General features: G+C 55.4%; 156 protein-coding genes and 1 pseudogene. 63 read left to right on the forward strand and 94 right to left on the reverse strand.

Features of this window, described 5'->3' with window-relative positions; translation table 11 throughout:
• Positions 1-512 (reverse strand): DUF4874 domain-containing protein (locus ACFQUU_RS17815; RefSeq protein WP_382249413.1); only part of this gene is annotated, 512 nt, incomplete at its 3' end.
• 53 nt (positions 513-565) lie between these two features.
• Here ACFQUU_RS17815 and ACFQUU_RS17820 point away from each other — a divergent pair.
• Both ACFQUU_RS17820 and ACFQUU_RS17825 read left to right on the forward strand, forming a co-directional pair.
• Positions 566-742, forward strand: coding sequence for a hypothetical protein (locus ACFQUU_RS17820; protein WP_382249414.1), 177 nt, complete (start codon positions 566-568; stop codon positions 740-742).
• Positions 743-892: 150 nt separating this feature from the next.
• Positions 893-1,021, forward strand: a complete 129-nt coding sequence (locus ACFQUU_RS17825; RefSeq protein ID WP_382249415.1) for a hypothetical protein — start codon at positions 893-895, stop codon at positions 1,019-1,021.
• 1,015 nt (positions 1,022-2,036) lie between these two features.
• Here the strand turns inward: ACFQUU_RS17825 and ACFQUU_RS17830 are convergent.
• The 4 genes from ACFQUU_RS17830 to ACFQUU_RS17845 all read right to left on the reverse strand — a co-directional run bounded on the left by ACFQUU_RS17830 (position 2,037) and on the right by ACFQUU_RS17845 (position 5,471).
• Entirely contained in the window at positions 2,037-2,228 is a 192-nt protein-coding gene (locus ACFQUU_RS17830; protein WP_382249416.1) for a hypothetical protein, read from the reverse strand.
• A gap of 298 nt (positions 2,229-2,526) precedes the next feature.
• The gene (locus ACFQUU_RS17835) at positions 2,527-2,940 is read right to left on the reverse strand and encodes a GtrA family protein (protein WP_382249417.1); all 414 of its coding nucleotides are present in this window, start codon (positions 2,938-2,940) and stop codon (positions 2,527-2,529) included.
• On the reverse strand, positions 2,909-3,865 hold the full coding sequence (locus ACFQUU_RS17840; RefSeq protein WP_382249419.1) for a glycosyltransferase family 2 protein: 957 nt from the start codon (positions 3,863-3,865) through the stop codon (positions 2,909-2,911). Before ACFQUU_RS17840 ends, ACFQUU_RS17835 begins: the two co-directional genes overlap by 32 nt.
• A gap of 43 nt (positions 3,866-3,908) precedes the next feature.
• Positions 3,909-5,471, reverse strand: coding sequence for a hypothetical protein (locus ACFQUU_RS17845; protein WP_382249421.1), 1,563 nt, complete (start codon positions 5,469-5,471; stop codon positions 3,909-3,911).
• A gap of 1,331 nt (positions 5,472-6,802) precedes the next feature.
• Between ACFQUU_RS17845 and ACFQUU_RS17850 the strand changes: the two genes are divergently transcribed.
• Positions 6,803-8,032 carry a nucleoside recognition domain-containing protein gene (locus tag ACFQUU_RS17850; RefSeq protein ID WP_382249422.1) on the forward strand — a complete coding sequence of 410 codons (1,230 nt, stop codon included), beginning with the start codon at positions 6,803-6,805 and terminating at the stop codon, positions 8,030-8,032.
• 97 nt (positions 8,033-8,129) lie between these two features.
• Here the strand turns inward: ACFQUU_RS17850 and ACFQUU_RS17855 are convergent, their stop codons facing one another.
• The 3 genes from ACFQUU_RS17855 to ACFQUU_RS17865 all read right to left on the reverse strand — a co-directional run bounded on the left by ACFQUU_RS17855 (position 8,130) and on the right by ACFQUU_RS17865 (position 11,479).
• Positions 8,130-8,354 carry a hypothetical protein gene (locus tag ACFQUU_RS17855; RefSeq protein WP_382249424.1) on the reverse strand — a complete coding sequence of 75 codons (225 nt, stop codon included), beginning with the start codon at positions 8,352-8,354 and terminating at the stop codon, positions 8,130-8,132.
• Positions 8,355-8,518: 164 nt separating this feature from the next.
• Positions 8,519-10,948, reverse strand: coding sequence for a penicillin-binding protein 1A (locus ACFQUU_RS17860; RefSeq protein WP_382249425.1), 2,430 nt, complete (start codon positions 10,946-10,948; stop codon positions 8,519-8,521).
• A 279-nt stretch (positions 10,949-11,227) separates the two neighbouring features.
• Positions 11,228-11,479 (reverse strand): hypothetical protein, encoded by a 252-nt coding sequence (locus ACFQUU_RS17865; RefSeq protein WP_382249426.1) that lies wholly within the window; start codon positions 11,477-11,479, stop codon positions 11,228-11,230.
• Between the two features lie 322 nt (positions 11,480-11,801).
• On the opposite strand from ACFQUU_RS17865, the gene ACFQUU_RS17870 reads away from it, so the two are divergent.
• The 5 genes from ACFQUU_RS17870 to ACFQUU_RS17890 all read left to right on the forward strand — a co-directional run bounded on the left by ACFQUU_RS17870 (position 11,802) and on the right by ACFQUU_RS17890 (position 16,416).
• A complete protein-coding gene (locus ACFQUU_RS17870) occupies positions 11,802-12,980 on the forward strand; it encodes a CBS domain-containing protein (RefSeq protein ID WP_382249427.1) in 1,179 nt (392 codons plus the stop codon).
• A gap of 20 nt (positions 12,981-13,000) precedes the next feature.
• Positions 13,001-13,918, forward strand: a complete 918-nt coding sequence (locus ACFQUU_RS17875) for an aldo/keto reductase (protein ID WP_382249429.1) — start codon at positions 13,001-13,003, stop codon at positions 13,916-13,918.
• Between the two features lie 81 nt (positions 13,919-13,999).
• Positions 14,000-14,587 (forward strand): hemerythrin domain-containing protein, encoded by a 588-nt coding sequence (locus ACFQUU_RS17880; protein WP_382249431.1) that lies wholly within the window; start codon positions 14,000-14,002, stop codon positions 14,585-14,587.
• 12 nt (positions 14,588-14,599) lie between these two features.
• Positions 14,600-15,568, forward strand: coding sequence for a YihY/virulence factor BrkB family protein (locus ACFQUU_RS17885; RefSeq protein WP_382249433.1), 969 nt, complete (start codon positions 14,600-14,602; stop codon positions 15,566-15,568).
• Between the two features lie 2 nt (positions 15,569-15,570).
• Positions 15,571-16,416, forward strand: coding sequence for an aldo/keto reductase (locus tag ACFQUU_RS17890; RefSeq protein WP_382249612.1), 846 nt, complete (start codon positions 15,571-15,573; stop codon positions 16,414-16,416).
• A 172-nt stretch (positions 16,417-16,588) separates the two neighbouring features.
• Here ACFQUU_RS17890 and ACFQUU_RS17895 read toward each other — a convergent pair whose 3' ends face one another.
• From ACFQUU_RS17895 to ACFQUU_RS17905, 3 genes are all read right to left on the reverse strand, one after another.
• Positions 16,589-16,840 carry a hypothetical protein gene (locus ACFQUU_RS17895; RefSeq protein ID WP_382249434.1) on the reverse strand — a complete coding sequence of 84 codons (252 nt, stop codon included), beginning with the start codon at positions 16,838-16,840 and terminating at the stop codon, positions 16,589-16,591.
• Between the two features lie 69 nt (positions 16,841-16,909).
• Positions 16,910-18,895: an acetoacetate--CoA ligase gene (locus ACFQUU_RS17900; protein WP_382249436.1), complete on the reverse strand. Its 1,986-nt coding sequence runs from the start codon at positions 18,893-18,895 to the stop codon at positions 16,910-16,912.
• A 23-nt stretch (positions 18,896-18,918) separates the two neighbouring features.
• Positions 18,919-20,160, reverse strand: a complete 1,242-nt coding sequence (locus tag ACFQUU_RS17905; RefSeq protein ID WP_382249437.1) for an MFS transporter — start codon at positions 20,158-20,160, stop codon at positions 18,919-18,921.
• Positions 20,161-20,538: 378 nt separating this feature from the next.
• On the opposite strand from ACFQUU_RS17905, the gene ACFQUU_RS17910 reads away from it, so the two are divergent.
• Entirely contained in the window at positions 20,539-21,306 is a 768-nt protein-coding gene (locus ACFQUU_RS17910; protein WP_382249439.1) for a 4'-phosphopantetheinyl transferase family protein, read from the forward strand.
• 12 nt (positions 21,307-21,318) lie between these two features.
• Here the strand turns inward: ACFQUU_RS17910 and ACFQUU_RS17915 are convergent, their stop codons facing one another.
• Positions 21,319-22,596: a branched-chain amino acid ABC transporter substrate-binding protein gene (locus tag ACFQUU_RS17915; protein WP_382249440.1), complete on the reverse strand. Its 1,278-nt coding sequence runs from the start codon at positions 22,594-22,596 to the stop codon at positions 21,319-21,321.
• Between ACFQUU_RS17915 and ACFQUU_RS17920 the strand changes: the two genes are divergently transcribed.
• Positions 22,595-22,720 (forward strand): hypothetical protein, encoded by a 126-nt coding sequence (locus ACFQUU_RS17920; RefSeq protein WP_382249442.1) that lies wholly within the window; start codon positions 22,595-22,597, stop codon positions 22,718-22,720. The genes ACFQUU_RS17915 and ACFQUU_RS17920 overlap by 2 nt on opposite strands.
• A 61-nt stretch (positions 22,721-22,781) precedes the next feature.
• On the opposite strand, the gene ribA is transcribed toward ACFQUU_RS17920, so the two are convergent.
• From ribA to ACFQUU_RS17940, 4 genes are all read right to left on the reverse strand, one after another.
• Positions 22,782-23,423 (reverse strand): GTP cyclohydrolase II, encoded by a 642-nt coding sequence (gene ribA / locus ACFQUU_RS17925; RefSeq protein WP_382249443.1) that lies wholly within the window; start codon positions 23,421-23,423, stop codon positions 22,782-22,784.
• 120 nt (positions 23,424-23,543) lie between these two features.
• Positions 23,544-24,434, reverse strand: coding sequence for a pirin family protein (locus ACFQUU_RS17930; protein ID WP_382249613.1), 891 nt, complete (start codon positions 24,432-24,434; stop codon positions 23,544-23,546).
• A gap of 47 nt (positions 24,435-24,481) precedes the next feature.
• Entirely contained in the window at positions 24,482-25,363 is an 882-nt protein-coding gene (locus tag ACFQUU_RS17935; protein ID WP_382249445.1) for a pirin family protein, read from the reverse strand.
• A 154-nt stretch (positions 25,364-25,517) separates the two neighbouring features.
• Entirely contained in the window at positions 25,518-26,138 is a 621-nt protein-coding gene (locus ACFQUU_RS17940) for an FMN-dependent NADH-azoreductase (protein WP_382249447.1), read from the reverse strand.
• Between the two features lie 104 nt (positions 26,139-26,242).
• On the opposite strand from ACFQUU_RS17940, the gene ACFQUU_RS17945 reads away from it, so the two are divergent.
• Complete coding sequence (locus ACFQUU_RS17945; RefSeq protein ID WP_382249448.1) at positions 26,243-27,154, forward strand: LysR family transcriptional regulator; 912 nt, start codon at positions 26,243-26,245, stop codon at positions 27,152-27,154.
• A 98-nt stretch (positions 27,155-27,252) separates the two neighbouring features.
• On the opposite strand, the gene ACFQUU_RS17950 is transcribed toward ACFQUU_RS17945, so the two are convergent.
• Both ACFQUU_RS17950 and ACFQUU_RS17955 read right to left on the reverse strand, forming a co-directional pair.
• Complete coding sequence (locus ACFQUU_RS17950) at positions 27,253-27,672, reverse strand: DUF4148 domain-containing protein (protein WP_382249450.1); 420 nt, start codon at positions 27,670-27,672, stop codon at positions 27,253-27,255.
• 228 nt (positions 27,673-27,900) lie between these two features.
• Positions 27,901-28,272, reverse strand: a complete 372-nt coding sequence (locus ACFQUU_RS17955) for a response regulator (protein WP_382249452.1) — start codon at positions 28,270-28,272, stop codon at positions 27,901-27,903.
• A gap of 236 nt (positions 28,273-28,508) precedes the next feature.
• Between ACFQUU_RS17955 and ACFQUU_RS17960 the strand changes: the two genes are divergently transcribed.
• The 3 genes from ACFQUU_RS17960 (at position 28,509) to ACFQUU_RS17970 (ending at position 38,236) form a co-directional block, all read left to right on the forward strand.
• A complete protein-coding gene (locus ACFQUU_RS17960) occupies positions 28,509-29,648 on the forward strand; it encodes an NAD(P)/FAD-dependent oxidoreductase (RefSeq protein ID WP_382249453.1) in 1,140 nt (379 codons plus the stop codon).
• Positions 29,649-30,083: 435 nt separating this feature from the next.
• The gene (locus ACFQUU_RS17965; protein ID WP_382249454.1) at positions 30,084-31,934 is read left to right on the forward strand and encodes a putative bifunctional diguanylate cyclase/phosphodiesterase; all 1,851 of its coding nucleotides are present in this window, start codon (positions 30,084-30,086) and stop codon (positions 31,932-31,934) included.
• A 38-nt stretch (positions 31,935-31,972) separates the two neighbouring features.
• Entirely contained in the window at positions 31,973-38,236 is a 6,264-nt protein-coding gene (locus ACFQUU_RS17970; RefSeq protein WP_382249455.1) for a HAMP domain-containing protein, read from the forward strand.
• A 76-nt stretch (positions 38,237-38,312) separates the two neighbouring features.
• On the opposite strand, the gene ACFQUU_RS17975 is transcribed toward ACFQUU_RS17970, so the two are convergent.
• From ACFQUU_RS17975 to ACFQUU_RS17985, 3 genes are all read right to left on the reverse strand, one after another.
• Positions 38,313-39,977 carry a methyl-accepting chemotaxis protein gene (locus ACFQUU_RS17975; protein ID WP_382249457.1) on the reverse strand — a complete coding sequence of 555 codons (1,665 nt, stop codon included), beginning with the start codon at positions 39,975-39,977 and terminating at the stop codon, positions 38,313-38,315.
• A 522-nt stretch (positions 39,978-40,499) separates the two neighbouring features.
• On the reverse strand, positions 40,500-41,741 hold the full coding sequence (locus ACFQUU_RS17980; RefSeq protein ID WP_382249459.1) for a serine hydrolase domain-containing protein: 1,242 nt from the start codon (positions 41,739-41,741) through the stop codon (positions 40,500-40,502).
• A 382-nt stretch (positions 41,742-42,123) separates the two neighbouring features.
• Entirely contained in the window at positions 42,124-43,053 is a 930-nt protein-coding gene (locus ACFQUU_RS17985) for a D-alanyl-D-alanine carboxypeptidase family protein (RefSeq protein ID WP_382249460.1), read from the reverse strand.
• A gap of 231 nt (positions 43,054-43,284) precedes the next feature.
• Between ACFQUU_RS17985 and ACFQUU_RS17990 the strand changes: the two genes are divergently transcribed.
• A complete protein-coding gene (locus ACFQUU_RS17990) occupies positions 43,285-44,253 on the forward strand; it encodes a ketopantoate reductase family protein (protein WP_382249462.1) in 969 nt (322 codons plus the stop codon).
• Positions 44,254-44,348: 95 nt separating this feature from the next.
• On the opposite strand, the gene ACFQUU_RS17995 is transcribed toward ACFQUU_RS17990, so the two are convergent.
• The 4 genes from ACFQUU_RS17995 to ACFQUU_RS18010 form a co-directional block, all read right to left on the reverse strand.
• Positions 44,349-45,224, reverse strand: a complete 876-nt coding sequence (locus ACFQUU_RS17995) for a M48 family metallopeptidase (RefSeq protein WP_382249464.1) — start codon at positions 45,222-45,224, stop codon at positions 44,349-44,351.
• A gap of 1 nt (position 45,225) precedes the next feature.
• Positions 45,226-45,771: a hypothetical protein gene (locus tag ACFQUU_RS18000; RefSeq protein ID WP_382249466.1), complete on the reverse strand. Its 546-nt coding sequence runs from the start codon at positions 45,769-45,771 to the stop codon at positions 45,226-45,228.
• Positions 45,768-47,651: a CHASE2 domain-containing protein gene (locus tag ACFQUU_RS18005; protein ID WP_382249467.1), complete on the reverse strand. Its 1,884-nt coding sequence runs from the start codon at positions 47,649-47,651 to the stop codon at positions 45,768-45,770. Before ACFQUU_RS18005 ends, ACFQUU_RS18000 begins: the two co-directional genes overlap by 4 nt.
• A 141-nt stretch (positions 47,652-47,792) precedes the next feature.
• Positions 47,793-48,863, reverse strand: a complete 1,071-nt coding sequence (locus ACFQUU_RS18010; protein ID WP_382249468.1) for a hypothetical protein — start codon at positions 48,861-48,863, stop codon at positions 47,793-47,795.
• Between the two features lie 228 nt (positions 48,864-49,091).
• Here ACFQUU_RS18010 and ACFQUU_RS18015 point away from each other — a divergent pair, with 228 nt between their 5' ends.
• On the forward strand, positions 49,092-49,550 hold the full coding sequence (locus tag ACFQUU_RS18015; protein WP_382249470.1) for a CesT family type III secretion system chaperone: 459 nt from the start codon (positions 49,092-49,094) through the stop codon (positions 49,548-49,550).
• Positions 49,551-49,708: 158 nt separating this feature from the next.
• Here ACFQUU_RS18015 and ACFQUU_RS18020 read toward each other — a convergent pair whose 3' ends face one another.
• From ACFQUU_RS18020 to ACFQUU_RS18060, 9 genes are all read right to left on the reverse strand, one after another.
• Positions 49,709-50,089 (reverse strand): DUF1850 domain-containing protein, encoded by a 381-nt coding sequence (locus tag ACFQUU_RS18020; RefSeq protein ID WP_382249472.1) that lies wholly within the window; start codon positions 50,087-50,089, stop codon positions 49,709-49,711.
• Positions 50,086-52,173, reverse strand: coding sequence for a TRAP transporter permease (locus tag ACFQUU_RS18025; RefSeq protein WP_382249474.1), 2,088 nt, complete (start codon positions 52,171-52,173; stop codon positions 50,086-50,088). The genes ACFQUU_RS18020 and ACFQUU_RS18025 overlap by 4 nt, the downstream gene beginning before the upstream one ends.
• Before the next feature lie 128 nt (positions 52,174-52,301).
• The gene (locus ACFQUU_RS18030; protein WP_382249476.1) at positions 52,302-53,270 is read right to left on the reverse strand and encodes a TAXI family TRAP transporter solute-binding subunit; all 969 of its coding nucleotides are present in this window, start codon (positions 53,268-53,270) and stop codon (positions 52,302-52,304) included.
• A 207-nt stretch (positions 53,271-53,477) separates the two neighbouring features.
• A complete protein-coding gene (locus ACFQUU_RS18035; protein ID WP_382249477.1) occupies positions 53,478-54,335 on the reverse strand; it encodes a 2OG-Fe(II) oxygenase in 858 nt (285 codons plus the stop codon).
• Between the two features lie 251 nt (positions 54,336-54,586).
• Positions 54,587-55,570, reverse strand: coding sequence for an ROK family protein (locus ACFQUU_RS18040; protein ID WP_382249478.1), 984 nt, complete (start codon positions 55,568-55,570; stop codon positions 54,587-54,589).
• Between the two features lie 97 nt (positions 55,571-55,667).
• Positions 55,668-56,456 (reverse strand): trehalose-phosphatase, encoded by a 789-nt coding sequence (gene otsB, locus ACFQUU_RS18045; RefSeq protein WP_382249480.1) that lies wholly within the window; start codon positions 56,454-56,456, stop codon positions 55,668-55,670.
• 2 nt (positions 56,457-56,458) lie between these two features.
• Positions 56,459-58,714: a trehalose-6-phosphate synthase gene (locus tag ACFQUU_RS18050; protein WP_382249481.1), complete on the reverse strand. Its 2,256-nt coding sequence runs from the start codon at positions 58,712-58,714 to the stop codon at positions 56,459-56,461.
• A 330-nt stretch (positions 58,715-59,044) separates the two neighbouring features.
• Positions 59,045-59,575 (reverse strand): hypothetical protein, encoded by a 531-nt coding sequence (locus tag ACFQUU_RS18055; protein ID WP_382249482.1) that lies wholly within the window; start codon positions 59,573-59,575, stop codon positions 59,045-59,047.
• A 187-nt stretch (positions 59,576-59,762) separates the two neighbouring features.
• Positions 59,763-59,987 (reverse strand): hypothetical protein, encoded by a 225-nt coding sequence (locus ACFQUU_RS18060; protein ID WP_382249484.1) that lies wholly within the window; start codon positions 59,985-59,987, stop codon positions 59,763-59,765.
• 297 nt (positions 59,988-60,284) lie between these two features.
• Between ACFQUU_RS18060 and ACFQUU_RS18065 the strand changes: the two genes are divergently transcribed.
• Positions 60,285-61,025: a hypothetical protein gene (locus ACFQUU_RS18065; protein ID WP_382249486.1), complete on the forward strand. Its 741-nt coding sequence runs from the start codon at positions 60,285-60,287 to the stop codon at positions 61,023-61,025.
• Positions 61,026-61,079: 54 nt separating this feature from the next.
• Here the strand turns inward: ACFQUU_RS18065 and ACFQUU_RS18070 are convergent, their stop codons facing one another.
• Entirely contained in the window at positions 61,080-63,761 is a 2,682-nt protein-coding gene (locus ACFQUU_RS18070) for an EAL domain-containing protein (RefSeq protein ID WP_382249487.1), read from the reverse strand.
• A gap of 452 nt (positions 63,762-64,213) precedes the next feature.
• Between ACFQUU_RS18070 and ppnN the strand changes: the two genes are divergently transcribed.
• Positions 64,214-65,584, forward strand: coding sequence for a nucleotide 5'-monophosphate nucleosidase PpnN (ppnN, locus tag ACFQUU_RS18075; protein WP_382249488.1), 1,371 nt, complete (start codon positions 64,214-64,216; stop codon positions 65,582-65,584).
• An 85-nt stretch (positions 65,585-65,669) separates the two neighbouring features.
• Here the strand turns inward: ppnN and ACFQUU_RS18080 are convergent, their stop codons facing one another.
• Complete coding sequence (locus tag ACFQUU_RS18080; protein ID WP_382249490.1) at positions 65,670-68,027, reverse strand: DUF1631 family protein; 2,358 nt, start codon at positions 68,025-68,027, stop codon at positions 65,670-65,672.
• A 121-nt stretch (positions 68,028-68,148) separates the two neighbouring features.
• On the reverse strand, positions 68,149-68,865 hold the full coding sequence (locus ACFQUU_RS18085; protein WP_382249491.1) for a pseudouridine synthase: 717 nt from the start codon (positions 68,863-68,865) through the stop codon (positions 68,149-68,151).
• Between the two features lie 140 nt (positions 68,866-69,005).
• On the opposite strand from ACFQUU_RS18085, the gene ACFQUU_RS18090 reads away from it, so the two are divergent.
• Positions 69,006-69,503: a hypothetical protein gene (locus tag ACFQUU_RS18090; protein ID WP_382249492.1), complete on the forward strand. Its 498-nt coding sequence runs from the start codon at positions 69,006-69,008 to the stop codon at positions 69,501-69,503.
• Entirely contained in the window at positions 69,500-70,843 is a 1,344-nt protein-coding gene (locus ACFQUU_RS18095) for a GAF domain-containing protein (protein ID WP_382249494.1), read from the forward strand. The genes ACFQUU_RS18090 and ACFQUU_RS18095 overlap by 4 nt, the downstream gene beginning before the upstream one ends.
• Positions 70,844-71,113: 270 nt before the next feature.
• Here the strand turns inward: ACFQUU_RS18095 and ACFQUU_RS18100 are convergent, their stop codons facing one another.
• The 3 genes from ACFQUU_RS18100 to ACFQUU_RS18110 all read right to left on the reverse strand — a co-directional run bounded on the left by ACFQUU_RS18100 (position 71,114) and on the right by ACFQUU_RS18110 (position 72,393).
• Positions 71,114-71,419: an NIPSNAP family protein gene (locus ACFQUU_RS18100; RefSeq protein WP_382249495.1), complete on the reverse strand. Its 306-nt coding sequence runs from the start codon at positions 71,417-71,419 to the stop codon at positions 71,114-71,116.
• A gap of 88 nt (positions 71,420-71,507) precedes the next feature.
• The gene (locus ACFQUU_RS18105; protein WP_382249497.1) at positions 71,508-71,942 is read right to left on the reverse strand and encodes a PACE efflux transporter; all 435 of its coding nucleotides are present in this window, start codon (positions 71,940-71,942) and stop codon (positions 71,508-71,510) included.
• Positions 71,943-72,045: 103 nt separating this feature from the next.
• A complete protein-coding gene (locus ACFQUU_RS18110) occupies positions 72,046-72,393 on the reverse strand; it encodes a DUF2200 domain-containing protein (RefSeq protein ID WP_382249498.1) in 348 nt (115 codons plus the stop codon).
• Positions 72,394-72,892: 499 nt separating this feature from the next.
• Between ACFQUU_RS18110 and ACFQUU_RS18115 the strand changes: the two genes are divergently transcribed.
• The 4 genes from ACFQUU_RS18115 to fnr all read left to right on the forward strand — a co-directional run bounded on the left by ACFQUU_RS18115 (position 72,893) and on the right by fnr (position 76,289).
• Positions 72,893-73,855 carry a thiamine pyrophosphate-dependent dehydrogenase E1 component subunit alpha gene (locus ACFQUU_RS18115; RefSeq protein ID WP_382249499.1) on the forward strand — a complete coding sequence of 321 codons (963 nt, stop codon included), beginning with the start codon at positions 72,893-72,895 and terminating at the stop codon, positions 73,853-73,855.
• A gap of 10 nt (positions 73,856-73,865) precedes the next feature.
• Positions 73,866-74,876, forward strand: a complete 1,011-nt coding sequence (locus ACFQUU_RS18120) for an alpha-ketoacid dehydrogenase subunit beta (RefSeq protein WP_382249501.1) — start codon at positions 73,866-73,868, stop codon at positions 74,874-74,876.
• A 14-nt stretch (positions 74,877-74,890) separates the two neighbouring features.
• Positions 74,891-75,316 (forward strand): hypothetical protein, encoded by a 426-nt coding sequence (locus tag ACFQUU_RS18125; protein WP_382249502.1) that lies wholly within the window; start codon positions 74,891-74,893, stop codon positions 75,314-75,316.
• Positions 75,317-75,530: 214 nt separating this feature from the next.
• Positions 75,531-76,289 (forward strand): fumarate/nitrate reduction transcriptional regulator Fnr, encoded by a 759-nt coding sequence (fnr, locus tag ACFQUU_RS18130; RefSeq protein WP_382249504.1) that lies wholly within the window; start codon positions 75,531-75,533, stop codon positions 76,287-76,289.
• Positions 76,290-76,359: 70 nt separating this feature from the next.
• Here the strand turns inward: fnr and ACFQUU_RS18135 are convergent, their stop codons facing one another.
• The 12 genes from ACFQUU_RS18135 to ACFQUU_RS18190 form a co-directional block, all read right to left on the reverse strand.
• Positions 76,360-76,599, reverse strand: a complete 240-nt coding sequence (locus ACFQUU_RS18135) for a hypothetical protein (RefSeq protein WP_382249505.1) — start codon at positions 76,597-76,599, stop codon at positions 76,360-76,362.
• A 158-nt stretch (positions 76,600-76,757) separates the two neighbouring features.
• Positions 76,758-77,291: a FixH family protein gene (locus tag ACFQUU_RS18140; RefSeq protein ID WP_382249506.1), complete on the reverse strand. Its 534-nt coding sequence runs from the start codon at positions 77,289-77,291 to the stop codon at positions 76,758-76,760.
• A gap of 44 nt (positions 77,292-77,335) precedes the next feature.
• Complete coding sequence (gene ccoG, locus ACFQUU_RS18145; RefSeq protein ID WP_382249507.1) at positions 77,336-78,730, reverse strand: cytochrome c oxidase accessory protein CcoG; 1,395 nt, start codon at positions 78,728-78,730, stop codon at positions 77,336-77,338.
• Positions 78,731-78,802: 72 nt separating this feature from the next.
• Complete coding sequence (gene ccoP, locus ACFQUU_RS18150; RefSeq protein WP_382249508.1) at positions 78,803-79,732, reverse strand: cytochrome-c oxidase, cbb3-type subunit III; 930 nt, start codon at positions 79,730-79,732, stop codon at positions 78,803-78,805.
• The gene (locus ACFQUU_RS18155) at positions 79,725-79,907 is read right to left on the reverse strand and encodes a cbb3-type cytochrome oxidase subunit 3 (protein ID WP_382249510.1); all 183 of its coding nucleotides are present in this window, start codon (positions 79,905-79,907) and stop codon (positions 79,725-79,727) included. The genes ccoP and ACFQUU_RS18155 overlap by 8 nt, the downstream gene beginning before the upstream one ends.
• A 2-nt stretch (positions 79,908-79,909) precedes the next feature.
• On the reverse strand, positions 79,910-80,527 hold the full coding sequence (gene ccoO / locus ACFQUU_RS18160; RefSeq protein WP_382249511.1) for a cytochrome-c oxidase, cbb3-type subunit II: 618 nt from the start codon (positions 80,525-80,527) through the stop codon (positions 79,910-79,912).
• A gap of 13 nt (positions 80,528-80,540) precedes the next feature.
• Complete coding sequence (gene ccoN / locus ACFQUU_RS18165; RefSeq protein WP_382249513.1) at positions 80,541-81,968, reverse strand: cytochrome-c oxidase, cbb3-type subunit I; 1,428 nt, start codon at positions 81,966-81,968, stop codon at positions 80,541-80,543.
• A 653-nt stretch (positions 81,969-82,621) separates the two neighbouring features.
• Positions 82,622-82,819 (reverse strand): cbb3-type cytochrome oxidase assembly protein CcoS, encoded by a 198-nt coding sequence (ccoS, locus tag ACFQUU_RS18170; protein WP_382249514.1) that lies wholly within the window; start codon positions 82,817-82,819, stop codon positions 82,622-82,624.
• Positions 82,820-82,830: 11 nt separating this feature from the next.
• Positions 82,831-85,374 carry a heavy metal translocating P-type ATPase gene (locus ACFQUU_RS18175; RefSeq protein ID WP_382249515.1) on the reverse strand — a complete coding sequence of 848 codons (2,544 nt, stop codon included), beginning with the start codon at positions 85,372-85,374 and terminating at the stop codon, positions 82,831-82,833.
• The gene (locus ACFQUU_RS18180) at positions 85,374-86,156 is read right to left on the reverse strand and encodes a sulfite exporter TauE/SafE family protein (RefSeq protein WP_382249517.1); all 783 of its coding nucleotides are present in this window, start codon (positions 86,154-86,156) and stop codon (positions 85,374-85,376) included. The genes ACFQUU_RS18175 and ACFQUU_RS18180 overlap by 1 nt, the downstream gene beginning before the upstream one ends.
• A 55-nt stretch (positions 86,157-86,211) precedes the next feature.
• Positions 86,212-87,642 (reverse strand): oxygen-independent coproporphyrinogen III oxidase, encoded by a 1,431-nt coding sequence (gene hemN / locus ACFQUU_RS18185; RefSeq protein ID WP_382249518.1) that lies wholly within the window; start codon positions 87,640-87,642, stop codon positions 86,212-86,214.
• Between the two features lie 287 nt (positions 87,643-87,929).
• Entirely contained in the window at positions 87,930-89,129 is a 1,200-nt protein-coding gene (locus ACFQUU_RS18190; protein WP_382249519.1) for an NAD(P)H-dependent flavin oxidoreductase, read from the reverse strand.
• A gap of 281 nt (positions 89,130-89,410) precedes the next feature.
• On the opposite strand from ACFQUU_RS18190, the gene ACFQUU_RS18195 reads away from it, so the two are divergent.
• Positions 89,411-90,745 carry an NAD(P)/FAD-dependent oxidoreductase gene (locus tag ACFQUU_RS18195; RefSeq protein WP_382249521.1) on the forward strand — a complete coding sequence of 445 codons (1,335 nt, stop codon included), beginning with the start codon at positions 89,411-89,413 and terminating at the stop codon, positions 90,743-90,745.
• Between the two features lie 232 nt (positions 90,746-90,977).
• Here ACFQUU_RS18195 and ACFQUU_RS18200 read toward each other — a convergent pair whose 3' ends face one another.
• Positions 90,978-91,451, reverse strand: coding sequence for a Spy/CpxP family protein refolding chaperone (locus tag ACFQUU_RS18200; protein WP_382249522.1), 474 nt, complete (start codon positions 91,449-91,451; stop codon positions 90,978-90,980).
• A 211-nt stretch (positions 91,452-91,662) separates the two neighbouring features.
• Here ACFQUU_RS18200 and ACFQUU_RS18205 point away from each other — a divergent pair, with 211 nt between their 5' ends.
• Positions 91,663-92,382 (forward strand): response regulator, encoded by a 720-nt coding sequence (locus ACFQUU_RS18205; RefSeq protein ID WP_382249523.1) that lies wholly within the window; start codon positions 91,663-91,665, stop codon positions 92,380-92,382.
• Positions 92,379-93,737, forward strand: a complete 1,359-nt coding sequence (locus ACFQUU_RS18210) for an ATP-binding protein (protein ID WP_382249524.1) — start codon at positions 92,379-92,381, stop codon at positions 93,735-93,737. Before ACFQUU_RS18205 ends, ACFQUU_RS18210 begins: the two co-directional genes overlap by 4 nt.
• A 108-nt stretch (positions 93,738-93,845) precedes the next feature.
• Here the strand turns inward: ACFQUU_RS18210 and ACFQUU_RS18215 are convergent, their stop codons facing one another.
• A complete protein-coding gene (locus ACFQUU_RS18215; RefSeq protein ID WP_382249525.1) occupies positions 93,846-94,880 on the reverse strand; it encodes a hypothetical protein in 1,035 nt (344 codons plus the stop codon).
• Positions 94,881-94,998: 118 nt separating this feature from the next.
• Between ACFQUU_RS18215 and ACFQUU_RS18220 the strand changes: the two genes are divergently transcribed.
• The 4 genes from ACFQUU_RS18220 (at position 94,999) to ACFQUU_RS18235 (ending at position 101,931) form a co-directional block, all read left to right on the forward strand.
• The gene (locus ACFQUU_RS18220; RefSeq protein WP_382249614.1) at positions 94,999-95,835 is read left to right on the forward strand and encodes a M15 family metallopeptidase; all 837 of its coding nucleotides are present in this window, start codon (positions 94,999-95,001) and stop codon (positions 95,833-95,835) included.
• A 363-nt stretch (positions 95,836-96,198) separates the two neighbouring features.
• Positions 96,199-99,972 carry a type VI secretion system membrane subunit TssM gene (gene tssM / locus ACFQUU_RS18225; RefSeq protein ID WP_382249615.1) on the forward strand — a complete coding sequence of 1,258 codons (3,774 nt, stop codon included), beginning with the start codon at positions 96,199-96,201 and terminating at the stop codon, positions 99,970-99,972.
• Between the two features lie 16 nt (positions 99,973-99,988).
• The gene (gene tagF, locus ACFQUU_RS18230; RefSeq protein WP_382249526.1) at positions 99,989-100,987 is read left to right on the forward strand and encodes a type VI secretion system-associated protein TagF; all 999 of its coding nucleotides are present in this window, start codon (positions 99,989-99,991) and stop codon (positions 100,985-100,987) included.
• 191 nt (positions 100,988-101,178) lie between these two features.
• Positions 101,179-101,931 (forward strand): OmpA family protein, encoded by a 753-nt coding sequence (locus tag ACFQUU_RS18235; protein ID WP_382249527.1) that lies wholly within the window; start codon positions 101,179-101,181, stop codon positions 101,929-101,931.
• Between the two features lie 428 nt (positions 101,932-102,359).
• On the opposite strand, the gene tssA is transcribed toward ACFQUU_RS18235, so the two are convergent.
• From tssA to ACFQUU_RS18280, 9 genes are all read right to left on the reverse strand, one after another.
• Positions 102,360-103,445 (reverse strand): type VI secretion system protein TssA, encoded by a 1,086-nt coding sequence (gene tssA, locus ACFQUU_RS18240; protein WP_382249528.1) that lies wholly within the window; start codon positions 103,443-103,445, stop codon positions 102,360-102,362.
• On the reverse strand, positions 103,442-106,189 hold the full coding sequence (gene tssH, locus ACFQUU_RS18245) for a type VI secretion system ATPase TssH (protein WP_382249530.1): 2,748 nt from the start codon (positions 106,187-106,189) through the stop codon (positions 103,442-103,444). The genes tssA and tssH overlap by 4 nt, the downstream gene beginning before the upstream one ends.
• Positions 106,190-106,236: 47 nt before the next feature.
• Positions 106,237-107,346: a type VI secretion system baseplate subunit TssG gene (tssG, locus tag ACFQUU_RS18250; RefSeq protein WP_382249531.1), complete on the reverse strand. Its 1,110-nt coding sequence runs from the start codon at positions 107,344-107,346 to the stop codon at positions 106,237-106,239.
• Positions 107,310-109,145, reverse strand: a complete 1,836-nt coding sequence (gene tssF, locus ACFQUU_RS18255) for a type VI secretion system baseplate subunit TssF (protein WP_382249532.1) — start codon at positions 109,143-109,145, stop codon at positions 107,310-107,312. The genes tssG and tssF overlap by 37 nt, the downstream gene beginning before the upstream one ends.
• Positions 109,146-109,152: 7 nt before the next feature.
• On the reverse strand, positions 109,153-109,662 hold the full coding sequence (gene tssE, locus ACFQUU_RS18260; RefSeq protein ID WP_382249534.1) for a type VI secretion system baseplate subunit TssE: 510 nt from the start codon (positions 109,660-109,662) through the stop codon (positions 109,153-109,155).
• A 125-nt stretch (positions 109,663-109,787) separates the two neighbouring features.
• Positions 109,788-110,294: a type VI secretion system tube protein Hcp gene (locus tag ACFQUU_RS18265; RefSeq protein WP_057293859.1), complete on the reverse strand. Its 507-nt coding sequence runs from the start codon at positions 110,292-110,294 to the stop codon at positions 109,788-109,790.
• A gap of 67 nt (positions 110,295-110,361) precedes the next feature.
• The gene (gene tssC, locus ACFQUU_RS18270; RefSeq protein WP_382249535.1) at positions 110,362-111,870 is read right to left on the reverse strand and encodes a type VI secretion system contractile sheath large subunit; all 1,509 of its coding nucleotides are present in this window, start codon (positions 111,868-111,870) and stop codon (positions 110,362-110,364) included.
• A 1-nt stretch (position 111,871) separates the two neighbouring features.
• Positions 111,872-112,384 (reverse strand): type VI secretion system contractile sheath small subunit, encoded by a 513-nt coding sequence (gene tssB / locus ACFQUU_RS18275; RefSeq protein ID WP_382249536.1) that lies wholly within the window; start codon positions 112,382-112,384, stop codon positions 111,872-111,874.
• Between the two features lie 50 nt (positions 112,385-112,434).
• Complete coding sequence (locus ACFQUU_RS18280) at positions 112,435-113,106, reverse strand: tetratricopeptide repeat protein (RefSeq protein WP_382249537.1); 672 nt, start codon at positions 113,104-113,106, stop codon at positions 112,435-112,437.
• Between the two features lie 319 nt (positions 113,107-113,425).
• Here ACFQUU_RS18280 and tssJ point away from each other — a divergent pair, with 319 nt between their 5' ends.
• Genes tssJ through icmH form a run of 3 tightly spaced genes read left to right on the forward strand, consistent with a single transcriptional unit; the run spans position 113,426 to position 116,164 of the window.
• Positions 113,426-113,992: a type VI secretion system lipoprotein TssJ gene (gene tssJ, locus ACFQUU_RS18285; protein WP_382249539.1), complete on the forward strand. Its 567-nt coding sequence runs from the start codon at positions 113,426-113,428 to the stop codon at positions 113,990-113,992.
• 28 nt (positions 113,993-114,020) lie between these two features.
• The gene (gene tssK / locus ACFQUU_RS18290; RefSeq protein WP_382249540.1) at positions 114,021-115,370 is read left to right on the forward strand and encodes a type VI secretion system baseplate subunit TssK; all 1,350 of its coding nucleotides are present in this window, start codon (positions 114,021-114,023) and stop codon (positions 115,368-115,370) included.
• Complete coding sequence (icmH, locus tag ACFQUU_RS18295; RefSeq protein WP_382249542.1) at positions 115,367-116,164, forward strand: type IVB secretion system protein IcmH/DotU; 798 nt, start codon at positions 115,367-115,369, stop codon at positions 116,162-116,164. Before tssK ends, icmH begins: the two co-directional genes overlap by 4 nt.
• Positions 116,165-116,253: 89 nt before the next feature.
• On the opposite strand, the gene ACFQUU_RS18300 is transcribed toward icmH, so the two are convergent.
• Complete coding sequence (locus ACFQUU_RS18300; RefSeq protein WP_382249616.1) at positions 116,254-116,892, reverse strand: ankyrin repeat domain-containing protein; 639 nt, start codon at positions 116,890-116,892, stop codon at positions 116,254-116,256.
• An 87-nt stretch (positions 116,893-116,979) separates the two neighbouring features.
• Positions 116,980-117,759, reverse strand: coding sequence for a TatD family hydrolase (locus ACFQUU_RS18305; RefSeq protein ID WP_382249543.1), 780 nt, complete (start codon positions 117,757-117,759; stop codon positions 116,980-116,982).
• 155 nt (positions 117,760-117,914) lie between these two features.
• Between ACFQUU_RS18305 and ACFQUU_RS18310 the strand changes: the two genes are divergently transcribed.
• From ACFQUU_RS18310 to ACFQUU_RS18320, 3 genes are all read left to right on the forward strand, one after another.
• Positions 117,915-118,625: a glutathione S-transferase N-terminal domain-containing protein gene (locus tag ACFQUU_RS18310; protein WP_382249545.1), complete on the forward strand. Its 711-nt coding sequence runs from the start codon at positions 117,915-117,917 to the stop codon at positions 118,623-118,625.
• Positions 118,626-118,834: 209 nt separating this feature from the next.
• Positions 118,835-119,581, forward strand: coding sequence for a hypothetical protein (locus ACFQUU_RS18315; protein WP_382249547.1), 747 nt, complete (start codon positions 118,835-118,837; stop codon positions 119,579-119,581).
• 230 nt (positions 119,582-119,811) lie between these two features.
• Entirely contained in the window at positions 119,812-120,099 is a 288-nt protein-coding gene (locus ACFQUU_RS18320) for an HU family DNA-binding protein (RefSeq protein ID WP_382249548.1), read from the forward strand.
• A 164-nt stretch (positions 120,100-120,263) separates the two neighbouring features.
• Here the strand turns inward: ACFQUU_RS18320 and ACFQUU_RS18325 are convergent, their stop codons facing one another.
• From ACFQUU_RS18325 to ACFQUU_RS18355, 7 genes are all read right to left on the reverse strand, one after another.
• Entirely contained in the window at positions 120,264-121,037 is a 774-nt protein-coding gene (locus tag ACFQUU_RS18325; protein WP_382249550.1) for an alpha/beta hydrolase family protein, read from the reverse strand.
• A gap of 98 nt (positions 121,038-121,135) precedes the next feature.
• The gene (locus ACFQUU_RS18330) at positions 121,136-122,257 is read right to left on the reverse strand and encodes a YbdK family carboxylate-amine ligase (protein ID WP_382249551.1); all 1,122 of its coding nucleotides are present in this window, start codon (positions 122,255-122,257) and stop codon (positions 121,136-121,138) included.
• Between the two features lie 4 nt (positions 122,258-122,261).
• Positions 122,262-123,446 (reverse strand): cation:proton antiporter, encoded by a 1,185-nt coding sequence (locus ACFQUU_RS18335; RefSeq protein WP_382249553.1) that lies wholly within the window; start codon positions 123,444-123,446, stop codon positions 122,262-122,264.
• Between the two features lie 436 nt (positions 123,447-123,882).
• Positions 123,883-124,272: a hypothetical protein gene (locus tag ACFQUU_RS18340; protein ID WP_382249555.1), complete on the reverse strand. Its 390-nt coding sequence runs from the start codon at positions 124,270-124,272 to the stop codon at positions 123,883-123,885.
• A 945-nt stretch (positions 124,273-125,217) separates the two neighbouring features.
• The gene (locus ACFQUU_RS18345) at positions 125,218-126,552 is read right to left on the reverse strand and encodes an ATP-binding protein (RefSeq protein WP_382249617.1); all 1,335 of its coding nucleotides are present in this window, start codon (positions 126,550-126,552) and stop codon (positions 125,218-125,220) included.
• Positions 126,552-127,211 carry a response regulator gene (locus ACFQUU_RS18350; RefSeq protein WP_382249556.1) on the reverse strand — a complete coding sequence of 220 codons (660 nt, stop codon included), beginning with the start codon at positions 127,209-127,211 and terminating at the stop codon, positions 126,552-126,554. The genes ACFQUU_RS18345 and ACFQUU_RS18350 overlap by 1 nt, the downstream gene beginning before the upstream one ends.
• 824 nt (positions 127,212-128,035) lie before the next feature.
• Positions 128,036-128,680 (reverse strand): MBL fold metallo-hydrolase, encoded by a 645-nt coding sequence (locus tag ACFQUU_RS18355; protein WP_382249558.1) that lies wholly within the window; start codon positions 128,678-128,680, stop codon positions 128,036-128,038.
• Positions 128,681-128,891: 211 nt separating this feature from the next.
• Here ACFQUU_RS18355 and ACFQUU_RS18360 point away from each other — a divergent pair, with 211 nt between their 5' ends.
• The gene (locus tag ACFQUU_RS18360; RefSeq protein ID WP_382249559.1) at positions 128,892-129,125 is read left to right on the forward strand and encodes a hypothetical protein; all 234 of its coding nucleotides are present in this window, start codon (positions 128,892-128,894) and stop codon (positions 129,123-129,125) included.
• A gap of 223 nt (positions 129,126-129,348) precedes the next feature.
• Here the strand turns inward: ACFQUU_RS18360 and ACFQUU_RS18365 are convergent, their stop codons facing one another.
• Positions 129,349-129,537, reverse strand: a complete 189-nt coding sequence (locus tag ACFQUU_RS18365; protein ID WP_382249561.1) for a hypothetical protein — start codon at positions 129,535-129,537, stop codon at positions 129,349-129,351.
• Positions 129,538-129,818: 281 nt separating this feature from the next.
• Positions 129,819-130,364: an SRPBCC family protein gene (locus tag ACFQUU_RS18370; protein WP_382249562.1), complete on the reverse strand. Its 546-nt coding sequence runs from the start codon at positions 130,362-130,364 to the stop codon at positions 129,819-129,821.
• Positions 130,365-130,840: 476 nt separating this feature from the next.
• Between ACFQUU_RS18370 and ACFQUU_RS18375 the strand changes: the two genes are divergently transcribed.
• Positions 130,841-131,155 carry a hypothetical protein gene (locus tag ACFQUU_RS18375; RefSeq protein WP_382249563.1) on the forward strand — a complete coding sequence of 105 codons (315 nt, stop codon included), beginning with the start codon at positions 130,841-130,843 and terminating at the stop codon, positions 131,153-131,155.
• A gap of 53 nt (positions 131,156-131,208) precedes the next feature.
• Here ACFQUU_RS18375 and ACFQUU_RS18380 read toward each other — a convergent pair whose 3' ends face one another.
• Entirely contained in the window at positions 131,209-132,582 is a 1,374-nt protein-coding gene (locus ACFQUU_RS18380; RefSeq protein ID WP_382249565.1) for a polysaccharide biosynthesis/export family protein, read from the reverse strand.
• A 345-nt stretch (positions 132,583-132,927) separates the two neighbouring features.
• On the opposite strand from ACFQUU_RS18380, the gene ACFQUU_RS18385 reads away from it, so the two are divergent.
• Positions 132,928-133,122, forward strand: coding sequence for a hypothetical protein (locus tag ACFQUU_RS18385; protein ID WP_382249566.1), 195 nt, complete (start codon positions 132,928-132,930; stop codon positions 133,120-133,122).
• A gap of 143 nt (positions 133,123-133,265) precedes the next feature.
• Here the strand turns inward: ACFQUU_RS18385 and ACFQUU_RS18390 are convergent, their stop codons facing one another.
• Both ACFQUU_RS18390 and ACFQUU_RS18395 read right to left on the reverse strand, forming a co-directional pair.
• The gene (locus tag ACFQUU_RS18390) at positions 133,266-133,514 is read right to left on the reverse strand and encodes a hypothetical protein (RefSeq protein ID WP_382249568.1); all 249 of its coding nucleotides are present in this window, start codon (positions 133,512-133,514) and stop codon (positions 133,266-133,268) included.
• A gap of 225 nt (positions 133,515-133,739) precedes the next feature.
• The gene (locus tag ACFQUU_RS18395) at positions 133,740-134,243 is read right to left on the reverse strand and encodes a hypothetical protein (protein WP_382249570.1); all 504 of its coding nucleotides are present in this window, start codon (positions 134,241-134,243) and stop codon (positions 133,740-133,742) included.
• A gap of 286 nt (positions 134,244-134,529) precedes the next feature.
• On the opposite strand from ACFQUU_RS18395, the gene zwf reads away from it, so the two are divergent.
• Entirely contained in the window at positions 134,530-135,999 is a 1,470-nt protein-coding gene (zwf, locus tag ACFQUU_RS18400; RefSeq protein WP_382249571.1) for a glucose-6-phosphate dehydrogenase, read from the forward strand.
• Positions 136,000-136,073: 74 nt separating this feature from the next.
• Here zwf and ACFQUU_RS18405 read toward each other — a convergent pair whose 3' ends face one another.
• The 5 genes from ACFQUU_RS18405 to denD form a co-directional block, all read right to left on the reverse strand.
• Positions 136,074-136,325 carry a hypothetical protein gene (locus ACFQUU_RS18405; RefSeq protein WP_057293834.1) on the reverse strand — a complete coding sequence of 84 codons (252 nt, stop codon included), beginning with the start codon at positions 136,323-136,325 and terminating at the stop codon, positions 136,074-136,076.
• Positions 136,326-136,404: 79 nt separating this feature from the next.
• Positions 136,405-136,959, reverse strand: coding sequence for a DUF2242 domain-containing protein (locus tag ACFQUU_RS18410; RefSeq protein WP_382249573.1), 555 nt, complete (start codon positions 136,957-136,959; stop codon positions 136,405-136,407).
• Positions 136,960-137,169: 210 nt separating this feature from the next.
• Positions 137,170-138,750 carry an alkyl hydroperoxide reductase subunit F gene (ahpF, locus tag ACFQUU_RS18415; RefSeq protein WP_382249574.1) on the reverse strand — a complete coding sequence of 527 codons (1,581 nt, stop codon included), beginning with the start codon at positions 138,748-138,750 and terminating at the stop codon, positions 137,170-137,172.
• Between the two features lie 176 nt (positions 138,751-138,926).
• Positions 138,927-139,490 (reverse strand): alkyl hydroperoxide reductase subunit C, encoded by a 564-nt coding sequence (gene ahpC, locus ACFQUU_RS18420; RefSeq protein ID WP_057293831.1) that lies wholly within the window; start codon positions 139,488-139,490, stop codon positions 138,927-138,929.
• Positions 139,491-139,667: 177 nt separating this feature from the next.
• Positions 139,668-140,657: a D-erythronate dehydrogenase gene (denD, locus tag ACFQUU_RS18425; protein WP_382249576.1), complete on the reverse strand. Its 990-nt coding sequence runs from the start codon at positions 140,655-140,657 to the stop codon at positions 139,668-139,670.
• A gap of 202 nt (positions 140,658-140,859) precedes the next feature.
• On the opposite strand from denD, the gene ACFQUU_RS18430 reads away from it, so the two are divergent.
• The 7 genes from ACFQUU_RS18430 (at position 140,860) to ACFQUU_RS18460 (ending at position 147,397) form a co-directional block, all read left to right on the forward strand.
• On the forward strand, positions 140,860-141,639 hold the full coding sequence (locus tag ACFQUU_RS18430) for a FadR/GntR family transcriptional regulator (protein WP_382249578.1): 780 nt from the start codon (positions 140,860-140,862) through the stop codon (positions 141,637-141,639).
• Between the two features lie 64 nt (positions 141,640-141,703).
• Positions 141,704-142,972 carry a 3-oxo-tetronate kinase gene (otnK, locus tag ACFQUU_RS18435; RefSeq protein ID WP_382249580.1) on the forward strand — a complete coding sequence of 423 codons (1,269 nt, stop codon included), beginning with the start codon at positions 141,704-141,706 and terminating at the stop codon, positions 142,970-142,972.
• Positions 142,969-143,607: a 3-oxo-tetronate 4-phosphate decarboxylase gene (otnC, locus tag ACFQUU_RS18440; RefSeq protein ID WP_382249581.1), complete on the forward strand. Its 639-nt coding sequence runs from the start codon at positions 142,969-142,971 to the stop codon at positions 143,605-143,607. The genes otnK and otnC overlap by 4 nt, the downstream gene beginning before the upstream one ends.
• A gap of 21 nt (positions 143,608-143,628) precedes the next feature.
• Positions 143,629-144,402 carry a 2-oxo-tetronate isomerase gene (gene otnI, locus ACFQUU_RS18445; protein ID WP_382249583.1) on the forward strand — a complete coding sequence of 258 codons (774 nt, stop codon included), beginning with the start codon at positions 143,629-143,631 and terminating at the stop codon, positions 144,400-144,402.
• A 98-nt stretch (positions 144,403-144,500) separates the two neighbouring features.
• A complete protein-coding gene (locus tag ACFQUU_RS18450; protein ID WP_382249585.1) occupies positions 144,501-145,487 on the forward strand; it encodes a TRAP transporter substrate-binding protein in 987 nt (328 codons plus the stop codon).
• 117 nt (positions 145,488-145,604) lie between these two features.
• Positions 145,605-146,099: a TRAP transporter small permease gene (locus ACFQUU_RS18455; protein WP_382249587.1), complete on the forward strand. Its 495-nt coding sequence runs from the start codon at positions 145,605-145,607 to the stop codon at positions 146,097-146,099.
• A 20-nt stretch (positions 146,100-146,119) separates the two neighbouring features.
• Positions 146,120-147,397 (forward strand): TRAP transporter large permease, encoded by a 1,278-nt coding sequence (locus tag ACFQUU_RS18460; RefSeq protein WP_382249588.1) that lies wholly within the window; start codon positions 146,120-146,122, stop codon positions 147,395-147,397.
• 77 nt (positions 147,398-147,474) lie between these two features.
• Here the strand turns inward: ACFQUU_RS18460 and ACFQUU_RS18465 are convergent, their stop codons facing one another.
• Both ACFQUU_RS18465 and ACFQUU_RS18470 read right to left on the reverse strand, forming a co-directional pair.
• Positions 147,475-148,932, reverse strand: coding sequence for a hypothetical protein (locus ACFQUU_RS18465; RefSeq protein ID WP_382249589.1), 1,458 nt, complete (start codon positions 148,930-148,932; stop codon positions 147,475-147,477).
• A gap of 116 nt (positions 148,933-149,048) precedes the next feature.
• Positions 149,049-151,781, reverse strand: coding sequence for an EAL domain-containing protein (locus tag ACFQUU_RS18470; protein WP_382249590.1), 2,733 nt, complete (start codon positions 151,779-151,781; stop codon positions 149,049-149,051).
• Positions 151,782-152,063: 282 nt separating this feature from the next.
• On the opposite strand from ACFQUU_RS18470, the pseudogene ACFQUU_RS18475 reads away from it, so the two are divergent.
• Positions 152,064-152,339 (forward strand): annotated as a pseudogene (locus tag ACFQUU_RS18475) (response regulator); the annotation flags it as partial.
• Positions 152,340-152,499: 160 nt separating this feature from the next.
• Positions 152,500-152,844 carry a CzcE family metal-binding protein gene (locus ACFQUU_RS18480; RefSeq protein WP_382249591.1) on the forward strand — a complete coding sequence of 115 codons (345 nt, stop codon included), beginning with the start codon at positions 152,500-152,502 and terminating at the stop codon, positions 152,842-152,844.
• Positions 152,845-153,116: 272 nt separating this feature from the next.
• On the opposite strand, the gene ACFQUU_RS18485 is transcribed toward ACFQUU_RS18480, so the two are convergent.
• Positions 153,117-153,878 carry a DUF2076 domain-containing protein gene (locus ACFQUU_RS18485; protein ID WP_382249592.1) on the reverse strand — a complete coding sequence of 254 codons (762 nt, stop codon included), beginning with the start codon at positions 153,876-153,878 and terminating at the stop codon, positions 153,117-153,119.
• Between the two features lie 118 nt (positions 153,879-153,996).
• Entirely contained in the window at positions 153,997-154,590 is a 594-nt protein-coding gene (locus ACFQUU_RS18490; protein ID WP_382249593.1) for a hypothetical protein, read from the reverse strand.
• Between the two features lie 664 nt (positions 154,591-155,254).
• On the opposite strand from ACFQUU_RS18490, the gene ACFQUU_RS18495 reads away from it, so the two are divergent.
• The 4 genes from ACFQUU_RS18495 to ACFQUU_RS18510 all read left to right on the forward strand — a co-directional run bounded on the left by ACFQUU_RS18495 (position 155,255) and on the right by ACFQUU_RS18510 (position 158,195).
• Entirely contained in the window at positions 155,255-155,749 is a 495-nt protein-coding gene (locus ACFQUU_RS18495; protein ID WP_382249594.1) for a phasin family protein, read from the forward strand.
• A 107-nt stretch (positions 155,750-155,856) separates the two neighbouring features.
• Entirely contained in the window at positions 155,857-156,348 is a 492-nt protein-coding gene (locus ACFQUU_RS18500) for a phasin family protein (protein WP_382249595.1), read from the forward strand.
• Between the two features lie 241 nt (positions 156,349-156,589).
• Positions 156,590-157,312 (forward strand): esterase/lipase family protein, encoded by a 723-nt coding sequence (locus tag ACFQUU_RS18505; RefSeq protein WP_382249596.1) that lies wholly within the window; start codon positions 156,590-156,592, stop codon positions 157,310-157,312.
• A gap of 250 nt (positions 157,313-157,562) precedes the next feature.
• Positions 157,563-158,195: a CDP-alcohol phosphatidyltransferase family protein gene (locus ACFQUU_RS18510; RefSeq protein ID WP_382249618.1), complete on the forward strand. Its 633-nt coding sequence runs from the start codon at positions 157,563-157,565 to the stop codon at positions 158,193-158,195.
• Between the two features lie 682 nt (positions 158,196-158,877).
• Here the strand turns inward: ACFQUU_RS18510 and ACFQUU_RS18515 are convergent.
• Positions 158,878-159,453 carry a thermonuclease family protein gene (locus tag ACFQUU_RS18515; RefSeq protein WP_382249597.1) on the reverse strand — a complete coding sequence of 192 codons (576 nt, stop codon included), beginning with the start codon at positions 159,451-159,453 and terminating at the stop codon, positions 158,878-158,880.
• 1,090 nt (positions 159,454-160,543) lie between these two features.
• Here ACFQUU_RS18515 and ACFQUU_RS18520 point away from each other — a divergent pair.
• From ACFQUU_RS18520 to ACFQUU_RS18530, 3 genes are all read left to right on the forward strand, one after another.
• Positions 160,544-161,425, forward strand: coding sequence for a neutral zinc metallopeptidase (locus tag ACFQUU_RS18520; RefSeq protein WP_382249598.1), 882 nt, complete (start codon positions 160,544-160,546; stop codon positions 161,423-161,425).
• Positions 161,426-161,533: 108 nt separating this feature from the next.
• Complete coding sequence (locus ACFQUU_RS18525; protein WP_382249599.1) at positions 161,534-161,815, forward strand: hypothetical protein; 282 nt, start codon at positions 161,534-161,536, stop codon at positions 161,813-161,815.
• 14 nt (positions 161,816-161,829) lie between these two features.
• Positions 161,830-162,048, forward strand: coding sequence for an RNA-binding S4 domain-containing protein (locus tag ACFQUU_RS18530; protein ID WP_382249619.1), 219 nt, complete (start codon positions 161,830-161,832; stop codon positions 162,046-162,048).
• On the opposite strand, the gene ACFQUU_RS18535 is transcribed toward ACFQUU_RS18530, so the two are convergent.
• Positions 162,045-162,437: a winged helix-turn-helix transcriptional regulator gene (locus tag ACFQUU_RS18535; protein WP_382249600.1), complete on the reverse strand. Its 393-nt coding sequence runs from the start codon at positions 162,435-162,437 to the stop codon at positions 162,045-162,047. The genes ACFQUU_RS18530 and ACFQUU_RS18535 overlap by 4 nt on opposite strands.
• 99 nt (positions 162,438-162,536) lie before the next feature.
• On the opposite strand from ACFQUU_RS18535, the gene ACFQUU_RS18540 reads away from it, so the two are divergent.
• Positions 162,537-163,106 (forward strand): carboxymuconolactone decarboxylase family protein, encoded by a 570-nt coding sequence (locus ACFQUU_RS18540; protein ID WP_382249601.1) that lies wholly within the window; start codon positions 162,537-162,539, stop codon positions 163,104-163,106.
• A 99-nt stretch (positions 163,107-163,205) separates the two neighbouring features.
• Here ACFQUU_RS18540 and phaP read toward each other — a convergent pair whose 3' ends face one another.
• Positions 163,206-163,757: a TIGR01841 family phasin gene (gene phaP, locus ACFQUU_RS18545; RefSeq protein WP_382249602.1), complete on the reverse strand. Its 552-nt coding sequence runs from the start codon at positions 163,755-163,757 to the stop codon at positions 163,206-163,208.
• Between the two features lie 374 nt (positions 163,758-164,131).
• Between phaP and ACFQUU_RS18550 the strand changes: the two genes are divergently transcribed.
• Positions 164,132-165,142, forward strand: coding sequence for a hypothetical protein (locus tag ACFQUU_RS18550; protein ID WP_382249603.1), 1,011 nt, complete (start codon positions 164,132-164,134; stop codon positions 165,140-165,142).
• A 168-nt stretch (positions 165,143-165,310) separates the two neighbouring features.
• On the opposite strand, the gene ACFQUU_RS18555 is transcribed toward ACFQUU_RS18550, so the two are convergent.
• Positions 165,311-166,027, reverse strand: coding sequence for a hypothetical protein (locus ACFQUU_RS18555; RefSeq protein ID WP_382249604.1), 717 nt, complete (start codon positions 166,025-166,027; stop codon positions 165,311-165,313).
• A gap of 314 nt (positions 166,028-166,341) precedes the next feature.
• Here ACFQUU_RS18555 and ACFQUU_RS18560 point away from each other — a divergent pair, with 314 nt between their 5' ends.
• Positions 166,342-166,974, forward strand: a complete 633-nt coding sequence (locus ACFQUU_RS18560; RefSeq protein ID WP_382249605.1) for a DsbA family protein — start codon at positions 166,342-166,344, stop codon at positions 166,972-166,974.
• A 147-nt stretch (positions 166,975-167,121) separates the two neighbouring features.
• Here the strand turns inward: ACFQUU_RS18560 and phbB are convergent, their stop codons facing one another.
• The 4 genes from phbB to ACFQUU_RS18580 form a co-directional block, all read right to left on the reverse strand.
• Positions 167,122-167,862, reverse strand: coding sequence for an acetoacetyl-CoA reductase (gene phbB, locus ACFQUU_RS18565; RefSeq protein ID WP_382249606.1), 741 nt, complete (start codon positions 167,860-167,862; stop codon positions 167,122-167,124).
• Positions 167,863-168,062: 200 nt separating this feature from the next.
• Entirely contained in the window at positions 168,063-169,238 is a 1,176-nt protein-coding gene (locus ACFQUU_RS18570) for an acetyl-CoA C-acetyltransferase (protein WP_382249607.1), read from the reverse strand.
• 843 nt (positions 169,239-170,081) lie between these two features.
• On the reverse strand, positions 170,082-170,888 hold the full coding sequence (locus ACFQUU_RS18575; protein WP_382249620.1) for an IclR family transcriptional regulator: 807 nt from the start codon (positions 170,886-170,888) through the stop codon (positions 170,082-170,084).
• 215 nt (positions 170,889-171,103) lie between these two features.
• Complete coding sequence (locus tag ACFQUU_RS18580; RefSeq protein ID WP_382249608.1) at positions 171,104-172,663, reverse strand: class I adenylate-forming enzyme family protein; 1,560 nt, start codon at positions 172,661-172,663, stop codon at positions 171,104-171,106.
• Between the two features lie 321 nt (positions 172,664-172,984).
• Here ACFQUU_RS18580 and ACFQUU_RS18585 point away from each other — a divergent pair, with 321 nt between their 5' ends.
• The 3 genes from ACFQUU_RS18585 to ACFQUU_RS18595 form a co-directional block, all read left to right on the forward strand.
• Entirely contained in the window at positions 172,985-174,526 is a 1,542-nt protein-coding gene (locus ACFQUU_RS18585) for a 3-hydroxyacyl-CoA dehydrogenase (protein ID WP_382249609.1), read from the forward strand.
• Positions 174,527-174,529: 3 nt separating this feature from the next.
• The gene (locus ACFQUU_RS18590; RefSeq protein ID WP_382249610.1) at positions 174,530-175,732 is read left to right on the forward strand and encodes a 3-oxoadipyl-CoA thiolase; all 1,203 of its coding nucleotides are present in this window, start codon (positions 174,530-174,532) and stop codon (positions 175,730-175,732) included.
• Positions 175,733-175,746: 14 nt separating this feature from the next.
• A partial coding sequence (locus ACFQUU_RS18595; RefSeq protein ID WP_382249611.1) for an acyl-CoA dehydrogenase family protein occupies positions 175,747-175,987 on the forward strand: 241 nt, incomplete at its 3' end.

A 175,987-nucleotide genomic window follows, 5' to 3' on the forward strand; every position in this document is an offset into this window, starting at 1 on the left:
CCACCTTCGTTCTCGCTGTAGACGAAGCGCGGAATGGCCTTGAGGCCGGCGCTACGGAACTCATCCATGCGGCGCTGGAACAGGTCCAGCTGTGTCTGGCTGATCGGCGAATTGATGAAGCTGCTCAGGTTGACGATGCAATACACCAGCGTATTGCCTCCATTGCGGTAGCTCTGCAGCTCTGACTGGCTCACGCCATAGTTGCAGTCAACGTAACGGTAGAAGCCACGTTCTGGATTGGTGATCTGCGCCGTGCTAGTGGTGTAGCTGACCGAACCCAGCGGACCGGCTGGTGCTGGTGCTGGTGCTGGTGCCGGTGTTGGTGTTGGTGCCGGTGCTGGTGCCGGTGTTGGTGTTGGTGCCGGTGCCGGTGCTGGGGTCGAAGTTGTCGTCGACGCGTAGTCGCAAGCCTTAATGGTGCCCGGCAGAGGATCGCCGAAGGTTGCATTATTACAGGCGATGGAACCGGTTGCAGTACGATAGGCGTAGGTGCCGTTCAGGCCATAGCGCACTTGACGTGTACCGGTGAAATTGCAGGTACCTTTTTCGGGTGCGCAGCGAACCCATGACGGTGCTGGTGCTGGTGCTGGTGCTGGTGCTGGTGCTGGTGCCGGTGCCGGTGCCGGTGCTGGTGCCGGTGCCGGTGCTGGTGCCGGTGCTGGTGCCGGTGCCGGTGCTGGTGCCGGTGCAGGTGCAGGTGCCGGGGTCGAAGTTGTCGTCGACGCGTAGTCGCAAGCCTTAATGGTGCCCGGCAGAGGATCGCCGAAGGTTGCATTATTACAGGCGATGGAACCGGTTGCAGTACGATAGGCGTAGGTGCCGTTCAGGCCATAGCGCACTTGACGTGTACCGGTGAAATTGCAGGTACCTTTTTCGGGTGCGCAGCGAACCCATGACGGTGCTGGTGCCGGTGCTGGTGCTGGTGCTGGTGCTGGTGCTGGTGCTGGTGCTGGTGCTGGTGCCGGTGTCGGTGCCGGTGCTGGTGCCGAAGTTGTCGTCGACGCGTAGTCGCAAGCCTTAATGGTGCCCGGCAGAGGATCGCCGAAGGTTGCATTATTACAGGCGATGGAACCGGTTGCAGTACGATAGGCGTAAGTGCCGTTCAGGCCATAGCGCACTTGTCGTGTACCGGTGAAATTGCAGGTACCTTTTTCGGGTGCGCAGCGAACCCATGATGTGGTTGACGCTGGCGCTGATGCGGTCTGGGCCATTGAAAATGGCGCCATGAACAAGCCGCTAAGCAGCAATGCTTTATGTACCGGTGTGAAGGATGTGGATAAACGATTCAAGTTGGTTCCCTAAGTATGTCAAACGAATGGGTGCTACCGTCTTCTGCGGCTTTCTGAAACACTTCTTTCCTACTTGCGGTGCTACCCGAAAGGCGTTGGCGCGATAAAGATCCTCCGCATTGCCGGATAGCTTTCCTTTTGGTGAAATCGGTTTGATGAGCCTTGGCGGCGCGCTAACGATTACCAGCCGTCTGGATCGACATACGCATGACTACTGTCTTTGCGTTGCCGGATGGAGGTGCGCTCTTTGCATTTACTCTGCTTTGCGAAGCTGAGTGAAACGGGAACACGGGAAAATTTGTCACTAATCATTGTTGCTGCAAATCTACACATCTCCCGTTTTGATGGGAGGAAACTCAGATAGTTCTTGAATTCAACATTGATTTTAGGAAAAAAATTTTTATTCGTTCCATAGTTGCGATAGCGAAATTCTTCTTCGCAAATCGCTGTAACTCTGATAAGCCTGTTTGCCCACTACTTATGCTTTCCCTATTTGCAATGCATCGCATACAAAAGAAAAACGGCATTGTTATCTTTCGATAAGCAATGCCGCTGGAATTAGAAAAGCAGTCTGACGAATCTACGCCTGCATCAGGCGCTGCTGCGACGAGTTCCCGATCAGGTTTTGGATGTAGCAGTATGGGGCAGCAGCTTTGCTGCGGACGTAGGCAGCAATGCCGGCGTGGCCGAATGAACTTCAAGCTTAAAGGTACTGACCAACCTCGATAGTTTCCGATCCTCCATGCTTTATGAAGCAGGATTCTGCTGCTTGGCTTGGTCCATATCGACGATTACCCGAGTAACTTGCTTGATGCCGACGATTTGTTTATTGCTGGCCGCCATGATCTCGCCCATGATGTCGATGACGCGCTTGACGTTGTCAATCACTTCATTCATCGTGGCACCGACCGGTTCGAGCAGCTTGCTACCAAGATCCACCTTCGCCACCGAGTCGGCGATCAGTTGCTTGTTTTCTTTTGCAGCGCTGGCTGCTTACGTACCCTCGATCGCAAGCTGCGTGAAATCATTACTGCACTCAAGATCGAGCAGACATATTCAAAGGGAACAGATCCTCGAAACGGATTTAAATAATTACTTGTCATTTGCCCTCCCCGTTGCCCTGCGCGCTAGCATTGTATTGGCGATACAGGCGTTGATGATGTCGTATCTATGAATTTCGCTTTTATGCGATAGCTTGCGTATTTTGGCAGTGCACTCAGACAACGACGGTGGGGATTCAGTTATGAGGAGTGGATCGGACGAAAACCAGATTGCGGGCCAGTAAAAAGTTAACGAGCATGCCCGCTGCCGTACCAGCCACGAGGCCAATGCCCGGATGGTTGTAGACCAAGGGAATGGTCGAAATAAGTAGAGTATAGGTGCCTCGATTGAATATAAGCCCGAGCGTGCAGCTGACAGCGAACACGGCCCACTGCCTCATCATGGGTTGGCGTGATGTTTCCTTAAAAGTGAAGTAGCGGTTTCCCGCCCAAGTAAAAGTGACTGCAAAAGGATAAGAAAATAGCGCCGCGTGAACCGGGCTCAAGCTGAACACGTAAATGCCCAGATAAAGAAAGGCGAGGTCGACAATAAAGCCGAGTGACCCGACCGCGCCGAACTTAAGAAACAGACTGCAAAGCGGACAGTTCATTGGTCTTGATATGTTCGGCGGGAATATCGAGATAGCGCATGCGCTTCATCTCGCGTCGCCCGCGCGTGACCGTATCGAGGATCAGTCCGCAGGTAAGACTGAGAAAACTCAGGAGCATCAATCCCGTTGATAGCACGGCGGTAGGTAATCGCGGCACCAATCCGGTTTCCCAAAAAGTGAACAGAACTGGAGCGATGAACACGATCGCGAGCATTGCCAAGATCGCTGCCAATGTTGAGAAGAGCTGTATAGGGCGTTCTTCCTTTACTAGTACGGCGATGGTCCAAAGTATACGAAAGCCGTCGCGGAAGGTATTCAGTTTGCTTACCGAGCCTAAAGGTCGATCCTTGTAGGGCGTGGCAATCTCGGTGATCGGCATACGCAATTCGAGGGCGTGCACGGTGAGTTCGGTTTCCGTCTCAAAACCGGTGGCAAGTGCGGGAAAGCTTTTGACGTAACGGCGTGACATGACACGATAGCCGGAGAGCATGTCAGTAAAGCGGTTGCCGAAGGTCCATCCCACCATACTGGTTAGCATCCAGTTGCCGAAACGATGCCCCGGTCTGTACGCTTGCTCAATCGTAGTGACCCGCGCGCCGTTGACCATATCGAGCGAGTTGCGCTGGAGTGCCTGGACCATTTTTGGCGCAGAAGCCGCGTCATAGGTGTCGTCGCCATCGACCAGGACGTAAATGTCGGCCTCTATGTCGGCGAACATCCGTCGCACCACGTTACCCTTGCCCTGCAATGGCTCACTGCGCACAATTGCGCCAGCAGCTTTTGCAAACTCCACGGTGCGGTCGCTGGAGTTGTTGTCATAGACGTAGATCAAAGCCTGCGGTAACGCGCGGCGGAAGTCTGTGACGACTTTCGAAATGGCCGCTTCTTCGTTGTAACAAGGAATGAGAATGGCGATATTTGACATGACGAGTCGGCTAACTTCAGTTGGGTTAAAGGAAAACTAACGTTCAATGCGCTGCTTCCACGGGATTGAATTGAATGACGTCAAACATGCTGTTTCGAAACAGCAGTTGCGTCGTTGAGCCGCGAATGAGCTGGGCCTGCGCTTCCGATGGGGGAAATAGTTCTGAGAATTTGCTCCCTGGTGCGCCAGTCACTACGATATCGATTCGCCTTTCCCTCATATTGCGCTGCAGTTCTTCCAGCGTGTAGCGATTCGCCGGACGCCAGGACGGACGTTCGCCTAGCAAGGCCATAGCACGAGGCTTGACGAACATGACCACGGAAGTCGATGGTGTTGTCGTGCGCACGAACGTAAACATTTCCAAGCATGGACCGCAAGTGGCCACTTCAACGCTCGATTCCCGGAAGTCGATGTTTGACGCCCGGAAGTGCAGCGCGGCGCAATAAGCCGCCAGCAAAACCACCGCCGCCAGTGTGATTGATCTCGACGCTGAAAAGCGGCGAAAAACGAAAGCTGCACCGGCGACGGCAAAACCGATAATGATTGGCATCACGGGTAGCAGGTAGCGCGCATCGGGAACGATTGCGGCTACCCACAGTGCTCCCAAATAGAAAGCGAGATACCAGAGCACAAGAGGCACGCGAGCCGCGATTGCTCGCACGCCCGTCGCTGCCGGGCCATTTGCGGCCTGCGGTCGCATGCATATGCTCCATGCGCCAACGGCGGCTAGCACTGCCACTGCAGTGGCCGATACGATGCCTAGTCCTGCTGGCAATGGAAACCAGCGTGACAACGCATTCAAGTAACCATAGGCGTTGCCCACAAGCAGGCCGATCGTCGGCACCTTAAGTTCATTTTCATAGACGGTCGGCTGGACCAGAAATCTACTTTGCAGCCATATCATCACTGCCAAAGTGATCGCTGTCGCCATCAACCACGCTAATGGCTTGCGATGCGCCCATCCATAGATGATGACGGCAGGAAGCAGTGTGATGCCGATCGACCGGACGCTGACACTGTAGAAGATGAGAAGGCCCAGTAGCATCCCAGCAGCAATTGCAGCGGCACCACGTGAGACCGGACGCACCGCCCACCACAGGACGGCTAGGTTAAACAGCAGGTAAGGAGCCTCTGAGCTGATTGTTTGCCCAAGCTCCCAGACATAAGGGTGAAGTGTCAGCACCAAAATCGTGATCAAAGCGTTATCTTGGCCGACTACGACGGAGAGCAGGCGAAAAGCCACCAATAGCGCTAGTACTGTGCAAACCAGGCTGACGATTTTAAAAGCCAGAATATTGACTCCGTACGCGGCTAATGTCGGAACGAGTAACAGCGGCAGGCCAGGCGGATAAGTTGGAGGTCCGACGTTGGGAAAATCGGGATTGAACAGATAGCCCGTGTCCGCATACGCGTTCCCAGTTAATATATTCTGAGCATGCAAAACATACTGTGCCCAGTCGTCTCCCCATGGGTGCTGGGGATTTTGGCTCATGAGGGCCAGTAGGAAGAAGCCTAGAATCACGACGCCTGCCAGCAGAGTGAATGACGGCATTCTAATAATTGACGACTTTGCTGGCTCAAATTCGGAACGCGACGATACTTTCATCACTCCATTCCTCCCTAGGATCCATTTCATCTTTTCATCGCGTCGTACCGGAACGTTAGCCGATAGTTCAACGCCTTTGTCAGGCGATGCTCAAGGTGCTGATTGCTTAGCTGGCGATTGCCGATCGTTGGCGACAAAGGCATTAACTCGTTGCGTTAAGGAACAGTCTGAACATTCCAACGGACTGGCCGTGACCTCTAAGCCATTTGTCCGGTTGCCACCTCCATAATTGGCATTGAATTTACTCTAACAATCCTAAGCACAAAAAATAAGTAATGTATTTCGATAGATCCCATCCATTTTTGCCATGTTCTATTCACTTTCTTTATTGATGAGCGGCGTAGGCATGCTTTAGAAAAAGTTGCACTACTTGGCGCGGAATCAATAGCGATCAGCGCCTGTTAAAGGTCCACCGGAGAAGAATCAATGGTGCGGTCAAAGTCGTAGCGCATTTCTGTTCCATATCTTTATGCAGTTTCAGTTTGTCCAACCATATCCACGATGCTAGATAGCCCCCCTAACCTAACGCGGCAAGGTCAAGCGTCTTCGTGCTTTTCTTCCGCCATTGTGTTTTTTGGAATCCCTGCCGTAACGGTGAGTAGACCGCAGAAAATAGGCGAGCACGCAATCTTGCGTGCTTTGATGCAATGCTCTTATTCGGACGGCATTGTATTGGCATCGGACGAAGCGGCAAGCGTTGCCTCCTTTTGGAAGGAAGGTTCGGCTAACATCTATAAAGCATACGGCGGGCGTGATGCATCGCCGTGTGCTTTATGGATCCGAACAAAGCGGATGAGGGACGCACGGCTTAATGCCGCGTCATGATTAATAATTCAGACGGCCGTTGATGCCGGGCACACCGATATCCTGTGATCCGCACGCGTTGCACCGCACTACTTCTGAATTACAAGGTGCTGCCTTCCAGGCTATCTCCGTACACCAAATTAGCCAATTCAAAATATTGATTAATATTTATCATTTCAGGCGACTTAATTTGGTCCACATTGCATCTGCGCTTTTATAGCAAGGGTACCGTACCTGTTTTTCGAATGTCGCGCGGCCTTGCTGCTGCGAGTTCACATCGAGATGAGATGGCAAGGCGCACTGGCCGGCGGGATTTTGATCGTGCGCTCTGTTAATAGAGATTTGCTCACGTTGTGACTTGCCTAACAATCCGCAACACACTTTGGTCCTCGGCACCGCTCCATATTGACACGGTGAATGTTATTCTTCGTGCCGGCCGCGCCATGGCATCCCATGGCAATTGCCTTGTGGCTTTACGCGGACACGAAGTATGAACTTGACCGGTTGTCTACCAATGAAAGGAAGTTATGCTGAACGGCCTTTGGCTTGGATTTTTCATCATTGCCGCACTGACCGCATCAGTCCGCCTGCTGATGTCCGGTGATGCCGCCGCCTTTGCGGCCGTCGCTGAAAGTTTGTTTTCGATGGCAAAGCTGTCTGTCGATGTGATGATCCTGCTATTCGGTACGTTAACCTTATGGTTAGGCTTCCTAAAAATTGCAGAAAAGGCTTCACTAATAGACTTGCTGGCGCGGCTCCTGTCGCCCCTCTTCCGTCGGCTAATGCCGGAAGTTCCAGCCGGCCATCCGGCCCTGGGCCTGATTACCTTGAATTTCACCGCGAATGCGCTCGGCCTCGATAACGCAGCCACACCTATCGGTTTGAAGGCGATGCGGGCACTTCAGGACCTGAATCCCAACCCGGCATCAGCCAGTAATGCACAGATCCTTTTTCTCGTGTTGAACGCGTCCTCGCTCACGCTCTTGCCGGTTTCGATCTTTATGTACCGCACGCAACAGGGTGCCGAAAATCCAACATTGGTATTTCTTCCGATTCTTCTCGCGACAGCTGCCTCGACTGCGGCGGGTTTCTTTTCCGTCGCTTTCATGCAACGCCTGAGATTGTGGGATCCAGTGGTATTTGCCTGGCTTGGAGGAACGGCGCTGGTATTTGCCGCTGCCGTGACTGCGATGGCCAGCATGTCGGCATTGGCGCTTTCCGCCCTTTCCTCTCTGTTGGGGAATGTGGTGTTGTTTAGCCTGATTCTGCTGTTTCTTGTTGTAGGCGCGATCCGACGGGTGCCGGTGTATGAAAGTTTTATAGAAGGCGCAAAGGAAGGCTTTGAAGTCGCCCGCAATCTCCTTCCTTATCTGGTCGCCATGTTGTGCGCAGTCGGGGTGCTGCGCGCCTCAGGTGCACTTGATATGCTGCTGGAAGGTCTCCGATATATCGTGCAGGCCGCCGGATGGGATACGCGCTTCGTGGATGCATTGCCGACCGCTTTGGTTAAGCCCTTCTCAGGCAGCGCAGCACGCGCGATGCTGATCGAACTCATGAAAACCAGTGGAGTGGACAGCTTTCCGGCACTGGTTGCCGCCACCGTCCAGGGCAGCACCGAAACGACTTTCTATGTCGTTGCGGTATATTTTGGTGCCGTCGGCATACAGCGTGTACGGCACGCTGTCGGTTGCGCCTTGCTGGCGGACCTTGCCGGAGTCGTGGCGTCGATCGGCGTCTGTTACTGGTTCTTTGGGTAAAACGCTCAGGACTTGGCTTTGGCTTCGGTGAGGGAATGTTTATGATCAGGGTCCATTCCTTGAAATGACAGCCTTGGCCAGTTCCCATGCAATCAAATTAGCGAGCGCGGGATAAAATCACCAACCAGCGACGCAGCAGCAGCAATTCAACGTGCCCTGCTTCGATACCCGTGCTGCAATCCAGAATCGGATTAACTTTGTAATAACGCTTGCGGAAATCGCGGCAAACGAACAGTTCACGATTGCCGAACCGAACCAGGAACGAGGTTGGAGCGTACTCAAGTCCAAAACGCGGGCTGAAGGGGTTGTTCAGGTGAGCCATGGTAGTTCTCCTTATTATCCGAAAGCGTTAATGAGCTATTACTGTACCACAACTACTGTATAAATAAACAGTAATTTCGATATGTCCATTTTTCATCACTTTCGAACACCCTCTTCACGCTCACGCAAGCTGTCTAACTAGAACGAACCTGCGTGCCTTACTTTCTATTGTCCTCCACGGTACATATTGTCGTCAGCTTGTGAGCGAGGTCGTTCCGCAGGCACCGTTGATGGTCCCGCCGTACCCGGCGGTGCAGACGGTGCAAATGGACGCGACCCAAACAGGCGGTCCCAGAAACTGCGCGATTGTTCGACACCGACAGCGGCAACCCCATTGCCGTTGACGTATTCACGGTACATCAGGTCGCCTTCTGCCTGTACGATGCCTTCAGGGATAGAGCGTTCGAACGAACCTTTGCCCTTCAGCGTTGTACGCATATAGTCGACCCAGATCGGCAATGCGACCGTACCGCCGAATTCCCTGCCACCAAGAGACCGTGGCTTGTCGTAGCCCATCCAGGCGACACCGACAACGTCACCGCCATACCCCGCGAACCAGCCATCCATCGCATCGTTGGTGGTGCCAGTCTTGCCCGCCAGATCGCGCCGGCCGAGCCTCTGGCTGGCGGCGGTACCGGTCCCGCCGTTTACCACTTCACGCATCATCGAATCCATGATGTAGGCGTTGCGGGGATCGATTACCCGGTTGGCTTCCTGACCTGCCATGACCGGATTGGACTGGTTCAGTACGTTCCCGCGGTTGTCGAGAATTTTTTCGATCAGGTAGGGTGTGACCTGGTAGCCGCCATTAGCGAACACGGCATAGCCTTTGACCATCTGTATCGGCGTCACAGAACCGGTACCAAGGGTCATGGTCAGGTTTGCCGGATGCTTGTCGGCGTCGAATCCGAAACGGGTCAAGTACTGCTGGGCGTAGGCAGGCGTGATCGATTGCAGGATGCGGATCGATACCAGGTTCTTCGATCGCTTGAGACCGGTACGCATCGTCACCGGGCCATCGTACCGGCCGTCATCGTTCTGCGGCTCCCAGGACTGGCTGCCGGTTTCGGAAGCGTCAATGATCAGAGGGACATCGTTGACGACAGTCCCGGGCGAAAAGCCCTTTTCCAGCGCGGCCGAATAAATGAAAGGCTTGATGGTCGAGCCAGGTTGACGCCATGCCTGGTTCACATGATCAAACTGGTTCAGTTCGAAATCAAAACCACCCACCATGGCGCGCAGGGCGCCATTCTGAGCATTCATGGATACGAAGGCAGCGGACACTTCCGGCAGCTGTGAAATCCACCATTTCTTCTTTGCGTCACGTACGACACGGATCACCGCTCCCGGCTTGATGCGGTTTTGCCCTTTTCCACTCAGTGCAGAAGCGGCAAAGCGCAAGCCGTCGCCGGTGATTTCAATCTCATCGCCGGACAGCAGGCCGGCACGCACCAGTCGGGACGAGGCGCTGGTGACAACTGCCGATTGCAATTCATCGCTGTCAGGATGTTTGAGCAGAGTGTCGGAAATCAGTTGATCGCGCTCGTCTCCCGCACGCGGCAGGTCGATGTAAGCCTCGGGACCGCGATAGCCGTGTCGGCGATCGTAATCCATCACGCCACGGCGCAAAGCATCATAGGCAGCATTCTGTTCGGTGCTGGTGATCGAGGTGTAGACGCTGTAACCATGGGTATAAACGTCGTCCTTGTACTGCTCGACCATGTATTGACGGACGGCCTCGGCGACATATTCGGCATGGGTATTGAAACGACGACGGTCGCTGCGCACCGCCAGGTTTTCTTTTGCCGATTTCGCGTACTGTTCAGGGCTGATATAGCCGAGTTCATGCATGCGCTTGAGAATGTACTGTTGGCGCTGTTTGGCCCGTGTCGGATTGACAACTGGATTATTGGCGGCGGGCGCCTTTGGCAGACCCGCCAGCATCGCGGCTTCGGCAACAGTCAGGTCCTTGATCGACTTGCCAAAATAAACCCGCGCAGCGCTGCCGAATCCGTAGGCACGCTCGCCGAGGTAAATCTGATTCATGTAGAGCTCGAGAATCTGGTCTTTCGACAGACGCTGTTCAATCTCATAGGCCAGCACGATCTCGTGAATCTTGCGGCCATAGGTTTTTTTCCGTGACAGGAAGAAGGTACGCGCGACCTGCATCGTAATAGTGGACGCGCCTTGTGCGCGACTTGACCGTAGGTTCGCCAGTCCGGCGCGGAGCACGCCGATGTAATCGACGCCGCCATGTTCGTAGAAACGGTCATCCTCGATGGCCAGCAATGCCTTGATCATTACCGGCGGCATTTGCGCGATGGGTACGAAATCGCGCCTTTCTTCACCAAATTCACCGATCAGCACATCATCCGCGGTATAGACACGCAGAGGCATTTTAGGCCGGTAATCGATTAGCGCATCCAGCGAAGGAAGGTTGGGCTTGACAAACAGCACCACATAACCAAACAGAATCAGACCGACAAGGATAAACGAGGCAAAGAGGACTGCGCCGACCTGCAACAGGCGGCTGGAAAGCGACGTACTTGATTTTTTTCGCGAAGTTGAAGAATTGCGCGACTTACTGGCCAACATTATCCCCTTATTTTAAATATCTCAGGCAACGCAACTTTAACAGGCATTGGCCTTGGGGATGTAACGCGTTGTTACGCCAGAGCTAATTTCAACGAGGTGCACGGCGTAGCGGATTGCTTTAATGGTCGCGGTAAACGCGGAGCGCCTGGAGTGCCGTGTCGCCACGCCACATAAGCGTGGAACGCCGCGCCCACCCCTATTCTGAAAATGGGTCGGGGCGGCGTTGCCTTAATCCATCATCAGCGATCAGTGCGGTTCATGACCGCACCGCGGGACTGCTTAATGAAGCTGTTGTTTCAGGCTGGAAATCGCCTTGCGCGCCTGACGAACCGCATTTTGCAATTGAACGTCAATATAGTCACTTTGGCTGCAGGCCTGCATGGCTCGGTCGCCGATTTTTTCCAGTTTGGACACACACTGCCGGATCTGTTCCTGCGCCTGCCCCTGTTCGGCCGCCTGAATGGCGTGGTCCGATTCCTGCTCCAGTTCGGTCAGGCATGTCCGCAGGCGATCCGGCACGTCGCTGCTCATCTCGCACATCTGGGCAGCATTATCGATGCATTGTTCCACTTGATTGAATCGGTCTCTGAGCTGAGTTGCTTGCATAACATCTCCTTTGAATGCAACAGTGGGAGGTTCTTTGGTACTTGTCGATTTTGTTAGTTCCAGGCGGTTTCAAATTTCCACATGGCGACAAGTTCACTAGCCTTACGCCTGGCATTGTTTGTACTTTGTACATTTCGACTGTAAAGATGTATAGGGACCGTTTCTGCTCTGGCGTCGCTCACCAACTAGCGGTTGGCAGACATCTTGCAGCCGCATCGTTCTGAGCAATTGCTCAAAGGATGCCATCATGAACCAAGCTCGTTTTCAGGACCGCAGGGATGCCGGACGGCAGCTGGCAGCGGCAACGGCTTTTCTGAGAAAACGCCAACCGGTGGTGCTTGCGCTTCCGCGAGGAGGCGTCCCCGTAGGTTATGAGGTCGCGAACGCGCTGCATGCGCCGCTCGATGTTCTTCTGGTACGCAAGATTCCAGCGCCGGGATGGCCAGAAATCGGCCTTGGCGCCTTGGTAGATGGTGATCCGCCTATCCAGATAATGAACCAGGATGTACTGGAGCGATTTCATCCCAGCCGTGAATATCTCGACCAGGAAGTGCGGCGGCAACTGGACGAAATTGCGCGCCGTCGCCGCATCTATTGCGGGGGGCGGGATCCGGTGGCAGTCATCAACCGCACGGTTCTGCTGGTGGACGATGGCGCGGCGACCGGCAGCAGCATGAAAGCGGCATTGCGTGCGATGGCTGGCATGCAGGTCAGAGAGGTGCTGTTTGCACTGCCGGTGGCGCCTGCTGACACTTACTGCTCACTGAAGGAAGATGCGGACGACGGCATCTGCCTTCTGATACCCAATAACTTCCGGGCAGTAAGCGTGTATTACCGGGATTTTGAACAGACCGGTGACGACGAGGTGACAAGCCTGCTCGACGCTGCTGCACACCGTGACTTCAGCACAGAGAACCACAAGGAGGACATGATGAAAACCATTGCGCAGGTCATGACGCACGACGTTACCGTGGTAGGTCCGCATGATAGTGTACGGCACGCGGCTCAGATCATGAGTGACTGGGATATAGGCGCCTTGCCGGTATGCGACGGGGAACGCCTGCTTGGCATGATCACGGACCGCGACATCACGATTCGAGCGGCAACAAGCAGCCGCTCGACCGATGAAATCCGTATCGCTGAAGTAATGACCGATGAGGTAAGCTGGTGCTTTGATGACCAGAGCATTCACGAAGTCCTGCAGCAGATGCGAGACCAGCAGGTGCGGCGCATTCCCGTTCTGGACCGCGATATGCGACTGGTAGGGATGGTCACGATCGGTGATCTGGCGAGCCGTGCTGATGCGGATATTGACGACACGCTGAAACAACTGTCGCGTCCTTCACCGGCATCCGGACCCAGCGCCGACGAGGAAATCGTGCGTTTGCATCGCCCGCAGTCCGATACTGCGGACGGCCGCTTTTGAACAGGAAAGCGATGAACGGCATGAACAGACGCGATGCGCTTCGGCTGATTACCAGCACCATGGGCATCGTTGCCTATTCATCCCATGCAGTGCCTTCGGCACCGGCCGGCAACGCCATACTGAAGCGGCCGATACCATCCTCGAACGAGATGCTCCCAGTCGTCGGCCTGGGCACCTGGCAAACCTTTGACGTCGGCAGCGGAAGCGCCGAACGTGCTCCCCTGCAAAAGGTGTTGCAAACGTTTATAGACCATGGCGGCAGCGTCATTGATTCATCGCCAATGTACGGTCGATCCGAGGATGTCGCCGGCGACCTTGCATCGCAACTTGGCTTGCGTCCAAAACTCTTTGTCGCCACCAAAGTATGGACTCATGGCAAGTCGGCCGGAGTAAAGCAAATGCAGGAGTCACTGCGCAAGCTGCGCGCGAATCCTATTGATCTGATCCAGGTCCATAACCTGATCGATGTCGACACGCATCTCGACACACTACGTGAATGGAAGCGTGACGGCCGGGTTCGTTATATCGGCATTACACACTACACGGCCAGCGCACAGGATGATGTGATACGGGTGGCACAAACCCATCCGGTCGACTTCATTCAGATCAACTACTCGGTTGGCGAACGTGAAGCGGAAAAGCGCTTGCTACCTTTCGCCAAGGATAAAGGTATTGCAGTCATAGCCAATCGTCCGTTTGCCAGTGGCGAACTGTTCCGTCGGCTTCGCAATAAACCATTGCCGGCGTGGGCAGGCGAAATCGATTGCCACAGTTGGGCACAGCTTTTGTTGAAGTATGTGATATCGCATCCCGCCATTACCTGTGCTATCCCCGCGACTTCCAATCCGGGACATGTTGTCGACAACATGCAGGCTGGTTTTGGCCGTATGCCGGACGCCCGGCTACGCAACATGATTGTTGCAGAAGTGTCCGCATAAAAACCCTGAAAGCAGCGGGTATGTTGTTTGCTCTAGTCCTTCGGTCCGCAGCGGCGGTTATTTAGAAAAATGGAGAATGCCATGATGAAATCCTTTACCGATAAACTCTCCCCCAGCGTCACCAACATGATCCGCATGGACCATACTTCGGTGATGGAAACCTTCCACCAATACGAAATCAGCAGCAGCCCGCAACTGAAAAAGGCACTGGTAAGTACCGCATGTCTTGCCCTGGAGATTCATGCACAGCTGGAGGAGGAAATCTTTTACCCGGCAATGCGCAATCTGGCCGCGGATACCCCCATCGTCGGCAAAAGCGTTCCCGAGCACAATGAGATGCGCCGTCTGATCGGGCAATTGCGTAGCATGGAACCTACCGATCCGATCTATGACCAGACTTTCATGGAACTGATGCGCGACGTACTGCATCACGTCGCTGATGAAGAAACCACGCTGCTCCCGGATGCGGAGCGTCTGATTCCCGATCGACTGGGCGAGCTTGGCATGCAAATGACCAAACGGCGCATGCAACTGATGGCGCCACGTGCAGGGGAGATTGCGTCCAATACCGCACGCTCGCTGCCGACAAGCTCAATGCTGGTCGCGGCTGGTGCGGTGCTCGCCGGCACCTATTTCGCCAAGCGCGCCATGGACCATCGGCACCATTGAGGCGGGTAGACAGTGGCGGTTGTTTTGAATGACAGTGCCCTGCGGCATGACCGCGGTCCTCAACGGCCGCGGTCGCCTCGCCGGTACAAGCGCCTCGGCGGATTTCGCGGAGTTAACCCCTTTGTCGTACTCAAGAAGTCGGTCAGTGACTTTTTTGCTGATGACATGACGACGTACGCGTCGGCACTGGCATATCAGGTTTTATTTTCCATTTTTCCATTTATCATTTTTTTGATTGCGCTTCTTGGCTTTCTGCACCTCTCCGAGTTTTTCAACTGGTTACGGGAACATGCCCAGTTGTTCTTCCCCGAACAATCCATGAGTGCGGTTAACCAGGTTATCGACGAATTGCAGCAACAGAAGACCGGAGTACTCTCGTTTGGTGTGATCGTTGCGCTATGGACGGCGTCCGCTGCCGTGCGCGCCACCATCAATGCATTGAACGTTGCCTATGATGTTCCGGAATCCAGGCCGGCGTGGAAACTCTATCCCTTGTCCATTATTTACACAATCGGTTTTGCCGTATTGCTGGTTGCTGCGGCCGCACTCATGATTGTCGGTCCGCAAGCCATGCAGTGGGTCGCCGTGCAGTTCCGGCTGGAACAGGTCTTCGTCACGGTATGGGCGATATTGCGCTGGCCGATCGCCCTGTTTCTCCTGACGTTCTCCATCGCGGCGATCTACCATGTGGCGCCCAATGTCAAACAGCCGTTCCAGTTCATCACGCCCGGCGCGGTCATTGCTGTCGTAACATGGATCGTCGCCTCGATTGGTTTCAATTATTATGTCAGCAACTTTGCCGACTATAGCGCCACCTACGGCAGCATCGGTACCATCGTGGTACTGCTCTTGTTCTTTTTCATTTCGGCAGCCGCCCTGCTATTTGGCGCGGAAGTCAACGCCGTCATCGAGCAGCATGTGCCGCAGGCGGAGCGACCCGATGAAGCGCCTTTACCATCAGCAGACAAACCCACTTCCTGAACATCGCACATAGCATGAGAACCACCACACTTCCCGTCGGCGAAGCCATCCCCGTACTTGGCCAGGGCACCTGGAAAATGGGCGAAAGCCGGCGGCAACGGGAACATGAAATCGCCGCACTACAGGCCGGCATTGATCTCGGGATGACGTTGATCGATACGGCGGAGATGTATGCAGACGGACTGTCTGAAGAAGTCGTCGCCGACGCGATCATCGGCCGCCGCGCCGATATCTTCCTCATCAGCAAGGTACTGCCACATCATGCCTCCTTCAAGGGCACTATCGCCGCCTGCGAAGCCAGCCTGAAGCGACTCAGGACCGACTGCCTCGATCTCTATCTGTTGCACTGGCGTGGACAAGTGCCGCTGGAAGAAACGATTGAGGCATTTGACAGGTTGGCGCGCGACGGCAAGATACGGCACTGGGGAGTGAGCAACTTCGATGTTGCCGATATGGAGGAACTGGCCGCGATTGCCGGCGACCGTCAACCCGCTGTCAATCAGGTACTGTATAACGTGACGCGGCGCGGAATCGAATATGACCTTATTCCGTGGTGTAACAAACGGGGCATTCCGGTGATGGCGTACTCCCCGGTGGAACAGGGGCGCCTGCTTGATTCGTCGGAAATAAAACGTATTGCGGAGCGCCGTGGCGCCACACCTGCGCAGATAGCACTGGCATGGGTGTTGAGGCGACCGGGGATGATTGCGATACCGAAGGCAGGCGTCGCACAGCATGTACGAGAGAATCGGGCTGCACTGGATCTTATCCTGAACGATGAAGATTTGCTTGCGCTGGACCGCAGCTATCCTCCACCGAAGTCGGCACAACCGCTCGAAATGATTTAGGAGCGCAGGAAACTTAGAGCGGATTTCATATTGGTGTGCGGAGAAGCGGGTCGATTTGGCGTGCAGGGCAAGGCGCGCGGAGCGCCGTGTGGCGGGCCACACAAGCGACAAGCAACGCTGCCATGCGCGTCAAGGCGGGCTGAGGCGACAGTTCACTAATATGAAATCAGCTCTAAGCCAGCATGGCGTCAACCATTTCGTAAGCCTTCTTGAAACCAGCTTCCACCGCTGCGTCGGCGGACGGGAAGTCGCAGTCGTCGCCGGAAGATGCGCTCAACTCGCTTGCAGAGCCAGCATCCTCTCCGCGTTCGGCAATGCGTATCGTGTAGTCCCAGGATGTCCCGTTGTCGTCGCGCGGCAGCGGCGAGACATGCACTTCTATGCCTCTGTATTCCTCGGTATGCCAATCCTGCGTGTTTGCCATGGTGTCCGTACCGTTCAGCCGTGATCTGTCGATCCTACCTTCGGCACGACACCAGGCAATTGAGAAATCTCAGGCAGTGACCTGTGCCTGCGCCCGGCGTCCAGCCAGGTCCACAAAGTACGCCAGGCTTCCCGGATTACTCATCGCATCCGGGCTGGCGACTTGGTCCACTGCCATCCCGAGCATCAGCTTCTTCACCGGCAGCTCCATCTTCTTGCCGCTCAGCGTACGCGGAATTTCATTCACCGCAAACACTTCATTCGGCACGTGACGTGCGGACAGTGCAGTACGGATGTTGTCATTGATCCTGCGGATCAGCTCAGCGTCGAGACTTACACCGGGGCGCAGCACCACAAACAGTGGCATATAGGATTCGCGCCCGAGATACTCGAGATCGACCACCAGGCTGTCGAGGATTTCCGGCATGCCTTCCACGACGCGATAAATTTCGCTGGTTCCCATGCGTACGCCATGGCGATTGATGGTCGTATCCGACCTGCCGTAAATGATTGCGCCACCGCGCGGTGTAATGCGCAGCCAGTCGCCATGCCGCCACCAGCCATCGTAGGTGTCGAAATAGCTGTCGTGATAACGCTTTCCCTCGGGGTCGTTCCAGAAAAACAGCGGCATCGACGGCATGGGTTTGGTAACGACAAGTTCGCCCACCTCGTCGTTCAGAGGCTTGCCTGCATCATCCATCGCGTAGACGGCAATACCGAGGCAACGGCACTGCATTTCACCGGCATACAAAGGCACAATCGGGCAACCGCCGACAAAGGACGCGGCGACATCGGTGCCGCCACTGATCGAGGACAGCAGAATGTCGGGACCGAGCTGTTCATAGATCCAGGTAAACGCGTCGGCCGACAACGGCGAACCGGTTGAGCCTATCGTGTGCAGACCGTCCAGCGTAGCCAGCTTGCGCGGTTCAATGCCAGCCTTCATGCAGTTGGCATAGTAGGCGGCGCCCGCGCCGAATACCGTCAGCCGGGCCTCATCCGCAAACTTCCACAGCGTACCCAGATCCGGATACCCCGGATTGCCGTCATACACCGCAATCGTTGACCCGAGCAGCAAGCCGGTCACTTGTGAATTCCACATAATCCATCCGGTGGTCGAGAACCACATGAAGCGGTCCTGTTCCCCGAGGTCGCCGTGCAAGCCGTGGCCCTTCAATGCTTCGATGAGCGTGCCGCCTTGACCATGCACGATGGGTTTTGGCATGCCGGTCGTGCCAGATGAGTACACTACCCACAAGGGATGATCGAACGGCAGCTGCTCGAAGCGCGGTGTGCTGTCTGCGTCAAGCAGTTCCCTCCATTGCCGGGCACCATCAACGGTCGCATCCTGGCGCAGATAAGGAAGCAACACCACATGTTCCAGCGTCGGCAAGGATTGCACGAGCCCGGTCACCACGTCACGCCGATCAAAATCCTTGCCGCCGTAACGATAGCCGTCAACGGCAAACAGGACTTTCGGTGCGATCTGGCCGAACCGGTCGAGTACACTCGGCGTGCCCATGTCCGGGGAACAACTCGACCATACCGCGCCGATGCTCGCGCAAGCGTAAAAGGCGATGACTGTTTCCGGCACATTGGGCATATAGGACACCACCCGGTCGCCGGGCTGCACGCCCATATCGCGCAAGGCATTGGCAACCGACGCTATTTGCCGGCGCATCTCGCGCCAGGTGATGCTGACAGTGGCACGCGCTTCGGATTTGCCTATGATCGCTGGCGTGTCCGCGTCTTCCACGTGGAATCGAAACACTTGCTCAGCAATGTTCAGTCGTGCGCCGTTAAACCACTTCGCTCCCGGCATCTTGTGGCTGTCGAGCACCTTGGTATAGGGAGCCGAATGCGGAATATCAAAGTAACGCCAGATGGAATCCCAGAAGTCCTCGAGATGGTCGACCGACCATTGCCACAATTCCTCGTAGCCGGAAAAGCTCAGCTTCTTATCCTGCTGAAGCCATTGCATGTAGTGGTGCATGCGGCTTTTGGCAATACGTTCAGGACTCGGCGTCCACAGCGGTGAAAGAGTGTTCTCTGCCAATTTCTGTCTCCGTGATGTTGGATTTATGAACTCGCCTGCCCTTCTTTTTTGGCAAGCTTGATGCTGATGCTGATCGATACGGCAAGCACTCCCAATCCGCCCGCAACGAGGATGTTGCTTGTACCGAGGTATTCAACCAGTACGCCGGCTAATCCGACACCGAGCGACTGACCAAGAAAAAAACATGACGCAAATGCCGACACCGCCGCGCCCCGTCTTTCGGGCGCCATCTGAGTGGCATTGATCTGCAAGGTATTGTGCAGCATATAGAAACCGAGGCCAGCGATAAAACAACCGACGATGGCTACCCACCATGCCGAGGCAATACCGATGCCGATAAGGGATGCTGCGAGGAACACGCCGCCCCAGCGAGACAGGCCGGCTTCTCCCAGCCTCTGCACCATAAGCCTGGACAACAGCGCAAACACAAAACCGCCTAATCCGAACAGCATCACCATGGCGCCGGATGCGGTCAGGGAAAGCCCGAAGGTATGGTGCAGGTGCGAGGCAATGAATGCAAAGGCGCCATACAGGAACGCGCCTTCCAGGAATACCGTCAGCAGGATGCGCCGTGCCCAGGCGCTCTGCAGAATCTGCCTGAACTCGCCAATCATACGTGGAATCGCGGCGCCTTCAACGCGGCGTGTCTGACGCGCATGGACCGGCAATCGCCGGTTCAGCATAAACAGGGCAGCGCCAACCACCGCAAAGATGATGGCCACCATAAAAAACGGCAACCGCCAGTTCTGGACATCGGCTGCGAGGCCGCCCACCAGCACCCCGGTCGCGAGACCGAGGATCTGACCAATCAAAAAACGCGCCAATACCGGTTGTCGGTCCTGATAGGGAATTACGTCGCCGATCCAAGCCATCGCCAGCGGGATTAACGCTGCGGCAGTAGCACCGGACAAGAGACGCGCGCCGAGCAGCCATGAAAATCCGGGTGCCAGCCCACACAACAATGCCGTCAGCGCGCAGGCGACCGATGCGCAGGCAATCACAAAGTATTTGCCATAGCGGTCGCCGAGTGGGCCGAACAGAAGCTGAGAAAAACCGTAGGAAATAGAAAATACGGTAATGACCAGCGATGCATCGCCCAAGCTTACGGCGAACTCGCTGGCCAGTTGTGGCAACATCGGATCCGTGACGCGCAAGATGATGCCGCTGCCAAAAGCGGCAAACGAAAGCAAGGGAACGGCAACGCGGGGGATGGCGGGCTCAGCAGGATGTGTCGTGTTGATGGATTGCGCGTCGGACTGCTTCATGGATCGATGTCTTTTTGAAAGGGCCAGCCTTACGCAAGCTGTCGATGCAAATAATTAGGGGCAGACAGCTTGCATAAGGCAACATAGGGGCAGCCGTGAAATATGGTGCATTGAATGCTTCATTCTAGAGCGAAATGGGAGAATGCGTATTTCGCTCCTTGGACGCTTCCTCCAGTGTTGGGTAAGGAGCAAGGCAGCCTCCGATGGGCAATGGCAATGGATCAAGCCGTGTTCAGTTCCGCGCTGTTGGCAGAACCCAATAACCCAATGACTCGAACCACCCGATGTCAAACGTCAATGGCGCTTCCGCAAAACTCTGCGCTAAACACGGGTTCTGCCGTATGATTGCCTATCCAGTTTTCACGAACGCAAATGGCGATGCCCGCATCTTCTGTCCTGCTCGTTCCGCGTGATCTTCAGGTGCGCGCGGATGATCCATTCCGCTTCGACTATCCTTCCTTGGTCGAACGGCATGCAATTTGTATTGGCCTGACCCTGGAGTGGCGTCATCAGGAATCGCTGCATCAATTTGCACTGCAACATACCCTGCCCGACGAGCATGCGCGTGCCGAGCGCTTTGCGCGTCCCGAAGACGGCCTGCGCAACCTGATCGGTCGCGCCCTGCTACGCAGAGTCGCTTCCCACTATGGAGGCATGGACCGCGCAACCATCATACGCAGCAACACCTGGGGCAAGCCAGAACTACCCGGCTGCAGCGTTGGCTGCAATATCAGCCACGCCGGCATGCAAGTCTGGGTGGCGGTATCGACGTATCCGCATGTCGGGATCGATATCGAGTCCGCCGCTGCGCCGCAGGAGATCCGTGATATTGCGGCAGGATTCCATCCCGATGAAGTGGCTGCTCTGCGGAAGATGCAGGACTCCAGCAGCGCCACCATGCGCTGCTGGAGCCGTAAAGAAGCGATATCAAAAGCAACCGGCCTTGGCGTGTCATTGCCCTTGCGGGCCTATGCAGTCGACTGTGAAGTGCGCCCCTCTTCCTGGCTACGCGTTGCGCCGCCTAAAACTATGCGCGACGACTGGACGACGGTCGATCTGCCGGTCGGAAGAGAGTATGTCGTAGCACTCGCCATTGAAGGACAGGTGACGAAGGTGGATGTCTTGCGACTAAAGCTAATGCCGTGAAGACTAATTCCGTCAAGAAGCGGGACGCTTCATTTTGCATGTTGTCGAAAGCGCCGTTTCCGACAAGGGCAAGTAGCGTTCCGTCTTGAATCCGTAGCCACTTCCCTCGTTGTCGAACCGGACCGATCCATCAGAGGTTTTGCGCATCACCGACACATAAAGCGGCTGAAGCAACTGGTGATCCTCCACGCGCATGGTCGCTTCATGGAAGGCGTTCTTGAAGCGCGCGCCTTCCAGTGCCTGCGCCACTGCACCGGCTTCCGTACTGCCAGCCTTTTCAATCGCCGTGGCAAGCATCTCAATCATCAAATGCATGCGCAGATGGACATAATCGTCTTCAGGCTGCGGATACCGCTGGCGGAAATCCTGATAATACGCGTCGCTTGAGGAGTTCTTGATGCCCTGTCCGGTATTCGGATGCCATTCCGCGACGGCGCGCACACGACCTACGCCAGCGTCTCCGATCGCCGCTGGCGCACCGAGCCCGTTTCCATAGAAGGTATAGAACTTGACGTTGAGACCACCTTCTTTCGCCGCCTTGACTAGTAGCGTGAGGTCGTTGCCCCAGTTGCCGGTGACGATGGTATCGGCACCGCTGGCCCGGATCTTGGCGATGTAGGGTGTAAAGTCCTTGATCTTGCCAATGGGATGCAACTCGTCGCCGACGATGGCGATGTCGGGGCGCTTGCGAGCCAGCTGGCTACGTGCTGATCGTGCAAGCTGCTGGCCGAAGCTGTAGTCCTGGCCGATCAGGTAGGCGCGCTTGGCACTGGCATCGTCCTTGATGACTTCGGTCAGCGCATGCATGCGCATGTCGGCGTTGGCATCGAATCGAAAATGCCAGAAACTGCATTTTTCGTTGGTGAGCGCCGGATCCACCGCGGAATAATTCAGAAACAGCATGCGCTGATCCGGCATGCGCGCATTATGCTTTTCGACGCCATCGATCAGCGCTGCCGCCACAGCCGAGCTATTGCCCTGCACGACAAAGCCGATTCGCTGGTCGGACAGTTGCCGCAAGGCGATCAGAGATTCTTCAACGCCTTGCTTGTTGTCGATGGCAATCAGGGCAAGCGGATGCATACCGTCGGGCAGTTTCACCCCGCCCCTGGCATTGATGCGTTCTATGGCGTACTGCAGGTTACGCATCACCGCCTGGCCGGCATTGGCAAAGGAACCCGACAAGCCGTCAATCATGCCGATGCGTATGGCGTCAGCGGACTGGCTTGCGCCGGATGCGGCAAGCATCGCGGCAAGCACGGTGATTTTGATGCAAGAAAACTTGAACATGGACTGGATAGGTGAAAGTTTGAAGCAGGCGGCAATCTACCACGCCGGGAGCAGCGTAAAGAAGGCACGTCGCCACGCCATCCGCGTTACGCTGAAAAACCGGACGTCCGATGCCAAGGTTTGAATCCATCTGGCACTTTGTTCTCGCGCTTCGTGCTGCTTCGTATTTATAGGTGCTTTGATGCTTATTCGAAGTCGAGCATATGCCCCAGTTTTTCCTGCTTGGTGCGCAGGTAGGCAATATTGTGCGGGGTATGCGCGGTCAGCATCGGCACCCGCTCGGCAATCAATACGCCGTAGTCGGCGAGCTTTTTCATCTTGCGGGGATTGTTCGTCATCAGCCGGATCGACTTGACGCCAAGGTGGCGCAGGACGTGCGCGGCGACTTCATAGTCGCGGATATCGACCGGTAGTCCGAGGTCGAGGTTGGCCTCGACCGTGTCACGTCCCTGATCCTGCAATTGATAGGCCTTGATCTTGTTGGCGAGTCCGATGCCGCGACCTTCGTGGCCACGCAAGTAGACGACAACACCCTGTCCTGCCTCGGCGATACGCTTAAGCGCGGCATCGAGCTGTTCGCCGCAATCGCAGCGCATCGAACCAAGCACATCGCCGGTCAGGCACTCGGAATGCACACGTACCAGTACACGGTCCTGGTCCTTCAGGTCTCCCTTGACAATTGCGACATGCTCCACCGTCTCGCCGACCGGCTGATAGACGTGAATGCGGAATTCCCCATGCTTGGTCGGCAGAAGCGACGATGCGACGTGGTCAAAAATCTTGTCGGAGCCGGCTGCCGCCGTTTGTTGCTCTCCGTTGTTGTTCATTCTGAAATATCCTAGGCCTGTCATCGAGATGCGCCGTCACGGCCCGGATCGGCGGCGCATGCTGTGAAATGAACGCGCTGGCCGGCGGCGAAGCAAAATCCGGCAGAGCGACTCGCAAGTTTAACTGAAAGCCTCTGGCGCTTTGGGTTCGTCAGGCAGCGGAATCCGTTCAGTTTCATCCGGGACCTTGCCAAACTGCTGCGTCCGCCATCTTTCCTTGGCTTCTTCGATCGCTTCCCGGCTGCTGGCGACAAAATTCCACCAGATGAAGCGGTCGCCATCCATGGCTTGGCCGCCCAGCAGCATGAGACGCGTTTGCGTTACAGCCTCTATTGTAGTTTCTTGCGCGTCGGTCAGCACGGCCATGTGCTTTTCTGCAAGCTCGGTGCCGCCGATACGAACCGCGCCACTGACTAAATAAATGCCACGCTGCGGGTACTCGGCAGGCAGGCGGAACTGCGCGCCGGCCTCCATCTCGACCGCTGCATAAAACATCTCGGAAAAAGTCTTGGCCGGCGCGCGCTTGCCGAATGCGCTACCCGCTATCAGGCGCAGACGCACGCCGGGAGAATCGATCTGGGGAAGTGTCGCTGCCGGATGGTGTTCGAATGCCGGTTCGGTAGTTTCATGCTCTTTTGGCAATGCGATCCAGATCTGGATGCCCTGCAGCGTGCCGCCGCTCTTGCGCAAGGCGTCCGGTGAGCGTTCGGAATGAGCGATGCCGCTACCCGCGGTCATCCAGTTGACGTCACCTGGACGGATCTCTTGTACCGTGCCCAGCGAATCGCGATGCAGGATCGCGCCTTCGAACAGATAGGTGACAGTGGCAAGGCCAATATGAGGATGCGGGCGGACGTCGAGTCCCTTACCCGGCGCGAAGACCGCCGGTCCCATATGGTCGAAAAAGATGAATGGCCCAACCATCTTGTGCGGATGGCTGGGCAACAGGCGGCGGACCATAAATCCGTCGCCGAGATCTTTCTCATGCGGTTTAATCAGGGCAAATGGCATGCTCATAGTTCGCGTTCCTCACAAGTCGTTTGCCCGACATTATCCGCTTAACTGGCCGATTGCGTGAACTTGCCGCTCTGGAAGTCGGCAATCGCCTGCTCGATTTCCTCAACGGTATTCATCACAAACGGGCCATACTGCGCGACAGGCTCACGCAGCGGTTTGCCGGCCAGCAAAAGGAAACGCGCACCGCCATCGTCTGCAGTGACTTCCACCTGCTCACCGGGCGACAGGATGCCGGCACTACGCGTCTTCAGCGGCCGTGGTGCATCTGCCGAACCAATCTTGACACTGCCCTCGAAGGTATAGAGAAAGACGTTATGACCGGCATCCACCGGATGGCTGAAAACGGCGCCCGCAGGCAGTTCAACGTCGAAATACACCGGCTCGGTCGACAAACCCTGGATCGGACCTGGTACGGACTTGCCGTCCAGTTCCAGCGTGCCGGCAATCACCTTGACCTGACCGCCATTCGGCAAGCTCACCACTGGAATGTCGGTAGCGGGAATATCGCGATATCCGGCAGGCTTCATTTTCTCCTTGGCCGGCAGGTTGATCCATAACTGGAAGCCGCGCATGCGGCCTTCTTCCTGCTGCGGCATTTCAGAGTGCACGATTCCTCGACCGGCTGTCATCCACTGGACGCCGCCGGTCATCAGCTCACCCACGTTACCGAGATGATCTTCATGCCGCATATGGCCATCGAGCATATAGGTCACGGTTTCGAAGCCACGGTGCGGGTGAGCCGGGAAGCCGGCGATGTAATCGCCCGGGTTCTCGGATGAAAACTCGTCCAGCATCAGGAAAGGATCGAGGCGGGTACCCTGTCCTTGCCCGAGCGTGCGGCGCAGTTTCACGCCGGCGCCGTCGGAAGTGGCAAGTCCTTCGATCACACGTTGCAGGGTTCGGGAAGTCACAGTAGTAGTCATGGCATTCTCTTTCTTTGTCGCCGGCCCGCCTCATGACGGACCGGACTCGTTGATTGCACAGTCAGATGCTTAAGGTATTGCTTCGGCCGCTACGATCGCTCAGCGACGCGGGAGATTCAGAGGTCCCGCCCTTCCCGGCCTTGGCCTTGTACAGTCAGGCTGCGGAGCGCAGCGGCTCGGCAAGTTGCTGGATCGCGGCGCCAGCGTTTGCCAGTGCATTCTGCTTCGGTGCCTCGCCCATTGCCAGACCTTCAGCATAGACAAACTCCACGTCAGTCATTCCCAGAAAGCCCAGGAAATCGCGCACATAGCTTGTCTGGCTGTCGCGTGCCGTGCCTGCATACATGCCGCCACGGGCCGCCAGTACGTAGACTTTCTTGCCGGTCAGCAGACCGACCGAACCGTTTTCTGTATAACGGAACGTGACGCCAGCACGCGCGATATGATCAAAATAGGCTTTCAGCGTCGACGGAATACCAAAGTTATACATAGGCAAACCGAGCACGATCACGTCTGCGCTGCGCAATTCATTGATCAGTGCATCCGAAAAGTCGACAATGGCTTGCTGCTCGGCATTGCGGTCTTCAGGCTTTGTCAGGAAGGCGCCGAAACGCTCACCGTCGAGGTGAGGGACTGGCTCGGCTGCCAGATCACGTACCCGTACTTCGGTTTGCGGATTCGCTTTTGTCCAGGCTGCCACGAACTTGTCGGTGAGCTGGCTGGATTGGCCGTTACCGGCAAACAGGCTGGAGTTGATCTTCAGTAGTGTAGTCATTCTGTTTCTCCTCAATTTGGTTGGGTGAGTTCATTAAACTATTTATTGAGTCGATAAAAAAGTAGAATAATTAGCTCAAACCTATCTATTGAACTGATAAAAGCATGGAAAACCAGTACATCACACTGGAGCAATGGCGCACTCTGATCACCGTTGTGGACACCGGCGGCTACGCCCAGGCGGCGGAAGTCCTGCATAAAAGCCAGTCCTCGGTGACGTATGCGGTGCAGAAAATTGAAAGCTTGCTGGGCGTGAAGGCGTTTGAAATCCAAGGACGAAAAGCCATCCTGACGCCAACGGGCCAGTTTCTTTACCGGCGGGCAAAAACTTTACTTGAAGAATCCAGCGCTTTGGAGCGGGCCGCCAGGCGCTTGTCCGCTGGCTGGGAAGCCGAGATCCGGATTGCAGCAGAAATGATTTTTCCGACCTGGCTGTTACTTGGCTGTCTGGAGAAACTGGGGCACGAAAGCCCGCAGACAAGAATCGAACTGGTTGAATCAGTACTCGAAGGCACCACTGAGGCCCTGCTGACCGGCAAAGTCGACCTCGCCATCGCGAACCGCGTGCCACCTGGATTTTTGGGCGCGCAACTGATGCGCTTGCGCTTCATTCCCGTAGCCAGTCCGGGGCATCCGCTGCATGCTCTCGGCCGTGAGGTGACCATGGAGGACTTGCATGCGCATCGCCATCTCGTCATCCGCGAATCCGGGTCGCGGCGCGATACGCGGGTAGCGTCGCTTGAAGCACCGCAACGATGGACTGTCAGCCATATTGCCACCTCTATCGAGGCTGTCAAAATGGGCTTCGGCTTTGCGTGGTTTTCGGAGGAAAAGATTTTGAACGAACTGCGCGACGGCACTCTCAAGCCGCTGCCGATGGAGAACGGCGGAGAACGCTTCACTGATCTTTACCTCGTGTTTGCCGATGTCGACAGCGCGGGCCCGGGAACACGACGGCTAGCAGAGATCATTCGCGAAGCTGTGGAGACGGAATGCATGCGGTACCAGGATTTGTGACAAAAACTTAAATGAAAAAAGCCAGCCTCGAATCGGCTGGCTTTTTTAACGGGCGACGTCAACAGTACTAAAGCGCTCAGCGCTCTAACGCAATGTCATTAGCCGCCAATTGTCGTGCCGAGGGTTCCGGCAGTTTGCTGCATTTCTTCACGTACTTCGGCGCGGGTCTTACCGGACACCAGATTAACGTGCTCAACAAACTCGGGTCGGCGGCTCAGGATCGCCTGATCATATGTCGTCTTCTGTGCGACGCGAGCCTGTGCACGCGGTGCTGCAGGCGTTGTCGACGCAGTCGGTGCGGTGGATGAGGTCAATGCAACGCGAGTGTACTCGACGAACTCGGGAGCATGGGTAATCTGGCCTTGTGCATTTGCCTGCGCAAGTTCTGCCTTGACCTCGGCACGAGTCCGGGTCGATACAAAGTTGCTGAACTCGTCAAACTCCGGATTGCCTTGTGCGAAAGTCGAACCGGCAGCGGCAAACAGGGCAACAGCAGCGAAGATAGTCTTGGTGTTCATGTTCATTCTCCAAAAGTCAATGTTGGTTAGTGCGGGCTCGGCGGTAAGAAAGACAGTTGGTTGTCCGTCGGGTCCTGCCTCGGTGAGCCGCACTTGTTTTGTTGTGTGCTCATCGATGAAGCACAGTCTATAGGCTTCAATTCACACAAAAAACCCTGCTTTTGGCAATAAACTATTTCGAAAACAAAAACAATCAGCTTGAAATGAAGAACCTCTTTGGCTACTTGTCTACTTCTGCTTGTCGCAGATGGTATTGACCTCCGCAAGGAAGGTCTTGAAGTCGATCGGCTTTTCAATGTAACCGTCACATCCGGCGGCAAGTATGCGTTCGCGGTCACCTTTCATGGCGGACGCTGTCAGGGCAACGATGGGGATATGCGCGGTCTCCGGAGTGGACTTGATGACGCCGGTCGCCTCCATGCCATCCATATCAGGCAATTGCATGTCCATGAGTATCAGGTCCGGCTGTTCTGCCTGCGCCATGGCGATGCCTTTGCGTGCATCTTCAGCCTGAAGCGGAGAATGTCCGGCGCTCTTCAAAAGCAGAACCGACAGTTTCATGTTTGCGGGCGAGTCTTCGATGATCAGTATGCGAGCCATTTTGAATTTGGTCAGTTTCGGTCAGTAGCGGTTCAGTCAAGTTACGCGCTCAACGCTTGGGAACGCTTTGACAAATGCATGCAGGAAACCGCCTTTGCATGTTGTTGCTGGTACGCCATGCACGACGGAAGGGGGACATGTATTCTACCTTCGCTTGCTTCTGCAAGCTGACACCATGCGAGCGATAATCAGATAACCATCGCATGGCGATTAAGTAGAACCCTAAAGGAAGCGATATGAGCGCAGCGGACAGCTTGAAGGCGGATTACATCATCATCGGTGCCGGCATTGCCGGTGCGTCCATTGCCTATTGGCTGGCGCCACATGCAAACGTCATCCTGCTTGAACAGGAATCCCAACCCGGCTATCACAGCACGGGTCGCTCCGCTGCACTGTTCATGGAAAGCTATGGTCCTCCGCAGGTCCGCGCACTGACCTGCGCCAGCAGGTCATTCCTCTCGTCGCCCCCTGCAGGCTTTACCGAGCATCCCATTCTCTCACCACGAGGCGCACTCATGGTCGCCATGCATGGCCAAGAAGATTTGCTCGACGAGCACGACACGATTGTTCGTTCGGTTTCGGACCTGGCCCGTCGCCTGCAACCGGATGAAGCACATGCGCTGGTGCCTGTGCTGCGACGCGAATTGCTGCTCGGCGCAGTGTATGAACCGGACGCCTCGGACATCGATGTGCATGCGCTGCACCAAGGCTATCTGCGTGGCGCACGTCATGCAGGCGCCACGCTGTTGTGCGACGCCGGCGTCAGGGCGATGGAATACGCAAATGGCGCATGGCGCGTTGACGCAGGTGGCAAGCAGCTGGAAGCACCCGTTGTGGTCAATGCGGCCGGCGCTTGGTGCGATGTCATCGCGGAGATGGCTGGCGCGAAAAAAATCGGCCTTGTGCCTATGCGCCGCTCGGCATTCACCTTCTCGCCGCCTGAAGGAGTCGATGCGTCGCGCTGGCCGATGTTTATCGGCGTCGATGAATCGTATTACGTGAAGCCGGACGCCGGCATGCTGCTGGGTTCGCCCGCCAATGTCGACCCTGTGCATCCGCACGATGTACAGGCCGAAGAACTTGACATCGCGATTGCAATAGACCGTATTGAGACAGTGTCAACATTGACAATACGCCGGCCTCAACATGTTTGGGCAGGCTTGCGTTCCTTTGTCGCCGATGGGAGTTTCGTCGGCGGTTTTGACAAAGACGTTCCGGGCTTTTTCTGGGCTGCCGGCCAAGGCGGTTACGGAATTCAGTCCTCCGCTGCCGCTGGCGAACTCTATGCAGCACTGTTACGCGGCAAGGATGTACCGTCACATATCGAGAAATTTAACGTTGATCTGAAACAACTAAGTCCTACCCGGATTCGCTGATGATTCATACGGGCAATGTTGCATACAGCCACGAAACGCACGCAATTAAAATTGCGTTTTAGCAGAATGTAAACGTTTAGATTTCCGTGCGTAAAGGTTTTACGGCTTTTATTTACACGCATCAACTTCTTTCCATCTTTTACGCTTTTTCTCCGTGACATCGGGAACAATGCTACCGGTGCTCCTTCTAAACGTACCTGGTGTCCAGTCGCAAGGAAACGTTTATCCAACGAAATTTCCGAGCGGGAAATCTGGTGGCGCCGATACCGAAACATTCACGCCGGAAGCGTTTTTTCGCTGACTCACCGCATGATGCCGAAGTCTCTTCGGTCGGATATCGCTGCGCCGTTACCGGCCGTCAACAACCCTGACGGCTTGGACAAGTGATTACCTACTGAGACCGCCTCAATGCCGCGGCTCCGAGCGAGAATAAAAGTGCGCAAACCAAAAATACTACTAGTCAACGATCATCCTGCCAGCCTACTCGCCCTCAAGACTCTTCTTGTCAACTCACCCCAGGGAAAAGAATACGACCTTGTCACAGCAACTTCCGGCGCCGAGGCGCTGCGGGCAGTGCTCGACCATGAATTCGCTGTGATTCTGCTGGATGTCAGCATGCCTGGCATGGACGGGTTCGAAACCGCAGAAACCATTCATTCCCATCCGCGTTCTTCGTCAGTCCCGATCATTTTCATTACCGCGCATTACGCTGATGAAATGAACCGCCTCAAAGGTTACCTGCATGGTGCAGCGGACTACCTGATCAGTCCCGTCATTCCACAAATTCTCCAAAGCAAGATTGCGGTGTTCATCGAACTCGCACGCAAGAACCTTGAACTGGAATCGCAAAAGGAAGAACTGGCAATGATGAATCGCGACCTGCAGGTACAACAGATGCAGGACCTCAAACGCATTAATGCCGCACTTGAATCCGAGATCATCGAACGCCGCCAGGCCGAAGAGCGCGCCCACGAACTGGCGACGCGCGATCCGCTGACCGGCCTGATGAACCGGCGCTCACTGACGGACAGGCTGGAACATGCAATCGCCATGGCAGCGCGTCATGGGCAACGGCTGGCGCTGCTCTTCATGGACCTGGATAAATTCAAAAGCATCAACGATACCCTCGGCCATGATGCCGGCGATGACTTGCTCCTGCAGGTTGCGGACCGCATTTCCGCTTCGGTGCGCGAGTCCGATATCGTCGCGCGCCTTGGCGGCGATGAATTTGTCGTACTGATGGAAGTACTGCCTTCGTATGCGTCAGCCGCAGAAGTCGGCAGAAAGATCGTATGCGCTCTCGAGAAACCATTCCAGATTCAAGACCAGCATATCGGCTCGCAGAATGTCAAGACCTCTGCCAGTGTCGGCATCGCGCTCTACCCGCAAGATGGCAATTCCATGCATTCGCTCATGCGCAGCGCCGACCTGGCGATGTACCACGCGAAGCAGGAACGGCGCGGCAGCATCCAGTTTTTTCACGAAGAGCTCAATGTGCGTATGCTGGAACGTTCACAGCTTGAACATGAACTGCAGCATGCACTGGAAAACAACGAGTTCGAACTGTATTACCAACCCAAGATCGAAGCACACAACGGACGCATTGCCGGCGTCGAAGCATTGCTCCGCTGGCACCATCCGCGTCTCGGCCTGCTCAGCGGCGGTCAGTTCATCAGCGCCGCGGCAGACACCGGCCAGCTCGTCTCCATTGGCGAATGGGTCATCGGCGCAGCGTGCGCACAGTCGCGATTGTGGCAGGATGCGGGTATGTCCTACCCCTCCCTGCCAATCGCTGTCAATGTCGCGATTCCGCAGATCTACGCTGATCTTCCCGAAGTGATCGAGCGCCAGCTGCGCAAGCATGGTGTTCCACCGTCCAGCCTGCAACTTGAAATTACCGAATCACTCGTTATCCGCGATGTCGAGAAGGCGACTGAAGTGCTGCGCGAAATCAGCGAGAGCGGTATCACGATCGCCATCGACGATTTCGGTACCGGTTACTCTTCCCTGTCGGTGCTGAAAGCGCTGCCAATCGATATCCTGAAGATCGACCAATCCTTTGTCCGCGATCTCGGCAAGGACCTTGGCGACCACGCCATCGTAGAAGCCATCGTCAACATGGCACGCGCACTCGCTTTGCGCGTCGTTGCCGAAGGCGTGGAAACCTTTGAACAGCTGACCATCCTGCGCGAGCTCGGCTGCGATGAACACCAGGGCTATTACTACAGCCGCCCTCTTCCCGCGCAGGAATTCGCCGCGCAGATGCTGCACTTCAGTGCCGCCTGAGCACTTGCCCGCACGTCCCTCTCTTTAAGAATTGCTCCATGGATATGAGAACTGAAACGCATGACGAATTAGACGTCAAGGTACTGCTTGCGACCTTGAGAGCGCTGAAGAAAGGCGATTTCACCGCGCGCATGCCTGCAGACTGGACCGGTCTTGCAGGCAAGGTTGCCGACCTGCTCAACGACATCATCGAAATGAATCAGAACATGACGGAGGGCATCACCAATGTGAGCCGCGTCGTGGGACGAGAAGGTCGACTCACACATCGGGCATCAATGCCGAACTTGTCCGGCGGCTGGGCCATCATGGTGAAGTCGATCAACACACTGATCGATGACCTGGTGCGTCCTACCAACGAGATGGCGCGCGTCATTGGCGCCGTGGCGAAAGGCGATTTGTCGCAAACAATGTCTCTCGACGTCGATGGGCGACCGCTCAAGGGACAGTTCCTGCAATCGGCGACAACGGCTAACACCATGGTCGATCAGCTCGGATCGTTTGCTTCCGAGGTGACGCGTGTGGCGCGCGAAGTCGGTACCGAAGGCAAGCTGGGCGGCCAGGCCAATGTGCCAGGCGTGGCGGGCACCTGGAAAGACCTCACTGACTCGGTGAACTCGATGGCGGGCAACCTGACATCGCAGGTACGTAACATTGCGGACGTAACGACCGCCGTCGCGAATGGCGACTTGTCAAAGAAGATCACCGTGGACGTGCGTGGCGAGATTCTGCAGCTCAAGGACACGATCAACACGATGGTGGATCAGCTGCGCTCCTTCGCTTCGGAGGTGACCCGCGTGGCGCGTGAAGTAGGTACCGAAGGTCGCCTTGGCGGCCAGGCGTATGTGCCCGGCGTTGGCGGGACGTGGAAAGACCTGACCGATAACGTTAACTTCATGGCGTCGAACCTGACGGGCCAGGTGCGTAACATTGCGGAGGTCACAACCGCTGTGGCGAATGGCGATCTCTCGAAGAAAATTACGGTGGACGTCAAGGGCGAAATTCTTCAACTGAAAGACACCATCAACGTGATGGTGGACCAGTTATCGTCCTTTGCGTCTGAAGTGACCCGCGTCGCGCGTGAAGTCGGCACCGAAGGCAAACTCGGCGGTCAGGCGCATGTAAAGGGTGTCGCAGGTACATGGAAAGACCTGACCGATTCGGTGAACTCGATGGCGGGCAACCTGACCGGCCAGGTACGAAACATTGCCGATGTGACAACCGCGGTAGCAAACGGTGATCTCTCCAAAAAAATCACCGTCGACGTCAAGGGTGAAATCCTCGAACTGAAAAACACCATCAATGTGATGGTGGACCAGCTGAACTCCTTCGCCTCCGAGGTGACCCGCGTGGCGCGTGAAGTCGGTACCGAAGGCCGTCTCGGCGGCCAGGCCAATGTGCCCGGCGTTGCCGGCACCTGGAAAGACCTGACCGACTCAGTGAACTCGATGGCCGGCAACCTGACCGGCCAGGTACGAAACATCGCCGACGTGACGACAGCGGTAGCGAACGGTGATTTGTCCAAGAAGATCACGGTCGACGTCAAGGGTGAAATTCTCGAGCTGAAAAACACCATCAATACCATGGTGGACCAGCTCAGCTCCTTTGCATCGGAAGTAACTCGCGTGGCCCGCGAGGTGGGCACAGAAGGCAAACTCGGCGGCCAGGCTTACGTACCAGGTGTCGGCGGCACGTGGAAGGATCTGACCGACAACGTCAACTTCATGGCATCCAATCTGACGGGTCAGGTGCGTAACATCGCTGAGGTAACGACGGCGGTTGCACGTGGCGACCTGTCCAAGAAAATCACCGTCCATGTCAAAGGTGAGATCCTTGAACTGAAAGACACCATCAACGTGATGGTGGACCAGCTTTCTTCGTTCGCATCGGAAGTAACCCGTGTAGCGCGCGAAGTGGGTACCGAAGGTAAGCTGGGTGGCCAGGCCAATGTGCCGGGCGTGGCGGGCACTTGGAAAGACCTGACCGACTCGGTGAATTCGATGGCGGGCAACCTGACGGCGCAGGTACGTAACATTGCCGACGTGACGACCGCCGTAGCGAACGGCGACTTGTCGAAGAAAATCACGGTGGACGTGCGTGGCGAAATCTATGAATTGAAAAACACCATCAACGTGATGGTGGATCAGCTGAACTCGTTTGCGTCGGAAGTGACGCGCGTGGCCCGCGAAGTGGGCACCGAAGGCAAGCTCGGCGGCCAGGCGCAGGTAAAAGGTGTCGGTGGCACATGGAAGGATCTGACCGACAACGTGAATTTCATGGCGTCGAACCTGACCGGTCAGGTGCGTAATATCGCGGAAGTGACAACGGCAGTAGCGAGGGGCGATCTCTCCAAGAAAATTACGGTTGACGTCAAGGGCGAAATTCTTGAGCTGAAAAACACTATCAACGTGATGGTGGACCAGCTTTCTTCCTTCGCATCGGAAGTAACCCGCGTAGCGCGGGAAGTAGGTACCGAAGGCAAGCTGGGCGGCCAGGCGAACGTATCCGGCGTTGCAGGTACCTGGAAAGACTTGACGGATTCGGTGAACTCGATGGCGGGCAACCTCACCGGCCAGGTGCGTAACATTGCCGATGTGACGACTGCGGTAGCGAACGGCGACCTGTCACGAAAAATTACGGTTGACGTCAAGGGCGAGATTCTTGAACTGAAGAACACCATCAACGTGATGGTGGACCAGTTACGTTCCTTCGCCTCCGAGGTGACCCGCGTGGCGCGTGAAGTCGGTACCGAAGGCCGTCTCGGCGGCCAGGCCAATGTGCCAGGCGCATCCGGTACATGGCGCGACCTGACCGACAACGTGAATTTCATGGCTTCCAACCTGACGGGGCAAGTGCGTAACATCGCAGCGGTGACCACGGCAGTCGCACGTGGCGACCTGTCCAAGAAGATCACCGTGGATGTCAAAGGCGAAATCCTGGAGTTGAAGGATACGATCAACGTGATGGTGGACCAATTGTCGTCATTCGCCTCTGAAGTAACCCGGGTAGCGCGTGAGGTAGGCACCGAAGGCAAGCTGGGCGGACAGGCGCAAGTCGAGGGCGCAGCGGGCACCTGGAAGGATCTGACCGATAACGTGAACTTCATGGCAGCGAACCTCACCGCGCAGGTACGTGGTATCGCGGGCGTGGTGAGTGCGGTGGCCAAAGGTGACCTGAAGAAGAAGCTGACGGTGGCAGCACGCGGGGAAATGGCGACGCTCGCCAATACCATCAATGAGATGACCGACACATTGGCCGTGTTCGCCGATCAGGCTACCACCGTGGCGCGTGAGGTCGGTGTGGAAGGCAAGCTGGGCGGACAGGCGAGCGTGCCGGGTGCATCGGGCACCTGGAAGGACCTGACGGAGAACGTCAACCAGCTCGCAGCGAATCTGACCAACCAGGTGCGTGCGATCGCGGAAGTGGCAACCGCCGTGACGCGCGGCGACTTGTCCCGGTCGATCCAGGTGGAGGCACGCGGCGAGGTGTCCTACCTCAAGGACAACATCAATGAGATGATCCGCAACCTCAAGGAAACAACGCAAAAGAATGCACAGCAGGACTGGCTGAAAACCAACCTTGCGCGCTTCACACGATTGCTGCAGGGTCAACGCGATCTGCAGACAGTATCCGCCCTGATCCTTTCCGAACTGGCGCCGCTGGTGTTTGCCCATCATGGCGTGTTTTACATGATGGACTCGGCGCAGGAAGACGCGCACTTGCACCTCATCGCAAGTTACGGCTTCCGTTCGGCCAACAATATTCCGCGTTCCTTCCGCCCTGGCGAAGGCCTGGTGGGACAGTGCGCTCTGGAAAAACAGCGTGTGTGGCTGACCAACGTGCCGCGCGATTACGTCGTCATTTCGTCCGGGCTCGGTGCGGCGCCACCAACCAATATCGTGGTCTTGCCTATCCTCTTCGAACAGCAGGTCAAGGCCGTGATCGAGATCGCGTCGCTGGAACGCTTTACCGAAACACACCTGAATTTCCTCGATCAACTGATGGAAACGATCGGTGTCGTGCTCAACACGATCGAAGCCAACAGTCGTACCGAGAGCCTGCTGATCCAGTCACAATCGCTGGCGCAGGAACTTCAGCAGACCAACCTGGAGCTGGCGGAAAAGGCACGCCTGCTGTCCGATCAGAATATCGAGGTGGAGCGCAAGAACTTTGAGGTGGGACAGGCCAAGCTGGCGCTGGAAGAAAAAGCAACGCAATTGGCCCTGTCGTCCAAGTACAAGTCGGAGTTTCTTGCGAATATGTCGCATGAGCTCCGCACGCCGCTCAACAGTCTGCTGATCCTTGCGCAGCAGTTGAGCGACAACCCGGACAGGAACCTGACCGATACCCAGGTTGAGTTTGCCAAGACGATCTATGGATCGGGCAGTGACCTGCTTACCCTGATCAACGATATCCTGGACCTGTCGAAGATTGAATCCGGCACGGTGACGCTGGAAATGAGCGATTACCGCTTCGAGACCATGCGTGCTTATGTCGAGCGGACCTTCGGTCACATGGCGGAGGCCAAGAAAATCCAGTTCTCGGTTGAGCTGGACGGCACCTTGCCGGCCGCGATGCGGACGGATACGACGCGCCTGCAGCAGATCCTAAAGAACCTGCTGTCCAATGCGTTCAAGTTCACTTCACACGGTCAGGTGTCGCTGCATATCGGCATTGCTCATAGTGGGTGGACCAGCGATCATCCTACGCTGTCGCATGCCGATGCCGTGCTTGCTTTCGCGGTCACGGATACCGGCGTCGGTATTCCGGGCGACAAGTTGCAGCTGATCTTTGAAGCATTCCAGCAAGCCGACGGCAGCACCGCCCGCAAGTACGGCGGCACCGGCCTAGGCCTGTCGATCAGCCGTGAACTTGCGCGCCTGCTGAGCGGTGAAATCCGGGTGGAGAGCGAGGTCGGCGTCGGCAGTACCTTTACCCTTTACCTCCCCTACCTGGGTGATGGCGTCATCGACGTCGAACCGCATCAGCCAGCGGCGCTTCCGGCACCGATGCAGGACGAGAAGCAGCATGGCAACGCTGTGCTGACCAGGGAACAACTGCACGTCACGACGTCGAGCGATTCCGAAGACAACGAGCGTCCGTCCGATGACCGCGCATTGGTATCGCCCGGCGATCCGGCTGTGTTGATTGTGGAAGATGACGAAGAAGTCGCGCGTGCCCTGCTCGATCACGCACGCGAACGCAACTTCAAGGGTATCGTGACGCGCCAGGCCGACTCAGCGCTGGCATTGACGCGCGATTATCTCCCGACTGCGATCCTGCTTGATCTCGATCGCATGGAAGACGATGGCTTCACGGTCCTGAACCGTCTCAAGCGCGACCCTGGTACGCGGCATGTGCCGGTACATGTTCTCTCGCAGGCCGATGGGCGCGAACGCGCGTTGCGCGACGGTGCATTTTCTTATCTGCAGAAGCCGGTCAGTGTGGATCGTCTGCAGGAGGAACTCCTGCGTATCCAGAATTACGTCACCAGCGGCAAGCGACATCTGCTTGTGGTGGAAGACAATGAAGTGCAGCGCGACGCAGTCGTCGATCTGATCGGTGGAAACGACGTGGAGATCGAAGCCGTCGCTACCGGGCAGGAAGCGCTGCATCACCTGCGCCGGCAGCAGTTCGACTGCGTGGTGCTTGATCTACAGTTGCCGGACATCGACGGCTTTGCCCTGCTTGAAGAAATCGGAAACGATCCTTCATTAAGCGATCTGCCGGTAATCGTCTATACCGCTTCGGAGCTTACCACCGAGGCGATCGACAAACTGCAGCGTATCGCCAAGACCGTCGTGCTGAAGGACGCGCGTTCGCCGGAAAAGCTGGTGGCCGAAACGGCGCTGTTCCTGCATCGGCCGCATGCGGGCCTGCCGGAACGTCAGCGCAAGATGCTTGACGACGCTCATGCATCGGATACCAGCCTTGCAGGACGCAAGGTGCTGATCGTTGATGATGACCTGCGCAACATCTTTGCATTGAGCTCGGTGCTTGAGCGTCAGCACATGAAAGTGCTGTATGCGGAAAACGGTCGCGACGGCATCGAAGTTCTGCAATCGGATCCCTCGATCGAGATTGTCCTGATGGACATCATGATGCCGGAAATGGATGGCTACGATACGATGCGTGCCATTCGCCGTATCCCGCGCTTCAAGTCGCTGCCGATCATTACGCTGACAGCAAAAGCAATGAAAGGTGACCGCGATAAGTGTATTGCGGCAGGCGCATCGGACTACATCACCAAACCGGTCGATGCAACGCAGCTGCTGTCATTGATGCGCGTCTGGATGCCACGGTAATTTGAAATAACAAATAGAAAGCGGGTGAATGGCATAAACCATTCACCCGCTTTTACGTTTAACAGCACGAAAGTAATTAAGCCCGGTTTGACAACGCAGGGCGCTTTGATGCCTGTACCGCTACGGCTGCTGGTTTTGGCTTTGCGGGTGTGATGTCGACCACTTGCCGCGCAGGATCATGAACCATACTACCTGCCGCGCTGACGTCAAACGCCGCCACGGTTTGGCCCAATCCGGCCGCGCGGTGCTGCATCGCCGCGGCTGCGGCAGCGGCCTCTTCCACCAGCGCAGCGTTATGCTGTGTCATTTCGTCCATGGTAGCGATGGCACGATTGATCTCTTCAATGCCGACGCTCTGTTCCTGGCTGGCCTCGGTAATTTCATTCATGATGTCGGCGACATGCTTGACGGCAGCGACAATCTCTTCCATCTGTCGCCCCGCGTCATCGACCAGTGCATTGCCGCTATCGACTTTTTTCACCGAGTCGCTGATCAGGTCCTTGATTTCTTTTGCAGCCTGTGCGGAGCGCTGTGCAAGCGTTCTCACTTCCGAGGCGACCACCGCAAAGCCCCGGCCCTGTTCGCCTGCCCGGGCCGCTTCGACCGCTGCGTTTAGCGCGAGGATGTTGGTCTGGAAGGCGATACCGTCAATCACGCCGATGATGTCGACAATCTTGCGCGAGCTTTCTTTGATCGAACTCATGGTGTCCACCACCCTGCCGACCACTTCTCCACCCTTTACCGCCGACTCGGATGCGGACTGCACCAGCTCATTTGCCTGGTGCGCGTTTTCTGCATTGTTCTTGACGGTCGATGTCAGTTCTTCCATCGAGGACGCTGTTTCTTCCAGCGCGCTGGCCTGTGATTCGGTACGGGTCGACAGGTCGGCATTGCCGGCCGAAATCTCGTTCGATGCGGCGCTGATTTCCTCCGTGCCAGCGCGGACCTGGCTCACAATGCGCGACAGGCTCTCATCCATTTCCTTGAGCGCCTGTAGCAGCTCGCTGGTTTCGTCCTTGCCCTGCACACGGATCTGAGCACCCAGCTTGCCGGCGGCGACACGTTTGGCGACACCAACCGCGTCGCGCAGTGGCAAAGTGATGCTGCGCGTCGTAAAGATCGAAAGAATGCTGCCAAGGATGACTGTCAGCACGGCCGTGAACGCAAGGATCATGGTCATGCGGCGACCGGATGCCTCGGTCTCTTCTATGAGCTGATCGACGGCTTTCTGCTGCATGGCGACCAGCTTGTCGATTTCCACGATCGCCTTCTGGTTGAGAGGATCGATGCCCGTAGAGATAATTTTGCCGGCGGATTCGTTTGCGTATTCCTTGACCTTTTGGATCGCTTCACGAAACGGCGCTTCGCTTTGCTTGTCGAGATCTGCGATGGTGGCAACGATTGCCTTTTCTTCAGCGCTCAGGCCGAGTGCAAGCAGTTTTTCCTTGGCTTCCTGAAAGCGCTTGCGCTGTGCTTGTGCTTTGGCTTCCTCGCGCTGCATCTCCGGGGTCGAGTATTGCAGCCCGACGTTACGCATCGCGATTCCGCCTTCAAGCAAGGCGCCACGCATCGTATTGGCGAGCACGGCTTTAGCATTCGCGTACTTCATGCCGGAGTTTTGCGCATGTCGCGCATTGGCGCTGATGAGGATATCCGCGCCGAGCACACACACCAGCAACACTAAAATGATGCCGAAACCAATACCCAGCCGTGTGCCGATTTTTACCGACCGTAAATTCATGCCATGTCTCCCGTTTCCCGTTGCCTGCCGCAATGGTCGCGCCTGCCTGGCTTGAATGCCTGGTCGATTGATTGAAGCGCTGATTCCTGTAATGGGATCGCACCAATGCGTGATGCCGTTGCGGCTATCGTGCAAGTGTTCCTGATTACCCAGCAGGCTCAGTGTAGCCTAGCCCTGTATTATTTTCCATACGGCAAATACACACAGCGACAGAGGGAGACGGGCGAGTGTACGGATTTTGAACGCTTCTCCGTTAGCCGCCGGAATGGTACTGAACACCTTGTCTGAATAGCATTCAGAAACGCGTCGCGAAGTGATCACGGGCTACCAGCACTCTGTGTTGACTGTCTACTTCTCAGACACCGGCAATGAGTGACTGAAAATCAGGCAGAAGGATAATGTTGCAGAGCCGCATCAGTCGTGTTGTGGTGCCCCCCGCCAAGCGGCGCTGCGGTGTTGAATAGTCGATGGAAAAGTCGATGCACAGCATGGCTGGAGAAGAGACACCAAAGCGCAAGCGATCTAATTTAAGGCGGCATACACAAGATTCCGGAATAACTGCCGGTAATACGTCCGCTGCTCGGGGGCTTGCATCATGAAAATCGCGAGGAGATTTTCTTGCGGATCGATCCAGAAGTAGGTTCCTGCGAGGCCGCTCCATGTGTAATCACCAACGGATCCAGGCATGATTGCCATGCCGCTCGCAGTGCGTACCGCAACGCCCAGGCCGAAGCCGTAACCTGGTCCGGGCAGATAGTTTTGCCCCGCTTTCGCACCCGGCAGTTCCGACAGATGGTCGTTGGTCATCAGTCTCACCATGGCACGCGACAGGATACGCACGCCGTCGAGTTCGCCTCCATTCGCCAGCATCTGCGCAAAGCGCAGATAGTCATGTACGGTCGACATCATGCCACCACCGCCGCTGAGAAAGTTCGGACGCCGGCGCGGTTGATTCATTCGTACTTCCACACCCGTCATGGGATCAACAGGATAAGCTTCGGCGATCCGATGGTGCTGCGACTCTTCCACCCAGAAGCCGGTATCGCGCATGCCCAGCGGCTCCAGGATATTCTGCGCCAGGAAGCGGTCAAGCGTCATGCCGGAAACGCGTTCCAGCAGTATGCCGAGCACGTCGGTTGCGTTGCTGTATTCCCATACGGTACCCGGCTGATAAAGCAGCGGAAGCTGGCTGATGGCTTTGACGAATTCATCGCTGCTCCAGCGCGGATTGCCAATGCCGGCCTTGCGATACTCGGCCTTGACCAGCGAATCGCCGAAGATACCGTAGGTCAGACCGGAGGTATGACGCAGCAGATCCTGTACCGTGATGTCGCGGCGCGCGGGTTCGAGACCAAGTGCGTGCGTGCCGTCGGCGGACAGTCGTTCCACGCCGACCTGCATGCGGGTGAACTCAGGCATGTAAGTCGAGATCGGATCGCTCAACAGGAGGCGTCCCTGTTCGACCAACATCATTGTGCCGACGGAGACTATGGGCTTGGTCATGGAATAAATGCGGAAGATCGTATCCAGCGACATTGGCGTTCCCTGTGCCGGATCTTGCAAGCCGAGCGCCTTTTCATAGGCCACCTCGCCGCCGCGCGCAATCAGCATCACCGCGCCCGGGATACGTTTGGCGTCGATATCCTGCTGAATACGGCGCGTCAAGGTGTCCAGTCCAGTCGCGTAAAAGCCTTCTGCTCCGGCGTTTTGCTTGTTCATCGTTGCCTCTTCCTGTTGGTCAATCGTGGCGGTGGCCGAAGCCATGCGTATGCGTAGAATCGAACGGTCGTTTTTATTCTAGCGGATTCAAGCACGACATGTTTTAACCAGACCGGGCACTGGCAAAACCCGGATCACCACCTAACGGAAGCTTTGCATAGATCCCGACACGGCAATCCACGAACCCTCATGCCATCAAATATCCGTATCCATGTGAACTTCTGCACCGCGGGATCGACGCATTGGTGCAGGGCGTGCGCCAGACGGTGCGGAGCTGCAAGAGCAGCATGCAATGCCAGAAAAGACAGCGACGAAAGTCTTCCCACCACTGACGCCGGCCTATTGGCCACAAGCGACACCAACCAGCGACACCAAATAAAAATGGACCGTGAACGGTCCATTTTTAGTCAGGTCAAGCCTCGTCGATTTACATCGTCGGACGTTTCTTGCGTGCCTTGGCACTGATCGCCTTGCCGCCGCCTTTGGCCTTGACCAGCATCACTGAACCCTGTTGGCCACGAGCCTTGCGCGACGACGCGCGCGGAACGGCCGCCCGAGCGATCAGCGGAGGCTCCCCCGTCAGCAGACGCTGCACATTTTCCGCATCCACCATGCGCGCTGCGCCTTCCTTGGCATTGAGCAGCACAACGATCACACGCTTGCCCGCAGCCTGGAAACGCATGACCAGGCAACGACCTGCTTCCCTGGTAAAGCCGGTTTTCGACAGCAGGATATTCCAGCCGTCACGGCCGACCAGGCGGTTAGTATTGTGGTACTGCACCATGCGACCATTCATGTCGAGCAGGTCACCGGTTTCGGTCGTAATCTGACCAATTTCCGGATAATGCGAGGCCGCCGTGACCATCTTCACCAGGTCAGCGGCGGTCGAGCGATTGTGCGGCGACAGACCGGTTGGCTCTTCAATCACGGTGTTGCGCATGCCGAGCGCATTGAGCTTTTCCCTGACCGCGGCGACAAAGCCGGCATGGCTACCCGGGAAAGTGCGGGCTAGTGCGGCGGCGGCGCGGTTATCCGATGACATCAGGGCCAGTTCCAGCAAGGCTTGGCGGGTCAGCACCGTACCGACCGGCACACGGGATGAACTGTGTTTGAGGGTATCCACGTCACTCTGATCGATGGTGATCAGCTCGTTCATGTCCAGCTTGGCATCCAGGATGGCCATGGCCGTCATGACCTTGGTGATCGAAGCGATCGGAACCACGTCATGGGCATTTTTTTCGAGCAATACAATACCGGAGTCCTCCTCGAACACGAGCGCGTGCTGGGAACTCAACGGAACTGCAAATGCGGACGCGGCCGTGCTCAGCAGCAGCGCCATCAGGGTTTTCTTGAACATGGAGGTGCCAAAATGAAAAAGTTGTCTTACGGCACCAATCATATCTGCTAAATGGATCGCAAGGTTTGCCTTAAAGCATTGAATTACACAAATTTTTTCAAATGTTGCTTATGCGTCTTAAAGACTTTTCAAGGCACCCGTTCGACGCGCGCGATCGCCGTCCGGCGCGACCGTCGCCTTCCCGATACAATCGGATGGAAAATTGATCGCTTACCGAATGAAAGGAATGTCGTGAGCTCGTCCGCTTCCCCTGCTTCACAAACGACGAGGGTTCTCGTTGTCGGCGCCGGCGCCATCGGCAGTTTTTATGGAGCCCTGCTGCAGTCGTACGGTGCCGATGTATCGGTGGTGTGCCGGTCCGAACTTGAGACCGTGCGCAAGGATGGCTTTCATATTGAAAGCAAGCGGCTGGGTGATCGGGTATTCCGGCCGGTGCAGACTTTGGCGACTGTCACCGACTACCAGGGCGGGCCGCCCGATTTTCTTCTGCTCAGCGTCAAAGTGGTTGAAGGCACTGACCGTGCGGCCATGATCCGTGATGCGGTCGGCCCCCGGACTGCCATCGTACTGATCGAGAATGGTGTCGAAATCGAAGAGGAAATCGCCGAGGCCTTTCCCGACAATGAACTGATCAGTGTGCTCGCCTTCGTCCAGGTCAGCCGCGTTGCCCCGGGCAAGGTGAAACACTACGCATTCGGCGACCTCACCTTTGGCAACTATCCTTCCGGTCTCAGCGAACGCAGTCGCCAACTGGCCGCCATGCTCGACAGTGGCGGTATCCGCTGCACGCTGACCGAAAACGTCGTCACGGCACGCTGGCAGAAGTGCCTGTGGAATGCGGTCTTCAATCCGATCTCGGTACTGGGCGGCGCGCTCGATACCGGGCATATCCTGTCGGGCAAGGTGGGCGAAACTTTTGTCCGTACGGCCATGCGGGAAGTCTGCGCCGTTGCGGCGGCAACCGGTCATCCGCTGCCGGAGACCCTGATCGACCAGTACATCGAAGGCACGCGCAAAGCGCCACCGTACAAGACCAGCATGGCGCTTGACTATGAAAACAAGCGTCCGATGGAAACCGAAGTCATCCTTGGGAATGCGGTACGCGCGGGCCGGCGTGAAGGCGTTGCCATTCCTGCACTGGAAAGTCTGTATGCGCTGATGAAGATGGTGGAAATCAAAGAAGCAGCGTCGCGCGCATAGCAAACCCGCCGAAATGCGTCCTCGAAACTGGGAGACACAGCGTGTCTCCCGTTGCACTCTGAATTAACCGTTTGAGCTGCCTGTTCAAACGCCTGTTACTTCCGGAAGTCCGCCAGCCTGACACTGACCGGCTGCCCAAGCGATCCCGGCAGCGTGTCAAAGCGGTCTCCCATCAGGCGATCGAGCATGCCGATACGCGCCGCCGGTGCAGGATGCGTCTTGAACAGCAAGGAAAATTCACCGTCCGAAGCACTCTGGGCCTGCAAGGTCTGTAACACCGCAGGCAGGCCAAACGCGTCGAAACCCGCGCGCGCGGCGATCACGACGCCAAGACGGTCCGCCTCGAATTCATCCTCTTTATCCAGGCCGCTTGCATACAGTTTGCGCCCCACGTTCATGAGTGCATTGCGAGCCTCGTTGTTACCACTCTTGTTAGCTGCGTTGATGAAGTCGCCAAGCAGGGCGACGCCAGCGTTCTTTTGCACCGCCCGCAGATGATGTCTTTTCAACACGTGACCGATCTCATGCGCAAGCACGCCGGCCAGTTCCGCCTCGTTACGCATGCGCGCGATCAGTCCACGCGTCACGAAGACATGCCCTCCGGGAGTGGCAAAGGCATTGAAGCCTGCATCCTCGATCACACCAAAGGTCCAAGGCAGATCCGGTCGCTCGGTCTGCATCGCGAGCCAGCGGCCCAGCGTATTGATGTAGCGCTGCAACGCCGGATCGGCGACCAATGGCTTGGCGCCAAGCAGCGTGGAAGCGAATTCCTGGCCGATACGGACTTCTTCCGCCTCATCAGGCTCTCTCGACGCCTTGGTCAGGTTGCTGACGGTATTCCCGATATTGAGTCCACCGAGTTTGTCACCGAGCTTGCCCAGGCCGGGCAGGGAAAACGGCAGCTGCGCAGAAGCGGATATCGCTGTAGCGGCAAGCACGGCACCCAACATCAACTTGGAAAGGTGGCGCATCTCAGTTCCCCTCCGAATTACGCGCGCTGATGGTGTCCGGCTCCGCCAGATAGTCGACCTTCAGCGGAGACAAGTTGCTGCGCTGCGCAAAAGACTGGGCAGCATTGCGATCCGCCACAAAGCGCTGTGCCTTGTCGAGCTCAGCCGGATTGGCCTGCGCGTGCTGCAGGTCTTCTTCCGACAGGCCGCGCACACCGGTAGTGATAGTCGCGGAATTGCTGGTACGTCCTGATGACAACAAATTATTCAGCGCACCCAATGGATTGCTGCTCGCCGGCGCAGCAGCGGGCACAGCGGCTGATGCGCCCTCCTGCTTCAGCGCCAGCATCCGCACCCAGCCGCTCTGCCCCGCCGCGGTTTTGACCTGGGTCCATGCGCCCTTGCGTAACAGCACATCGACGCGGGTATTCTCGGGCAGGCTGGCGATGCTTGCCGCGTCTGACTGTGCCTGAGCCTGTAATTCAGTTGCCCGGCTGGTCAGCGCCGATTCGGCGTGTACCGTTCCGGCTGCCAGCAAAGCGGCGAATGCCAAAGGCAGTCGTTTCATGCGTTTTTCCTCCTCGGTTCATACAGTTCGACTTTGGCCGCGCGTCCTTTGACGTCAAACGCGCCGTGCGGCCGGAAATCCAGATCTTCTGACGCGGCGCAGGCGCGCATGGTGTCTTCGGTGACCAACACCCGCGCAATGCCCTTGGTCAAACCTTCAACGCGGCTGGCAAGGTTGACCGTATCGCCGATCGCCGTGTAATCGAGTTTGCGCTGCGCGCCAATAAAGCCAACCACCGCCTGTCCGCTATGCACGCCTATGCCGACATCGAAATCGCCGACATCCGATCCTTCGGCGGCGAGCTCCTGTTTGAACTCAAGGAGCACGTTTTGCATTTCCAGCGCAGCCGCCACAGCGCGCGGCGCGTGCTGCGGATCGTCGAGCGGCGCTCCCCAAAAAGCCATGATGCAGTCGCCGATAAATTTATCGAGTGTGCCGCCATGCCGGAACACCACTTCAACCTGTCGCTCGAAGTAGCGATTCAGCAGAGTGACGACCTCCTGCGGCGGCCGGCTTTCGGACAAGGTGGTAAAGCCGCGAATATCCGAAAACAGCACCGTAATGTTGCGGGTCCGCCCCGATAGACTTTCCACCGTTTCGCCCTGCTCGACGATTTGCCGCACGACGTTTGGATTAAGAAAGCGGCCGAACAGCAAGACCGCCTGTTCACGCGCACGGCGTTCACGCAGATAACCGGCGATGGCGACACAGAAAAAGCATAGCCACGCAAAGACGATCGGTGTGACCACAGGCAGCAGCAGTCCATGCGCAAGCGCGAAGTCCGCCAAGATCACCACGCCCAGCGAGGCCAGCGCCAGGAAAGCGCCTGTCAGCACCGGATGAAACCGGCGAGAGAAAGCGGCGGCGGTTGACACGATGAGCAGCGCGCCAAGCAGGAAAGGCCCGATGGACGGTACGCTCCTGAGGTGGCTTCCGTTCATCAGGTTGTCGATCGCGACCGCAAGGATATCGACGCCCGGATAGCCAGCTTCCAGCGGCGTCAAATGATGGTCGAAGGAACCGGCAGCCGATGACCCCACGACGATGATTTTGTTACGAAACAGCTTGTCAAGCGCATGCACGTCATCGGCGCCAAGCGCGTGGCGCTGCTCGGTCAGCAGCCGGTACAACTCGCTATAGCTGAAGCGCCGATGGCCTTCCTGTGGCCAGCGCATCCGGAATTCAGGACGCTCCGGCAGGCGAGCGCCAAGATCGCGTACCACGCGCGCAGGCAGCGAAGGCAGGCGGTAACCTGCAAGTTCCGTGTACAGACGATAACGGCGCAGCACGCCGTCTTCGTCTTCGACACTGTTGATCAGGCCGAGACGCCATCCTGCGGGATCAATGGCGCCCGGCACCTGGATCGCCGCACGCGCGTGCCGGTCGCCGGCGGCAATGCCGAACGCCGGTTCGAGTTGATGCAATGGGATGCCAGACTTGTCCAGCGCGGGATGACCTCGTACCGCGGAAAGATAAACATGGCGATTGGCATGGATTGCGCCCGATAACCTTGCGTCGCTTTTTGGACGCTTGAGATCTTTCTCCGAAAAGGCGATATCAAACACCACTGCGCGCGGCGTAAATTCCGCCAATGCCTCAAGCAGGTCGGCATGGATTTCGCGCGGCCACGACCACAAGCCAGCGATATCCTGCATGGCAGCCATGCTCGCATCGTCGACATCGACGATCACAATGCCGGGGTCGGCTTTGAAATCGATCGCATGCCGTCGCATGAATACATCGGACAGCCGGGCTTCGCTGGTAGCGAGCATGTGAAGGCCAAACATTTCCAGCGCCATCGCCCCAATCAGAATCAGGGTGAGCGCAGCGTGCCATGGCAAAGCGCTATGTCGCGTAGAAAGAAAGTGGAAAGCGCGCATGTAGCAACGCCTCCCCGCGCTGCCAGAAAATATTGATATAAAGCAATATTAACCGGGAGCCGGGCTAAGTGCCAGAAAAACGGGTGGCGGTGTGGCTGGGAAATCTCGACTCGTGCGTTGTCGCCTGGAGGCGACGCAATGTCAACTTATAGGCAGGTCCGCTTCGCTAGATGAAGGAGTGGATTGTTGACGCCCTTTTTCGTAAAGCTCCTTGATATGTTCGAAGTCGAGGTCCTCTGGATTTTTTAAAATAGTTTTGTCAAAACCGGAATTCTCCCACTCGCCAGGGTCAGGTAAATAAGTGCCTGATTGTGAACTGCCTTCCACCGGCTTTCCTTCGTGAAATCTAATCGTACCAGCGTACTTAACATAGGCGGCATGATTAGAAAGCAGGCAATGGGCATTCTGTCCGTCCCTAGAGTCTCCGATTCGAATGGTCCCATTCGCCATGGTTACGAAAATATAGTTGCCATCAGCTAAATCCGTAGGCGTTTCATCCGCATTAGTGACGCTCCATTGACCATCTTCTCCTCTTTTTACGAGCTTGCAGTTATCGGGAACTGGGGGGTCATCAACATGTTTCGCATATTTCCGCGATGCTATCTTATAATTTGTGTCAGCCACCCCCAAGCACGTGTCATTTGCGAAATCTTTTCCTCTCCATTTCATTCGAACAAGACCATCTCGATCTACGCGTTCCACATAGAATCCTTTCATACGTAAAGCTCGTAATTCCGCTTCCGCAGGGTCAGCACCGCCAGCTAGTCTTCGTGCTCGATTACTCGCATTACTACCCATACTATTCATCCTCTGGAGCTCATGAGGTGGTTTGCGCGCACTGCCGGCGTTAACCGTTGCTCCGCCTAAAGATTGGCTACGAATGCGCTGTTGCGGATGCGCCTTTACAGATACTGACGCTATAGGATTCGCCTTAGTTTGAGTCATTATGCCCACAGTTCCAGGGGTGGTTGCTAAGAAGTCATCTTTTGCGAGGTTAGGTTGTTTTCTGGATGCCAATTGACTCAATCTTTGCACCCTTCGCTTTAAATCTTTTGTTACTGTATTACTGGTTTCCCCAGGATGTTTGATTGGCGGTTGATTGTTAGAACTCGAACCTGCCAATACGCTGTTTCCAGAAGCGGCATTACTTGTACTTATGGTGGAACTAGTATTATTAGGAGGGGGTTTAGGAACAGGTTTATTTCTGAACATGATTTTTCCTCAAGGAATTTATAAAAAAGTCTCCATCGGTTTTCTTTGCACAGAAGTTTTTTGTTTTATTCAAACAATGTTCAAATGTAGGTCTATGGACTGCTACTGCGTGGCTTGTGTCTGAACACAAGTTCCAAAGCCATGGCAACGAATTGCAAAGAAATAATGGAACTGCATGCCCTCTAAAATGCACTCATGACTGATGACACTCGAAAACGGAAGTCAGTAATGCAGAAAAACTACAGATATTTGATCGAGGATTTTTGTAAGTTGTGCGGCCTGGAGGATCCAGTACGGATCATGAGAGGAGGCTCAATTGTCGTCGATGGATCGATGTTCTCGCTGATCCATAGTGAAACGGTCAATCCGGACATCATGTTTATATATTGTGATTTCGGTGATGTGCCGCTAGGTCGCCAGGCCGATGCATACAAGGCACTGCTGGAAGCCAATTTGTTTCTTTACACCGGAACTGGGCCAAGCTTTACCGTCTCGGACGAAACCGGCCGGGTTTTGCTGGTCGATCAGTATCCACTGCACGACAAAGGTGCACCCGAGGAATTGCGAAATGTTCTTTCACAACTGGCCGCCCTCGCGAAGGAATGGCGCACCGATCACTTCCTTGAAAAGAATCCTGCCGGCTTCAGGTCGTCTGCCCGGATACCTGGCTTGAACTGGCCTAGTTGAAAGTGCAGAAGGAGTTGACCATCTCCTCGTTGCCAGTGGCGTTGCAGGTGCGCGAAGAGTCACGCACACCAGTCCCACGCGGTTCGGAACCGGTAGCAAGGGGCGCGGCGTCGAAATGTGTCTGGCTTTCCCCCCCTCCACCCCGATTCAAAATTCCTCTAAGGCGATGTACAAGGAAAGATATCGAGCACCTGGTTCTTATCGGGGGGACCGGCAATCGCGCTTAACGACTGGCATTCCCCATGTGTGCACCATTCATAGTCGGCTACAAAGCCCGACCGGCGCAGACTGATCCGGGGAAGGTCGGGAAGCCTGGGCGAGTAATGCCATGCGCCGTTCCGAAGGATGGCGCCCTCAGGGGGCTCCATGCCTGCGCCTGAACCCTTGATGCGGGCTTCCGTCAGCCGCAGGCGGCCGGCGGCGACGATATAGTCCTCTTCCCACCGGATCTTTTCAATCGAGTGGTTCCAGGCAAGGGTGAACTGCTGCAGCGGCAGCACAGCGGAAAAGGCCGCCGCTGCAAGGCAGATCGCTGTCACGCTACCGCAAGCCTTCGCTTTTGCCAGGCATGCCAGCCGAAGAAGGTCGCCGCCATGGCAAAGCCGATTTCATCCGTCAGCGGAACCGCAGCGACCAGCATGCACGCGGCCACGGTCACGTAGATGCGCTCCGAAAATTTGAGGGCGATCCAAAAATGGCCTACCGTTGCAGCGGCCCACAAGCCGATGGCGAGAACCGCCTTGATGACGACATAGGCGACACCCGCCACGGTCCAGTCTCCCTGCAGCATGAGTGCCGGCGTGTACACCGCCATGAAGGGCACAACGTAGCCCGCAATGGCGATCTGCGTCGCTTTCCAGCCGATCTTGTCCGGGTCATCTTTTGCAATCGACGCCGCCGCGAATGCCGCCAGAGCGACCGGTGGCGTCAGATCCGCCATGATCCCGAAATAAAACACGAACATATGCGACACAATCAGCGGCACGCCCAGTTTTAGCAGGGCAGGCGCGGCAATCGCACTGGTGATGATGTAGTTCGGGATAGTAGGGATCCCGGTACCCAGCACCAGGCAGACCAGCATGGTGAGCAGCAACGACAAGAACAGGCTTTTTTCGCCGACGTCGAGGATAAAACCGGCAAAGGTCGATGCAGCGCCGGTCAGCGTCAATACGCCGATAATGACCCCGACCACCGCGCAAGCCATGCCGACCACCAGCCCTTGCTTGGCGCCATCGACGAGGCTGGACTTGAGCGTTCCCAGCGTTTCGCGGCCGCCTCGCACCCACAGGCAGGCCAGGCAAAGCGCAGCGATGATGGCAAGGATGGGATAAATCCCCCATTGCAGGAAGCTGGCAGCCCCTAGTCCGATCGCCAGCCAGAAGACATACCGGAACGCGGCCTGTGACATACGGGCCGCAAGCGCGGCACCGAGGATCAGGATGGCCGTCAGCGCCAGCCCGGTCAATCCGGCGAACATCGGAGTGAATCCGTGGAACAGCATCCATACCAGTGCAGCCAGCGGCAGGGCGAGATGCCAGTCGGCCTTCAATGAACGCCATGCGCTTGGAATCTGGTCCTTCGGCACGCCGGTCAGTTTCATGCGCCCCGCCTCCAGATGCACCATGACAAAGGCGGTGAAGTAGTACAGGACGGCGGGAATAACGGCCGCCTTGACGATGTCCGTGTACGGCACGTTGAGCGTCTCGGCCATGATGAAAGCCACCGCGCCCATCACCGGCGGCATGATCTGGCCACCCATCGATGCCGTCGCTTCAACCGCGCCGGCGAACACTCCGCTATAGCCAAACCGTTTCATCAGCGGGATGGTGAACTGACCTACCGTCAGTACATTGGCGACGCCCGATCCTGAGATCGTACCCATCAGTCCGGAGGAAATCACAGCGACCTTTGCAGGCCCGCCCTGCGCGCTGCCGACCAGGCCGAGCGCAACGTTATTGAACAAACGTATCATGCCCGCGTGTTCCAGAAAAGCGCCAAACAGAATGAACAGGAAGATATAGGTAGCCGACACCATGGTGGGCGTGCCATAGATGCCTTCCGTGCCAATAAATAGCTGGTCGATGATCTGGTCGAAGCCATAGCCGCGGTGCGCCAGCGCGCCCGGCAAGTACTGGCCAAACATGCCGTATAGCAGGAATGTGCCGCAGATAATAGGCAAGGCTGCGCCCATGATGCGCCGCGAGGCTTCGAATACCATGACGACCACAATGGCGCCCACCGCCAGATCCGTGGTGCTTGGATCGCCGGCGCGCTGAATCAGGTCGGCCTCGAACACCCAGTGGTAAAAGGCGAGCATGAAACCACCGCCTGCCAGCAACCAGTCATACCATGGCACCGCTGTCAGATTGCCCTTGGTGGAACGAGGATAGAGCAGGAAAGTCAGCATCAGCAGAAAGCCGACATGCAGTGAACGAATAACTAGGCTGGACAAGGGATGAAACGCGGCAACGATCAGCTGATATGACGAAAACATTAACGCGACTGCCACAAGAATTCTCAGCGCTACGCCACCAAGCTTGCGTTGTACACCGTGTTCCTGAAACTCGTCGTTGGATGGTGGTGCGGCTCCAGGCGCATGCGCGTGGAGATCGAGTTCGGCCATGAATGCTCCTTGATTGGATGTTATCGGCGCAGGTCGTTTTTTACGCCTGCGCTCTTATGATGTCGACCGCTTGTTTTATTGTTTTACGGTTTTATTGTCTTATCGCCTTACTGTTCGAATCCCTGGCCTTACTTGATCAGCCCAGCCTCGCGATAATATTTCTCGGCGCCGGGGTGTAGAGGGACGGGCGGATTTTTGGCCGCCGTTTCCTTCTTGATAGCCTTCGCCGACGCATGCGCCGCAAGAAGCTGGTCGAGATTGTCAAACATGGATTTGGTCATGGTGTACACCACATCCGCCGGGACTCCTTCATGCGTCACGAGGAAATTCTGGATCGCGGCGGTCGGTACGTCGGTCGTCTGTCCCTCATACGTCTTGGCGGGAATCGTACTGACAAGGTAGGCAGGATCGCCGACCTTGGCGACCACTTCCGGGGGCACCGGGATAACGACGATCTTTACTGCTGTCGACAGGTCGCGCAGCGCCGACACGCCCAGGCCGGCAGACTGCAGGGTGACATCAAGCTGGCGGTTTTTCATGAGTTCGACGGACTCGCCAAACGGCAGGTACTCGACTTTAGCAAAGTCTTTATAACTCAGTCCTGCCGCCTTCAGGATCGCACGCGCATTCAGTTCAGTACCGGACTTGGGGGCACCGACGGAAATCCGCTTGCCCTTCAAGTCGGCCAGCGTCTTGATGCCCGAATCGGCGGAAGCGACGATCTGGATATAGTTCGGGTAGATGGCCGCGACGGTGCGCAGTTTCTTCAGCGGCGCTTTGAATCCGGCTTCTTCATCTCCTTTCCAGGCATCCGACAAGGAGTCACCCAATGTGAAGGCAATTTCACCTCGCCCCGCCTGCAGCAGGTTCAGGTTTTCCGCGGACGCCTTGGTTGCCTGGACCGAGATTTTTGCGTTGGGCAGCGCCTTGCCATAAATCTGCGATAAAGCCACACCCATCGGGTAGTAGACACCGCTGGTGCCGCCGGTAAGTACGTTAACGAATTGCTGCTGCGCGTGTACCGGAGCGGCAGTCATCAAGGCAACTCCTGCCATGCCAGCCGCAACAACAGCCATGCGTAAGAACGTGAATGTCATCCTCATCTCCTTGTTGGTTTATGTTCATTGATACTGCATGCTCGATTGTAGTTGGTCTGCGCAATGGAGACACGCTGCACTGCAAGTCAACCCAATCAAGTCAAGATATCGATATCCTGCTGTCAGACCAGACAAGAAAAAACCCCGCCGCATTGCTGCGACGGGGTGAACGAACCACCTTGGAGGAGAGAGACGAATCGTGAGGTTTCAGAGATTTTCGCGTTGCCTCAGCCACTTGGTGGCAATCACCTTGACACCGCGCTCGACGGGTTCACCCGCATGCAAAGTCTTGTGGTCGGGATTGCCATAGCTATCGGTGTTGAGAAAGAACACCGCGCAACCTTTCTTAGGCTGGACCTGCAAACCGATGTTCGGGAAGGACGTGCCACCGCCCTCTTCCACATCGCTCAGGTACATGATCAGGGTGGCAACACGCTGGCCGCCATGTTCCAGATGCTTGCGCGGGCCGGGCAGTGACGCATCGAACCAATCGTAATGCGGGCGGTATTCGTTGCCTTTTTCATATCGCAGGACTTGCAGCCCTTCGCCGTTTTCGACAGGCCAGTCGATCAGGGATGCTATACGGTTCTCGATGCGCGCCACCAGTTCGCTTTCGCCGCGCTGCAGCATGGCGCCACGACTGCTACGGTGCGCGTGGAGCTGCGTCTTGCCGTTCTTGTCATCGACGACCGGCGAACGTTCAAGGCGCTTGTCGGTATAAGCGATCAGCGCGTCGCATTCCTCGTCACTCAGCACATTGCCAAACAGGATGACACGGGGTGCCTGCAGTGAAAGCAGTACTTGAACCTGACGGTCCAATGCCTGAATGACATTGGACCCGGTATCGACGCGTGGCATCGGCTGGACCGATGGCGGCTGTGTCGTCCCATGTCCCTGGCTGCTGCGACGCGCCTCTTCGATCGCGGCGCGTGCCAGTTGTGCATCGAAATGCCCGTCACGCACCATGATGCTCTCAAGCTCATCCGGCTTGCACGAGCGTGCGAGGTTTTCATTAATCCATGCCTGCCATTCCTTGGGCAGGGCAACCAATGCTGAATTCATCATGATTGTGCCGTATCTTTCGCGTTAAACCGGGTGCGTGCATAAGTTCGGTTTCCCGAACTTCATTTTTCACAACGGCACGCCTTGCCCATCAGTATTTCTGTGACGCAAGTATCTGATAAAGGTTCCGCGTCATGATGCATTATGCGAGTCAGCAGGTCTGTTGGGTATCGGCAAATGGATGAATTGCAAGGTCGGCAAAACATGATGCATTTAGGAATTTTCCTATTCACACCTTGATAAGAAGACATGTTTTATGTCTTCAGCTTTTCCCATGGAGATGTCGTTCGCCAATGTGAGATCCATGTCTGTGGAAGCACCAGCGATAAAGCGCCGACATCGGTGACCATTCCTCCCAGACCGGAGGAACTGATGGTGACGCCAGCCGTCAGTGCGGGCAGTCGCTGCTCAATTTCGGCACGCACCAATGGCGCAAGCCAATCTCCATGATGCACCCAGACACTGCCGCCGATGACAAAGCGTTGCGTATCCAGCGTGGCCGCAAGGTTATATAGCGCCCGGCCGAATCGCCTCGCTGCCGTTTCAGCCGCTTCGCGCGCGTCCGCCCTGCCGTCGCGCGCGGCATTGAATAATTCGGCGGCAGGCATATTCAGGCGGTTAGCGACATTGCGTCCTGATATCAGTCCCTCGAGGTCGCCCCGATTACCGCAACCGCACAAAGCCTGGTCGGTCTCGGACATCAGCATGTGGCCGGCGTGCCCGGCGTTGCCATTCTTCCCACGCAAGAGATGGCCATCGACGCATAAGCCGAAGCCAACACCGGTGCTCCAGGTGACATACACACAGTTCGGTTCATCCTGTACTGCGCCAAAAGCCCGTTCTCCGGCAAGGGCTGCGACACAATCGTTTTCGATTGCGACCTCTGCATAGCGTTCTCGCAACACCTGCTCCAGCGGTACGGTACGCCAATCGTTAGGCAGATCCGGCGCGTTCCGGCCGGCGCCGCAGATATTGGGCGACGATAGCGCAATCAAACCCTCTTCATGGACGAAAGGACCGCAGGAAGCGACTCCGACGCTGCGTACCAGACCCGGATCGATACCGGCCTGGCTGCACGCCATCTGTAGCAACTCCGCGCCTTTAAGCGGCAACGCACGGCGATCTCCCTCTTTCGGCGTCGGCGCGGTCACCCGTGCGAGCGGGCCTTGCTCGCTCGCCACGACAGCGGCAATCTTGGTTCCGCCGATATCAAGAGATCCGATGTAGTGGTCCTGCATAAGCACCTCATTATTCATGTGTCGCACGAGCAACCTGCCTGTGCCCAGCCGTGTGCATTCACGCTCCGAATGCGCGATGCCGGATGCTACGAATATACTATTTCGCCAGCCAGTTCGTGGAACCAGCCGCGTCAAGGCGCGTGATCAATTCATCGAGAAAACGCAGGATGTCGCGCGGATGCGGAAGGAAAAAATCTGCGGCACTGTCAGCAGAGTGCTCGATACGGACGGACAGCACATCATCACGCCGCATGCGAAATACGTCTTCATCGGTCACATCGTCACCGACGTAGAGCGCTCCCGGGGCACCGGCCAGCTCCATCAGGCGCACCAGCGCGCTGCCCTTGTGACACCGGTCCTCCGCCAGGAGATTGAAAACACATTTGCCAGCCACGATGCGCGGCGCCGGCGACAGCGTCGCAAACAGCATTTCAAGCTGGCTTGCGCTTTTCTCGACATCCCCGACGTGTCGATAATGCACGGACATCGAATAGCGTTTGTCCTCAAGTTGAATCCCGCGATCGAACTCTGGCAGTGCAAGCGCTTCTTCCAGCTGTCGTCGCCAGTTCTTGCATGCAGCCTCGTGCTCACGTGCGAGATTTTCCCAGCCGGGCACGCCTTCCAGTCCATGGTTGCCGACCACATAATCCGGCGAGAATCCGAGGCGGCTACGTAAATCTTCCACCGAGCGGCCGGTAATGATCGCGATCGGCGAATAGCGGCCTAGCGTCAGCAATCGCTCGCGGATGTTGTCTGGCAGACGCGCGTCTTCAGGCTTGGCCACGATGGGTGAGAGCGTGCCGTCGAAATCGAACGCGCATAACAATCCATCGGCAACCGCATGTTCCAGGCATCCCAAGCCTGCCTCGGAAAACAGGGGGCTCACGCTTATACCACCCGGCGCAAGGACTTGCGGCTATGCGAGCGGATCTTGCTCATGATCCGTTCACGCTGGCGCACCCGCGCAGCATCCAGCAACATGCGGCCAGCCCAGCGGTAAATGTTGAAGTCCTTGACCAGCGAACGCATGCTGCGCATACGCTCACATTGCTCCGCTTCAGGCATGGTCACCGCGCGATACAAGGCTTCCGCACTCTGTTCGATGTGATAAGGATTCACGACCAATGCTTCGTGCAGTTCGCGCGCCGCGCCGGTGAACTGGCTGAGCACCAGCACGCCGCGGTCGTCATCACGTGCGGCGATAAATTCCTTTGCGACCAGATTCATGCCGTCGTGCAAGCTGGTCACCATGCAAACTTCCGATGCACGGTAATAGCGTGTCACCTGTTCGGAGTCGTGGTGTTCTGCCTTCAGTATGATCGGTTGGTAGTTGCCGTTGGAGAAGCGATTGTTAATCCGCTGCACCATCGTGCGGACGCGGGTTTCAAAATTCTGGTACTCATCCAGAGAGGATCGGGTTGGCGCAGCAATCTGGATCATCGTAAATTTTCCGACGAGGTCAGGGTGCAGTTCAAGCATCCGTTCTATCGCCTGAAAGCGCTCGACAATGCCTTTTGTATAGTCGAGGCGATCGACACCAACCGCCAGCAAGTGGTTGGACGGAAGACCGTGCTCATCCCTGACTGTCTTTCGGCATTCAGCAATAACGTCGTTATTGACCGGTTGCTCCGGCCATGCAATTGAAATGGGATAATGCTCGACCTGCGTCAGCTTGCCGCCATAGGAGACGGTAGACGATTCATACTCGATGCGGGTTTCAAGATTGCGGTCCACTGTTTCAAGGAAGTTCTTGCAGTGGAATGGTGTATGGAAACCCAGGATGGTGCTGCCTAATAAGCCCTCGAGGATTTCCTCGCGCCATGGGCAGATCCCGAACGATTCGGGATTTGGCCATGGAATGTGCCAAAAGGTAATGATGGTCGCTTTAGGCAACTGCTCCTTCACCATGCGCGGCAACAGCGCGAAGTGATAATCCTGTACCAGAACGACTGGATCGTCGGTACGCGCCTCTGCGACGACTGCATCGGCGAACCGCTGGTTGACCGCGACATATTGCTCCCAGTCGGACGACCGAAACACCGGCCGCACATGAGCGATATGACAAAGCGGCCACAGCCCCTCATTCGCAAAGCCATAGTAATAGCCCTTCTCTTCCTCTTTCGTCAGCCACACACGGCGCAGTGTATAACTGGGATTGGCAGGCGGTACCGGCACGCGATCGTCCCGATCGACGGTTTCCCGGTCCGCCGAGCCGCTGCCGTGCGCGATCCAGGTGCCCGAGCAAGCCCGCATGACCGGTTCGACTGCCGTCACCAGGCCGCTGGCCGGACGCTGTACTTCGATCCCGTTCCTCGTGCGGGCGTGCAAGTACGGTTCGCGGTTTGAGACTACCAGCACTTCATCACCGGCAAGCTCATCGTGCAACAAGTCGCGAAGTTTCTCGGGAGTCCATAAGTGGGTAGAGTCGTCACGCTCCCGTCGCTCGACACTGAATTCATGGAGCAAGGCGCGCAAGTCGCTTTCGAGAGGACGTATTTCAGGCGGGGTCGTCTGCTGTCGGTTCTGCATGCCAATCTCACCGCGCAGGATGCCTTTGACCGAAGCGATCCAGTCACGCCAGCTAAGATGGGCGACAAAGACGGTAATCATTGAGATCACAATGGCCAACAGCGAGAACAGGCCGATCACGTATTTGCGGGTATCAGCGCTGCGGCGCTCGATGAAGCTCATATCGTGCACCAGGATGAGTTTTCCGAGCACTTGACCGTCGGTGTCCAGCTGGCTTTCGGAAACATGCAGCGGTCCCTGGGGGAAGGACACCAGCGATTCCTTTCGTCCATCCCTTGGCTGCTCCGTCCGGCACCCGAGCGAAGCCGGATAGGTATTCGTTTTGTAGATTGCCGCACCAGATGGATCGCAAAAGGCGATGGCATACAGGCGTTCATCCCGCAGGGCACGGTCAAAGAGTTGGTTGATGCGCTTTTCCGCCTTTTGCGGTACATATTCAAACAAGGGTTCCTGCAAGGCGATGGCTAGCGACTGCGAGCGCGCATCAAGGTCGCGGACAAACCAGCGCAGGGTCAGGTTATCGATGAGCGGCACGACAGCATAGGCAATCAAGCCGATGACCAGCGCAAGCGGCAGGACGAAGCGGAGTGAAAGCCGGATTAGTCTAGATGGCATAGTCCCTTCCAAGGATCATCAGCATTGCACATGCGGGCAGGCCCGCAGAGCCCTACGTGCACTTTCCCGCGGCATAGCCTCAGGCCTGAACAATATGTGGATACCGGCAACGAGAAGTGGTCCGCCTGGCGTAAACGGCATGACAGACGGATCAAAAGAATGACGGGATCCGCTAGGGACATCGTGGGTGCTTCGACACGTGATACAAGCAAGCGTACAAAGACGCTCCCATTTACATTACAAACCAAATGATGGAAAGATTCTTTGCAAATTTAATAGTTCCGAATTTTGCGACAACGTAAAACCGGCATGAATAGGATAAATATCCGGTCAGCTATTCTGAGCGGCTGCGGAAATCCCTGAACGGAATCCAAGTCTGACAAAGCTCGCGGCATCCCTAAAGCACCAGGTGATGCTGAGAAGGGAAAGGCCGGAAAGCAACCAGGTGAGCAGTCCATAATGGGTAGGAACAAGGGCGGAAGGCAGAGTCCACCAATCCCGCAGTACGACTGCCAGCAAGGCTGTATAGGCACCAAAGTTGACAAACAGAAATACGTGAAGGCTTCGCTCAAGGTGGGAAAGCGCCCTGGTCCTGTCTTCAAGCAGGGTATCCCAGAGCGAAATAACGATCTCCGCCACCACTAGTCCTACGATGGCCAAGACGGCCGCGCCGTGCCATTCAAACCATGCAAGACCGCCGAACAGCATGGCAAAAATAAACTCTCTTGCACTGTGCAAGGCTTCTTCCAGCCGCGCCGATAAGCGCGAAGGCAAATGTTCACGCACTTCGTGATTAAGGACGACATCCGCTCCACCGAGCAAACCATGCAGTATCAACAGATATATGACAGGTAGAATCATGATGACGTCCGATTAGGCTTGGGTCATATCAGGCAGGTCTGTTCTGTGTGGAGATATCGACATCAGCCGCGATCATGTGGCGGGAACGTGTGACTGGCTACCGCACCGGCGGGAGCCAGAAAATGCCGCCCTCCTTTCCTTGGCAGCAACGATCTCCGGCCAGACGCCGTGCAGTTATGCCTTTAAATTAGACTCCGTATCGCTCTTGCAAAAGGTGCCTTACCAGCTGTTCTGTTTCCTTGGCTTTGTCCTGTCCCTGTTCATGATCGAACACAACGGTGTGTTTCGAGTCATGCATTGCAATCCCCTTGTCATCGGTGACCGAAATAACCGCCATCAACTTTCCGGGCTCAACTTCTTCCAGCAACGCTTCCGCGTGCCAGGGTCCTACTGTGTAGTTCAGGGTTTGCATTCATATTCTCCAAAATCGACGTTAACATCCCCTCCATGTTGCGGTTCGTTACGCATGTTTCAAGGTGTCTGGCAACACACGCGCACGCGACCATTTACCGGAGCGCCAGTCAACTATATGACGGCACGTAATTAACATTTCACTCGAAACTGGATACCCTATCGATGATTGTGCGCAATCATCGATTGCATTCATTAAAAAAATGGCCGGGTCAAATCGCCCGGCCATCGTGTTAGCTAAGATAACGAGAAGAATTAACGGCTTCCCGAACTGCTACTGCCGGTAGTGCCTGAACCCGTGGAGCTTGGCGAACTGGACGAACTAGAGCTCGGCGAACTGGACGAACTAGATCCCGTGGAACTCGGCGAACTGGACGAACTAGATCCCGTGGAACTCGGCGAACTGGACGAACTAGAGTCTGTGGAGCTCGGCGAACTGCCGGACGAACTGGAGCCCGTGCTGCCACTTGAACCGCTGGACGTGTCAGATCCCGTGGTGCCGGTGGTGCCGGTGGTGCCCGAACCCATTGTTGACCCGGAGGAACCCGACGAGCCGCTCGTGCCGGTCGAACCGCTGCTGCCACTGGACGAGGAAGGGTCGGTCGATGAGCTTGAACCGCTGGAGCCCGATCCCATTGAGCCCGAGGAACCCGAAGTGCCGGACGAGTCTGAAGAACCGCTCATGCCACTACCGGAAGAACCGGATGAACCGGAAGATCCGCTGCTGCCGGAAGTGTCCGAGGTGCTGCTCGGCGAACTTGAGCTTCCGCTGGACATAGTGCCCGAACTGCCTGAACCGCTGGAGCCGCTGCTCATGCCGGAACTTGGGCTCGATGACCCGGATGAAGAACCCGAGGATGAAGGTGAAGAACTGGTTTGTGCGACTGCAATACCTGCCGCGGCCATCAGAGATATAACTAGTGCAATTGATTGCTTCTTCATGCTGCCTCCGTACATTGATTGGGGATGGAATCTTCAGCAAATAGCAGAAGGTAAGCAATTAGACCGACGCGACCTCTTCGGTTCTCACAATTTTTGACAGAAGATCATCTATCTTATCTATCGCAAATTTTTCGCTTTTCTCGCAACTTTGTTAATGCATAAACAGTCCATGCCCCTTCTGCAGCAACTGTTTTAATTCATCAATCGGAATAGGGTGGCTGAACAGAAATCCTTGCATTTCATCGCACCCGTTTTCGCGCAAAAAGCTCAGCTGATCGTCATTTGATACGCCTTCGGCGATCACACTCATCCCCAAGCTGTGTCCAAGTGAAATGACTGCGCGGGCAATGATCGCGTCGTTCGGGTCGGCGCCAATGTCACGCACAAAAGACTGATCGATTTTCAGATGGTCAACAGGAAAACGTTGCAGATAACTGAGGCTTGAGTAACCGGTTCCAAAATCGTCAATCGCCAATCGCAGTCCCATATTCTTAAGATCGAGCAACACCCCGATTGCATCTTCGGGATTTTGCATGACAAGGGTTTCGGTCAGTTCAAGCTCAAGCGCCGACGGCGCCAATCCAGAAGAGGATAATGCCCGGCTGACAAGGTCCTTGAGTGTCTTTGGACCGAACTGGCGCGCGGAGATGTTGACGGCAACGCGTAGTGGCGGCAGTCCTGTTCCCGTGAGGGTCTTGATGTGCGCGCACGCAGTGTGCAATACCCACTCGCCGATCGGAACAATAAGTCCAGTCTCTTCGGCAAGCGGGATAAATGATGCAGGACCGATGAGTTGTCCTTGCGGCGATTGCCAGCGCAATAATGCTTCGACACCAACAATCTGTCCTGTTTTCAGGCTGACTTTCGGCTGATAGTAAAGAAGAAATTCATTGCCCGACAGCGCCTGTCGCAACCGGGATTCCAGTGACAATCTTTCCTTCACCCTTTCATTCATCGCGGGCATGTAAGGTTGCCAGTTGTTCCTTCCCTTTTCTTTGGCACGGTACATTGCCGCGTCGGCATTTTTAAGCAAGGTGTCTACATCCTTGCCATCCTTTGGGTAAAAGCTGATACCGATACTGCCGCTGACAAAGAACCTGTGGCCATCAATATCGAAAGGGCGATCAATGGTACGCAGAATGCGATTCATCAGCGTCGCTATCATCTTTTCATCCTTGCATCCATAGATGACAAAGGCAAACTCGTCGCCGCCGTACCGCGCGATCGTATCGTTACCGCGCAGGCAGCTTACCAATCTTTGTGCAACACTCTTGAGCAGTTCGTCGCCTACCGTATGGCCCAAGCTGTCATTAATAAACTTGAAGTTATCCAGGTCGAGAAAGCCTACCGTCAGGCATTCGTTGGCTCTTCCAGCTGCGGCAATATCCTGGCGCAGTCTGTCTTTCAGTACATTGCGATTGACCAGTGTGGTCAGGGTATCGAAGGTTGCTTGCCGCTGCAGCTCCTGCTCATAATATTTAATGGCGCTGATGTCGTTGAGCACGCCCACGAAATGGGTGACGACGCCATCGGCGTCTCGTACCGGGGCAATATGCATTTCATTCCAGAACATCGTGCCATCCTTGCGATAATTGCGCAGCAAGGCGGATACTTCTTCACGCTGGGCAATACCGCGTCGCAATGATGCAATGCCCGCCTGCGCGATATCGTCTCTTTGCAGGAAACGGCAATTGCGCCCCAACAGTTCTTCATTGGTATAACCGGTGATTCGCTCGAACGCGGGATTGGCATACTCGACGTTGCCGTTGAGATCAGTGATGACGATGGCATTGACACTGGCCTGGATCGCGCGATCACGTAGGCGAAGCGCTTCTTCCGCTTTCCGACGTTCGGTGATATCGACACCAAGGCCTGATATGCATTGCTTGCTGGCGATTTCAATCCGGACACCGGTTAAGAAATACGGAATTCTCTCCCCGGACTTCACGGTCATATCGGCCTCGACCGTTGCAGCACCAGTTTTGAGTACCTGCTCGATACGTTCAGCAACCCTCTTCTTGTCTTCCGGAGAGCTGAACAGGTCAAGCGGATGCAGCAGCCGGATTTCTTCCGCGCTATAGCCGGTAATCGTTTCGAGGTTACGGTTCCAGCGAAGATAGTGCCCGTCCTGGTCAAACAAATAAAAAACGCCGGGAAGACTATCGATAATGGCTTGCGACGCTTGTGCTTCGGAGGTGCGCTCGGCGATTTGCCTCTGTAAAATTATGTTGAGTTCCTTAAGGGCTGCGGCTCTTTCCGATACCCGTTTTTCCAGTTCGCCATGCGACAGTCGCAATTCATCTTTGGAACGGCCAAGTTGCTCAAGCGCGTTGCCGAGGGTGCTGAGGCTTCTGCGCAATTCAAGTTGGGCAACAGCCTGGCGCGCCAGAATTTCAAGTGCCCTGCGCTCTTCGCTGGACAGGTCGCGTGCTTCACGAGCAAGTACGGCGAGCGCACCCAGGATGTTCCCGTCGCTCATCATCAACGGCGTTCCCGCGTAAAAACGAACGTAGGGTTCACCGACAACAAGAGGATTCTTTGCAAACCGGGAATCGTCCCATGTATCGCGGATGACGGTGGTTTTGGCCTCGGCGACAGTGAGCAGGCAAAACGCGATTTCCCTGGGAGTCTCCTGCAATTCGATACCGATACGGGATTTGAACCACTGGCGCTTGTCGTCGATCAGAGTGAGCAGTCCCATTGGCGTACCGCAAATGTTTGCGGCAAGCTCGGTGATTTCGTCGAACCGGGCTTCCGCGCCGGTGTCGAGAACATTGCAGCTTCTTAGCGCCTCGAGACGAAGATTCTCGTCGATGTGGCCAGTCCGTTTCATTCGCCCCCCAAACATGGCTCAGCTATAAATGCTACGTATCGTCAACGTGGATGTCCGCCTGCCATTGACTGCGACTGGTATGCGTCGTTCGGCCTATCCATTCATCTATAGCCAATTCACGCCTCCGTATCTGATCGTGGTCACGGCGATACATGGCGGGCCATGGTCAACATCATTTCGACGCAGCCTGACACCGATTGTTCGCACCAAGCATGCCCGGCGTGATCCAACTCAGTGCTTTGTCGTCCGCCGCAATAGGGAGCGGCATTCGATTGCGTCTTCGCTGACATGTTGCGGCCCGTCAATGGATGCGCTGGCTACGGAAAAAGGACAAGCTTCCTTACGGCAGCACCGGTATACTGAAACCTTGCCGTCTACGCTTAAGCTAAGACATGGCGGCACATCAACGCCTTACTTTAGTCAAGAACAGTTCATACAAATCAAATCAAAATATGGATCATCACGTCGTCGACACATTGATTTCTCCTGAAGGCCGTCTGGAAATCCTGTCCAAGGCAGAGGTAGCGCGACTGCTCGATAACAGCCAGGGCGGTTTGTACAACACCTTCCGCAACTGTTCGCTGGCTGTGCTTAATTGCGGAAACGCGCTGGATGATGGCAAGGAATTGCTTGAGCGGTACAAATCCTTTGACATCTCTATCCTTCAGCGCGAGCGCGGCATCAAGCTCGACATCAAAGGCGCGCCCGCGAACGCCTTTGTGGACGGCAAGATGATCAAGGGTATTCATGAGCATCTGTTTGCCGTACTTCGCGACGTGATCTTTGTCAATGACGAGATCATCGACAATCCCACCTTTGACTTGGGTTCGTCGGAAGGGGTAACCGATGCGGTGTTTCACATCCTGCGCAATGCGGAAGTATTGCGACCATTGACGAATCCAAACCTGGTTGTCTGCTGGGGTGGACATTCGATATCACGTGAAGAGTATGACTACACAAAGAAAGTAGGCTACGAGCTAGGCCTGCGATCGCTCGACATCTGTACCGGTTGCGGGCCTGGGGCGATGAAAGGGCCAATGAAAGGCGCGACGATCGCCCACTCCAAGCAGCGCATCAACAACGGCCGCTATCTCGGCCTGACCGAGCCCGGCATCATTGCCGCCGAATCGCCCAATCCAATCGTGAATGATCTTGTCATCCTTCCCGATATCGAAAAACGTCTGGAAGCATTCGTTCGCACCGGCCACGGGATCGTGGTATTTCCTGGCGGAGCGGGCACGGCGGAAGAGATCCTGTATATCCTCGGCATCCTGCTGCATCCTGAAAACGAGGAACAACCTTTCCCCCTCGTCTTTACCGGTCCCGAAGCCGCGCGTGAATATTTCATCCAGATCGACCAGTTCATTGGTCTGACCTTGGGACCGCAGGCACAGCGGCGCTACAAGATCATCATAGATGACCCGGCGCAGGTTGCACAGGAAATGCAGGCCGGACTCAAGCTTGTTCGAGAATTCAGGAAAGCGCGCAGTGACGCCTATTACTTTAACTGGCTGCTGAAGATCGATCAGGAATTTCAGAAGCCCTTCGTCCCGACGCATCAAAATATGCGCAACCTTCATCTACACAAGGATCAGGAAACTCATCTGCTGGCCGCCAACCTGCGGCGCGCGTTCTCCGGGGTTGTGGCAGGCAACGTGAAAGACCAGGGCATTCGCGCCATTGAAGAGCATGGCGTGTTCGAGATCCATGGCGACACGAGCATCATGGGCCCGATGGATGCATTGCTGGCATCGTTTGTTGCCCAACATCGGATGAAGCTGCCCGGCACGAAATACCATCCTTGCTATCGGATCGTGAAGTAAATCCTACTAAAGCATGGGCAAACGTTGGAGCAAGGGCGCCTCGCATGCGCCCTTGCTCCAACGTGATCGGAACGACAGCGTGGCTTCAGACCGACATATCTTGCAGTTTGCCGGCCCCGAACAATAGTGATTCAACGGCTCTCTCGAATACCGGCGCATACTCCAGCGGCAAGACCGTTTCGTCGCGTAAGGCTTCCAGCAAGGAAGAGTAGCTAAATAGGATCAGGCATGCATCGTTTTCCTGCTTGAATAGATACAACGAACGGTGGGTACTGATCCATACCAGTTGGCCCGGTGTACCGCCACTAGTCTCAACTTCAGCACTACCGCGTTCCTGCATGAACTGCACACGCGTACCGAGCAAATAGGTCTGCGTCAGAAATTCGCGGTCGGCCGGTGACGTGCCGGCTGTACCCATTCCCAGGTTTTGCTGAGCGACGACGCCTCGTTTGGCGAAGACATGCTCGATTAACGAAGCACGCACCTGCGGTGGATCGCCAAGACCCCATGAGACACGCTCCCATGACACGACAAGGCGGGCAAACTGTTGTTGAAGCTCCTCCAGCCCGACGAGATCCGCATCCCTGGTTTTCAGGATACCTCGCAGTACCTGTGTATGCATCTCCATCAGGATATCGAGGATTTCCTTGGCCTCCTCCTCGGGCAACTGGATCAGCATAAGCGCGTCACGGAAACGCTTGACCATGCCAGGCAGAATCCGCATCAGCGCGGAGCGGTCCGCCGGCGTCCGCTTGTCCTGAATGCTCCATAACAATTCCGGCAACAGGCCTCGATATTGCTGGACAAGGCAATCCGGCGCGGTAGACTGGCGTCCTTCTTCCACGTCCCTCCATGCCGCATGCACCAGCACATGCGGCCAGATACGGATAAGAAAATCGGATATCCGCTTATCGACGTTCAGCGGCAACAACACTTCGCACAAGGTGTCCATGGTGTTGTTGAGCAGAATACTGAACTTCTCGGCGGCTTCGACCGCCTCGATTGCCTGCACGGTACGGCTGTCATCCTGACGGACAAAATCGACCAGGAAACGTTCGAACTGAAGCAGGCTGTCGGAGAAGATCGATACATCGGCGTCGAATTCTTGCAGGATCCGGCTAACGACACGATCGATTTCACCGATCAGTTGCTTTCCATCTGCGGAAGCGGGATCGACATTCACCGACGCGGAACTCATACGATTGAGCAGCAGGCGCGCGGGATGCGCATCGTCATGCATGAGGTCCGGTTCGATTACGGCTGCTTTGAGGATCGGAATCTGCAACCGCCCGATGTGTTGACGCAACTCGGCCGGAATCTGTTCATCGTCCAGGATGATTTCAAACAGCATCGCCACGATATCCACGGTCATCCGTTCCATCATGGACGCCTTCTGCATGTCCATGCGCTCGCGCACTACAGCAAGCTGGTTCTGCGTTCGGGCCGCAGCAGGATCGACCGGTTGGCCTTGAGAGGCAAGGCGTTGATATGCATTGAGCTGACTGACCAGCGGATTGACCACCGCCGATTCCTTGTGCGCTCTGGCCGCATCGCTGCCGGGCAACTGAAAGGAACGGGCTGGCGTGAACATCTTGCGAATGAAGTCTTGCACAGATAAGTCAGCGTTCGACGACAGTGAGGCCTCACCGGATGGCGACGGAGCACCCGTCATCGCTCCGGCAGGGATCCCTTGCAAAGCCTCAAACATCCGTTGCAGGCCGGGCATCAACCGCGCCGTGACTTGCATGGAATTGTCGCCGGGTTCGCCGAAATAGCGCTGTGTATGCGCAGAGCGGGAGCGCTGCATGACAAATTTGCCGTGGACACCGGAGGACTCGAACACGTCCCGAATCGATTGGTAATAACCGGGTAAATGCGGAATCAGGGCATTCGCGATATGGTCGAACAGAACGCGGGAATTCGCCTCGTCGGTCGCTGTTTGCTTGATGGCGTCGTATAAAGCGCGGGCTAGCAGGTAGGGGCGAAATGGATTTTCGCGCTCCTTGGCTTCACGCTGACCATGGATCTGGGCCACGATGACGTTAAGACGGCCAATGCTTTCTTCGTTGGCTTCGCGCATGCGTTCCGCCAGACGCCCTACCTCAATCTGGTGGTTGACCACCTCATCGTCGATCAGGGACAGTTCGTCGGCACTGAGTTTGCGCATGCCGGGACGCAGGTCGACAAACATCGTCTGCATGGCACGATCAAGATTCGTGCGAAACATGGTGTCGATACGGCGCAGGAATACATTGCCGTCCTGGCGGATGAAATGACGCACACCAGTCAGGGCAGATTGATCCAGTCCGGACTTGGCCTTGACCAGCAATTCAACCAGATTTTTATCGGCGTCCTGCAGCGCGCGCTGGACCACGGCCAGAAAGCCAAATTGCGCACGATCCTGCGCAGCCTGAAGAAGACGCTTGTATTCAGTTTCCGCCATACCGCTGTTTCCGGGGAATGCAATGAGCTATATCTTATTCGTAATTTCCATTCAGTAGCATCTTGATTTCAGGAAACAATTGCGATTTATTGACAATCGTCACCGTTGTTGCTGAATGGCACTATTCCGGTGCCAGCAAAGAGAGCTGTTCCGCATCAAGAAAACACCATTCGCCTTCTTCAAGCTCAAGACTTTCCAGGCTCAGCTTTCCAATCATGGTCCGGCATAATTCCTCGCAGTGATTACCGGCAGCGGCAAGCATGCGCTTGACCTGGTGATACTTTCCCTGCTCCAGAACAATTTCAATCCGGTGCTCATCGAGCTTGCGGCAAGACTGCGCGGCAAGCGGCGCGGGTTCGTCATGCAGTTGCACACCGGAGAGCAATTGCGCGACCAAAGCATCCGTAACCGGAGCGTGTGTCGTTGCAACATACAGCTTAGGCACATGCCTGCGGGGCGACGACTGCGCGTGGATAAATGCGCCGTCGTCCGACATGAGCAGCATTCCGGTGGTGTCATGGTCGAGCCGGCCGACAGGCTGCACATCACGCCAGGTAAATTGCTCGGGCAGCAGGGTTAACACGCCGGGATGGTGGCTGGGCTTGCGCGAACACTCGAAATTCGCCGGCTTGTTCAGCGCGATATAGACGTGCTCCCGGTATTCCCAATCTTCATCGAAAATGGTAAATGACAAGCCGTCCGTCTCGAAAACGGTCCGGTAATCCTTTATTACTTCACCTCCGATGGACACTTCCCCGTCGGCGATCAGTTCGCGGCACCATTTGCGGGTGCCGAATCCCTGCGATTGCAGGATACGGTCTAGGCTCAATTTGCTCATGGGCGGAACTGTACCAGAAGGTGCGATTCGTGGCCGATACCCCGCTCCAAACAGGTGACTGCAGGGCTGTTCGCCGGTATGATGATGTTCACCAAAGCAGTGAAAAAACCTATTTTCCATGCTTTTTCCAGCCAGCTTCCATGACTTATGAGCGTGAACCCCTGGTCGATGTCCGCCATGCAGCTTTCCTGCAAGGCGGAGTATCCATTTGCATCGGTGCCTGCGACCGCGACCTGATGCCGACGCTGGTCCGCGCAACCGGGTGCCGGATTGCACCGGATCGTCGCAAAGTCACCGTTTTCCTGTCCGCAACGCAAGGCGCCCTGGTATTGAGGGCCATTCGTGATAACGGCATGGTAACGGTCGTCTTCAGTGAGCCATCCACCCATAAAACCGTTCAGCTGAAAGGCCGTGACGCCGAGATCGGTGGCTTGCAGGCTGGCGATATCCACATCGTCGAGCGTTACCGCGGCGCCTTTTCACGTGAACTGGAACCCCTGGGATTTGAGGAAATCCTGATCCGGACCCTGCTGAGCTGTCCACCGGCCGACTTGGTGAGCCTGAGTTTTACACCCTGCGAGGCGTATTCGCAGACCCCCGGCCCCAAAGCCGGCGAACCCTTACAGGCCACGGCATGACACTCAAGGTTGACGCCATACGCGAATGCCTGGAAGGCGTCATTCCAGGCACGATGGCAACCGCGTCGCTGGACGGCATGCCAAATGTCGCTTATCTGTCGCAGGTCCAGTTCGTCGACAGTGATCATGTCGCCCTGTCCTACCAGTTTTTCAACAAGACCCGCCAGAACATCATGGCCAATCCGCGGGCAACCCTGATCGTTACCAATCCCGTGACGGTTCGGCAGTACCGCCTGTCGCTAGAATACCTGCGTACTGAGACCTCGGGACCGCTATTCGAAAGCATGAAAGCCAAGCTCGCCGGCATCGCGTCGCATACCGGCATGAGCGGCATCTTCCGCCTGCTTGGGGCCGATATCTATCGCGTTCATCAGATTCAGCCGGTTCCGGGAGAATCGCTTCCAGCTCCGGCACCGCAACGAAGTTTGCTGTCGGCACTTCGCAATTGCACTGAACGGCTCGCCGCGTGCGCCGACCTGGAGAAACTGTTCGCCGAAACCCTGGTGTGCCTTGACAGGCAATTCGGCATTGGCTACACCATGATCATGATGCTCGACAAGGCAACCGGGCGGCTCTATACGGTAGCCAGCCATGGCTACGAGGCATCAGGTATCGGTTCGGAAATCCCGCTGGGCGAAGGTGTGATCGGCGTAGCCGCGCGTGAGCGCACACCGATCCGTATCGGGCACATGAATGCCGAATACGCCTACAGTCGGGCGGTACGCGAAAGCGCAGCCCACAGCGACTGGGCATCTGCACTGGAAACCGAAATCCCTCTTCCCGGGCTGTGCGCGCCGCGCAGTCAGCTGGCCGTACCCATCATGGCGGGCCAGCGCCTGCTCGGCGTACTGTACGTCGAAAGCCCACAGGACCTGCGCTTTACCTATGACGATGAAGATGCCCTCGTCAACCTGGCACATCAACTCGGCTTGTCGATGCATCTGTTGCAGATGGCCGCCGATACCGTGGAAGAAGCACCCGCGGTGACACCGACTTCGTCCCAACCACGGGGTGCGCCGCTGGGTATCCGTCGTTTCGCTGAAAACGATTCCATCTTTCTTGGCGACGATTACCTGATCAAGGGTGTGGCGGGCTCGATTTTCTGGACCTTGCTACGCGACTACGCCGACAAGGGGCGCACTGAATTTACCAACCGGGAACTGCGCGTCGATGGCCGGATACGCCTGCCTGATGTCAGCGACAATCTTGAAGCGCGCCTGCTGTTGCTCGGCAAACGGTTAGTGGAACGCGAAGCAGCTGTGCGGATTGAAAAGACCGGGCGCGGACGCTTCAGGTTACGCGTGGATAGGCCGATCCGTTTGCTGGAAGAGTACGCGTAAGCAGATTTCCATCGCATCAGTGCTTATCGCCAGAGTGGCCATTCGACTCCGCCGCCAAGCAAGTACACACCAAAGGCAAGCCTTGAGAGACCAAAGCCCCCCTTTCAAGAGTCTTGCCGTTCTTATTCGACAGCGGACTCAGGTAAAGCGGCTCAGAAGCGGCTCAGTCATGATCTATGCCCCCCTATTAACCGGCGAGCACAACGGCAGTCAACCGTTGCACCGCCAGGCTTACCGCGTCCAGTTGAAAAGAAGGTCATGCCATTCTTTTCATTCGAAGACCGGCCTGAAAAAACTTCTTTCGTAACTCAAAATGCATTTGGTTTCTTCTGCATACTTGAAAGCCGCCAGGCATTCCTTATCCGCAAGCGACTTGGTTCGATACTGTTCGTATGCTGCAAGGCTCGGGAAAGTGAACAACGCCAAGGCAATATTGTTTGCTCCCTCTGAAGGCAAGAAATAGCCGTGGTGTTTTCCACCAAACTTTTCTACCAACGGAATCCATAGTTTTCCGTAGTGTTCGAATTCCTTTATTTTGGAGGGATCTACTACATAGCGTAAATAACAGGTGACCATTTCATTTCCTCAGTTTGATAGACAGGTATAACGTTTGACATAAGCGGCTCGGCCCGGCTTGCTAAACCAAGTCTTGTCGACGAACGGATTAAGCCTCATCGCGCCTCACCGCGGACTCTGGAAGGCCAAACACGCGATCGAAAGCCCATGTGAATGCAATGGCATAGACGAAGAAAAATACCAGGAGTCCGAGGTTCGCCAGAAATGCATTCAGGGGTGAAATATCGAGCCCGATGGCCATGACCGGAACCAGTAAGACAACAAGGCCACCTTCGAAGCCAATGCCATGGGCTAAGCGTCGCAAGAATGAACGACCTCGCACAGACTGCCGTGACTCCCAGCGCTCAAAAATGGCATTGAATACATAGTTCCATGCCAGTGCAATGCTCGATAAAACAATAGCCAAACCTAGGGTTGAGGTAGGTGGTTTGTCGAAGGCGACGCTCAGTATTGGACCAACAAAGGCAATCGCGAAGACTTCATACAGGATGGCTTGAAGTACACGTCGGGTTTTAGGGTTCATGACAAAATCGTGGTGGTAGCGCTTGACCTAAATAAAGTCTAGCGTCTGAATTAAGTCGACCCGCAAAGCGGGTTTGGCTTGAATGAATTGTTAGTCCTGATTGTCACCGCAAAATCTTCTCCATTGCTTTTCCTTTTGCGAGCTCATCAATCAGCTTGTCGAGATATCTAATTTTTTGCATCAGCGGATCCTCTACATCCTCTACACGAACACCGCACACTACGCCTTTGATAAGTGACACATTTGGATGAATGGCTGGCGCTTGTACAAAAAATGTCTCGAAATCACTTTGCTGTTCAATCTGCGCTTCAAATTCCAACTGTGTATAGCCGGTCAACCAGCAAATAATCTGGTCAACTTCTTCTCTCGTGCGATTTTTAAGTTCCGCTTTTCGAACATATAGCGGATACACTTTAGCGAATGCTGTAGTGAAAATGCGGTGCTTAGGCATTACCATTCCTCCGATGCATTCCTCAATGCGCTAACTATGTACTTATACGGACACCGAAGGTCCGGTATGCACAGATATTTTCTGCGTCCAGAATATTGTTTTGAATTGCGATGTACAAAATATCCGTAATTATACGGACCGGCTTACATGCATAGTATGGCCATTTCAGAATGACTGCTTTTTCGCTTTACCGAGTTCAGAAATCACCGCTTTTCACTTACCCTGTACAGTTTTTACTTTCTGTAGGATTCGTCACCGAGAAGGATACCCGGCTTACTCACTTACTTACGACCGCAAGCAACAGAAAGAACACCCACGGATTTTCCCTGTATTAATGGCTTTAAATGCCTCCAAGCTATAAATGGGCCGCGGAATCTTAAAACTTCATTCAATAAACCTTAAAAATATCTTAAGCCCCTGCCGGCATGATCTTCTGAGCCCCGCTCCGCAGTAGACTTCGTCCTCATTCCGAATGTCGGATAAACACGGAAGGACAAACATGAGCAAGATCACCAAGGACGGCGGCCCCGTATCCATGCTGGAATGCATGATGCTTATCCGGGCCTATGAAGACAAAGTCAATGTCATGCAGGCGGCTGGCGGCGGCGCGGGCACATGCACCTCGGTCGGACAGGAAGCGTCGGCAGTCGGCGTCGTGCGCGCACTGGGCGAAGACGATCGTATCCTGACCAACCATCGTAGTGCCGGCCACTTGCTGGCACGCGGTGCGGATGCCGGGCGCATGCTGGCCGAAGTGATGGGACGCAGCACCGGCTATTGCAAGGGCAAGAGCGGTTCGCTGCATATCTCGGCGAAGGAACTCGGCGTGCTGCTCACATCGACCATCGTCGGCGGCGAGCTGTCACTGGCAACCGGTGTCGCACTGTCGAAAGTCATGTTGAAGGAAAGCGGCGTCGTGGCTTGCTTCTTTGGCGATGGCGCGGCCTGCGAAGGCATCTTTCATGAGTCACTGAACCTGGCGACGGTATGGAACCTGCCCATTCTTTATGTCTGTGAAAACAATCAGTGGCAAGCCTACGTTCATCGCACGGAAACCATGGTCGGCGATCATGTGAGCGAGTGGGCCAAGGCTTATGGCATGGAGAGCCGCACCGTCGACGGCAATGACGTCGAAGCGGTGTACCAGGCGACGCAGGAAGCGATTACACGCATTCATCAAACGGGCAAGCCCTTCCTGCTTGAAACCTATACCTACCGCTTGCGCGGTCACTTCGAGCCGGATGATCAGGCCTATGTCGATCCAGCGGAAATTGCGCACTGGCGCACCAGGGATCCCATCACCCAACTGCAGCAGCGCCTGCTGGCACGCGGCGAAATCGGCACAGCCGGCATTGCGCAGATCGAAGCACGCGTTGCAGCGGCGATAGAGCAAGCCGCGGCATTTGCACAAAATTCGCCATTTCCGGATGCGTCAGAACTGACGACCGATGTTTACGCGTAAGGAGTAAGAGATGCCCCAGATTACTGTCAATGAAGCCATCGGTCAGGCGCTGGCCGAAGAAATGCGGCGCGACCCGCGCGTACTCATGTTCGGCGAAGGAGTCGCCACCAAGCGCCGGGACCTGGTCGATGAATTCGGCAAGCTGCGCGTGCGTAATACGCCACTCGCCGAAGGCATCATCGCCGGCACCGCGGCTGGTGCTGCGGCGACCGGCCTGCGCCCCGTGGTTGACCTGCTGTTCGCGCCCTTTCTCTGCTTTGCGATGGATGAGATCGTCAACAGCGCAGGCAAACTGCGTTATATGTCGGGCGGCCAGTTCGCGTTTCCGATGGTCGTGATCGCAATGACCGGCTGCGGCTGGACCGTCGGTGCGCAGCACAACCACAACCTGGAAGCATGGTTTGTGCACAGCCCGGGGCTGAAGGTCGTCATGCCGTCGAACGCAGCCGACTTCAAGGGCCTGCTCAAGTCAGCCATTCGGGACGATAATCCGGTTCTCTTCTTTGTCGACATGGCACTCGGCTATGCGTCCGGCGAAGTGATCGAAGGCGAACAGCTGGTCCCGCTGGGCAAGGCTGCGGTGGCACGCGAGGGAAACGACGTGACCATCATTTCCTACGCAAAGATGGTCAATACCTGCCTGCAGGCTGCCGAACAACTTGCGGCGCAAGGCGTGTCCGCCGAGGTCATCGACCTCCGTTCGCTCAAGCCGCTGGATGAGGACGCCATCCTGCGTTCGGCCCGCAAGACCGGACGTGTGCTGATCGTGCATGAAGCCAGCCGCATGTGCGGTGTCGGCGCGGAAATCAGCGCCATCATTACCGAACATGCCTTCGACGCATTAAAGGCTCCGGTGCTTCGCCTGACCGGACCGGATACGCCCGCGCCGTCCAGCTACATGCTTGAGCAGGCATTTATGCCGCAACAGGACGCCGTCATTGCCAGCGTATCGAAGCTCATGGGAAAAATCGCCCTGCGTTCCATCCAGCTTGAAGCCGAAGCCCTTACCCCCACCACCTGATACGAGAGACCATCATGCAAACCACTTCCGCTGCTTCTTCTGTTACCCCGTCGACGACATCGTTTTCGCCGGTCGGTGTCATCTGGCTCAAACTTGCCGTGATCTACCTGATCATTGGTGTCGGAATGGGCATCATGATGGGCGCAAGCGAAGACTTCACCATGCGTCCGGTGCACGCCCATGTCAACCTGCTTGGCTGGGCCACGATGGCATTGGCGGGCCTGATCTACAGCGTATTTCCAAGCGCGGGATTGAGCAAGCTGGCGCGGGTGCATTTCTGGCTGGCGAACGTGTCCTTGCCGGTCATGGCCGTATCGCTTGCCCTCGTGGTCACCGGCAGCCGGTCGGTGATTCCGGTGCTTGCCATTTCGGAAATACTTGCTGCTGCGGGAATCATTGCGTTTGCAGCCAATATCTTTCTGAATCTGAAGGGACGCTGAAGGAACGATAAGCTGGGGCGGCTACCTGTTCCCGCATTCGGGAATCGCCCCAGGTCGCGCAGGCCGAGGATGAAATCATCTACATAAGGCAATTCACGAAGCCACAAGCGGGTTTGCGGCAAATATCAGCTTGGAAAACAGGGTGGCAGCCCTAGATGGCACAGCGCTTGCATTAGGGGTTGCAACTGCTAATCAGGACTATAGGTCTGCCACCATGAACATCGCCATCGCCCAAGCACCTTCGACAACATCCAGCCGCGCCGCCATCAGCACCCGCTGCTCGGCTTGCAGCATGCATCAGATCTGCCTGCCCACCGGCCTCAAGGAAGATGACATGGACAAGCTGGACCAGATCATCGGCCGTCGCCGCAAGGTGGCGCGCGATACGCATTTGTATCGCGTAGGCGATTCCTTCACTAACCTGTACGCAATCCGCCTGGGCCATTTCAAGACCCATCAGGTCAATCCCAGCGGCGATCAGCAGGTGACTGGCTTCCAGATGGCCGGCGAACTGCTCGGCATGGATGCAATCAGTACCGACCGCCATCATTGCGACGCGATCGCGCTGGAAGACAGCGAAGTCTGCGAGATCCCGTTCTCGCGCCTGGAAAGCCTGTTTGGTGACATGCCCGTCCTGCTGCGCCACTTCCATCGCATGATGAGTCAGGAAATCACACGTGAACAAAGTGTCATGCTCCTGCTGGGCAACATGCGTGCGGAACAGCGTTTTGCCGCCTTCCTCACTAATCTTTCATCCCGTTACTCGGTGCGTGGTTATTCGTCCACCGACTTCCAGTTGCGCATGACGCGTGAAGAGATCGGCAATTACCTTGGCCTGACCATCGAAAGCATCAGCCGCCTCTTGTCAAAATTCAAGAAACGCGGCTGGATCAAGGTCAGCAATCGCAAAGTGGAACTGGTTGATCCCGCCACGCTGAAGGAAGTTGCCGCTGGTACCAAAACCTGCGCCTGAGCGGCTCCTGCTCTGAATCGGGAGCCCCCTACGGATATTTCTATCTTGCGAAGCGCTGGGGATTCGTTATCTAAAACGGTATCTTTTTATCGTTGGGAACCGCCAGCAGATAGCAGGTCAGCATGCTCGCCAGCGAACAAAATGCCCAGATACTGAAGAATCCAATGGTGTACACCGCCAGGGGATTTACCTCGATATGGTTCCCGACCAAGGCAAGGTCATGCGGGTCGAACAGGGAAAACAAGAATCCCTCGGCCACAATGGCAACCAGAAATGACGGCCACAACACAACCATAATCAATCTTGCCATTTCGGCATCCTCCATCCCGTCTAACGCGCTAATCCTTTAACGCGCTTTCGTTGTACCGCCGCTGTTTTTCGTTGGGGTTACCCTATCCTGCCATGCCATCGATTCCCGGATTCGGGAATTCTTTCGTAAATCCGGGAATGAAGGCATGCCTGCTCGGCTTACCTGATAGCGTCGGCGGTAATGCTCACCGAGCGCTGCTTCGGGTAATCCCAGACCTGATGCAAGCGCCAGTCGCGGCGCTCGCTTTCGATCAATACCTGCCAGCGTGCCATATCGAGCATCGGCAGGGCAACCTGGAAAGCTCCATCGCGGTCAGGACTCGCCTGCAGGTGGATGTCCTTTTCCGGCTGGGTCGAATGCACCAGCTTGATGGTCAATTTGCCAGTCGCTGCATCTCCGAGTCCATTCACCGTTCCCGAAAGCATGCCTGCAGCCGGGTCATAGCGCAAGCCGGCCTGCAAGCGCATATCCGCAGCGATCCGATCACGGGTCAAGTCCTGGTTGATGACCTTGCCTTCCTTGTAATAGTCGTCGACCACCAGTGCATCCTGCTGGGTGAAGGCCACCCATGTGGTGTGTATTCCTGCTACCACCACGATCGCCGGGCCCAGCATGATGAGCCAAGGCCAACGGTGCATGTACCATGGCCTAGCCGAGGTCGGTGCCGTTCCGGATCGAATATTGGTACACATTTTCTGCTCCTTCTTTAACTGCGTCTTGGGCTGCTTAACCGTACTTAGCGGGGTACGAAAAAGACCGCTTTCTCTGTAACCTGCAACCGTTCGTCATCGACTGCAACCAGCTCGAACTGAATCTTGTTCGAGCCTTTTTCACCTTTGCCGTGCGGCACGCGCACCCTGACAGGTACACCACGCGAAGCAGTCCCTTCCAGTTCGACCATCACAGGTGTGGCCAGTGCAATGCCATCGATACCGGCAACCGAAATGCGGAAGCGATGCGGCTGCTCATCGGTGTTCATGATTTGCAGGCGATAGACGTTTTCAATAATACCCTCTTCTACCTCACGTCCCATTGCACCACGGTCGCGGATCACGTCCATCTTCACCGGGGTGCGTCCGAGCAGGGAGCCGAACGATGACAGCACGATCAGGGCAAGGATTGCGCTATAAATCAATATGCGCGGACGCATCGCACGCCTGCGAATGTCTCTGGCGCTCAATCCCTTTTCCATTGCATTCTCGGTGGAGTAACGCACCAGGCCGCGCGGCGCGCCAATCTTGTCCATCACCGAATCGCATGCGTCGATACATGCCGCACAGCCGATGCAGTCGGATTGCAGGCCATCGCGGATATCGATGCCGGTCGGGCAAACCTGTACACACATCGAGCAGTCGATGCAGGACCCCAGGGCCGACGCGTCGGCCTTGCGTGTTCTGGCGCCGCGTGGCTCGCCGCGCTTGGCGTCATAGGTAACGGTCAGCGTATCCTTGTCGAACATCGAGCTCTGGAAACGTGCATACGGACACATGTATTTGCACACCTGCTCGCGCATCCAGCCGGCATTGCCATAAGTGGCAAATGCGTAGAACAGTATCCAGAACCATTCCCACGGGCCGAGCCCCAGGTTGGCGACTTTACCGGCCAGCGTATGGATAGGGGTGAAATACCCGACGAAGGTAAATCCGGTCCACAGTGCGACCGCAGCCCATGCCAGATGCTTGGATGACTTGCGCACGAACTTGTCGACGCTCATGGGCTGGCGGTCAAGGCGCATGCGTGCGCTACGGCTGCCTTCGATCTTGCGCTCGATCCACATGAAGATTTCCGTGTAGACCGTTTGCGGACAGGCATAGCCGCACCAGAGTCGGCCGGCAATCGCCGTGAACAAAAACAGGGAATAAGCGCAGACGATCAGTAGCAGCGCGAGATAAATAAAGTCCTGTGGCCACAGTACGATGCCGAACAGGTAAAACTTGCGCGATACCAGATCAAACAGTACCGCCTGACGGTCGTTCCATGACATCCATGGCAAACCGTAGAAGACGAGTTGGGTGAGCCACACACAAAGCCAGCGCCAGTTCGCGTACCAGCCTTTCGCTTCGCGCGGATAGATTTCCTGGCGTGCCTGGTACATGGTGACGACAGAAACCTTGACAGCAGGTTCGCTCATTATTTCACTCTTTGCTTGATGTGGCCGGGATGCCTGATGGCTGCCCGGCCGTGAACATCGGATTACCAGACTTTACTTCTCGGCGACCAGCGCCTTGTCGTTGGACAGGCCCCAGACGTAGGCAGCCAATACATGGACTTTGCCTTCACCCAGGAAGTCATGGAATGCAGGCATGGTGTTGCTGCGGCCCTTGCGGATGGTTTCCATGATGGTGTCCGCACTGCCGCCGTACAGCCAGATCTTGTCGCTCAGGTTTGGTGCGCCGAGCGCCGGGTTACCCTTGCCACTCGCACCGTGGCATGCTGCGCAGGCCGCGAACTTGTCCTTGCCGAAAGCAACCTTGATCGGGTCCGAAGTCGAGCCGGACAGGCTAAGTACGTAGTGGGCGACATTCTCGACATCCTTGTCCGAACCCAAAGCAGCGGCCATGGAAGGCATCATGCCGTTACGGCCGTTCAGGATGGTCGTCTTGATGATGTCAGGCTCACCGCCATACAACCAGTCCTTGTCGGTCAGATTGGGATAACCCTTGTTGCCGCGGGCATCGGAACCATGGCACTGCGCGCAGTAGGTCATGAACAGGCGCTCGCCGATCGCATGGGCTTGCGGGTCAGCCGCAACCACCTTCAGGTCCTGGTGCAGATACTTTTCAAAGATCGGGCCATAGTCCTTGTCCGCCTTGGCCAGTTCCGCCTGATACTCACCAGTCGACTCCCAGCCCAGCTTGCCCTTGAACGAACCGAGGCCGGGATACAGCACCAGATAACCGATACTGAACACGATAGTGATGTAGAACAGCCACATCCACCAACGCGGCATCGGGTTGTTGAGTTCGGTAAGACCCTCGTCCCAGCTATGGCCGGTAGATTTGGCCGATTCGCCTTCCGGCACGATAATCTTCACCCTGGACTGCACCCACAGCAGGATTGCGCATCCCGCAATTCCCAGTATCGTCAGAACGGCGACGTAGCCGCTCCAGAATTCATTGGTAAAGTCAGACATGTTTTTCCCCTGCTGTATCGATAGCCGGTTCGTCAGCGAACGGCAGATTGGCAGCCGCATCAAAATCGGTGCGGCGATGCGCGATATAGGTCCACCAGACGATACCTGCGAAGGTAAGGAAGCTCAGTACCGTCACCACGCTGCGCGCATCAAAAATAAACTGTTCGAACGTCATGATTACCTCTTTGCCTTGATCTGAATGCCCATGCCTTGCAGATAGGCGACCAGCGCATCCTGTTCAGTCTTGCCTTCCACTTCCTTGGCTGCATTCGCAATTTCTTCATCGCTATAGGGGTGACCCAGTTTGCGCAACGCCTGCATCTTTGGCGCGACGGACAACGGGTCAACCTTGGCGGTTGCCAGCCATGGATAGGCCGGCATGTTCGACTCGGGAACGACATCACGCGGGTTGTTCAGGTGAGTACGGTGCCATTCGTCGCTGTAACGACCACCAACGCGTGCCAGGTCCGGACCGGTACGCTTCGAGCCCCACTGGAACGGACGGTCATACACAAACTCCGAAGCGACCGAATAGTGACCATAACGCTCGGTCTCGGCGCGGAATGGACGGATCATCTGCGAGTGGCAGTTGTAGCAACCTTCACGCACATACACATCGCGACCCACCAGACGCAATGCCGAATAAGGCTTCAATCCGGCGAGCGGCTCGGTCGTTGATTTCTGGAAGAACAGCGGCACGATCTCGACCAGACCGCCGACGCTGACCACGAGAACCACCAGCGCAATCAACAGCCACGGGTTCTTCTCGATCATTTCATGTGAAAACTTTTTCATTACTGCTCCTGATTCAGGCATGTGCCGGCGCAATTGAAGGGATACGTGCGGAGACTTCCTTGCCATCGCGCACAGTCATGAACGTGTTGTACGCCATGAGAATCATGCCGCCGAGGTACAGCAGGCCGCCGCTGAAACGAATGACGTAGTAGGGATAGGTTGCCTTGACCGACTCAACGAACGTATAAGTGAGGGTTCCGTCGGCATTGACCGCGCGCCACATCAAGCCCTGCATCACGCCGGCAATCCACATCGAGGCGATGTACAGGACGATACCGATGGTCGCCATCCAGAAATGCACGTCGATCAACCGTACGCTCCACATCTCGGTCTTGCCGGACAAACGCGGCAGCAGGTAGTAGATCGAACCCATGGTGATAAATCCAACCCAGCCAAGCGCACCGGCATGGACGTGGCCAACGGTCCAGTCGGTGTAATGCGACAGCGCGTTGACGGTCTTGATCGACATCATCGGGCCTTCGAAGGTCGACATGCCGTAGAACGACAGCGATACGATCAGGAACTTGAGGATAGGATCGGAGCGCAGCTTGTCCCAGGCGCCAGACAATGTCATCACGCCGTTGATCATGCCGCCCCACGACGGCGCCAGCAGGATCAGCGAGAACACCATACCTATCGACTGCGTCCAGTCAGGCAATGCGGTGTAGTGCAGATGGTGCGGGCCTGCCCACATGTAGGTAAAGATCAGTGCCCAGAAGTGCACGATGGACAAGCGGTACGAGTACACCGGCTTGTCAGCCTGCTTGGGGATGAAGTAATACATCATGCCAAGGAAGCCCGCTGTCAGGAAGAAGCCGACCGCATTGTGACCGTACCACCACTGGATCATCGCATCCTGCACACCAGCGTAGGCCGAATAGGACTTGGTTGCCGAAACCGGTATTGCTGCGCTGTTGACCAGATGCAGCAAGGCGACAGCCAGGATAAAGCCGCCGAAGAACCAGTTTGCAACGTAGATATGGGCGACCTTACGCTTGACCAGCGTGCCGAAGAACACCACCGCATACGATACCCATACCAATGTGATCAGGATGTCGATCAGCCATTCGAGTTCGGCATACTCCTTGCCGGAGGTCATACCCAGCGGCAGTGTAATGGTGGCGGCCACGATAACAGCCTGCCAGCCCCAAAAGGTAAAGGCGGCAAGGCCATCGGAGAACAGGCGAACCTGCGAGGTACGCTGAACCACGTAGTAAGAAGTTGCAAACAATGCGCAACCACCGAATGCAAAGATCACCGCATTGGTATGCAGGGGGCGCAAGCGACCATAGGACAGCCATGCGATGTCGAAATTCAGGGCGGGCCAGGCGAGCTGTGCGGCGATGAACACGCCGACCAGCATACCGACCACGCCCCATACTACAGTCGCGATCGCGAATTGCTTCACGACCTTGTAGTTATAGTTGAGCGATGTATCCACGTACGATCTCCAGGTTTTGCTAACACGATGGGTGGAGAGTACGAGTTCGAACCTCTAAAAACCTTGACCTGAGTCAAATTCGTCCGAGTGCTGCAGAGGGAGTGAAAAACAGTTGCAGGAAGACTGCAGTGTGCTTATGCATTAGTAAATTGTTGGGCTGTTTCGCATGCGGGAAGTACATGCATTGATGTCATCGACTTCGGTCGATGCGCTGCGTTTCTCTTTGCATGGGACGTAGTGAAACGTGTAATGAATGCGTTTTCCGCCTTACAAGAGGGCGAACTTGAAGAACCCGAGTACAAGATGGTTTTTCTATTCGGAAGCCACATTAGGAGTCGGCGTATCGGAGCGATCAGATGGACTACCAGAGGCCGTAGCGCATCACTGGCCGGCCCCTTCCTCCTTTTAGGGGGAAGGTTGGGATGGGGGTAAAGCGGTGATGCACAAGCAGGCGCTTGCTCGACCTACACACCCCCACCCTAACCCTCCCCCTAAAAGAGGGAGGGAACCGGAAGCCGCAATTTAAGATGCCATCGATTTTATCTGGCGCCATGCTCAGGCATGTGCCATAGGAAAGTACCAGTCCTACCAACCGCAACAGAACAATCACTCAATACCGCAACACCGTCATGACACTCACGACGTACGCACACTCATGACGGACGTCGCACTTCCTTCTCCGCAACAGGCTTCACCTCCGCCGCATCAGCACTATCGTCGTCTTGCAGAATACGCATGGCGGGACCGACGAGATCATCAAATTGTCCGCCATCCGAAGCATTGAAGAATAGCCAGATAGTAAAGAACACAACCAGCACACTCATGGGAACGAGGAGATAGAGGGCTTCCATGATAATTCTTTCTATGCATTCCTGACGATGGGAGGAAGCAGCGCTTCCTGAACTGGCAGGTGTCCTGCTTTGGGGGCCGCCTTGGGTATTCTTCGCAAGCGCAGGGCATTGATCACCACCACTGCCGAACTCAGCGACATGCCGATGCCGGACAGCCATGGATTGAGCAGGCCGACGGCGGCTGCAGGAATAGCGACAAGGTTGTACAAACTCGCCCAGGCAAGGTTCTGCCGGGTCACCGCCATGGTTTGCGTAGCGGCGCGCATGGCGTCCGCTACCGCGTCAAGTCGTCCATGGAGCAGCACCGCGTCGGCATGCGTCTGCGCAAGCGCGGCACCGCTCCCCATGGCGAACGATACATCGGCAGCACGCAGCACCGCCGCGTCGTTGATGCCGTCCCCAACCATGGCAACGATGTTGCCTTGCTCCTGCAGGCGTTGCACAAATGCCAGCTTTTCGGCCGGAAGACATTGGCCATGAGCGCCAACAATACCCAGTTCGCGGGCAACTGCCGATGTCACTTCCTGCTCGTCCCCGCTTAACAGGATGACCTGCTTGCCCAATGCCTGGAAGTGACGGATGACATCGGCAGCATCATCACGAATGCGATCGGCCAGTTCAAAACGGGCGAGCCATCCCTGTTCGCCGCCCAGATAGACGGCGGTAAATTGACTTGCCTGCACCGCTGCCGACGCCTGGCCGCTCAACTCTTCCACGAAGGAAGCGGAGCCCACCCGGTACCGGTGCCCGTCGATGATCGCTTCGATCCCTTTGCCGGCAACGCTATCGACATCGCTGGTGACGATAGCGACTGACCCGATCAGTCCGCTGGTCTCGCGATTGGCGGCTTCGATCAAGGCATGCGCAAGCGGATGCGCGCTGCCGGCTTCCAGCGCAGCGGCGATGCGCAGGCATTCGACCCGGCTGGAAGCACCGAGCACGCGCACGTCACGCACCGAGGGCGTGCCGGTTGTCAGTGTGCCAGTCTTGTCAAAAACAATATGGGTCGTCCTGTGCAAGGTTTCCAGCACATGGGATTGCAAGACGAGCACGCCCTGGCGCAACAAGCGGTCGGTAGCGGCGGCCAGTGCGCTCGGCGTCGCGAGCGACAGTGCGCAAGGACAGGACACCACAAGCACCGCAATGGCAATCGGCCAGGCATGCGTCGGATTGACCCATTGCCAGGTACAGAACACGGCAATGGCAAAGAGCAGCAGCGTGGCAACAAACCACGTCGCGACCTTGTCCGCCCATACGGATAAGGTGGGCTTCGCCTGTCCTGCGCTTTCGATCAGCTTAAGCAGGCGCGACAAGGTGCTGTCCACTGCTACCCTAGTAACACGAACGACAAGAGCCTGCGTCGCATTGACCGCCCCGCCTTCAATTTCGTCGCCCGGACCACGCGATTGCGGCTTGCTTTCGCCGCTCAGCAATGACAGGTCGATTTCGGAACGCCCCTCAATTACGACGCAGTCGGCAGGAATGGCTTCGCCGGGCTTCACGATCAGTACATCGCCTTCAGCCAGGCGTGCGGCGGGAACCACTTCTTCGTGGCGGTCCTGAGGATATCCAGCGATGCGCGACGCCGATGCCGGCAAGGCATTCTGCAAGGTATCCAGCGCGGAGCTGGCTTTGCGTCGTGCAATAAATTCAAGATATCGACTGCACAGCAACAAGAAGATGAACATCGTTACCGAGTCGAAATACACATCGCCCTTGTCGGTCACGGTCGCGACTACACTGCCGATAAAGGCAGCGCCGATACCCAAGGCTACCGGGACATCCATGCCCAGCATCCGGTTTTTCAGATTGCGCCATGCGCCGCGGAAGAACGGCTGGGCTGAGTAAACCACAGCGGGAATCGTCAATAGCAGGCTGGCCCAACGCATCAGCGCTTCCATGTCGGCTTCAAGCGTGCCATCGGTCGCCACGTACACCGGGACCGCATACATCATGACTTGCATCATCGACAAGCCGGCAATAAACAACTGGCGGAACAGCGTTTTTCCTTCACGCTGTAATTGCTGACCATGGACCGCTGCATCAAAAGGATAAGCAAGGTACCCGACTTCACGTATCGCGGTGAGGATGGCACTGGGTTTGGCGACGGATTCTTTCCAGCGCAAATGCAGCTTGCCAGTGACAACATTCAGGTTGTAACTGACGATGCCGGCAACTGTAGAAAGCCGACGCTCTATCATCCAGACGCAGGCGGCGCAGCGTATCCCCTCAACGCACAGCACCGCATCGCGGCAATCCGGGTCGTCTGACCGGCTTGCGAACTGCTGCAATGCTTCCTGCGTGTCGTAAAGGCGCAGCTCGTCGGGCACCAAGGACGCCGTACCGCCGTTGGCCGAGTAGCCGTCGCGATTCAGGTAGTAATCGGACAAACCACTGTCCACAATAGTCCTGGCCACCGCTTCGCAACCTGGGCAGCACATAGCTCGCTCTGCGTCGGCAATGCGCACCGACCACGTCGCGCCTCGCGGAACGGGCAAGCCGCAGTGAAAGCAGGACGAGTCGTCTTTATATTCGCTGTTAATTAAAGTACCCATCAGTGCCCCCAATGAAATGAGGGGCTGGCAGGCGTCACGCAGATTATCTCCAGCCATGCCGGCGTCATACCGTGTACAGCACGATACAGACCGAGAATGCCAAACAACAGCACGACGATCCCACTAGCCAAACGTACGTGACGGTGATGCAACACCCGTTGCAGCTGCACCCCGAACAAGCCCATCGCCATTAGTGCGGGCAGCGTGCCGGTGCCAAATGCAAACATCACTGCAGCCCCTTGCAGTGCCGATCCGGCAAGCATCGCACTCATCAGGACGCTATAGACCATGCCGCAAGGCACCCAACCCCAGAGGCTGCCCAAGGCAAACGCCTTGCCAAAGCTATCTGCGGGCAACAAGCGTTTGGTGAGCGGCTGCACCCGGCTCCACACGCCGCGGCCTGCCGCCTCTAGCCGTGTCAATCCCTGCCATGCATCCATCAGGTACAGCCCCAGTGCGACCAGCATCAGGTTTGCAAGAAGGTAAAGGATCGCCTGCAGGGATGACATGAACGATAAGGCGGACAGGCCTTGTGCGAGTCCACCAGCGATCGCACCGGCTGTTGCATAGCTTGTGAGACGACCGGCATTATAGGCAGTCACGCGCATCGCATCAGTGAACTCCGCGGATTGCGGCATTGCCATCTGCGCAGCGGCCATCGGTGCAATGGGGATTACGCGACGACGCGAGGTCACCGAAAATGCGCTGACAATTCCGCCGCACATGCCGACGCAATGCACACTACCAAGCAAGCCAACAAGTAAGAATGGAATCAGGGACAAGTTTTCACCAACTGTGAACAGGTTTGAAGCAATCTCAACGGTTCGATACCGGATATCAAATGGTTTTCGAATAACGCAGGCGTTCAGTCTTGACCTCCTGCTTTTCACCGAGGTAGCGGTCGAATACCATGCAGATGTTACGGATGAGTAATCGCCCCTTCGGACTGACGGTCAGCCATTCCGGATCGAGCGTCAGCAGGCCGTCCTGTTCCATGGCGCGCAACTGCTCAAACTCTTTTGCAAAGTAGTTTGCAAAGGTGATCGGGTAAGCGACTTCAAGTGAGGCAATCGACAATTCGAAATTGCACATCAGCATCTGGATGATGATGCGGCGGAGTAAATCATCCACATTCAACTTGGTGCCACGTGCAATCGGCAATTCGCCCTGCTCGATACGCTCGTAATAGGCGTCGAGCGTTTTTTCATTCTGGCTATAGGTTGAGCCAACCGCGCTGATGGCCGACACGCCGCAAGAAATCATTTCCGCTTCGGCATGCGTGGAATAACCCTGGAAATTGCGGTGCAGCCTTCCCTGCCGCTGTGCGACCGCAAGATCGTCGTTCGGCTTGGCAAAATGATCCATGCCGATATAGACATAACCTGCGGCGGTCAAGCGCTTGATGCACAGGGACAGCATGTCGAGCTTGGTTTCGGCGCTCGGCAGCTCGTCTTCCGCTATGCGGCGTTGCGGCTTGAACAATGCCGGCATGTGCGCGTAGTTGTAGATCGAAATGCGATCAGGATCGGCAGCAATGACCTTGGTCAGCGTCCGGTCCATCGTCATCAGATTTTGCTTTGGCAAGCCATAGATGAGATCAATACTGATCGAGCGAAATCCGGCCTCCCGCGCGGCATCCATTACGGCCAGTGTCGTCTCTTCCGGTTGAATGCGATTAACCGCCTTCTGCACGTCCGGATCGAAATCCTGTACGCCAAAGCTGATGCGATTGAAGCCCTGCGTCCGCAGCGTACGAATGCGCTCGGGTGTTACGGTGCGGGGATCGATTTCGATCGAATATTCACCGGCATCATCGGTAGCGAAACGGAACCAGCGGCGCATGTGCGCCAGCAGGTCGCCCATTTGTTCATCTGACAGGTAGGTCGGCGTACCGCCGCCGAAATGCAATTGCGTCACGATATTGAGGTCGCCGGCAAGCTTTCCCTGCATGTCGATTTCGCGCTTCAGATAGGTCAGGTAGACCTCGGCCTTGCTACGGTTTTTAGTGATGATCTTGTTGCAGGCGCAGTAGTAGCAAAGCTTGTCGCAGAATGGGATATGCAGGTAGAGCGACAGAGGATTCCGCGCACCCATGGCGCGCACGCTGTTGACCGCCTGCATATAGTCGCCCATGCCAAAACCGTCGGTGAAGCGGTCAGCGGTCGGGTAAGAAGTGTAACGTGGTCCCTGCCGGCTGAGCTTGCGGATCAGCGCTGCATCGAACTGGACGTTGGGGGCAAAGGATAATGCTGTGGCGGGAACTGCCATGTCGGACTCCGGCTCACGCGCCCCACCAGCGGGACGCTATCAACTGCTGCGAAGTGTACGAGTCGGAGCCGGTTTGCAACCTTGATCCAAGTCAAAATGGCCCGGATTGGAAAACATTGTGACTGCGAGCGATATCGGTTCGTCAAGAGTGGGGTACCAATATGCTTTGTCGAAGACTTGATAACGACGCCTTCTCCTTGGGTACCGCCGGTATGACGCTTCTCGTTTTGACAAGAAACCTGTACCGGCCAGCTGGCGGCTAAGCATGCGCCGGGAGCTTGACGCGCCTATGGGGCAGCAAGCGGCGGCATTACACCGCTCGCATGTTGAGAGATCGGTCCGGGACGCTTGCCGGTCATGAGGAACTCGATCAGTTCTCGCACCGGTCTGATCTCGCTACCGAATGGGAGCGGTTCGGCGCCACGGAAGAACAAACCGCGCTTCACGTCTCCCTGAAGAGCGAATGCCAGTCGCGTATCGATGCAGAATTGTCCCGCCTTGGCAATGCCATCCCTCAGTCCGCATTGGTGCAGACAATCGAATCCGACTGTGCATTCTTTCGGCCCGGCCTTGCGCTGCAGCTTTTCCTCCTTCTCCAGATAATTCACGAGCCACGGTGTGCGCACTCCGCGCGCGGGAAGACCGGCGACGCTCATGAATGTAACGATGTCTTCCGGCTTGGCTTCGGCAAGAACCTTTTTGAAATTGATATGCGCGTCACCTTCTTCGGTCACGGCGAATGCGGTGCCAAGCTGTACCGCACTTGCACCTAGGGCGAGCAAGTCACGCAACTGCTCATGTGAATTTACGCCGCCTGCTGCGATCAGGGGAATACGTTCGCTTTCGATGCCTAGCTCACGGAACACGTTAAATGTACCTTCCAGCACTACCGGGAAATCAAAATGCGGCTGGTCGACATCTTCGAGTCGGGCAGCGCCAAGGTGGCCCGCCGCGCGGCGCGGATTTTCAATGACGATGGCATCCGGCAGGCGGTTTTTCCGCATCCACTTCTTCAGGACCAGCGCAATGCCGCGCGCGTCCGACAGAATGGGGATCAAGGCAACATCCGGGTAGTCAGTTGTGAGTTCCGGCAGATCGAGCGGCAGCCCCGCGCCAACGACGATGGCACCGGCACCGCTTTCACAGGCCTGTCGCACATAGGCGGCGTACTCAGCTACGGCACGCATGATATTGACACCTACTACACCCTTGCCGCCCGCGATGCGATTGGCAGCGGCGATTTCGCGGTCAAGCGCTATAAGGTTGACTCTATCGATCAGCGCCTTGTCGCGCGACTTTGCCGTCTGCGCCATGAGGTCGGGATGATGCCGGCGCAGGTCGACACTGGATATGGTCCCGACCGCGCCAAGCTTGGCAACGCTGCCTGCGAGACGGTGCGCCGACACGCCAACGCCCATCCCCCCTTGAACGATAGGCAACAGGTTTTTACCCTTGATTGGAAATGGTTTCAGGATGTTGTGCTGCACGGCGTGCTTTCTCTTATTGAGCGACGTGCGAATGTAGCAAACGAGAAATACGATTTGTTTGATCTCAGTCAATTATTGCAGACTTGCATATCGCCCTCGTTCGTACTGACAGGCATTCGCTGATCTAAAGCGAAGCTCCTCCCAATAGCAGGCACATCAACATAACGAACCGAATACCGGGAACAGTGTCACTTTCGTAATAAAGTGCTGTGTTGTGGTGGCGGCACGTCATCCCCATATTAATTAAGAATATGACGAGCCCATTTTCCAAGGAGAAAAGTTTGACTCAGGCAGCAGGAGCAAGTACGAGCCCACACCGTATCACCATTGTAGGTGGCGGAGCCGGCGGACTGGAACTCGCGGTTCGCCTCGGAAAAAAACTCGGGAGGCACAAGAAGGCAATCATCACCCTGGTCGATGTCGAACGCACGCACCTGTGGAAACCGTTGTTGCATCAGGTTGCGGCTGGCACATTGGATAGTCATGCCGATGAACTTGAGTACCTCGCGCTGGCACGCGACTATCATTTCACGTTCCGCCTCGGCCGTATGGATGGCCTGAACCGTTCACTGAAAGAAATTTACGTCGCCCCGACTTATGACGAAAACGGCGAAGAAATTCTTCCCCGCCAGGCTATTCCCTATGACACGCTGGTGCTGGCGGTGGGTAGCCAGACGAATGACTTCGGCACGCCAGGTGCACGGGAACACGCCATCATGCTCGACTCGCCGGATGCAGCGGAGCGTTTCCATCAACAGCTTGTCAATGCATGCCTGCGTGCACAGGCAAAAGCGCGTGCACCCGGCCAAGGGCGCTTTACTGTGACCATCATCGGCGGCGGTGCAACCGGTGTCGAGCTTTCTGCCGAGTTGCACATGACCGCAAAAATCATTTCCAGTTATGGCCTGGCGAACTTCGATCCTGAGAAAGATCTGAAAATTGTGATTGTCGATGCCGCGCCGCGCTTGCTCCAAGCTCTTCCGGAACGGCTGTCTGTCGCGGTCGGCAATGAATTGCGTTCTCTCGATATCGAGATTCATACCAACGAGCGTGTGGTCGACGTCTCGAAGGATGGTGTAAAAATGGCGAGCGGCAAGTTCATTCCGAGCGGACTCGTGGTCTGGGCAGCCGGTATCAAGGTAGCGGATTTCGTGAAGAACCTCGACGGCCTGGAGACCAATCGCATCAATCAACTGGTCGTGCAACGCACCTTGCAGACCAGCCGTGATCCATCCATCTTTGCCATGGGAGATTGCGCTGCGTGTCCGCTGGAAGACGGCAAGACGACAGTGCCACCCCGCGCGCAGTCGGCACACCAGGAAGCCTATACCCTCAGCAAATCCCTGGTACGCATGCTTCAGGGTAAATCGCTACTTGAATTCAAGTACCGCGATCACGGTTCTCTGGTTTCGCTCGGTAACTACAGCACCATCGGCAGCCTGATGGGCGCCATCGCGAAGGGATCGGTCTTCATTGAAGGCAATATCGCCAAGTGGATGTACTGGTGGCTGCACAAACACCATCAGATTGTTGTCAATGGGGTGTTCAGAACCTGGCTTTCGACCTGGACCGACGCCATCAACTGGATACGTAATCCGCGTATCAAGCTACATTGACGTGCGAGCTTCGAGAATCGTCATGTGCAAAAAGGGTGAGACCTTGTGGGTCTCACCAAATCTGGCAAAGTCATCGGTAACACGGCACAGCTCGACCGTGCACTGGATATGCCAGAAAGCACAGGACAGGAGAATTTATCAGTGATGACAACGAGTTAACCGCATGGAGAACCGGTAGGCGAAGCCCGTGCAATGCTTCGCCCCTGCTTACTACCTACAGGACGGCAGGCGTTTAACGCGGTCCGCCGTGACGACGGCCACCGCCATGCATCTTGAACTCATCGTTAAAGGTCTTTTGCTGGTCTGGCGACAGCACCGCATAAAATTCCTTGGTTGCTGCCAGGCGCTCGGTCATGCGCTGCTCGCGCTGCTTCATCATGCCAAGCATTTTTTCCATCCGCTCGGGGACGGACAATTTTTCCATTTCAGCCCGGTCGGGACGCTGAAGCCGTTCCGCCGGCTTCATCCGGGAAATATAGGTCTGCCATGCCGTTTCCTGATTTGCATTGAGTTTCAGTTTGTCGTGCAGCGCGGCCTGGCGTTTGGCCATCCGTTCGCGCATCTGTTCAGGCGAATGCCGATGCTCGTGAGCCGGGCCGGCTCCCGTCGGGCCGGAGCCAGGCTGTTCCGCACTGGCGGCGAATGTGCCCGCGGCCACGCCCGTCGTCAACAAGAGAGCAAGCAGGCTTTTGCGAAATGTGGTCATGATTCTTCCTTCCGAAGTGGTTGTCGTGCACTGCGCACGGTTTGCATCTTCCGGCAGGCATGTATCGCGCCGTTGTCGCTTTGCCAGCGTGTTGTAGCGGAAAGTAACCACGGCCGGGCGCTTTGTATCGGCCTGTATCCCGCTCTTCCTGCGAAACAGCAGGATACAATTTGACTACATTCAGCTCACGGAAATTGCCATAATCAAGCCCATGGAAAATCCTCCTTATATATTGATCGTCGACGACGATCGCGACATCAGCACCTTGCTGGCCGAATATCTGGAAAAAAACGGCTACCGCACATTGACGGCCGGTGATGGCAAGGCGATGCACAAGGCGCTGGAAGATCATCGCGTCGACCTCATCGTTCTCGACCTCAATCTGCCCGGTGAAGACGGCCTGACGCTCTGCCGCAACCTGCGGTCGCGCTCCGCCATTCCAGTCATCATGCTGACGGCACGCGGCGAGCCGGTTGACCGTATCCTCGGGCTGGAAATGGGCGCGGACGACTACCTGCCCAAGCCTTTTGAACCGCGTGAGCTGTTTGCACGCATCCGCAGCGTTTTGCGCAGGACACAAGCCTTGCCGCCCAATATGCAGGCCGATGCGCCACAGCAGATGCGTTTTGCCGGCTGGACAATGGACTTCACCGCCCGCCATCTGATCAACGCGGAGGGGGTCGTCGTTGCGCTTTCCGGCGCCGAATACCGCCTGCTGAAGATTTTTCTGGATCACGCCAACCGGGTGTTAAGCCGCGATCAGCTTCTCAATCTGACACAGGGGCGCGATGCCGATCCTTTCGATCGCTCCATCGACCTGCAAATCAGCCGCCTGCGTCAGAAATTGGGCGATGATGCGCGCTCGCCGCAAATCATCAAGACCGTCCGCAACGAAGGCTACGTGCTCGCAACCCAGGTAGCCAAGGAATGAAAAGCCTGTTTCAGTCCATGACCACGCGCGTGTTCCTGATGTTGTTCGTCGGCGTTTTACTGAGCGCAGCGGTCTCGTTCGGACTGGCCCTGGGAGAGCGGCAACGCCTGATCGGGCAATTTCGGGACTTTCACGCCGTCGAACGGGTCGCACAATTTGTTTTGTCGCTGGAGACGGTACCCGCCCATCTGCGGGAGCCCTTCTTTTCCGCTGCGGCAGGGATTGGGATGCGCGCCCAGTTTGCAGCGCCTTCTGAACCGATAACAGAACCGCGGTCGCCGCTTGCCTCGCTGCTCGATCAACGCTTGCCCGACAGTTATCGCATCGTTTCCACCTCGGCAAATCCGACCGATTGTGCTCCGACCCCACAGGCGCCGCGACGAGGCGGCCCGGAAGGGCGCGGACGCTGTGAAGCCCTGCTTGTGACCTTGAACGATGGCACCCGACTGCACATTTCCGTTCTGCCGCCGCGCCCACCACCGTTTTTCCCGCGCTTCGATCTTCCAACTTACGGTTCGCTTTTTATCCTCGGAGTCGGCCTCGTCGCGGCCTTTGTCGCGCGCATGGCCATGCGGCCGCTCAAGCAGCTGGCACAGGCCGCCACCGATTTGGGAAATAACATCGAGCGCGAACCGCTACCGGTTCGTGGTGCACGCGAGCTGCGGCAAGCTGCTGCGGCATTCAACCTCATGCAAAGCCGCATCCGCAGCCATATCCGGCAACGCGCCCATATCCTGGCTGCGATCACGCACGATCTGCAGACTCCCTTGACGCGCTTGCGCTTGCGGCTGGAAAAGGTCGACGACACCGAACTGCGTGACAAGCTCGTCAACGACCTGTCTGCGATGCAGGCTATGGTCCGCGAAGGACTCGACCTGGCGCGCAGCATGGATTCGGCTGAAGGCATGCAACGCATGGATCTCGACTCGCTGGTAGACAGTGTGTGCTCCGATGCGGTTGATGCAGGTCAGTCCGTGTCGTTCAGCGGCACTACCCATACATCGCTGATGGCGCGCCCAATTGCGTTACGCCGCTGCCTGACCAACCTCATCGATAATGCGATCAAGTACGGGCATGAAGCCGATGTGCACATGGCATATGATGGCGGCTTTGCGCTGATCCGTATCCGAGACAAAGGGCCTGGCATTCCGGAGGCGGAGAAAGAAAAGGTATTCGAGCCCTTCTACCGCCTTGAAGATTCGAGGTCACGCGAGACGGGCGGCACTGGCATAGGTTTGACCATCGCCAAAAATATCGCCGAGCAGCACGGAGGGACCCTTACACTGGAAAATCTGCGAGCCGGTGGACTTGAGGTTGTACTGCGGTTGCCTGCGCAGCGACCGCAACGTGCCTGAGGTTATTGTCCTTGCAGGCATCTAGCATGGGTCGCAAACACCGCTTTTCGCATCTTGTCCTACAGGACAAATCAGTTCATCGCTTTACCCTTCAACAGGGAACCGAATCTACGAGTCAGACCGGTCCAGGCTGTTCACCGGACATGCGGCGTCCTTTCCCCAATGGCCCGAACATATCCGCAAGCGGCATAATTGCCCCTCGAAAAAACCAAGTGCCTGGCATCTCTTGACGAGGGTGTCGGTTGTATCACCCGCTGATTGCAGCACGACATCGCGGCCAGCATCCGGTGCACCGCTCTTTTTTAACGTAGAGCCGGACAGGCCCTCGCGTTTCAGCGTATTCGTCTTGCGTGCGGGTACAGAGTTGGGGTCGCGTCGATCACTTCCCGCAACGCCGACGTGGGAAAGCAAGGCAGCGATCAAGTCCACGTCCCTGTCATCCTTCTTGCCTTGTACATGCGATGTCGGCGCGTGACTGGGCTTTGCTGAGACCCGATCCGTCGACGTGGACTTTTGTCGTACCGGCTTTGACGCTGCGGGCTTGGCTTTCTTATGTGACTCCTGTTGTGCAGGCTTAGCAGGCGGAGGAACAACTGGTTCTACAGTTGGTCCTGAGACTGCTACGGAAGTGCCGGCAATTTTGGTAACAGCTTGTGCAGCAGGTGCAATAGGCGTAACAGAAGCTTCATGGGTAATCGCAGCCTGCTGTTCTCTTTCTGAAGGCGTCAATGGAGATGGGAAGACAACCGCCGTCTGCAGGGGCTGTGGTGTATCGGTCTTCGTTGTCACAAGCGACATGGCGGAATCCGTAGAAGACAGCGAGCCGGCGGTGTTTGGTTCATCCAGCAATTCCTTTTCAGTTCTGTTGCTGAAGAACTGGGTAAATGCGGTCAGCTCGGGCTGCCTTGCGAAAGAAACTCCGGTCTTCTTCGCAGAATAGAGAAGCAACGCGGTGCCCAATAACGCAATCACGATCAGGATCAACATCCATTTAGCCACGCCTGATTTCTTTTCTGGTCCATCCAGCGCATCCAGAATGCTAAACGCCTCCGCTGCATGACCGGCACCGGCTGCACCGTCGTACAGAGAAGGCCGCTCTGCCATTTTGCTGGCTGCCGATTCGCTGCCAATAGGCTTTTTCATTATTTTCCTTTACATACATGCTGGTCACGCCGAGCCGAAATTCCTTGTTAGCGCTCGGCAAAATTGCCAATATAATAATAGTTTAGTTGCATTTATTGCATTTATTTGTGAGGCAAATGTGCTTTTCTTTTGGCTGGCAGCCGTCTATCTTCCTGCTATTGCGCTGGCTGGCTGGCTTGTTCTGCCTGCAGAACGCAAGACAGGAATCCGAAAGGAAACAGACGTGCTCGTTATGCGCACTTGCGCTTACGCGAGCCGTATAAGCACCCTGGTATGGACCGGACCCATACGTGCAGCGGGAAATTGCAAAAGGATGGCCCATGCGATCAGGCGACGGCGCAGAGGAGCCTTGCTCTTTTTCTCCTTACTTTGCATTCCTGCCCTTTTAGTTCAGTGGTTTGCGCATAGGCCCGATATTGGTGGCTACGAAGATCTTCCCGCAAACAATGATCCGGTAGTCATGGCATTGCTACAGGGCGAACAGCTTGTCCCTCCACCCCCGCTCCCTCCGGAGGCCTTCAGCACGCGCGAGATCGAGTCGGAGCGTGTTGAGCTCGCATCGGCGAGTCGCGAATGGTCGCTATTGAATCCTGATTTTCGCCAACGCCTGCTCACTGTCTTTCGGCTGATGGAAAATCACGGTTACAAAATGGCGCTCATCGAAGGCTACCGGAGTCCGGAACGACAGAATTCCTTGGCGAAGATGGGCCCACATGTCACCAATGCGAAGGCATTTCAAAGCTATCACCAGTTCGGACTGGCTGCAGACAACGGCTTTTACCGCGACGGACGCCTGGTCATATCCGAAAAGGATCCGTGGGCGATGACGGGATATCAGCTGTATGGACAGTATGCCGAATCGGTTGGACTCACATGGGGTGGTCACTGGACTATGCGCGACTTCGGCCATGTCGAGCTTCGAGACCCGGCAGCAAAACACCACGCACAAAAATAGGGTTTAGCGGCGTGGCTTGATCGGCACCGCACCCCCCTTCCAGAACAACAATGCCGTCGTTCAAAGCACGGTGCTGTTGGACGATTTGCCGTCCTTGCTTTATTCATTTCGGCATCGGCCTGAAAATTTATTGCATAAATAACATGCATTGCACTATCATCAACTAATTGTAATTTTCGCAATTTATTTAAAGATTATTTATGAGGCATCTGATTGCACTCAGGTGCCGTTATTCCATGCTATCGGCTCTGTAATTTCACCCTGACGACGCGCACCGCATCATCAGCGCCGAACCGAAGGCACCATTTTTCGGCCACTGACCATCAAGGCGTCAATAATCCGCCCCCGCTCACCATGACCCGGATGTTTAATTTCCTGAAAAGCCCACATACGATTTCTGCACTTGGACTCCTGCTTCTCGCCTCGGTCCTTTATCTTGTGGGGATCATCTTCGATGTCCGCACGCGATGGATTGCCATGAGCATGATGTTCTGCCTGCTGATATGGGGCGCATACTGGGTCGTGCGTTGGCGTGCCTCGCACAAAGCGTCGCTGGCAATGGACACCATGTTTCAGGACCACGCAAGCGAAGCCGTGAAACTTGCCCCGGTCGACAAAAAAGACGATGTCGAAACGCTGCGCCAGCGCCTGCTTGAAGCGATCCATACCATCAAGACCTCCAAGCTCGGCCAGACAACAGGCAGCGCGGCCTTGTATGAGATGCCTTGGTATATCGTTATCGGTAATCCCGCGGCAGGCAAGAGCACTGCAATCCTGAACTCGGGGCTTAACTTTCCTTTTTCCGATAAAGGTGGGCGGGCAGTCCAGGGCATAGGCGGCACACGTAATTGCGACTGGTTTTTTACCACCGAAGGGATTCTTCTCGATACCGCCGGACGCTATGCAGTACAGGAAGAAGACCGCAACGAATGGTTCGGTTTTCTCGGCCTGTTAAAGAAATACCGTCCCAAGGCACCCATCAACGGCATCGTTATTGTTGCCAGCATTGCTGAACTTTCCGCAAATCGGCCGGATGCAACGATTATGCTGGCCAAGCAGTTGCGCCAGCGCGTACAGGAATTGACCGAGCAACTTGCACTGTTCGCACCCGTCTATGTCGTTTTCACCAAGGTAGACCTGATTGCCGGCTTCGCAGATTTCTTCGAAGACACCGACGAAGACGAGCGCGGACGCGTCTGGGGCGCCACCCTGCCTTACGATGCCAACCAGACGGCAAATGCAGTCACTCTCTTCGACCAGCACTTCAATCATCTGTCAGATGGGCTGCGTGAAATGGCCACCAATCGCATGTCGATCAACCGGGGACAGGCCATCAGTCCGGGAACGTTGACGTTTCCAGTTGAATTTCAAGGTGTAAGGCAGCAGCTACGCACGTTTTTGGCGACCCTGTTTGAAGAAAACCCATTCCAGTTCAAACCGGTTTTTCGTGGCTTTTACTTTACCAGCGCGATACAGGAAGGCGTCGGTACTCCCACAACCAGCCAGCGTCTGATGCAGCAATACCGTCTGTCCACCGGTCGCCGCCTTACGGCCACCATAAGCTCCAACACTGGTTTCTTTCTTAAAAACCTGTTCTCTGCAGTCATCTTTGCTGATCGCAACCTGGTGCGCCAATATGCGAGCAGGCGCAAGCTCCTGCTGCGTCAGATCGGCTTCTATGGCGGGGCGCTGGCACTGGGTCTTCTGATCGCGGTCTGGGGCTGGTCGTTCACTGCAAACCGCCAATATCTGGCAAACATTGAAGCAGACCTCGATAAAGCTGCAAAAATTCAAGAGACACGCGTTGATCTCGCTTCCCGACTCGAAGCGCTAGAGCTATTGCAGGACCGGCTCGAACAACTGCAGCGCTATCGCGTCAGCAAACCGCTCTCACTGGGCTTCGGTCTTTACCAAGGCGAGCGTCATGAGAACAAACTGAGATCGGAATATTTCAAGGGTTTGCAACAACTGATGCTTGTGCCAGTTACTGCTGCGCTGGAGCGATTCCTGACCGATGTTGCGACTGGCAATCTCAAAACGGAAGCTGGTGTGACACAACACACCAAGCCAAACGTTGGAGCCGTTGCTAACACGCTGGCGGCGCGATCAGATGACGCGCCACGAAAATCTACGACGCCCTATCAGGATGTGTCGCCTGCCAACCCAGAGGATGCCTATAACTCGCTCAAAACATATCTGATGCTTGCAAACCGGGACCGTATCGACACGGGGCATCTGGGCGATCAGATCACCCGTTTCTGGCGCAACTGGCTGGAAGTGAATCGTGGGAATGCATCGCGCGAGCAGGTAATTCGTAGTGCTGAAAAAATCCTTAGCTTTTATCTTGCACAGGCTGCCGAACCGGATTTCCCGCTGATTGAAAATAAGCTTGGCCTGGTTGATCAGTCACGCGATGTCCTGCGTAGTGTTATCAAGGGTACACCTGCGCGGGCGCGCGTCTACGGGGAAATCAAGATGCGCGCCTCCACTCGGTTCCCTAATATTACTGTCGCATCGATTGTCGGAGACAATGGCAAAGATTTCATTGCAGGGAGTTATGCCATTTCAGGCGCTTTTACACGTGAGGCGTGGGAACAGTTTATCGAGGGCGCCATCAAGGACGCCAGCACTAAGGAGCTACGCAGCGCCGATTGGGTTTTGAAGACTGCAGCACGCGACGATCTTTCGCTGGAAGGAAGCCCTGAACAAATTCGTCGGGACCTGATCCGAATGTATAAGGCCGAATATATCGCCGAGTGGAAGAAATTCATGCAAGGCATTACGATCGCGGAATTCCACTCCTTCGACCGCGCGGTGCAAAGCATGAATCTTCTTGGGGACCCAGAAAGTTCGCCCTTAAACGTCTTGCTGCAGACGCTGTACACGCAAACCTCATGGGATAATCCATCAGCGATGAATCTTGGCATGCAGAGCGCAAAAAGCGACATCCTGCAATGGATGCGCACAACCATCCTTCGTCAGACACCGCCACAGGTCAATATCAAGTTGGAAAGTCCCCCGACGAAGCCGGCAGAGGCGCAAACTGGAACGGTAGGAAAAGAATTCGCCGGGATAGCCCGTCTGGTCGGCATCCGACACGAGAGCGGTGGGACAACGATCATAACGGGCTATCTGGCACAACTTTCAAAGATCAGATCTCGCTTTAACCAGATCAAGAACTCCGGGGATGTTGGGCCGGCCAGCAAGCAACTGATGCAGGCAACCCTGGACGGAAACGGATCGGAACTGGCCGAAACCCTGAAATATATCGACGAAAATATGTTGACCGGTATGCCGGACAGTGAGCGCGGCACCATTCGTCCCTTGCTTGTCCGGCCCTTGATGCAAGCATTTTCTGTCCTCGTTACGCCGAGCGAACTGGAATTGAACCGTAATTGGAGCGCACAAGTATTCGACCACTACAATCGTTCACTCGCCGCTAAATATCCCTTCTCGGCCGGATCACGTGTGGAAGCAACGCCCGCGGAAATCGGGCAAGTCTTCGGCAACGAAGGAGCGGTTGCCAAATTTGTCCAATCCACTTTAGGACCATTGGTCATCCGCCGCGGCGACACAGTGTCCGCACGTACCTGGGCCGACATGGGGATCAGGCTCAATCCGGTATTTTTGAACAACTTGCCGCGCTATGTGGGCATACAAGGACAGGCTGCCGGTGGAGCGATGAATGTCGGCACCCCAACGACGCAATTCCAGTTTCAGCCGGTATCCAGCCCTGGCATCGTCGAGTACACCGTAGACATCGACGGACAGACCCTGCGATATCGTAACGGACAGCAGGATTGGGTGAACTTTGTCTGGCCGTCTCCACAAGGACTTCCCGGAGCACGCATTTCTGCAGTGACGACTGACGGCAAAAACCTGGAGATTGCCAACTTCCAGGGGCAGTTCGGCCTGGAAAAACTCATCAATGCCGCACAGCGACGAAAACTGGACAATGGCAGTTTTGTAATGAGCTGGAGTGCCGATAACCATACCGTGTCGCTGAACTTCAAACTCATCAGCGATACGAGGACAGGCGCAGGCACGTCGAATTCCGGGGCTGACAACACGTTACGCGGCCTGACTCTTCCGGCCGCCATCGCAGGAACTGATCCGGCTTTACGCGGTTCGCTGTAAACGGAGCATCAAGGAAATGACTTCATCCGAATTCCAGCGCAACCCTTGCGCGTTCTACTTTGGCAAAATCAGATCTCGCGGGGATTTTATCAAGAGCACAGGCGGCGCGCGGGTCATTGCGCTCATCGATCGGTGGATAGCCCAAGGCATGGAAGATCTCATCGCCGTGCCGCACTGGAAGGCTTGTTACGATCATGCAGAGCCGATCGACTTCCTTTTCATGGGAACGCAACGAAAACATGCCATTCACGGAACCATCGTGCCCGGGAGCGACGCATCATTGCGCCGTTTCCCTTTCGTCGCGGGAACGGTGTTTGAAGTTGCGGAACCACATCATTTGCTGACTCTTGGACCGATCTGCTTTGACCGGCACACAAGCAGCAGACGCAAAAAGGCTGAACTTGCAGTAACAAGTGATTCTGCATCCGATGCGCTGGCGTGGCTTTCCGAGACGAGCCATGGCCACTGCCTGTCACATCATGCATCGGCTGAACATTTCAGCCGCTTTCTGGCAAACACGACCGTCGCGGACCTGACAAGTCTGCTTGGCCTTTGCGGCCAGGAGGCAACGATACGGCAAATCGTGCTCGCCCTGCATTGCCTGCTGTATCCATTGCAAAGAAAATCAAGCGTAGCCCTCTACCCACCCAGTAAGGCGATCGCCCTGCCCTTGCCAGAAGATCCGTCAAATCGTCCTTTTGTAGAAGCATTCTGGCTCACCCTGATGCATGTATTCTTACGGTCCACCAATCTCGAACTGAGCCTACTTTCCGGTGTACTGCACCGCAAACGTAAAATGATTATCACGTTTAGCGGGGTGAGACCGCTGATGTTTCGTGCGCTCTTCGACGAAGATGCTGCTCGGGAATTCGTGATCGATTTAAGCAATGCGGCGTGGGCGGAGCACAATTTGGCAAGCGACAGCACCGCTATGACGTTGTCCGCTTATCTGGATCATGACAGTCTGCTGCTACAACAAATTGTTATGACGTTTCAGGAAATGAGGCAGTTATAGATCGATAGGACGATAGGACGTTACGACGATACGTCCATAGAAGTATCAACTACCAGATCTATCCACTTATTGGACGCATACAAGCTGCAAACTCCCGCGCAAAACTTATCCGCTCTCACATGAAACCATCACCAACAACGCTCGCCTTTTTTGTCTTCCATTGGATTTCTGTACTGGGACTTTCAGTATGCATGGAAACTGTTCATGCACAGTCTGCTACGGCAACAAGTGCCCGTTCCCCTGACGTTGGTGTTGCCAAGATCGTCGCGTCAGGTATCGTTCCGGACGCCGTTACCAAAGCAAACCTCCTCGCCAAGCTGATCCAGGTATATGGACAGGACAGAGTCGTCGATCAGATCAGCATTGGTGGAGTTGCCGCGCCACCGAACTGGACAGCCAGCGTGAGCAGTCTTCTGACGCCACAACTGAAATCAGTACATCAAGGTCAGCTAGTCGTTGAAGGCACAAACATCGTAATTCAAGGTGAAGTGGCGACCGATGCCACGCGTCAGAATATTGGCAGCAACTTTGCAAGGGGGCTCAACGAACCCTACTCTGTCAAAAATGGCCTGCGCGTGTCGGCTGCCGGCCAAGGAGCCATCGATCAGGTACTTGGGAACCGCGTGGTGGAATTCGAAAATGCAAGTGCATTGCTCACCGTGGCAGGAAAAGAAATTCTTGACGAGCTTGCAGAGGCGCTTAAAACGATACCGGCAAAACGGATCGATATCGTCGGACATACGGATAATATCGGCGATGCGGCACGCAATCTCGCCCTGTCTCGCGCACGCGCGGACTCTGTCAAAATTTACCTGGTCGCCAAAGGTATCACCCCGCAAATCATGACGGTCAGCGGATTGGGGGCCGACCAACCGCTGATGGACAATACGACTGCGGAAGGTCGGAGACGGAACCGACGCATCGAATTCCGGCTGAGTCAGTGATGTTTGTGCATTGGCAGACGCTCGAATTTGCATGAACGTCGTGTTCTATTCACACTCAGCACCCTCTAAATGCTGCTTGCCGTGTTCTTGGGCGTCCCACCCGGTCCTCCAATTCTTATACCAATCCCAACCTATAACGTGACAAATGAGATCGATGGATTTTTTTGACTGGCAAGGCGTAGGAGGAGTCAATAGCGGGCTATTGACGACGAGTGCAACGCAGGCAGGCGGCTCGGCGCCCCCGGAAAAAGACGCGATGTCATGGTGCGTTATTGGTTGGGATTGGTATTAAGCCTGTACTGCCATCGTCGGTACACCTTGTCATCGTGTTATGGATATACGCGATTACTTAACTCGCCTCTTCATATCTTGGACACATAAAACCTTGTTTGATGCTGCTCCATGCAGACCAGCATCAACATGGCACATTATGCTTCGTCGATCTTTACCTTTAGTCCCAGCATTTCATCAAGATGGGAAAGAGTGCCGCTATCTTTTACGACTTCATGCAACCATGCATGAAGCGGCATATCTGCCCATCTTGCAGCCTTGTCCACCAGATACGCGACGGGACTATGAGGTTCTGATTCGCGAAAAAATATCGCCACTTCACGCAACTGCGCCAATGCCTGGACTCGGGTCAGCCCAGCTGCTGAAACACTTAATAGCTTCCCTACCAACTTTTGCTCAACGGCGGTCTCAGATCCAGTGCGTTCTTCCATGGTGCCAACTTCGCGCCCCATGCCGCGCTCATTAGCGATTTTCTTCAGGTGAGCGCAAACCGCATTGATGCAGTCGGCAAGTTGTGTGAACGACGGGCAGCTATCCCCAAATGCCGTCACGGCCAAGTCAGATAACTCGTCCGTCAGTTGACGAGCGCGATCGGCGTCGACAATCCAGGTCTTGTAGCAATCCTCACTGGTCGCAGCAACAGCTGCCGCAATTTTCTCCAGTGTCGGCTTATCAGTTGCTTCTGCAGGACGATCGGACGTTTTATGGACTTGCGACTGTAAAGCCCTGGCGGTTTCGTAGTCCAGCAGGCTGTACTGTCCTGCCGATGCATTTGTCAATGGAACTTGCCGCACAAGTTGAGTTGAACGTAAAATAAACCAGGACAAGATTCCGATGCGTTGCTCATCGTCACCGTCTTCTACCTGTGGATAGAGGTCTTGCCCAAAACGACAAATCAGTCCTGACACAACGTTCAGACCCGTCGCGAGACCAGTAAGCCCGCCAACTTTCACCAGTCCTTCACACAGCCAAGCGGCCACGCGCAAATCCTTGCTGCGCTCGATAAGCAGTTTGGTGCAAATGTCTATTACCGCATGCCAGTCGGCCTGCTTGAGATTAATTGTCCATTCGCCATAATCGACCGTCGGATCGTCCTCACGGCGGGCCTCATGAATGCGGTCAAAGTCTGGCGAGAACGACAAATCTTCGCCACACGGATGGGCGATGCTGATCGGCCCCAAAATCGCTTCCAGCTGATGTTCGATGTTCGCACTTGGCATCATGCGGCCTTATAGCTCAGCTTGTTTGACTTTGAAACGCTGATGCGAACAGATTTTGTGGCTTTTCCGTCAGCCACTCGTGCGAGAAGCAGTTCAGCTATCTGCGGCAGCACAGTCCCATTGAGCACATTATCCACATTGCGTGCGCCAGAATCGGCCTCGACACAGCGAGCAAGCACCAGATCGATAACCTGGTCGGAATAAAGGAAACTGGCACGGTGATTATGCGACAGCCGTTCTCCGATCTGATCGAGCTTCATGCGGATGATTTCCGCCAGTACATCGCCTGTAAGTGGATAATAAGGCACCACCTTTGTCCTGCCCAGAAACGCGGGCTTGAATGCCTTGTAAAGCGCCGGCTGAATCAACTGCTCCAGTTCTTCCATCTGTGGAATTTCGCCGGCGCCCTTGTTGAGGCATGCCTGCATGATTGCCTGCGTCGCTATGTTGGATGTCAGGATAATGACCGTATTACGAAAATCCACTTCACGACCTTCGGCGTCTTCAAGCACACCTTTGTCAAAAACCTGGAAAAATAACTCCAGCACATCCGGGTGCGCTTTTTCTACCTCGTCCAGCAAGACGACGCTATATGGCTTACGTCGCACCGCCTCGGTCAGCACACCGCCCTCACCATAGCCGACGTACCCGGGCGGAGAGCCTTTGAGGCCAGAGACACTATGCGCCTCCTGATATTCAGACATGTTGACTGTCAACAGATTACGCTGCCCGCCGTACAAAGTGTCTGCCAGGGCTAGCGCGGTTTCGGTCTTCCCTACGCCGGAAGGGCCGACAAACAAAAATACGCCTTTTGGCTTGTCGGGATTTTCGATTTGAGCACGTGCTGTCCGTATGCGTTGTGCTACCTGCTCCAAGGCATGCGATTGCCCGATAACGCGCTGCTCAAGCAGGGACTGCAGATTAAGAACCGCATCGATCTCATTCCTGTACATTTTCCCGAGGGGAATGCCGGTCCATGAAGCAATCACTCCAGCGATCGTTTGACCATCGACACAGGACGGCACCAAGGGTGTCGCTCCCTGTAGCAATGCCAGCTCCTTTTGGGTTTTCAAAAATTCCTTTAGCACAGGATCACTGTCCCGCTTCTGTTGTCCCGGTGTTATGGCAGGAACACCATGGACTGACGCAGTCATTTTCTGTTTTTCCCCAACACAGGCATAGGGTTCCCTGTTTGCCAGTTGCTCGAGCTCGGCTCGCAGTGCGTTCGATTTGGCGACCAGTTCCTTCTCAATTGTCCAACGCGTCTCCAGGGATGCGCGTGCAGTAGCATTTTCGCCCAGCGTCGCTCGCAGGTACTCCAGGCGTTCGGAATGCGACTGACCAGTGACTGACTCGCGTTCCAGACTGTCGATTTCACGCAGCAAGGCCGATTCAAGCTGGCGCACATCTTCGATCGCAGCCGGTGTAGCGGCCTGCGCCAGTGCCACTTTTGCACACGCCGTATCCAGCGCGCTGATTGCCTTGTCCGGCAGCTGCCGTCCCATGATATAGCGCGAAGAGAGACGGACGGCATCAACGATGGCTTCGTCGAGCACCCTCACCTTGAAATGACTTTCCATTTTATCTGCTAACGCCCGCAGCATTGCGCATGCTGTCTGCGCCGACGGTTCTTCAACCTTGACCACCTGGAATCGGCGTGCGAGCGCCGCATCCTTCTCGAAATACTTTTTGTATTCACTCCAGGTCGTCGCGGCGATGGTGCGTAATTCACCACGTGCGAGCGCCGGCTTCAAAAGATTGGCAGCATCGTTCTGCCCCGCCTGCCCGCCTGCGCCGATCATGGTATGCGCCTCGTCGATGAACAAGATAATGGGGCGAAGGCTTTGCTTTACTTCCTGAATCACATTACGCAAGCGGTTTTCAAATTCCCCTTTGACGCTGGCACCAGCCTGCAACAAACCAAGATCCAGCACGCGTAGATCCACATTCCGTAGAGGTGCAGGCACGTCTCCATCAACGATGCGCTGAGCCAATCCTTCCACGACAGCGGTCTTACCGACTCCCGCCTCGCCAGTGAGAATCGGATTGTTCTGGCGACGCCGCATCAAGATATCAATGACCAATCGGATCTCAGTATCACGCCCGATCACTGGATCGATCTTACCCTCACGCGCGCGAAGGGTAAGATTGTCAGTGAACTGATCGAGCGCCGGTGTCGCCCGCGTGCCGGCTTCATCGTTCGTGGCATTGTCATCGGCTTTATCGACAAACGACGTATTCAAAGCTTCTGCTGGTTTGAGCGTACCTGTCGCTTCCGGTAGCGTGGCGCACACGTCGTTGAACGCATGGATCAATTTATCCACGGGATAACGCGCAAACAGCGGCGACATGGTGGCTGCACGCTGCACAAGATTCGGCTTCGTTAATAATGCCAGCAAAAGATGGCTGCTACGAATGCTGGCGACACCATGCTCAAGGGACGCGAACAACCACGCTTGCTCCAGCAGGTCGGGTATCTGGGTACAGAAAACCGGTGTGCGGTTGCTGCCGGTTTTAAGTCGGTCAAGTTCCGCTTGCAGATCGCCCGCCATTTTTTCAGCGCTGATTTCGTATTGCGTGGACAACAAGACAAGATCGCTCTGCCTGTTGTTCAGGAGAGCAAGAAAGAGATGCTCCAGTTCCACCTCGTAATTGCCCCGTGATACACAGAAGCTGATTGCCTGTTCAGCGGCCTTTTTGCAAGTCGGGTTTAGTTTGCCAATGAGGACTTTAAGGTTTGTAGTCATATCGGAAATGAACAATTTTTTTCAATGTGCCGGACTGGTATTAGCGATCAGGCGTCGTGGGTAATCCGGTAGGTGGTGTCACGCGCATCCATATGTCGAACGCAAGGTGTCATCCAACTGCTCCATCCCAACTGGCTGTCCGCAGCCGCAGATAGTTGTATGGGGAAGATGTCACGTGCATCGAGTGTCAGGTGTACTTCTGATTCGAAGGTAATACCTAGCAGGACACGCAGTAGCTGGGTGAGCTTGCGCGCGCCGGCATTACCCGGCAATAATTCGTCGAACTCGCGACGTCTCAGTGGCCCAAGTTCTAGTCGAATCGCCGTATCGCGTACCCAAATCCGGTTGCCGCAGAATCCGCTGTCGCCGAGCACTGAGTTGGCAACGCCCAATTGGGTTTGTTCGCGCAACGGCAATGCAAGCCATTGACCGGAAAACTGTTCAATGTTCGCCTTGGTCTGGAAATAGTCCGCAATGACGCGCGCGCACCACTGCGGCGATCGTGGTCTTTCACGAAGCGCAGCGACGTAATATGCAAATGATTCGTCAGCAATGCCATCGGCCTCTTGTTTTGCCGTTGACTGGTGTTGCCGAAGACCGGACAGGCTGAGGATCAGAGGTAGAAAACGGCTCCTGCGATCCGCTTCGTATTGGAGGTGAAGTCGGTATTTAAGCCAGCTCTGGTAAAAAAGGGTGACCGCGCGACTGGTAAAGATGTCAAGAAAGGAGCGTGTCGCAGTGTCGCGATGATAGATCTCGCGCTCCGCGACATGCTGGGTGTAGTGACGAGGCAAAACCCCTAGCGGTCCGGTAAGTCCGATAAACGCGGGAGTAATCGTGACGCGCCGGAATGTTTGAAATCGTGGTTCTCCAATGGCATTTACAGTGCTCCCTTCCACGTCCGCAACGTCGATGCCACTCTCTTCTGCAGTTTCCCATTCTATTTCCATTGCTTCGATTTCACTCGGCGGAAACCCAAGTGACACGGAATTGCGGAATCGGATAGTCTGCCCAAGCAGGTCATCGGTATGGGAGGCTGGAAAGCGCTTCTGATAGGCCAGCAACAACCGCACAGCCTGGAAGAACTCGAAGCGATGAGGCGACTGGACCAGTTGCTCAATCAGGCGAGGATGGAAGCGCCGTTGCGTGCCGGGCATCGTATCAGTTCCTTTTCACTCTGCTTGGATACTACAGTCAGTCGGGTAAAACTATTGGTGTGTACATACAATGCGAAAAACCGGTCGAGCACCTGTGTAAACGAGAACAGACCCGTCCCTGCAAAATGCCGTTCGTCTACGACTAATCGAACGTCGATACCCTTGACGTGTACTGGAAATGGATTCCCTGCAATACGGGCCACGCCCGTTTCGTGGCAAACACTGTCTATACCTTGAATCTGCCGGGCGCTTGCCAGCGAATCCGTAATGTCGTACAGAGCGAGAATTTCCTTCAGCGCATCCGCTCCGCTTCCTGCCAGCGAAAATTGATTGAGCGTCAGATGGGAAATCAGGCGCCACTGCGCGCCGCGGCCACGTGGAAAGCGATAGCTGGGCGTCGGCTTGCGCATTAATTGCACGACAAATGCAGAGGCTCCTCCTTCCAGAAACAAGTCGCCTTCACGCAATCCAAATGGAAGCTGAGATGGAAGATCTCGATTAGTGCACATCAGATCCAGACTAATTGTGTTCGTCTCGGCACGTTCCGGAACCAGCGTCGAGTCGACTAGCGCCAGGGACACGTTGAAATCGGCATCGCCGTCGCCGAACTCGGCATGCCAGTATCGTACCGGTCCATCATGGGGATCGGAATGCCTAACGGAATAAAATGGGCGGTATTCGGTGACCGTGTCGTCGTCGCCACCCTGGCGTACCCGGTACACCTTTCGAATCGAGTACACCTCGTATGCTTTGGGTTGCCTGGTATCCACAATGACCGGGTACGCGCTCACCGTTTCCGTCATTCGTATCGGTTCGGGATGATGGCGGAAAAGATTCACCACCGGCGTGCAGTGAAGTAAAAAATTCTCTTTACTGATGCGGTCCAGCAAATGGACGTCGTACAGTTCGTGAAGGCGATTGGGGAAGGCAATTCGCACATCGATCTCGCGTACTGTTAAAGGCAAATTAGACCAGGCCGCACTTAGATCGAGGTCGACGAAGTTGAATTTCTCAGGACAGGCAAAGTACTCGAGCAACAACTGATACGCTGGATGACAACGGGCATCCACATCCAGAAGACATTCGTCGTCGTCGAAGCCGACAGGCATAATCGCCGATATCGGCAACTCGGTTTTTGCCGAACTGATGTCGTTGGTCACCCACATGCCAAGTGCATGGCCAAGCACGGCTTCGCGAATTGCTGCAACGACCCCTGGCTCGCCGTTGAGGAAGAATCGCAATGTTGCTGGTGGCGACGGCCTAGATCCTGGATCATCCTGCGGTAGCGAAAGACGAAGACGAATGACTGCCGCCGTCTGGGCCATCAAGCTCGCGCTCAAACCGCCCCTGTCAAAAGTGTTTTCGAATGCCGCATGTTCTACACGCACCGGGCTAACCTGCACTTCGTAAGCGGTTCGAAAGCGGCAAGCGACGCCTCGTACGGGTCTGGTATGCATCGTGGTATGACGCGGCACAACCGGATTACCGCCATCGGCCGAGGTAGACGGTAGCGGTTCGAAGCGGGCAATCGATACAGACGGGAAAGGGCGCAAATATTGCGGATAGATGACCTGCAGCAGCGCATCCGTAAATTCCGGGTAGTCGTCGTCAAGCTTCTTGTGGATACGTCCAGCAAGAAAAGCAAACGACTCGATCAACCGTTCGATATGCGGATCGTCACAATTTTCTCCCGACATCAAAAGGCGTCCAGCGACCTTAGGATAGCGTTTGGCGAAATCGTGGGAGAGTCGGCGCAAGTGCGTCAACTCCCGCTCATAGTAGGGCAGCAGGCTTTCCATGGACGTATCAGCTCAAACCAGGGTGTCGACCACGGCTCACGGAATATCGCAGCGTAGAGGGCTGTAACATGGCATCAAAATATACGGGCTCGCTGGTAGGATGAACAAGTAGCAAGGCATGTATCGCAAAGCGAAGCTTGTTGACAGAGGTTGCATCGATTTCCAATGAGACTGAAACTTGCCGTAAGCGCGGTTCGTGCACGGCGATGGTACTTTCCAGCGATTTACAGATGTGATTACGGTCACGCGGGCTTGCAAGACTTAAGCCGACAAAATCCGACATGCCATAGCTGCACATAGACTTCAGCGCTTCCGGGTACCGGGAAAATGTCCCCCGTTGAAATGCCGATCTGCAGTTAAGGAGAGATTCCAAGTCCTTCGCGACCGATTCCTTCAACTGCTCAATCGAAATCATTCTGAGCGGATTTGCATCGGCGATCTCGCGTGGCGCATCATCGGCAAGCCGTTCAAACAGAGTCGGCGCATATTTTGCCTTCGAAAGAGATACGGATGACATGGAATGAATGGAAATCTGGTTTAACAAATTAATACGATGCCCCCGTTACGGCCCTGTTACAGCATCCCTCGCTGGTGGCGCGCCCGGTCTGCGCACGCCACCACGTCAACCTGACGCGGGAATGATCAGATTGCTTCTGTTGCCTTGTTTTTCGCGAGGCTCCACATCTGCGGATTGCTGCCGCCTTTTTTGCCGTCGATGCCCTGAACGGTGTAGGTCCATTTGACCGATGCGTATTTCAGTGCAACGCTCTCGGTAGGCAATCCCTCTTCCTGGACTGCGGGCGTCACGGATGCAACGATCACTTGGTTCAGCACGATCTCAAGGTATTTCACTTTTTCCTTGCCGTTTGCGCGCATGAACTCGATCGTGACCTTGCTGAATGTGTCACCCTGGCTGCAGGCAAGCCATAACGATGGGCTGGTTGAATCGATGTCTTTCAAGAAGATCATGTCGCCATGTTCGCAACGCTCTGCCGTATGTCCACCCGAGGTGCTGGCAGTGGCAGATTTCGGCTGGCGAATCAGATGGCTCCAGGAATGCGCTTCAAGCCATTTCGCATGACCCTCATCACGGGACTCGCCCTCAATCTTTGTGTCGCCACCCTCAAACTTCAGGTAAATGTCTTTCATGCTTAAAAACTCCTAAAAAGTATGCACACATCGGTGCTGTCAAAATCAACTACTGCCGCAGGCTGTACTATGCCTTTGCCGACTGCGGCAACTCGGCAACCAGACGCAGCGAGACGCTAAGTTCGTCGAGCTGGAAATGCGGCCTCAAATAAGTTACTGCGCGATACACACCCGGCTTTCCTGGCACCTCATCTACCTTGACTGAAGCTTCCCGCAACGGATATTGCGCTTTGACTTCCTGGGATGCAGAGTCATCCATCACCACGTATTGCGCTAGCCAGTTGTTAAGAAATTGCTCCACATTGGAAGCGGCGGCAAAGCTGCCTATCTTGTCTCGCATCATTGACTTTAGATAATGCGCGATCCGGCATGATGCAAATATGTATTGCAACTGTGCGGACAAGACAGCATTGGCATTGGCATTGGCCGAATCAGTGTTGTATTTCTTTGCCCGCTGAGTCGATTGCGCGCCGAAGAAAGCGGCATAGTCGGTATTCTTGCAGTGGACAAGAGGAATGAATCCAAGGTCGCTCAGTTCCTTCTCACGACGGTCCGTAATTGCAATCTCGGTCGGGCATTTGAGCGCAATTTCACCATCGTCTGTTTTAAACGTGTGCGTCGGCAAGTCTTCGACGAGCCCGCCTCCTTCAACGCCTCTGATAGCTGCGCACCAGCCATAATGCTCGAACGCGTTGGTAAGACGTGCGGCGAATGCATATGCCGTATTGATCCACAAATATTTACTATGGTCGGTGCCGTCAACATCTTCGACAAAATTGAACCCCTCAACTACCGTGCCCTCTTTCGGGTGATATGGCATACGCCCGAGGAATCGTGGAATGGTCAAGCCCACGTAGCGGGAATCTTCAGCTTCACGAAAAGATTTCCATTTGGTGTACTCGAGCGTGTCGAAAACTTTTGCCATGTCACGTGGTTTTCCCAAGTCCGCGAACGACTCGAGGCCAAGTAGTTCTGGCGAGGCGGCCGAGATGAAAGGCGCATGCGCAGCAGCAGCCACATGTGACATTTGCTCGACAAAATACATGTCTTCCGGCTGACGCGTAATGTCGTAGTCTCCAATCAGGGTGCCGAAAGGAGCGCCACCAAATGTACCGAACTCTTCCTCGTAGACTTTCTTGAAGAGTGCGCTCTGGTCAAAATCGATTGCGGTATTAAAGTCACGTATCAGATCCCGCTTGGTTGCATTCAGCAGCTTGATCTTCATCATTTCGCCGGTGACAGTGTGTTTGCATAGGTAATGCAGACCCCGCCATGTGCTTTCCATTTTCTGAAACTCGGGCGCGTGGAGCACCTCGCTCAGCTGTTCGGATATAAGGCCATCGATTTCGGCAATGCGCGCGTCAATCGTCGCTGACAGATTGCTTGAGACGATAACGGTACCGTCGAGAACCTGGTTAACCAGTTCGGCGATGAGGTCTCTGGCACGAACGCGCTCGCTGTCGGAGCGAGCGACCCGGCTCTTGCTGACAACCTGGTCCAGAAGGCTTTGCTCGGTCGCCAGCGCGTCGGTCGTGTGTGACGCGGCCTGAGAATCGGCAAGTACTTGTGTTTCCATCTCAGTCCTCCGCTTTCTTTTGTGTTTCCTGGCCAAGACGACGAAGGCTTTCCGTGTTTGCGAGCACCTCACTTAGAACATCTTCAAGCTTGTCGTTACCAGCGATCTTGTTTCGCAAATCGGATAGCTTTGTGCGCGCCTCAACCAGTTTGCGCAGGGGCTCCACCTGCTGCGCGACCGATTCCGGGCGAAAGTCCTCAATCGATTTGAATTTGAGGTCAACGGCGAACTCCCCAGCCTGGCTGCTCAGCGTATTCTTGACGCGATACACAGTCCGCGGCTCAACGGCTTTCATGACGTCGTCAAAATTGTCGACGTCGACGTTGACGAACTTACGTTCTTTTAACTTTGGGAGGGCATTTTCTGACTGGCCGGAGAAATCGCCAAGGACGCCGACGACAAACGGAATCTCCTTTTGTTCAATTGCGTCGCCAATTTCAACGTCATACGTCAGTTGCACGCGAGGAGGACGAACGCGTTGCAGTTTCTTTTGAATGCTTTCTTTTTTCGACATCGTGATTTCCTTGGATAACAGCTATGTCAGTGTGGCGGCTGGCCGATTGATTATTTCAGCGCCTTGAAGGGATCGGTCGAGGCGGAACGTGTACTGGAAGCAGCACCGCTGGTAGCACTGGCTGTACCGCTTGGTGCACCTGGATGATTGACCACGGCACGTGGGCGTGGACGCGATTGTGATTTTGGACGCGGAGCGACAACCGGCTTGGCCTCGACCGGCTGCCCGGGCACCAGGACCTTTTCACCCAAGACGTCGCGCAAGGAGTTGGTCAGGTTTTCAGCATCGCTCCTGACACTGACGCCGATATTGCCATTTGGCCGCAGACCGGAAACCGCGCCTGCTGCGACCCTGAGTCCGGCCACCACTAGCAGGCTTTTGGCCTCCTGACTTGACGGATCGCGCTGCAGCACTTCATTGGTGGCAAGAATGGACGATGGATAGTTGCCTGCCTCGAACCAGACATTTGCGATTTTCAACCAGGGAGCGGCGCTGGTCGGATTAGCCTGAGCGGCCTCGGTTAGCAACGCCACCGCCTGCTCACGCCTTCCTTTGGCAAGCTCCGTTTCAGCCGCGGCGATTGATGACTCCAGCCCGGCCTTATCGTTCGCGCTGTTGGGCAAGGGGCTCGCGCAACCCGCAAGAACGGTGAGGCAAACGCATAAAGCGACGAATTGTGGTTTCGAAAATCGCTGGGCGATAACTGAGGTAATTAAAGACATGACTAGGACCTTGGGTGCGTTCCCGTCTGCTCGCCTATTCGCCTTCAAATTAAGGGAACATCAGCGATCCAGCCGGAAATTAATTAACATATTGATAACAGCTGCGATATACTACAGGAAAGATTTATTAAAAGACAATTGTTTTGTTGATAATTATGCAGTCGTGGCCCGATGGTCATGCTAGGAAAGCTTAGTGAACTACCGATATCAAGCTAGGGCGTTGTTCGCGTGTCTGCCACGCATGCCGACGGCGGCACGTTGTGCGTGCAGTCGTGTAATCCGGAGTGCATTCCCGATTGGCTGGCGAGGAGTGGCGCTATTGATATGCATCCCACTGCTAGGCTGCTCTGCCGGGCCAAAGGGTGCGGAACTGGCCGCTAACGCATTGCTGTCAGTGGCCGGATTGAAGCTGACGGAAAAGAACACAGTACCGGTTACACGGCAGGTCTCCCTGCGGTTTGAGGCCTCGCACGACCTGAATGCCGCAGCGACGGGCCAGGGCGTTGCGACCGTTGTAAGGGTTTACAAGCTTCGCAATCAGGACGCGTTTTTATCCGCGTCCTACCGGATGTTTGGCGATACGGACAAGGAAAAAACCGTATTGGGTAACGATGTATCGGAGGTGCGCGAGTTCATTTTGATGCCCGGTCAAACCATCAGGATCAACGAGAAGCTGACTGCCGATGCCGCTTATCTTGGCGTGGCCACCTTGTTTCGCAAAGCGTCGCCACAACGCTGGCGCATGGCATTCAACGCTGTCGATGTAGAACAAGCAGGGTTGGTGCTCGGTGTGCATGCTTGCGCAATGACATCCAGTGGCGCCATACCAGTCGGCATCCGTCGCGACGACGCATTGCTTCTTTCCACCGCCCCATGCTCCGAATGAGCATTCTTCTTTTACGGTCCCACCTGTCATGAGCCGCACTACAAAAATCCTTTGGGGCGAAGGCCTCTTCCTTCGCCCACAACACTTTCAGCGCCAGGACCTTTATCACGAGGCCAGGCTTACCCGACTTGGTCGCACCGCACATCCTTATCTATGGGGTATCCGCGAAATACGATTTGACCTGGACGCACTTGGCGCGGCAATGCTCAGGCTGACTGTCATTAATGGAATGCTGCCCGATGGTGAATTCTTCCATGCACCGGAAGATGACCCATTACCGCCTCCGGTCGACCTGTCGGTCATGGAGGACATCGGGGACGGAATGACGTTCTACCTGGCTTTGCCTTACCTGCGCGACCACGGTACAAATTTCACGTCGCAGCAGGAAGCCGGCGGGCAGATATTGCGTTATTCGCAGCACGATGAACCAGCGCCGGATCTGTACACCCACGCGGTTGAAACCGGGCTGACCGTTCTGAAAAAGTCATTGCGCCTGTTGTCTGAACGCGATAATCGCGAACAATACGTAACACTACCGATCGCACGGGTTCGCATGAACAGCAGCGGAGGTTATGAACTTGACGCGTCGTTTGTTCCTCCGGCAGCGACAATACGCTCTTCCCCCTCGCTCTATCAGATGCTGCGCAACCTGCTCGACGTACTGCAGGCAAAGGCACAAGCACTGTATGGCTACCATCGGGAGCCTTCACAGAACGTGGTCGAATTTCGCTCGGGTGACATCGCCTCGTTTTGGCTGCTGCATACTGTCAATTCAGCGAGTGCCACATTGCAGCATTTCCTGCAGCATGCCGAACTGCACCCTGAAAGACTTTTCCAGGAAATGTTGCGGATTGCCGGGCAACTGCTAACCTTTTCCAAGGCACACAACCTGGCCGGACTGCCGATGTACCACCATGCGGACCCGGCGTCCGGCTTTCACCGGCTTGAAGGAATCATTCGGGAGTTGCTGGAAACCGTCATATCGTCACGTTATTTCGTTGTTCCACTCAGCGAAGTCAAACCAGCGTTCTTCCTTGGCCGGGTCGACTCGGACAAGGTTACCAGTACCGCCTCGTATTTCCTTTCTGTCAGTGCCGACATGCCGCCTGCGGAACTGGTAGAAGCCATTCCTCAGCGTGTGAAGATAGGGGCTCCGGATGATGTCGACAAGATGGTGTCTTCCGCCATGCCCGGCGTTCGCCTGATGCCGGCGCCGCAGGTTCCCGCTCCGATACCTGTGCGTCCGGGCTGCTATTACTTTTCCATCGAGCCGCGCGGCCCGCTGTATGACAGGATGATTGCATCCAGTGCCATCATGCTTTACGTGCCGGCGGTCTTTAACAATCTCAAACTTGAACTCTTTGCTGTCATCCAATGACTCTCGATATATCGCCTCTTGCAGAAGCGCCCCCTGTACCGCCTTCCCTGTTTGGCCCTGCTTCGGGGTTGCGTACTGAACCTGTACCCGCTGCCCGTTCATTGGTGGATCTGCTTCATGATGGATTCTATCTGCTGCTTTTACTGAAGAATCGCTACTTCCCTGCGGATGCGGGACACTTCTCGGCTCAGGTTCTGCAGTTGCTCGATCACTTCGAACGCAACGCACGCCGACTGAACGTTTCGGCGGAAGACGTGTACGCGGCAAAATATGCATTTTGCGCCGCTATCGACGAGGCCGTACTCGCGTCGGAGATGGCTATTCGCCATACCTGGGAACAGGCTCCGCTGCAACTAACTTTGTTCGGAGACCAATTGGCTGGAGAACATTTCTTTACCGAGCTTGATGAAGTGCGCCGCCGCGGCGAGCCGAGTGTGCAGACGCTTGAAGTGTTTTACATGTGTCTTCTTACCGGCTTCCAGGGTAAGTACATGCTCGAAAGCAAAGAGAAACTGAACTATCTCGTCGCCACACTGGACAAGGAAATAGCTCACCTTAAAGGCAAGCGGGCGCCCTTCGCGCCATACTGGAAGTCACCGGACAACGTAGTGCATCTGATTAAATCCGAGGTGCCAATGTGGGTTTTAATGGCAGCATTTGTTGGCCTCGGCGGCGCGGTCTTTGCGTGCTTGAGCTGGGCCTTGTCAGGACAGGTCAATGACACGTTGAACGCTTATTTTGACCTGATCAAGCTGACACCCAAAGTCGCACATATTACGATCAGCCTGCCTTGATGATCAGACTGCGTACTAACCCACGCCAGCTCTAAAATGCCAAATTAAGTGCCGCCGTTGAAACGGGCCAGGAGGACAAAAACGACGGATTAAAGCTTGCCAGCCTTCTTGAGCCGGTAAGTCAGACCTTCCGCAATATCCCTGAACTCATGTTTTTCCGCGAAGTCGATTGCCGTCATCCCCGCATCATTCTTGAGGGTCGCATCGGCGCCTTCATCGAGCAGCAATTTGACAGTCATTATGTGGCCGGCTCGCGCCGCCATCATAATCGGCGTTGTTTTGTTGGGCGATTCGGCGTCAATGTATGCCGACTTTTCGAGAAGAAGGCTAACGATGTCATTGTTGCCGATAGAAGCCGCATAGTGCAGGGGCGTCCATCCGGTCTTGTTGACCTCCGCACCCTTGTCGATTAGCGCCTTCACCGCGGGCAGATTTGCTTTGAAGCTCGCAATCATCAGCGCGGTGTCACCATTGCGTGCCTTGGCTTCGAGGTCGATACCCCGCGCATTGAGCAGCGCATCGAACACACCCAAGGAATTTTCACGAAGCGCCAGCATCAATCCGGTCTCACCACGTTCCGGTTCAATCAGATTTGGGTCGAGTCCGCGCGCAAGCAGGGATTTGATCGTGCGAACATCGTCGAGCTTGACGGCCCGGAAAAAATCGTCATAAGCACCCGCCCACGCCGGCATTGAAATCACAGGGGCTAGCGCAAGGCCTGCGAGCATGGCAATGCCGGCACGTCGTCCGGCGGAGAAAGTATGGGAAAAGTCGATTCTGCGCTGAGTAATTTTCACGATATCACCGTCACCACATTAGCGTGGAATGTGAAAGAGCTGGAAGAAGTTATCCGTCGTTTGCCGGGCTACCGTCTCGAGCGGGATGCCCTTCAGCTTGGCGATGAATTCGGCAACATGGCAAACCAAACCTGGCTCATTGACTTTTCCCCGGTGAGGCACAGGCGCCAGGTAAGGCGAGTCGGTTTCGATCAGCATGCGCTCAAGCGGGACCGCAGAGGCAACCGCTTGCAGTTCTTTAGCGCTCTTGAAAGTGACAATACCCGAAAACGAAATATAGAAGCCCATTGCCATGGCGGCTTCGGCGACTTCCAGTGACTCCGTAAAGCAGTGCATCACCCCGCCGGCACCACCTGCATCGGTACCAGCCTTTTCCTCGCGCATCAGACGGATCGTATCTTCAGACGCCGAGCGGGTATGAATGATCAACGGCTTGCCGGTTGCACGCGATGCACGGATATGCGTGCGGAACCGGTTCCGCTGCCACTCCAGGTCGCCTTCAAGTCGGTAATAGTCGAGGCCGGTTTCACCAATGGCGACGATCTTGGGATGATCGGACAGCTTAACAAGCTCGTCGACGGTGGGCTCAGGGGTTTCTTCATAATCCGGATGGACGCCCACCGAGGCGTAGATGTGTTCATGCTCGTTAGCAATCGCAAGCACCTCGGGAAATTCGGGCAGGTTTACCGATACGCACAATGCGTGCGTCACGCGGTTTTCCGTCATCTTGCCGAAGATTTCGGGAAGACGCGCGGCAAGCTCCGGGAAGTTGATATGGCAATGGGAATCAATATACATGATGCGTATTTTACGCTGTCGTGCCGGTGAAAGCTTGATCTGTGCAGGAACTGGAGGGCAAGGCAAGCGTTGCTAAAAAGCCTTATATTAGTTGACTTGCGTCCGGCCAATGCCGCGCTGCAGGACGACCAGGCAAATAAAGGAAAAGAACCGACATGACTTCCCTCTCCGAATTCCCCATCACCAAAAAGTGGCCCGCACGGCATCCCGACCGTATTCAGCTCTACTCGCTGCCCACACCCAACGGCGTCAAGGTTTCCATCATGCTGGAGGAAACACAGTTTCCTTACGAGCCGCATCTTGTCCGTTTCGAGGCGAATGATCAGATGTCGCCGGAATTTCTTTCGCTCAATCCCAATAACAAGATCCCGGCCATTATTGATCCTAAGGGACCCGACGGCAAACCCCTGGCCCTGTTCGAGTCCGGGGCTATCCTGCTGTATCTGGCAGACAAGAGCAGGCAATTCATTCCGGATGACGCGGCAGGCCGCTACGAGACCATTCAATGGTTAATGTTCCAGATGGGTGGTATCGGACCGATGTTCGGGCAGCTTGGCTTCTTCAATAAGTTTGCTGGCAAGGATTATGAGGACAAACGTCCGCGCGACCGGTATGTGGCGGAATCCAAGCGTTTGCTGGGCGTGCTCAATCAGCGTCTGGCTGGGCGCAAGTGGATCATGGGAGATCAATACACGATCGCCGATATGGCGATCTTTCCCTGGGTGCGCAATCTGATCGGTTTTTACGAAGCGGGTGACCTGGTCGGTATTGCCGATTTCCCACACGTTACCAACACCCTGGAAGCTTTTCTTGCACGCGATGCGGTCGCTCGTGGACTGCAGATTCCCAAGCGCGACGGTGCATGATGAAAGAAAGGCTTTCATAACAGGAAACATTTAATCCCGGCTTACTTCCTTGAGCGGGCTTGATATTTATTGGTTGAGGTGTCGCTGGACAGAACCATCACCTGCATGTGAAAGTCTGACGTGAGCAGTTAACATTGCCTGCAAGGCTTCGATAAACCGCTATGCGCCCACACCCCAGCCATCACAAAAGCATAAACATTCCTGCGCGTATGCTGGATACGACCGAGGCGGCCGACGATACGTTGCCGGTACCGCAGCCTAGCGACAACACCCTGATTCCAGGCGCCGGCGAAGTATGTTTGGCTACCACACCCGAAGAGCTTGAAGCGGTCGCGCGGTTTCGCTATGTTGTTCATGTCGAAAAAGAACGCAGCACACCTCTTGGGACGGATCATGCCAATCGCATGGTCTGGCCCACGGAACCCGGCATCCGGTCTGATTTTTATGCGTGCGATGCGAATCGACGTATTGTGGAATGTGCCAGCTTGTGGATGGATTTGCCAAGCAAGGAAACTGCGGAGCGCCTTGGGCTCGGCCGAGCGATCGCGAAAAGCCGCATACCTGTTGCCTACCTCGATGCACTGACGATCGCCCCTGATTCGCTGTGGTCACGCCGCATGGCGCGCATGCTATGCCGCATGTATTGCTTTACACGGGAGCATGGCCGCGTGGTGGGCATCACCCATTGCAATCCCGTTCTCGCATCACACTACGAAAGACTCGGACTTTATCGCTGCGGGCGTCCCATCGTACGCGATGACTTTGGCCTCCAGATTCCCATGATCCTGCTCCTTGAAGATGTTGGCCACTTCGAAAAGATCGGCTCGTTGCTGCTACCGTATGCCCGTCACTATGAGAATGATCCACTTCAGGTCGCCCGCCTGAAAAGCGATTTCGATATTCGCACGCCGTTTTTCGAGCGCACGAAGCGTCCCTTCATGCCGCCGGCGGCTTAGCGCAACTGCGCCACTAAAAAGGAAACCAAAAATTCGTGCTTCGTTACGACTATTTTAAATGGCAGCACGGTGGCAAATGAGCCCTGTATCCAGGAAAAAGATGACGCATGTGCGCGACAGCCTGCCTCCCTAAACGGGCAAACCATGCTGGCAATAGCGACAGAATGTAACTTATGAGATATATTTCCGCCTGCATTACTTTTGATTTGTTTTTTTCAACAGGAGCTTTAATGAACAAGAGCGAGATCATTGACAAGATCGCGACCGACCATGAAATCACCAAGGTCAAGGCAAAACAGATCGTTGAACAAGTCTTTGGCTTTGTTGGCAGCGACCTCAAGAAAGAAGGCCGGTTCTCCTTCCCGGATCTCGGCACATTTACCGTGTCCCAGCGTGCTGCCCGTACAGGCCGCAATCCTGCGACTGGTGAATCGATCAAGATCAAGGCATCGAAGAATGTGCGCTTCAAGGCAGCTCCGGCACTGAAGGAGCTGGTTGCCAAGGTCAAGATCAAGTAAGTCAAGACCAACAGAATGAAGTCGGGACTGCGGTTGCTGTCCCGACGTTTTTCCGCGATATCCCTGCCGTTTCCCTGCCCTCCTTAATACGGCCAGACCATTCCTTCCAGACGAGCATGACACTTCGGCGACATAGGTGCCTAATGGTCAGTGACAGGACTGTCCTACACCGCCACATCGTCTCCAAGATACCGTTTTCCCCATGCGGCGATAATATCGGCAACATATAAAGCATCGCTTCGGCGTGTCAGCAAGTGATCGGCGTCATCCAGGGAAATAAAACTTTTTGGATGCCGGGCAGACGCAAGAATATGAGTTGCATTATTCAATGGCACGGTATGGTCTTTCGGGGAATGCATGACCATGAGCGGTTTGTCCAATTGGGCGATTTTTTCCAGCAGGCGGTGTTCCGCCACATCCTCCAGAAATTGCCTCTTGATCCGGAAAGGCCGCCCCGCAAGTTTCACTTCCGCCTCACCATCGCGCTCGATATCCTTCACATGGGTGCTGAACTGAGCAACCACGTGAGACGGATCGCTTGGCGCACCAATGGTGACAACGCCGCGTACCTCCGGAATCTGGGATGCCGCAGCCAGCACTGCGGCGCCACCAAGACTGTGTCCTATCAGTAGCGACGGTGCACGATATGCGCTCCGGAGATGGTTGGTTGCGGCGAGCAGATCCTCCAGGTTGGAGGAAAAATTTGTATTGGCGAACTCGCCCTCGCTCGCACCCAGCCCCGTAAAGTCAAAGCGCAGGACCGCTATTCCGTGTCCGGTCAGTGCCTGGGCGATCCGGCTCGCCGCAAAAATATCCTTCCCGCACGTGAAGCAGTGCACAAACAGCGCAAATGCACATGGACTGTCCACAGGAAGATCAAGTCGTGCGGCGAGCTTTTGCCCGGTGCTACCTGAAAAGTCGATTTTTTCACTTGCCATGCTCATCCCCACGTCTGGTTCTGCGCGACGCGTCAGCACACGCCGGAAGGCCATCATAGCAGCTGGACAATAATGGTGTCAGGGCGCTGCCGCAGCGATCAGAAATCGTGCCGGAAGCGTTGGACAGCCGCGTCGACCATGCCTTCCGTACTTCCGCTATTGGCGCGTTCCTGGCGCAGGAAAAACGCATCGCTTCCAGCATTTGCGGTTGCATAGATATGCTCAAGCGCAAGCAGGCATTCCAGCTGCGCGGCATACGGTTCGACCTTGCGCAGCGTCGTCAGGATATCTTCTCGCACCGACAGGCTTTCATGTGACTGCGGATGAACGATGGTGCCATCCAGCCCGAAACGGCACGCCTGAAAACGGTTGTAGTTATAAACCAGGTAATCCTCTTCACGCGGCGCGGACTCCGTGCCTTCACGCAGATAGCTGCACAAGGCTTGAAGATAGCAGGCTAGCGCGGCTGCCCTTTCCACGGTCAGCGGCGTATCGCAGACACGTAATTCGATCGTCCCGTATTCCGGCTTTGGCCGGATATCCCAGTAAAAATCCTTCATGCTTTTGACGATACCGGTGCTTTCCATCTTGGAAAAGTATTCGTTCTTGAAATCTTCCCAGGTAAGCAGGAACGGCGCCCGTCCGCTCAGCGGGAAGGCGAAGACGGAATTGAGGCGGGATGAGTTGAACAAGGTATCGCGTCCCTGCACATACGGAGAAGACGCGGACAAAGCAATGAAATGCGGAACAAAGCGGTTCAATGCATGGAGGAGTTGCAGCGCCTCGTCGCCGGAACTGCATCCCACGTGCACGTGCTGGCCAAAAATCGTAAATTGTTTTGCGAGATAACCATAGAGCGTCGACACTTCCTTGAAGCGTGGCTTCGAGAAAATTTTTCGCTCCGACCATTTCTGGAAAGGATGGGTACCGCCTCCGCAGACGCCGACATTGAGCATGTCACCGGCATGGACCAGCGCATCGCGAATCTCGCGCAGTTGTGCCAGCAAGCTGTTGTAGCCGGTATGCACGTCGGTCGATACTTCGATCATGCTTTCCGTAATTTCCGGGACGACGTTGCCAGGAAATTTCCGTCGCTCCAGCAGACCTAGCATGTCTGGACTTGCCTCGACGAGATCATAATCGCTCAGGCTGACTAACTGGAGTTCAAGCTCGACCCCGAGCGTCAACGGTTTAGAAGTGCCAAATGGTTCAAGCGGCATGCTATTACTCCTCTATTTCCGATGTTTCACCAGCAAACCGCAGCGCAAGCAGCGTGAGCATGGGTCCGATCACGGCAAGGAGCAAGGTTGCCGCAGCCAGTGGCGCTAACTGATCCATCAGATCGACGCCCATTGAGCGGGTTTGCACCAATAAACCCATGACAAGTACCGACATCGGCGACATGGCCAGGCCGGTAAGCAGACCCTTGCGCCATGTCGTGCCGCTAAAGCGTGCAAACACCGTTGCGCCGAACAGTTTCGACACGAAGCGTGCCCCGAGCAGCGCCAGCGCGACGTGCACGCCGGAGACTATTCTTGGCCATGCCAGTGTGGCGCCAATGAACACAAAAAGCAGTACGGTCAGCAACTCTCCCAGAATGCCAAAATTTCGCTGTGCCTGCCCAAGAGTCACACGGCGATGCCGCACGACGAATCCAAAGCTCAGCGTCGCCAGAATTGCGGACATTTTGAACGCCTGCGCCAGCGACGCAAGCAGGATGACCGCAATCGCGAAAGCGAGTGTCGCGTCGCGCCCCAACACGCCAAGCTTGCGAAGGAGGCCGGGTACCGCATAGCCGAAAGCAACGCCGAGGGCACCGGATACAAGGAGCACCAGCAAGCTGTTGGAAACTGCATTCCAGAGGCTGCCCGAACTCTGAAAAGACCACAAACCTACGATCAAGTTGAATGCAAATACAGCGAAAAAACAGTTCAGTGCCGTCATGTGCAGTACACGCTCCGTTACCTGTCCGGAGCTGCGCTGTTCATTCACGACGCGCAATACTTCGGCTGGCGAGGTCGATACCGCCAACGCAGCCAGTAGCAAGCCAGGTAGCCCATTCATTCCAAAGTAACTCACTGCCGCATAAACGAGGACGAAGGTCATTACAGACTCAACCACGCCACTGGCGGCAATCCACCAATTGGTCCGGAGCCAACGCAAATTGATCCGATAGGCGAATTCAAAAAGAATTAGCCCAAATGCCATATTGGCGATCAGTACGACCGAGCTTTCGCTCGGGCGTGGAAGCAGCCCTACCTGCGCGTAGGAGAGAAACATACCTGTCAGGCTGTAGATGCTGATCCTTGGAAGATTCGTTCCACGATGGACGATCTCTCCGAGGACCCACGCGAGCGCAACTGCCAGAGGCCAGACAAAATCCGCACTCAACGGTAACAAATCGATCATGTGATCTCCATTTCTTTAGCGGCCGCCAAGAACGGCCACGAGAACGTGTGGCGCAAGCCGGCACGTCAATCTCAGAGGCAGTGGTACAAACTGCCAGTTCGAATGTGTTTATTGCGTATTGCGCTCTCCTTGCGAAGAGGCAAATATTCCTGTGGCATAAGTGGAGTGCATGGTATCAGACCAACCGATAGATAGGCTTGCTGTAGCCTGTCGTTGTGTCCATGCGCTTGCCATCTTCCTGAAACAAAAGCAACCAATCAAGTTCGCCGCAAGATATTACGACATCAGCTTGTGATACGACGCGCTACTTCAGGCATGGCAGTGCTGAATTGCACCTGCTACGGATATCGGCTGCCTTCAGCGGAGAAGCGTGGTGATCACGCGTTCCATGAAAGGGAAACGGCAGCCGCTTCACCGGTTTATGGCTCCGCTGTGTTCACGGCTCCTTCCGAAGCTTCAACGCATCTGCAAACTGATGAGCATGTTTTGCATTTCGCGAATGAATTAAGTTACTCACTTCCACCAGATGCTGTCCATAGGTTGCAGCAAGCGTATCGATGACAAGTGCAAATTCAGGTGTCGATGGTGCGTAGAAAAACGCTCCTGGCAAGCCATCCACTTCTGAGGCAAAGCCTGCTTGATATAACTGCCGCAACAATTCGGATGCGGCTCTTTCGTTCATGTACAGGCGTTTTGCCAGCCGCTTTCCATCCCAAGGCTGCTCCCTCTCGGTTCTGATCAATAGCATCGCTTCTAAAAAAGGTACGGTCGGGATGTAACTGACGACAAATTGACTTACCTCTTCCGGAATGTGATTTTGCTGCATAAAAGTCTTTTACACTGAGGCTTCGCACGAGCAATTGCATTGCGCAAGCAACCGGTTTCGTCTGCCTACTCCGTTATTACACTTTGGCTGCATCGCATAGGATGATACGGCCAGTGTTACCCGATATCGTGCAACATTGGGAAGCGCTTGTTTCAACGATTCTGCCTCCGACATCCCGCTCTGATGAGTCAACTTGAGAAGCAAGGCCTTTAGCTGAAAAATCGTCTTTGTGCCGGCCGATCGAGGCGTGTTCAGGGACATGCGGACCTGCACGTAAGGTGATTACAGCTAGTGCCGGAAAATGCGGGGCAGCCCGCCGGGAGATGTTCTGATAAGCAATGAATACTCGTCGTAGCCTGATCTTGTTGCGTCCAACTTATACGCGATGTTCAAAAAAATGGTCCGCCCTGATAAACAGGCGCGGACCCGAAGGGAATCCAAGCTTTCCTGCTGCGGCGACTTCATCGCGCATCTGCCCGCAAAAACCGGTTCATGCAAACAGTGACAATGTCGACGAAATCAGCGGCATGACCGCTCGGTCTACGCACTCCGACCTGGCCCAAGAACCAGATCGTCTTCCGACGCTTGCCATCATGCACGAAAATTCTTAGGCGAACCTTAAGGTTCGGGAGCGTATTGCGGGCCTGCGCAAATCTAGGCGAAAGAAGTATTTGCAAATGTCCTAAAATGATGCAGAATCTGCCTGCTGTATAAAAAAATCCATCTCAGGAGAGATGAGGAGACAACTGAAAGCCCGCGTCCGTAAGACGCGGGCTTTCCCGTTTCTGGCTACTCCTGATTGCGTTCTCCCTCCATTAAGCGGGATTCGATTTTATTGAAAGCGTCCTAGTTAGCGCTCTCGTCGAAACGCACATATATCACGCTGTGATGTATGTTGCATGCCAGAATAAATTTATTATTAGTTGAGGTTTGACGCCTTTAATGTCATGCCTGTAGCGCCATCTTTTCTTCATCCTCGCAAGCCGGAACGAGAATACTTACCTTTAGTCCGCCCAAGGTCGACTGACCAAGCTGAATCGTACCTTCATGTCGTTCCGCAATCGCCTTGACGATCGCCAGTCCCAGCCCACTCCCTCCAGCGCTGGTGCCGGGTACACGATAGAACCGATCAAACACGCGCGCACGGTTTTCTTCGGAAATCCCTGGACCTGAATCTTCTACTGTCAGCTCGACACCCGTTTCGGTGTGGTTGATAGCGGCGGCCACCTTTCCGCCATGCGGCACATACCGGACGGCATTGTCGAGCAGATTACGAATCATGACACGCAAGGCTTCGGCGTCACCTGGAACGCTTACTTCAGCAATATCGAGCATGCTGACGCTGACGTGCCGGGATGCCGCGAGCGGCCCCACATCGGCAACAGCATTTTCCATGCATGCGGTAAGGCTTACCGGCGACTGTGGATTGGGCTCCGACAATGGATCCTGTCTTGCCAGTGCGAGCAATTGTTCGACCAGTCTGGACGCGCGTTCAACCCCACCTTGGAGGCGCAAAATCGCCTGCGCTCTGGCGACGTCGTCCTTGGCACGAGTCAGTGTCTGCAACTGCAGTTTCAAGGCGGTTAAAGGCGAGCGCAGTTCATGCGCGGCGTCCGCCACAAAATGCTGCTGCGAGCGCAGTGCATTCGCCATACGCACAAGCAACGAGTTGAGTTCGGCAACCAGCAAAGATACTTCGCGCGGTACACCCTGATCGGACACGGGCGACAACGAATTGGCGTTGCGATGTGCCAGGTCATTACCGATACGATTAAGAGGACTTAGTGCCGATGTCACTACCCACCATGCCGCGGCAAACAATAACAACGAAATGGGGATGATCGGCCACAGCGAATGCATTGCAAGTGAAATCGCCCGGTCACGACGGGTTTCCATTCTTTGCGCAACCTGTATTCGGCGTGCCTGATGCTCTATCGCGTACACACGCCATACACCGTTATTAAGTGAGACTGTAGAAAATCCAACTTCGGCCTGCTGCGGGAGAAACAGGTAGGGCCGCCTTTGGAAAACCCGTACACCGTCATCACTCCATATCTGAATGACGAAATCGAAATTGGTGCTGGGCTTGGAAGAGGTGTACCACTCAGTGTCGTCCAGGCCGGTGTCCTTGAGGGCGAAAGCCATCTGTTTCATGTGGTAGTCGAACAGTTTGTTCGCTTCCTGCATCGCTTCGCGCAGTGATACGGCAAACTGCAGTGCTGCCGATCCGAGAATTGCCACTCCAAGCAGCAGGATCAGGCGAATACGCAGCGACTTCATCACGTCTTCTCCACCATGTAACCAAGACCACGTACGTTAATCACGAATTGTTGACCGAGTTTTTTACGTAGACCGTGGATATAGACTTCAATGGCATTGCTTTCGACATCACTGGACCAGCCATACAACCGTTCTTCAAGTTGGCCACGGGAAAGGATAGCGCCTGGCCTTGCAACCAGCGCATCAAGGATCGCCCATTCGCGCGAAGAAAGAATGACCTGCCTGTCCCCGACCAGCACCTGGCGCGTGGCGGCGTTGACGAGCACCTCACCATGACGATACACCGATTCTGTGTTCCCACGGGCGCGCCTGACCAGTGCATGCAGGCGTGCAATCAATTCTTCCAGATCGAATGGCTTGATCAGGTAATCGTCGGCGCCGGCTTTCAAGCCGAGCACACGTTCAGGTACTGTGTCGCGCGCGGTGACCGCCATGACCGGCGTACTATCCGAGCGGGCGCGCATACCGCGTAACAGCTCTATTCCATCCTTGCCAGGCAGGCCAAGATCCAGCAGGACGGCATCGTAGGTATGGGTCGCAAGAGCAGCCTCGGCTGCAGTCCCGTCTTTGGCCCAATCGCTGGCAATGCCTTCTCCATCCAGTGCGATCTGGATGTTTTCACCGATCATGACATCGTCTTCTACCAGGAGAATTTTCATTTTGCCATCAAAGTCACATTTGCTGCGCCCACTGCAACAGCCTGCCGAATTGTAGTTGCCGTGCGCCCTTTGCAGCAAGCGTCGTCAAGTATTCAGATAATTGATAAGCCCAGTAAGTACTGAAACGGAACAGTTTTGTCACCACCCGTCTTGCGCGCTCATGAGTGGGAGATGATCAAATGCACGTTCTCTGAAGGAACATGATGGGAGTATGGTTCGCTTGAACGACAAATTTACGCCGCAAGATAAATCATACCGTTACTATGGAGAAAAGGGTTTGCTGTCAGACCGTCGTACTCGACGGCCGTGCCTTAACTGATGGGAAAGGAGTTTGTTGCATTTGATGTTATCCATTACGGTACGACATACCATGTGCAATCACGTGAAATTGCAATGAATACAATGGCCTGTGCCGGAATGGCGCTTCCTGTCTGGTGCAAGCGCTCGTACCGCACCAGACAGACCTGCATCCTACCGAGACTTATCGACGGCCAAAACGACCGAAGCGATCACGTCGTTCCAGTTCAATGCGTTGAACACGGGGACGACTCGTGATCGGAACTGTTCTGATGTCATCGCCAGCCAATCCGGCTTTAATCGCGCCCGGGGTTGATTTATCGGTAACGTTCCGAACGGTGAAATTCTGTGCCATACACCCTCCATTGAATTCGCAAATCGACACTGCACAACGCCACATTGGCTGATACCACAGCCAATCCTGTTGCGCTGCCACAGTGTCTCACGCGATCCTTAGGTGAACCTTAGGGCGAGGGTGTTTGGAAGAATTTTTGCGCTTCTTCAAGAGATAGCTTCATGGCAACATCTCACCCAAAGCGTTTATCAGCGACAAACGGGTTGGTCAGTCGCTCTTTACCAAAAGTGGATACCGGCCCATGACCGGGAACGAAGGTAACGTCATCGCCAAGAGGCCAGAGCTTTTCACGAATGGAACGGATGAGTGTGGCGTGGTCTCCCCGTGGAAAGTCAGTTCGGCCAATTGATCCCCGAAAAAGCACATCGCCGACCAGTGCAAGTTGTACACCTCGATGAAAGAAAACCACATGACCCGGCGTGTGACCCGGGCAATGCAAGACCTCAAGGGTTTGTTCACCAAACGTCACCATATCACCGTCATTTAGCCACCGGTTCGGGAGGAAAGGCTCTGCCGGTGGGAATCCTGTACGTTGGGTCGCTTCGGCGAGTTGATCCAGCCAGAATTTATCTTCACGGTGCGGGCCTTCAATGGAGACGCCGAATTCACGCCTGACATGATCGGCAGCAGCACAATGATCCAGGTGCGCATGGGTCAGAAATACTTTTTCGAGTTTGACACCAAGCTGCTCAATGCCAGCCCGCAAGCGGGGCAAGTCGCCGCCCGGATCGACAATGGCGGCGCGGAGCGTTGATTCACAGACCAGGATGCTGCAGTTTTGCTGAAAGGGCGTAACAGGAACGATGACGCATCTCATGAGGGGCAATGGTAAAACCGGGATATGGCTTTATAAAAAGCAACAATCAGACAGTATGACATGTCTGAGCTGCGGATTCAGTCGACCGAATAACCTGAGCGCAACAAGCGATGCCACATTGAATTTTTAGACAGTTAATGCATTGCGGCATGCCTTCCCTTCTGCGAACCATGCGCTATAACTAAAACATTCTTGAGAATCGGAGTGAGTAATGAGAACAACTTTTCATGAGGTAGAACTGGGAAAAGCTGTCATTCAGAATGCCACTGAAGTTGGCACAGAACAGCTAGTTGTGACTGTCCATCCCGAAAGCAAGGCAGCGATACAGATCCAGATCCGTCAGGATACAAATGGCAGTAGCCCGACATCAAGTTCTATTGCGATCAACGCGCATGGACTGGAGCAGCTTGTACGCTGGCTTCGTGAAGAAGGCGCATTGTCTTAGCAGCCGCAGACCTGCCTGAGGCAGGTCTGCTTCGAACGACTACATGCAGATTGCATTCACTAACAAAGGAATTTACTCCCGAAGGAGTATGCCTGTCCGAAGAAGTGACGCTTAGGACTAGTGGGCGCTACAGGGTCACTCATGGGCAAGGTTAGTGTCTTGCTTACCCTAGGACCTTGTATCGCCATTAGGCATCACCTTGTCATGGCAAGGCCGGAATACATCACCACAGATCAGAGGCTTCGAGTTTTTTCTCCGCTTGACGATCTTCAATTCCCCGTCGTCGCAAGACTTTTGCATACATCAGGTGCTGATGTTTTTGCGCATCCATCGGGGGCTGCGTCATGATGTCTTTCAGGCTGGCCGGCGAATCGTCGCCTTGGGCAGGCTTTACGTACGGTTTGATGTGCATGGTAGTTCTTTACCTCACGTCGTTTCATCTCCGCCAGGTTGTCACCACGGATTACATCCATTGTCTCCCAGATGACGGGAATTTACCATCCCATGTCGATGGGACAATGTTGTGCAGCAAATACCGGTGTCGTGCGCCAAGTTGTCTGTTGGCAACTAGCATCGTTTACAAGAATAACGCCTCACAAAACAACAAAGGGCACCATGTGCCCTTTGTTTATTCTCGCGATGAGAATCTCCATGCGCCATCTGGTAACTCCAGAATGCGCATTACCCTGTCATCTAGTGCTGAGCAACCGAACCCCGCCATGCGCCAGTTTCCACTCCACGACCTTCGAGCAACTGCTTGAAACGCGTCAGGTTGCCTTGCGCCTGCATTTTGACCAAGCCCAGTGTATCGCCTACCTTCTCGTCCACACTTTGTGGTTGATAGTCCATTTGCAGCATGACGCGGGTCGTGTTGTCAGAGATCTTGTGGAAAGTCACTACACCGGCGTTGGGAACGCCAGTGATACTGCGCCATGCAATGCGCTTGTCGGGGATCTGTTCGGTAATTTCCGCATCCCATTCCACTTCCTTGCCCGCTACGTCAGCGCGCCAATGCAAGTGGGTATCGTCAAGTTGGCGAACCTCATGCACGCTGTCCATGAACTTCGGAAAATCTTCGAACTGCGTCCATTGATTGTAGGCAGTGCTGACTGGCACATTTACATCGATCGATGCAGTAGTAGAAGACGACATTCCCGATGCGCGTGATTTCTTCAACTGTTTTGACAGCAGGACTCCGCCTACTGCAAGCGCGGCGACCGTTACTATTCTATTTAACATATGCATCTCCTAAGGTTAGCGCTTATGAACGAAAGCAATGGTGCCGCTGCGTATCGCTGTCTGCCGAATTCAAAAAAGCAGGAGCGGTGGCAGCCACCACATTATTTGTTGATAAAGCCCTAATCAAAAAGTTCATGTATTCCCTTCGCTTAATAGAGCTACAAGAAGTCGGGGCAAGACACCCGGCATTGCAAATTTGACAATCAAGTGCCCCATCAGCGCTGGCTTTTACCTTGTCATTGCATTAATAGCTATATGCATGAGCAAAGGCTGATTTCACGCTAAAGCGCGATGCCCAGTTACAACATGTAACACTCCGTCAGTCAACTTGCCAAGGTGGTCACTCGTTCTGACAATGCGAGTAGTTAATGAGCGGCGCAGTACCGATGCAAGATCTCTTCGATATATACAAGTTATCGAAATTGCATTTACTGAGTTAGCCAACTGGTGCTCGCAGAACCTTGAGTGGAGACAATATGGAAATCAACCGGATCAAGCAACAACTCGCACGCGTCGAACAGTCCATCGAATTCGCGCGAGAAATGTGCGAGCGTAATACACAGAAACAAATTTGCGCTTCTTTGCGATCCCTGAATCGAGAGTCAGTACAACTCAAATACAGCCTCGCTGATACGCGGCATGACGAAGCATTTCGGAATTATGGTGAGCATCTTCGAGATACCGGTGAATTCCTGATGCGAAGCAGTGAAAGGCTGCAGCATAAAGACACCCGGAGTGCGTTGGTCCAACTGCACGACGAATTATTCGTACTTGCCGACTACCTGCAATAATGTTTTTTGACGACCGAATGCTGTGGCGAAATGCCGTCACCACAGCGAGCTTTTTACTTCAATGGGTTTATTACACCGAACGCAGATGAGAGCGCGCTAGGCAGAATAAGAGAGATCGTCCGGTTCCAGTTCGCCAGCGGAGTCGCCGCCACATAGATGACGTCCTTTGGAGACAACTCGAAACCCTCGGCCATCGCAAGCGCACCCGGAGTGCGCCCATCAAGCTGATACACAGTCTGCCCATTGGCATCTTTGCGGATCACGTAAATTTGGCTTCCATCACCGCTGAGTGGATTGACGCCGCCTGCCTCTCCCAATGCCTCATTCAGTGTTAACCGGCCGTTATACATCGAAAGCGCACGTGGACTAACAACCTCGCCTGACACAAACACCTTGCTTTCCTCACGTGACTTTACCCGGATAACATCACCATCTGTGAGCAGAATACTGTTGGGGTTGAAGCCACGCTGGACGAGTTCCGGAAGATTGATCTGATACACCGCGTCACGGCGCTGCACCAGAACCTGACTTTGATCACCCGCAGGAAGAACGCCGCCGGCGCGGTTCAGAGCCTCCACCAGCGTCATCGGTATATCGTTGATTGCTTGCAAGCCAGGGGTACGCACCGCGCCATCGACATAAACACGCTTGCTACGAAACGACTGCACGCGGAGCGTTATCTTTGGTTGCCGCAGATATTTGGACAGCCGGGTCACCAGCAGATTGCTTGCCTGATCCTGTGTCAGCCCGGCGACCTTAAGTTCGCCCGCAAACGGAAATTGGATGACACCGTCGTGATCAACAATGAAGCCAGCAGGAGGCGCGGCTGATGCGGATGTTGCCGCATCGGCTCCAGCGCCAACCGGCCCTCCGCCACCCGTGGTTGCAGCACTTGAGAGTTCCGGATGATCCCAGACGACGATGGACAGGACATCGCCCGAGTCAATCACATAAGGCGCTGGTTTTCCGAGAAGGCGCGTGATGTCCTGTGATACCTGCTTCTCACGTCGTTCTTGTTCAGCTTTAACCAGTTGCGGCGTGATGGGTTTAAGCGCGGCATTGATCAACTCGCCGCCACTGTCTGCACCCGTGCTGCTGACCTGCGACATGCTACCAGCGCTGTTGAAATTGGTGCCTGAAGGCCCAGATGCACAACCTGCGATCCAAATGGACAATACCGCGATGCTTCCGGACTTCAGCAGTGTGTTGATGTTACGGGACATGGGCATTCTCCGTTTGATACGATGAGCAGCACGGTAGTCCGGGGCTGCGAGCACGGCACTGCCATCCCTGCCAACTTGATTACAGCACCCCATGCTCGTGTAGGCAATCCCAATATCCTGGGGCAGAAACGTACGATGCATGACGGTGGCCGCCAGAGCTTTGACTGTACGTTGCCTGCCATGGCCAATCTTGAGAACAATCAACCTGTGAAGTCAGTGAAGGCATTCGCAAGCGAACTACTAGCTTGGTATGTCCACGGTGGAAGCTGAAGACGATGTATGGTGTCACGATGAGTGAATCATATCGATGATCGATGACAGCCACATCTGTTAGCCGATGAAAGCCAGGAGATGTCCGATGCACTTCATCACCATCAGCAATTTGAATCGCACCACTCAGCGGCATAGGCTGCGTCACGAGATCAACGAGAGGAAAAATGCGCTTCTCGCATCAACGTTTTGCAGTCGACATCAATCACTCGATTAATAACGCGCTTCTTCCCGGCGTTCTAGCGAATGGAAGACATGTTCCTCTTCATCCGATAATGCATGCGTCAAAAAAATGGAGTTGCCGTCACCAATCGCAACCAGACCGCAATGAGGGCAGGTAACCCTTCCTCTGTCCGCGAGGGCATCAAGGTCGGCACTGAAGCGATTGACCTGGAAGGGACGACCGCACAGTTGGTTTGGGCAACGACGGGTGGAGCGCGACATGGCATTTCTCTTGTGGGAGTAATGCGCTAATACTACTTCGGAGGAAAATGAAGAAAATCCCATAGAAATGGGATTTTGGTGTGCCGATTGATCAAATCATCGCAGTATCGAAAGATTATTTGCGATAAATTTCCAGCAAGAATTTTATTTCTTTCAAGAATAAGTTTAGCCGATCAATGATATCGAGTTCGTCGGGCAACTACGAGGTTACGCAACTCGCTTGTACTGAACTCTGAAATTTCCAGCATCTGCAATAGCAGTCGTGGTTCGAGCTTGATTGCTTTTCGTCGTAACTGGTCAACGGTCTTAACAGGGAGTCCTAAAGCATTGGCAAATTTTTCATCATCATCGAATCCCAATTCATCAATAAGGACTTCAATAACACCATTCGGATCACTGTACAGTTCGGAAGATGGAAGCATGTCTTGGCCGTTGTTTTGTATATCTGATCACCGGTTCCCTGATTCAACGTTCCGGTGATTTCTCTGAGCGTAAGTTAGCACACGGGAAGTAGAATTCGGCAAAGGCGTGTCAGCGTGATAACGAGCTATGTTGCATGGCGCAGACATCTGCAGTGGTGCTAACACATTCCAGTCAGGGGCAATGTGTGCGTCGACACATGACGCGATGTATGCAAGCAAAAATAATTATTCTGCCTGATCGGGACGTCCGCGCCCCGCCACCACGCGTTCCTTGATCCATTCGATTTTCGGTGTTGATTCTATATCGGCAATGACTGCGCCATAGTTAGCGCGCCCGCGAACGCGCTTTGAAGCGTTCGCCACTTCGAAGTCGACCACGTAGCTTACAAAGACACGGTTTGATGCAGGGTCAGGTGTGATGTATTCAACTGTTGCAAGCTGATAGTGGCGCACCGGCCAACGCCGACTGTAGCGCTCCACGTCCTTGACGATATGCGGTTTATCTACAATGCCGTGATCATAATAGTCTGCGCCGTCGGCAAAAAATTCCGCCTGCGCATAGGCGGATTTCTGCGGATTAATGAATGCTTCCAGAAATGTATTAACCTTGTCGACGGTCTCCCGAGAAACGGCCGATTGCACCTCTCCCTCTGCTCCATTCACAAGTAAGGGTATCAGGGACAGACATCCGAAGGCACGGAGAAGACAGCGGTGCAGACGATATTGCATGATCCCTCCGGAGGGAACATAGGGAAGAACTGATTAGAGTGTAACTCTGCTACCTCCGGTTCCGTACGCTGATATCTTGTCCTTTAACTCGCTGTCCTCACGCTCGCGTGTGATTGTCTGCAATAACCCGTCTTGACTGTCGGCGTAGCATAAAGGAATGCGGTTTTCATGTCAGCACATCAACATCGATATGCATAGTACGAATTCTGACCTCGAGACGCTTTGCCTTTAGAATGATGCCTGCCTAATGAAACGACACCGTCTAACCGGAGCCTCTTTTCCAGTCATGCCTATTTCCAATACCCTGCCCGCCGCCGCACTTCCACTGGATATGATCATCTTTGGCGGCGCGGGTGACTTATCCGTTCGCAAACTGCTTCCAGCCTTGTACATGGCCCATTTGCATGGGAACCTGCCGCCCTCTACTCGTATCATTGCGGTCGGACGCCACACATATGATCGTGCTGGTTACATTGAATTTGTCCAGGAGCGCTCACAGCCTTTCATCGAGGCAAAAAACCTGGAGCCAGAAGCCTGGCAGGCCTTCCTCGGCATGCTGAACTATGTCGCAATGGACGTGAACGATGCATCGAGCTATGCAGAGCTGGCACGGAATTCCCGTCCGGGCGTCGAACGGGCCTTTTATCTCGCGACTGCGCCGACACTGTTTACGAGCATTTGCGACAATCTCGCAGCCTGCGGACTGGTCGACAGCAACAGTCGCGTCGTCCTTGAGAAGCCGCTTGGTCACGACCTCGCGTCGGCGCGACAAATTAATCTTGAGGTTGGACGGCATTTCAATGAATCGCAGATCTATCGGATCGACCATTATCTGGGCAAGGAAACGGTACAGAACCTGATGGTGCTCCGCTTCGGCAATGGCATCCTGGAGCCCTTGTGGCGTGCACCCAATATTCGCAGCGTGCAAATCACGGTGGCTGAAACCGTCGGTGTGGGCAGCCGGGCGGGATTCTATGACGGCACAGGTGCGTTACGCGACATGGTGCAAAACCACTTGCTGCAGCTGCTGTGCATCATTGCGATGGAACCCCCGGTGTCGCTCGATCCCGATGCTGTCCGTGATGAAAAACTAAAAGTGTTGCGCTCCTTGCGCCGTATGAGTCTGGGCGATATCGCGCGGGATACGGTGCGCGGGCAGTATGTCTCCGGCGCGGTTAATGGTGAAGCGGTAAAAGCTTATCGTGACGAACCCGGTGTCCCGGCAGACAGTCGCACCGAAACCTTTGTCGCACTGCGCACCTATGTCGATGCCTGGCGCTGGGCCAACGTCCCGTTCTTCCTGCGCACCGGCAAGCGGATGCAGAAGCGTTTGTCGGAGATTGTGATTGAGTTTGCCAATCCACCATTCTCGATCTTCCCGGATACTCCGCGCAATGCCGGAAACCGGCTCGTCATTCGCCTGCAGCCCGAAGAATCGATCCAATTGCAATTGATGGCTAAACAGCCAGGCAGCGGTATGACCATGCTGCCGGTCAGCTTGAATCTCGATCTGCAGTCGGCTTTTTCGCAGCGGCGTGCGGAAGCGTATGAGCGCCTGCTGATCGACGTGGTCCGGGGACGCCTGACACACTTCATGCGGCGTGATGAGCTGGAAGCAGCATGGGCGTGGGCGGACCCGATCCTGGAAGGATGGGAAGAACTGCGAGAGCGGCCTTTGCAATACACCGCGGGGAGCTGGGGACCGGATGCCTCGGCCGCGTTGCTGGCGCGAGAGGGATTCAGCTGGATGGAATAAGATCGTGCACTGAAGCGATCGGATAGCATGGCAGCGGGCCGGCAGGGATTATATGTCCGGCCGGCCCGTGCTGCTTAAGCAGGCTCGTCCGACGTCTTCAGAAAGGAGCCGGTACGGCCGCTCAGGCGCATGCGCTTTTCCACATCTTCCGCGCATTCCTTGCTACAGAAGGCGGCACCCTGCATGGCGGGGTCGCCACAATCGTTCAGGCACCCGCCATCGGGACGTGCGGAAAGCTGCCGTTCCACGCCTTGCCTGCCGTTGGCGAGGATCGCCTGGAGCATCATCTGTTCGTTTTCGCTTGCTACGTCTGCTTCATCTGCCATTCGGGTTCCTTATTACAAAAGTATCATCGGCTTGCACCGGTGAACGGTCTTGGATACAGGATGCAAGAAAAGGTTTCCTTCAGGATGGATCGACAGGGAGTGAAAGCGGATCGAGGTAACGTTCAATCAATTCAAAAAACTGGTTGTAGAACTGTTTGGTGGGAATGGTTTCGGTACCGACCTTGACCAGTGCATCATCGCTTGATCCGAACGGCAGTGAAATCGAGCCGATCGCCCCTACCCCAAGACTGGCGGAATTGCTGCTTTTGCGCAGCGAATACCGATCGCGTACGGCGTTGGCGAATACGGTAGTGCTATTGCTGCCTTCGCTGTTCGCGGCGCAAACTACATGGAATTCGATCTGGGTGTGGGTATCCGTATGGGGCTGGAAATATTTGCGACCACGGACTTGCGAGTCCGTTGCCTCATTGATCACATACCCTTGGCTGAGCAAGGCACGCCGCGCTGCTTCGCAGCTGCGCTCGGGGGCGCCGGGATAACTTTGTACGTAGGATCCCGACGACAGGAACTGCTCCTGCCGCAACTCGGGCGGATTGGCGGTCGCACAAGCGCTCAATCCGGCAACCAGGGCCGTGGCGAAGATAAAGCGGTTAGAAAAGGACGTCGTTGGCATGGGAACTTGTTCAAAACCATAAGATTGCGCAAGAAAAAGCCATGATATTGGGCTCGGTGAAAGAAGTCGATGGCATGATACATCCAGGTTCGGATCGCCGTCGTTCATTTGCGCCCCCCTTCCACGCCGGCGTACTCGCCAAAATAAAAAAGCGACCCCGAAAACCGGGATCGCTTTTGCGGGGCAGTGCAGAATGACTATATCGCGGTATTACGCTGCCACTGCCTCCGCCGCTTCAGCCGGTGCCGATGTGCGGATCAGGTGATCGAACGCGCTCAAGGCTGCCTTTGAGCCTTCACCCATCGCGATGACGATCTGCTTGTAGGGCACCGTCGTCACGTCGCCGGCGGCAAAGACGCCCGGCACAGAGGTCTGGCCACGCGCATCGACTTCGATCTCTCCGCGATTGCTCAGGGCGACGGTACCTTTCAGCCAATCGGTATTCGGGAGCAGACCAATCTGCACAAATATACCTTCCAGTTCAATATTGCGCGACTCGCCACTCTGGCGGTCGGTGTAGCGCAGGCCGTTGACCTTGGTGCCATCACCGGTCACTTCCGTGGTGAGTGCCTGTGTAATGACCGTCACGTTCGGCAGGCTATGCAACTTGCGCTGCAAGACCGCATCGGCGCGCAGCTGGCTATCGAACTCCAGCAGCGTAACGTGCGCAACGATACCGGCAAGGTCGATCGCCGCTTCCACACCCGAGTTGCCGCCGCCGACGACTGCAACTCGCTTGCCCTTGAAGAGCGGGCCGTCGCAGTGCGGGCAATACGCCACGCCGCGGTTACGGTATTCCTTTTCACCGGGTACATTCATTTCGCGCCAGCGTGCGCCGGTCGCGAGCACAATGCTTTTTGCCTTCAGACTGGCACCGCTTGCCAGCTTGATCTCGATGATGTCGCCGGGTATGAGCGCCTCTGCGCGCTGCAGGTTCATCACGTCGACATCGTAGGTCTTCACGTGCTGCTCGAGCGCCGCAGCAAGCTTCGGCCCCTCGGTCTCCTTGACGGAAATGAAGTTCTCGATACCCATGGTATCAAGCACCTGGCCGCCGAAGCGTTCCGCGACGACGCCAGTACGAATGCCTTTACGTGCCGAGTAAATTGCTGCCGAAGCACCTGCCGGACCGCCGCCGACGACGAGCAGGTCGAACACATCCTTCTTCGCAATCTTGGCGGCTTCGCGCTCGACTGCACCGGTATCGAGCTTGGCGAGAATTTCTTCAACGCCCATGCGACCCTGGCCGAAAGTCTGACCATTCAGGAACACGGTGGGAACAGCCATGATCTGGCGCGCAGTTACCTCATCCTGAAACAGGGCGCCGTCAATCATCACGTGACGGATATTCGGATTGATGACCGCCATCAGGTTCAATGCCTGGACGACTTCCGGACAGTTCTGGCAGGACAGCGAAATATAGGTTTCGAACAGGTATTCGCCATCAAGGTTACGGATCTGCTCCAGCACATCGGCATCGGCCTTCGGCGGATGGCCACCAACCTGCAGTAACGCCAGCACCAGCGACGTAAATTCATGGCCCATCGGAATACCGGCAAAGCGGATTCCCATGTTGCTGCCCGTGCGATTGAGCGCAAACGACGGCGTGCGTTCTCCATCGTCGCGACGCTCGGTGAGCGCAATGCGTGGCGACAATTCGGAAATTTCCTTTAGCAGCGCCAACATTTCCCGCGACTTATCGGTGTCATCGAGAGACGCAATGATCTCGATCGGTTGCGTCACTTTTTCGAGATAGGCTTTCAGTTGATTCTTGAGATTGGTATCTAGCATATTTTTTCTCGCTTCAAAGTATGTGACTGCAAAATTTCAGGATGCACAGTGCCACCGCCGGGTCAGCCATCGGCTGCCGGATCATCCTGGCTGATCGGGGAGTGGTACTGCTGCGAGACGCGATGCCTTGCGCCCCGATGGCAGGCTGCGTCAGCGCTGACGCAGCCGGTGATGAATTAAATCTTGCCGACGAGGTCGAGCGATGGCGACAGTGTTTCCGCGCCCGGAGTCCACTTGGCTGGGCAGACTTCGCCCGGGTGGGAGGCAACGTATTGTGCAGCCTGCACTTTGCGCAGCAGTTCCTTGGCGTCACGGCCGATGCCGTTGTCATGGATTTCGCACAGCTTGATCTGGCCTTCTGGATTGATCACGAATGTACCGCGCAGCGCCAGGCCCTCTTCTTCGATCATCACGTCGAAGTTGCGGGTAATTGCACCGGTCGGATCGCCGATCAGCGGATAACGGATCTTGGCGATGGTTTCCGATGTATCGTGCCATGCCTTGTGGGTGAAGTGGGTGTCGGTCGACACGCCGTAGACTTCCACGCCCATGGACTTGAAGGTATCGTAGTTGTCGGCCAGATCGCCCAGTTCGGTCGGGCAGACGAAAGTGAAGTCGGCAGGATAGAACACGACCACGGACCATTTGCCTTTCAGGTCAGCGTCGGAAACCTGAACAAACTTGCCATTGTGAAATGCAGTGGCGTTAAACGGCTTGACTTGTGTATTAATTAGAGACATGGCTTGTCCTCCTTGGTTGAAAAAGTTCGCGATGGAGGAATGATAGCCGCAATCAATGATGGCGTAAAATTAATAGTCTGAATCGACGCCATAGCTGCCCGCTATATACCTTTTCGGCAAGCTGGCATGTTTCCTTAAATGAAACAAACCTTTGCTATGGCGTGCGCTCGACAATTATTACGCAGCCGGTTTGCGACCGTCCAGTTCGTCCGAGATGTAGGCTCGGATTACGTCATCAAAGTTCCGGTCATGCTTGAAACCCATCGCATTCGCCCGTGCCGTATCGAAATTGCCCGGCCAGCTGTTGACGATGCGAATGATCGCTGGATCCGGTTGCCATTTGATCCGCTTAACCACGTCAGCACCAGCCACGCGTTCGAGTGCATTGACCATCTCTTTCACATTGGTCGCAAGTCCCGGCAAGCTTAGGGCACGGCTGCTCCCGAACAGGCTGCCATCCACATCATGGCCATGGATAAGCCCGTCGATCGCGTAACCCGGGGAAAGTAGCCACATCGGTGTTTCCGGCGCAACCGGACAGACAGCCTCCTGTCCATTCAACGGCTCCCGGATGATGCCGCTTGCGAAGCTTGATGCCGCCTTGTTGGGTACGCCAGGGCGGACACAGACAGTAGGCATGCGCAGCGCACGGCCATCGATAAAGTTTTTGCGGCTGTAATCGTTGACCAGCAATTCACCCATGACCTTTTGCGCGCCATACGAGCTTTGGGGCGTCAGCACATGCGTATCGGGAACGACCGCCGGCAAATCGCCGCCGAAAACGGCTACCGAACTGGTGAAGACCACCCGTGGCCGGTTTCCGTTTTTGCGGGCTTGCTCAAGGATTAAACGGGTCGCGTCGAAGTTGATTCGCATGCCCAGATCGAATTCCGCCTCGGCTTGACCGCTGACAATGGCTGCGAGATGGAAGATCGATCGCGTTTCCGGCGTCAGCACCCTGCGAATAGTGTCCTGATCTGAAATATCTCCGGTCACAATATCAATACGCGGGTCGCTGAAGCCAGCGGCGGGAACGACATCCAGCAAACAGATGCGGGAAATCGGTGTCTGCCGGCCTTCGGCATCGGCGAGCGTGCCGCGCTCCAGCAATTTTCTCGCAAGCCTGCTGCCGAGGAGGCCGGCACCGCCGGTGATCAAAACCTGCATAAGTGTTCTCCTGATGAATTGGTAATCGTGTCTCGTCGTTATGCATGGCGCGTTTCCGTTACTCAATTCAGTCTTGTACGTCTGAACCAGTAACTCACATCGCCTCGCATGATCATGACAATAAAGTCACTTGGTAGTATAACTTATCATGTTGTATGATAAGTGGACATCATATTAATCTTATTACGCAGGCCTACGCCCGATGACCAACAGCCCTGTTTTTCAGGTAGAACCGATTGCCGCCACAGCGACCATGTCGGATCGGGTAACGCAGGCCTTGTTGGAATTGATTCGTAGTGGTGCTTATCCAGCCAAGTCACGCCTGCCATCCGAGACGGCAATGGCCCGGCAATTCGGCGTGAGTCGAACCGTGGTGCGAGAGGCGGTTTCCCGACTGAAATCCGAAGGCCTGGTTGAATCACGTCAGGGCAGCGGCGTATTTGTGCGAGAAGCCAGCCCTGATGCGCCTTTCCGTATCGATCCCGCTGTGATCGGCTCGATCCGGGCCGTTGCCCAGGTAGCCGAGTTGCGTCGGGGCGTCGAAGCGGAGATGGCAGCACTGGCGGCCGAACGCTGCAGCGATGAACAGATCGCCGAAATTGCCATGCGCCTCAAGGCAATTGACGATGAAGTCGCCGCCGGCGGAGATGGTGTGAATGCGGACATGGAATTTCATCGCAGCATCGCCCGTGCGACCGGCAATCCGCATTTCGTCGCGCTATGGGATTTTCTAGGACAGTTTTTAAAGGGCACCATTTCTATATCCCGCGCGTGGGAAGCACGGCAGGAAGAAACGCGGCGCCAGGTCCAGGACGAGCATCGTGCCGTCTACGAGGCCATTGCCGCACGCGACCCTGAAGCAGCGCGTGCCGCGGCGCGCCGGCACATGGAAATGGCATCGCATCGCATTCTGCATGCCGACCCTGAACTGTTGGCGCTCCAAAATGCGAGCGGCCCGACCGCTGAAGGAGAGAAGTCGTGAGCGTAAGAAAAGAATTTTCGGCATACCAACCCGTTGAACAAATCAAGATGGAAGGCGTTTCCCTATGACGATCCTGCTCGGATGTATCGCGGATGACTTTACTGGGGCAACCGATCTTGCGGGCATGCTGGTTCGGGCCGGCATGCGCACCGTGCAGATGATTGGCGTTCCTGCCTCTCCGTTACCAACCGATGTGGATGCCGTCGTCATTGCCCTGAAGTCGCGCACCGTCGCGCCATCCGAGGCGGTGGCCCAGTCGCTCGCAGCATTAAAACATTTGCAGCAAGCCGGCTGTCATCAGTTCTACTTCAAATATTGCTCAACCTTCGATTCCACGGACGTTGGCAATATCGGTCCGGTGACGGATGCGCTGATGTCGGAACTCGGGACTGATTTCACGATTGCCTGTCCTGCGTTCCCTGAAAACAAGCGGACCATCTATAAGGGGCATTTGTTTGTGGGGGACACGCTGCTCAGCGAAAGCGGCATGCGCGACCACCCTCTCACGCCGATGACAGACGCCAATCTGGTGCGTGTGCTGCAGCAGCAGACCCGGCGGAAGGTGGGGCTGATTTCTTTTGATTCGGTTGCTAGCGGAGTCGATGCTGTAAGGGCGAGGATTACGGCGCTGCGTGAGGAAGGTGTCGAGATCGCCATCGTCGATGCGTTATCCAATCATGATCTCCTGACAATTGGCGCGGCCTGCACAGGGATGCCGCTGGTGACCGCCGGTTCAGGCATTGCTCTCGGTTTGCCGCAAAACTTTCAAAACGCCCTGAATGCCGTCGAAAGAGAATCCGCTGACCGCCTCGCCTATCCTTCCGGTTTGCGTGCTGTGCTCTCAGGAAGCTGTTCCACCGCGACACAGGCGCAGGTGGCGCATTTCATTGCCGGCGGACGACCGGCCTTTGCTATCGACCCGCTAAAGCTCGCGGACGGAGAAGATGTCGTCGGCGCGGCATTGTCCTGGGCGGCACCGCTGCTGTTCGAACAGACTCCCCTTATTTATGCGACCGCCGCGCCGGAAAGCGTCAGGGCGGTGCAGGCAAGCCTCGGCGTTGATCGTGCCGGTGCGCTGGTCGAGCAGGCCATGTCGCAGATCGCGTCCGGCCTGACAAGACTCGGTGTTCGGCAGATCATCGTCGCGGGGGGCGAAACCTCCGGCGCCGTGGTGTCAGCGCTGAACGTATCGGGACTGCGCATTGGCCGCCAGATCGATCCCGGCGTCCCGTGGACAATCACGATCGGCGACACGTCAATGGCGCTGGCGCTCAAGTCCGGCAACTTCGGAACGGAAGATTTCTTTTCCAAGGCATGGAGTCTGCTGGCATGAATGAATCCGGATTGCGCGAGGAAATCTGCCGTTGTGGCGCATCGCTCTACGAACGCGGGCTTGCCACAGGCAGCAGCGGCAACATCAGTGTTAGGCTCGATGATGGCTGGCTGCTGACGCCGACCAACGCCTGCCTGGGACGCCTGGACCCCGCCCGCCTGTCCAAGCTCGACTGGAACGGCAACCTGGTGTCCGGAGACCCCGCATCGAAGGAAGCATTCCTGCATCGCGCCATGTATGAAGAGCGCGCCGGAGCCGGTGCCATCGTGCACCTTCACTCGACACATTCAGCGGCCGTATCGTGCATGTCGGGGCTCGATCCTTGCGACTGCATTCCACCACTGACAGCGTATTTTGTAATGAAGATCGGCAAGCTGCCGCTGGTGCCTTACCATCGCCCCGGCGACCCCGGCCTGGGCGAAGCCATCCGAGGGCTCGCGGGACGACATAGCGCTGTTCTGCTGGCCAACCATGGTCCAGTCGTCTCCGGCAAAACACTGGAGAGCGCGCTGTACGCAACGGAAGAGCTGGAGGAAACTGCGAAGCTTTTCCTGCTATTGCGCGGGATGAATCCGCGTGTGCTGACGTCGGAACAGATTGCCGAACTGAAGCGCGTTTTTCAACTCGACAATTAACGCGAATACGAAAGGAATGCCGTGCCAAAATTTGCAGCCAACCTGACAATGATGTTCAATGAAGTGCCATTCCTGCAGCGCTTCGAGGAGGCATCCCGCGCCGGTTTCAAGGCAGTCGAGTTTCTGTTTCCCTATGAGCATGAGCCGCAGGAAATCGCGGCGGCACTGAAGAGTCACGGCCTCGACAACGTGCTGTTCAACATGCCGCCGGGGGACTGGAGCAAGGGAGAGCGCGGTATTGCTTCGCTGCCCGGCCGCGAAGCCGAATTCCGTGATGGTGTTGCAACAGCCCTCACTTATGCGCAAGCGTGCGGTACGCCTTGCCTGCATGTCATGGCGGGACTGCTGCCCCTGGGCGCAGATCGTGAATTGCACCGCCGCACTTATCTTGACAACCTGCGCTTTGCAGCAGCAGAAACTGCACAGCACGGCATCACATTGCTGATCGAGCCGATCAATACCCGCGATATCCCGGGCTACTTTCTGAATACCCAGGCCGAAGCACACGCGATCCGAGAGGAAATTGGCGCGTCGAACCTGAAGGTACAAATGGATTTGTACCATGTTCAGATCGTGGAAGGCGATATCGCAATGAAGCTGCGCCGCTACCTGCCGCATGTCGGGCACATACAAATTGCCGGCGTGCCGGAGCGACATGAACCAGATATCGGCGAAATCAATTATCCCTACCTGTTCCACCTGCTTGACGACCTTGGTTATCAAGGATGGGTGGGCTGCGAATACCGCCCCGCCAAAGGCACTGTCGAAGGATTGGGCTGGATGAAATCACTGTAGGGCTTGCTGCTGATTTCCCGTATGCACGCAAGCGGGATTTATAGGATCATCTGCTGTACAACGCTGTGAACATCACTAATAAACCTAGGAGACTTCAAATGAAAGCATTACGCGTTACGACTCTTGCCATCGCCGTATCGGGACTCATTGCCGGCTTCGCTTCACAGCAGGCGGCTGCCCAGACTGTGATGCGCATCAGTGTATCCACCGCGCAGAATTCTCACCAGGGTGTCGCGATCGATACCCTGGCAAAGGAAGTCGAGAAGCGCACCAACGGCCGTTACAAGATCCAGACATTTTATTCGGGCTCGCTCGGTGCCGAACGTGAAGCGGTCGAAGCGGTACAACTCGGCACACAGGAACTGACCTGGACCTCGACCGGCCCGATCCCCAATTTCGTCCCTGAAGTCAAGGTGTTCGATGTGCCCTTCCTTTTCCGCGACTACGCACATGCACGTGCGGTGCTCGATGGCCCGATCGGGCAGGAAATGCTGACCAAGTTCGATTCCAAGGGCCTCAAGGCGCTGGCGTGGGGTGAAAACGGTTTCCGTCACATGACAAACAATAAGCGCGCGATCAACGCACCGGAAGACATGAAGGGCCTGAAGATGCGCACCATGGAAAACCCGGTCCATATCCAGGCCTATAAAGGCTTCGGCATCATCCCGACGCCAATGGCTTTTACGGAAGTATTCACCGCCCTTCAGCAAGGTACGGTCGATGGTCAGGAAAATCCTTTGTCAGTCATTACCGCCAACAAATTTGACCAGGTGCAGAAATATCTGACCCTGACCGGCCACGTTTATTCGCCAGGCGTTTTCCTGATGAACAAGGCGACGTTTGACAAATTGTCCGCAGCGGACAAACAGGCTTTTCTGGATGCCGCCAAGGTTGCCGCCAAGGCCAACCGTGACCGCGTCGATGCCGATGAAAAGAGCGCTGTAGCCGATCTGCGCGGCAAGGGGATGCAGGTCGTCGATAACGTTGACAAGAGCAAGTATCAGGCAACCCTGGCACCGGTGTTCGCTGATTTTGAAAAACAGTTCGGCAAGGCGACCCTGGACAAGATCCGGGCCGCCAAGTAAGGATCATTCATCACCGACGCCCCATTCACGGGGCGTTTTCCTTATCCATGCAAGTACAAAGTACAACAATGCCCGGTGCCGTGACGGCTGCGGGGCAACAATAGGATAGAGAGTCACATGAAATCTGCATATCTTTCAGTAGCACGGCGGCTCACCGGCTTTTCGCTGGGCTTTGCCTGCCTGATGCTGATCCTGTCATCCGTACTCGGCATGTACCAGATCCTGACCCGGTTCATTTTCGAACAACCCGCTGAATGGAGTGAAGTGCTGATCCGCTTCTTTCTGATCTGGATGGTTTTCATGGGCTTGCCCGAAGCATTTCGTCTCGGCTCGATGGTATCGATCGACCTGATGCACCGTCTGGCTCCCCCCGCATTCCGTCGCGTGCTCGATTTTGCCATCACCCTCGCCACGCTGGCGCTGCTGGCTGTCATCATCTGGTATGGCTGGGACTATGCGCAACGCGGTAAGGTGCAGACCATGGCCGGCCTCGAAGAACTGTCAATGTTCTGGGCCTATGTGGCGTTGCCGGTCGGTGGTCTGTTCGCCGTTATCGGCGTCATTGCCAACTTGCTGGACCCCCAGCACCAGGAACTCGAAACCGCTCAATAAACGCACAACAAGGCTCGTTCATGTCTCTTACCATGCTCATCACGATGATCGTGTGCTTTGCCTTTTCGGTATCGATTGCAGTATCGATCGGACTGGCCAGTGTCATCGGCATTTCCGTTGCCAACGCCAACATGCTGATCGCTGCAAAGGAAATGTTCACAGCGATCAACAAGTTCCCGTTGGCTGCCATTCCCTTTTTTATTCTTGCCGGCAACCTGATGGAAACAGGCGGCATCTCACAGCGGCTCGTCGAGTTCGCCAAGTCCCTGGTCGGCGGCATTCAGGGCGGCCTCGCCGCTACCTGCGTGCTGACCTGCATGATCTTTGCGGCCGTGTCAGGATCATCAGTCGCGACAACCTTCGCCATTGGAGCAATCCTGATCCCGGCCCTGGTCAAGCATGGCTATCCGATTAATTATGCTGCTGCGCTGCAAGCAACATCAGCGGAGCTTGGCGTCATCATCCCGCCATCGATCCCAATGATTCTGTATGGCGTCTCCGCGGAGGTCTCGATCGGTGAACTCTTTATCGCCGGTTTTGGTCCAGGCATCCTGATCGGCGTGGCGCTGATGGTTTTTGTAATCATATATGCGCGCATCAAGGGCTACGGCAAGCACGACCATGAAGGAAAGCTGACCGTCTTGGCGGCTGCAAAGCAGGCATGGCTCGCGCTGCTGATGCCGGTAGTTATCCTTGGCGGCATCTACGGCGGCGTATTCACGCCGACCGAAGCATCGGTTGTCGCCGTGTTCTATGCATTGATCCTCGGCCTGTTTGTGTACCGTGAAACGCGCCTGGCCGATATCGCCGTGATCCTGAAAAAATCGGTGCTGTCCTCCGCGGTGATCATGTTCATCATTGCCAACGCGGGATTGTTCAGTTTCATGATCACGCGTGCCGGCGTGCCCGATGCGATCGGCACCTATCTGGCCGAGACATTGAAAAGCCCGGCTTACTTCTTATTGGGCGTAAATGCCGCGTTGTTCATTATCGGCATGTTCATCGAGACATCGGCATCCATCATCGTGCTGGCGCCCATCCTGGTACCAGTGGCGATAAAATTCGGCATCGACCCGGTGCATTTCGGCATGATCATGATCGTCAATCTTGCGCTGGGCATGATCACTCCACCGTTCGGTGTCAATTTGTTTGCCGCCTGCACTGTCGCCAAAATTTCCCTCGATAACATCATCCCGCGACTCTTGCCGTTCGTCGGGGTGATTCTGGCTTGCCTTGCCGTCATCACTTACTTCCCGCCGCTTTCCTTGTATCTGCGGGACCTGGTGTACGTACGCTAAAGCTATTCGTGGCCGGGGGTACGTCAGACGTACCCCCGGCTCAATTCAGGCCAGTCAACAGGCTAGTGACGAATTTCTTAAGCGACAATCAGAACGTAAGCGGTCAACAATGTACATACTACGGCAGACGTAGCGACGGCGAAGGCCGCATTTCTGCCCAGGCTGATCTGGTAAAGCCCCTCGCCTGAATACCGACTCGCCGTCAGCGACAGCACCGAAAAAGGTGTCACGCTGGCGGACAATCCCCATCCTGCAAGAATGGCTGCCATATGTGCGATCGGCGGCATGCCGAGAAGCTCCGGCGTCATTGTTGATGCAAGAAAGACAGACGAAAGCACAGGATGAATGCCCATAAGCGCGGTCACCATGATGGCGATCAGCAAAAAGCTGATGCCAAACACCGGATGACTGCTCAAGCTTTCGCCAGCCGCCAGCGCCCAGCTCGCCGGAAAGGCATCCGCCATGATGCTGCCGGCGCAACCCGCTGACAGGAAAAGCGCAGCTTCGCTGGCCATTGCGGGAAACAACAACATGCTCTGTCCAAGGCCCTTCGCGCCATCTTTCCACCGATGCCCGTCCCGACCCATGGCGACATTGAAAAGCAACGATACGAGTGGAGCCATCAACACGATTGAGGCAGAGACCACGATGTGCAAGGCGCGACTGAGAGCGAGTATCAGCACCAGGAAGCCGATCAGCGATATCAGTAGCGGAAACGCGTTCATCAACAAGTCGGTGATAGGTGTTGGTGTGCTCGCCGGCGGTGCAAGCGATTTGCTGCCGGCCCGGTACAGCAGAGCGCCGACGATCAGTGTCAGTTGTCCTACGCCCAGCCCAACGGGAAAGACTTCAATCCAGTGCAGTGTGGGATACAGTGCAAGCAGGACGGCCATATTGCCAAACACCGGGCTCCAGCAACTCGCTGCTGTAAATCCGCGCGATACGGCAACGACGGTGTCTGTGCGAACCTGACTCGGCCTCTCGGCGGCTGGCGCAGCCATGACAAACGTCAGGTTGGCGCCGGCCAATCCCAGTATTCCTGAAAAGAACTGGGCGGTTACGGCAAATGCCATGTAGCGCCCCGTACCTTGCCGCTCGCGCAGGCCGGCGCCGATCATCTGTATCCTCTTGCTCTGCACCGCACAGCGCGCAATCAGCATGACGCTCGATGTCAGCGATAGCAGCAATCCAGCAACAAACACGCCACGCTGAACGGCTGCCAATGGATCTTTGGCAAAAGGAACAAGCACAATGCCGGCTGCAAATAAGACAAGGGAGGTCGTGCGCAGTCTTTGGTTGATCCGGGCGTAGCCGGCAATGATAAGCACGGCCGCGGCGAAAGCCGTAGGCAGATACAGCCAGCTAGGACCGCCGAATGCCCGGAATAAGCTGCTGCCGATAAGGACGATGACGGCGCCAATCCCTGCGATGGTTCTGCGGTCAAGCGCAGGATGCAATGCCTGCTCCACCCCGTTCTGAGGCGAGGTAACGTCGGTTTTCTTTTTTTGCGGGGACTGGTGCGGATTAGTCATCATTCTCACTACGGCATAGGTGCGTGCGTACGCGCGGCAATGATATCTGCGTTTAATGAGAAGCGCATTGCCGCACATCTACACGCAGCAATGCAGCCCACTGCGAGATTGCCATGCTGCTACCTGACGAATTCTTCGTCGCGCGCGCTCGCCGCTGGCGTGAATAAAAAACGCCGATCCAGGATATGCGGCACTTCTTCAGCAGGTACCGGCCGGGAAATCAGATAACCCTGGACTTCGTTGCACGACAAGGCTTGCAGCACCTGTAGTTGCTGACGAGTCTCGACCCCTTCCGCTACCACGCTCATCCCCAATACATGCGCCATGGAGATCACCGCCATCACAAGCGCTTCGCCTTCCTTGCTGTCATCGAGCTGTGCAGTGAACGCCTTGTCGATTTTCAGTACGTCCATATCGAGGCGCTGTAATTGCGCGAGCGATGAGTAGCCGGTCCCGAAATCGTCGACCAGCAGCTTGATCCCGAGCGATTCGATTTCCGCGAGTTCTTCAGCAACGATGCTGTCTTCACTCATCATGCACGTTTCCGTCACTTCGATTTCTACCAGAGAGGAATCGAGACCGGTCTCCAATAGGCAAGACGCAAACAAGGCGCTCAACCCACCCTGACTGAACTGACGTGGCGACACATTGATGGACACCGGCACGACGCGCATGCCGGCCGCTTTCCATGCCGCCAGCTGACGGCATGCCTTCCTTGCGACCAGTTCGCCAAGCGCGACGATCAGGCCGGTCTCTTCCGCGATCGGGATGAAATCCATCGGAGGCACCATCCCGCGCTCCGGATGTCTCCAGCGGACCAGCGCTTCCATACTGCGCAGTTCACCACTGTACGTATCGACGCGCGGCTGGTAATACAGTTCGAACTCATCGAACGTGATCGCCTGCTGCAGCGCCTTCTCATTCTTCATGCGCGACAGCAGCCGTTCAGAAAGACGTTCTTCAAAGAAGCAGTAATGACGTTTGCCACTTCCCTTGGCCGCATACATCGCTATGTCAGCATGCTTGAGCAGTGTCTTGGCATCGGCGCCGTCTTCCGGAAACAGGCTAACCCCCACTGAGCCGTACACCACATGGCTGCTACCGCCTGCAATCAGAAAAGGTTCATGCAAGGTCGAGATGATACGGTCGGCGACCCGTACCACATCATCGCTTGACGTCACCTGCTCAAGGATGACAGTGAACTCATCTCCGCCAAGGCGCACCACATGGTCGGTCGGACGTACTACCGAACGGATTCGGCCAGCGGCGGCCTGTAGCAATTCGTCTCCGGCTGCATGTCCAAGCGTGTCGTTAATGATTTTGAAGTCGTCGAGGTCGACAAACATAACCGCGAGCATCGAGCCTGTCACCCTTGCCTTCTCGACAGCCAAGGGCAGATAATGCATCAGCCAATGCCGGTTCGGCAGGCTAGTGAGTTCATCCGAATTAGCTACACTGGCCAGCGTCTCTTCGTGTTCCTTGGTCTCGCTGATATCGCGCACGGTAATCGCCAGGCCATTACCCGAGCGCACGAGCTTTTGATACACCCAGTTTACTTTCAGGGGGTTTTCGGGCGGAACCTTCATCTCGGCTTCATAGAAACCCGCTTCCATCGCATTCTGGAACACGGCGAATGCGCGCGAGGCCTCATTGCCCGTGAAAAGCTGCGAAAACCGGGTGCCGATTAACCGGTCCTTGGTAGTGCCGACCAGCGATGCGCCGCGTTCATTGCAATCGACCAGCGCAAAGTCAATCAGATTGCTACGTCCATCATAGATGGCGCGTACCATGTAAAAACCTTCACGGGCGCCATCGATTGCGAGGTGATACGCTTTTCTCAACTCTTCCGCTTGCTTCTTTCGCCATGCCAGGCCGGCGGTAAAAGCCATGCCGAACACGGCGGTAAAAATCAGGAAGGCGGAGGCAGCAAAGGCAAAGCGCAGGTAGTCTTCGCGCATCGACTTGAACGGTTCAAGATAGGCTTGCTCCGACAACCCGACGACGGACAATAGCGGATAGCCCTCTACGGCATGCCATGCAACGACGCGCGGCTCGCTGTCTGGAAACCATGAACCTGACAATGGCATGCTTCCGCTCGTACCTTGAAACGCCGGAAGTGTCGTAAACATCGAGGATGCATCGACAGTGCCCTTGCCGCTTTTCGATGCAAGCATCTCGCCATCGTTGCGGTAAAGCGCGATGAAGTCGTTACGGCTAAGGCTTTCCTGATCGGTGAACGAAGCAAGGTATTGCGGCTCGACGATCACGGAAATAACGCCGGCGAACGAACGGTTGCGGTCGGCCAGGCTGCGCGTGAAGCGTACGACCTTCGCGTCGCTTTGCAGTGCAATTTCCGGTTTATTGATACGTAAGCCGTCGACCCGGCCCATCATGTGTTGCTGGAACCAATCACGATCGTGGATGTAGATGTCGCCAACTCTTAAACTGGTACTCTGCGACAGGTGCCCGCGCGAATCAAACAGCGTCACCCGGAGTTGCGATGATTTTGCGTAGAGTCCGCGACGCATCTGCTCTTCAAGATTCAATCCACCGGCCGTTTCCCAAAAATACTGGAGATTGAGCGTAATCTGATCGAGTTGCTCGACTGAACGCGTGAGTTGCGCGGAATAGGCTTTGGCGAGCGAGCCGGCTTCCTGCAACGCTGCATCGTTCAGTAAGGATCTTTCTGCTTCGATCCTGGTAACCGTAACGCCCCAAACAACCGCGCCGATCACGACGCAAATGCCTGGCCAGGCCAGTACGCGGGCGCGACTGATTGCATAGGAGGACTTCTTCCATTCCTGCCGGACGAGCTGAACTCTCCTTACGTTTTCCGAAATAAGCTTGTGCACCTGACGCCGATTGGAAGAAAGCCATAAAAAAAGCGGCTGTGGGCGGCATGCATGTTTATGGAAATGCACCCCTTAGGTACCTGCCCGCACCGCATTTAGTTGCTACAAATCAAGACTAGCATAGCATAGGGGTAGAGGCATGTTTTCACTTTGATTGTGTCGCCTTCTACGTGCAAAAGTTGGCTTACTACAACGTATCTCGAAGGAAGAATGGATTTTCCTGTTCATGCGGCGTGGATTTGAAGCTTTTATTCGTAATCATTCTTGTTACCGAATTCGCAAGCACTGGCCCTCGAAGCGGTCGCTAAATGCATCTCGGTCCGCGACAAGGTAGCAATGGTCTTGAGTGATCTGGAGATGCCGGAAATGGGTGGTTTCACTCTGACTCGGAACATCAAGCAGCCCTCGCGCTTCAGTGCCATTCCGGTGATAATTTATTCGTCGCTGTCAGGCTCGGCCAACGATGTTCTTGTCATGGCGCCAGGCGCTAACGCTTACGTCGCGAAATTCGTCGTAGAGGATCTGGCGGCGACGATTCGCCGTGTGCTCGTACCTTGAAAGCACTCAAATGATGCAGTTGCAATGACTGAACCATTCAGGCATTAAAGAATCGCACCGATCATGGGCTTGCGCATATTAAGTTGCAGGTTGATGCGGACCCGGTTCATTGACTGCTCATCCACAATTCAACAGGGCCATGCGATATTCGGAGCGTTTCATGAAGCATGCAGGATGGTTGACTGGATCCACCGCGATATTGCTCGCCCTCCTAACGAGCGGGTGTGTAACACGAACTAGTTATACCGATCTATACGGCAGGGAAATTCCACCGGCAGCCTGGGTCGACAGGACGATTGTCCTGACACCGGAAACCCGGTATATCAACGTCGAAGGCGGTCAGTCCGTGCGTTTTATTGTCGGCGATAAGGCCTTTGCGTGGCACTTCATTGTTGCGCGCACGGTGGACGCGTTCGACCTCAAGGAAGTCGCACCTGTGGGCCTGCTTGACCATACAGTCATGGCGTATGTGTCACCTGACCCGAAATACCTGTCGGTACCCTGAACGGCCTCGACTGGCGAATGTGATGGTTGCAATGGATGCGATATCAGGATAACAAAGCATGTTTTTCTTTTTCTCAAGTCGACTCGGATGCCTGGGGTCTATCGTGGTATCGATCGTTGTGACGCTGCTGCTGTTGCTGTTCTTTGGCGTGCTATAAAACGCTGCGGACGAACACCATTGCAAACTTTAACCTGTGCTAAAAGCAGAATGTTCCTTGGCATTCTTCCCACATCCACTTTCTGTCTGCCAAAATCAGATTAATCACACGTAAGTCAAACCTCGTAACTATCGCTATCTCCACCGAGATCGGTATCGAAGTTTGCATCGCTGGAGAGCTGCTCCTCGGTTGGAATATTCAATCCACCCTGATCATCGGACATTGTCTCGGATTTTCCCGAAGCAGATTCGGGTTCAATGCCGGCAAGGTTGTTCGCATTGTCGGTCGACGGATTGCCAACGTTGTCCCGGTTACCCGACACGTTGTCACCCAAGTGCGGCGAATGATTGCCAAGAAGATTGCCGATGCCCTGGTAGAGAAAAGCGCCTCCAGCAACGCCTGCGGCGGTTGCAGCAATTGTTCCTAACATGCTCCCCCCACCACCGCGTAGAAAACTTGATGGACCACTATCCGTCGCTGGATAAGCTTGCGAGGACTGTGTCGCGAATGGCCGGTTTGCCGGTTCGCGTAATGGCTTACCGGTAAGCGAGACTTCTTGCGAAGGCATTGCATGAGAGACTGTCGCTGTAGCAGGGGCGACAGGTGTCTTGCCCCAAGCATTGGCATCGAGAAAACTATTGCTACCCGATGATTGCACCGATCGTTGCTGCATCTCTAGTGCCGCAATCCGTTCTTGCGCCACCTCCAATGCCTGCTCCAGAATCATTACACGTTGCACGAGCAGGTAAACAGCATTCGGTTGCTGCGACGCCGCCTTAGAAATCAATCTTTCGGCGTCAGCGTCCTTGACAATTTCCCCCACCTGGACCAGCTGCGAAAGAAGCTGTTGCAGCGACTGACTTTCTCGTGGTGTCATGACTCATCCTCATCAGAGGGCATCCGTCATTGTTTGATAAATGACGTAAAGAGGGCAAAACGAAAGTGTGAAAATGTATTCATGTATCCGCCTTTTGTGCATCACAAGTCGATCGAATCTAAGGCGATCTGCGTCGGACCCTGCGAACAACATAGAACACAACCGTCGCAAGCAGCCCGAACAGCAGTAATGCCCCCAAGGGATTGGACTTGGGTTCTGGCTCTTGCAACACTTGCTCATCCCCATAATTACCGGATGCCCCGCCAGTGCTTTCACTCGTGCCGCTGGTCCCGCTCGCCCCACTGCCGCCGCTGTTTTCGTTCTGGTTGACAGCGTTATCGCTATTACCGCGCGATATCAGTGAACCCAGGCCGAGGCCAATCAATGCACCGCCCAGCATGCCGCCCCACGGACTGGCAGCTTCACGAGGAAGCGTCCGTTGAGGAGGCAAAGGTTGTGGTGTGACCGGCGTTGCCGGACGGCTTGCCACCGGATCAACGGGAGCAGGACGTGATTGAGGAGGTGCGGACGGCCTCGGCGGAGGAACGGCCTGCGCTGAACTCGGCGGTTGCGGCGGCGTACTTCGTTGGCGGGCAATAGGTGCTTGGCGCCCACTGGAGCGGCCACTGCCCATACGCTTTGCCTCGGATTCAGGAATCCCCACTGATAGAGTGAGAAGTAGCACCATCAATTTTGCGATATGTCCAGGCATATGTCACCACAGGAAAGATGCATTCCTTCCGGAAGATATTCCGGAGGATTCTTTCATGTTGGATCATGAGCTGGCCAGTAGGTTTCCTGTGACGCAAATCGACATCGCACCGCGACGTTGCATGGCCAATGCAGGTACTCATCCGAGTGCATAGAAGCGTAAATTTACATCTCTAGTCCGATTACCACTGCGCCGAGCACTCCGAGCACGCTAAGCGTCAATACAAAGCCTAACAATACACGTCCGTAGCGATTGCGCGGTGTATGACAGCCGTGACATTCCTTCTCGTTCCATTCTTTCTTGGCGCCGCAAGTGCCGCACCGTCCCGCGATGATATGCCACATGACATTGAGATGAGATAACGATGCGACCAAGATACTGTAACAAGGAACGCTTGTATTGACGCTTAGCAACCGCACGCGATTCCGTCTTTTTGCATTTCGAAACGATTCACGCAATTGCAGCAAAAACGCTGCGTTCACTACGGTTTTCTCTATAAAAAATATGCTTGTGCAATGCATCAGAAAAATTTTTAAGGTGTAGGAACTTGATATGGAGCGGGGGCTCTACTGAGGCCCCGGCGTAGATGCAGGAATTGCAAGACCTGTCGCGCCGGCACGGGTACAACTATTTTTAGATGGAATTCCTTTTTAGGAGGTAACGCATGCTTACGTTTTCCCAACCCATCACCCCTGCCGTCAAGGCACATATCGATGCACAGTATTCTCTGTTTGCAGACATGTCGCAAAAGATGTTTGAGACCGCGCAAAAGATTAATGATCTGAATATGCAAGTAGCGAAATCCGTGCTCGAGGATACATTCTCCAGCGTCCACCAGGTCATTGGCGCGCGCGATCCCTATGAAGCGTTTTCGATTGCCGCTGCTCAGGCACAGCCTCAAGCGGAACGGGTACGCGAGTACCAGCAGCACCTCAACAACATTGCGGCAAACACACAAGTAGACCTTGCAAAGACTGCTGAGTCGCACTTCCCGAACACTAGCCGCACCGCAGCGGCTGTTGCCGACGAAGTAGCAAGGACTGCCAAGGACGAGACTGAAAAGGCAACGTCGCGCCAAAGAGCGGCGATGGAGAAATTCACTTCGCCAATCGATCGCCCGGAAGACCTCAAGAGCCAACCGCCACGGCCTAGCGCCTGAACATTGAGGCCCAGTCTTTGCAACGCAAAATGTGATCTGTGGTGCACATAGGCTCAGCATCATCACCATTTCCCTCGACGACATTATTCAATATTGGAGCTAACAAAATGCTATTCATCTCTCAACCCTTGCCGCCATCCGCCAAGGCACACATGGAATCGCAGTTCACCTTTTTGTCGGAGCTGTCCAAACAGCTGTTCAACACTGCACAAAAAATCAATGAACTCAATATTCAGGTCGCACAGACAGTGATGCAGGAAACCCTCGCCAGCACACGTGAAGTGATGGCTGCACAGAATCCTTACGAGGCATTGTCGATTGCGGCCAGCCAGGTCCCGCCTGCCGCTGAAAAGCTGCGCGCCTATCAGCAGCACCTGAACGATATTGCGGCGCGTACCCAGGTCGATCTCGCAAAAACGGCGGAGACTCACGTTCCGGCAACCGCGCGCACGGCATCGGCCCTTGCCGATGAAGTCGCGCGACGTGCAAATGAGGAAACGCAGAAGGCGACTCAGCGTCAGAAAGCCACGCTGGACAAGATTGCCACGCCGCTCACCAAACCGGATGGCGGCAAGGGCTCTACTGCCAATGTTCACTAAAGCACTTTAAACCATGCGGTCATGCGGTTGGCGACGCCTTAGGCCAATGCCGGCCCGTAACGTAATAAATGGAATGGACAAATTTTTCGACCGTCAAGGCGCTGCAGGAACGGCGCTATTTCATGTTGCGTTATTGGCTGGGGTCGGTATTAAGCCGGCAACCGCATCTGCGACACGGCCCGTTGCAAACGTTGCACGCAGCGATACTCTCTTTCAGGCATAACATTCTGCGACAACGAACATGACTACTATGGAAATCACCACTTATCCGCCCCTGATGCTGGCGCTTGAGCCATACCATGCGATGCTGGACTTTTTTGCAGGACATGCATGGCGCCCCACGCCTCTGCAGCGTGGGGACGGCCATCCTGTATTGGTCTATCCCGGCCTTGGTGTCAGTGGTACCGCCACAACCGATCTGAGGGCGCGGTTACTGCAACTAGGTTATCAGGTCTACGACTGGGAAATGGGTGTAAGCGTCTGGCCGCTCATGGGCCTGGATGCGTGGCTTGCGATGCTTGCCGGGCATTTGAGAAAAATCCACGACGCGCACGACTCTCCAGTCTCCGTCGTTGGCTGGAGCCTCGGCGGCATCTACGCACGGGAACTGGCCAAACTGCATCCGGGATATATACGCCAAGTAATTACCTTGGGTACCCCATTTGGTGGAGATTTTGAAATCCCCAAGGAGCAACATGCTTTCCCTGGTCTTTCCGCTGTCTCCCCTTTGATGGATGCAGCGTTGCTGACACGCCTGGGTGAAGTGCCTCCTGTACCGAGTACATCGATCTACTCGCAGACTGACGGCGTAGTCGACTGGACGCGATGCATCGGGCCGCAATCCACGCTGCATCAAAGCGTTGAAGTTAGTGGCGTAAGCCACTTCGGAATGGTGCATCACCCCGAAGTACTGCGTGTCATTTCTGATTTGCTCGCAGTTCCGCAGCAGGGCAGACGCTCCTGAACAATCAGGACACATGTCGGTTTAATCGTTCGCCATCCACTGATTCAGCCTTCCGCATCGTCTGGCTTCCACGATGGTTTTGCTGGCAGCATCCACATCGCCTCACAACAAAATAACGACGGAGCGGACCTCAGGTATTGCGGAACTGCACCATCCGGTCATTTGCGGAACAGCAAGGAAGGAAACCTTCTTGCGTAAATTGCAATCAGACAGTCATCTCCGCCGACCGGTGGAATTTCTGGATACCATCATGGACCGAGGCCGCAAACCTCCACGGCACTTTTCAATGATCCGCGGCTTTCATCTCGCGGATTTTTTTACACTCGCAAACGCAGCCTGCGGCGTTGCTGCCGTATTTTTTGCCATGCTCTTCGTTGCGACCCAGGCACGGCACTACTTTTTTGCTGCGGCAGCAATGGCACCAGCCGCTTTTATTTTCGATGTACTTGATGGCATGGTTGCGCGCTGGCGTCATGAACATTCGCCTTTGGGAAGAGAACTGGACTCGCTCGCCGACGTGATTTCTTTTGGTGTGGCCCCGGCTACACTAGCATTTGCTGCGGGCCTGCATGGGGGTTGGGATTGGATTGCCCTGATTTATTTCGTTTGTTGCGGTGTAAGTCGACTAGCGCGTTTCAATGTCACTGCAGAAGATCTGTCCCAAGGTGGCGCAAAAGTCGCATACTTTGAAGGAACCCCCATTCCAACCAGCGTGCTGCTTACCGCTGTGCTTGCCTTTGCCGGCTGGCAGGACAAGTTGGGTGATAACCTCTATGGTGGTACCTGGATGATTGGCCCTTGGGCGCTTCACCCCCTGGCGCTGCTCTTCGTCCTTTCAGGCAGCATGATGATTAGTAAGACTCTTAAAATTCCTAAACTTTAAGATCCAACATTAATTATTGCTTCTGTCGTACCGCTGTCTGTTGCCATTGCCATTCGTTCCACTGCGGCCGCTCGTAAACGTATCTGGTACGGCCCAATGCAGCCAACTCGAATGCGTCGCGGCGCAACATATGCCTTACTGGGCATTTATCCCCAATTTCCGTGGGCAAGTCTGTGGATAACAGGCTAATTTAACTTCAAGCATATGATTTAGATAGAGATTTTTTCATGCCTGCCGGACTTGCAATCTCTATATAAAGCTAACGAAACCTCGAAGCGTCAAAATATGGAGAGTTATTAAGTTATCTATTAAATCTGATTGCTGTACCGCTGACCTTTGCTTTTCGCCAGTATCCACAGACGCTGTGGATATGTTTGTGGGAAACAGGGGCTTGACATTTATCAAGCCCAAGCATGACGCGGCTTTCCAACAGTTTGCTGAATTTATCGGCGAAAAATGACTTCCGGAAAATCAAAGACTTGGCTGCGCCGCATTCCCTTCGAATAATTTTTTGTTGAATTACTACATCTTTATTTTCATCATCGGGTATGGTTGAAAATGTGCATAAGTACTCTGACTTGCAGCAAACCTCTGCTTCCGCCGCATTGGCCCATCAATTGGATGGCAACTACGATGAATTTTTACAGCAAACATATATCAGGTGCTGTACCTATACTTGGATTCAGCAACCGTAACGCCTTGCGCCATTAATGACCCGGTATTCCCCACGACGATCGACAAAACAGATTGCTTCATCCGATCTGCTTGCAAGCGACGCCTTGGTACGTCGTAAAGGTCGTCGAAATTCCCATGGCGGGACCGGTTTCTCGTCGGCCCATAATCCTCTTCGCACCTGACGTGCGCCGGCCTCCAGTGCAATGAGATCGGACTGAGCTTTTTGTTTGATATCGACCCAAGCCATTCCTCGCTCCAGTTGTGCTCGTCCCACATCTACACCATCACAAGTCACTACTGCAACGGCGGGAAGAGAATCATTGCTACGGACCATCTTATATACGGCGTCCTTTCCAAGGCATAACTTGGTCAAAGACTGTCGGGAAGGAGCCGAGAATGCCTGCCCTTTTTCAGGAGCGTCAATGTACGCCACACGAACAGTAATCTGTTCGTCCGCATTCAGGAACACGACAGTGTTCCCGTCTGGAACCGAAGCGACTTTTCCGGCACTTGCTATCAAGGGAGAAAATAACAGCAGTATGCCAAGCGTGTTGGTAACAGAAGATGACAATCTGGTCAGCATTATGTAGTGGCAGTCCGGCTAAGTGCCGCAAAAATTTGCCCGGTATGGGTAACAGCCACTTTATAAAAGTACATACCATTAAGCAATATAACCCTATGCTAGCTGTGTCATTTTGTACACTTGCGCACTATCCTTGTTGATGGTTGTCACCTCCGCTTCGAGCTCAATGGATAGCGTGAAAATTGACTTGAAGCCAATGCCACATTCAAATTCCATTATCCTCACTGCGAATGTTCTATTGGAAATATCCCTTAGACAGGGCCAAAAAGATGAAAAATTTTAATACACAAAAGAATCTATTTTAAATTTTGAGAATTTTCGGTGTACTATCTGCGCGCTGTACCAAAAAAATCCAAGCCAGGACGACGAGAGAGACAGAAACCCGCTGGGCTGTGCCAAGCGGGTTTTCTTTTTGGAGTTAGATATTCTTACAGTGAATATCTACTATCACCATAAGAAAGCAGACAAGGATGTTGCGCTGCACTATGATTCTACTTGTCTCCTCCAACTCTCCTTGAATTGGATTTAAGCCCGCTCTTTGAGCGGGTTTTTTTTCGCCGGTACCTAGAGAGAAGAGCGAAACATAAAGTGCTCAGCCACATCCCAAAATATGCGCCCCGGTAATTAGCATAACGTTGACTTCCCTTACTCCTATCATCTAGCACGCTGTAGGCGCACCGCATACTTTTCCATTGCGCCCTCGTTTCTGTAGACATTCTGATTGATGCTGTATGAACAATGTTCGAAGAAATCCGTTTCTGAAACCGAACATTTCGTACGCAGTTAGTTCAGATCTATTGAATAAGATTAATGCCGTTTCTACCGCTAATGACGATTTCAAGATTTGCGCGCGCTGCAATGATGGCGCAATGACGTCGATGTGCTTACCAACGTTCCTGCCTTGATACAAAAGTGGCGATGGTAGTTTTTACACGTTTATTCCTCCTCCCCTAAGACGCGCAAACCCACTGTCTCATCCATGGCCTACTCCAACTTTCAATTGCTTACACGCTGATCCGATGGCAAGCGCGATTTTTGCTTAATATCTTGGCATTTCAGCCATCATTAACGGCTGCACTGGAGAATACCTATGAAATGGGAAGGCAATCGCGAGAGCGAAAATGTGGAAGACCGGCGTGGTTATGGCGGCGGTGGAGGTGGCGGGTTTGGATTTGGTGGCAGGTCTGTCGGTTTGGGTACGATCGCTGTTGCGGTAGTTGCTTCTTACTTTCTTGGCCTGAATCCAATGACGGTCATTAGTATGTTGACTGGTGGATCTTCAGGTATGGCACCCGTACAGCAAATCCCAGCGCAGGCACCACCGGCATCCGACCAAATGGCAAAGTTTGTTTCCACAGTTTTGGCTGATACGGAAGATACCTGGACAGAGATTTTCCGGGCTCAAGGGGGCACCTACGCCAAGCCGCGCCTTGTGCTTTTTTCTGGGAGCACTCCGACGGCATGCGGCACCGGGCAGAGCGCGTCAGGGCCGTTCTATTGTCCGGGCGATCAGAAGATTTATATCGACCTCAGTTTTTACCGGCTTATGCAGCAGCGCTTCCATGTCTCGGGCGAGTTTGCTCAAGCCTATGTAATCGCGCATGAGGTTGGCCATCATGTACAGCATTTGATGGGAATATCGGACAAGGTTGATAGCGCCCGCCAACGCATGTCCGAAGCACAATCCAATGCCCTGTCCGTGCGTCTGGAACTCCAGGCTGATTGCTTTGCAGGCGTCTGGGCACACCACGCCGACCGCGCCCGCAATATCCTCGAATCCGGCGACGTTGAAACGGCATTAAATGCGGCCAGTGCGATTGGCGATGATGCCTTGCAACGCCAGGCACAAGGACATGTCGTGCCCGATTCCTTCACGCATGGAACATCGGCACAGCGGGTCAGATGGTTCCAGCGCGGCATTGAAAACGGCAAATTGAACGCGTGCAATACCTTCGAGACGAAACAGCTTTAATACAGTTCGGATGGCTTGGACCGGTTACTTTAAGGTTCGGGCACAATACAAGGAACGTCGATTATCACGTTCCGTTACAATGCCGCTTTTCTTGATGAAAGTACTTTCATGTCTTACGATCAGGCGCTGAACGCCATGCGCACTTCCCTTGATGACTTGCGGCATAAGCGCACGTCAATCGAGCGCTTTTGTCAGACATGGCGGGCACAGGCGAACGTTTTATCCGCTCTGCCTGCACGCTACGGTCAAGTGATGGAGGACCTGCTCGGGCGACTTGAGGCAGGCAGTCTGTTCACGGAGGAGAGTTGCTCGTTCAGCCAGGAAGATTTACAGGCCAATCTTGCGGTATGGCTGGACAAGGCTTCACAGACACTGGCGGTGCAATCATGAAAAACCGCAAGCAGATGCAAGCACTCGAATTCGCGGTTGAGGGTGAATATGTTGAATTAAACCAGTTGCTCAAGCTGGTTGGCGTTGTCGACAGCGGCGGTGCCGGCAAGGCCGTGGTCGCCAGTGGCGAAGTTTTTGTAGACGGCAAACTCGAAACGCGCAAAACCTGCAAAATCCGCCCAGGTCAGGTCGTCACGTTGGGCGATGTGCGTATCAAGGTTGTCGCAAGCTAATCACATGTCGCCCTTTTTCGGCGTACAGGAGATTGTTCCGAATCGGCGGCGCTTGATTGTGCTGCCATTCTCTCCTGCCACTGTTCAGCCCAATGCTGCAATGGCATCAATGCGTCAAGCAATTCCTTGCCTGACGCGCTCAATGCGTAACCGCCCGGGTCTTCGAGAACCACGACGCCAGCGTCACGAAGTTCTCGCAGGCGCTGATTGAGCACCGTTGGCGACATCGCATCGCAGTGTTCGCGCAGTTCCCGAAACGTGAGCGCTGTCGAACGCAATTCCCACAAGATCCGCAATACCCAACGCTGGCCCAGCATATCGAGCAGGGCCATGACAGGACGTCCGGTGCTTGATCCGCGTACCGGTTTTCCAGGGACTGGCAAAGTCATATTTTCTCCACTACGTTTTTCGTAGCGCTATGCTACAGTAAACGTAGCGCTCCGTCGAGCACAGTGCATCGTCGGGGTGAATTAACCTCTGGAGAACGTATGACTACATCAACCGCACAGCAACGCATATCGCCAGCACTAGCTCCCTATGGCACCGCAATTGACGAGGCCTTTGCCCGTATTACGCCACCCGGCACGGAACCCCTGAATCTGTTTCGCACCATGGCGCGCAGCCCTCGGGTATTGCAACGCATGTTTGCAGGGAGCCTTCTTGATGCAGGTGCCATTACCCTCAGGGACCGCGAATTGATCATCCTTCGGACCTGCGCCCGCTGCGAGTCGGAGTATGAATGGGGTGTACATGTGAAATTTTTCGCGTCCCGGGCGGGACTGACTGATGCTGATGTTGCGGCAACTCGATCAGCACCCGCAATAGTCACCACCTTGTGGCACGGCACTGACCTTCTGCTGATTCGCCTCGTCGATGCCCTGCATGACAGTGCCGCTGTGCCGGACGACTTATGGAGGGAACTTGACGCAAGCTATACGGCGGAACAACTGCTAGAGTTGATTGCCCTTACCGGGTATTACCACACGATTTCGTTTTTGACGAATGCATTGCGCATCACGCCGGAATCTTATGCGCCGCGATTTGCGGATACACAATAAGCGCAGCCTGCACCATAAAAATTAAAATGGGCCGCAGTGTACGCGGCCCATACATGACTGACTATCAGCGCAAGCACTTGCAGATTCGTTGATGAAAACTTAGCTGCCGGCCTGTACTACCGTCGGCGTGAACTGGCTGGCGGCGGTCGTGATGTTGGCTTCAAACGCCTGCACGGCCTGCTTGGCAGTTTTATTAATCTGCTCGTAGCCTGCACTTGCATTACCAAACGCGGTCTTCATGATTGCAATCACGTTTTCCGATCCTGGCGGCGCATTCTTGGCGGCCTGATCGACGAACTCCCCGATGCGACGGCTCGCCTGAGTGAACTGGTCTTCGGCAGCCTTGGCGAAGTCCGCTTGTGTGCTGCTGGCGATATTGGCCAGATGACCGTTGTAAGCCATGGCCTTGTCAAAGCTTGGTTTGACCTGGGCACCGACGAGAGAAAGAAATTCCTGCGGGTTTTGTGCAGAGAGAATTTGGCGAGCGGTCGCGGAGCTTTCCTCCACGGTTGCTTTGACTGCGGTCATGTTGAGCGTGGCGAATTTTTCGATGCTCTCGAGCGTCTTGCCGGTCAGGGCCAGATACAGATTGACGTTGTTTTCAAAACCGGCTTTGGCAGCCTGAGCGAAGGTATCTTGAAGCGGAAACATGGCATCTCCATTGGTGACACTGCGGATGCAGCTAAGGTAGTGAGACGTACGCGCTATGTTGCGTAGCAACACGGCCTATTCTAGAGAGCCTTGGATCGGAATTCAAGCATGTTTTTGTGCAACGCGAAAAGTCTTGAAATAGTGATGTGCCGAGGCATGACTACCCTGCATTTCACGGAACTATGGGTGTGTTGAATGGTCGCGAATCCGTGCACAAAGATGGTGTCGATTGGCCGCTTGAATCTGCCGCAAATCCGCTAATATGAAGCGTCGAAACTCTTATGCACATCCTGCGGCTTTCTGTTGATTTTGGGCGCTGTTGACTCCAGGGTCCAGGCCAAGCGGAAATTCGTCGCTGCCATTGCATAGTAAACATGGACAAGGACCCTCCCCACGCGCAGCTTTACTATTTATTTGGCGCCAGTCAGCATCCCCATGGTACATCGTGGCTTGCGCGCTTGCCCGCCGGCGTGTTCGCGATTTCTGTCGGACTCTTCGCTCTCGCGGGTGCGTGGCGCCGTGCTGCCGGTTTCGGCTGGGAGATTGCGACCGATGCCGGCGAACTGCTCTTATGGTTTGCCGGCATCGTCTGGGCCATATGCATGGTGCTGTATGCGTGCAAATGCAAACGTCATCCTCAGGCAGTGCTCCAGGAATCCCGGCATCCCGTACATGGATCGCTGCAGGCCCTGTTACCAATTTCCGCCATGCTTGGAATCATGTTGCTGCACCGTCCGGGGCAAGGCCTCTGGCTGGTCCTCACTGTCATTGCTCTGGCGCTCAACGGATACATTGGATGGCGCGTCATCAGCACTCTCGCGACCGGCCAGCTACCTCGCAATGCCATTACACCTGCACTGTATCTGCCCATTGTTGGGGGAGCATTCGTAGGCAGCATGGCCCTCGCCATCTTGCAATATCGTAGCTGGGGGGCCATGCTGTTTGGAATTGGGGCCGCAGGATGGGCCGTGCTGGAAGTGCGCATCATGAGCCGGCTGCTTGAAGGCCCGATACCTGAGTCGGTACGGGCGACCATTGGCACTGAACTTGTGCCGCCCGTAATTGCCACGCTGTCCGCCGCGGCCGTCTGGCCTGCTTTGCCGGGAGACATATTGCTTATCGGCCTGGGTGTTGCAGTCATTCCGTTTGCCACGGTGTTTGCGCGGTACCGCTGGTGGACAGGCATACCTTTCAATCTTGGCTTCTGGTCGTTTTCGTTTCCTTTTGCGGCGCTTGCAAGTGTCGTGCTTGAAATCGTACATCGCAGCGGCTGGCCGTTCTGGATCGGCACTTTTACTCTGGTTGCCACGACCGCGATAATGACCTGGCTGAGCTTGCGCACAATCGTTCTTCTCGCGCAAGGCCGATTGCTACAGCCAAACTAAAGCGGACAGCGGTTAAACATGTCCTGGCCAAAACGATGGATTGGCTTGCATTCAGTGGTAACCCTCTCGACGGTGCTTAGTCGCAATGCGACATTCGAACAGTGCACCTGCCATGCGAATTACCTTACCAAGCAATGCAGCCAGGCTGCATTGCTTGTGACTGGCCTGCTAGCGTTGAAGGGTTTCTGTGCGCCGATTGGAACGCCGTTCGGCGGAATGGGACGACACGCAAAACTCAAGATTGGTAATTCCGATCGCACCGGGTGGCCCGGCAACAAAGCCAAATCCGGCCTTGACCGGGAACAGGCAGTTATCACGCAGTATCAGGTCGGTATGGCAGTTTGGTGTTGGTGAGTAAAGATGGTTCTTGATCTCGTTCCAGATAGGTTCGGTGACCCATCCATAGAGGTAAAGCTGATTGGGATACAGGGAGTTGTCCGAGTCCATGTAGGCCTTCTGATTTTTCTGTAACGGCGGATCTTCCGGCTTGGTGTTCGATACGGACAGGTCAACCGAACCTTCGCCGATCGGGTAAGCCTCTTCGTTCTGGTAGGAAGTATACGCAAGACGGATATGCCAGCGGACCGTCAATGCGATCCGTTTTTCCATACCCATTTTTTCGCTCGCCATGAGCAAGCCATCCGTGACGGTCAACTGGGTGCACATTACCTGACCGATCAGCGTCGGTTCCAGTTTGCGGAACTCATCCAGGTTTTCGTGCAGATTCCAGAAAAACCATTTCGCACGTTCTCCCTCCGTCATGTCGGGCAAGTCCGCGATTGTCTTGGCGCCATGGCCCTCGATTGTTCGCATCACTTCCTTGCGCAATTTTTCATGCGTTTCATCAACTTCGGCACCGAATCGACGGATGTAATCGCTACGCATAAACCTCTCCGAAAAAGCACTGCTGAATTACCCAGTGTAGGGCTGAATCTGAAAATGAACAGGACGGCAAACACGGCGGCATCCGTGTCTTGAAGGATTGCAAATCCCTCCCGCGGATAGAGCCTTAAGCATTCCGTAAGTTCATGCCCATCGGCCATCAGCAAACTATTTTCAAGAACAGCATGGGAATTCGGGCAATGATCGCTGTAAGCAAAGCATTGGGCATCGGATAGTATCGGACCATCCCTTCAAACCCGAATGACCCAGATCAAGAAAGCACACCATGCCAAGCCCTCCTCTATATCGCTGACCCGATGCGCTCCTGGTGTTATGGCTTCGGCCCCGAACTCGGCGCCCTGCTGGAAGGACTACCCGGACTGGACCTGCACATCGTTGTGGGCGGCTTGCGCGCCTATAACACCCAGGTCATGGATGACGCGCTGCAGGAAAGCATCAGGGGCCATTGGAAAACTGTCAATGAGCGTACTGGCCTGCCATTTTCGGACGCTGTGCTCGATCGCACGGATTTTATCTACAACACCGAACCGGCCGGCCGCGCGGTCGTGGCAGCGCGCATGCTGGCACTGCAAGCCTCACTCGCGGTATTCCATGCGATCCAGCACGCTTTCTATGTCGAGGGCAAGGATGTCACCAGCGACAGTGTACTGGCATCGGTGGTGAGCGCTGCGCTGAATGCTGCCGGCGTACCGACCAGCGAGGCGGATTTTCTGTCGACCTTCAGATCCGAAGCGGCAGTGATGGCAACCTATCAAGACTTCGAGCAGACCAAGCGCTGGGGTATCACGGGTTTTCCGACCCTGGTACTGAAGCGCAACGGCAAGCTCGACATGGTGACCGCCGGTTATGTGGCGATGCCGACGCTGATTGAATTACTGCAATCCCTCGTCGATCAGGATAGTCCCGAGCCGGTGGGCGCGGAGACCTGACGAATCTGGGGAGGGTAAGGCCAAAGTCGTAAAGTCCAAGCACATACGCGGCAGCTCTCCGGCAATATCGGGCGAACAAAGCAAAGCGGCTCATCCGTAGTGGTGGATGAGCCGCTTTTTTCTACTGGTTTTGTCCGGATCAAATAATCAGGACATGTGCTGGCCGCCATTGATGGCGATATTCGCGCCTGTCAGGAAGGCGGCTTCATCGGATGCCAGATAAGCGACCAGGCCCGCGACTTCTTCCGGCTTGCCAAGACGGCCCATCGGAATTTGCGGAATGATCTTGCTTTCGAGCACTTCATTCGGGATCGCCATGACCATTTTGGTGCCGATATAGCCTGGAGAAATCGTGTTGACCGTGACGCCCTTGCGCGCCACTTCGAGCGCCAATGCCTTGGTAAAGCCGTGCATGCCAGCCTTGGCTGCCGAATAGTTGGTCTGGCCGAAAGCGCCTTTCTGTCCGTTCACCGATGAAATATTGATGATGCGTCCCCAACCACGTTCCAGCATGCCATCACATACCGGCTTGGTCATGTTGAATACGGAGTCGAGATTGGTCTTCATGACCGCATCCCAGTTGACCTTGTCCATCTTCTTGAAGGTCATGTCACGGGTGATGCCCGCGTTATTGACGAGCACATCGACGGGACCGATTTCTTCGGTGATTCTGGCAATGCATGCATTCGCCGAATCGAAGTCCGAAACGTCGCAAGGATAGGCGCGGAACTTGTACCCCTGTGATTCCATGCCGGCGAGCCAGTCGGCGGCCTTTGTATTCCCCGGCGAGTAAGTTGTGACAACCTGATATCCGAGTGCAGCCATCTTGATGCAGATTGCTTCTCCGAGACCACCCATACCACCTGTTATCAATGCGACTCGTGCCATGTGCTTATCTCTCTTTATTTTATGAAAGTGAAGTACTACCCCAACAGCATTACGCTGACTACTGCTTGCTGATACTTAATACTTACTGCTTTTAACTTCTCCTACCTGCTCCTTGAACCATGTGTTTGGCCTGCCTGCTTGTACGACTCGCCTTCGTGACTGCGCCCATCCAGCCACGAAGGTTGTTTTACTTGCCGTACTTAGCGTTCAATCGCCAGTGCGACGCCCATGCCGCCACCAATACACAGGCTGGCGAGGCCGCGCTTGGCGTCGCGACGGATCATTTCGTGAATCAGTGTGACCAGAATGCGGCAACCGGATGCGCCGATCGGGTGACCAATCGCGATGGCACCGCCGTTGACGTTGATCTTGCTGGTATCCCAGCCCATTTCCTTGTTGACGCCGATTGCTTGCGCGGCAAATGCCTCATTGATTTCCATGAGATCGACATCGGAATGCGACCAGCCTGCTTTTTTCAGGCAAAGCTGGGAAGCCGGAACCGGACCCATGCCCATGATGGTAGGATCCACGCCTGCCGAGGAGTACGCCTTGATCCGTGCAAGCGGCTTGAGGCCGAGTTGGTCAGCGCGTTTTGCGGACATCATGATGACAGCGGCGGCACCATCGTTGATACCCGAGGCGTTGCCTGCTGTCACGGTACCGTCTTTGGCGAAAGCTGGACGCAAGCTGCTCAGCGCATCCACTGTGACACCCGGCTTGATGAATTCATCGGTATCGAATACGACTGAACCCTTTTTCGAGGGGATTTCGAGAGAAATAATTTCATCCTTGAACTTCCCAGCTTTCTGTGCCGCTTCCGCCTTGTTCTGCGACGCGGCAGCGAATTCATCCTGCTCCTGCCGCGAAACGCCATATTTCTTGGCGACGTTCTCTGCGGTAACGCCCATGTGATACTGGTTATAAACGTCCCACAATCCATCGACGATCATCGTATCCACCAGCTTGGCATCACCCATGCGGAAGCCGTCGCGCGAGTTGTTCAGCACATGGGGCGAGGCGCTCATGTTTTCCTGACCACCCGCGATGACGATATCTGCATCGCCGCACATGATGGCTTGCGCCGCGAGATGCGTCGCCTTCAGGCCGCTGCCGCATACCTTATTAATAGTCATGCCGGGTACCATGTCCGGTAAACCGGCCTTGATGACCGCCTGACGTGCGGGGTTCTGTCCCACACCTGCTGTCAGGACCTGGCCCAGGATGACTTCGCTGATGAGGTCGGGCGCGATGCCGGTCTTTGCGAGAAGATTTTTGATGACGTGGGCACCGAGGTCCGCCGCAGCGATCTTGGCCAGTGTTCCACCGAATTTACCTACGGCTGTACGGCCCGCAGCGACGATAACTACATCACTCATTGCAACTCCTCAAAAGACTTGGTTGGCTGAAATAAACCCGCTGGCTGCGTGAAGACGCCGGAGAGCAGAGCATTGCAAAACAATCATGTTTTCCATCATAGCCTTGATAAAAATCATGTTGATTGATCTGGCTCAAGTGTGTCCCCGCTTGGAATTAAGCGAGGCCTTTGCCAGACGGAAAATTCCCACAGCTTTTTTCAATATAGCAAGTTTTTATGCGAAGGAAATAAAAAATACAGGCTGTTTATCCAAGGTTTCTTCTGTGCGATATCCAAGCGGATCACCGTTGCGGGGCTTCCGGAGGCGGACCGAGTAGCAACTCAAACCTCTTTTTGCATGTGTCGCGGATGGCACAAGCGGGGGTAGTCTGCGACCGGAGTCAAGCGCAACGTGAGTTCGCCTGCCAGCGCCGGCCACGCCAGTCGGCATTCTTGATGGTTAGCGGCAAACGCTGACTATCCAGGCCTACCAGCAGTTAAGGTATCTGGTGTCGGCATTGGTATCGCTGACGCTGGTGCCCATGTTGCGCGGTAGTGAACTTTGTGCGGTAGTGACCTGTAAGAAGAAAAATCTGGGTATCGCGAAAATACTACTACCATTGGACGCGACTTTGAATATGCATTCACTGGCCTGGTCAATCGCTACAAACGCTACACCAGAACCCTGGACTAGGGAATTGCTGCATCGCGGGGTAATTCTCGCAATTGGCTTTGCCACATTCCTGCTGACAGCCTACCTGTTCGTCACTATCCCCAAAGGGCTCGTCCCGAAGAGAATATTGGATAGAGCAGGGTGATAACCGAGACAGCGGAAGATATCTCGCTCACTACCTTTGCTGCCGGCCTACAGCCGGCGCAGACGTTCAACCAGATCGAGGAGACGCGGTTTGACTTCGTTGAGAAGGAAGTCAGACGACAGATTGAAGGCCGGGCCGCCGCAGTTGATGCTAAGGATGGATGAACCGTTCGTCGGACGGAAGGCAACTGCAATTGCATTGACATCACGTTGCCAGTCGCCGAACGACGTGCAGCAGCCGAGCCGATGATATTCCTCAACGGAACGCATCACGCCTTCGCGTATTGCCGGCCAATTGGTTTCATCCAGTTCCCGCACACGGTCAAGAATGTCGTTGCGCTCGGCGTTTGACGTCTCGGCAAGATAGGCACGTCCCATCGCGGTCAGGGCAATTGGAATGCGGGCGCCGACGTCCAGTCGCAGGGTCAGGGCAGCCTGGCTGCGGCAGTTTTCCACATAGATCATGCTGAGCCGGTCGCGCATGCCCAGCGACACGGTGGCGTGCGAGAAGTCGGCCACTTCCTGCATATAGGGGCGTGCATACTGGCGAATATCCAGTTTGGATAACATGGCGCTGCCCAAAGCCAAGCTGGCGGTCCCGAGCCGGTATTTACCCGCCTCATCGACGTACTGCAGATAACCCAGCTTTGTCAGCGTATAGGTCAGGCGCGAGACAGTGGATTTCGGTAACTTTGCGCGATCCGCCAGTTCCTGGTTACCCAGCATCTTTTCGCCCGATCGGAAACAGGAAAGAATTTCCAAACCGCGTGCCAGTGCCGTCACAAAGTGCCGGTCCTCTTTGGCATTGGATTGCCTGGTTACCGGTAGCTCGTCTTCGCTCAGTTCGTCCGTCATCGGGTGCAGTGCCACTTCAATGTCCTTTTCCGTGCAGGGCGTGGACCGGGGGCCCGGCCCAATCTTCTTTTATGCGGAACGGCCCGCCCGGTTGTATTGCCGTATATGGCTTTATTTCGCCTGGTATTGCGGCATTATCCGACAACTGAGGCCTCCAGCGCAAAGCACGATATAGCCTCAGGATCACTTGTTTACTGCCATGGACCTGCGAGAAATTACGTATTCCCGCTACCGCTTTCTGCCCTCTGTGCCCTCTCTGCCATTTGCTGCAGTTCTTTCTTCAAAATCTTCCCGGTAGCGGCGGCTGGCAAATGATCCATGACGACAATTTCCGTGGGAATCTTGTAGGGGGAAAGATTCGCCTTGAGGTGGACATTAAGCGCTTGAAGATCAATGTCCGCGCCCTGCGCGCGCTCCACGAAGGCCACGACTTCTTCGTTGCCCTCTACCGTGCGGCCAACGACCGCGGATTGCACAACATCAGGGAAGGCATTCAACACCTGTTCTACCTCGATCGGATAGACATTGAAACCGGAGCGGATAATCAGTTCCTTGCTGCGGCCGACGATGGACACAGTGCCGTCCGCTTCCAGGCGCGCGAGGTCGCCGGTGCGCAGCCAACCATCGGGCGTGATGGTTTCAGCAGTCAGGTCCGGCGCGCGGTAATAGCCTTTCATGACGTTCGGACCGCGCACCCAGAGTTCACCCACGCCTTCGCTGCTTTCCTCTGCACCATGTATCCGGATTTCAATGCCCGGAATCGGTTGTCCGACCGAACAATCCTGGCGTGGCGATTCCAGCCGGGTCTGGCAGATGGAAGGTGATGCTTCCGTCATTCCATAACCGTTTTGCAGGATGAGGCCAAACGTGGATTCGAACGCTTGCTTGAGCGGCAAGGTCAGCGGCGCACCGCCTGACTGCGCGACGCGCAGTGCGGGTGCCCGCAGCGGGATGCCATTGCTTTGGCTCCATTCCAGCAGCTTGGCGTACATCGCGGGAGCGCCATGCATGACAGTAATACCATCGTGTTCAAGAGCCTGCGCCAGCGCGGCGGGCTGATAGCGGGACACTAGATGCAGTGCTGCGCCGCCAAGCAGCGCCGCGATCAGCAAGGCTGACAAGCCGTAGACATGAGAAAGGGGCAGCACGCCATAGACAACGTCTTCGGGAACAATCTTTCGCACGCGGCAACCGTTGGCACCGATAAACAGCAAGTTGGCATGAGTGAGCATGACGGCCTTGGGAGCGCCGGTCGTACCCGAGGTATACACCATTGCCGCAACCTGTTTTGTCCCATCGGCTTCTACCGGCTCAGGAACTGCTGTGTCATTGAGCGGACCTAACATCAGGGTCCCGATGTACGGCCAATCGACGATTTCGGCGCCATGCTGTTCGCCGTGTGCCGCAGCCTGCGGCGACACCGCGCTGAAATAAAGCGCCCGGCGGGCACCGGAATGCGATAGGAAATTGTCGATCTCCCGCGTTGAAAGTCGCGCATTCACCGTCGCGGACCACGCATCCAGCCTGCTCACCGCAAAGATGCACACCGCAAGTGCCACCGAATTTTCCGCTACCAGCAGAACCCGGTCCCCTGCCCTGACGCCAGCCTGTTTCAGGCGCTCAACAGTGGCGTCGACCGCCGCACCAAGTTCACCATAAGAAATTGTACGTTCAGCGTCTGACAGCGCGACCTTACCTGCATATTGCGCTGTCCAATGCTCGAATACGGCGTGGATTCGACAGTGTCCTTGCGTCAGATTGATCGGGTGGTCCATTGCATATCCTTACATTTGTTGCCGGCATCGTGGGGCGCCTACGGATTTTGATACTCGCATAGCGGAAATGGAATTGCAATGTCTTTGTGGAATATAGTTCTGCAGTGCAGGTTTAAGCATCGTATCGCAAGCAGCACGGTGTGCTGTCATGTGCGCTGCAACGCTTTAACTAGAGAATTGCTTCATATATAGATATTAGTTGATACACGGAGTTACTTAATCAATTTCTTGACAGTGCGGAAGCAAACAAATACAGTTCCATTTTAAATGTATCGCTTCTGCACTGCAGAACTTCAAACTTAAAAGCCTCAGGAGCCCGGCATGCAAAATGGAATGCGCCCCGAACCGACTTCCCCTCAGCTGGTCGTCGGTCTGGTCGGTTGTGGAATCATGGGTCGTGGGATTGCGCAGATTGCTGTCTTATCGGGCGCTCAGGTTCGTCTCACTGATGCGCGCGAAGGCGCTGCAAAAGTAGCGCGTGAAGAGCTGCTCGCGACCTTCGGCAAACTGGTTGACAAGGGCAAGCTAGACGCTGCCGCTGCAAGTGCCGCCGGGGAAAGGCTCCAGGCCTGTACCGGAATCGAGCAACTGGCTGGCTGTCATGTCGTCGTTGAAGCCATCGTCGAAGACCTCGCCGCCAAACGCTCCCTCTTCAGCACCCTCGAAGGCATCGTCACCGCCGACACCATCCTCGCCACCAATACTTCCTCTCTTCCCGTCACCGCCATCGCCGCAGGTCTCAAGCATCCAGAGCGTGTTGCCGGCTTCCACTTCTTCAATCCGGTTCCGCTGATGAAGATTGTCGAAGCCATCGGAGGCTTCCTGACTGAAGCTTCGGTGGTCGATTACTTGCTGGCACTGGGCAAGCACTGGGGGCATACGGCAGTCCGTGCGAAGGACACGCCGGGCTTTATCGTCAATCATGCAGGACGCGGTTATGGCACCGAAGGTTTGCGTCTGCTAGCCGAAGGCGTGGCAACTGTTCCTGCGCTCGATAACATCCTGCGCGATACAGCCGGTTTCCGTCTCGGCCCTTGCGAACTACTGGACCTGACCGGCCTCGACGTCTCGCATCCGGTGATGGAATCAATCTACCACCAGTATTACGAAGAGCCACGCTTCCGGCCACAAGTGCATACACGCCAGATGTTGACCGCCGGTGCACTTGGCAAAAAAGTCGGACACGGCTTCTATCGTTATGGCAGCGACGGCAAGAAGGAAGCCATTGCGGAGCCGGCACAAGCAACCGCAACCGCGTCCAGCGTCTGGCTCAGCCAGGAACGTCCGGAATTGGCGGAAAAAATTGCGCCGTTCATCGCCGCCGCTGGCATACCGCTTGAATCCGGCGCACGTCCGAGCGATACCGCGCTCTGCATTGTCACGCCGCTGGGCGAGGACGCCACGACCTGCTGTGTACGCGAAAACCTTGATGCGCGCCGCACGGTCGCCGTGGAAAGCCTGCTCGACTTGAGCCGCCGCCGCGTCGTCATGACCACGCCGGCAACCGGCGCCGACTATCTTGCAATGGCATGCGGTCTGTTCGGCGCAACTGGCACGCCAGTCAGCGTGATCCGCGACAGCGCAGGTTTGGTAACACAGCGCGTCGTCGCCCATATCGTCAACATCGCCTGCGAAATTGCGCAGCAGGATATCGCCGATCCGCAAGACATCGACCGTGCGGTGACACTGGGTCTTGGCTATCCGCTGGGCCCGCTTGCATGGGGTGACCAGATCGGCGCGCGGACCGTACTTGCCATCCTTAAAAACCTCGAACAGCAAACCGGCGACAGCCGCTATCGCCCCAGTCCCTGGCTGCAGCGTCGCGCCCTGCTCGGCCTCTCACTACATCACAAGGAGATCTGATCCATGCTCGACGCTTATATCTACGACGGTCTGCGTTCCCCCATTGGCCGCCATGGCGGTGCGCTGGCGGCGGTGCGCCCCGACGATCTGGTCGCCGAGGTGATGCGCACGCTGGTCGCCCGCAACCCATGGAAACCGGAACAGATTGAAGACGTGATACTGGGCGACACCAACCAGGCTGGTGAAGATTCCCGTAACGTCGCACGCAACGCATTGCTGGCAGCGGGCCTGCCGGTCAGCATCGGCGGCCAGACCGTTAATCGCCTGTGCGCCAGCGGCCTCGCAGCGGTGATGGATGCGGCACGCGCCGTTACCTGTGGTGAAGGCGAGCTCTACCTCGCCGGCGGCGTGGAAAGCATGAGCCGCGCACCCTTCGTCGTCGCCAAATCGGAATCGGCATTCAGCCGCGACTTCAAGGTGTTCGACACGACCATCGGCGCACGCTTCCCTAATCCCAAGGTCACCAAGGAGTACGGCGGTCATACCATGCCGGAAACAGGCGACAACGTCGCACGTGACTGCGGCATCACCCGTGAGCAGGCGGATGCATTTGCACTCGCATCGCAGATGAAATATCACGCGGCGCTGCAGGATGGCTTCTACACCGGCGAGATTCATCCGATCAGCGTGCCGACCGGCCGCAAGACACCACCGGTCCTGGTTGACAAGGATGAACATCCTCGTCCGGAAACCACTGCGGCGACGCTCGAAAAACTCAAGCCCTTGTTTGAAGGCGGCGTCGTTACGGCAGGCAACGCCTCCGGTATCAACGATGGCGCAGCGGCATTGCTGATCGGCAGCCGTGCGGCAGGCGATCAAGTCGGCAAGGCACCGATGGTACGCATCCTGTCGGCAGCGGTCGCCGGTGTCGAACCGCGTGTCATGGGTATCGGACCGGTCTTTGCGATCCGCAAGGCACTGGATCGCGCAGGTCTGAGGCTTGCCGACATGGACATCATAGAAATCAATGAAGCCTTCGCCAGCCAGGTGCTTGGCTGCCTGAAGATGCTGGAAATCGACTTCAACGATTCACGCGTCAACCCCAACGGCGGCGCAATTGCCATTGGCCATCCGCTCGGTGCATCGGGTGCCCGCCTCGCCTTGAGCGCAAGCCGCGAACTGGCACGCCGCGATGGCCGCTATGCGGTCGTCAGCCTGTGTATCGGCGTTGGCCAGGGCCTCGCGGTCGTGATTGAAAAAGTTTAGAACCGGAGACAACGATGACTAGCAAAGTACAATTTCACTGGGACGATCCGCTGCTGCTGGACCAGCAGCTGACCAATGACGAACGCATGGTGCGCGATGCCGCCAATGCGTATTGCCAGGACAAGCTGCAACCCCGCGTGCTGGAAGCCTTCCGCCATGAAAAAACCGATCCGGCGATCTTCCGCGAAATGGGCGAACTCGGCCTGCTCGGCCCCACCATCCCCGAGCAATACGGCGGCCCCGGCCTCAACTATG

The sequence above is a fragment of the Herbaspirillum sp. GCM10030257 genome (assembly GCF_042666555.1).
Classification (GTDB): Bacteria; Pseudomonadota; Gammaproteobacteria; order Burkholderiales; family Burkholderiaceae_D; genus Noviherbaspirillum.

What these genes read in the sequence shown, in the direction of transcription:
- ACFQUU_RS17820 (WP_382249414.1), top strand. Translation starts at nt 566, where the DNA reads ATGACGGTGCTGGTGCTGGTGCTGGTGCTGGTGCTGGTGCTGGTGCCG.
- ACFQUU_RS17825 (WP_382249415.1), top strand. Translation starts at nt 893, where the DNA reads ATGACGGTGCTGGTGCCGGTGCTGGTGCTGGTGCTGGTGCTGGTGCTG.
- ACFQUU_RS17835 (WP_382249417.1), bottom strand. Translation starts at nt 2,940, where the DNA reads ATGAACTGTCCGCTTTGCAGTCTGTTTCTTAAGTTCGGCGCGGTCGGG.
- ACFQUU_RS17840 (WP_382249419.1), bottom strand. Translation starts at nt 3,865, where the DNA reads ATGTCAAATATCGCCATTCTCATTCCTTGTTACAACGAAGAAGCGGCC.
- ACFQUU_RS17845 (WP_382249421.1), bottom strand. Translation starts at nt 5,471, where the DNA reads ATGAAAGTATCGTCGCGTTCCGAATTTGAGCCAGCAAAGTCGTCAATT.
- ACFQUU_RS17850 (WP_382249422.1), top strand. Translation starts at nt 6,803, where the DNA reads ATGCTGAACGGCCTTTGGCTTGGATTTTTCATCATTGCCGCACTGACC.
- ACFQUU_RS17855 (WP_382249424.1), bottom strand. Translation starts at nt 8,354, where the DNA reads ATGGCTCACCTGAACAACCCCTTCAGCCCGCGTTTTGGACTTGAGTAC.
- ACFQUU_RS17860 (WP_382249425.1), bottom strand. Translation starts at nt 10,948, where the DNA reads ATGTTGGCCAGTAAGTCGCGCAATTCTTCAACTTCGCGAAAAAAATCA.
- ACFQUU_RS17865 (WP_382249426.1), bottom strand. Translation starts at nt 11,479, where the DNA reads ATGAGCAGCGACGTGCCGGATCGCCTGCGGACATGCCTGACCGAACTG.
- ACFQUU_RS17870 (WP_382249427.1), top strand. Translation starts at nt 11,802, where the DNA reads ATGAACCAAGCTCGTTTTCAGGACCGCAGGGATGCCGGACGGCAGCTG.
- ACFQUU_RS17875 (WP_382249429.1), top strand. Translation starts at nt 13,001, where the DNA reads ATGAACAGACGCGATGCGCTTCGGCTGATTACCAGCACCATGGGCATC.
- ACFQUU_RS17880 (WP_382249431.1), top strand. Translation starts at nt 14,000, where the DNA reads ATGATGAAATCCTTTACCGATAAACTCTCCCCCAGCGTCACCAACATG.
- ACFQUU_RS17895 (WP_382249434.1), bottom strand. Translation starts at nt 16,840, where the DNA reads ATGGCAAACACGCAGGATTGGCATACCGAGGAATACAGAGGCATAGAA.
- ACFQUU_RS17905 (WP_382249437.1), bottom strand. Translation starts at nt 20,160, where the DNA reads ATGAAGCAGTCCGACGCGCAATCCATCAACACGACACATCCTGCTGAG.
- ACFQUU_RS17910 (WP_382249439.1), top strand. Translation starts at nt 20,539, where the DNA reads ATGCCCGCATCTTCTGTCCTGCTCGTTCCGCGTGATCTTCAGGTGCGC.
- ACFQUU_RS17920 (WP_382249442.1), top strand. Translation starts at nt 22,595, where the DNA reads ATGGACTGGATAGGTGAAAGTTTGAAGCAGGCGGCAATCTACCACGCC.
- ACFQUU_RS17915 (WP_382249440.1), bottom strand. Translation starts at nt 22,596, where the DNA reads ATGTTCAAGTTTTCTTGCATCAAAATCACCGTGCTTGCCGCGATGCTT.
- ribA (WP_382249443.1), bottom strand. Translation starts at nt 23,423, where the DNA reads ATGAACAACAACGGAGAGCAACAAACGGCGGCAGCCGGCTCCGACAAG.
- ACFQUU_RS17930 (WP_382249613.1), bottom strand. Translation starts at nt 24,434, where the DNA reads ATGCCATTTGCCCTGATTAAACCGCATGAGAAAGATCTCGGCGACGGA.
- ACFQUU_RS17935 (WP_382249445.1), bottom strand. Translation starts at nt 25,363, where the DNA reads ATGACTACTACTGTGACTTCCCGAACCCTGCAACGTGTGATCGAAGGA.
- ACFQUU_RS17940 (WP_382249447.1), bottom strand. Translation starts at nt 26,138, where the DNA reads ATGACTACACTACTGAAGATCAACTCCAGCCTGTTTGCCGGTAACGGC.
- ACFQUU_RS17945 (WP_382249448.1), top strand. Translation starts at nt 26,243, where the DNA reads ATGGAAAACCAGTACATCACACTGGAGCAATGGCGCACTCTGATCACC.
- ACFQUU_RS17950 (WP_382249450.1), bottom strand. Translation starts at nt 27,672, where the DNA reads ATGAACACCAAGACTATCTTCGCTGCTGTTGCCCTGTTTGCCGCTGCC.
- ACFQUU_RS17955 (WP_382249452.1), bottom strand. Translation starts at nt 28,272, where the DNA reads ATGGCTCGCATACTGATCATCGAAGACTCGCCCGCAAACATGAAACTG.
- ACFQUU_RS17960 (WP_382249453.1), top strand. Translation starts at nt 28,509, where the DNA reads ATGAGCGCAGCGGACAGCTTGAAGGCGGATTACATCATCATCGGTGCC.
- ACFQUU_RS17970 (WP_382249455.1), top strand. Translation starts at nt 31,973, where the DNA reads ATGGATATGAGAACTGAAACGCATGACGAATTAGACGTCAAGGTACTG.
- ACFQUU_RS17975 (WP_382249457.1), bottom strand. Translation starts at nt 39,977, where the DNA reads ATGAATTTACGGTCGGTAAAAATCGGCACACGGCTGGGTATTGGTTTC.
- ACFQUU_RS17980 (WP_382249459.1), bottom strand. Translation starts at nt 41,741, where the DNA reads ATGGCTTCGGCCACCGCCACGATTGACCAACAGGAAGAGGCAACGATG.
- ACFQUU_RS17985 (WP_382249460.1), bottom strand. Translation starts at nt 43,053, where the DNA reads ATGTTCAAGAAAACCCTGATGGCGCTGCTGCTGAGCACGGCCGCGTCC.
- ACFQUU_RS17995 (WP_382249464.1), bottom strand. Translation starts at nt 45,224, where the DNA reads ATGCGCCACCTTTCCAAGTTGATGTTGGGTGCCGTGCTTGCCGCTACA.
- ACFQUU_RS18000 (WP_382249466.1), bottom strand. Translation starts at nt 45,771, where the DNA reads ATGAAACGACTGCCTTTGGCATTCGCCGCTTTGCTGGCAGCCGGAACG.
- ACFQUU_RS18005 (WP_382249467.1), bottom strand. Translation starts at nt 47,651, where the DNA reads ATGCGCGCTTTCCACTTTCTTTCTACGCGACATAGCGCTTTGCCATGG.
- ACFQUU_RS18010 (WP_382249468.1), bottom strand. Translation starts at nt 48,863, where the DNA reads ATGTTCAGAAATAAACCTGTTCCTAAACCCCCTCCTAATAATACTAGT.
- ACFQUU_RS18015 (WP_382249470.1), top strand. Translation starts at nt 49,092, where the DNA reads ATGCAGAAAAACTACAGATATTTGATCGAGGATTTTTGTAAGTTGTGC.
- ACFQUU_RS18025 (WP_382249474.1), bottom strand. Translation starts at nt 52,173, where the DNA reads ATGGCCGAACTCGATCTCCACGCGCATGCGCCTGGAGCCGCACCACCA.
- ACFQUU_RS18030 (WP_382249476.1), bottom strand. Translation starts at nt 53,270, where the DNA reads ATGACATTCACGTTCTTACGCATGGCTGTTGTTGCGGCTGGCATGGCA.
- ACFQUU_RS18035 (WP_382249477.1), bottom strand. Translation starts at nt 54,335, where the DNA reads ATGATGAATTCAGCATTGGTTGCCCTGCCCAAGGAATGGCAGGCATGG.
- ACFQUU_RS18040 (WP_382249478.1), bottom strand. Translation starts at nt 55,570, where the DNA reads ATGCAGGACCACTACATCGGATCTCTTGATATCGGCGGAACCAAGATT.
- ACFQUU_RS18050 (WP_382249481.1), bottom strand. Translation starts at nt 58,714, where the DNA reads ATGCCATCTAGACTAATCCGGCTTTCACTCCGCTTCGTCCTGCCGCTT.
- ACFQUU_RS18055 (WP_382249482.1), bottom strand. Translation starts at nt 59,575, where the DNA reads ATGATTCTACCTGTCATATATCTGTTGATACTGCATGGTTTGCTCGGT.
- ACFQUU_RS18060 (WP_382249484.1), bottom strand. Translation starts at nt 59,987, where the DNA reads ATGCAAACCCTGAACTACACAGTAGGACCCTGGCACGCGGAAGCGTTG.
- ACFQUU_RS18070 (WP_382249487.1), bottom strand. Translation starts at nt 63,761, where the DNA reads ATGAAACGGACTGGCCACATCGACGAGAATCTTCGTCTCGAGGCGCTA.
- ppnN (WP_382249488.1), top strand. Translation starts at nt 64,214, where the DNA reads ATGGATCATCACGTCGTCGACACATTGATTTCTCCTGAAGGCCGTCTG.
- ACFQUU_RS18080 (WP_382249490.1), bottom strand. Translation starts at nt 68,027, where the DNA reads ATGGCGGAAACTGAATACAAGCGTCTTCTTCAGGCTGCGCAGGATCGT.
- ACFQUU_RS18085 (WP_382249491.1), bottom strand. Translation starts at nt 68,865, where the DNA reads ATGAGCAAATTGAGCCTAGACCGTATCCTGCAATCGCAGGGATTCGGC.
- ACFQUU_RS18090 (WP_382249492.1), top strand. Translation starts at nt 69,006, where the DNA reads ATGACTTATGAGCGTGAACCCCTGGTCGATGTCCGCCATGCAGCTTTC.
- ACFQUU_RS18095 (WP_382249494.1), top strand. Translation starts at nt 69,500, where the DNA reads ATGACACTCAAGGTTGACGCCATACGCGAATGCCTGGAAGGCGTCATT.
- ACFQUU_RS18100 (WP_382249495.1), bottom strand. Translation starts at nt 71,419, where the DNA reads ATGGTCACCTGTTATTTACGCTATGTAGTAGATCCCTCCAAAATAAAG.
- ACFQUU_RS18105 (WP_382249497.1), bottom strand. Translation starts at nt 71,942, where the DNA reads ATGAACCCTAAAACCCGACGTGTACTTCAAGCCATCCTGTATGAAGTC.
- ACFQUU_RS18110 (WP_382249498.1), bottom strand. Translation starts at nt 72,393, where the DNA reads ATGCCTAAGCACCGCATTTTCACTACAGCATTCGCTAAAGTGTATCCG.
- ACFQUU_RS18115 (WP_382249499.1), top strand. Translation starts at nt 72,893, where the DNA reads ATGAGCAAGATCACCAAGGACGGCGGCCCCGTATCCATGCTGGAATGC.
- ACFQUU_RS18120 (WP_382249501.1), top strand. Translation starts at nt 73,866, where the DNA reads ATGCCCCAGATTACTGTCAATGAAGCCATCGGTCAGGCGCTGGCCGAA.
- ACFQUU_RS18125 (WP_382249502.1), top strand. Translation starts at nt 74,891, where the DNA reads ATGCAAACCACTTCCGCTGCTTCTTCTGTTACCCCGTCGACGACATCG.
- fnr (WP_382249504.1), top strand. Translation starts at nt 75,531, where the DNA reads ATGAACATCGCCATCGCCCAAGCACCTTCGACAACATCCAGCCGCGCC.
- ACFQUU_RS18135 (WP_382249505.1), bottom strand. Translation starts at nt 76,599, where the DNA reads ATGGCAAGATTGATTATGGTTGTGTTGTGGCCGTCATTTCTGGTTGCC.
- ACFQUU_RS18140 (WP_382249506.1), bottom strand. Translation starts at nt 77,291, where the DNA reads ATGTGTACCAATATTCGATCCGGAACGGCACCGACCTCGGCTAGGCCA.
- ccoG (WP_382249507.1), bottom strand. Translation starts at nt 78,730, where the DNA reads ATGAGCGAACCTGCTGTCAAGGTTTCTGTCGTCACCATGTACCAGGCA.
- ccoP (WP_382249508.1), bottom strand. Translation starts at nt 79,732, where the DNA reads ATGTCTGACTTTACCAATGAATTCTGGAGCGGCTACGTCGCCGTTCTG.
- ACFQUU_RS18155 (WP_382249510.1), bottom strand. Translation starts at nt 79,907, where the DNA reads ATGACGTTCGAACAGTTTATTTTTGATGCGCGCAGCGTGGTGACGGTA.
- ccoO (WP_382249511.1), bottom strand. Translation starts at nt 80,527, where the DNA reads ATGAAAAAGTTTTCACATGAAATGATCGAGAAGAACCCGTGGCTGTTG.
- ccoS (WP_382249514.1), bottom strand. Translation starts at nt 82,819, where the DNA reads ATGGAAGCCCTCTATCTCCTCGTTCCCATGAGTGTGCTGGTTGTGTTC.
- ACFQUU_RS18175 (WP_382249515.1), bottom strand. Translation starts at nt 85,374, where the DNA reads ATGGGTACTTTAATTAACAGCGAATATAAAGACGACTCGTCCTGCTTT.
- hemN (WP_382249518.1), bottom strand. Translation starts at nt 87,642, where the DNA reads ATGGCAGTTCCCGCCACAGCATTATCCTTTGCCCCCAACGTCCAGTTC.
- ACFQUU_RS18200 (WP_382249522.1), bottom strand. Translation starts at nt 91,451, where the DNA reads ATGACCACATTTCGCAAAAGCCTGCTTGCTCTCTTGTTGACGACGGGC.
- ACFQUU_RS18205 (WP_382249523.1), top strand. Translation starts at nt 91,663, where the DNA reads ATGGAAAATCCTCCTTATATATTGATCGTCGACGACGATCGCGACATC.
- ACFQUU_RS18210 (WP_382249524.1), top strand. Translation starts at nt 92,379, where the DNA reads ATGAAAAGCCTGTTTCAGTCCATGACCACGCGCGTGTTCCTGATGTTG.
- ACFQUU_RS18215 (WP_382249525.1), bottom strand. Translation starts at nt 94,880, where the DNA reads ATGAAAAAGCCTATTGGCAGCGAATCGGCAGCCAGCAAAATGGCAGAG.
- tssM (WP_382249615.1), top strand. Translation starts at nt 96,199, where the DNA reads ATGTTTAATTTCCTGAAAAGCCCACATACGATTTCTGCACTTGGACTC.
- tagF (WP_382249526.1), top strand. Translation starts at nt 99,989, where the DNA reads ATGACTTCATCCGAATTCCAGCGCAACCCTTGCGCGTTCTACTTTGGC.
- ACFQUU_RS18235 (WP_382249527.1), top strand. Translation starts at nt 101,179, where the DNA reads ATGGAAACTGTTCATGCACAGTCTGCTACGGCAACAAGTGCCCGTTCC.
- tssA (WP_382249528.1), bottom strand. Translation starts at nt 103,445, where the DNA reads ATGATGCCAAGTGCGAACATCGAACATCAGCTGGAAGCGATTTTGGGG.
- tssH (WP_382249530.1), bottom strand. Translation starts at nt 106,189, where the DNA reads ATGACTACAAACCTTAAAGTCCTCATTGGCAAACTAAACCCGACTTGC.
- tssG (WP_382249531.1), bottom strand. Translation starts at nt 107,346, where the DNA reads ATGCCCGGCACGCAACGGCGCTTCCATCCTCGCCTGATTGAGCAACTG.
- tssF (WP_382249532.1), bottom strand. Translation starts at nt 109,145, where the DNA reads ATGGAAAGCCTGCTGCCCTACTATGAGCGGGAGTTGACGCACTTGCGC.
- tssE (WP_382249534.1), bottom strand. Translation starts at nt 109,662, where the DNA reads ATGTCATCCGTATCTCTTTCGAAGGCAAAATATGCGCCGACTCTGTTT.
- ACFQUU_RS18265 (WP_057293859.1), bottom strand. Translation starts at nt 110,294, where the DNA reads ATGAAAGACATTTACCTGAAGTTTGAGGGTGGCGACACAAAGATTGAG.
- tssC (WP_382249535.1), bottom strand. Translation starts at nt 111,870, where the DNA reads ATGGAAACACAAGTACTTGCCGATTCTCAGGCCGCGTCACACACGACC.
- tssB (WP_382249536.1), bottom strand. Translation starts at nt 112,384, where the DNA reads ATGTCGAAAAAAGAAAGCATTCAAAAGAAACTGCAACGCGTTCGTCCT.
- ACFQUU_RS18280 (WP_382249537.1), bottom strand. Translation starts at nt 113,106, where the DNA reads ATGTCTTTAATTACCTCAGTTATCGCCCAGCGATTTTCGAAACCACAA.
- tssK (WP_382249540.1), top strand. Translation starts at nt 114,021, where the DNA reads ATGAGCCGCACTACAAAAATCCTTTGGGGCGAAGGCCTCTTCCTTCGC.
- icmH (WP_382249542.1), top strand. Translation starts at nt 115,367, where the DNA reads ATGACTCTCGATATATCGCCTCTTGCAGAAGCGCCCCCTGTACCGCCT.
- ACFQUU_RS18300 (WP_382249616.1), bottom strand. Translation starts at nt 116,892, where the DNA reads ATGCTCGCAGGCCTTGCGCTAGCCCCTGTGATTTCAATGCCGGCGTGG.
- ACFQUU_RS18305 (WP_382249543.1), bottom strand. Translation starts at nt 117,759, where the DNA reads ATGTATATTGATTCCCATTGCCATATCAACTTCCCGGAGCTTGCCGCG.
- ACFQUU_RS18310 (WP_382249545.1), top strand. Translation starts at nt 117,915, where the DNA reads ATGACTTCCCTCTCCGAATTCCCCATCACCAAAAAGTGGCCCGCACGG.
- ACFQUU_RS18315 (WP_382249547.1), top strand. Translation starts at nt 118,835, where the DNA reads ATGCTGGATACGACCGAGGCGGCCGACGATACGTTGCCGGTACCGCAG.
- ACFQUU_RS18320 (WP_382249548.1), top strand. Translation starts at nt 119,812, where the DNA reads ATGAACAAGAGCGAGATCATTGACAAGATCGCGACCGACCATGAAATC.
- ACFQUU_RS18325 (WP_382249550.1), bottom strand. Translation starts at nt 121,037, where the DNA reads ATGGCAAGTGAAAAAATCGACTTTTCAGGTAGCACCGGGCAAAAGCTC.
- ACFQUU_RS18330 (WP_382249551.1), bottom strand. Translation starts at nt 122,257, where the DNA reads ATGCCGCTTGAACCATTTGGCACTTCTAAACCGTTGACGCTCGGGGTC.
- ACFQUU_RS18335 (WP_382249553.1), bottom strand. Translation starts at nt 123,446, where the DNA reads ATGATCGATTTGTTACCGTTGAGTGCGGATTTTGTCTGGCCTCTGGCA.
- ACFQUU_RS18340 (WP_382249555.1), bottom strand. Translation starts at nt 124,272, where the DNA reads ATGCAGCAAAATCACATTCCGGAAGAGGTAAGTCAATTTGTCGTCAGT.
- ACFQUU_RS18345 (WP_382249617.1), bottom strand. Translation starts at nt 126,552, where the DNA reads ATGAAGTCGCTGCGTATTCGCCTGATCCTGCTGCTTGGAGTGGCAATT.
- ACFQUU_RS18350 (WP_382249556.1), bottom strand. Translation starts at nt 127,211, where the DNA reads ATGAAAATTCTCCTGGTAGAAGACGATGTCATGATCGGTGAAAACATC.
- ACFQUU_RS18355 (WP_382249558.1), bottom strand. Translation starts at nt 128,680, where the DNA reads ATGAGATGCGTCATCGTTCCTGTTACGCCCTTTCAGCAAAACTGCAGC.
- ACFQUU_RS18360 (WP_382249559.1), top strand. Translation starts at nt 128,892, where the DNA reads ATGAGAACAACTTTTCATGAGGTAGAACTGGGAAAAGCTGTCATTCAG.
- ACFQUU_RS18365 (WP_382249561.1), bottom strand. Translation starts at nt 129,537, where the DNA reads ATGCACATCAAACCGTACGTAAAGCCTGCCCAAGGCGACGATTCGCCG.
- ACFQUU_RS18370 (WP_382249562.1), bottom strand. Translation starts at nt 130,364, where the DNA reads ATGTTAAATAGAATAGTAACGGTCGCCGCGCTTGCAGTAGGCGGAGTC.
- ACFQUU_RS18375 (WP_382249563.1), top strand. Translation starts at nt 130,841, where the DNA reads ATGGAAATCAACCGGATCAAGCAACAACTCGCACGCGTCGAACAGTCC.
- ACFQUU_RS18385 (WP_382249566.1), top strand. Translation starts at nt 132,928, where the DNA reads ATGCGTCAAAAAAATGGAGTTGCCGTCACCAATCGCAACCAGACCGCA.
- ACFQUU_RS18390 (WP_382249568.1), bottom strand. Translation starts at nt 133,514, where the DNA reads ATGCTTCCATCTTCCGAACTGTACAGTGATCCGAATGGTGTTATTGAA.
- ACFQUU_RS18395 (WP_382249570.1), bottom strand. Translation starts at nt 134,243, where the DNA reads ATGCAATATCGTCTGCACCGCTGTCTTCTCCGTGCCTTCGGATGTCTG.
- zwf (WP_382249571.1), top strand. Translation starts at nt 134,530, where the DNA reads ATGCCTATTTCCAATACCCTGCCCGCCGCCGCACTTCCACTGGATATG.
- ACFQUU_RS18405 (WP_057293834.1), bottom strand. Translation starts at nt 136,325, where the DNA reads ATGGCAGATGAAGCAGACGTAGCAAGCGAAAACGAACAGATGATGCTC.
- ACFQUU_RS18410 (WP_382249573.1), bottom strand. Translation starts at nt 136,959, where the DNA reads ATGCCAACGACGTCCTTTTCTAACCGCTTTATCTTCGCCACGGCCCTG.
- ahpF (WP_382249574.1), bottom strand. Translation starts at nt 138,750, where the DNA reads ATGCTAGATACCAATCTCAAGAATCAACTGAAAGCCTATCTCGAAAAA.
- ahpC (WP_057293831.1), bottom strand. Translation starts at nt 139,490, where the DNA reads ATGTCTCTAATTAATACACAAGTCAAGCCGTTTAACGCCACTGCATTT.
- denD (WP_382249576.1), bottom strand. Translation starts at nt 140,657, where the DNA reads ATGCAGGTTTTGATCACCGGCGGTGCCGGCCTCCTCGGCAGCAGGCTT.
- ACFQUU_RS18430 (WP_382249578.1), top strand. Translation starts at nt 140,860, where the DNA reads ATGACCAACAGCCCTGTTTTTCAGGTAGAACCGATTGCCGCCACAGCG.
- otnK (WP_382249580.1), top strand. Translation starts at nt 141,704, where the DNA reads ATGACGATCCTGCTCGGATGTATCGCGGATGACTTTACTGGGGCAACC.
- otnC (WP_382249581.1), top strand. Translation starts at nt 142,969, where the DNA reads ATGAATGAATCCGGATTGCGCGAGGAAATCTGCCGTTGTGGCGCATCG.
- ACFQUU_RS18450 (WP_382249585.1), top strand. Translation starts at nt 144,501, where the DNA reads ATGAAAGCATTACGCGTTACGACTCTTGCCATCGCCGTATCGGGACTC.
- ACFQUU_RS18455 (WP_382249587.1), top strand. Translation starts at nt 145,605, where the DNA reads ATGAAATCTGCATATCTTTCAGTAGCACGGCGGCTCACCGGCTTTTCG.
- ACFQUU_RS18460 (WP_382249588.1), top strand. Translation starts at nt 146,120, where the DNA reads ATGTCTCTTACCATGCTCATCACGATGATCGTGTGCTTTGCCTTTTCG.
- ACFQUU_RS18465 (WP_382249589.1), bottom strand. Translation starts at nt 148,932, where the DNA reads ATGATGACTAATCCGCACCAGTCCCCGCAAAAAAAGAAAACCGACGTT.
- ACFQUU_RS18480 (WP_382249591.1), top strand. Translation starts at nt 152,500, where the DNA reads ATGAAGCATGCAGGATGGTTGACTGGATCCACCGCGATATTGCTCGCC.
- ACFQUU_RS18485 (WP_382249592.1), bottom strand. Translation starts at nt 153,878, where the DNA reads ATGACACCACGAGAAAGTCAGTCGCTGCAACAGCTTCTTTCGCAGCTG.
- ACFQUU_RS18490 (WP_382249593.1), bottom strand. Translation starts at nt 154,590, where the DNA reads ATGCCTGGACATATCGCAAAATTGATGGTGCTACTTCTCACTCTATCA.
- ACFQUU_RS18495 (WP_382249594.1), top strand. Translation starts at nt 155,255, where the DNA reads ATGCTTACGTTTTCCCAACCCATCACCCCTGCCGTCAAGGCACATATC.
- ACFQUU_RS18500 (WP_382249595.1), top strand. Translation starts at nt 155,857, where the DNA reads ATGCTATTCATCTCTCAACCCTTGCCGCCATCCGCCAAGGCACACATG.
- ACFQUU_RS18505 (WP_382249596.1), top strand. Translation starts at nt 156,590, where the DNA reads ATGACTACTATGGAAATCACCACTTATCCGCCCCTGATGCTGGCGCTT.
- ACFQUU_RS18510 (WP_382249618.1), top strand. Translation starts at nt 157,563, where the DNA reads ATGGACCGAGGCCGCAAACCTCCACGGCACTTTTCAATGATCCGCGGC.
- ACFQUU_RS18515 (WP_382249597.1), bottom strand. Translation starts at nt 159,453, where the DNA reads ATGCTGACCAGATTGTCATCTTCTGTTACCAACACGCTTGGCATACTG.
- ACFQUU_RS18520 (WP_382249598.1), top strand. Translation starts at nt 160,544, where the DNA reads ATGAAATGGGAAGGCAATCGCGAGAGCGAAAATGTGGAAGACCGGCGT.
- ACFQUU_RS18525 (WP_382249599.1), top strand. Translation starts at nt 161,534, where the DNA reads ATGTCTTACGATCAGGCGCTGAACGCCATGCGCACTTCCCTTGATGAC.
- ACFQUU_RS18530 (WP_382249619.1), top strand. Translation starts at nt 161,830, where the DNA reads ATGCAAGCACTCGAATTCGCGGTTGAGGGTGAATATGTTGAATTAAAC.
- ACFQUU_RS18535 (WP_382249600.1), bottom strand. Translation starts at nt 162,437, where the DNA reads ATGACTTTGCCAGTCCCTGGAAAACCGGTACGCGGATCAAGCACCGGA.
- ACFQUU_RS18540 (WP_382249601.1), top strand. Translation starts at nt 162,537, where the DNA reads ATGACTACATCAACCGCACAGCAACGCATATCGCCAGCACTAGCTCCC.
- phaP (WP_382249602.1), bottom strand. Translation starts at nt 163,757, where the DNA reads ATGTTTCCGCTTCAAGATACCTTCGCTCAGGCTGCCAAAGCCGGTTTT.
- ACFQUU_RS18550 (WP_382249603.1), top strand. Translation starts at nt 164,132, where the DNA reads ATGGACAAGGACCCTCCCCACGCGCAGCTTTACTATTTATTTGGCGCC.
- ACFQUU_RS18555 (WP_382249604.1), bottom strand. Translation starts at nt 166,027, where the DNA reads ATGCGTAGCGATTACATCCGTCGATTCGGTGCCGAAGTTGATGAAACG.
- ACFQUU_RS18560 (WP_382249605.1), top strand. Translation starts at nt 166,342, where the DNA reads ATGCGCTCCTGGTGTTATGGCTTCGGCCCCGAACTCGGCGCCCTGCTG.
- phbB (WP_382249606.1), bottom strand. Translation starts at nt 167,862, where the DNA reads ATGGCACGAGTCGCATTGATAACAGGTGGTATGGGTGGTCTCGGAGAA.
- ACFQUU_RS18570 (WP_382249607.1), bottom strand. Translation starts at nt 169,238, where the DNA reads ATGAGTGATGTAGTTATCGTCGCTGCGGGCCGTACAGCCGTAGGTAAA.
- ACFQUU_RS18575 (WP_382249620.1), bottom strand. Translation starts at nt 170,888, where the DNA reads ATGACGGACGAACTGAGCGAAGACGAGCTACCGGTAACCAGGCAATCC.
- ACFQUU_RS18580 (WP_382249608.1), bottom strand. Translation starts at nt 172,663, where the DNA reads ATGGACCACCCGATCAATCTGACGCAAGGACACTGTCGAATCCACGCC.
- ACFQUU_RS18585 (WP_382249609.1), top strand. Translation starts at nt 172,985, where the DNA reads ATGCAAAATGGAATGCGCCCCGAACCGACTTCCCCTCAGCTGGTCGTC.
- ACFQUU_RS18590 (WP_382249610.1), top strand. Translation starts at nt 174,530, where the DNA reads ATGCTCGACGCTTATATCTACGACGGTCTGCGTTCCCCCATTGGCCGC.